Here is a 223,135-nt window from a genome sequence, read left to right on the forward strand (position 1 = left end):
GGCGGCCAGCGAGCGGGGCGTCACCGTGCGGCTGCTCTTCGACCACCTCGGGTCCCGCGGCATCCCCGGCCATCGCGACCTGCTGGCCCGGTTGGCCAGGACCTCCATCCAGTGGCACCGCATGCTGCCCGTGCAGCTGCACCGGGGAAGGTACCGGCGCCCCGACCTGCGCAACCACCGCAAGCTCGTGGTCGTCGACGGCCGCGTGGGGTTCGCCGGATCGCAGAACCTCGTCGAACGCGGCTACAACAAGCCGAAGAACCACGCCGGCGGCCGGCTGTACGTCGAGCTCATGGTGCGGGTCCGCGGACCGGTGGTCGCCGCTCTCGACACCGTGTTCGCCAGCGACTGGTTCGCCGAGACCAGTGAGGCGCTCACGGTGGACGTGTCGCCCGCGCCGCGCGACGTGGGCGCGGGCGTCCTGCGCGACGTGGCCTGCCAGCTGGTGCCCAGCGGACCCGGGTACCCCGCCGAGAACAACCTCCGCATGTACACGACGCTGATCTACGGAGCCACGGACCGGGTCTGCATCACCAGCCCCTACTTCGTGCCCGACGAGTCCCTCCTCTACGCCGTCACGACGGCGGCGCAGCGAGGCGTCGCCGTCGAGCTGTTCGTGAGCGAGCAGGCCGACCAGTTCATGGTCGGTCACGCCCAGGCGTCCTACTACCGGGCCCTGCTGGACGCGGGCGTCACGATCCAGCTGTACCCGGGCCCGTTCGTCCTGCACTCGAAGCACTTCAGCATCGACGACCAGGTGGCGGTGGTCAGCTCGAGCAACATGGACCTGCGCTCGTTCGCGCTGAACTACGAGATCTCCCTGATGCTGCTCGGCCCGGAGGTGGTCGCCCGGCTGCGGCGGGTGGAGGACGAGTACCGGGCGTTGTCGCGGGTCCTGACCCTCGAGGAGTGGGAACGGCGTCCCGGGAGGCTCCGGTACCTCGACAACGTCATGCGCCTCACGGCAGCGCTGCAGTGAACCAGGTGCGGTCCGAGTCGTCCTCGGAGTCCTCGGAGTCCTCGGAGCCCTTGGAGCCCTCCGAGCCGTCCGAGCCGTCCGAGGCCGTCGGGCAGGTCCCCCCGGCGCCTCCCCTCGGGCCACGTGGTCGCGGCTTCGTCAGCCTGATCGTCTACGCCGGGTTGCTCGGCGTCCCTCTCTCGCTGGCGGCCTTCGGCTTCCTGGTCGCGGTGCACGAGCTGGAGCACCTCGTGTGGCACTCCCTGCCGCACGCCCTGGGGTTCGACCAGCCCCCCGCCTGGTGGGCCGTCGCCGCGCTGGGGGTGGCCGGCCTGGTGGTCGGCCTGGCGGTGGATCGGATGCCCGGTCATGGCGGGCACGTTCCCGCCGAGGGACTCGCCGGCGGCGCCGTCCAGCCGGGCGACCTGCCGGGCATCGTCCTGGCGGCGGGGGCGAGTCTCTCGCTCGGAGCGGTGGTCGGGCCCGAGGCACCCCTGATCGCGATCGGCGGTGGGCTCGCCCTCCTCAGCGCGCGCCGGTTCCGCCGGTTCGAGGGAGCCGACCACCAGGCCGTCATCGCGGCCGCCGGGTCCGCGGCCGCGATCTCTGCCATCTTCGGCAACCCCCTGGTCGCCGCGGTCATCTTCCTCGAGCTGATGGGGCTGGGTCGACGTCAGACGATGGTCGTCGTGCTTCCCTCGCTCGTGGCCAGCGGGGTGGGCGGCTTGGTGTTCACCGGCTTGGGCCGCTGGAGCGGACTCGAGATCGGCGCCTTGTCCCTCCCCGACCTGGATCCGACCCGGCTCGCCCTCGGCGACGTCCTGTGGGCCGTGCCGATCGCGCTGACGGTCGCGGTGGGGACCTGGGTGATCTTCCTCGCAGGTCGCTGGACCGCTGCGCTGGCGGCGAGCCGGACCGTGACGGTCACGTTCCTCGCCGGTCTCACCGCGGGCGCGGCCGCCGCGGTGTACGCCGTGTCGACGGGCCGGTCCCCGGCCGAGGTCGCCCTGTCGGGGCAGGCGACGCTGGGTGCGCTCGCCGTCGAGCCGGACAGCTGGACGGCCGCGGCCCTCATCGCGCTGCTGGCGTGCAAGGGCCTCGCCTACGCGCTGTGCATCGGCACGTTCCGCGGGGGGCCGGTGTTCCCGGCCATCCTCCTGGGGGCGGTGGTGGGTGTGCTTGCCGACATGGTGCTGCCCGGGACCGCGTTCGTGCCCAGCCTCGCGGTGGGCATGGCCGCCGGTGTCGGGGTCCTCGGTCTCCCGGTCACCGGTGCCGTGATGGTCGTCCTCCTGCTCGGCGAGGCGGCTACCAGCCAGATGCCCGTCGTGATCCTGGCGGTGGTGACCGCCACCCTGGTGCACGACAGGTTGAGCCCGACAGAGGCTCCGTGACCCTGGCCCGCACACGGTCACCCTGCTCGGGTGATGCTCGGGCAGCCGGCGGGGCGCACGGTGGAGCATGGCGAACACGGACCCGTCCGACCGGGGGGCGGCGACCTACGAGGTCAGCCTCCTGGGCACCCTGCCCGCGGCTTTCCGCGACCCGGGCTCCCCGATGGCGGCCGTCGGCGCCCCGCCGCAGACGGCCCTCTTCCGACGGGTGCGCAGCAGCGCCGAGCTCGACGAGCTGCTCGAACGGGTGCGGGGGACCGGTCTCGAGCTGGTCGAGGTGCACGCGGTCGGCGGAGGGGCGACGCGCGAGGGGGCGGGGCGCGGCTACGAGGTCCGCGTGCGTGGTGAGCTGGGGGAGCACCTGCTCGGCTACCTGGGGTGGGCCCACCAGCTGGTGACCGGTCGGCACGTCGCCCGCGGTCGGGTCAGCGCACGCGAGCTCAACGACTTCGTGGCCGGGTGCAACGAGTGCGGGTTGACCGTCGACCGCGTACGTCGGGTGGACCCGGTGCCGTCCCTCCTGGTGCCTTCGGACTGAGCGGCCGGTCCCGCCGACGACCGAGGCCCGGACGATCAGCAGAGGCCGAGCTCGCGCCCGCGCCGCACCGCGGCGTTGCGACGGTTCACCGCGAGCTTGCGGAAGACGCCCTTGATGTGGGTCTTCACGGTGTTGACCGACAAGAAGAGCTCGAGGGCGATCTCCTCGGTGTCGTACATGCCTGCCATGAGGTCGAGCACCTCCAGCTCGCGCTCGGTCAGCGGTTCGACGAGACCTTGGGTGGCCTTCCTGCGCGGCGATGTCGCGGAGTGCGACACCTCCTCGCAGACCGTGTGCAACGTCGCGACGAACGCGCGGTGCGGTCGCCGCAACGTGGCGTCGCGCTCGACGAAGGCCCGCAGCCAGACCCGGTCCTGGACCAGGGGCCGTACCAGGTGCTGCTCTGTCGCGACCCGCAGCGCGCGGTCGACGAGAGACAGAGCCCCTGCAGCGTCGCCGCGCTTCTCGGAGAGCCGGCCGGCGAGGGCCCAGGCCTGCACCCGGACACCCCAGGGGCAGGACGACAGGTCGTGGGAGACCGCCTCGAGAGCAGCGGACGCACCGCGCAGGTCGCCGATCTGGCGTCGGGCGGCGGCCGCGAGGACACCGGCCTCGGGACGCGCTTGGCGCGCCAGGGGTGTGAGGAGGGTCAGTGCGCGGTGCGACTCGCCGTCGGCGAGCAGCGCCTCGGCCATCGCCGTGACCACGAGACTCTCGAGCCAGCCGCCCTCGGCGACGAGCGCTCGGGCGCCGGCGCCGGCCAGGAGCGACAGCGCCGACCCGGGCCGGTCCTGCAGCACGAGCAGTCGGGCCTCCACGACCAGCCGGGCTGCGCGCAACCACGGTTCGCGGTCGGTGAGGCGACTCTGGGGCAGCCGTTCCAACAGGGCCTTGGTGGCCGAGTCGCGGCCGCGTTCGAGCTCGACCCAGGCGCGGGCCACCTCGGCGTGGTCGACACCCGCCGATCCCGGAGCCCCCCCGCTCGCGGCGGTGACCCTCGTGAGCCGTTCGGCCTCCGCCAGGTTGCCGCGGTAGGCCTGTACCAGGGCGAGCTGGCCCGTGCAGTCGGCGAACGGCGTGGGGTGCGTCTCGCGGACGGATCCCAGGAGCTCGACCCCGTGCGCGAGCCGTTCGGCGGCGGCGTCGGGTCGTCCGCGGCTCATCTCGAGGGAGCCCACCGTGGCGTCCAGGGTGAGGACGAGGGCGCCGATGTCGTGCCGCCGGGCCCGTGCCAGGGCGTCGAGACGCGCCTCCGCCCGGGCAGCCAGCTCGAGACCGGTGTCGGACTCTCCTCGGACCCGGGCCACACCGAGCCCGGAGAAGAGCACAGGGAGGTCCTGGGCGATGGGCATCGTGGCGGCGACTGTCATGGCGACCTGCTCGTGTTCGCGGGGGATCGCCAGTTCCTCACCTACCGGGGTGAGGGCACCTCATCCACCGGGACATCTCATCCGGGTGAGATGTGCGTCCGGTCAGATCAGGTCGCGGCCGCGAGCCAGCTGGACCGCCTCCGACCGCGAGTGGGCTCCCAGCTTGCGGTAGGCGGCGTGGGCGTGGGTCTTGACCGTGTTGGACGACAGGAACAGCTCGCGCGCGATGTCGGTGAGGCTCAACGAGCCCTGGAGCAGGCGCAGCACGTCGAGCTCGCGCGAGGTGAGGGGTTCGAGCACTCCCTGACCGTCGAGGGTCGTCCGCAGGCCCGCCTGGACGGTTGCCAACCGAGCCCGCATGGCGGTCATGCCGTGCGGGAACTGAGCCATCCGCGTGGCGCACTCGTCGGCAAGCTGCTGGGCCTGGGTCACCTGGCCGCAGGCAAGCGCGACCCGGGCGCAGGCGAGAAGGTGGTGCATCGCACCCCAGGGTCCCTGCTCGGGGTTGCGCCGACGCAGGATCAGGCCCTCCTCCGCCGTCGCGGCGGCCTCCTCGGTCCGACCCGCGGCCACCTGCGCCAGGGCCAGCGCGGTGAAGGCCATCGACACCTGTGGCATCGTCCGGAGCCGGTGCCGGGTGACGAGGTCCATGGCGGCACGCGCGAGATCGCCGCTCACCCGGTGCCGGCCCCGTTCGCCCTCGACCAGGGAGAGGTTGGACAGGCTCAGCACGCGGATCGCCGCGGGGGCCGCGTCGTTGTACGCCGCCATCGTCAGGTGGCCTGCCGCCGCGTCGAGGTCGCCGACGACGTACGCGGCGTGGCCGAGCGTCAGCTGGGCGATCGCGTAGAAGGGTGAGTGACCGTCGGTCTCGAGCTGGACGGCTCGGCGTGCGGCCGCCTGCATCTCCTCTGGCCCGCCGTACCCGAACAACGCCTGGATCATGGCGACCGCGGACTCGACGGAGCGGGTCCCGTCCGGGAGGGGGCCCAGGTCGGCGAAGGGCCTGAGCTCCTCCAGGAGGTGCCCGAGGCCGGGCCGGTCCCCGGTCATGGCGGCGATCCACGCGGCCGCGACGTCCGTCAGGGGGTCCCGCTCGCGCGAGGGGGTCCGCACCGCGTCGATCCAGCCCTGGACGGTCGCGACCCGCCCGGCGACGACGTACGACAGCCAGGAGGTGTGCACCAGTGCGGCAGCCGCCTCGACGTCGCCGCCCGCGAGCGAGTGCCGCACGGCGTCGTCGGCGTGACCGTGGGTCCGGAACCACTCGGCCGCGCGGGTGTGCAGCTCGGCCAGCTGGTGCGGGCGGTCGATCTCGAGCTCGCCGCGGGCCACCGCCGCGAACAGGTGGTGGAAGCGGAACCACCGACCCTCGGCCTCGACGGGGACGACGAACAGGTTGCTCCGCTCGAGCTGCTGGAGGATCCGCGCGGACCCGTCCGTCGCCGCGACGTGGTCGCACAGGGGTGCGGTGAACTTGTCGAGGAACGACATGGTGACGATGAAGTCGCGGATCTCCGCCGGTTGCCGGCCGAGGACCTCCTCGGTGAGGTAGTCGCCGACGAAGCGGTTGCTGCCACTGAACTCGCGTACCGCCTCGTCCGGTTCGGCCGAGCCCTGCAGCCACAGTCGGGCGAGGTAGATCCCCACCGGCCACCCCTCGGCGCGCTGGTGGAGGAGGTCGATCCCGTCGGGCGAGAGGTCCACCTGCCCGAGCGCCATCAGCTCGGCGACCTCATCGGCGCGGAAGCCGAGGTCCTGCCCGCGGATCTCGGCGAGCCGCCCGGAGGCCCGCAACCGCCCCAGCCGCAGCGCTGGGTCGGCCCTGGTGACGATCACCAGGTGGCCGTGGGAGGGAAGGTTGTCGATGAGGAGCTCGACCTGCGCGAGACAGGTGAGGTCGGTGACCTGGTCGAAGTCGTCGAGCACCAGGACCACGTCGTGCGACGAACGTGCGATGGTGTCGACCAGGCTCGGGAGCACGACCTCCTCGACGCCGTTGGCGTGCGCAGCGATGAACTCCTCCACGCTCGTCGGCGCGACCGCGCAGCCCGCCCGGTCCAGGGCCGCCAGCACGTGCATCCACAGGCGTCCGGGATCGTCGTCGCGCTGGTCGAGCGAGACCCACGCCCGTCCGTGCCGTGGTCCGGCCGCGAGCCACTGCGCCAGCAGGGACGTCTTGCCGTAGCCGGCCGGGGCGGCCACGAGGGCGACCGGGCGGGTGGCGGCCTGGTCGAGCTGGGCGCACAGCCGCGCGCGGGCGACCCAGTCGTCCTGGACCGGGGGAAAGGCGAGCTTCGACTCCAGCAGGGTGCTGCCGGGGCGGGTCACCCGGGGACCTGCGCGGTCGGTTGGCGGCTGACCATCACCTTCTTCTTCCCGGAGCACCGTGGTGAGCCCACCTAGGTTACGCCCGCAGGGGCGGGGTCTGGCCACGACGCGCACCGTGCCGTCTAGACCGATCGACTCACCCGCGCCGGGTGAGGGTGGGCGGGAACGCCGTCGGACGGCGCTCCCGGCCGCCGTTCGTGACTAGGTTCCCGAACATGGCGGTAGATGGCGGGACCAAGGCGGTCGTGGCGGCGCTGATCGCCAACTCGGGCATCGCGGTGACGAAGTTCGCGGCGTTCTTCCTGACCGGGATCAGCTCCATGCTCGCGGAGGCGATCCACTCGGTCGCGGACGCCGGGAACCAGGCGCTGCTCCTCGTCGGAGTCAAGCGCGCGAAGCGTGCCGCAACGGAGGAGCACCCCTTCGGGTACGGGCGCGAGCGCTACATCTACGCGTTCATCGTCGCGATCGTGCTGTTCACCGTCGGGGGTCTCTTCGCGCTGTACGAGGCCTGGCACAAGTGGCACGAGATCCGGGACGGACACCTCGAGGACCCCGGGCAGTGGTGGTGGGTGCCGGTGGCCGTGCTGTCGATCGCGATCGTCCTGGAGTGCTTGTCGTTCCGGACCGCCATCATCGAGACCAACAAGGTGAAGGGCGACGCGTCCTACGCCGAGTTCGTGCGCCGTGCCAAGCAGCCAGAGCTGCCGGTGATCCTCCTCGAGGACCTCGCCGCGCTGCTGGGCCTGGTCCTCGCACTGGTCGCGGTGATCGCGTCGCTCGCCACCGACAACTACTACTACGACGTCGCCGGCACGGCCATGATCGGGATCCTGCTGGTCGTGGTCGCCGTCATCATCGCGATCGAGACCAAGAGCCTCCTGCTCGGGGAGTCGGCCGGGCCGGAGGTCCAGCGGCAGATCGCGACCGCGATCGAGGAGACGCCCGGCGTGGAGCGCCTCATCGACCTGAAGACCCTGCACGTCGGGCCGGACGAGCTCCTGGTCGTGGCCAAGGTCGGCATGCACGACTCCGCCACCGCACGGGACATCGCGTCCCTCATCGGCACCGCCGAGGACGCCATCCGCGCCGTGACGCCGGCAGCGACCGCCATCTACCTCGAGCCCGACCTCTTCCGGGCCGACCACGCGGCCCACCGCCCGGTCGTCAGGCTGGCACCCAGGGGCTGAGGGCGTTCCGGGTGGTGGTCGAGCGGGTGGCCCGGGTCGGGGGCCTCCCCGCTCCGTGCGCGGATCGCGCTCACGGGACGCCGACGGAGGGGGGCGCGGGCGGGAGAGGCACCGTGATCGACGCCCCGAGGGCGAGGACCGAGCCGCGGCAGGACGGTGCCTCGCCGGCCAGGGCTGTCAGGAAGGCCGGCCCGGGGGTGTCCATCCACCCCCCGGGCCAGGCCTGGACCGCGGGTGGGTGGAGCGTCCCCCAGTGGACCGGGACCGCGTGCCGCGCGGCGACGAGCCGGCACGCGACCGCCGCCTCCACGGGTCCGAGGTGCCCGGGCGAGAGTCGCGGTCCCCACCCTCCGACCGGAACCAGGGCGAGGTCGATGGGGCAACCGGCCAGCGTGACCAGCTCGTCCATCCCGTCGAACAGCTCGGTGTCCCCGGCCACCCACACCGTGCCAGACGGGCCGCGCACCAGGTGTCCGTGGGCGCCGTTGGGCCGGTGCGGCATCGGTCTGGCGTCGTGGACCGCGGGGGTGAGCCGCACCTGCACGTCGCTGTCGGCAACGCGGACCCAGCCCTGCTCGGGCACGTCCCGGGCCTCCAGACCCTTGCGGCGGACCCACGCGGCGTTGGCCGCGCCGGTGATGATCGGCACCGGTCCCAGCATCCGCAGCGACGCCGCCTCGGCGTGGTCGTGGTGCAGGTGCGACAGCAGGACGGCGTCCGTCCCCGCCCAGGCTGCCCGGTCCGGACGCCGGCCGCGTCGGACCAGCAGACCGTTGTGCCGTCGCAGCAGCGGGTCGGCGACCAGACGCACGCCGTCGAGGTCGATGACGACCGTCGAGTGGCCCAGCCAGGTGACCGTGACGCTCACGGGGCCGACCCGGGACGGGGCTGCTCGGTGAGGGCGGTCGACGGCTCGACGGGCGCATGGTGCTCAGGCTCGGTCCACCGGCCCAGCACGGCCCCGACGACGGCGGCGGCCACGAGGACCGACACCACGGCGATCAACCAGGTGACCAGGGTCAGGGCTACCCCGACGACGCCGTACCGCTCGGCGTTCCGCTCGAAGAGCACCGGGAGGTAGAGCGACGTCGCCCACCCCGCGGCGAGCTGGAGGACGGCGCTGACGATCGATCCCACGACGAGGTCCTGCCAGGGAACGCGGCGCGAGAGCAGGAACGACGTACCCACGACCCAGGCGCTGACCAGCACGCCCAGCGCGGCGACGGCGGCGAGCGTCGAGACCACCGGACCTCGTCCCAGGAGCGTGCCGAGGGCGTTCGCGACGATCCCGCCGCCGAAGAGGACCGTCAGTCCGACCGTCCTGCTGAAGGTGCCGCGCACCCCGACGCGTCGCAGGCCCCACGCGGCCTCGAAGGTCCGCTGCGTCGACCTGCTGAACCCGTTCAGCGAGAACAGCAGCAGGAGGACGCTGAACAGGGTGACGCCTCCGGCGGCGCTCGGGGGGTAGGCGAAGAGGAGCTCCACGCCCTCGGCGGCGCTGTCGGTGAGCGACATGTCCTCGATGATGCGTTCGCCCAGCGTGGTGACACCGGCAGCACTGCTGAGCGACGCGACGACGATCAGCAGTGGGACGAGCGCGATGAAGCCCTGCCCGGCGAGCATGAGCACGCGGTCGCGCGCCTCGATGTCCAGGACGAGGTGCACGCACCGGACGGTGAAGACCACCGGTGGGCGGTGCTCCACTCGCTTCCACCCCGACCGGGCCCAGGCGGGCGGCGCCGGAGGGACGGTCACGGCACGACTCGGCGGTTGACGTGCTCACGGAACAGGGACGCGACCACCACGACGTTGAAGACGATGAGGCTGCAGACCACGCCCCGAGCGGCCTGGCCCTCGGCGTGGACGTCGCCGAAGCCGACGGTCGTCATCGTGCTGAGCGTGAAGTAGAGCGCGTCCGTGCGCGTGCTCAACCCGTTCACCTGGCCCGGATCCACCAGGTCGAGGAGGTAGAACGCCAGGGCGGAGCAGATGACGAGCACCGCGAGGAGGACCCCGAGTGCCGTCGTGCCTCGCCGAGCCGTCCCGTAGCGCAGGTCCCTGAGCTCGCCCACCATCACCGCCCCGAGCAGGACCAGCCCGAGCACCGTCAGCAACAGGCTCGCCGCGGCCGAGACGGCCGACTCGAGGCGCAGCGGGAACGCGTAGTAGGCCAGGAGCATCCCCACCGTGGCCCACAGCGGGCGGGTCCAGGCCAGCTGCGACCGGGTCATGGTCGCGTGGCGTCCGGTTCGGCCGGCACCCCACTGAGGAGAGGGCGCAGCCACTGGGACTCCGGATCGGCGTCGACGAGGACCGCCTTGCACAGCAGGCTCATGGGGACTGCGAGCAGCGCACCGATCGGGCCGAGGACCCAGGCCCAGAACACCAGGGAGAGGAAGGTCAGGGTCGTCGACAGGCCGACCGCGTTGCCGACGTAGCGCGGCTGGATGACGCTCTGGATGACGAGGTTGATGAGTGAGTAGACCGCGATGACGGCCAGCATGAGGCCCGGGCCGCCCTCGAGCAGCGCGATCGCCGCCGGTGGCACGACACCGATCACGAACCCGATGTTGGGGATGAAGTTCGTGACGAAGGCCAGCACGCCCCAGACGAACGCCCCAGGCACGCCCAGCGCCCAGAGCGCCGCGGTGTCGATGACGGCCACGATGAGGCCGAAGACGGCCGACACGCCGAGGTAGCTGCGGGTCCCCCGGGCGAAGGACCCCATGGCCTCGACGAGGTGTGGCCGTTCGCCGCGCACCCCCTCGCTCAGCCGGGTCACGTGAGCCCCGTCGAACGCGAGGAACAGGAGCAGGGTCACGACGAAGAAGAGGTCGCCGACGACGGAGAGCACGCCGGACAGGACGGACGTCGCGACGCCGGCGAGGCGGCCGACGTCGAGGGCCCCGACGACGGCGTCCACCTCGCTCGCGCCCATGCCGCGCGCCGCCAGCCAGTCCCCGACGTCCCGCATCATGTCGGCGAACTGCGGTTCGTAGTCCGTGAGCAGCACCGCGAGGCGCCCGATCGACACGACCAGGGCGAGCGTCAGCCCCAGGATCAGCGTGTAGGCGAGGACCAGGACCATGACGGATGCGGCCCAGGTCGGCATCCGGCGCCCGAACGCCTGGCGGAGCGGGTGGAACAGGATCGTGAGCGCCAGCGCGAGCATGACCGGACCGACGATGTGGGCCGCGGACCGGATGCCTGCGACGACGATGACGAGGGCGGCGGCGGTGAGCAGGAGCGAGGACGCACGGGTTCGCGCGGTCATCGGGGCGTCCTCGCCAGGTCGCGGCGATGCCCGAGCAGCTCGAGGATCGCGACCAGGTGGCGGTGGAGCTCGTCGCCCCCGACGATGGGCTCTGCGGGGTCGAGCAGCTGCGGAGGGGCCATCACGAAACCTCGGTCCTGCCAGCCGCCGAGCCCCCCGTGGCACCCCACCAGGGGCTCGAACGCCGCCACGTCCTGGGTGCCGGGATCGACCGCGCTGTTGACGAGGAGGTCGGGTGCCTGGCGCATCGAGGTGAGGGACCGGACCATCGCGGGTGCGTGGGAGCCGAACGGCTGCAGGGGATCGGTGCCGACCACGACCCCGGTGTCGAGGAAGTGGCGTCCACCCGCGCCGATCGCCACGGGGCCGTCGACGGACAGGGCGCTGACGAAGCCGACGCCCGGGTGCCGGGCGAGGCCGGGCACGAGGTCGGGCCAGCGGGCCTCGAGCTGTTCCAGGTGCTGCCTGCGGGGACCGGGGACGTAGACCAGGCCCAGGTTGCCGCTGGCGAGCACGACCAGGTCCGATGTCTCGGCCGGGTCGGGTGCGGACCCCGAGCCCGCGGGTGCGCCGTCCTCGTCCGGCGCGAGCGCGGTGCGCCCGTCCTTGAGGTCCTCGAGCACCGAGTCGACGTGGCCCCATCCCTCCACGCCGTCCTCGAGGCCGGTCGTCCGTGCCTGGGTGAGGGAGGCGCAGAGCTGGCTGAGGTCGGTCCGGTAGCGGCCCGCGAAGGGCTCGCCCTGGGACTGGCCGTGGTCACTGAGCAGCACGAAGTGGTACGGGCGCGGGGCGCGCCGGGTCACCTGCTCCAGCAGGGCGAGGACCTGGTCGAGGCCGGTCAGGACCGCGAGCGACTCGATGCGGGTCCCGCCGGCGTGGTGGGCGATCTCGTCGTAGTCGACGTAGTCGACGTACACGCTGCGCGCGCCGCGCATGACCTCCTCGGAGACCATGACCGTGTTCAGGTCACGCAGGACGCCGTTGCTGAACGCCCGGAGGCCGGCGAAGACCCAGGAACGGTGGACCCGCGGGTGCACCTCCAGGCGACGTTGTCGCAGCGCCTGGAAGCGCTCCCGCATGACCTCGGCACCGGTGCGGGTGAGGCTGCGTACGAGTCCGTCGGGTCGCAGCAGGAACCGTGCGACGACGGCCCGGGTGCGTCGCGACCCACGGGTCACCTCGAGCCTGCTCATCGTGAGCGCGGCTCGAGTGGCGTCGCCGGTGAAGAGGTTGGAGATCGACACGCCGCCGTCGGCCAGCAGACCGTGGCCGGTGCTGGCCCGGCTCTCCATGATGGCGGCGTCCGCCGGGCGGTTCGAGACCAGGACCCGCCCCAGCTCGCGGTCGTACCACCGGAAGGCAGGGACGCCGTCGGCCGTGCCGTGGAGGATCGCCTGCTGGCTTGCGGGGGTCGTGCACGGCATCTGCACGGTCCACTCGTGCACCCGCTGGAGGCCGTCGTCCGTCCACCGGCGCAACGTGGGCATCGAGCCCGACTGCAGCGCCCACTGCATCACCGGGAACGACACCCCGTCGAGCTGGATGAACAAGACTCCTGGTACCTCGGGGTCTGGCACGGCCCCGGCCCGCATGTGCAACAACCCGGCGGCAAAGGACTCGTCCGTGCCGGCACTGAGGAGCCAGGCCAAGGCGGTGCCGACAGCGGCAGCGATCCAGGCCGCGGCGACGGCGGTCCAGAAGGAGTCGAAGGCTGCTCCTGGCACGACAGCCAGGGCGAGGTGCACCACGATCCCCTGGCCGACCATCGCGACCAGTGCCACCGCGAACCACCCGAGGGCGGAGCTGAGGTGGACGAGCAGGGGTCGGACGAGGCCCCCGACGACCCCGGCGACGGCTGCCGCGACGACGAGCGGGGCCCACGACGTGTAGGTGAAGCCAGGAAGCACCCGGGCCGTCAGGAGCAGCGCCGCGAAGCTGAGGCACCACGACACCAGCAGGCGCGCGAGGTCGCCGAGACGCAGGCCCGTCCGCGTGCCGGACGACCGGGCGCGGGGTGCAGGTCTTCCTGCGTCGTCGTGGTCCACGCCGACAGCGTGCAGAGACGGGGGGCGCGACGACTCACCCGCGTCGGGTGAGTCGGAGGAGACCGCCGCAGGCGAACCGGAGTCCTCCAGGCGGGCTCTCCGCGCCGCGCCGGACCCGGCTGACGTGGTCCCGTATCACCCGCGGCGGATGAGTCGTGGTGCTCCGCCGGCGACGATCCTGGGTCTGCCCGACCCGGGCGCCCGCACCTCGCAGGTCCGTACTCGCACAAAGGACTGACATGGACGACTTCTCCTTCTTCGACCTCTTTCTCTCGATGATGTGGTTCTACCTCGTCATCGCGTGGCTGCTGTTCCTGTTCCAGCTCGTCGGCGACATCTTCCGCAGCCGTGACCTGTCCGGGATCCAGAAGGCCGTGTGGATGGTGTTCCTGGTCTTCGTCCCCTTCATCGCGGCCATCACCTACCTGATCGTCCGCGGGGCGGGGATGCACGAGCGCCAGATGCAGGACGCGCTCGCCCGTGAGGAGATGCTGCGAGTGAGGCTCGGTGTGCAGAGCGCAGCCGACGAGCTCGGCAAGCTCGCCGCGCTCCATGCCGGCGGGTCGCTGACCGACCAGGAGTTCGCGGCCCAGAAGGGCCGCATCCTCGCCACGGCGTGAGCCGGCGTCGGGTCACGCCCAGTCCGTGACCCGACGTCCGCCACACGGCCGTCGTGACGCCAGGAGCAACCGGCACACCGGGAGGCAGCACATGACGACGATCGGCTACGAGATCCGGGTCGCGGGGATGATTCCTGATCGACTCCTCGACGACTTCGCCAGTATCTCGATCACGGTGGACCAGGTGGGGACCGTGATGCGGGCGGAGCTGGCCGACGAGGCCGAGCTGCACGGCATCCTGGAGGCCTTGCGGCACCGCGGGCTCGTCCTGGTGGACGTCCGGCGGGAGCACCCGTCCGAACGCCCGGCCGTCCCGCCTCAGGACGAGGGAGCGCGCGAGCCGGAGTAGCCGACCCGGGTAGCGGGTGGATGCAGGTGGTCCGGGTGTCCTGGTGATCGTTTCTCGGCTGTCCGGCGGTCGAACCGTCCGGACGCCCCGTGGCCGGTGGGGTGAAGTCCAGCACCGCACTGCTGCCTGACCTCGGCGACACCCTCGACGAGCTCGCCCCTCGTGGCGTCGGTGAGCCGGGCGAGGCGCTCAACCCCCGGGGTGGTCCACCCTCCGAGGACGCCGTCCCGTCAGCACGTGCCGTCGACGGCCTCGGCCAGCGCGGCGACGGACGCCACCATGGTCTCCACGGCCACGCCGACCTGCGGGATGGTCTGCCCGGTCGGCGTCGCCCTGGCCTCGTCGATCCGCCGGCCCACCGCCTCCGCAGATCCGGTCACCTCCTCGATCTCCGAGGCGTACTGATCCGCTGCGTCCTCCCGAACCGCCTGGAGGTCGGAGTCCACCTGCTCGAAGTTCTCCTGGACCTCGGCGAGAGCCCCGGGGCCAGCTCGACCTCGTTGAGGTCGTCGAGGGACGCGCGCAGGGCGTCGACGCTCGAGCAGACGGCCGGCGGTTCGTCCTCGCCGCAGGCTGCGACCGAGGACGTGGCGAGGATGACGGCGGGCACGGCCAGCCAGGATGCGGGTGCGTGGTGACTCATGCCGTCACGATCCCTGCCGTCGGCGGCCACGGGGATCATCCGTCGCGGGTGAGGCTCGTGGCTGGGCGTCGTTACCGGCGCCTCGGCGCTACCGGTCAGTGCTGCTGCTCGGGCGCCCCGCCGTGCACCGTCACGGCGTAGACGACGAGGACGTCGAAGGCGATCATCAGCACCGACCAGACCGGGTACGCCGCCAGGAAGCCCAGGTTGACCAGGGCGCTGACGAGAGCCAGGCAGACCGCGACGGCCCGGGCCCACGTCGCCCCGAAGAACAGCGCGATGCCGGCCCCCAGCACGAGGGCCCCCAACGCGAGGTGGGTCCACCCCCAGGCGCTGAAGTCGACGCCGACGACGAGACCACCTGGAGAGACCAGGTAGTAGTCCTCGTCGAGCAGTGCCACGAGGCCGGCCACGGCGTGGAACCCGCCGAGCAGGATCATCATCAAGGCAGCGAAGGCGATCAGGCCGTGCCAGCCGTTGCTCGCCGGGTGGGTCGTGCCGCTCCTGCGGTCGGTCGTGCGGTGGGTGGTGGCGCTGTCGATGGCCATGTCCGTCTCCGTTCGTCCGGGTGGGACCTCCAGGATTCGAGAAGGCGGTGCCCGTGGACTCACCCGGCGCGGGTGACGCAGCCCGCGGCGCAGTGGGGCACGGTCGCCACGACAGTGCGGTCCGTCCGATCGGCAGCGCCGTTCGGAGGCGGGCCGAGGAGGAGCACGCCATGGGCGGCGGCAGGAACTGGATCAGCGAGGCACGGCTCTCGGTGTGGGTCTACGACTCGCCCCGGGGCGCAGCCGCAGGCCAGGTCCGGCTCAGCCGCCTGAGCCGAAGGAGCGCCGTCGACATCGCCGACCTCGCCACGGTGGTCTGGGTACGGGGGGCCCACCGCCCTCGCAGCCGGCATCGCACGGACAGCAGCGCGGACCACGTCGCCGGACCCTCGCTCCTGGAGCTGCTCCTGCGCTACCTGGGGCAGGGTCGTGGCGACGGCGACGACGCCGTGGACGACGCGGCGTCGGCCCTCGTGGACCTCGGGCTCGGACTCGACTTCCTGCAGCAGGTGCGGGTCACGCTGGCGCCGGACACCTCGATGCTCCTGGTGCTCTCGCGGGGAGCCGATGCCCACGAGGTGCAGACGGTCATCAGGCGAGGGATGGCGCGTGGTGACATCCAGCTCCTGCACGCACGCCTCGGCCCCTCGGACCTCTCGCCGGGACGCCCATCTCGGTCTCGTCGGTGACCCGCCCGTGGCGCCAGCCGATCCCCGACTGCGCCACGGGCGGGGGTCGAGGTCTCGGACCCGGTCGCGGGTGGGGGCGTGGTCGAGCGCGTCGGGACAGGTCTCGCGGTCGTGGGCCGCGCAGGCGATGAGGCTCGGGCCACCTCCTCGGCAGGGGTGAGTGGTGTCTGGGCCGTCGCGCACCTGTCAGCGATCGATGTCCCCGCACGTCAGCCGGTGCTCTCGGTAGGCCCCGTGGGACTCGAACCCACAACCTAAGGATTAAAAGTCCTCAGCTCTGCCAATTGAGCTAGGGGCCCGGGTGGTCGACGAGGCGTCGTACGACCGGCGCCAGTATCGCAGGCAGCCCGGCGACTCCCACGTCACACCGTCGTCGCGGGAAGTTCATCCGCGCGCGACTGATCGGTGGGCGGGAGGGACTTCCGCTGGGCCGACTGGTTGATAGGGTCGAAGTGCAACAGGTGCACAGTTCCAGCTGGTCTGACGCCTAAGGAGTGTGTGATCCAACGGCGTTTCTGGTTTGTGGTGTGATCCATGGGTCGGAGCGACGTGTCACCGCAGCTGTTGCGGGTCGCCGAGGTGGCGGCTCTCGCCCCGACTAAGGAGAATTGAGCAATGGCTCAGGGCACCGTGAAGTGGTTCAACGCTGAGAAGGGCTTCGGCTTCATCGCGCAGGAGGACGGCGGCGACGACGTCTTCGTGCACTACTCGGCGATCCAGTCGCAGGGCTACAAGTCCCTCGACGAGAACCAGAAGGTCGAGTTCGACGTCACCCAGGGCCCCAAGGGCCCGCAGGCGGAGAACGTCCGGGCCGTCTGATCCGGCTGGTCTTCCGACCACTCACCGAGGCCTCGCCGTCATCGACGGCGGGGCCTCGGCGCGTCCGGGCTGGCCACCGCCTAGTCAGACCGGAACCCGACGACTACCCGGAATGACCATCCTCGATCCTCACCACCACCGCGTAGAGTGGGGGGACAGATCTTTCGGGCGATCGGGGTAGGGGGGACGTATGTACGACCAGTTCGACGTCTCCCTGGAGGACGTCGACCTCCTGGGCGAGGTCGAGCTCACGACCAACCTGATCATCGCCGCGAGCGAGGCCGACGAACGGCTGCCGCTCGACGAGATCGACCGCATCCTCGGCGTCGTGCCGGCGCCGCCGCGCCCCCGCCGCGAGTCCTGACCCGGTCAGCGGCCGGCCGACCCGGTCAGCTCGGTCAGCAGGTCGCGAACAGCACCGGACCGGTGCTGAGGTCGGAGACCAGCGGCTCGCCCTCGAGCGGGTCGAGGTCGAGGGTCACCACCGACTCGTCGGCGCGGACCTCCGCGACGGTGAAGCGGTCGGAGAAGTCGCCGCCCTGACCCGGTGCCGGGCCGCGGGCGAGGGTGGACCGGGTGTCGGCGTTGGCGCGCGCCTGGTCCTGGTCCTCGAACCCCAGGGTGACCCGCACGTCGCCGTCCTCGTCGGCGCCGATGCCGAAGCCGGTGAGCGGGTTGACCCGACCCGCCTCGGCCACCAGTGCCTCGCCGGCAGCCTGGTCGCTGGGGTCGGCATTGGCCATGGCCAGGGCTCCGCACGCCTCCGCGCCCGTGTAGACCGCGGCGGTGAGGGGGTCGCCGAGGGCCTCGACGACCTCGGCGGGCACCGGCTCGGACGTCGCCTCGGCGACCGACGTCGAGGCCGCGTCGGTGCCGGCGGAGCGGTCGCTGGCGATCACCACGCCGGCGTCGTCGTCGAGGACGATGAAGCCCAGCGTGGGCGTGAGATCGGTGGAGACGGGCGAGGTCTCGGCGTCGCGGGTCCAGGTGCCGTCGGGCTCGTCGGGCTCGGCGTACTCGACGGCGCGCAGCGCGTCGGCGACGTCGTCGGTCGAGACGCCCTCGCCGAGCTTCATGACCAGGGACGCGCTGCCGGTGGACTGCGTGAACAGCTCCCACTCCAACGTGGCGGGGGAGAAGCCGAGCGACTGCTGCATCGTCAGCGCCGAGCTCAGCAGCGCACTGGTCGAGGTGAGGTCGGCGTCGTACCCCCGGTCGAGCAGCTCTTGGACCTGGTCGGCGCCGGACGCGGCATCGAGGTCGAGACCGAGCTCGTCGCGGACGCCGCTCCAGTCGGTCCACAGGATCCGCTGGGCGTCGTCGGGGGCGAGCGCGACGGCACCGGACAGCCCGGTCGCGTCGTCGTCGAGCTGCCGGACGACCACGAGCGCGACCCCGGCGAGCACGACGACGGCCAGCGCCGCGGCGGCCACGACCATCCATCGTTTGCGTGTCACGTGCCGCCCGTTCTCCTGTGCGCCGCCTGGTGGTGCGAGAGTAGTCACCGTGCCCGCCCATGCTGCGAAGGACGTGCTCGCCGCCGGCGTCGTCGTCTTCCGTCCCGGCCGTCGTGTGCTGCTGGTGCACCGGCCGAAGTACGACGACTGGTCCTTCCCCAAGGGCAAGCTCGACCCCGGTGAGCACCCGACGGCGGCCGCCGTGCGCGAGGTGGCCGAGGAGACCGGGCTGCACGTGCGGCTCTGCCTGCCGCTGCGCGACCAGGACTACGCGGTCGCGGCCGGGCACAAGACCGTCCACTACTGGACCGGCCGGGTCGTCGGCGACGACGACGTCAGCGGCTACCGTGCCAACGACGAGATCGACGGCGTGCGGTGGGTCGAGGCCGACGAGGCCGCCGAGCTCCTCACCTACGACCGCGACCGGGCGACGCTCGCGGAGGCGTCGGGGAGCCGGCGACGCACGCAGGCCGTGGTGGTGCTCCGGCACGGCCAGGCGCGGTCGCGCCGGGCCTGGCGCCGCGACGACCGGGAGCGACCGCTGGTGCGCGCCGGTGAGCGGCAGGCCGAGCGGCTGGTCCCGCTGCTGGCGGCGTACGGCGTGACCCGGCTGGTCAGCTCGTCCAGCCGCCGGTGCGTGCAGACGCTGCAGCCCTACGAGCGGACCACCGGCTGGGAGCTCGAGACCCGGCGCCGGCTCTCCGAGGAGGACGCCTCGCCCGCCGGCGTACGACGGGTGGTCGAGGACGTCCTGGCCGGCGTCGGCTCCGAGTCCGCGGGCGGTGGGGGCACCGTCATCTGCACCCACCGGCCGGTGCTGCCGGAGGTCTTCGAGGCGCTCGGCGTCGAGGACCCGCACCTCGAGACCGGCGAGATGCTGGTGGTCCACCTGCGCAAGGGCCGCATCCTCGGTTCTGAGCGCCACCTCGCCCGCTGAGTCAAGGGGCCTTGGTTCAAGTTCACCCATTTGTTGCCCAGGTCACAGCACGTCGTCGCCGACTGGGCGATTCGAGTTCACCCCTGGTTCACCATCGACCGCTGATCCGGTCACCTGGCATCACTTCACTCGGTCTCGTCACACACACAGAGATTCAGGAGACTTCGAAGTGAATCGCACTTCCTTCCGCCGGGCGCTCGTTCCTGGCTTCGCCGTCCTCGCGCTCGCCCTCACCGCCTGCGGTGACGGAGGCGGCTCCGGGGCTTCCGAGGAGGTCGAGACCGGCAGCGTCGAGACCGACGCGAGCGGCGACGTTTCCGTCGACGGCTCCTCGACGGTCGGCCCGATGGCCGACACCGCAGCCGAGCTCATCCTCGAGGTGGCCCCCGAGGTCAACGTCACGGTCAACGAGTCCGGCACCGGCGGCGGCTTCGAGGCCTTCTGCGCCGGCCAGACCGACGTCTCCAACGCCTCGCGTCCCATCGACGAGGAGGAGATCGCGGCGTGTGAGGCCGAGGGGATCGAGTTCACCGAGCTCCAGGTCGCGACCGACGCGCTCACGATGGTCGTCCACCCCGACCTCGCCGTCGACTGCCTGACCACCGAGGAGATCATCGCGCTGTGGGGTCCCGACTCCACCGCGAAGAACTGGAACGAGATCAACCCTGAGTTCCCCGACCAGGAGATCACCCTGTTCGGTCCCGGCACCGACTCCGGCACCTACGACTACCTCGCCGCCGACGTGATCGGCGCCGAGTCCGAGACCCTGCGCGAGGACTACCAGGCCTCCGAGGACGACAACGTGATCGTCCAGGGCGTCGAGGGCACCGAGGGTGGGTCCGGCTTCTTCGGCTACACCTACTTCGAGGAGAACGCCGACGCGCTCAAGGCGCTGCAGATCGACGGCGGCAACGGTTGCGTCGAGCCCTCGTCCGAGACCGCCCAGGCCGGCGAGTACACGCCGCTCGCCCGCCCGCTGTTCATCTACGTCAACAACGCGAAGTACAACGACAACGCCGCCGCTGCGGCCTACGTCGACTTCTTCGTCGAGAACGCGACCACCATCGCCGAGACCGCGAAGTACATCCCGCTGAGCGAGGAGCTGCTCGGCGAGACGAAGACCGCCCTCGAGGGCATCGCGGGCTGACCGAGCCCGGTCGCCCGTCGTACGACGAAGTCCCCGAGAGGACAGCATGAGCAGCACCACCATCGAGGCGGGCCCGCCCAGCAAGGCGGGCCCGCCCGGAGGCCGTTCCCTGGAGAAGAAGTCCCGCCCCGGCGAGACCGTGATCATCGGCGTGCTGCTCGTCAGCGCCGTGCTGTCGGTGGCCATCACCTTCGGCATCATCGCGGCCCTCATCAAGCCGGTCATCGACTTCTTCCGGGAGGTCCCGGTCGGCGACTTCTTCGCCACCGAGGGCGACTTCGCCGTGCTGCCGCTGGTCGGCGGCACCGCGATGACGACCCTCATCGCGCTCCTGGTCGCCGTACCGCTCGGCCTCGGCGCGGCGATGTACCTGTCCGAGTACGCCTCGCGTCGCACCCGCAAGTTCCTCAAGCCCACCGTGGAGCTGCTGGCCGGCGTGCCGTCGGTCGTGTACGGATTCTTCGCGCTCTCCTTCGTCAGCCCGGTCATCCTCAAGCGCATCTTCGGCTCCGACCTGCCGTTGCTCAACGCGCTCTCGGCCGGGCTGGTGCTCGGCGTGATGATCATCCCGACGGTCGCCTCGCTGTCCGAGGACGCCATGTCGGCGGTGCCGCAGTCGCTGCGCCAGGGCTCGCTCGCCATGGGTGCCAACCGGATGCAGACGACGTTGCGCGTCGTGCTCCCGGCCGCCCTGTCCGGCGTCGCCGCCGCGGTCGTGCTCGGGCTTTCCCGCGCCGTGGGGGAGACGATGATCGTCGCGCTCGCCGCGGGGTCGCTGAAGAACCTGTCGGCCAACCCGCTCGAGAGCATGCAGACCATGACCGGCTTCATGGCGCAGACCGCCGGTGGCGAGGCGCCGGTCGGCTCGACGTCGTACAACACGCTGTTCGCGGTCGGCATGTTGCTCTTCCTCATCACCTTGGTCATCAACGCGATCAGCATCGCGCTGGTCCGACGCTTCCGACAGGCCTACTGAGATGAACGTCGCCACCACGACGGCTCGCGAGAGCGTCAACCTCACCACCGGCAAGAGCCGCGACCGCAACACGGCCTCGATCGTGTTCCTGGGTGCCCTGTGGTTCTCGCTGTTCTTCGGCGTCGCCGTGCTCCTCGCCCTGATCATCGACACCGCGATCGAGGGCTCCGGACGCTTCGACTCGGCGCTGATCAACAACTACATCTCCCGGCTGAACCCCGACGAGACCGGCTTCCGCGCCGGCATCCTCGGCACGATCTGGCTGATGGTCACGACCGCCTTGCTGGCCGTGCCGGTCGGCATCGCGGCGGCGCTGTACATGGAGGAGTTCGCCGACAACAGCAAGTGGTACAACCGGCTGATCGAGCTCAACCTGCAGAACCTCGCGGCCGTGCCGGCCATCGTCTACGGCCTGCTGGCCGTGGCGATCATGGCGATCTTCAGCGACGCGCGCGGCATCGTCATCGCCGGAGCGCTGGCCCTGGCGCTGCTGATCCTCCCGGTCATCATCATCACCACCCGCGAGGCGGTGCGCGCGGTCCCGCAGGACATCCGCCAGGGATCGCTCGCCCTCGGCGCGACCGTCTGGCAGACCACCTGGCGCCAGACGCTCCCCTCCGCGATCCCGGGCATCGCGACCGGCACGATCCTGGGCCTGTCCCGCGCGATCGGAGAGGCCGCCCCCCTGGTGATCGTGGGGCTCGCCGTCTCGGTCCGTCAGGACCCCAATGGTCTCACCGACACGATCTCGGCCCTTCCGTTCCAGATCTACCGGCTCGCATCGGACCCGCAGGAGTCTTACCAGACGGCTGCCTCGGCTGCCATCATCCTCCTGCTGGTCATGGTGCTCGGGCTCAACGCCATCGCCATCGTCATCCGCAACAAGTTCCAGCGATCCTGGTAGGAGCCCCAGACATGCCCAGCCACCCCGCCACGTTCCGAACAGGTGACGACAACCACGCCATGAGCAGCCGCGAGATCCCCGACCTCTCCAAGGCCCACGAGACCCCCGAGCGCGGTCTCCCCGAGGCCCCGCCCAACCCGGTGATGGTCGCCGACAAGCTCAACGTCTTCTACGGCGACTTCCACGCCGTCCACGACGTCGACCTGCAGTTCGGCCACCACGAGATCACCGCCCTCATCGGCCCGTCCGGCTGCGGCAAGTCGACGGTGCTGCGCTGCCTGAACCGGATGAACGACCTGGTCACCGGCGCCCGCGTCGAGGGCCAGGTGACCTACCACGGCCAGAACATCTACGGCAAGGGCGTCGACCCGATCGCGGTCCGCACCCAGATCGGGATGGTCTTCCAGAAGCCCAACCCGTTCCCGAAGTCCATCTACGACAACATCGCCTACGGCCCCCGGGTCACCGGCATGAAGGTCGACAACATGGACGACCTCGTCGAGCAGGCCCTGCGCGGCGCCGCGCTGTGGGACGAGGTCAAGGACAAGCTGAAGCAGTCGGCGTACGGCCTCTCCGGTGGTCAGCAGCAGCGTCTGTGCATCGCGCGCACCATCGCGACCAAGCCCGACGTGATCCTGATGGACGAGCCCTGCTCGGCCCTCGACCCGATCGCCACCGCCCGCATCGAGGACCTGATGACCGAGCTGCGCTCGGACTTCACGATCATCATCGTCACCCACAACATGCAGCAGGCGGCCCGCGTCTCCGACCGGACGGCGTTCTTCACCGCCCGCCCCGACGAGACCACCGGCAACCGCACCGGCCTCCTCGTCGAGTTCGACCGCACCACGCAGATCTTCTCCAACCCGCACGACAAGCGCACCGAGGACTACATCTCCGGCCGCTTCGGCTGAGCCTGCGAGCTCGTCCTTCTTCTCCGGCCCCGGCCGCGGGATAGTCGTGGACCTTGTGCACACCGTGCGAAAGGTCCACGACTATCGTGCATTTCGGGGGTCTCGGGCTGCCTGTGGATGACGCCGGCGGGGGTGGGCGCTCCGGGCGCACCCTGCGGGGATGCATGGGTGGGTGGCTCCGGGTACGGCGCACGGCGTCGTCGGTCCGGTGCGCACCGACCCCACGGGGGAGCGGGGGCCGACGCGGCGGCAGGCTGCCGACGAGTCGGCCTGGCGCCGTAGCAGCCGCGGGCTGTACGTGCCCGCTCACGTGCCGCTGACCCCGGCCCAGCGCGTCGTGGAGGCGGCCTACCTCGTGCCGCGGTGCGGAGCCGTCACCGGCTGGGGTGCGCTGTGCTGGCTCGGCGGGACGTGGTTCACCGGGATGTCGGCGGCGGGCGACCCGGTCGAGGTGGACATCGCGGTCCCCGCGCACCGGATCAGGTCGCAGGCCGGCTTCCACATGACCGGCGACCGGTTCCGGCCCTCCGAGGCGAGCAACGTCGACGGCATCTGGGTCGCGCTGCCGATCGTGGCGACGTTCTTCGCGATGCGCTACGCGGCGTCGGTGCGCGACGCCGCGGCCGTCCTGGCCATGGCGACGTACGACGACCTGGTGTCGGTGGTGGAGGTGGACGAGCACGCGCTGGCCCACCCGGCGTACACCGGGGTGCCGCAGTGCCGGGACGCGCTGCCCCTGGTCTCGGAGAACTGCTGGTCGCCGCAGGAGCAGCTGATGCTGATCGCCTGGGAGTCCGCGGGTCTGCCGCGTCCGCTGGTCAACCACCCGCTGTTCGACCTGCACGGCCACCACATCGGCACGCCCGACCTCGTCGACGTCCGGGCCGGCGTCGTCGGGCAGTACGACGGCAGCCTCCACCTGGTGGACGGGGCACCCGAGCGCGACCGCGTCCGCGACCGCACGTACGCCGACCACGGGCTGGAGACCGTCATCGCGCGCGCCGGCGACCTCGGTCGCGGCCGGTTCGACGGCGAGCTGCGGGCGGCGTACGCCCGCGCCGGGGCCAGGCCGCACGCCGGCCGGACCTGGACCGCCCATCTCCCGGCGTGGTGGGTGCCGACGTCCACCGTCGAGCAGCGTCGCGCCCTCAGCGCCGAGGAACGTCGGCGCTGGCTCCGCTACCGCGCGGCCTGAGGCCCCACCACCGGGATAGTCGTGGACCTTCGGCACGGGTCGGGCGCGTGCGAAGGTCCACGACCATCCCGCCGGGACCAGCGACGCCCCGTCCGTCAGATGACCTCGACGAAGAAGTGCACGACGTAGTAGCAGAGGGCGGCGGCGGAGGCCGCGAGGGGGAAGGTGAGGACCCAGGCGGTCAGGATGGAGCGGGCGACGCCCCAGCGCACGGCGGAGAGGCGCTTGGTGGCGCCGACGCCCATCACCGCCGAGGTGATGGTGTGGGTGGTCGAGATGGGCGCCTCGTAGACGTACGCCGTCGTGTACAGCACCGACGCGGCGACCGACTCGGCGGCGAAGCCGCGGGGCGGGTCGAGGTGGATGATGCGGCGGCCCAGGGTGCGCATGATCCGCCAGCCACCGGAGTAGGTGCCCAGCGAGATCGCGCCGGCGGCGGCGAAGATGACCCACAGCGGCAGGTCGTCGCCCTCGGAGGCGTAGCCGCCGGCCACCAGGGCCAGGAAGATCACGCCCATCGTCTTCTGGGCGTCCTGCAGGCCGTGGCCGAGCGCCATCGCGGCGGCCGAGATCGTCTGGGCGATCCGGAAGCCGCGGTTGGCCTTGGACGGGTTGGTCCGGCGGAACGCCCACATGATGCCGAGCATCAGCAGGAAGCCCGCACCGAAGGCGAACAGCGGGGACAGGATCATCGGGATCAGGACCTTGTTGACCACGGTGTCCCACCTGACCGTGACGCCGCCGGCGATGGCGGCGCCGCCGAGCCCGCCGATCAGCGCGTGCGAGGACGACGACGGCAGGCCGTAGTACCAGGTGACGAGGTTCCAGGCGATCGCGCCGAGCAGCCCCGACATCACGATCACCAGTGCGTGGACGGGATCGCCGTCGAGCATCTCCTGGGGGAACTCGATGACGTCGGAGACCGTCTTGGCCACCTTCTGCCCCAGGAACGCGCCGACGAAGTTCATCACCGCCGCCAGCAGCAGCGCGACCCGCGGGGTCAGCGCCCGCGTCGAGACCGAGGTCGCGATCGCGTTGGCCGCGTCGTGGAAGCCGTTGGTGTAGTCGAAGACGAGCGCGACGAGGACGACGGCGATCACGATCGCCAAGGTCAGGGACACCGGGTCAGCTCTCCTTGACCGCGATCTGCTCCACGATGTTGGCGACCTTCTCGAACGCGTCGACCGCTGCCTCGAGGGACTCGACGATGTCCTTGAGCTTGAGGACCTCGATCGTCTTGAACTCGCCGGAGAACAGCTTGGCGAGGGTGCGCCGGTGGTTCTTGTCGCCGGCGTTCTCGAGCCGGTTGATCTCGATCCAGAACTCCTCGAGCGAGTGCATCGACTGGAGCTTGGGCATCGCGGCCGCGGTGAGCTCGGCGCAGCGCTGCAGCACCTCGACCTGCTGCGACAGCTCGGCCGGCAGCACCCGGACCTCGTAGAGCAGGATCAGGTCGACGGCCTCGTCCATCTCGTCCATGACGTCGTCGAGCGCCGAGGCCAGGGCGTAGATGTCCTCGCGGTCGAACGGCGTGACGAACGTGCTGTTGACCCGCCGGATGAGGGCGTGGGTCGTCTCGTCGGCGTCGTGCTCGGCGGCTCTCATCCGAGCGGCGACGTCGGCCTTGTCGGAGGTCTCGGACAGCATCTCCGCGAGCAGCGCGGCACCGGTGACGGTGTGCTGGGCCTGCTCGGTGAAGAGGTCGTAGAAGGCCGAGTCGACCGGGCGGAAGCGCAGACCCACGTGAACTCCTGGTGAGGCGGAAGCAAACGGCACCCAGCGTAGGGGGTCGGCGTCGCAGGAGCGCAACCCCGGACGCCCGGCCCCCCGTCAGGGCCGCGTCAGTGCCAGGTGAGGACCAGGTCAGGACGTCGTACGACGCCTCCGCTGGCGCTCGATGAGCGTCTCCTGGAGGTGCACGTCGCCGTCGTTGCGGGCCCAGTCGCCGGCGCTGTCGAGCTGCCACGCGTCGGTGGTCGGGTCGAACGCCAGGTCGAGCAGGCGGCGTACCTCCTCGACGCTGTCGGGGTGGGGCAGGCGCACCAGCACCTCGACGCGGCGGTCGAGGTTGCGGTGCATCATGTCCGCCGACCCGAGCCAGGCGTCGGGCTCGCCGCCGTTCTCGAACCAGAAGATCCGGCTGTGCTCGAGGAACCGGCCGAGCACCGAGCGGACCGTGATGTTCTCCGACAGCCCCGGCACACCGGGCCGCAGGGCGCAGATGCCGCGCACCATCAGCTCGACCTTCACGCCCTCCTGGGAGGCGAGGTAGAGCGCGTCGATGACGCCCTCGTCGACCACCGAGTTGGCCTTGAAGCGGATCCCGGAGGGGCGGCCGGCCGCGTGGTGGGCGATCTCGCGGTGGATCTGGTCGACCAGCCCGGAGCGCACCGAGTCGGGCGCCACGAGCAGCTGCTCGTAGGAGGCGTTGCGCGACCAGCCCGACAGGTTGTTGAACAGGTGCGCGACGTCCTCGCCGATGGCCTCGTCGGTCGTGATCAGGCCGAGGTCCTCGTAGAGGCGGGCGGTCTTGGAGTTGTAGTTGCCGGTGCCGATGTGGGTGTAGCGCCGGATGCCCTCGGGCTCGTCGCGCACCACCATCGCCAGCTTGCAGTGGGTCTTCAGACCGACCAGCCCGTAGACGACGTGGCAGCCGGCCTGCTCGAGCTTGCGGGCCCAGCGGATGTTGGCCTGCTCGTCGAAGCGGGCCTTGATCTCCACGATCACCAGCACCTGCTTGCCGGCCTCGGCGGCGTCGATGAGGGCGTCGATGATCGGGCTGTCGCCGGAGGTGCGGTAGAGCGTCTGCTTGATCGCCAGCACGTGCGGGTCGGCAGCGGCCTGCTCGATGAAGCGCTGCACCGACGTCGCGAACGAGTCGTAGGGGTGGTGCAGGAGGACGTCGTGGCGCCGGGCCGTCTTGAACACGTCGACCGGCGCGGACGACTCGACCTCGGCCAGGCGGGCGTGGGTGGTCGGCACGAAGGCCGGGTACTTCAGCACCTCGCGGTTGAGGTCGGCGATGCCGTGCAGGCCGCGCAGGTCGAGCGGGCCGGGCAGCCGGAAGACCTCCTCGTCGGTGACGTCGAGCTCCTCCTTGAGCAGGTCGAGGACGCCGGACGAGATCGACTCCTCCACCTCGAGCCGCACCGGCGGGCCGAAGCGGCGCCGCAGCAACTCCTTCTCGAGGGCGGCGAGGAGGTTCTCGGCGTCGTCCTCCTCGACCTCGAGGTCCTCGTTGCGGGTGACCCGGAACGTGTGCGCCTCGAGCACCTCCATGCCGGGGAACAGGCGCTTGAGGTGGGCGCCGATGACGTCCTCGAGGGGGACGAAGCGGGCGCCGCGTCCCGAGGGGTCGGAGGCGCCGAGCGGGACGAACCGGTCGAAGATCTGCGGCACCTTGACGCGCGCGAAGTGGTCCTTGCCGGTCTGCGGGTTGCGGATGATGACCGCGAGGTTGAGCGAGAGCCCGGAGATGTAGGGGAAGGGGTGGGCCGGGTCGACCGCGAGCGGCGTCAGCACCGGGAAGATCCGGTTCTTGAACAGCTTCTTGCAGGACTTCTGCTCCTCGGGCCCGAGGTCGTCCCACCGGACCAGCTCGATCTCGTGCTCGCGCAGCGCCGGCACGATCGTGTCGCGGAACAGCCGGGCCTGGCGCTCGCTCAGCTCGCGCGCGGTCTGCCAGATGCACTCCAGCACCTCGCGCGGCATCAGGCCGGACGCCGCCCGGACGGCGAGCCCGGCGGCGATGCGGCGCTTGAGACCGGCGACGCGGACCATGAAGAACTCGTCGAGGTTGCTGGTGAAGATCGCCAGGAAGCGGGTGCGCTCGAGCAGCGGCAGCTTCTCGTCCTCGGCCAGCTCGAGCACCCGCTGGTTGAAGTGCAGCCACGACAGCTCGCGGTCGAGGAACCGGTCGTCGAACTTCTCCACCGCCGCGACCAGCTCGGGGTCGGGCACGTACGGGACGTCGACCTCGTAGGCCTCGTCGGGCACGCCGGTGGCCGAGGTGGCGGAGGCAGAGGGATCCGGCACGATCTCCAGGGACATGGGTTCGAGTCTGTCATCGTCGGGTGAACGCCGGGTGTCCCGTGGCCCTACTCGGCGGTAGGTTTCGTCCGGTGACGATCCAGGACCGTGCCGAGGCCACCCTGCTGCGCGCCACGATGGCGCTGCCCGAGCGGGTGCAGCGCGCCCTCGCCGGGCGGCCGGTGGTCATCGACGGGCAGACGCTCGCCCCCGAGACCCAGCTGATGCTGCGGCTGCAGCGGGTGGCGCGGATCCCGGGTGCCGAGACGCTGCCGGTCCCGCAGGGCAGAGTCGCCATCGAGCACCAGACGGCGATGACGGGCCGCACCCAGCCGATCGGGGCGGTGCGGGAGCTGCCGGTCGACGGGCTGCCCGCGCGGCTCTACACGCCCCGGGGGGCGACCGGCCTGACGCCGCTGCTGGTGTTCTTCCACGGCGGCGGCTTCATGTACGGCGGCCTGGACAGCCACGACGCCACCTGCCGGGTGCTCGCCGAGGGCGCCGGTGTCCGGGTGCTGGCGGTCGACTACCGGCTCGCGCCCGAGCACCCGTTCCCGGCCGCCTACGACGACGCGCTGACGGCGTACCGGTGGGTGACCGCCAACGCCGAGTCCCTCGGCGCCGACCCCGCCCGGCTCGCGGTCGGCGGCGACTCCGCCGGCGGCAACCTCGCCGCCGCGGTGGCCAACGAGGCCGCCCGGGAAGGACTGCCGCTGGCGTTCCAGCTGCTGGTCTACCCCGCCGCCGACAACGAGCGCTCCACCCGCAGCCTCGAGCTGTTCAGCGACGGGTTCTACCTGACGCGGCAGTTCATGGACCTCGCCACCGCGAGCTACCTGCCCGACCACGACACCCGCCTCGACCCCCGGGCCTCGCCGCTGCACGACGACGTGCCCGCCGGGCTGGCGCCGGCGTACGTCGCCACCGCCGGGTTCGACCCGCTGCGCGACGAGGGCGAGTCCTACGCCCGGAAGCTCGCCGGCGCGGGGGTCGCGGTCGAGCTGCGCCGGTTCCCCGACCAGATCCACGGGTTCTTCAACGTCGTGGGGGTGGGGCGGCGCTCGCGCGCCGCCGTCGCCGAGATCGCCGTCGCGCTGCGGGCCGGTCTGGCCTGAGCCTCACAGCTGGGGCCGGACCTCGCGCAGCCGCTCCATGAAGTGGTCGGCGTCGACCATCGACGCGTCGACGTCGACCGGCTCGAGCGCACGTCGGTAGAACCGCACCCGCCACGAGGAGTCGCCCGGCCGGCCCTGGACATCGATCTTGACCCCGTCGCTGCGCAGGTCGAAGCGCCTGGTGTGGTCGCCGCTGGTGACCACGACGAAACCGTCGACGACGTCCGCCGACCGTGGCACCGCCCGGGTGCGGTGGGCCGCCCAGGCGAGCGCGGCCGCTACCGCGAACATCACGCCCCCCGGCAGCGCCAGGCTGCCCCTGACCAGCACGGTCATCACGCCCCCCAGCAGGGCGACCACCGCCATCGCCAGCAGCGCCAGCGGCAGCACGGACGGGTCGCCGCCCTCGCGGAGTGGGCCGCGGGGCCGCGCCGGGGGCGCGCCGTCGAAGAGCGTGAGGTGGTGGGGGTCCGCCTGGCCGCCGGACCCCGCCGCGTCGAGGCGCCGCTGCGCGTCGGCGAGCTGCTCGGCCAGCTGCTCGGCCACGGTCTCGGCCTCGAGCGCGCGGCGCTCGAGGACGTCGCGCTCGCGCCGCAACGCGGCCACCTCGGCCGCGAGGCGAGCGTCCTCCGGCCCGCCCGCCGGGTCGGTCACAGGCCCGGACGCCACTGCCGCACCGCCTCGGTGAACTTGGGCGGGTCGACGGCCGCCGCGGTGATCCGCAACGGCGACCCGCTCGGCCGCGCCACCTCGACCGCCCAGTCGCGGCGACCCGGTGCGCCGACCATCTCGACCTCGGTCTCGGGCGAGGCGAGGGCCACCGTGTCGTGGGTGGCGCCGTAGTCGACGGTGAGGGTGCCGTCGCCCGCGAGGTGGACCCGGCTGGGCCGGCCGAGCCGCCGGTAGACGAACAGGGCCGCCAGCACCCCCACCGCGCCGATCGCGGCGGCACGCAGCGGCTGACCGTCGAGCTCGTCGAGGAGACCGAGCACGAACAGCGAGACGACGCTGGCGGCGAAGACCACGACGCCCACCCAACCCGCCCAGCCGCGCCGGACCGACTCGTACGGCTCCTGGCGGGATCCCCGCGCTGGCTCCGGCTCGGGCTCTGGCTCTGGCTCTGGCTCGGGCTCTGGCTCGGGCTCGGGCTGGGGCTCTGGCTCGGGCTCGGGCTGGGGCTCTGGCTCTGGCTCTGGCTCCGGCTCAGGCTCCGGTTCCGGTTCCGGTTCCGGTACGGGTTCCGGCTCGGGCCGCGCCGGACGGGGCGGGAAGGCAGGGGGCATCGCCGCGGCCCGGGCCGCCTCCACCCGCTCCGCGGCGGACCGCCGCACCTTCTCCAGCCGGCGCGACAGCAGCGAGCGACCGCCGTCGGTGACGGGTTCCGGCTCTGGCTCTGGCTCTGGCTCTGGCTCCGGTTCGGGCTCCGGTTCGGGCTCCGGTTCGGGCTCCGGTTCGGGCTCCGGTTCGGGTTCGGGTTCGGGTTCGGGTTCGGGTTCGGGTTCGGGTTCGGGTTCGGGCTCGGGTTCGGGTTCGGGTTCGGGCTCTGGTTCGGGGTCGGGTTCGGGCTCGGGTTCGGGTTCGGACTCTGGTTCGGGGTCGGGCTCCGGCTCGGGGTCGGGCTCCGGCTCCGGCTCCGGCTCCGGCTCCGGTTCGGGATCGGACTCCGGCTCCGGCTCCGGCTCCGGTGCCGGCTCGGCCGCGGGCAGGGCCGCCAGCAGCTCGTCGGCGGCGCGTCGCTGCGCCACGAGCACGGCGAGCTCGGCCGCCCGCTCCTCGGCCTCGACGCGGGCCCGCGCCTGCTCCTCCAGCGCCGCCTGGGTCCGCTCGAGCTGCTCGCGGAGCGCCTCGACCTCCGTGATCGACGACAGGGCCGCGGCCTCGGCGGTCGCACGCGCCTGGGCCGCGTCGGACGCGGCCGCCGCGGCGTCCGCCCGGAGCTCCAGGGCGAACCGGAGCTGGGTCAGCTGGTCGTCCTCGGCGGCCGTCCGGGCCTCCTCGAGCTCGGCCAGCCGGGCCGCGGCGGCCGCCCGCTCCTCGCCGTCGTCGGCCAGGACGAGCAGCCGCTGCTGGGCGGTGAGCGCCGCGCGTACCTCGTCGAGCTCCTGGCTGGCCGCGCGCGCCGTCCCGACCTGCTGGGCGGCCAGCTCGTCGGCGGCGCGCGCCCGCGCGTCGGCGGCAGCAGCAGCGCGGGTGGCGGCCCGCAGCGCCTGGCGGGCGGCCTCCTCCGCGCGCTCGGCCAGCTCGGCCGGCGAGGGGACGGCGTCGGGCGGGGGAACGGGATCCGGCTCCGGTTCCGGTTCCGGCTCCGGGGACGCGGCGCGCCGGCTGTAGGCCGCGACCCGCGACAGCACGTCCTCCTCGGACGGGCCCTCCGCGGGCGCTGCCTGCTCCGGCCGCCTGCCGAAGAGCCGGCGGCGCGGACGGTCGGCGCCGCCACGCACGTCGTCCGGCTCGGGGCTCATGCGGCGGATGTTACTCAGGAGCAACGCCACCGGTGGCCGGATCGTCCGGACGCGTCACCGGGTGTACTGCACGTGCGTGTCGACGTCGGCGTGCTCGAACCCCAGCGACGCGTACAGGTGCACGGCCGGGGTGTTGTCGGACTCGACGTAGAGCAGCACCTCGGCGACGCCGAGGCCCGCCAGGTGCCGCAGGCCGGCCAGGGTCACGACGCGGCCGAGTCCCCGACCCTGGGCGGCCGGCCCGACCGCGACGACGTACACCTCGCCGTGGTCGGCGTCGTGCTGCTTGGTCCAGTGGAAGGCGACGACCGACCCCGACTCGTCGACGGCGACCAGCAGGCCGGCGGGGTCCCACCACGGCTCCGCCATCCGTTCGGCCAGGCCCTCCTCGTCGAGGGCGCCCTGCTCGGGGTGGTGCGCGAACGCCGCGGCGTTGACCGCGAGGACGTCGGCCGCGTCGCCGTCGCGGAACCCGCGCACCGTCACGCCCGCAGGCGCGGCGACGTCGGGCAGCGCCAGGGACGTCGGGCGGCGCATCACCCACAGGTCGCGGCTGCGCGCCCACCCGTGCCGCGCGGCGAGGGCCGCGGCGCCGGGGTGGTCGCCGTGCGACCAGGCGCGGTCGGCCGGCCCGGCGCCGTCCAGCAGTCGCTCGCCGACGCCGCGCCGGCGGGCCTCGGGGGCCACCGCGAGCGTGAGCTCGCCGTCACGCACCAGCGCGAAGCCGTCGTCGTCCACGAGCAGCGAGGCCCCCTCGACGCCGTGGTGCTTCAGCGCGAGGGCCGCGGCCTCGTCGAGCGGGTCGTTTCCGTCGGCGGCCACGCACGCCGCGCGCACCCGTCGTACGACGTCGAGCCGGGGGTCGCTCATCAGTAGACCAGCGCCTGGACGCCGTCGCGGAGCACCAGCTCGGTGAACGCCACCGCCCCGGCGATCCGGGCCCCCTCGACCAGGTCGGCCTCGGTGAGCGAGCGGCGGGCGGCGCACTGCGAGCAGACCGTCACCGACCCGCCGGCCCGCACCGCCTCGAGCAGGTCGGCGGCCGGCGAGGCGTGCTCCAGCCCGAGGTCGGGGCAGCGGCCGGCGACGCCGAACCACACCGCCTCGCCGGTCAGCCACAGCGAGACCTCGGCGCCGGACGCCACGGCCGACGCCGCCACGGTCAGGGCCTGGTTGGCGCGCTCGGGCGCCTCGGCGCCGCTGGTCAGCTTCACGGCGAGATGACGCATGCCCCGAGCGTAGGTCCAGGAATGGGGGGACGTCGCCGGGGGTTCTGAGAGGGTGGAACCCATGAGCAGTCCCCTCCTCGACCTGCCGGGTGCGGTGGCCGGCAACGGCGTCGACGCGCCGGTGGCCGCCCACTACGGCTCGTTCCACGGCGAGCAGCGCGTGCTGGAGTCGGGGGAGGGTTTCGTCGACCTGTCCCACCACGACGTGCTCCGCATCGCCGGCCCCGACCGGCTCACCTGGCTGCACTCGATCACCACCCAGCACCTCACCGGGCTGCAGCCGGGCGTCGAGACGCAGGCGCTGGTGCTGAGCCCCCAGGGCCACGTCGAGCACGAGCTCCGCGGCACCGACGACGGCGAGGCGCTCACGGTCTGGACCGAGCCCGGCCGCGCCGCCGCGCTCGTGGAGTTCCTCGAGCGGATGAAGTTCATGATGCGCGCCGAGATCACCGACGTCACCGACCGGCTGGCGCTCACCTGGCGCCCCGCGACCGGCCACCGGCTGGTCCCGCGCGGTGAGCTGACGACGTACGCCGCCGCCACCGAGCCGGCCGCCGGCCTGTGGGCCTACGAGGCGCTGCGCATCGCCCGTGGCGAGCCCCGCTTCGGCATCGACACCGACCACCGCACGATCCCCAACGAGGTCGGCTGGATCGGTCCGGCCGTCCACCTCGACAAGGGCTGCTACCGCGGCCAGGAGACGGTCGCCCGGGTGCACACGCTCGGCCGCCCGCCGCGCCGGCTCACGTTGCTGCACCTCGACGGCTCCGAGAACCGCCTGCCCGCGGCCGGTTCCGACGTGCTCCAGGGCGAGAAGGCCGTCGGGTTCGTCGGCTCGAGCGCCCGCCACCACGAGCTGGGCCCGATCGCGCTGGCCCTGCTCAAGCGCAACACCCCGGTCGACGCCGAGCTGATGGTCGACGGCGTCGCCGCCGCCCAGGAGGTGCTCGTCGACCCCGAGGTCGGGCTGCACGTCCGGCCCAAGCTGCGCTGACGGCGCGGCGCCCGGCGCTCAGGCGTCCTGCGACTCCCGCGGCGACACCCGGTCGGCGTCCTTGGCGGCGTTCTTCTCCTTGGCCGGCAGCACGAAGCGGTAGCCGACGTTGCGGACGGTGCCGATGAGGGTCTCGTTCTCGGGGCCGAGCTTGGCGCGCAGGCGCCGGACGTGGACGTCGACGGTGCGGGTGCCGCCGAAGTAGTCGTAGCCCCACACCTCCTGCAGCAGCTGCTGGCGGCTGAAGACGCGGCCGGGGTGCTGGGCCAGGAACTTCAGGAGCTCGAACTCCTTGAACGTCAGGTCGAGCGTGCGCCCCCCGATCTTGGCGGTGTACGTCGCCTCGTCGACGACCACCTCGCCCGAGCGGATCACGTGCGCGTCGGGGTCGGCGGCGTTGCGCGCGGCCACCAGGCGGCCGATCGCGAGCTTGATCCGGGCCTCGAGCTCGGCGGGGCCGCAGGTGTGCAGCACGACGTCGTCCATGCCCCAGTCGTGGTTGACGACCGCGAGGCCGCCCTCGGTGACGAGCAGCAGCACCGGGACGTCGGTGCCGGTGGTGCGGATCAGCCGGCACAGGTCGCGGGCGCCGGCGAGGTCCTGCCGGCCGTCGACGAGCAGCAGGTCGGACTCGGGCGCCTCGAGCAGCGCGCTGCCCTCGGCGGGCAGGATCTTGACCGAGTGGCCGAGCAACGACAACGCCGGCACCACCTCGGCCGAGGGCTGCAGGGCGCTGGTCAGCAGGAGCAGGGCACTCATGGTGGGTCTCCTCACCGCAGGGCGGCTGTCGAGGCGAAACACGTCGTCGGGCTCCGGCCGGATTAACTGCTGAGGAAGAATACCGAAACGTGAGGGACACAGGGACCGGAATGGACCGAACTGAGACGCAGGTCATCCACGTCCGCTACTGGGCCTCGGCGCGCGCGGCCGCCGGGGTCGACTCCGAGGACGTGCCCGTGGAGGCGCCGATCACCCTCCTCGAGCTGGTCGGACGCCTCGTCGCGGCCCACCCCGGCGGCCGGCTGCCCCAGGTGCTGGAGGCGTGCTCGGTGCTGCTCGGCGACCGGCCCGTCGCGTCGCAGGACCCGGCCGTCGTGCTCGTCGAGCCGGGTACGACGGTGGAGTTCCTGCCGCCGTTCGCCGGCGGCTGAGGTGGGTGGCGGCGGAATGGTGGCGCCCGGCCGACCGTTGAGGCCGTCATGAGCTCCGGAGCCTGGGTCGCCGTCGCTGCGGTCGTGGTGGCGATGACCTTCGGGTGGTGGCGCCTGCGCGTCGACGGCCGGTTCCGCGAGACCGAGCCGCTCGAGGCGAACACCGAGACCCCGGACGAGACCGTGTCGGTCCTCGCCGGCACGCCGTGGGCCGACGCCCTGGGGGAGCGGGCGACGCTGCTGCAGTTCTCCTCGGCCTTCTGCGCGCCGTGCCGGACGACGAGGGTCGTGCTCTCCGACGTCGCGGCCGCGCACGCGGACGTCGCGCACGTCGAGGTCGACGCCGAGCAGCACCTCGACGTCGTACGCCGTCTCGGCATCCTGCGCACGCCCACCACGGTCGTGCTCGACCCGCGCGGCCGTGAGCTCGGCCGGGCGGCGGGCGCGCCCACGCGGGACCAGGTGGAGCGGTCCCTCCCCGGTCGCTGAGCGCGCGCGTCCCACATCATGGACGCGACGTCCACGGAACGAGACGCCCAGGGGAAGGAACCGGTCGCTGTCCGTACTGTTCTGATCATGTCGACGACCTGGCTGACCAAGCGCCGAGCGGTGGATCACTGCCGCACGCGCTCGGCCTTGTGTCGCGCGCGCTGACCTTCGACTGATCCAGTCGTCGTCCCGTCACCCACCACCCGTGGGTCCGTCCGTCAGCCCACCTCGGCAGGAGAGACCGTCATGTCCACGCCCGGACAGCAGCAGGGGATCGACCCCCGCGGCCCCCAGCTCACCGCGTCGCTCACGGCGCTGGTGCTGCTGGCCGTGCTGCTGACGCCGTCGCCGGTGGCGCCGGCGCTGCTGGCGGTCCAGGCCGTGCTGTTCGCCTGGGGCGCGGTCGCCGGGGTCCAGCACACGCCGGTCGCCTGGCTGTTCCGCGCCGTGGTGCGTCCCCGGCTCGCCGCACCCGACCACCTCGAGGACCCGGCGCCGCCGCGGTTCGCCCAGGCGGTCGGCCTCGTCTTCGCCGTGGTCGGCCTGGTCGGCCACGCCGTCGGTCTCGAGGCCCTGGCTCTCGGCGCCGTCGGGCTCGCCCTCGTGGCGGCCCTGCTCAACGCGGTCTTCAGGTTCTGCCTGGGCTGCGAGGTCTACCTGCTCACCCGTCGTCTCCGACCCCATGCCGCTCCGGCAACCAACTGAAAGGCACCACCACATGACCCGCGAGAACGCGCTCGTCTCCACCCAGTGGGTGGAGGACAACCTCGACACCCCGGGTGTCGTCCTCGTCGAGGTCGACGAGGACACCACCGCCTACGACAAGGGCCACATCCGGGGGGCGATCAAGCTCGACTGGACCACCGACCTCCAGGACCAGGTCCGCCGCGACTTCGTCAACAAGGCGCAGTTCGAGGCGCTGCTGTCGGGCAAGGGCGTCTCCAACGACGACACCGTGGTCCTCTACGGCGGCAACAACAACTGGTTCGCCGCCTACGCCTACTGGTACTTCACCCTCTACGGCCACCCCGACGTCAAGCTGATGGACGGCGGACGCAAGAAGTGGGAGCTCGACTCCCGCGAGCTGACCGACGAGGCGCCCTCGCGCGAGACCACGTCGTACGTCGCCCAGGAGCAGGACACCTCGATCCGCGCGTTCCGCGACGACGCGGTGGCCGCCATCGGCGTGCAGAACCTGATCGACGTCCGCAGCCCCGACGAGTACGCCGGCCGCCTGCTGGCCCCGGCCCACCTCCCGCAGGAGCAGTCGCAGCGCGCCGGCCACGTGCCGACCTCGCTCAACGTGCCGTGGAGCAAGAACTGCAACGACGACGGCACCTTCAAGTCCGACGCCGACCTGAAGAAGCTCTACGACGAGGTCGGCATCGACGACTCCAAGGACACCATCGCCCTGTGCCGCATCGGGGAGCGCTCGTCGCTGACCTGGTTCGTGCTCAAGGAGCTGCTCGGACACCAGAACGTCAAGAACTACGACGGCTCCTGGACCGAGTACGGCTCCCTGGTCGGCGTCCCGATCGCCCTCGGCGACGAGCCCGGGGAGGCCTGAGATGTGCGGAGCCACCGAAGGCGGCCTCTCCCTCGACGGCGTCAACGTCGCCAAGGAGGCCGTGATCCAGGGCCAGGTCGTGCGTGCGGGCGAGCCCGTCGGCAACGCCTACGTCCGCCTGCTCGACCGCACCGGTGAGTTCACCGCCGAGGTCCCCACCTCGGCCACCGGCCACTTCCGGTTCTTCGCCGGCGAGGGCCAGTGGACCCTGCGCACCCTGGCCCCCAAGGCCGACCCGGTCGACAACCAGGTGCACGCCGCCATCGGCAGCGTCGCCGAGGTCACCGTCGCGCTCGTCTGAGCCACCACCACGCTGACCCGTCGTACATGTACGACGGGTCAGCGTCGTCCTGCCCGACCACCGTCGGGTGGTCACCGCTCCAGCAGCGCCGTGAACGGCCCGTCGTTGACCGACGCGACGGCCATGTCGGCGCCGAAGACGCCGCGCTCGACGTGCGCGCCCAACGACACCAGCGCGTCGCAGACCGCGTCGTACGCCGGCTCGCTGACGGGGCCGGGGGCGGCGGCCTCCCAGGTGGGCCGGCGGCCCTTGCGGGCGTCGCCGTAGAGCGTGAACTGGCTGACGACCAGCACGGGCGCCCCGATGTCCGACGCCGACCGCTCGCCGTCCAGGATGCGCAGCCCCCAGATCTTGCGGGCCGTCCAGGCGACCTCGTCGGGTCCGTCGGTGTGGGTCACGCCGAGGTAGACCAGCAGCCCGGGTCCGTCGATCGCGCCCACCACCGCCCCGTCGACCGTCACCGACGCCGACGTCACCCGCTGCACCACCGCTCGCACGCCAGCAGTGTCGTGCCTGGCACGATGACGCGCATGTCCGACGCGCCCACCCCACCCACCGTCGTGCCGCCCGAGGCCCTGCTCGTCACCGTCGCCCCCACCGGGGCCGAGACCAGCAAGGCCGACTGCCCGCAGCTGCCGACCACGCTCGCCGAGCTCGTCACCGCCGCCCAGGAGTGCGAGGCGGCGGGTGCCGCGATGGTCCACGTCCACATCCGCGACGACGACCACGCCCCCAGCCTCGACGGGCAGCGGCTGGCCGACACCGTCGGCGCGCTGCGCGAGGCCACCGACCTCGTCGTCCAGCTCTCCACCGGCGGCTCGGTGCACGACCCGCTCGACCGGCGCCTGCAGGTGCTCGACGCCGCGCCCGACTCGTGCAGCCTGACCATGGGGACCACCAACTTCGGCGACGACGTCTTCAGCAACCCCTGGCCGTTCGTCCGCGACCTCTACCAGCTCAGCCAGGAGCGCGAGGTCGTGCCCGAGTTCGAGCTGTTCGACCTCGGCCACGTCGCGGCCCTGACCCGGCTGCTGAAGACCTACGGCCTGCCCTACGGCGGCAAGGTGCACTGCGACTTCGTGATGGGCGTGCCCGGCGGCATGCCCGGGACGGCGGACGCCCTCGTGGCCGGGGTCGCGGCGCTGCCGCCCGAGGTCACCTCGTGGGGTGCCACCGGCATCGGCCGCACCACCCTGGCGGTCGGGCTGGCGGCCCTGAGCAAGGGCGGCCACCTGCGGGTCGGCATGGAGGACGTCCTCACCCTGGCGCGCGGCGTACCGGTCGAGAGCAACACGCAGCTGGTCGAGCGGGCGGTCGCGATGGGTGGGCTCGCGCAGCGGCGCCCGATGACCACGGCCGAGGCGCGCGCGCTGCTCGGCATCCGCCCGGCGGCCTGAGGGCGGCAGTGACCGCGCCATAGACTCACTGACCATGTTCGAGATCCCCGACAACCTCCATCCCCAGTGCGCCCCGGTCGTGTGGCTGCTGGGGGCCTGGCGCGGCAACGGGCACGGTGACTACCCCACGATCGACGGGTACGAGTTCGGCCAGGAGCTGGTCTTCCAGCAGGACGGGCGGCCCTTCTTCCACTACTTCTCCCGCTCGTGGATCCTCGACGCCGAGGGCAACACCGTCCGCGAGGCCGCCCAGGAGACCGGTTTCCTGCGCTGCCTGCCCGAGGGCAAGCTCGAGCTGGTGCTGTCGCACAACACCGGCTTCACCGAGATCTGGTACGGCGTCGCGGAGGCCGGGAAGATGGAGCTGCGCACCGCGGGGGTCAGCTACACCGAGACCGCCAAGGAGGTCACCGCCGGGCACCGGCTCTACGGCAACGTCGAGGGCGACCTGCTCTACGCCTACGACATGGAGGCCATGGGGCACCCGCTGCAGCCCCACCTGTGGGCGAGGTTGCAACGTGCCTGACGCCGACTGGCGCGTCGAGCTGCGGGCCCGGGGCTACCGGCTGACGCCGCAGCGCGAGCTGATCCTCGGGGCCATCGACGACCTCGGCCACGCCACGCCCGACGAGGTGCTGGCCCACGTGCAGGAGCGGGCCTCCTCGGTCAACGCCTCGACGGTCTACCGCACGCTCGAGGTGCTCGAGGACCTCGGGCTGGTGCGCCACACCCACCTGACCGACCGGGCGCCGACCTACCACTCGGTCACCGGCCACGAGCACTTCCACCTCAAGTGCCGCGGCTGCGGCGCGGTCGTGTCGATGGACGTCGAGCAGGCGCGGCCGCTGACCGACCGCCTCGAGGGCGACCACGGGTTCGTCGCCGACGTCGGCCACCTCACCGTGTTCGGCCGGTGCCGCGACTGCCGGGACTGACCACGTGCGACGCACCGACGAGGGGCCCGGTCCGTGTGGACCGGGCCCCTCGTCGTACGGGCTGCGACGGGTGGGTCAGCTGCCGGAGTTGATCATCCCGGCGCCGACGGTGATGCCGGTGGCCTCGTCGATCAGGATGAACGAGCCGGTGGTCCGGTTCTGCGAGTACGGGTCGCACAGCAGCGGCACCGTGGTGCGCAGCTGGACGCGGCCGATCTCGTTGACCCCGAGCTCCTTGGTCTCCTGGTCGCGGTGCAGCGTGTTGACGTCCAGGCGGTACTGGATGTCCTTGACCAGGGCACGGGCGGTGCGGGTGGTGTGCTTGATGGCCAGCTTCTGCCGCGGCTTGAGCGGCGTGGTGGTCATCCAGCAGACCATCGCGTCGATGTCCTGGCTGGGGACGGGGGCGTTCTTGACGCGGGCGATCATGTCGCCGCGCGAGACGTCGACGTCGTCCTCGAGCCGCACCGTGACCGACATCGGCGGGAACGCCTCGGTGATCTCGCGGTCGAACAGGTCGATGCCGGCGATCTTGGAGGTCATCCCCGAGGGCAGGACGACGACCTCGTCGCCCGGCTTGAGGACGCCGCCGGCGACCATGCCGCCGTAGCCGCGGTAGTCGTGGTGCTCGTCGGACTTGGGGCGCACGACGTACTGCACCGGGAAGCGGACGTCGACCAGGTCGCGGTCGGACGCCACGTGGACGTGCTCGAGGTGGTGCATGAGCGTGGGACCGGAGTACCAGCCCATGTTCTCGGAGCGGTTGACGACGTTGTCGCCGGCCAGCGCCGAGATCGGGATGACCACCAGGTCGGGGATGTTGAGCTTGGTCGCGAACTGGGTGAACTCGGCGTGGATCTTGTCGTAGACCTCCTGGGAGAAGTCGACGAGGTCCATCTTGTTCACCGCCAGCACCAGGTGGGGGACCCGGAGCAGCGAGAGGATCACCGCGTGCCGGCGCGACTGCTCGGTGAGGCCCTGGCGGGCGTCGACGAGCACCAGGCCGAGGTCGGCCGTCGAGGCGCCGGTGACCATGTTGCGGGTGTACTGCACGTGGCCCGGCGTGTCGGCGATGATGAACTTGCGGTTGGGCGTCGCGAAGTAGCGGTAGGCCACGTCGATGGTGATGCCCTGCTCGCGCTCGGAGCGCAGACCGTCGGTCAGCAGCGCGAGGTCGGTGTAGTCGTAGCCCTTGGCCGCGCTGGTGGCCTCGACGGCCTCGAGCTGGTCGGCGAAGATCGACTTGGAGTCGAGCAGCAGGCGCCCGATCAGGGTCGACTTGCCGTCGTCGACCGAGCCGGCCGTGGCGAAGCGCAGCAGGTCCATGTTGGTGGTGGCGGACTGGTCGCTCATCAGAAGTAGCCTTCCTTCTTCCGGTCCTCCATGGCTGCCTCGGAGAACCGGTCGTCACCGCGGGTGGCGCCCCGCTCGGTGAGCACGGCGACGGAGATCTCGTCGATGATCTCGGGGATGGTCGAGGCGGTCGACTCGACGCACCCGGTGAGGGTGATGTCGCCGCAGGTGCGGAACCGCACGGTGCGCTCCTCGACGACCTCGCCGGCGCGCAGCGGGTTGAGCGGGGTCTCGCTCATCAGCATGCCGTCGCGCTCGAAGACGCGACGCTGGTGGGAGAAGTAGATCGGCGGGATCTCGATGCCCTCGCGGCCGATGTAGTCCCACACGTCGAGCTCGGTCCAGTTGCTGATCGGGAAGATCCGCATGTGCTCGCCGGCATGAAGGCGCCCGTTGTAGAGGCTCCACAGCTCGGGACGCTGCATCTTGGGGTCCCACTGCCCGAACTCGTCGCGGTGGGAGTAGACGCGCTCCTTGGCCCGCGCCTTCTCCTCGTCGCGGCGCCCGCCACCGAAGGCGGCGGTGAAGCCGTGCTCCTCGATGGCGTTGAGCAGGGTGCCGGTCTGCATCCGGTTGCGGCTGGTCTTGCCGTCGTCGATCACCGCGCCGCTGGCGATGGCGTCGTCGATGCTGGCCACGACCAGGCGGACGCCGAGGCGGTTGACCCAGTGGTCGCGGGTCTCGAGCACCTCGGGGAAGTCGAGGCCGGTGTCGATCTGCATCACCGGGAACGGGATCTTGGCCGGGAAGAACGCCTTCTCCGCCAGCCGCAGCATGACGATGGAGTCCTTGCCCCCCGAGAACATCAGGACGGGCTTCTCGAACTCGGCGGCGACCTCGCGGAAGATGTGGATCGACTCCGCCTCCAGCTGGTCGAGCTGGCTCAGCCGGTAGTCGGCATGCGTGGTGGTCATCGGTGGTGGGAAGGCCTCTCGCGGGAGTGCGTCTGGACGCAGGGCAACCGTCATCGTGCCACGGTCAGGAGCCGTGGGTCGAAGCGGCGAGTATGTCGACCGGGCCACAGTACTTCAGTCGCCCCCGGAGGCGGGCGGTCGTCTCGCGCGGGTGGTCGCGAGACGGGCGTGGCCGCCCTCCTCGGCCATCCTGGGTCGGTGCGGCTGCACCCGTCGATGGCCTGACGAGGCGTCCTCGCCGAGGGACGGGCCGTGGGTCACGGGCCCTGCCGGGCCCACCCCACGCAGCAGGCGCCGAGGCCGACCACCCAGGCCGCCAGCACCAGCAGGTCGCCGGCGTGCAGGCCGTGACCGGGGCTGAACGTGACGATCAACCGGGTCGCCTTGAAGGTGTCGCCGAGCACCAGTGCCGCGGCCAGCAGGGTCAGGGCGAGGGCGGCGCCGAGGACGAGGGCGCGTCGGGGCATCAGCCGGGCACGGCGCCGATCGCCACCCGGGCCTCGCCGGTCAGCGAGATCGGGCCGTCGGCGTCGGAGACGAAGACCGACTCGCCCCGGGTGGCCCGCACGGTCGCGCCGTCGGCGGTGCCGACCTCGACCGCGCCCTCCAGCACCAGCACGCACCGCGGTCCGGCCGCCGGGACCCGGGGGAGCGGCGTACGCCCGACGGTGAGGCAGAACTCGGCCACCGGCGGCTCGATGTAGCAGTAGTCGTGGGCCTTCTCCGAGGCCTCCCAGCGCGGCGGCGGCATCGGGGTGAAACCTGTGACCTCGAGGAGCTCGGGGACGTCCAGGTGCTTGGGGGTCAGGCCCGCGCGGAGCACGTTGTCGGAGGACGCCATGATCTCGATGCCGAAGCCCTCGAGGTGGGCGTGGACGACGCCGGCGTTGAGGAACATCGCCTCGCCGGGCGCGAGCAGCACGTTGTTGAGCAGCAGGGTGACCAGCACGCCGGGGTCGCGCGGGTACTGCTCGACCAGGTCGCCGACCCGGGCGAACGCACGGGCGGCCTCGGCGCCCGTCGTCGCGTCGTCCGCCCGGTGGACGGCGGCACGGGCGGCGACGCCGACATCGCGCAGGAGCTGCTCCAGGTCGGGTCCGTCCAGGGCGAGGGTGTCGGTGACGACGTCGCGCAGGGCCTGGAAGGCCGGACCCGTCTCGAGCCGGTCGGCGACCTGGTCGGCCCACGCCACCCCGAGCTGGCGCAGGATCGCCACCGACCGGTGGACGTGGCGGAAGCCGGCGAGGCTCTCGAACGGCGTGATCGCGAAGACCAGCTCGGGCTTGTGCCAGCTGTCCTTGTAGGTGCGGTGGCCGGCGTCGACCGGGACGCCCGCGTCGTTCTCGCGCCGGTGGCCGGCCCGGGCACGCTCGTCGTTGGGGTGCACCTGCAGCGACAGCGCCTGCTCGACCGCGAGCACCTTCATCAGGAACGGCAGCCGCTCGCCGAAGACGTCGCACACGCGGTCGCCGAGCACGGCGACCGGGTCGTCGGCGACCACGTCGTTGAGGCGACGGCCGTCGGGCAGGCCCGAGGGGTCACCGTCGTGGGCGCCGATCCAGAGCTCGGCCTCGGGTCCGCCGCTCGGCGGTCGGCCGAGGAACTCCGCGAGCCGGGTCGTCGAGCCCCACGCGTAGTCGCGCACGGCGTTGTGCATCAAGAACACGGGTCAGCCGTGCTTCTCGGACCCGGTGCGGTCGGCGTAGGTGGTGCCCTCGAGCTCGGCGACGGAGGGGGCGCCGTACATCGGCAGGCCCTGCTCCTTGCGCAGGACGCCCCAGACCAGCGGCACCAGGAGGACCATGCCGATGCCGACGGCGGCGACGAAGTAGGCCTGGTTGTCCTCACCGAACGGCGTCCAGCCGGCCTTGCCGAGCAGCGCGATGCTCGACATGGTGAGCACGACGACGATCGCGCGCCGGATGAACGACTGCGGCACGCGCGGGGCGATGCGGCTGCCGAGGATGGTCCCGGGCACCGAGCCGATGAGCAGCGGGATCAGCAGCTCCCAGTCGAGGCCGTGGATCGCGATGTTGGAGATGGCGGCGGCGAGGACCAGCGGGACGGCCTGCACCAGGTCGGTGCCGACGAGCTTCACCGCGGACAGGCCGGGGTAGAGCATCAGCAGCGCGACCATGATCACCGAGCCCGAGCCGACGCTGGTGATGCCGACGAGCAGGCCGCCCAGGGCGCCGACCAGCAGGGTGGGGATCGGGCGGATGTGCGGGTTCTCGTCGCCGAGGAACCCGCCGGAGCGGACGCGGCGCAGGTTGAGGTAGAGCCGCGCGGCGTAGGTCGAGGCGGCCAGCAGCAGCGCGACGCCGATCGAGAACTTCAGGACCCGGTCGAGCTGGTCGGCGTCGTCGGTCATCGCCTTGACGGCGTAGGGCCCCAGCAGGGCCATCGGCACCGAGCCGATGATCAGCCACTTGGCGAGCTCGAGGTTGGGCGAGCCCTCCTTGGAGTGCACCACCGCGCCGCCGGTCTTGTAGACCGCGGCGGCGGTGAGGTCGGCCGCGACGACGGCCGCCGCCGACTGGTGCGGGGCCAGGAAGAGCAGCGCGGGGGTCATCAGGGCGCCGCCGCCCATCCCGGTGAGGCCGACGACGATGCCGACGAAGAACCCGGCGGCCAGGATGCCCAGCGCGGTGGTGGTGAACAGGTCCATCAGGGGGTCCTCTCGGGTGCGGCGAGCCGCGGGACGGTGACGCGCAGGTCGAGGTAGCCGCGCTCGGCGAGGACGTCGAGCACGTCGCCGAGGGCGTCGTCGATGCTGCGGCCGGTGGTGTCGACGCGGACGTCGGCGTCGTCGGGCTCCTCGTAGGGCGAGGAGATGCCGGTGAACTCGGGGATCTCGCCGCGACGGGCCTTGGCGTAGAGGCCCTTGCGGTCGCGCCGCTCGCACTCCTCCAGCGGCGTGGCCACGTGCACCAGGAAGAACGCCCCGCCGGCCTCGTCGACCATCGCCCGCACCTGCTGGCGGGTCTCGTCGAACGGGGCGATCGGGCTGCAGACCGCGACCCCGCCGTGCCGCGAGATCTCGGCGGCCACCCACCCGATGCGCCGGATGTTGGTCTCGCGGTCGGCCTTGCTGAACGTCAGTCCGGCGCTGAGGTGGTGGCGCACGACGTCGCCGTCGAGGGTGGTCACGGTGCGGGTGCCCTGCTCCAGGAGCCGGTCCACCAGGGCCCGGGCCAACGTCGACTTGCCGCTGCCGGACAGGCCGGTGAAGAACAGCACCAGGCCCTGCCGGTCGGGATCCGGCCGGTCGGCGTCGAGGATGTCGTCGAGCTCGGCCAGCGGCTCGCCGGCGTCGACCAGCCCGACGACGGGGTCGCCGGCGGCGTACGTCGTGACCACGCGGACGCCGAGCTCGTGGTCGGCCTCGGCGTCGCCGTGCGCGGCCAGCGGTACGGCGACCACCGCGGCGTCGAGGTCGGCCGCGACGCGCAGCGTGGCCCGCAGCAGCGCGACCGGGGACAGCTCGGGGGTGCCGTGGCCGACCAGGGCCAGCAGCACGACCGGGCCGAGCGCGGCCAGCTGGTCGTGCTGGGCGTCGGTGACCGGTCCGGTGACGGGCACGAACGTGCGGCCGGCGTGCTGCTCGCGCACCTGGGTGGGGGAGAGGTGGAGCCGGCGGAAGGGGCCGTGCTGGGCCGACGTCAGCGGCGCGACGCGGCGGCTGCCGTCGTCGTCGACGAGGTGGACCAGTGCCAGCGGCAGGCCCTCGGGGTCGACCAGCTCGACCGTCGGCTCGGCGGCCAGCGCGGGCGGGAGCGCGAGGGTGATCGGCGAGCCCGGCACGTCGAAGGACGCGAGGGGGGCGAGCGCGCCGGACGCGAGCAGCTCGAGGTCGTCGAGCTCTCGCGGCGAGGGGTGGTGCTGAGGGCTCGACACGGAGGTCATCCTGCCAAACTCGGGTCGATAACCTGACTTCATGGCTCAACCCGAGATCGTCGCCGAGATCGTCCGCTCCGGTTTCGTGGAGGGCCACCACCGCGGGTCGGTCGTCGCGCTGGCGGCCGACGGCTCGGTGGCGTGGTCGGTGGGCGCCGTCGACGTGCCCATGCTGCCGCGCTCGTGCAACAAGCCGCTGCAGGCGCTGGCGATGGTGCGCCTCGGCCTCGACCTGCCCCCCGACCTGCTCGCCCTGGCCAGCGCCTCGCACTCCGGCGAGGACTTCCACCTCGACGGCGTGCGCCGGATCCTGGCCTCCGCCGGGCTCGACGAGGCGGCCCTGCAGACCCCGCCCGACTGGCCGCTCGACGACACCGCCCGCGAGGCGGCGATCCGGGCCGGACGGGTGCGCGACCGCATCTCGATGAACTGCTCCGGCAAGCACGCGGCGATGCTCGCCACCTGCGTGCTGCGCGGCTGGGACACCGCGACCTACCTTGCCCCCGACCACCCTCTCCAGGTCGCCGTCGCCGACACGTTCGCCGAGCTCACCGGCGAGCCGGTGGCCGCCGTCGCCGTCGACGGGTGCGGCGCCCCGCTGCTGTCGGCGTCGCTGGTCGGGCTGGCCCGGGCCTTCCGCGCGCTCGCGGTGGCGCCGGCGGGCGACTCGGCCGAGCGCCGGGTGGCCGAGGCGATCCGGTCGTTCCCGGCGTACGTCTCGGGGACGACGCGCGACGAGCTCGCGCTGCTGACGGCCCTGCCCGGCGCGATCGGCAAGGCCGGCGCCGAGTCGTGCTACGCCGTCGCCCTGCCCGACGGCCGCGCCGTCGCCCTCAAGACCGACGACGGGGCGCCGCGGGTGCGGCCGGTGCTGATGGCCGCCGCACTGCGCCGCTCGGGCATCCACGACCCGGCCGTCGACGCCACCGGCGTGCTGCCGCTGCTCGGCGGCGGCGTGCCGGTCGGCGAGATCCGCGCGGTGATCTGACCTCCGCACGACGCCGACCCTCGGTGGGTACCCACGCTGGTCGAGCCGGGCGAGCGCCAGCGAGCCCGAGTCGAGTCCCGGCGAGGGTAGGCACCCTGCGGAGGTCTCGACTCGCGGAGACTTCGTCCCCGCGCGGGAGCACTGTGAACAAGGCCACGCTTGCTGAGTTTGCATTTTGCTAGCAGCAGCTAGCACAGTGGGGTCATGGGCAAGGGCATGGTGGGACAGACCGTCGAGTCACTCGGCGACTACCTCAAGGAGCAGCGGCTCGCGTCGCGGCTCTCGCTGAGGCAGCTCGCCGCGCAGGCCGGCGTGTCCAACCCCTACCTGAGCCAGATCGAGCGAGGTCTGCGCAAGCCCTCGGCCGACGTGCTGCAGCAGATCGCCAAGGCGCTGAGGATCTCCGCGGAGCAGCTCTACGTCCGCGCGGGCATCGTCAGCCCCGAGCCCGGAGCCGGCGGCACGGTCGAGATCGCCGTCCTCGGCGACGACGGGCTCACCGAACGGCAGAAGCAGTCACTCCTCGACGTCTACTCCTCGTTCCTGGCGCTCAACGCGTCGGAGCGGACCGAGGACGTCGAGCCCAGCACGCCCGCCCCGGAGACTCCGGCGGCGGACCTCACCACCCAGGAGAGCTGATCCATGGCCAAGACCAAGATCGACTTCAAGTCCCTCGACATCCCCTCCGTCGCGCGCACGCCCCTCTACGCCGGCGTCGGCGCCGGTGACCTCGCCGTCACCGCCGTCAAGGAGTACGTCGCCGACGTGCAGAAGAAGCTGACCGGCGCGCAGCGCACCGTCAGCGACTTCGACGCCGCCAAGCTGCGCGACCAGGCGCTCGAGCAGGCCCGGGCCCGCCGTGCCGCCGTCGAGAACCGCGTCGCCGACCTCCAGGCCGAGGCCCTCGCCCTGCCGACCCGGAGCCAGACCGTCGCCCTCGACTACGTCGGCACCGTGACCACCACCTACGCCGACCTGGCCAAGCGCGGCGAGGCCGTCGTCCGCGGCACCAAGCTGCCGTCGACCGCCACCGTCGAGGTCAAGGTCAACACGACCAACCCCGCGGCCAAGCAGGGCACCCGCAAGCCGGCCGTCGCCAAGGCGACGCCCGTCAAGCCGATCACCCGCAAGGCCCCGGCCGCGAAGAAGGCCACCACCGCGCGGAGCACCACCGCCAAGGCTGCCACCGCCAAGAAGGCCCCGGCCCGCAAGACCGCCGCGAAGAAGGCCTGACCACTCCCCGGCAGCGCCCGGGCCCCCGCAGGTATGAGCTGCGGGGGCCCGGGCGCTTCGTCGTCTAGTCTGTGGCCGCCATGAACATCTTCGAGATCGAGGTGACCGTCCGGCTCCTCATCCTGCTCGCCGTCATGACGGTGTCGATCTTCGCGTTCGTCAACTCGCTGCTCTACTCCGCCGAGGCCTACGACGCCGCGGGCAAGCTCACCAAGACCACCTGGTGCACGATCCTCGGGCTCGGCGTCGTGCTGCAGTTCGTGCTGATCTCGCTGCCGCTCGTCGGCCTGGTGCTGTTCATCGCCGCGCTGGTCTACCTCGCCGACGTGCGCCCCGCCCTGGCCGGTCTCCGCCGCCGCTGACCGCCGACGGTGGTCGAGGAGGTTGCGCTGGCAACCGTCTCGAGACCACCTCAGCCGGGGCGTCGTACGGCGGCCGATCACGACGGTGGTCGAGCCGCGGGGACGAAGTCTCCGCGAGTCGAGACCCCCGCAGGGTGCGCGCCTCGCCGGGTCTCGACCCGGGCTCGACCAGCGTCAGTCCACGTCGTACGACGGGCCGGTCACCGACGGTGGTCGAGGAAGGCGCGCTAGTGCCTGTCTCGAGACCACGCGCTCAGGCGTCGGCGAGGTCGGCGCGGCGGGAGCCCCGCCCGGCGGGGCGCTGGTGCACGCTCGGGACGAAGGCGGTGATCGCGACCCCGACGAACGCCGCGACGGCGCCGATCAGGAAGCACAGCTCGTAGCCGCCGCGACCGGTGGATCCGGCGAGGACGGTGGCCATCACGGCCGAGGCGACGGTGGTGCCGACCGAGCGCATCAGGGCGTTGACGCCCAGCGCCGACCCGGCCTCGGCCGGCGGGGTGGAGGCCATGATCAACGCGGGCATGGCGGCGTACCCGATGCCGACGCCGGCGCTGGCGACCACCGAGGCGACCAGCAGCTGCCAGGGGGCGTCCATCAGCCAGAAGGCCACCAGGTAGCCGCAGCCGAGCACCGAGCCGCCGACCATGAGGGTCAGCCTGGCGCCGTACGTCGTCATCAACCGGCTCGAGACCGGCGCGAAGAACAGCATCATCAGGCCGCCGGGAGCCATCCACAGGCCGGCCTCGAGGATGGTCTGGCCGAGGCCGTAGCCGGTGGAGGTGGGCAGCTGGAGGAGCTGCGGCACGACGATGGCCTGCGCCATCATCCCGAAGCCGATGGCGACGGCCGCGATGTTGGTGAGCAGCACCGGCCGCCGCGACGTGGCGCGCAGGTCGACCAGCGGCTCGTCCTGGCCGAGCTCGAAGACGGCCCAGGCGAGGAGGGCGACGACGCCGATCGTGATCGAGGCGAGCGTGCGGCCGTCGAGCCAGCCCCACTCGCGTCCCTTCGAGACGCCGAGCAGGACGCCGACCAGGCCCACGGCCAGGCCGACCGCGCCGACGACGTCGATCCGACCGCCGACGGCGTCCTTGACCCGCGGCACGACGGTGACCAGCCCGACCATGAGCACGACGGCGAAGGCGGTCGACATCCAGAACAGGGCGTGCATGTCGAAGGTCTGCACGATCCAGGCCGACAGCGGCAGGCCGATGGCGCCGCCGACGCCGAGGGTGGCGCTCATGGCGGCGATGGCGGTGTTGGCCATCTCGGGCGGGACGACCTCGCGGACGAGCGCGATCGCGACCGGGATGAAGCCCATCGCCAGGCCCTGCAGGGCGCGGCCGACCAGCATCGGCTCGAGGGTGCTCGACAGCGCGCAGACGACCGAGCCCACCGCGAGGATCCCGGCGCTGGAGATCAGCACGACGGGCTTGCCGAACAGGTCGCCGAGCCGGCCGCTGATCGGCATGGTGACGGCGGCCGCCAGCAGCGTGATGGTCACGACCCACCCCGCGTTGGACGGCGACGTGCTCAGCAGCGCGGGCAGGTCGCCCTGGATCGGGATGACCAGGGTCTGGGTGAGCGAGGCGCTGAGGCCGCCGAAGCAGAGCGTGATGACGGTCAGGAGCGCGCGGGAGTGCGGGGTGGACACGGATGTGTACGGTACACATCGGATCCGGATCTGGCACCATCGGGGGACCATGGACACCGCTGCCGACGCCGACCTCGCCGACGTCACCGCATTGGGCCACGAGCTGCTCCGGCTGCAGCGCCGTCGCCGGCACGTCTACGACGGCGTCATGCTGGAGAACTCGGCCTTCCGGTTGCTCTGGCTCCTCGACGACGGCGAGCCGCGCACCCTGCGCCAGCTGGCGGGCGACCTCGACCTCGAGCAGTCGACGGCCAACCGGCAGGTCCGGGCGGCGATGGCCGCCGGCTGGCTCGAGCGCCTCGACGCGGCCGGGGCCGCCGGCCACCTGCACCGTCCGACCGAGGCCGGCGCGGAGGCCTACCACCACGACGCCCTGATCCGCGCCGGGGCGATCCGGGCGGCGCTCGACGAGATGGGTGCCGAGCGGGCGGCGAGCCTGATCGAGGGTCTGCAGGCGCTCAACGACGCCTGGGACGCGGTGATCGCCCGCCACCCGTGAGGGCTCCGGGTCAGGCGGTGCTGGGCTCCGTGGCGCGCGCCAGACCGGGACCGACCGGGCAGCCGGGGGCGAAGGTGCCCAGCGTGTCCGGGGCGGGCGAGGCGGCGTAGCTGCGGATCCGCGGGGTGTCGATGGCCAACCGTGCCGTCCGCCGCGGCGGCAGCAGCGCGACCAGCCGCCCCCGGGCGCGCAGGGCGCCGGCCGAGAGGCGCCGCACCAGCGGTGCCGGGGCGTCGTACGCGAACGCCTGCAGGAGCGGGTCGTCCATCAGGGCCCGGCTGAACAGTCGTACGCCGGGCCCCGCGAGGCGGGGGTAGAACGAGACCATCAGCTCCAGGGTCGCGTCAGCCACCCGGCGTCCGCCGTCGTCGTGGGCGAAGTGCGCGCGCTCGTGGTCGTCCATCAGGTCGGCGAACTGCTCGTAGGTGCCGGGCAGGTCCTTGATCGCCATCCGGCGTCCGAGCGCGCGGTAGTAGTGCACCGACGCCGCCACCTCGCCGTCGGTCAGCGGCCGCCAGCCGAAGTCGTCGAGCCACCGCTTGGGCACCACGACGAAGGTGGCCAGCACGTAGCGGAGGTCGTCGTTGCTGATGTCGTACATCGCGTGCATCTGGTTGATCCGGCGCACCCCCGCCCGCCCCTCCGGGCTGTCGAACCCGTGCACCAGCGGCGCCTCGAGGAGCAGTGCGGTGTCGTCGTACCGCTGCTGGCAGGCGGTGGTGAACTGCCCGGTCTCGTCGAGCAGGCGCCCGATGCTCGGCACCGCGTAGGTGCGGAAGAGCGCGAAGCTCAGCGCCTGGGTGATGTCCCAGGGGAAGTCGAGGGTGGCGAGCGCCCGCACGATCTCGACGCAGTCGGCCTCCGGGTCGAGCCCGGCGCTGCGGTCGACGGACTTGTACGGCGGGACGCGCATGGGTCGAGGGTAAGCCCGGTGGGCTAGTTGCGTACAGGGTGAATGTTTGTGCGGGGGCGGATGTGTCGTTCCCGTTCGATCGCGCGGCAATGGCAGGTTGTGCGGCGCCGGACGTGTCGTTCTCGTTCGATCGCGCGGTAACGGCAGGTTGTGCGGGGCCGGAAGTGTCGTTCCCGTTCGATCGAACGGCAATGACAGATTCCATGGCGTCAGAACTGTCGTTCCCGTTCGATCGCGCGGTAACGGCAGTCACGGACTCAGCCACTCCCGACCAGGGCAGCCGCTCCCTCTCGACCGCCCACCCACCACGGGACGACGAACGTGGAGCTGCTGACACGCACGAGGCCCGCCCGGGAACAACCCGCGGCTCGACCGCCGTCAGCGACGGAGCGGCGTCAGGATCCCGCTCGCGCCGACGAGACCGCGGCGGCCGACGCTGGCCGTGCCGATCACGACGGGGCCGTGGGCGGTGGTGATGTCGGCCGGCAGGCCCTTGCGCCGGGTCTCCCACAGCCGGCCGCCGGCGTCGTCGGTGCGGACGTCGTAGTCGCGGAGGGTGAGGTGGAGGCGATCGCCGTAGAAGTCGAGGACCAGGGCCGTGGTCAGGCCGTACTGGAAGGCGCCGCCGTGGCTGACCTGGATGATGCCGTCCCGCTCGACGAGCTGGGTGTCGTGGACCTCGCCGCTGAGGTAGAGGTCGACGCCGTGGTTCTCGAGGACCCGCCAGAGCTGGGACCTCGTGCCGCCCTCGTAGTGCAGCGCGCTGGAGGCGCGGCTGCGCACCGGGGCGGCGATCGGTACGTGGCCCTCGACGACGATCCACCTCACGCGGTCGCGCTGGGCACGGGCCAGGACGCCCTTGAGCCACCGCATCTGCTGGCGGTCGACGCGGATGCGGGCGCGCTCGCGGGTGAGGTCGAAGACGTCGAGCGAGACGATCTGCAGGTCGGGCGTGGGGCGGCCCGCGAACGCCGTACGACGGGCCGGGCCGCGCGGGCGGTCGGCGAAGCGGGGGCTGCCGTCGGGCCTGCTGGTGAAGGCCCGCGCGAACTCGCGGCGCGCGGTCGGGGCGAGCAGCCGCTTGACGGGGGTGAACGGGTTGTCGCCGAACTCGTGGTCGCCGACGCTCGGGATGACCACGAGCCCGCGGTCGTCGAAGCGCTGCTGCCACTGCGGGTAGTAGGTGCGTGCCGCCCGGCGCAGCGCGGCCTTCCGCTCGGCCAGGGTGCCGACGCGGCCGAAGGTGCCGGTGCCCTGGTCGTCGAACCCCCAGCGCCCGTTGACCAGGTCGCCCGCCACCAGGACCGCGGCCGGGTCGAGGGCGGCCCAGTCGTCGAGGACGCCGGCCAGCGCGTCCTCGTACGCCGGGCTGGTGCCGTTGGCCGAGCGCTGCGGGTCCCACCGGGCTGGGCCGCCGCCGAGGTCGCCGACGTCGGCGTTGAGGAAGTCGGGGCTGGAGACCAGGCGCAGGTCGGGCTCGAGCGGGGCGCCGCCGACGACGTCGCGCTCGGGCAGCGCGGCCTGCTGGACGTCGTCGCCCACCCGGACGACGACGTCGCCGCCGACGCGGGTGCCGGCGATGCCGTCGACGACCGCGGTGAACGACAGCGCCTCGACGTCGCGGCGGAGCGCGCACACCAGGGTGCGGCCCTCGAGGTAGGAGCTCCTGGTGCGGACGCTGCTCGTGGCGCAGGGTCGCGGGATGGCCACCGGGTAGCCGTGGCGCAGTGCGACGGCGACGAGCTCGGTGCCGGGGGCGAGCTCGACCCGGCCCTGCACGAGCGCGCCGGTGGACGCGGTGGCTGCGCCGTCGACCCAGGTGGGCTGCGCGAGCGGCTCGGCGGAGCCGGCGCCGAGCCGGCCACCCTCGGGGTCGCCCCCGCACGAGGCGACCAGGACGGCCGCGGCGGCCAGCGCGAGCGCGACCCTGCCGGGGCGAGTCGGACACCGCGGCGGCACGGTGCTCATGGCGTCCTCCCCGGTCGTGCGGGCGGGCGCCGACGCTCGGAGGGCCCCATGACCGGCCGCCAGCCTAACCGCGGGCGCCGCGCGCCCGGCCGATCACCGCGGTCGCGTCGCGCTCGGGATCCTCCGCCACGGCCGGCTGCAGCCCGGCCGCCGACATCAGGTCGAGCGTCGCCGGCACCTGTGGCGGGGCGACCTCCACGACGAGCAAGCCGCCGCGGGCCAGCCACGAGCCCGCGCCGACGGCGACCCGTCGGTGGACGTCGAGCCCGTCCCCGCCGCCGTCGAGGGAGACCCGGTGCTCGTGGTCACGCGCCTCGGACGGCATCTGGTCGAGCTCGCCGGTCGGCACGTACGGCGCGTTGACCATCAGCACGTCGATCCGCCCCCGCAGGTCGTCGGGGAGGGCGTCGAACAGGTCGCCCTCGTGCACCCGGTCGGGCGGCAGGTTGGTCCGGGCGCAGGCGACCGCAGTCGGGTCGAGGTCGGCGGCGTACCCGTCGAGGTCGGGACGTCGTACGGCGAGCGCGGCCAGCAGCGCACCGGTGCCGCAGCACAGGTCGACGACCGTGCCGTCGGGCGGCGCGAGCCGGTCGGCGAGGTCGACCAGCAGCAGGGTCCGCTGCCGCGGCACGAACACGCCGTCGGTGACCGCGACCCGCAGCCCGTCGAAGCCGGCCCAGCCGAGGAGGTGCTCGAGCGGACGCCCGGCGACCCGCTGGACGACCAGCGCCTCGAGACCGGCGGGGTCGCCGGCCGCCGCCTCGGTGAGGAGGGCGGCCTCGTCCTCGGCGTACACGCACCCGGCTGCCCGCAGCCGCTCGACCAGGTCCACGACGTCGATCCTAGGAGAAGTAGAACGCGTTACAGTTCTGCGGTGCCCGTGCCCGACGTCCTCGCCCCCGCCGCCCTGGGGCCGGTGACCCTGCGCAACCGCACGGTCAAGGCCGCGACGTTCGAGGGACGCGCGCCGCACGGCCGGGTCACCGACGCGCTCATCGACTACCACCTCGCCGTCGCCCGCGGCGGCATCGGGCTGACCACCGTCGCCTACCTCGCGGTCGCGCCCGAGGGCCGGACCCACCGCGAGCAGGTGGTGGTCGGACCCGACACCGCCGCGGGCCTGGCGCGCCTGACCGCCGCGATCCACGAGACCGGGGCCGCGGTCGCCGGCCAGGTGGGGCACGCCGGACCGGTCGCCAACGGCCGCTCCAACGGCGTCCGGGCGCTGTCGGCGAGCCGGATGCCGAGCCCGCTGTCGATGCAGGTGGTCGGGTCGGCCTCCGAGCGCGACCTCACCCGGATCACCCGCGCGTACGTCGCCACCGCCCGCACGCTCGTCGACGCCGGCTTCGACGTCCTCGAGCTGCACATGGCGCACTCCTACCTGATCTCCTCCTTCCTCGCCCCCGGGCTGAACCGGCGCCGCGACCGCTGGGGCGGCTCGCTGGTCAACCGCGCCCGGCTGGCGCGGCAGGTCGCCCGCGCCGTGCGCGAGGAGGTCGGCGACGAGTGCGCCGTGACCGCCAAGGTCTCCCTCGGCGACGGGTTCCGGGGCGGGGTCACCACCGACACCGGGCTCGAGGTGGCGCTGCTGCTCGAGGCCGACGGGCACCTCGACGCCCTCCAGCTCTCGGGCGGGTCGTCGCTGATGAACCCGATGTACCTCTTCCGCGGCGACGTACCGCTCCGGGAGTTCGCGGCGTCGATGCCGCCGCTGGTGCGGTGGGGGATGCGGACGCCGATGGGTCGCTCGTTCCTCAAGCACTACGACTTCGAGGAGGCCTACTTCCGCGAGAAGGCGCTCCGCTTCCGCTCGGCCCTGGCGACGCCGCTGATGCTGCTCGGCGGCATCAACCGTCGCGACACCATGGACCAGGCGATGGCCGACGGCTTCGACTTCGTCGCCATGGGCCGTGCGGTGCTGCGCGAGCCCGACCTCGTCAACCGCCTCGCCGCCGGGACGACGTCCGTCGGCGCGTGCATCCACTGCAACCGCTGCATGCCGACCATCTACTCCGGGACGCGGTGCCCGATCGTCACTGCCGGCTGAGGTCCGGGGTGGGGTGGGTGGGCCCGCCGGTGGCATGTAACTCACCGTCCGGACGACTTACCCGCCCGAATGCGGGCGGGTAGGTGCACCGAACGGTGAGTTACTGGCGCCGCCCCGCCCGACCCTGGCGCGGAACTAGAACGTGTTCTACCCTGCGACCCATGCCCCAGGTCGTCCCCGAGAAGCCCCTGCGCGTCGTCGTCTGGTCCACCGGCACCATCGGCCGGCACGCGATCGCCGGCATCGACGCCCACCCCGACCTCGAGCTGGTCGGGGTGTGGGTGAGCAACCCCGCCAAGCACGGCAAGGACGCCGGCGAGCTGGCCGGGCTCGGCCGCGAGCTCGGCATCGCCGCCACCACCGACCGCGACGAGCTGATCGCGCTGGCCCCCGACGCGATCGTGCACACCGCGATGGCCGACGACCGCGTCTTCGAGTGCATCGACGACCTGGTCTCGTTCGTCGAGGCCGGCATCGACGTCGTCTCGAGCGGACCGGTGCTGCTGCAGTGGCCCGAGCAGATCCTGCCGCCGGACATGCTCGCCCGCATCGAGGACGCCTGCGCCCGGGGTGGCGCGTCGATGCACGTCAACGGCATCGACCCCGGGTTCGCCAACGACGTGCTCCCGCTGGTGATGACCAGCCTGAGCCAGCGGATCGACGAGGTCCGGGTGATGGAGATCTGCGACTACTCCACCTACTACCAGCCGGTGGTGATGGGCGACATGTTCGGCTTCGGCCGGCCGATGGACGAGGTCGGGATGCTGTGGCACCCCGGGATCCTGAGCATGGCCTGGGGCAGCGTCGTCCGCCAGATCGCCGCCGGCCTCGACATCACCCTCGACGAGCCGCTCACCGAGGACGTCGAGCGCCGCCCCGCTGCCCGCGACACCGCGTCGGTCTCCGGCGACATCGCCGCCGGCACCATGGGCGCGGTCCGGTTCCAGCTGGTCGGCACGGTCGACGGCGTGCCGCGCGTCGTCCTCGAGCACGTCACCCGCACCGACGCGAGCGAACACCCCGACTGGGAGCAGCCGCCCGCCGGCACCGACGGCTGCTACCGGGTCCGGATCACCGGCGAGCCGATGATGAACGTCGACTTCACCCACCACGGCGAGCGCGGCGACCACAACGTCAGCGGGATGATCACCACCGCCCAGCGCCTCGTCAACGCCCTGCCCGCCGTCGTCGCCGCCGACCCGGGCATCGTGCGCGCCCTCGACCTCCCGCTCGTCACCGGGCGCGGACTGGTGACCGGGAGCCGCAGGTGAGCATCCTCGACCGGTTCGCGATCCCCGACCACGTCGCGATCGTCACCGGCGCCGGGCGAGGTCTCGGCGCCGCGACCGCCGTCGCGCTCGCCGAGGCCGGCGCCGACGTCCTCATCTCCGCGCGCACCGAGGCGCAGCTCGACGAGGTCGCGGCGCAGGTGCGCGCCACCGGACGGCGGTGCGTCACCGTCGCCGCCGACCTCAGCGACCTCGACGCCGTCGCCGGCCTCGCGCAGACGGCGTACGACGAGCTCGGCCGGGTCGACGTGGTCGTCAACAACGTCGGGGGCACCTTCCCCAAGGAGTTCCTGCGCACCAGCACCCGCTTCCTCGAGGAGTCGTTCTCGTTCAACGTGAGCACTGCTCACGCACTGACCCGCGCCGCGGTGCCGCTGATGCTGCGCGACGACGACGGCTCCCAGAAGTCGGTCGTCACGATCAGCTCGATGATGGGGCGCACCGCCGACCGCGGCTTCGTGGCCTACGGCACCGCCAAGGCCGCGCTGGCCCACTGGACCAGGATGGCCGCGCAGGACCTCGCCCCGCGCATCCGCGTCAACGGCGTCTACGTCGGGTCGATCATGACCAGCGCGCTCGAGTACGTCGCCGGCGACCCGGCGCTGATGGGTCAGCTCGAGGGCGGGACGCCGCTCGGCCGGGTCGGCGAGCCGGAGGACATCGCGGCGGGCGTGCTCTACCTGTCGAGCCGGGCCGGGCAGTACGTCACCGGCAAGATGATCGAGGTCGACGGCGGCATCCAGCAGCCGACCCTCGACCTGGGGTTCCCTGACGTGTCTGGTCCTGATGCCAGCGGTCCCGACCTGACGGCGTAGGTTCCGGCGGGTGGCCCACGACCCCGGAACCCCCACCGCGCGTGCCGTCTCGCCCGACTCCGGCGAGCACTGGGCGGCCGAGGGTGCCTGGGAGGTCGCGCCCGGGATCCACCGCATCCCGCTGCCGCTGCCGATGGACGGGCTCCGGGCGGTCAACGTCTACACGATCGCTCACGACGACGGCCTGACCCTGGTCGACGGCGGGTGGCACATCCCCGTCGCCCGCGACCTGCTCGACAAGAGCCTGCGCGGCATCGGGTCGGGCTTCGGCGACATCAAGCGGTTCCTGGTGACCCACGTGCACCGCGACCACTTCACGATGGCCACGGTGCTCGGCCGCGAGCTCGGCATCGACGTCGCTCTCGGGCTCGGTGACAAGCCGGCCCTCGACCTGCTCAACAACACCGAGGACCTCACCGAGAACCCCTTCCACGCGGTGCTCCGCTCGGCCGGGGCGGGCGTCATCGCCGAGGAGTGGGAGCGGCTGCAGGACGCCGACGAGGACCAGCGCGCGCTGTGGCAGTTCCCCACCTCCTGGCTCGACGGCGACCACGAGATCGCTGTCGGCGCCCGCACCCTCGACGCCGTGCACACCCCCGGCCACACCCCCGGCCACTTCGTCTTCGCCGACCGCGCCGACGCGCTGCTCTTCGCCGGCGACCACGTGCTGCCCACGATCACCCCGTCGATCGGCTTCACGGTGCCCCCGACGGCACAGCCGCTCGGCGACTTCATGGCGTCGCTCACCAAGGTCCGCGCGCTCCCAGACCTGCGGGTGCTGCCGGCCCACGGCCCGGTCGCGCCGTCGACCCACGCCCGGGTCGACGAGCTGCTCGCCCACCACGAGACGCGCCTGGCCGACAGCCTCGCCGCGGTCGACAGCCCCGCCGGCTCGACGGCGTACGACGTGGCGCGCCGGCTCGGCTGGACCCGCCACCTGCACGCCTTCGACGGCCTCGACTGGTTCAGCCGGGGGATGGCGGCGATGGAGACCAAGGCCCACCTCGACCTGCTCGTGGCCCGTGGCGCGCTGGCCGCCGACGAGCACGCGGTGGACACCGACGGCGTGAGGTACTCAGCCCCGCAGGCGTGACCCCGCGGTGGGTTCGGCGCGGATGACCTGCAGGGTCTGGAGCGCCGTGGCCTCGTCGTCGCGGCGTACCCGGACGACGACCGCCACGTCGGTGCGCACGGGCAGCATCGGGAAGGTGTTCTCCTCCGCCAGCGTGGTCAGCGCGAGGAGGTCGTCGTCGGCGGTCGGGGTGCCAGCGGGGTGGACGGTGACCCAGAGGTGCTGTGGCCCGCGGGGTGCGTCCTGCTCGGGCAGCCCGTCCTCGGCGTACGGGCGGAGGGGCTCAAGCAGGTGGACGTCGTCCCAGGCGAGCATGGTGTCGTTAGCCGTCGGTCCGTGCTCGCGCCAGGCCGGGCCGCCGTAGAACGCCGCCAGCGCCGCGGCCCTGGCGGGCATGTCGGCGAACGAGCGCAGCCACACGAACCGGTCGGGCCGGTCGAGGTCGAGGAACTGACCGACGACGGTGATGCCGCACTCCTCCTGGGTGTGCACGAGCTCGCGGTCGAAGACGTCGACGAGGTCGTCGGTGCGACCGGGCTTGAGCGTGTACTGGCGCAGCTCGAAGACCGTCACGACTGCTCCTCGCTCTTGCGCATGGGCAGGTGCGGGATGCCGTCCTCGATGAACTCCGGACCCGTCACCTCGAACCCGAAAGCGGCGTACCAGCGCGCGAGCGGCGCCTGGGCGTCGAGGACGACGTCGCGCCCGGCGCAGACCGCCAGCGCGGTGTGCATCAGGATGTCGGCCCGCCCCTGCCCCCGCGCCTCCCGCGCCAGCAGCACCCGCCCGATCCGCCACCGGTCGCCGTCGTCGAGCACCCGCGCGTAGCCGACCAGGTCGCCGTCGGTCGTCTCGAGCAGCACGTGGCGCGTGTCGTCCTCGGGGTCACGTCCGTCGAGGTCGGGGTAGGGGCAGTCCTGCTCGACCACGAACACGTCCTGCCGCAACCGGGCGACGTCGTACACCTGGGTCGCGGTGAGTCCGGTGAACGGCAGCGCGTAGCACCTCATCGCAGGGGATCCTCCGTCTGGGACGCGTCGGTCGGGCTCGGCACCCCACCACCCTGGCACGCCGCCGATCGACGCCGGTCGAGGAGGTTGTCGCCGGCGCCGAACCGACGCTGGTCGAGCCGGCCGGCGCCGGCGCCGAACCGACGCTGGTCGAGGAGGTTGTCGCCGGCGCCGAGCCGACGCTGGTCGAGGAGGTTGCGCTAGCAACCGTCTCGAGACCACCCCTCCGGGAGGATCCGCGTGCACGGCGGGGGCGGCGGGTCAGCCGAGTCAGCCGACGCAGCCTTCGGCACCAGCGGGGTCCACGGATCATCGGGGTCCTCGGCACGCTCGTGCTCGACGTCCCACGGCATCACCGGCTGCTCCCGCCGCGGCGGCTGGCTGTCGGAGTGCCCTGGAAGCAGGTCCTGCGCCACCGCCCGGCGGGCAGCCCAGCACCGGCTCGCGAGTGTCGGCAGCAGGTCCGTGCGCCCGTCGATGAGTGCCTCCCGCTTCCTCCTGCCCCACCCCTGGACCCGCTTCTCGAAGTCGAAGGCGGCCCGGATCGACGAGAACTCCGCGGCCCAGACCAGCTCCACCGGACGACGGTGCCGCGTGTACGCCGCACCGTCGCCGTCCTGGTGCTGGGCGAGCCGGCGTTCGAGGTCGATCGTGCTGCCGACGTAGTAGGACCCGTCGCGGCAGCGGAGGATGTAGGCCCAGGCCATGACGGTGACGGTGCACCGCGGCGGGTGCCGGCGCCAGTGGTGTGGGCGCGCCTGTGGATGACGGTGGTTTCGAGACGGCCGTGGCCGGCCTCCTCAACCACCGTGGCGAACCGTCGCCGTCGAGAAGGTTGCGCTGGCAACCGTCTCGAGACCACCGGCGGCGGGGTGGTTTCGAGACGGCCGTGGCCGGCCTCCTCAACCACCGTGGCGAACCGTCGCTGGTCGAGGGAGTTGTCACCGGCGGCGACCGACGCTGGTCGAGGAGGTGCGCTGGCAACCGTCTCGAGACCACCGGCGGCGGGGTGGTTTCGGGACGGCCGTGGCCGGCCTCCTCCACCACCGGATGGGGGCGTCACTAGAGTGGACGCAGAAGACAGGGGAGCACGCGAACGTGCTGAGAGTGCGGGGAAGCCGCAGACCCTCCGAACCTGCTCCGGTTAAGACCGGCGAAGGGAGTCCAGATGAGGTACTCGTGGCGCGCATCCGTGGCGGTGGCGGCGGTGGTGCTGACGACGTCGTGCAGCCTGACCGGGGGTGGCGACGAGCCCGGCGGGGGTGCGAGCGGGGGTACGCCGACCGAGGTCGTGCTGCTCACGCACAGCTCGTTCAGCCTGCCCGACGAGCTGATCGCGCAGTTCGAGGCCGACAGCGGCCTCGACCTCGAGATCCGCAGCAACGGCGACGCCGGGGCGCTCACCAACCGGCTGGTGCTGACCAAGGACGACCCGGCCGGCGACGTGGTGTTCGGGGTCGACAACGCCTTCGCCAGCCGGGCGCTCGACGAGGGCGTGTTCGCGCCGGTCGAGGTGACCTGGCCCGCGGGCGTGGAGCAGTACGCCCTGGTGGGCGACGACGAACGCGCGCTGGCGCCCGTCGACAACGGCAACGTGTGCGTCAACGTCGACACCACCTGGTTCGAGCGCGAGGGCGTCGAGCCGCCGACGACGCTCGACGACCTGACCGACCCGGCGTACGAGGGCCTGTTCGTCACGCCGTCGGCGGCGACCAGCAGCCCCGGGCTGGCCTTCCTGCTCGCCACCATCGCCGAGTACGGCGACGGGTGGACGTCGTACTGGGAGGAGCTGATGGCCAACGGCACCACCGTCGCCAGCGACTGGACCGACGCCTACCAGGTCGAGTTCACCCGAGGTGGCGGCAAGGGCGACCGGCCGATCGTGACGTCGTACGACTCGAGCCCCGCGTTCACCATCAGCAAGGACGGCGCCACGAGCACGACCCGCGCGCTGCTGGACACCTGCTTCCTGCAGGTCGAGTACGCCGGCGTGCTCGCCGGCGCCGCCAACCCCGACGGCGCCGAGCAGGTCGTCGAGTGGCTGCTCAGCCCGGAGGTGCAGGCCGCGCTGCCGGACAGCATGTACGTGTTCCCGACGGCCGACGGCGCTGAGGTCCCGGCCAGCTGGGCCCAGCACGCGCCGCGCCCGACCGAGCCGCTGGCGGTCGACCCGGAGGAGGTCACCGCCAACCGCGACGACTGGCTCCAGACCTGGAACGAGATCGTCACCCGGTGACCCGGACGCCCGGATGACCCGCCGGACCGCCTCGCTCCTGGCCCTGGCGGCCCTCCCGGTCGCCGTCCTCGGGGTCTTCTTCGTGCTGCCGGTGCTCGGCATGCTCGAGCGCGGCCTGTGGCCCGACGGCGCCTTCGACCCCGGCGGCGTCGCCGAGGTGCTGACCCGGCCCCGGACCCGGCGGGTGCTGTGGTTCACGGTCTGGACGGCGTCGGTCGCGACCGCGGCCGCCGTCGCGCTGGGGCTGCCGGCGGCGTACGTCCTGCACCGGCTGCGGTTCCCCGGTCGGGGGCTGGTGCGGGGGCTGCTGCTGGTGCCGTTCGTGCTGCCGACCGTGGTGGTCGGCGTCGCCTTCCGCCAGCTGCTGCGCGAGGGCGGTCCGCTGGGCGGGCTCGGCCTCGACGGCACGCCGGCCGGCATCATCACCGCGCTGGTCTTCTTCAACGTCGCCGTGGTGATCCGCACCGTCGGCGCCACCTGGGAGGGTCTCGATCGCCGCCCGGCCGAGGCCGCCGCGGCGCTGGGAGCCGCACCGCTGACCGTCTTCCGCACCGTGACGCTGCCGGCACTGCGCCCGGCGATCGTGTCGGCGGCGAGCGTGGTGTTCCTCTTCTGTGCCACCGCGTTCGGCGTCGTGCTCACCCTCGGCGGGTCGCGCTACGCCTCGGTCGAGACCGAGATCTACCTGCTCACCGTCGAGCTGCTCGACCTCCCCGCGGCCGCCGCGCTGTCGATCCTGCAGCTGGTCGTGGTGGTCGCGCTGCTCGCCGTGGCCGGACGCGCCCGTCGTACGCCGGACGCGCAGGTCGCCCGCGCCGTCGCCCGCCCCGGCCGACCCACCCGTCGCGACGCGGTCCCGCTGCTGGTCACGGCGGGACTGCTCGTCGCCGTCGCCACCCCGGTGGTCACCCTCGTCGTCGGGTCGGTGCGCCGCGACGGCCAGTGGACCCTCGACTTCTACCGCGCCCTGAACGGCACCGGTGGCAGCGACGGCGACGTGCTCGTCGTCTCGGTGACCGAGGCGCTCGCCAACTCGCTGCGCACGGCGGTCGACGCCACCTGGATGGCGCTGCTGCTCGGCCTGCTCGTCGCCGTCGCGGTCACCCGACGCTCGCGCACCAAGGCCGAGCGACGGCTGCGCGGCTCACTGGACGGGTTCTTCATGCTCCCGCTGGGGGTCTCGGCGGTGACGCTGGGCTTCGGGTTCCTGATCGCGCTCGACGAGCCGCCCCTCGACCTGCGCGACTCGGCGCTGCTGGTGCCGATCGCGCAGGCGCTCGTGGCGCTCCCGCTGGTGGTGCGCACCCTGGTGCCGGTCCTCGCCGGCATCGACGACCGCCAACGACAGGCGGCCGCGTCGCTCGGCGCCGGCACGCTGCGCACCCTCGCCACCGTCGACCTCCCGGTGCTGTGGCGGCCGCTGCTCGCCGCCGCCGGTTTCGCGTTCACCGTGTCGCTCGGCGAGTTCGGGGCGACCTCGTTCCTGGCCCGCGACGACTACCCGACGATGCCGATCGTGATCTTCCGCCTGATCGGACGGCCCGCCGAGCTCAGCTACGGCACCGCGTTGGCCGCCTCGGTCGTGCTGGCCGTCGTCACCGCCGTGGTGATGCTGGCGGTCGAGCGGCTGCGCGTGCCGGCGCTGGGAGCCTGGTGACGTGGTGACGACGTGCTGACCCTGACCTCCGTCGACGTCGAGTACGACGGCGTCCCCGCCGTCGTCGACGCCACCCTCGAGGTGCCCGACGGCAGCGTCGTCGCCGTCCTCGGCCCATCGGGCTGCGGCAAGTCGACCCTGCTGCGGGCCGTCGCCGGGCTGGAGCAGCCGACCCGTGGCACCGTGGCGTGGGACGGCGACGACCTCGCCGGCGTGGCGACCCACAAGCGCGGGTTCGCGCTGATGTTCCAGGACGGCCAGCTCTTCCCCCACCTCACCGTCGCCCGCAACGTCGCCTACCCGCTGCGGCTGCGACGCGCACGCAACACCGCCGCCCGCGTGGTCGAGCTGCTCGCCCTCGTCGGCCTCGAGGGGTACGCCGACCGCCTGCCCGGCACGCTCTCGGGCGGCGAGCGGCAGCGGGTGGCGCTGGCGCGCTCGCTGGCCGCCGACCCACGGCTGCTGCTGCTCGACGAACCGCTCTCGGCGCTCGACGCCGGCCTGCGGGAGCGCTTGGCCGGCGACCTGCACGCGATCCTGCGCGCCGCCGGCACCACCGCGCTGATCGTCACCCACGACCAGGAGGAGGCGTTCGCGCTCGCCGACCGCCTCGTCGTGATGCGCGAGGGTCGCATCGTCCAGCAGGGCGAGATCGCCGACGTCTGGGCCCGCCCGGTCGACGAGGCGACGGCACTGTTCCTCGGTTACGCCCGCGTGCTCGACGGGGCGGCTGCAGCGCTCGTGCTGCGCGCCGCCGGGCTGAAGCCGGCGCCCGCCGTCGCCGTGCGACGCTCGGCCCTCGGCCTCGACCCGGGCGGCCCGCTGGCCGGCGTCGTCCGGACGGTCCGGGCGACGCCCGACCAGGTGCGCCTGGTCGTCGACGTCGACGGCGTGGGCGACGTCGACGCGGTCGCCGGGCCCGGGACCCACGCCGCCCCGGGGGAGCGGGTGACGCTCTCGGTCGACCCGGCCCGCACGGCGGTGATCGGGCCCGGCCACTCCTAGGATGTGCGGGTGTACCGTCGCGCCGTCCTCACCGCCATCGGTGTCGCCGCGGCGACCGGCCTGCTGGCCTTCCTCATCGCCCAGCGCTACGACCAGCCGCTGCTCGACCCCGAGGGCTCGTTCCTCGGCCCGTCGTGGGTGCGGCTGCCGCTGCTGCTCCTGCTCTGCCTGACCCTCGACATCGTCCCGCGGATGCTCTGGCACTCGCGGCTCCGCCGCAGCGCGATGGGTCCCGTCGTCCGCGAGCGGCTGCGCACCCACTGGACCCGCGACCGGATCGTCCTGGTGGTCCTCGGCGTCACGTGCTTCTACGTGACCTACGTCGGCTACCGCAACCTCAAGTCGGCCCTGCCGTTCGTGCGCGACTTCGACGACGCCTCGCAGATGTTCGACCGCGAGCTCAACAACGTCGACCGCATCCTGTTCTTCGGCCACCCGCCCGGCCCGGTGCTCCACGACCTGCTCGGCACGTCGGTCGCCGCCCACGTCCTCTCGACCATCTACCTGCTGTTCGTGCCGATGGTCCCGCTGATGGTGATGGCCTGGATCATCTGGTCGCGCCGGATCTCCTTCGGCTACTGGTTCGTGGTCTCCCAGTGCTTCGCCTGGGCGATCGGGACGGCGTCCTACTACGCGCTGCCCACGCTCGGGCCGGCGTTCCACTACCGCTCCGGCTACACCGACCTGTCCCAGACCGGCACCACCACCCTGGTCGACTCCCTCGACCGCAGCCGCGCCGCAGTCCTCAACGGGTCCTACGACGGCAGCAGCGTGGAGGGCATCGTCAACTCCGTGGCCGGCTTCGCGAGCCTGCACTGCGGCATCACCCTGCTGTGGGCGCTGATGGTGCAGTTCACGGTGCGCAGCGTCGTGCTCAAGCGGATCTTCTGGGTCAACTTCGGACTCACGGTGATCGCCACCATCTACTTCGGGTGGCACTACCTCGCCGACGACGTCGCCGGGATCATGCTCGCCCTCGTCTCCTTCTACCTCGGCGGGTTGGCGACGGGGCAGCGGTTCAACCGCCACGGAGGCCGATCGGGACCCGTCGACGACGTCGACGACGTGCCCGCCGTGGAGCGCGGCAAAGTCACAACGATGTAGTTCTCGGCGCGGCGTCAAGTCGACACGCCGAACGGGTTGTGACTTCTGCAGTCTTCTGTTTCGGTTGTGACTCGTGAGCCTCCTGTTGCCTGTGCGTCCAGTGCGGACCGTCGTCGTCGTGTCCCTCGCCGCGCTCGTGTGCGGTGGTCTGACCGCGGTCGCCAGCGCGGACGACGACCGCACGCCGACCGGGCGCGAGGTCCGCGAGGCGCGGTCGTCGGTGGCGGCCGGGCAGCGCGACGTCGCCGCCGTACGCGCCGACCTGGCGGCGGCGCAGTCGCGGGCGACGAGCGCCGAGATCGCGGCCGCGCGGGCGGCCGAGACGTTCAACGGCGCGCGGTACGCCGCCGGCATCGCCCGCGAGGAGGCCGCGGCCGCGCGGGCGGCCGAGAGCGCGGCACGCGCCGACGTCGACGAGCTGCGCGAGGTGTACCGGCGCTCGGTGCGGAGCAGCTACACCTCGGGTGGCGACCTCGACGCCTACGCCTCGATGCTCCGGGCCGACGGGGTCGGTGAGCTGCTCGAGCAGATCGGTGCCACCCGCATCGGCCACGAGGCCCTCGCTGACCACGGCGACGACCTCGGCGCCGCGGAGGACCGTGCCGAGACCGCCCGCGAGGACGCCGAGGACGCCGAGGCCCGCGCCGCGGCCGCCGAGGAGGCGGCGCGGACGACGCGCGACGACGCCCAGGCCGCGGCCGACGCCGCCGTGGCCGAGGTCGGGGCGGCCGCCGTCCGGCGTGACCAGCTGGTGGCCGAGCTCGCGGTGCTCCAGGACGTCAGCGTCCGGCTCGCCGCCCGGCGCCAGGCCGGCATCGAGCGTCGCGCCGCGCTCGCCGCGGCCGAGGCGGCCCGCGCCGAGGCGCAGCGCGAGCGGCAGGACGCGCCCGCTGCCCCCGAGCCCGCGGCGCAGCCAACGCCGCCGCCGACGCCGGAGCCGCCGCCGGAGCCGACCGGTCCCGCGCCGACCGCGGAGCCGGACCCGGAGCCGGAGCCGGAGCCGGAGCCGGAGCCGACCGAGGAGCCCGCGCCGGAACCGGAGCCGGCTCCCGACCCGGCGCCCGCCGCGAGCGGCCTGGCGGCGGCCGCGATCGCCTTCGCCCGCGCACAGATCGGCGAGCCCTACCAGTGGGGCGCGGCGGGCCCGGGCTCGTGGGACTGCTCCGGGCTGACGTCGGGCGCGTGGGCCGCGGCCGGGGTCACCCTGCCGCACTACTCCGTCGCGCAGTACGAGCAGTCGACCCCGATCAGCGAGGGCGACCTCCAGCCGGGTGACCTGGCGTTCTGGGGCGACTCGGGCGACCCGTCGTCGATCTTCCACGTCGCGCTCTACGTCGGCGACGGCATGATCGTGCACGCGCCCCGGACGGGCCGGCCGGTGGTGGAGGAGTCGCTGCACTACTGGATCCCGCCGACCCACTTCGCGCGCCTCTGAGCCCGGTCGCGACGACCGGGGTCCGGGTCAGAACGACCGGGATCCGCGTCACGACGACCGGACGCCACGTCGCGACGACCGGGATCCCGGTCGCGACGAACCGGATCCGCGTCGCGACGACCGGGATCCCGGTCGTGACGATCGGCACGCCGATCGCGCCCGAGAGGGGGGTGGCGTCCTGCCTACTGGCCGGTAACGTAGGGGTCATGGCGAGCGACACCGTGGTACCCGCGACCGACGACCACCCCTCCAACGCGCCCGGAGCGGGCCCGACCGACCCGGCCGACGCGCCGCCCGAGACGTCCGGCCCCCGCCGTGACGGCTACGTCCAGCCCGTGGTCGACGTACCGGCGCTGACCGGGCTGCTCGACGGCACGTACGCGGAGGTGCGGCAGCTGGTGCGCGACCAGCTCGCCGACCACGCCCAGGTGCTCGTCGACGCGGAGGAGATGTCGCGCACCGAGTTCCGCGACCGGGTGCGCGACGTGGTGGTCGAGATGGCCGCGACCGGCCAGACCGGGATGGGGTTCCCGCAGGAGCACGGCGGCGGCGGAGACATCGGCGCCTCGCTCGCGGCGTTCGAGACGCTCGCGCTCGGCGACCTGTCGGTGCTGGTCAAGGTGGGCGTGCAGTTCGGGCTGTTCGGCGGTGCCGTGCTGCAGCTCGGCACGCAGCACCACCACGACCGCTACCTCGCCGACATCGTCAGCGGCCGGTTGATGGGCTGCTTCGCGATGACCGAGACCGGGCACGGTTCGAACGTCCAGGCCCTCGGCACCGTGGCGACGTACGACGCCGCGACCCAGGAGTTCCTGGTCGAGTCGACCCGGCCCGATGCCTGGAAGGACTACATCGGCAACGCCGCCGCCCACGGCGAGCTCGCCGTGGTGTTCGCGCAGCTGGTCGTCGGTGGCGAGAGCCAGGGGGTGCACGCCCTGCTGGTGCCGATCCGGGTCGACGGCGAGCCCGCCCCCGGCGTCCGGATCGAGGACGACGGGCTCAAGATGGGCCTCAACGGCGTCGACAACGGACGGCTGTGGTTCGACGGCGTCCGCGTGCCGCGCGAGGCCCTGCTCAACCGGTTCGCCGACGTGACCCCCGAGGGCGTCTACGTCAGCGACATCGAGAACCCCAACAAGCGCTTCTTCACCATGCTCGGCACCCTCGTGCAGGGTCGGGTGTGCGTCGGCGGGGCGGCGATCAACGCCTCCAAGGTCGCGATCACGATCGCGACGAAGTACGCGCTGCAGCGGCGCCAGTTCGAGGCGACCGGCACCCACGAGGAGCTGCTCCTCGACTACGGCCTCCACCAGCGACGGCTGTTCCCCCTGCTCGCCCGCACCTGCGCGCTGCACTTCGCGCAGGAGGTCGTCGCCGCCCAGGTGCACGAGGTGTTCTCCGGCGCGCTCGACCCCGACGCCGACCCCGACCTCGCCCGCCGCGAGCTGGAGTCGCGCGCGGCCGGCACCAAGGCGCTGGGCACCTGGCACGCGACCCGCACCATCCAGGAGTCCCGCGAGGCCTGTGGCGGCGCCGGCTACCTGGCCGAGAACCGGTTCGCGGCGCTCAAGGCCGACACCGACGTGTTCACCACCTTCGAGGGCGACAACCACGTGCTGATGCAGCTGGTCGCCAAGGGCCTGCTGACGGCGTACTCGAGCGAGTTCGAGGAGATGGACCAGTTCGGGATGGTGCGGTTCGTCGCCGGGCTCGCCGTCGAGACGGTCATCGAGAAGACGAACGTGCACAAGCTGCTCGAGCGGATCAAGGACGTGCTGCCCGGCGGCGCCGACCGGTGGGACCAGGAGGCCGGACTGCTCGACCCGGAGTACCAGCTGGCGATGTACCGGTTCCGCGAGGAGCACACGCTCGCCGGCGTGGCGCGCCGCCTCAAGCGCGGCATCGACGGCGGGATGAACGCCGGCGAGGTGTTCTCGCGGGTGCAGGACCACGTCATCGCGGCAGCCCACGCCCACATGGAGCGGCTGGTGCTCGAGGCGTTCGTGGCCAAGACCGCGGCGATGCCGGACGGGCCGAACAAGGTGGCGCTCAACCTGCTCTGCGACCTGCACGCGCTGCACGGCATCGAGGCCGACCGCGCCTGGTTCATGGAGCACGGGCGCCTCTCCTCCCAGCGCAGCAAGGCGATCAGCCGCGAGGTGGCGTCGCTGTGCCGCAAGATCCGCCCGCTCGCCGGCGACCTCGTCGACGGGTTCGGCATCCCCGTCGAGATGCTCCGCTCGCCCGAGCTGATCGGGTAGCCGTGAGGCTGCCCGGCCTCGGCGGGTGGGGCGACGACCCGCTCTGGGCGACGGTCTACGACTGGACGGTCGAGCACCCGCGCGTCGGCGGGTTGCTCTGGCGCGTCGGCGTCCAGAGCGACCTGCGCCTGCTGTACGCCGCGACGGCCGAGATCGGTGGCCAGCCGGCGGGCGCGCGGGTGCTCGACGTGCCCTGCGGCGGCGGGGTCGCGCTGCGTGGGCTGCGGCCGGGCCAGGGCCTCGCCTACGTCGCCGCCGACATCGCCCGGACGATGCTCGACCGCACCACGGACGCCGCCCGCGAGCGCGGCGTCGCCGACCAGGTCGAGCCCCGGGTCGCCGACGTCGGGGACCTGCCCTTCGACGACGCGTCGTTCGACCTCGTCGTCACGATGACCGGGTTGCACTGCTTCCCCGACCCGGCGCGGGCCGTGGTCGAGATGACGCGGGTGCTGCGTCCCGGAGGCGTGATCACCGGCAGCGCGGTGCTCAACGACAGCGGCCTGCGGCACGAGCCGCTGCGGCGCGTCGGCCGCCTGGCCGGGCTGATCGGCCCGTCGTGCACCGGACCGGAGCTGCTGGCGTGGCTGGCCGGGCAGGGTGTGCCCGAGGCGACCCTCGAGCGGTCCGGCGCGATCGGCTACTTCCGCGGCGTCAAGGCCTGACCGTCGCGGTTCAGCCCGGGGGCAGGTGCTCGACCGGGCGGCCGCCGTGCCTCGCGACCGCGTCCAGCAGCTGCGGCAGTGCCGGCAGCGTGCGCGCGCCGCGCGGCAGCGAGGTGCTCCGCAACGACCACTCGTTGACCGGTGACCGTGCCGGCAGCGCAGCGGAGACGACGACGAGCGTGCCGGGCGCCGAGGGCGCCGTCCCGACGCGCTCGACCTGGGGCCAGGAGACCTGCCACCCCCGGCCGAGCCGCTGCCGCTTGTCGAGGCCGTCGGGCCCGACGACGACCGTCACGTCCACGGCCGACGTCCAGACGACCGCGACGAGGAGGCAGAAGACGGTGATCGGCAGGGACGAGGTGACGCTGAACCACCCGTCGCCCACGTCGGCGAGGGCGAGCAGGACCGAGGCCGCGCCGGCCAGCGCGGCCACCCACGTGACCGCAGCAACGACGGACGCCGTCCGGTCGCGGTAGCGGAGCGTCACCGGTGGCCCTGGCTCAGTGAGCGGTGCCCTCGGTCTTCGCGCGCTCGAACGACGCCATCACCTCGGCCTCGGCCTCGGTACGGCCGACCCAGTCGGCGCCCTCGACGGACTTGCCGGGCTCGAGGTCCTTGTAGACCTCGAAGAAGTGCTGGATCTCGAGCCGGTCGAACTTCGGGACGTGGTTGATGTCGCGCACGTGCTCCTGGCGGGGGTCGGTCGACGGCACGCACAGCACCTTGTCGTCGCCGCCGGCCTCGTCGGTCATCCGGAACATCCCGATCGCGCGGCACTTGATCAGGCACCCCGGGAACGTCGGCGCCTGCAGCAGCACGAGCGCGTCGAGCGGGTCGCCGTCGAGGCCGAGGGTGTTCTCGATGTAGCCGTAGTCGGCGGGGTACTGCGTCGAGGTGAAGAGCATCCGGTCGAGGCGCATCCGCCCGGTCTCGTGGTCGACCTCGTACTTGTTCCGCTCGCCCTTGGGGATCTCCACCAGTACGTCGAACTCGAGCACGTGCATTCCTCCGGACAGGTTCGGGTCAGTAGCGATCTGGACGCGTCAGGCCGACGGGGCCGCCGCGTGGTGTGCACGACAGTCTCGCGCACAATGTCCTGGTTCGCGCACCAGGGAGGAACTCGATGGCCAGAGGTGACGCAGGTAACGGCTCCTCGCCCCTGCGCGGGACCCTGACGCTGGTGCTGTTCCTGGCGCTCGTCGTCGGCGGGGTGGCCGTGTGGCGCTACGACCTCGTCGACCGCCTGCGCGACGGCGACGACGGCGGGACGACGGCTCCGCCCGACCCCGCCACCGTCGCGCCGCCGCGCGGCGTGGAGCTGCCCGAGGTCGTGGCGCCGCCGGCCGTGGCCCAGGCCTCGGACGCCTCGCGCCGGGTCGACCCGGCCGCCGTGCGCCGGGTGCTCGAGCCCTACCTGCGCGACCGCGACCTCGGTCGGCACGTCCTGGCCGAGGTGGCGCCGCTCACCGGGGGGCCCGCCGTGTTCACCTCGGGAGGGGCCGACGACACCGCCATCCCCGCCTCCACCACCAAGGTCGTCACCGCGGCGGCCGCGCTCCTCGCCCTGGGGCCCGACCACGTGTTCACCACCGAGGTACGCCGCCAGGGCCGACAGGTGACCCTCGTCGGTGGCGGCGACCCGCTCCTCGAGCGCGGGCCCCTCGACGCGGGGGAGCCCTGGCCCTACCCGGCCCGCGCCGACCTCGACGCCCTGGCGGCCGAGACCGCGACCGCGCTGCGTGCCGACGGCGTACGCCGGGTGCGGCTCGCCTACGACGACTCGTTGTTCTCCGGGCCGGCCGTCAACCCCACCTGGGAGCCCGACTACGTCCCCGACGCCATCGTCAGCCCCACCACGGCGCTGTGGGTCGACCAGGGCCGGTCGCCCACCGGCTTCGGCCGCGTCGCCGACCCGTCGGCCGAGGCCGCGCAGTCCTTCGCCGCCGCCCTGGCCGCCACCGGCATCGAGGTCCTGGGGACGCCGGCGCCCGCCGCGGCGCCCCGCACCGAGGCCGTCGCCGCCGTCGAGAGCGCCCCGCTCGGCCGGATCGTCGAGCGCCTCCTCGACGTCAGCGACAACGAGACCTCCGAGGTGCTGCTGCGCCACGTCGGTCTGGCGACGTCGGGGGAGGGATCGATCGAGGCTGGCCGCGCCGGCGTACGACGTGTGCTGCGGCAGGCCGGGGTGTCGATGGGCGCCAGCATGCTCCACGACGGCAGCGGGCTGTCGCGGGCCAACCGGGCCGACCCGACCACCCTCGTCGGGGTGCTGCGCCTCGCGGCGTCACCGGACCGGCCCGACCTGCGTCCGGTCCTGACCGGGCTGCCGGTCGCCGCGTTCACCGGCTCGCTCACCGACCGGATGAGCGAGGGCCCGCCGGCCGGCCGCGGCCGGGTGCGCGCCAAGACCGGGACCCTCACCTCGGTCCGCTCCCTCGCCGGCCTGGCCACCCTGCCCGACGGCACCGTCGTGGCCTTCGCGCTGATGGCCGACCGGATCCGGGTCCCGCTGTCGACCGAGGCGGAGACCGACCTCGACACCGCCGCCGTCGCCCTGGGGGCGTGCGCCTGCGGCCGGTGACCGACCGACGCTGGGTGCCTTCCCTCGCCGGGTCTCGACCCGGGCTCGCTGGCGCTCGCCCGGCTCGACCACCGTGGGTCGCCGACGGTGGAGGCCACCGCAGCGTGCGCACCCCGCCGGGTCTCGACCCGGCTCGACCACCGTGGGTCGCCGACGGTGGTCGATGAGGTTGCGCTGGCAACCGTCTCGAGACCACCGCAGCGTGCGCGCCGCGCCGGGTCTCGACTCGGCTCGACCATCGTGCGGGTGCCGGTTCCCCCTCGGCCGGCGCACGTCGTACGGCGCGCATCGCCCCTCCCGGTAGGTTCGCGGCATGAGCCAGTCCGACCATCCGCGGTCCGACCAGATGGTCGACTGGGACCTCGCGGTCCGCATCGCCTCCCGCCTCGCCGGTGACGGCCCGACCGTCTCGGCGGGGGAGGCGGCCGACGTGGTCGCCGAGCTGCGCGCCGGGGCCGAGCGGTCGACGGGGCTCGTGCGCGAGTTCACCGGGCTGGTCGCCGCCGACCACACCGCGCCGGTCCTGGTGGTCGACCGCGCCGGGTGGATCCAGGCCAACGCCGACTCGTTCCGCCACATCGTCTCGCCCCTGGTCGACAAGCTGACCGAGAAGAAGCCGCCCTCGGGCCTCGCCGTAGCCGTGGGCTCGCGGGTCACCGGCGCCGAGGTCGGCGGCCTGCTCGGCTTCCTGGCCGGCAAGGTGCTCGGCCAGTTCGACCCCTTCCACGCCCCCGACGGGCGGCTGCTGCTGGTGGCCCCCAACATCGTGCACGTCGAGCGCGAGCTCGGCGCCGACCCGAGCGACTTCCGCCTGTGGGTGTGCCTGCACGAGGAGACCCACCGGGTGCAGTTCACCGCGGTGCCGTGGATGCGCGACCACCTCTTCTCCGAGGTGCAGGCGCTCTCGGCCACGGTCGGGCCCTCCGGCCTGGAGGAGATCGTCAAGCGGCTCTCGGAGTCGCTGCGCAGCGGCGTCGGCAGCCTCGGCAAGAACGGCATCGTCGACCTGGTCAGCACGCCCGAGCAGCGCGAGATCCTCGACCGGGTCACCGGGATGATGTCGCTGCTCGAGGGCCACGCCGACGTGGTCATGGACGGCGTCGGCCCCTCGGTCATCCCCTCGGTCGCCGACATCCGCCGCAGCTTCACCGAGCGCCGCAAGGGCGTCGGGGGCCTCGACCGCGTGCTGCGCCGGCTGCTCGGCCTCGACGCCAAGATGGCGCAGTACCGCGACGGCGCCCACTTCGTCCGCTCGGTCGTCGACAAGGTCGGCATGGAGGAGTTCAACGTCGTCTGGGAGCGCGCCGAGCACCTGCCGTCCAAGGCCGAGCTGTCCGACCCCGAGGCGTGGGTCTCGAGGGTCCTGGGTTGACCCTGGACCCGGCGGTCGCCGTCGTACGTCGCGCCGTCCGGCCCTGGGTCGGCCCGCCCCACGCCGAGGTCGTGCTGGTGGCCTGCTCCGGGGGTGCGGACTCGCTGGCCCTCCTGGCCGCGGCGGTCGCCGAGGCGCGCCGGGTGCCGGTCAGGGTGGTAGGCGCCGTGGTCGACCACGGACTCCAGGACGGCTCGGCCGACCACACGGCCCGGGTGGTGGCGCAGATGGTCGGGCTGGGCGCCGACGAGACGGCGTCGGTCCGCGTGCAGGTCGACGCCGGGGGGCTCGGCCCCGAGGCGGCCGCTCGCGAGGCGCGCTACGACGTCCTCGACCAGATGGCGCGCCACTTCGGGGCGGTCCGGGTGCTCCTCGGGCACACCCTCGACGACCAGGCCGAGACGGTCCTGCTCGGCCTCGCCCGGGGCAGCGGTGGTCGGTCGATCGCCGGCATGCGCACGGGGTTCCAGCGCGACGACGCGGCAGACGCCCCGCACTTCGTGCGCCCCCTGCTCGGCGTCCGCCGCAGCCAGACCGAGGCCGCGTGCCGGGCTGAGGGCGTCGACTTCTGGGTCGACCCGCACAACGCCGACCCGCGCTACGCCCGGTCCCGCGTGCGACACAGGGTCCTGCCGGTGCTCGAGCGCGAGCTCGGCCCCGGCATCACCGAGGCACTCGCCCGGACCGCCGAACAGCTGCAGGCAGACAACGAGACCCTGGACTCCCTGGCCCGGGCCCGCTTCCGCGAGCTCTACGACGACGACGCCGGGTTCGTCGTGTGGGGCCTCGAGCCCCTGGAGCCGGCGATCCGCGACCGGTTGCTCCGTCTCGCCGCGCTGAGCGCCGGCTGCCCGCCGTCCGAGCTGACCCTCGTGCACGTGAGGGCGCTCCTGGCGCAGGTGCTCAACGACCGCAACCTGCCCAAGCAGATCCAGCTCCCCGGCCACGTCACGGCCGTCCGCGAGGGCGACGTGCTGAGGTTCGTGCGCGCACCACTAGCCTGATCGGCATGGACGCCTCCCACGTCGACGACGACCTCCTCCACGTCCTCTTCACCGAGGAGCAGATCGTCGGGAAGGTCGGTGAGCTCGCGGCCCGCATCGAGGCCGACTACGAGGGCCAGGACCTCCTGATCGTGGGCATCCTGCGTGGTGCCGTGATGGTGATGGCCGACATGGCCCGGGCCTTCACCCGCCACGTCGAGATGGACTGGATGGCGGTGTCCTCCTACGGCTCCGGCACCAAGTCGAGCGGCGTCGTCCGGATCCTCAAGGACCTCGACACCGACATCTCCGGGCGGCACGTCGTCATCGTCGACGAGATCATCGACACCGGCCTGACCCTGTCGTGGCTGACCTCCAACCTCTCCTCGCGCAACCCCGGCAGCGTCGAGATCTGCACCCTGCTCCGCAAGCCGGAGGCGCTGCAGATGCCGGTCGAGGTCAAGTACGTCGGCTGGGACATCCCCGACGAGTTCGTCGTCGGCTACGGCCTGGACTACCGCGAGCGCTACCGCAACCTGCGCGACATCGGCACGCTCGCCCCGCACGTCTACAGCTGACCCCCGGCTCACACCCGGCCCACACCCGCCTGGCACCCGGTCGTACGCCGGCCCCGGTGGCCCGACGCCGCAGCGCTTCCCACCTCCCTGAGAGGATGGGACCCTCCCCGGCGACCTGTACCGTCGAGGGTTCAGTCGTGCTAGTGCGGAAGTGTGGTCGTGAAGCGGATTTTCAAGGGTCCCTGGGTCTGGATCGGGATCGCGGTGCTCGCCGTGGTCCTGGCGCTGCAGTTCCTCGCGTCCGGTGGCGGCTACGACGAGGTCCCGACCTCGCGCCTGCAGTCCTACATCGCCGAGGACCAGGTCGAGGAGATCAAGTTCATCGACGGTGAGCAGAAGATCGAGGCCACGCTCGTCGACGGTGCCCGCGAGGACGGCGACAAGGTCGCCTCCTACTGGGTCCTCGGCCAGCAGCAGGGCCTGATCGCCCAGGCCGAGGCGCAGCTGGAGACCAACGACGGCAGCCTCGAGAAGCTCACGTCCGAGAACCCGCGCCCCAGCGCGCTGACCAGCATCCTGTTCACGCTGATCCCGTTCGTCCTGATCATCCTGCTGTTCCTGTGGCTGATGAACAGCGTGCAGGGCGGTGGCGGCCGGGTCATGCAGTTCGGCAAGTCCAAGGCCAAGCTGATCTCCAAGGACATGCCCAAGACCACCTTCGCCGACGTCGCCGGGTGCGACGAGGCGATCGAGGAGCTCGGCGAGATCAAGGAGTTCCTCCAGGAGCCGACCAAGTTCCAGGCGGTCGGCGCCAAGATCCCCAAGGGCGTGCTGCTCTACGGCCAGCCCGGTACCGGCAAGACCCTGCTCGCCCGTGCGGTCGCCGGTGAGGCCGGCGTGCCGTTCTACTCCATCTCCGGGTCCGACTTCGTCGAGATGTTCGTCGGCGTCGGCGCGAGCCGGGTGCGCGACCTGTTCGAGCAGGCCAAGGAGAACGCGCCGGCCATCGTCTTCATCGACGAGATCGACGCCGTCGGGCGTCACCGCGGCACCGGCATGGGCGGCGGCCACGACGAGCGCGAGCAGACCCTCAACCAGCTGCTGGTCGAGATGGACGGCTTCGACGTCCGCGGCGGCGTCATCCTGATCGCGGCCACCAACCGGCCCGACGTCCTCGACCCGGCGCTGCTGCGCCCGGGCCGCTTCGACCGCCAGATCTCCGTCGATGCCCCCGACCTCGCCGGCCGCACCCAGATCCTCCAGGTCCACGCCCGGGGCAAGCCGCTGGCGCCCGACATCAACCTCGAGAACACCGCCCGCCGCACGCCCGGCTTCTCCGGTGCCGACCTGGCCAACGTGCTCAACGAGGCCGCGCTGCTCACCGCGCGCAACAACGCCAAGATGATCGACGCCGCCGCGCTCGACGAGGCGATCGACCGCGTCATCGCCGGCCCGCAGCGTCGGACCCGGCTGATGAGCGAGAAGGAGAAGCTGGTCACGGCCTACCACGAGGGCGGCCACGCCCTCGTCGCCGCCGCGATGCCCGGCACCGACCCGGTCCACAAGATCACGATCCTGCCCCGCGGCCGCGCCCTGGGCTACACGATGGTGCTGCCCGACGAGGACAAGTACTCCCAGACGCGCTCGGAGCTGCTCGACAAGCTGGCCTACATGCTCGGCGGCCGGGCGGCGGAGGAGATGATCTTCCACGACCCGACGACCGGCGCCGGCAACGACATCGAGAAGGCCACCAGCCTGGCCCGCGCGATGGTGACGCAGTACGGCATGACCGAGCGCCTCGGTGCGATCAAGCTCGGCAGCGACAACAGCCAGCCGTTCCTGGGTCGCGACCTCGGCCACTCCCGCGACTACAGCGAGGACGTCGCCGCGATCGTCGACGACGAGGTCAACAAGCTGCTCACCACCGCCCACCAGGAGGCGTTCGACGCCCTGGAGGACAACCGCGACGTCCTCGACGCCCTGGTGCTGGCGCTGCTCGACAAGGAGACGCTCGACAAGGAGCAGGTCGCCAAGATCTTCGAGGCGCTGCGGATGCGGCCCCAGCGGCCCGCCTGGACCGGCTCGCCCACGCGCAACCCCTCGGCGATCCCGCCGGTCGAGATCCCGCAGGCGATCCGCGACCGGGTCGCGGCCAACGGCATCCTGGCCAAGCCGCACGAGGGTGGCGTCGTGGTGACGCCGCCCGGCCCCGGCGGCGACGTCCACGGCGACCCCGGTCTCGGTGGACTGGGCGGGGGCAGCGAGCCCACGCCCCCCGCGCCGGGCTCCTGAGGTGGTCGACCCCATCGGTCGGGACGTGGTCGACCCCGCCACGGTCCCCGACTTCGACCACGCCCGGGCCGAGGCGGCGGTGCGCGAGCTGCTGATCGCCATCGGCGAGGACCCCGACCGCGAGGGCCTCACCGACACCCCCGCCCGGGTTGCCCGCGCCTACGCCGAGCTCACCGCGGGGCTGCGGCAGCGGCCCGAGGACGTGCTCACGACGACGTTCGACCTGGGTCACGACGAGATGGTGCTGGTGCGCGACATCGAGCTGTGGTCGATGTGCGAGCACCACCTGGTGCCGTTCACCGGCGTCGCGCACGTCGGCTACATCCCCGCGGGGAACGGCAAGATCACCGGCCTGTCCAAGCTCGCCCGGCTGGTCGACGTCTACGCCAAGCGACCGCAGGTGCAGGAGCGGCTGACCACGCAGGTCGCCGACGCGCTGACCCGGATCCTGGAGGCGCGCGGCGTCATCGTGGTGGTCGAGGCCGAGCATCTGTGCATGACCATGCGCGGGGTCAAGAAGGCCGGCGCCCGCACGATCACCTCGGCGGTGCGCGGCAGCATGCGCACCGACCCGGCGACGCGCGCCGAGGCGATGGCGCTGATCCACCGGTCCTGAGCCGTGGCCCGGTCGTTGCGGCGCATCGCGTCGATGCTCGAGGGCGCCGCCACGGTGGCGGTGGTGGTCGCCGACGACGCCCTCGACGTCTCCGCGCTCGAGGCCCCCGGCCGCACGCTGCGGGTCCACGTCCACCAGGGCGACCCGGTCGACCTGCACGAGTCCCTCGCCGCCCACGGGCACGTCGACGCGGTCGTCGACCTCGCCCGCGGCCGGGGCGCCGCCAACCGGCTGCTGCTGCTCCTCGGCCACCTGCGTCGCGGCGGGACCCTGCTGGTGGCCGTCCCCTCACGTCCCGCGGCCCGCGACCGCCTGCTCGCGACGCTCGACGACGTACGCCGCCTGCGCGCCCGCGACCTCGACCCGCCCTCGCGCCGCCGCGACCTGCGTCCCCAGGAGGAGCGCGAGGCGCACGCGCTCGCCGCGTCGGTCGAGGACCTCCAGGTCGACGACGACCTCGTGGTGGCCCGGACGGGTGTCGAGACCTGGAGCGTCGTGCCGGAGGCCCGGTTCGACGCGTTCCTCGAGACCGCGCCCCACCTGGGCCGGGTGGTGCACCGGCGGCCCGGCGCCGTCCGGGCGAGCCAGGCGCCGGCGCGCAGCAGCTGGACCGAGGAGGTCCCGCTGCGGGTGCACGACGCCCCCCACCTGTCGCTGCGCTCCTACGACGACGTCGTGGTGACGCCCCGGATGATCGCGCACACGCACGACGTCGTGCTCCCGCAGGCCTTCCGCAACACCGAGCGCAAGCGGCCCTTCACCCCCGCCCTGACCGACTGGTCGCGCTGGGCAGTCCGCGTGCCGCCCGAGCTGGGTGCCGACGCACCGCCGCCCGTCCCCCTGCCCGGCACCTGGTTCCACCTCGACAACCTGCTGCGCGGCCACTTCGGCCACGCGCTGACCGAGCAGCTCTCGCAGCTCTGGGCGTGGCCCGAGGTGCTCGCCCGCCACCCCGACGCCGGCGTGCTGGTCACCACGGCGGCCAAGCCGCTCGGCTCGTGGGAGCTCGACCTGCTCGAGGCGGCCGGCGTGCCCCGCGACCGGGTCCACGGCACGCCGGTGCCGGTCCGCGTCGACCGCCTCCTGTCCGCCACCCCGGGCTACGTCATCCTGCGCCACATCCACCCCTCGCTGCGCGAGCTGTACGCCGCCACCGGCGACGTCCTCGAGGCCCGCTCCGGGCTCGAGTCCACGCCGCGGCGGCTGTTCGTGACCCGTGGGGGCGACAAGCGCCGCTGCCACGAGGCCGCCGAGGTCGAGGCGCTGTTCGTGCGGCACGGCTTCACCGTCGTGACGCCCGAGGAGCACCCGCTGCCCGACCAGGTCGCCATGGCCCGCCACGCCGAGGCCGTCGCCGGCTACGGCGGTAGCGGCATGTTCCACCTGCTGCTCGGGGGCCGGCCCCGGCCGATGATGGTGGTCTCGCACACCGGCTACCACGTGTGGAACGAGAAGGCGATCGCGGCGCTGTGGGACCACCCGCTCACCGTGGTGCGCGGCACCCCCGACGTCACCACCGAGCACTTCTCCGTGCGGGCGATGCACTCCGACTACCACCTCGACCTCGCCGCCGAGGGCCGGCTTCTCGTCGAGGCGCTGCGCGAGCTGAGCTGACCACCCCTTAGGGTCGGCGCATGCGTCGTCACGCCCTGCTCGCTGAGCTCCACCGGCTGCTGGCCCCGCGCAGCTACCTCGAGATCGGGGTCAACATCGGGGGCAGCATGACCCTCTCGCGCACCCGCTCGATCGGCATCGACCCCTACTACTCCCTCGAGCGCGAGATCATGTGCGACGTCCACCTCGTGCGCACCTCCAGCGACGAGTTCTTCGTGCGCGAGCACCCCCTGGCCCACTTCGACGAGCCGGTCATCGACCTGGCCTTCATCGACGGCATGCACCTGGCCGAGTACGCCTTCCGTGACTTCGTCAACGTCGAGCGCTACACGCACCCGGGGACGGTGATCGTGATCGACGACATGCTCCCGCGCGACGCCCCCGAGGCCCGGCGCGACCGGTCCGTGCGTTCGGGCAGCAGCGCCTGGGCCGGCGACGTCTACAAGATCCTCGGCACGCTGCGCGAGATCCGCCCCGACCTGGTCTGCCTCGAGGTCGACACCGCCCCCACCGGCACCGTGGTCGTGCTCAACCCCGACGCCGCCAACCTGACGTTGGTCGAGGCGGCCGACGACGTCGTGGAGTCCTACGTGACCCCCGACCCGCAGGACGTGCCCGTCGAGCTGATGGACCGCCGCGGTGCCCACGACCCCCGCACCCTCCTCGACCTCCCGGTCTGGGCCGAGCTCGCCGCCGCCCGCACCCTGCCGGTCGACGAGGCGCGGACCCGCGTCGCCCAGGCCGTCGCCGGCCTCCGCTGACCGGGTCGTCGTACGGAGGCCCGGCCCGCGGGGGCTCGGGGTGCGGTCAGCGGGGGGTGGGCTCGGGCAGGCGGGTCTCCGGCTCGGGCCCCGCGAGCAGGGCGAGGGGCTGACGAGCGGTGTCGGTGACGAGCAGCCGGGCCTGGAGGGGCACCAGCGGGCCGCCCTGGGTGATGCGCAGGGCGAGGTGCCAGACACCGGGGGTCGCCTGCGCCTCGGGGATGTCGGCGACGAGGCGTGGCCGGGCGCCTGGGGTGACCGTGACCGGCACCCGGAACGGCGTGCGCTCGCCCTTGACCTCAGGGCGCAGGCGCAGCCAGACCGGGCCCCTCGTCAGGCCGTCGCCGGCCTCGCTGCTCAGGTCGTCGGGCAGGGTCAGGACGACCCGGATGACGTCGCCGAGGCGCCGGGCGTAGCTGTCGACGGCTTCGATCGCGGTAGGCACGGCGCAAGCGAACCACACCGACCGTGCGTACCGGTCGTCACCTTCTCCCCGTCCCGGTCGAGCCGCGCGTCCGGGACGACGGCATCTCGCGGTCTCCCGCACCGCCCAGGAGGTCCGCCGTGGGTGGCACCTGCTGAGGAAGGGGCCACCCCGGGATGGCGGTCGTCGACCACGTCGACCTCCGCGGCCGACCTGGCTCCCGGCCCGAGCCGGTAGGTTCCCGGCCATGGCCGGCGCTGTGGTGGTGATGGGCGTCGTCAACGTCACCCCCGACTCCTTCTCCGACGGCGGCCACCACGCCGACACCCGCTCCGCGGTCGCCCACGGGCTCCGGCTCCTCGCCGACGGCGCCGACGTCCTCGACGTCGGCGGCGAGTCGACCCGGCCGGGTGCGACCCGGCCGCTGGTCTCCGAGGAGCTCGACCGGGTCGTGCCGGTGATCGAGGCGCTCGCGGCCGAGGGCGCCCGGGTCTCGGTCGACACGATGCGCGCCGAGGTGGCCGCGGCGGCGCTGGCGGCCGGCGCCACCATCGTCAACGACGTCTCCGGCGGGCTCGCCGACCCCGCCGTGCTCGCGACGGTGGCGGCATCGGGCGCGACGTACGTCGCCATGCACTGGCGCGCCCACAGCGACCGGATGGCCGACCTCGCGACGTACGACGAGGAGGGCGGCGTGGTCGCTGCCGTCCGGCGCGAGCTGGGGGAGCGGGTGGCCGCGGTACGGGCCGCCGGGATCCGCGATGACCGGGTGGTGCTCGACCCCGGGCTCGGCTTCGCCAAGCGCGGCGAGCACAACTGGCAGCTGCTCGCGGGGCTCGACGAGATCGCCGCACTCGGCTTCCCGCTGCTGGTGGGGGCGAGCCGCAAGTCGTTCCTCGGCGCGCTGCTGGCCGAGGTGGACGGCACCCCCCGCCCTGTCGACCAGCGCGAGGTCGCCGGTCACGCGCTGACGCTGGTGCTGGCCCAGCGGGGCGTGTGGGGGGTGCGGGTGCACGACGTGCGAGGCACCCGTGATGTGCTGCGCGTGTGGGAACGGACGTCCGGATGAGCGGCACCGACGAGATGGCCGTGCGCGGCATCGAGTGCCGGGGCCACCACGGCGTCCTCGACTTCGAGAAGCGAGACGGGCAGACGTTCCTGATCGACCTCGTGCTGGGCCTGGACACCCGGCCCGCGGCGGCCTCGGACGACTTGCACGACACCGTCGACTACGGGAGTCTCGTGGCCTCGGTGAAAGCCGCCGTGGAGAACGATCCGGTCGACCTGATCGAGACCCTCGCCCAGCGGATAGCAGACGTCTGCCTCTTGGATGGTCGTGTTCAATGGGCGCGGATCACGGTCCACAAACCCGAAGCCCCCATCGACGCGACGTTCGCCGACGTCGCGCTGACGATCACCCGAGAGCGCGAGGTCCCCCGTGACTGAGACCCCCAACCCGAACATCGTCGACGCCGACACCCTCACCGGGGAGATGCGTCCGATCCGCCGGGTGGTCATCGCGCTGGGCTCCAACCTCGGCGACTCGATGTCGAGCCTCCAGGGCGCCGTCGACGCCATCGCCGACACCCCCGACGTGTGGGTCACCGGGGTGTCCCCGGTCTACGAGACCGAGCCCGTCGACTCCCCGGCCGGCTCGCAGAACTTCCTCAACGCCGTCCTGCTCGCCGACACCACGCTCGCGGCCAACCGGCTGCTCGAGCGTGCTCTCGCGGTCGAGGACGCCTACGACCGCGAGCGCAGCGACGTCCCCAACGCGCCCCGCACCCTCGACGTCGACCTGATCGTCGTCGGCGACCGGCGCAGCGACACCGAGACCCTGCAGCTCCCGCACCCGCGGGCGGCCGAGCGGGCCTTCGTGCTCAAGCCCTGGTTCGACCTCGAGCCCGACGCCGAGCTGCCCGGCTACGGCCCGATCGCCGAGCTGCTCGCCAAGACCGGGGTCGACGGTCTCACCCCCCGCGAGGACCTCGCCCTCGACGTCGAGTGACCGCCGGGTGACCGCGCACGGCCCGGAGGGCGGTGGCACCCTGCGCCCGACCCACCCGCCGGTGCTGGCGGGCTGGGCGGTGGCCGGCCTCGTGGTCGGCTGGCTCCTCCACCCGTTGACCGAGCGCACCGGCACCCCGCCGATGGTCACCTGGGCGCAGCCGTTCGGGCTGGTGCTGGTGGCGGCGATCGTGGGCGGGACCGCCTGGTCGACGTGGCGCACCCTCCACGTGCGCCGCGAGCTGCTCGAGCCGCACCGCGCGGTGAACCGCCTCGTGCTAGCCCGGGCGTGCGCCTACGTCGGCTCGCTGGTCGGGGGCGGCTACCTCGGCTACGCCGTCAGCTGGCTGGGCGACGCGTCCCCGCTGGCTGATGAGCGCCTCGTCCGGTCGGCGGTCGCGGCGGTCGGTGGACTGCTCGTGGTCGTCGCATCGCTGCTGCTCGAGCGCGCGTGTCGCGTCCGTTCCGACGACCCGCCGGACTAGCGTTCGCCCATGACCTCCCCGGCTGGCCCCGCCCGTCCCGGTCCCGCCACGCGGCGCCGGCAGCGCTCCACCCGTGTCGCCGTCGCCGGCGGCCTCCTCGTCCTGGCCGTCGCGGCCGTGGTGGTCGCGGTCGTGAGCGGGTCGTGGCTCGTCGCCACGGTCGCCGCAGCCGCCGCCGCCGTCCTGGGCGCCTCTGCCACCCGGATCACCTACACCGAGGTCGCCGACACCCGCCGCGCGTGGGCGCGCGACCGCGCCGAGCAGGCGACGGCGTACGCCGCCCTCACCGAGACGCGCACCACCGAGCAGGCGCTGTACGTCGCCGACACCAGTGGCCGGATCGCCCGCCACGAGGCCACCATCAGCCGGCTCGAGGGCCGCCTCGCCGACGCCGCCGCCGAGGTCGCCGCCACCCGCGCCGAGCTCGCCGCCGAGCAGGACAAGGTGCTGGCCGTCGAGCGCGCCTCGGCCGAGGAGGTCGAGCGGATCACGGCCCGGCTCGGCGACGCCGAAGAACGGGCCGCGATGGCGGTCGTGCAGGTCGCCGAGCTCGAGCAGGAGCTCGACGTCGTCCAGGCCGAGCTCAGCGCCTGGCAGAACACCGGCGCCGCCCTGCGTCGCAAGCACGCCTGAGCCACCCCTGCCGCTCGCCGGCATCGGTCACGCCAGCCGCCCCTTCCGCGACCCCCGTCGACCGCCGCTCAGCCGCGTGACCGGCGCCCGAGGCCCGGCAGCCGCAACCCCGGTCGCCGCTCGGCGTCCGCGGCCGGTGTCTCCGCGGCCGCGGTCTCCTCGGACGGCAGCTGTGCCAGCAACGAGGCGATCCGGGCGTCGCGCTTCTCGAGGCGCTCGGCGAACTCCTGCTTGACCTCGCGGGCCGTCTGCGCCCGGGCATCGCCGAGGATGCCGGCCGACATCCGGTACAGCGCGGCGTACTCGTCGCGGAGCCCGGCGACCGCGTCGACGAGCGCGGGGTCGTCGGGGGCGCGGACCAGGCGGGTGGCAACCTGCCAGGCCCGCTCGGCGAGGTCGACCAGCGGCGCGCCGACGTCGAGCTCGTCCCACGTCGACACCGAGTGGTTGAGGGAGACGTCGAGGAAGTCGTCGACCTCGTGCGGTCCCCCCAGGTCGCCGAGGCCGAGACCGAGCTGCGCGTCGACGCGGCCCAGCGCCGAGCGCCAGTCGGTGACCAGCTCGTCGTACAGGACGAAGCAGCGGGGCAGCGACCGGGTGACGCGCTCGGTCTCGAAGAGCGAGTTGAGCCAGGCCGCCACGTTGGTCGTCTCGCGCAGGTGCCGGACGTCGTCGCGACGGCCCGCCTGGTGCTTGGAGTCGCGCGAGCGCACCACCTCGGTGGGGTGGCGCAGCATCGTCAGGGTGGCCAGCTCGGCGCCGGCCGCGGCTACCGCGCGCTGCCACAGCGGCAGCACCCAGAACGCGCGGGTCTCCTTGACCAGGATCACCTCGCCCGGCTCGCGCTGCTCCACCTGCTGGCGCATCCAGTCGGTGAACCGCTGCTCGCGCCGGGGTGTGAGGCTGTCGAGCGCGATCGCCGCGGCCTCCGGCCGGGCGTCCACGTCGCGCAGGAGCGGCTTGAGCCACCGGGCGTGGAACGTGGTCGGCCACGACGACTCGTAGTAGCCGCGCGGGTTCCACTCGTCGGCCTGCTTCTCGGGCTGCGGGATGTGCAGCCCGAGCCGCTTGAGCGAGCCGGCGACGCTGCTCGTCCCGCTGCGTCCGGCGCCGGTCACCACCACGACCTTCGTCACGGGAAGACCCTACGCGTCCGGCACCGCTGCCCCCCGCGGAGGGAGGACGGGGCAGAATCGGCTCTCGTGCCGACCGACGAGTCCCGTTTCGAGCCCGACCCCGAGGAGATCGTGGGCGACGAGCCCGCGGGTCTCCCCGACGGGTGGGTCGTCGGTACCCCCGACCCCGCCGACCGCGTCGACCTCGCCCGGCTGACCACCCTGCTCCGCGAGCACGAGCGGCACGGCCGCGGCTGGGCCGGCGCCGGCGTCGACGACGTCCTGGTCGAGGTCTCCGAGGCCGGGCTGCGCACCCGCGAGAACGTCGTGGTCCGCGACACCGACGGCCTGGTGCGGGCCTGGGGCAGCGTCCACGACCGCGCCGGGGGGCGGATGCTCCTCCTGCACGTGGTCGAGCGCGACCTGGCACCGGCGGTGGGTCGGGCCTGCTCGGACCTGCTGGTCGAGTGGGCGGTCGGCCAGGCCGTCGCCGTGGGCACCGCCCGCGGTCTCGACGTCCAGCAGGTCGACACCGGCGCCTTCGCCGGCGACGAGCGCCAGGCGCGCTGGTTGACGGCGTCCGGCTTCACCAAGGTGCGCACGTGGTGGCAGATGTCGCGACCGGTGCGCCCCGACGAGTCCGACCAGGTGCCGTCGGTCGACGAGTGGAGCGACCGTGGCGTGCGGTTCCGGCAGGTACGTCGCGCCGGCGACGGCATGCCCGACGAGACCGACCTGCGGGCGGTCCACGACGTGCTCGAGGAGGCGTTCCGCGACCACTTCAACTCGTGGGAGGAGACCTTCGACGAGTTCCTGAGCCGGCTGCGCGAGGACCCTGGCCACCGCTGGGACCACTGGTGGCTCGCCGAGCTCGAGGACCCCGCCGAGCCGGTCGGCGCCCTCGTCGGCACCGTCTCGGAGTCGAGCACCGGCCCCGACGGGTCCTACGTCTCCTACATCGGCGTCCGCGAGGCCGCCCGGGGCCGCGGCGTCGCCAAGGGCCTGCTGCGCACGATCATCGCCGACGCCGCCCTGCGCGGTCGCGACCGTGTCGGGCTCGAGGTCGACGCGGACTCCTCGACCGGTGCCGACGGCCTCTACACCTCGATGGGGTGGGAGACGTCGTACGTCACCGAGTCGTGGCACCGCGACGTCCCGGTCGCCTGAGGGCCTGAGGGCCCCGTCAGCCGGTCGCGAGCGAGGCGCGCAGCGCGCGGTGCACGCCGTCGGGCGTCAGCACGCCGACGAACTCGGCGCCGTCCTTGACCCCGATCATCGGCCGGTCGTCGCGCAGCAGCGCCGCGAGCGCCTCCTCCAGGGAGGAGTCGAGGTCGATGGCCGCGCCGAGGTCGCCGGCCTTGATGCCGTCGACCGGCTCGAGGTGCTCGCGGTGGAGCCGGGTGACGGTCAGGCGGCGCAGGCCGCGGGTGGAGCCCACGAAGTCGGCGACGAAGTCGTCGGCCGGTCGGGCGAGCAGCTCGGCGGGGGTCGCGTGCTGGGCGAGCCGGCCGCCGACGGCGAAGACGGCGACCCGGTCGCCCATCCGCACGGCCTCGTCGATGTCGTGGGTGACCAGCACGACCGTCTTGCCGAGCTCGCGTTGCAGGCGCAGGAACTCGTCCTGCAGGCGCACCCGCACGACCGGGTCGACGGCGCCGAACGGCTCGTCCATGAGCAGCACCGGCGGGTCGGCGGCCAGGGCGCGGGCCACGCCGACGCGCTGGCGCTCGCCGCCGGAGAGCTGGTGGGGATAGCGGTCGGCGTACTGGCGCGGGTCGAGACCGACCATCTCCAGCAGCTCGTGGGCGCGCTTGCGCGCGGTCGCCCTCGACTCGCCGTACAGCAGCGGCACCGTCATCACGTTGGCGCCGATCTTCTGGTGCGGGAACAGACCGACGGCCTGGATCACGTAGCCGATGCCGCGGCGCAGCTTCACCGGGTCCTGGCGGGTGACGTCGACACCGTCGATCTCGATGGCGCCCGTGGTCGGCTCGATGAGGCGGTTGATCATCTTCAGCGTGGTCGACTTGCCGCAGCCCGACGGTCCGACCAGGCACACCAGCTCGCCGCGACGCACGTCGAGGTCGAGGGCGCGCACCGCCGCGGTGCCGTCGGGGTAGGTCTTGCCGACGCCCCGGAGACGAATCATCACTTCGTCGCGCGACTCGGTTGCCCGGGAGCCGGTAGGTTCCATGCGGTGACCCTACTGGCGGCGGCCGTCGGCACGGCGGCCCGCGAGCCGAAGTGCTACTCGCGCGACGTCAACGCGTGGTTCTGCACCGACTACCTGCGGGACCGGCAGGACGAGATCGTCGACGCGACCGTGACCCACCTCCAGATCACGGTCGCGGCCGTGGCGCTCGGCCTGGCGATCGCGTTCCCCCTGGCACTGGTCGCCCGGCGCTTCCCCCGGCTGGAGTCCTCGGTGCTGGGGTTGAGCACCTTCGTCTACACGATCCCCTCGCTGGCGTTGCTGCCGCTGCTGGTCCCGCTGACCGGGCTCACCGCCACCACCGTGGTCATCGGGCTCGGCCTGTACTGCCTGACGATCCTGGTGCGGGCGCTGCTCGACGGACTGCGCTCGGTGCCCGCGGAGGTCGTCGAGTCCGCGACCGGCCTCGGCTACGGCCGGGTACGGCTGCTGCTGCGCATCGAGCTGCCGCTGGCGATCCCGGTCCTGGTGGCCGGCCTGCGGGTGGCCACCGTCTCGACGGTCGCGCTGACCACCATCGGGACCGTCGTGTCCGAGGGCGGCCTCGGCACGCTGATCGCCAACGGCAAGAACACCGAGTTCAACGCCGAGCTGATGACCGGCGCCGTGCTGTGCGTGCTGCTCGCGCTGGTCCTCGACCTCGTCCTCGTGCTCGTCCAGCGCGGCCTCACGCCGTGGAGTCGGGGGGTGCGCAGCGCATGAGCGACGTCCTCTCCTTCCTGTTCGACGGCGCCAGCTGGGCCGGCCCCGGCGGGCTGGGGGAGCAGCTGGTCGAGCAGCTGCTCCTCACCGTCACCGCGCTGCTCCTGGCGCTGCTGGTCGGGCTGCCGCTCGCGCTGTGGCTGGGCCACCTCGGCCGGTTCGGGTTCCTGGCGATCAACGTCTCCAACATCGGTAGGGCGGTGCCGACGTTCGCGCTGCTCGCCCTGCTGGCGCGCTTCTCCTGGCCCGGATCCGAGGAGTTCGGGCCCTACGGACGCGCCGGTCTCGCGACGCTCCTGGCGCTGCTGTTCTTCGCCCTTCCCCCGATCATCACGCAGGCCTACGTCGGCGTCCGCGAGGTCTCCGCCGACGTCAAGGAGGCCGCCCGGGGCATGGGGATGTCAGGCACCCAGCAGTTCTGGCGGGTCGAGCTGCCGCTGGCGCTGCCCCTGGTGATGTCGGGCGTGCGGCTGGCGCTCGTCCAGGTGTGGGCGACGGCGACCATCGCCGCGCTGGTCGGCGGCCCGGGGCTCGGCAACGTCATCCGGCTCGGCTTCGCCAACGTCGACCGGCGCAGCGAGGGCATCGCCGGGGCGCTGCTCGTCGCGGTCGTCGCGCTGGTGCTCGAGCTGCTCGCGGCGCTGGTCCAACGGCTGGTCGACCCGGTGCCGCGGGCCGCTCGTGGTGGCGCCGATCGGGGAATGTCGCCGGTCGCCTCTACCGTTGCACCTGCGGCACCCCGCAACAGCTGAGCCCCGATCCACCGGACACGCGTGGCCACCAGGCCACGGGACACAGAAGGTCACCGTCATGAAGCTTCGTCGCACGCTCGCCCTCGTCACCTCGCTCAGCCTGATCGGACTCACCGCCGCGTGCGGCGACGACGACTCCGGGTCCGACTCCGGGTCCGGCGGCGGGGGAGGTGGAGGGGGGACCGCCGTCACGGTCGCCACCCAGGCCTTCCCCGAGGCCGAGCTGATCGGCGCGCTCTACGACGAGCTGCTCTCCGCCAACGGCTTCGAGGTGACCGTCGAGTCGGTCGACACCCGCGACGCCTACTTCGGGATCTTCCCCGGCGACGTCGACATCGTCCCGGAGTACCTCGGCGCCTACGGCGAGGCGCTCAACCTCGACGCCAACGGCGAGGGGGCCGAGCCGGTCGCCACGAGCGACTCCGAGGAGACGCTGGCGGCCGTCGAGCCGCTCGCCGCCGACAAGGGCGTGACGCTGCTCGACCTGTCCGAGGCCAACTCCCAGAACGCCTTCTTCGTCACCCAGGAGCAGGCCGACTCCGGTCTCGCTGCCCTCTCCGACCTCGAGGGCGAGAGCGTGGTCCTGGCCGCGGCGCCCGACTGCGAGGGCCGCGCCGACTGCGAGGGCGGCCTCACCGGTACCTACGGCATCGACGTGACCGAGATCCTGCCGCTCGGCTTTGCCTCTCCCGAGACCTACACCGCGGTCAAGGACGGCGAGGCCCAGCTCGGCCTGACCGGCACCATCGACCCCAACCTCGACGACGAGGGCCTCGTGCTCCTCGAGGACGACCGTGGCATCCAGCCCGCGCAGAACTACGTGCCGGCCGTCTCCACCGACTTCCTCGAGGCCAACGCCGAGGTCGAGGGCCTGCTCAACGACCTGATGGCCGCCCTCGACAACGACGCCGTCAACGAGCTGCTCGGCCGGGTCACCCGCGACCGCGAGCAGGCCGAGGACGTCGCCAGCGACTTCCTCGAGTCCGAGGGCCTGCTCTAGCAACCGGTTCCGGCCGGCGCCGGCGTGCGGCGCCGGGCCGAGGTCGGCGGACCTGTCGTTCCGCGCGATCGAACGGGAACGGCAGGTTTGGACCCAGCGGATCTGTCGTTCGCGCGCGATCGCACGGCAACGGCAGTTTTGGGGCCAGCGGATCTGTCGTTCCCGCGCGATCGCGCGGGAACGTGGCTCGCCGACCCGGAGAACTCAGGTCTCGGTGTCCTTCAGCGCCAGGGCCGCGTGGTCGACGGTCGCCGGGTCCAGGCCCGGCACGTCGATCCGCGGCCCGCGGGCGTCGTCGAGCACCCGCGGTACCCGCTCGCCCGGGGGGAGCGCGGCGACGTACGACATCACCAGGGCGGCGTCGTCGCGGCGGCCCTGCTCGACCAGCCAGCCGGTGAGCCGGTGCACCGGCGGCAGGCCGCTGTGCGCCAGCGACCGGGTGCCCCACAGCTCGCGGACGCCCGAGGCGAGCAGCGCCCACCACTCGTCGTCGGCGTCCGGGATGTGCAGGAAGTAGCGGTGCAGGTCGCCGGGCAGCACCAGGTCCTCGAAGACCCGGGTGACCTTGCCCGAGCCGTAGTCGAGCACGCTGTCGCGGCTCATCCGCTTGGTCACCCACCGGTCCTCGAGGTCGGCGAGCGAGGCGCGCTGCTGGGTGATCGAGGTGCCGTCGGTGCGGATCCGCCAGTGGTAGACGACGTCGGGCACGATCCCGAACCGGCGGGCCCGGAGGTAGGCCTGGGTGGTGGTCGGCTGGTCCTCGTAGCGGTGTCCCTCGAGCCACGACAGCCCGGCGGCGTCCCAGAAGTCGCGGCGGAACAGCTTGTTCCAGGCGAAGACGTCGCCGAGGACCTCCGGCTGCTGGTCGATCACCAGCGCAGCCCGGGTGCGGTGCAGCCGGCGCATCCACGGCGGCTGCACCAGCTCGCGCTCGGCGCCGGGGTGCCACCAGGCGATCGACCCGGTCACGAAGTCGCAGCCCGAGCCGGCGAGCTGCTTGTGCAGCACGTCGTACGCCGTGGCCGGTACGGCGTCGTCGGAGTCAGCGAACGTGACCAGCGGGCCGGTGGTGTGGCGCAGGCCCTCGTTGCGAGCCGCGCCGAGGCCGTGGTTGGCGGTGTGCACGACGCGGACCCGGGCGTCGCGGCCGGCGTAGTCGTCGGCGATCGCGCCGGACCCGTCGGTCGAGCCGTCGTCGACGACCACGACCTCGAGGTCGGGCCAGGTGGAGGCGAGCACGCTGTCGAGGCACTCGGCCAGGTAGGCCTCCACGTCGTAGACCGGCACGACGACGCTGATCCTGGGGGAGGAGCGCCGTCGCAGTCGCATGCGGCGAGGTTAGTAGGCTCACCGACCGTGACCGACTCCAGCGCCGTCGACCAGCAGAGCCCGCGGACCGTGCTCTTCGTGGCCGGTGCCGGACGCTCCGGCACCAGCACGATGGCCGGGCTGATGAAGATCCTCGGCCTGCACGTGCCCCAGCCCGAGGTGGCCGCCGACGCCTCTAACCCCAAGGGCTTCGGCGAGCCGCAGTGGGTGGTCGACCACCACGACCGGCTGCTCAGGGAGGCGCTGGTCCAGGTCTCCGACAGCCGCCCCGACGCGTGGTTCGACACCGGGCGGATCAGCACCCGCGAGCCCGAGCGGATCGCCACCGCCGCGTGGCTCGAGGAGCACCTCGCGGTCGCCCCCGAGCTGGTCGTCAAGGACCCGCGGCTGAGCTGGTTCCTCGGCCTGTGGCGGGTCGCCGCGATCCGCACCGGCGCACGGCCGGTCTTCGCCACGATGCTGCGGCCACCGGCCGAGGTGGTCGGCAGCAAGCAGACCTACTACGCCAACAAGCTCGGCGCCGCCCACCTCGCGGCGTCGTGGCTCAACATGCTGCTCCACACCGAGCGCGGCACCCGCGACTCCACCGGCGGGCAGGCGCGCGTCTTCGTCCGCTACGCCGACCTGCTCGACGACTGGACCCGGGTCACCATGGACGTCGGCGAGCGGCTGCAGCTGCAGCACGTGCTGCACGCCAACAGCGAGCAGATCCGCGACGGCCACCGCTTCGTCGACCCGTCGCTGCGACGGATGACCCTCACCCTCGACGACCTCGGCCTCCCGGCCCGGCTGCACGAGCTGGTCGGTGAGACCTGGACCGAGCTCAACCGCCTCGCCGACCCCGGCGGCGACACCCCCGAGGCGCACGCGACCCTCGACCAGCTGCGGGAGGCCTACACCGACCTGTACGCCGAGTCCGCCGCGATCTCGCGCTCCTCGGTGGTGCACGCCGAGCACCGGCTCAGGCGGCAGGGCCCGGGCCCGGCGGCGCCGGCTGCTCCCGGGTCTCCGGGGGCTCCGGGGGCGGCGCCTGCTGCGGCGAGCGTCGTCGACCGCATCCCGCACGGTGTGCGCGCCGCGATCCCGCCGTCGGTGCGCCGGGGCCTCCGTCGCGCGGCCGGTCGCGAGCGCGCGTGACGGCCCACGCCGGGCAGACCGGCCTGCGCAACCTCGAGGGCCACACCGACTTCGACATCACCTGGCCCTGGACCCGCCCCGGCGGGCTGCGCGCGGGCAGCACCGCGGTGCTGCGGGTCAAGGACGAGGCGCCGTCACTGCCGTGGGTGCTGCCGCCGCTGCTGCGCGCCATGGACCACGTCCTCGTCGTCGACAACGGCTCGACCGACGGGACCCCCGAGGTGGCCACCGCGACCGCCGAGCAGGCCGGGCTGGCGCACCGGCTCACGCTGGCGTCGTACCCCTTCGCCGTCGCGCGCGCCGGCGCCGAGCACCGCGCCGTGCACGAGCTGTCGGTGCACTCGCTGGCCTACTTCTACAACTGGTGCTTCGCCCAGGTCGGCACCCGCTACTCATTCAAGTGGGACGGCGACATGGTGCTCACCGCCGAGGGCGAGGCGTCGCTGGCCGACCTCGCCTGGCAGGTCGGTGACGTGCAGTCGATCATCCGGGTGCCGCGGCACGGCCTCTACCTCGACTCCCGGTCGCCGCAGCGCGGGTTCCTCGACCTCGGCCTGCGCAACGCCGAGGAGTGGGGCTTCCCGATCGGGCCCGACTTCGTGTTCACCAAGGCCTTCGAGTGGGAGGTGCGCACCACCCCCACGCCGGTGCTCTCCATCGGGCTGCCGCACGGGCTGTGCGTGGAGCTGAAGTACCTCGACGGCGACGAGTTCGCGCACTGGACCGACCCGGCGTCGTTCGCCACCAGCTACCGCAACAAGCGCAAGCGCCGCGAGTGGGAGGTCTTCCACGCCCTCAACGCCGGCACCGTGCCCGAGGGCGTCCACGAGATCGTGGCGCCCGACGGCGTCCACGTCGTCGACCACGTCACCCGCACCTGGCTGCCGCGCGCCCCGCGGCCGCTACAGGTGGGCACCGTGGTCACCTCCGACGACGTACGCCGCTGACGGGACCCCGCGACGCCGCGCCAGGCGACGTGCGTCACGTCACGTTCCGGGGACAGGCCGGAAATTCCGGGGCTAGGCTCGGCGTTGTTCTGCTGACAGCACCACGAGCCTGTTGTCCGGTACCCGTTCGCGGGACTGGAACGAGGGAGTTCGACATGTTGCACGACAAGAGCACGCCCGCGCGCCTGCGCATCGGCGTGGTGGGCGCCGGACGCGTCGGCGCGGTCGTCGCCGCAGCCCTCCGGGCCGCCGGTCACGAGGTCGTCGCCGCCGCGGGCGAGTCCGACGCCTCCCGCGGGCGCATCGCCGCGCTGCTGCCCGGCGTACGCATCGACAAGCCGAGCGCGGTCGCGTGCGCCAGCGACCTGCTGCTGCTCACCGTGCCCGACGACATGCTGGGCAACGTCGTGCAGGTGCTGGCCGACAGCGGGTCGCTGCACGAGGGCCAGTACGTCGTGCACACCAGCGGCCGGCACGGCCTCGCCGTCCTCGCTCCCGCGATCGCCGTGGGTGCGCGGCCCGTGGCGCTGCACCCCGCGATGACGTTCACCGGCACCGCCGTCGACCTCGACCGCCTCGCCGGCTGCGTGTTCGGCCTGACGGCCGAGCCCGAGGAGCGCGACCTCGCCACCGCCCTGGTCGCCGACCTCGGCGGCCGCACCCTGTGGGTGCCGGAGTCGCGGCGCGCGCTCTACCACGCCGGCCTGGCGCATGGCGCCAACCACCTGGTCACCCTGGTCACCGAGGCGATGGAGATCCTCGCCGCCGCCGGTGCCGACGACCCCGCCGCCACCCTGCGGCCCCTGCTCACCGCCGCCCTCGACAACGCCCTCGACCACGGCGACGCCGCCCTCACCGGCCCGATCGTGCGCGGCGACGTCGGCACCGTCCAGGCCCACCTCGACGGCATCCTGGCCGAGGCGCCCACGACGCTGCCGTCCTACCTCGCGCTCGCCCGCGCCACCCTCAGCCGGGCCGTCACCGACGGCCGGCTCCTGCCGATCCGGGCCCTCAAGATCCGCGAGGTCCTCGACGAGGCCGCGGCCGAGGCTCGGCCCGTGCGCCGCTACACGTGAGCGCCGTCCCCCGCCTCGTCCCTCGCCTGGTCACCACCCGCTCCGAGCTCGTCGACGCGCTGTCGGCGCGCCGTCGCGCGGGCGAGCGGGTCGGGTTCGTGCCGACGATGGGCGCGCTGCATGACGGCCACGCCAGCCTGATGGCGCGGGCCCGCGCCGAGGTCGGGCCCGGGCCGCTGGTGGTCTCGGTGTTCGTCAACCCGCTGCAGTTCGGTCCGGGGGAGGACCTCGACCGCTACCCGCGCACCCTCGCCGCCGACCTCGAGGTGTGCGGCGCCCACGGCGTCGACGTGGTGTTCGCGCCGGCGGTCGAGGAGGTCTACCCCGCTTGGCCGCCTGCCGTCACCGTCGACCCCGGGCCGCTCGGCGACGTGCTCGACGGCGCCAGCCGCCCGGGACACTTCACCGGCGTGCTCACCGTGGTCGCCAAGCTCTTCGGGCTGGTGCGCCCCGACGTCGCGGTCTTCGGGCAGAAGGACTACCAGCAGCTGGTGCTCATCCGGCGGATGGTCGCCGACCTGTGCCTCGGGGTCGACGTCGTCGGCGCCGAGACCGTCCGCGAGCCCGACGGCCTCGCGCTGTCGAGCCGCAACGCCTACCTCGACCCCGACCAGCGGCGCGCCGCGCTCGCGCTGAGCCGGGCCCTGCGCGCGGCGGCCGCGGCGGCGGCGTACGGCGTGACGGCGGCGGTCGACGCCGCCCGCGCCGAGCTGGACGCGACGCCGGGGGTCGACCTCGACTACCTCGAGCTCACCCTGCCCGACCTCACCCCCCTGCCCGCCGAGGTCGCCCCCGGTACCGAGGCCCGGGCGCTGGTTGCGGCCCGGGTCGACACCACCCGTCTCATCGACAACCTGCCGCTGACCCTCGGAGGGAACCCCTGATGCTCCGCACCATGATGAAGAGCAAGATCCACCGCGCCACCGTCACCCAGGCCGACCTGCACTACGTCGGCTCGGTCACCGTCGACCAGGACCTCCTCGACGCCGCCGACCTGCTGCCCGGCGAGCTCGTGCACATCGTCGACATCACCAACGGCGCGCGCCTGGAGACCTACACGATCGCCGGCGAGCGGGGCAGCGGCGTGATCGGCATCAACGGGGCCGCCGCCCGGCTCGTGCACCCAGGCGACCTGGTGATCCTCATCGGCTACGGCCAGATGGAGACCGCCGAGGCCCGCACGCACCAGCCCCACGTGGTCTTCGTCGACGCCGGCAACAAGATCATGGGCACCGGGCTCGACCCGGCCGAGACGTTCGGCGACCCGACGCTGCGCCGCGGCGACCTCGCCGCGCACTAGCATCGCGGGATGCCCACCGCCGTACGTCGTGTCCCGGGGCGCCTGGCCGCGCCCGAGCCAGGCTGGACCACGTCGGCCGACGTCGTCATCGTCGGCTCCGGCATCGCCGGCCTCACCGCGGCGCTCCGGCTCCGCGACCACGTCGACAAGGTCCTGGTGGTCACCAAGGACGAGCTCGCCGCCGGCTCGACCCAGTGGGCGCAGGGCGGCATCGCCGCCGCGCTCGGCCCGGGTGACACCCCCGAGCAGCACGCCGTCGACACCCTCGTCGCGGGCGCCGGGGCCTGCGACGCCGACGCCGTCCGGGTGCTCGTCGACGAGGGCCCCGACGCCGTCCGCGAGCTGATCGCGCTCGGCGCCGTCTTCGACCACGACGCCTCCGGCGCGATCTCCCTGACCCGCGAGGGCGGCCACCACCGCGACCGGATCGCCCACGCCGGCGGCGACGCCACCGGTGCCGAGATCCAGCGCGCCCTGATCGCCGCGGTCGAGGCCGCCCCAGAGATCGAGGTCGTCCCGCACGCCCTGGCCGTCGACCTGCTGCTGGCCGACGACGGCGGTGTCGCCGGGGTGACCCTGCACGTGATGGGGGAGGGGCAGCGCGACGGCGTCGGCGCCGTCCGCTGCCGCGCGGTGGTGCTGGCCAGCGGCGGCCTCGGCCAGGTGTTCAGCCAGACGACCAACCCGTCGGTCTCCACCGGCGACGGCATGGCCCTCGCGCTGCGCGCCGGCGCGACCCTGCGCGACCTGGAGTTCGTGCAGTTCCACCCGACGGTGATGTACCTCGGACCGCAGTCCACCGGGCAGCAGCCGCTCATCTCCGAGGCCGTGCGCGGCGAGGGGGCGTTCCTCGTCGACTTCGAGGGCGAGCGGTTCATGCAGGGCGTGCACGAGCTGGCCGACCTCGCGCCGCGCGACGTCGTCGCCAAGGCGATCATGCGACGGATGCTCGACACCGGCCACCCGCACATGTGGCTCGACGCGCGGCACCTCGGCGCAGAGTTCTGGGAGCGGCGCTTCCCGACCATCCTCGCCACCGCCCGCTCGCACGGCGTCGACCCGGTGACCGCGCTGATCCCGGTCGCGCCCGCCTGCCACTACGCCTCCGGTGGCGTGCGCACCGACCTGCACGGGCGCAGCGACGTACCCGGCCTCTACGCCACCGGTGAGGTCGCCTGCTCCGGCGTCCACGGCGCCAACCGGCTGGCCTCCAACTCGCTGCTCGAGGGCCTCGTCTTCTCGCGGCGGATCGCCCACGTGCTCCCCGACGAGCTCCGGCCGTGGAGCGAGCCGGCACCCGACGCCCGTACGGCCGGGCTGGTCTCCGGCGAGGCACGGGTCGAGCTGCAGGAGGTGATGACCGCGCAGGTCGGCGTGCTGCGCGGGGCCGCGGGCCTCGCCGAGGCCTCGGCGGTGCTCGACAAGCTGGGCGGTCAGACCTCGACCGTCGTCGACCTGGCCGCCTGGGAGACCACCAACCTGCTGACCATCTCGGCGGCGCTCACCGACGCCGCCACGCTGCGCGAGGAGACCCGCGGCTCCCACTGGCGCGACGACTTCCCCGAGCGCGACGACGCGCGCTGGGCCGGTCACGTCGACACCGTCATGACCGACGGCGTGGCCGCGGTGACCTTCCACCCGGCCCCGGCCACCGACGGAGGCGCGTCGTGATCGTCCGCACCCCGATCGCCGACCTCTCCCGCGAGCTGGTCGACGAGCTCACCCGCGCCGGCCTCGACGCCGAGGCCGTCCACGACCACGTCGTCCGCGCCTTCGAGGAGGACCTCCCGGGCGGTGCCGACGACGCGACGAGCTCGGCGATGCCGCAGATGGGCCACGCCGTGGCCGACATCGCCGCGCGCCAGGACGGCGTCGTCGCCGGCCTGGCGGTCGCCGAGCTGGCCTTCCGCTACGCCCTCGACCAGGAGGTCGAGATCACCGGCCGGGTCGCCGACGGCACCCACGTGCGCCCCGGCGACGTCGTGATGACGGTGGCCGGGCCAGTCGCGGGGGTGCTGACGGCCGAGCGGACCGCGCTGAACTTCGCCTCGCACCTGTCCGGGGTCGCGACCGCCACCTCGCGCTGGGTCGCGGCGCTGGAGGGCACCGGCGCCCGGGTCATCGACACCCGCAAGACACTGCCCGGCTGGCGCGCCCTCCAGAAGTACGCCGTGCGCTGCGGCGGCGGGGGCAACCACCGGTTCAGCCTCGCCGACCGCGCCATGGTCAAGGACAACCACGTGGTGGCCGCCGGCGGCGTGGTGGCGGCGTACCAGGCCGTGGTCGCGGCCCAGCCCGGCCTGCGCGTCGAGGTCGAGGTGACCGACCTCGACCAGCTCGAGCAGGTGCTCGAGGCGGGCTGCACCGAGGTCCTGCTCGACAACATGAGCAACGAGATGATGACCGAGGCCGTGCGCCGCACCGCCGGCCGTGCCGTGCTGGAGGCGTCCGGCGGCCTCACCCTCGAGCGTGCCCGCGCCGTCGGCGAGACCGGCGTCGACCTCATCTCCGTGGGGGCGCTGACGCACTCGGTGGTCGTCTTCGACCTCGGGCTCGACTTCCGGGACGCCTGATGCCCCTGCTCGCGGCCGACATCGGCAACGCGCACACGGTGCTCGGCCTGATCGACGGTGGCGTCGTGTCGGCCGACTGGCGGGTCTCGACCGACGAGCGTCGTACCGCTGACGAGTGGGCGGTGCTGATCCGCGGGCTCCTCGGCCGCCGGCTCCACTCGATCGACGGGATCGTGGTCTGCTCCACGGTCCCCGCGGCCACCCTCGCGGCCCGCGACATGCTCGGTCGGCATTTCTCCCAGACACCCCACCTCATCGTCGAGCCCGGGGTCCGCACGGGTATTCCGGTGCTGATGGACAATCCCCGCGAGGTCGGCACCGACCGCATCGTGAATAGCCTCGCGGCCGCCACCGAGTACGCCGGTCCGGCCATCGTCGTCGACTTCGGTGGCACCGCCACGACTTTCGACGTCGTGAATGCGGCTGGACAGTACGTCGGGGGATCCATCAGCCCCGGTATCGAGATCTCCCTCGAGGCGCTCGGCCGCCGCGGCGCCCAGCTGCGCCAGGTCGAGCTGGTCCGGCCGCGGTCGGTGATCGCGAGGAACACCGTCGAGGCCCTGCAGTCGGGCCTCGTCTTCGGGGTCGCCGCCCAGGTCGAGGGCCTGGTCGAGCGGATGATCGACGAGCTCGGCGCCGATCCGGACGACGTCTCGGTCATCGCCACCGGATATCTCGCCCCCCTCGTCGTCGACGAGTGTGACTGCTTCACCCACGTCGATCCGTGGTTGACCCTCAAAGGGTTGGAACTGGTGTTCCGACGTAATTCCTGACCGTCTCGGTGCCTATGCCATAGTGGGCATTTCTGAATTACCCCCACGAGCATTGAGGAACACCCCTGATGGCACAAAAGGTCAACATTGTTCTCGTCGACGATATCGACGGCAGCGAGGCCACCGAGACCGTGACTTTCGGCCTCGACGGCACCACCTACGAGATCGACCTCAACGACACCAACGCCCAGGCGCTGCGCGACGCGCTCGCCGGCTACGTCGGCAACGCCCGCAAGGTCGCCGGCACGCGGCGCAGCGGCGGCCGCCGCTCGACCTCGTCGTCCGCGGCGTCGTCGGCCAACGCCTCCGGCACCTCCGCCGCGGAGATCCGCGAGTGGGCCCGCTCCAACGGGTTCGACGTCCCCGAGCGCGGCCGGATCCCCGGCAACGTGCGCGAGGCGTTCGACGCCGCGAACTGACCTCGGCACCGGCGGCAGTGGGGGCTGCCGGCGCCGACGGGTTCGCTTTCGCTCCGGGTCATCTCTCGGCCCGGGGGTTTCGACTCGCTGTGCGCGACCTCGTTCCGCGGTCGCGCGCTCGCTCGACCTTCACACGCGACGGGATCGACCTCCTTCGTCGGTCGGTCCCTGCGTGTTCGCTGATAGCGGACGGCGTTGGGGTGCATCGGGGAACGCGTAGGCTGGCAGCGGGGTTGTACAACCCGTACCCCTCCCTCCACCCAGGAGCGGACGGGGACCCCAAGGGACTTAGAGGAGTAGCGCATGTTCGAGCGGTTCACAGACCGAGCTCGCCGGGTGGTCGTGCTGGCCCAGGAAGAGGCCCGCATGCTCTCCCACAACTACATCGGCACCGAGCACATCCTGCTCGGTCTCATCCACGAGGGCGAGGGCGTGGCCGCGAAGGCCCTCGAGAGCCTCGACATCTCGCTCGAGGCCGTGCGCGCCCAGGTCGAGGAGATCATCGGGCAGGGCCAGCAGGCGCCGTCCGGCCACATCCCCTTCACGCCGCGCGCCAAGAAGGTGCTCGAGCTGTCCCTGCGCGAGGCGCTGCAGCTCGGTCACTCCTACATCGGCACCGAGCACATCCTGCTCGGCCTGATCCGTGAGGGCGAGGGCGTCGCCGCCCAGGTGCTGCAGAAGCTCGGCGCCGACCTCAACCGGGTCCGCCAGCAGGTCATCCAGCTCCTCTCGGGCTTCCAGGGCAAGGAGTCGACCGCCGCGGCGGCCGCCCAGACCGGCGGCGGTGACGCGCCGTCGTCGTCGCTGGTGCTCGACCAGTTCGGGCGCAACCTGACCCAGGACGCCCGCGAGGGCAAGCTCGACCCGGTCATCGGGCGCGAGACCGAGATCGAGCGCGTCATGCAGATCCTCTCGCGGCGCACGAAGAACAACCCCGTCCTCATCGGCGAGCCGGGCGTCGGCAAGACGACCATCGTCGAGGGCCTGGCCCAGGACATCGTCAAGGGCAACGTGCCCGAGACGCTCAAGGACAAGCAGATCTACACCCTCGACCTCGGCGCGCTGGTGGCCGGCAGCCGCTACCGCGGTGACTTCGAGGAGCGCCTGAAGAAGGTGCTCAAGGAGATCCGCACCCGCGGCGACATCGTGCTCTTCATCGACGAGATCCACACCCTCGTCGGGGCCGGTGCGGCCGAGGGCGCGATCGACGCCGCCAGCATCCTCAAGCCGATGCTGGCCCGCGGCGAGCTGCAGACCATCGGCGCGACCACCCTCGACGAGTACCGCAAGTACCTGGAGAAGGACGCCGCGCTCGAGCGCCGCTTCCAGCCGATCCAGGTCGCCGAGCCCTCGATCGCCCACACGATCGAGATGCTCAAGGGCCTGCGCGACCGCTACGAGGCGCACCACCGCGTCACGATCACCGACGAGGCCCTGGTCTCCGCGGCGACGTTGGCCGACCGCTACATCTCCGACCGGTTCCTGCCCGACAAGGCCATCGACCTCATCGACGAGGCCGGCTCCCGCCTGCGCATCCGCCGGATGACGGCCCCCGCCGACCTGCGCGAGTACGACGACAAGATCGCCGAGGTGCGCTCCCGCAAGGAGGGCGCCATCGACGGCCAGGACTTCGAGGCCGCCGCGCGCCTGCGCGACGAGGAGAAGCAGCTCATGCTGCGCAAGACCGAGCGCGAGAAGCAGTGGCGTGCCGGCGACATGGACGAGGTCGCCGAGGTCGACGAGGAGCTCATCGCCGAGGTCCTCGCCGTCGCCACCGGCATCCCGATCGTGAAGCTCTCCGAGGAGGAGTCCACGCGGCTGCTCAACATGGAGGAGGTCCTGCACAAGCGGGTCATCGGCCAGGACGAGGCCGTCAAGGCGATCTCGCGGGCCATCCGGCGCACCCGTGCCGGGCTCAAGGACCCCAAGCGCCCCGGCGGGTCGTTCATCTTCGCCGGCCCCTCCGGCGTCGGCAAGACGTGGCTGTCCAAGACGCTGGCGGACTTCCTGTTCGGCGACGAGGACTCCCTGATCCAGCTCGACATGTCGGAGTTCAGCGAGAAGCACACCGTCTCGCGGCTCTTCGGCTCGCCTCCCGGCTACGTCGGCTACGAGGAGGGCGGCCAGCTCACCGAGAAGGTGCGGCGCAAGCCGTTCTCGGTGGTCCTCTTCGACGAGGTCGAGAAGGCCCACCCCGACATCTTCAACAGCCTGCTGCAGATCCTCGAGGAAGGGCGTCTGACCGACTCGCAGGGCCGGGTCGTGGACTTCAAGAACACCGTCATCATCATGACGACCAACCTCGGCACCCGGGACATCAACAAGTCGGTCCACCTCGGGTTCAACCAGAGCGGCGACGCGGCGGGCTCCTACGAGCGGATGAAGAACAAGGTCCAGGACGAGCTGAAGCAGCACTTCCGGCCCGAGTTCCTCAACCGTGTCGACGAGATCGTCGTCTTCCCGCCGCTGACGCGGGAGCAGATCGTCCACATGGTCGACAACATGGTCGCCTCGGTCGAGCTGCGGATGCGCGACCGCGACATGCGCATCGAGCTGACCCAGGCCGCCAAGGACCTGCTGGCCGAGCGGGGCTTCGACCCGGTGCTCGGTGCCCGGCCGCTGCGCCGCACGGTCCAGCGCGAGATCGAGGACTCGATGGCCGAGAAGATGCTGTTCGGCGAGGTCGGTCCCGGTCAGATCGTGCTGGTCGACGTCGAGGGCGAGGGTCCGACCGCGACCTTCACCTTCAAGGGCCAGAAGATGGGCGAGATGCCCGACCTGCCGCCGCTCGAGACCGCCGACATCGGCGCTCCCGACCTCGGCAAGGCCCCCGAGGACGGACCGGTCGACATCAAGAAGGCCAGCCCGACCACCGAGACCGAGGGTGGCGCCGCCGGAACCGGTACCGGCACCCTCTGACCCACCACCACGCCGACCCGTCGCATCGTTGCGACGGGTCGACGTGTTTTTCGCGCTGACCCGTCGCATCGTTGCGACGGGTCAGCGTGGTCAGGGCAGGGCGTAGGCGTCCGGGCCGACCCGGGCGACCAGGGCGTCGGCGAGCAGGCTGTCGAGGCAGCGGGTGCGCTGGACCTCGTCGGCCCAGGTGGCGTCCAGGGCGCTGCGGTGCACCGGGCCGTCGCTGTCGCGGAGCACGGCGAGCAGCCGGCCGCGGCACTGACGGTCGGTGCCGGCCCATGCCTGCGCGCGGCGGGCCGGGCCGTCGTACGCCGGGTGGCCGGCGAGCCGCCAGGCGCACCGGTCGGACACCGGGCAGGCCGGGCAGCGGGGCGCGGCGGCGGTGCACACGAGCGCGCCCAGCTCCATCACCGCGACGGCCCAGGTGGCGGCGGTGGCGTCGTCGTCGGGCAGCAGGCCGGCGGCCACGTCGCGCTCGGCGCGGGTGACCGAGGTGCCGGGGAGCTCGACCCCGGTCACCGTCCTGGCGAGCACCCGCCGCACGTTGGTGTCGAGCACGACGTGACGCCGGCCGCAGGCGAAGCTCGCCACCGCCGCGGCCGTGTAGTCGCCGACGCCGGGCAGCGCGAGCAGGTCGTCGTAGGAGTCGGGGACGACGCCGTCGTGCCGCTCGACGATCGCGACCGCCGCCCCGTGCAGGCGCAGCGCGCGCCGGGGGTAGCCGAGCCGGCCCCAGGCCCGGACCGCCTCGCCGGTGGGCTCGACGGCCAGGGCCGCGGGCGTCGGCCAGCGCTCGAGCCACGCCTCGTGCACCGGGATCACCCGGGCCACCGGCGTCTGCTGCAGCATCAGCTCGGAGACCAGCACCGACCACGCCGAGGCGTCGGGACGGCGCCAGGGGAGGTCGCGCTGGTGCTCGTCGTACCAGGCGAGCACGGGCTCGTGGAGCGACGACGCGGGCACCGGTCCATTGTCCGTGCGGTGTGCCTCCCGCGGTCGGGGCGGGGTGCTCGTTAGCGTGCTGACCCATGTCGACACGCGGATCACAGCCCCCCGCGGTCTACCGTCGACGCCGCCTGATGGTGGCCGGCACGATCGTCGCGCTGGTCGTCGCGGGCGTCGACCTGGTGCGCGACGACGACGGGTCACCGTCGGCCGGCACCACCGCGCAGCAGGTCGTGGCGACGCCCGAGACGTCGCCCACCGACGAGCCCGACGACCGCCGCAAGCGGCCGGGCGGGCGCAAGAAGCAGCGGCAGCAGGAGAACGACACCCCTCCTCCCGCGCCCGAGCCCGAGCCGCCGGACCCGGTGGGCACGTGCGAGGACGACGACGTCTCCGTCGTCCCGGTGATGGCGCCGGCGCTGGCCGGCCGCTCCGTGCTGGTCACGCTGACCCTGCGCACGCTGACGGCCGAGGCCTGCACCTGGCAGCTCAGCCGCGGGCACCTCGCCTACAAGATCACCACCGGAGCCGACGACGTCTGGTCGAGCGCCCACTGCCCGCGCCAGGTGCCGACCGACCTCGTCGTGCTCCGGCGCGACTTCCCGACGACGTACCGCCTCGCGTGGAGCGGTCGCGCGTCCAGCGTCGACTGCCCCGACACCATGGACTTCGTGCCGCCGGGGGAGTACGCCGTGCAGGTCGCCGCGATCGGGGGCGAGCCCTCGGAGGTGGTGCCGTTTACGCTCGGCGACCCCGCCGACGCCGTGGTGGCCACCGAGCCGCTGGGCCCGCCGCTGCCGGGCGCCGACGGCGTCGCGACGACGGGCGACGGCGAGCAGGACGAGAAGAAGAACGAGAAGAAGAACAAGAAGAAGAACAAGAAGGGCAAGAAGAAGCAGGGCGAGGAGGGCGGGAAGCAGCGCGGGCAGGACGCCGCGCCGGACGACCAGCCCCAGGGCACGCCCTAGACGTAGCGTTCGAGGATCGTCGACTCGGCCAGCCGCGACAGGCCCTCGCGCACGCTGCGCGCGCGCAGCTCGCCGACGCCGTCGACGATCTGGAGGTCGTCGATGCCGGCCGAGAGCAGCTTCTGCAGGGTGCCGAAGTGCTCGACGAGCCGGTCGACGACCGACGCCGGGAGCCGGGGCACCTTGGCGAGCAGCCGGTAGCCGCGGGGTGCGACGGCGCCGTCGAGGAGCTCGGCGGCACCGAGGCCGAGGACCCGGGCGGCCGAGGCGGGGTCGACCAGCTCGGTGGCCGAGAGCGCCTCGAGCCGGGCGAGCAGCACCTCGGGGCTCTTGGTACGCCGTCCGGCCGGCACGTAGTCGCGGATCACCAGCTCGCGCTCGGCGTCGACGCCGGTGATCAGCTCCTCCAGCTGCAGGGCGAGCAGCCGGCCGTCGCTGCCGAGCTCGAGCACGTAGTCCTCGATCTCGCGGGCGATCCGGGTGACCATCTCGAGCCGCTGGGCCACGACCGCGACGTCGCGCACGGTGACCAGGTCCTCGATCTCGAGCGCGGAGAGGGTGCTGGAGACCTCGTCGAGGCGGAGCTTGTAGCGCTCGAGCGTGGCGAGGGCCTGGTTGGCGCGGGAGAGGATCTTGCCGGAGTCCTCGAGCACGTGGCGGGTCTCGCCGACGTAGGCCGCGATGATCTGCATCGACTGCGACACCGAGATCACCGGGAACCCGGTCTGCTTGGCCACCCGGTCGGCGGTGCGGTGGCGGGTGCCGGTCTCCTCCGACGGGATCGTGTGGTCGGGCATCAGGTGCACGGCCGCGCGACTGATCCGGGTGAGGTCCTTGTCGACGATGATCCCGCCGTCCATCTTGGCCAGCTCGCGCAGGCCGGTGGCGGTGAACGGCACGTCGAGAGCGAAGCCGCCGGTGGAGATCGACTCGACCGTGCGGTCGTGCCCGATCACGATCAGGGCGCCGGTGCGGCCCCGCAGGATGCGCTCGAGCCCATCGCGCAGCGCCGTGCCCGGGGCGGTCTGGGCGAGGGTGGCGCGCAGGCGCAGCTGCTCCTCGCTGCGGCCGTCGGTCATGGGGGAACCCTATCCGTCGTCGACCACCTCCAAGGCGTGCTTGGTGCGAGAGTCGAGATGGAGCAGGTGCAGGGCGGACCGGACGTCGCGCACCTCGACCACCCGCATCCCGTCGACCACCCGGTCGCTGCGCACCGAGCGGGGCCCGGCCGGCTCGTGACGGCCCGCGGCGGGCGCCGGCACCACGGCCATCTTGAACCCGAGCCGGGACGCCTCGGCCAGGCGCTGGGGCAGGTCGCGGACCCGGCGCAGCTCGCCGGCCAGCCCGATCTCGCCCATCGCCACCACGCCCACCGGCGGCGGGGTGACGAAGGTGGCCGAGGCCAGGGCCACTGCGACGGCGAGGTCGCTCGCCGGCTCGGAGAGCCGCGCCCCGCCCACGGTGGAGGCGAACACGTCGTGGGAGTGCAGCCGGATGCCGACGTGCTGCTGGAGGACGGCGAGCACCATCGCGATACGGGAGCCGTCGAGGCCGGACACCGTGCGGCGCGGACGTTCGAGCGGGGACGGGGTGACCAGGGCCTGCACCTCGGCCAGCAGCGGGCGGCGTCCCTCCATCGTCACCGCGACGCAGGTGCCGGCGACGCGGCCGTGCAGGTGCTCGACGAACAGGCCGGTCGGGTCGGCGACCGCGGAGATGCCGTCGGCGGCGAGGTCGAAGCACCCGACCTCGTCGACGGGGCCGAACCTGTTCTTCACCGCGCGGACCATCCGGAAGCGGCTGTTGCGGTCGCCCTCGAAGTGCAGGACGACGTCGACGAGGTGCTCCAGGACGCGCGGGCCGGCGATGCCGCCGTCCTTGGTGACGTGGCCGACCAGCACCGTCGCCAGCTCGCGGGTCTTGGCCACCCGCACCAGCGCGGCCGAGACCTCCTTGACCTGCGTGATCCCGCCGGGCACACCCTCGACGCCCGCCACGCTGATGGTCTGCACGGAGTCGACGACGAGCAGGTCGGGGCGGACCTGCTCGATGTGGGTGAGCACGGCGCCGAGATCGGTCTCGGCGGCCAGGAACAGCTCGTCGTGGACGCCGCCGGTGCGGTCGGCGCGCAGCCGCACCTGGCTGGCCGACTCCTCACCGGTCACGTAGAGCACCCGGCGCCCGCTGCGCGCCGTCTGAGCCGCGACCTCGAGCAGCAGGGTGCTCTTGCCGACACCGGGCTCGCCGGCCAGCAGGATCGCCGCGCCCGGCACCAGGCCGCCGCCCAGGACCCGGTCGAGCTCGGGGACGCCGGTGCCGCGGGACGCCATCTCGGAGACCTGGACCTGACCGATCGGGACCGCGGCGCTGGTGACCGGGCCGGCGGCGGTGCGCATCGTGGGTGCGCTCGCCTCGGCCACCGATCCCCAGGCCTGGCACTCCCCGCACCGGCCCACCCACTTGCCGGTCTCCCACCCGCACTCGGCGCAGCGGTACTGCGGGCGGGGAGCGCGTGCCGTGCTGGTCTTGGCCATGACGTGAACGCTAGACGCGGGTACCGACAGCCGGCCGCCCGACACCCGGGTGACACCCGGCAGCCAGATGCTGGCCACTCGGCCGACGGGGCGCCGTACGGATAGACTCGTGTTGGATCGTTCCAGAGGGGAGACCAGCGTGGACCGCAACGGCCGGATCTCCGGGTCCCGCGCCTCGTCGTTCGCGCCCACCCTCGCCGACGTCGCCGAGCGCGCCGGGGTCTCGCGCCAGACCGTCTCCAACGCCGTCAACAACCCCGACCTGCTGCGCAACGACACGCTCGCGCGCGTGCTGGAGGCGATCGCCGAGCTGGGCTACGTGCCCAACCGGGCGGCGCGCAACCTGCGCACCCGTGCCTCGCACCTGGTCGGGCTGCGGATGAGCCCGGTGCAGGAGGGCACCGCCAACGCCGCGATGGACCGCTTCGTCCACTCGCTCGTGTGGACCTCCCGCGAGGCCGGTTACCACGTGCTCCTGTTCTCCGGCGAGGGCCCCGACCCGCTCGAGGGCTACGACGACCTGCTCCGGTCGACCGCCGTCGACGCCTTCGTCGTCACCGACACCTACCTCGGCAACCCCCAGGCGGTGTGGCTGCGGGAGCGGCGCGCGCCGTTCGTGGCCTTCGGCCGGCCCTGGGACGACGAGGGCGCGCGGCACCCGTGGGTCGACGTCGACGGCGCCGCCGGCACCGAGCTCGCCACCCACCACCTGCTCGACAAGGGCCACACCCGGATCGCCTGGATCGGCTGGCGCAAGGACTCCTTCATCGGCGAGGACCGCCGCTCCGGCTGGAGCCGCGCCCTGCGCGAGCGCGGGCTGTCCACCACCGGGATGGCCTCCCGCGTGGAGGACACGGTGTGGAGCGGCCGCGAGGCCAGCGCCGTCCTCCTCGACGAGGCGCGCCCCTCCGCCTTCGTCTGCGCCTCCGACACCCTCGCGATGGGCGTCCTGCACACACTCGCCGAGCGCGGCCTCCACCCCGGCCGCGACGTCGCCGTCGTCGGCTTCGACGACTCCCAGGTCGCCCAGGTCGTGCACCCGGGCCTGACCTCGGTGCGTCAGCCGCTGGAGGAGGTCGCGATCGCGGTCGTGCGGTCGCTGGAGGACCTGCTGGCCACGCCGTCGTACGTCGGTGAGGGGCTGCTGCTCACGCCGACGTTGACGGTGCGCGGGTCGAGCTAGGTCTCTTGGGAGCGGGCTCTCGGGGTCGGGCTCTCGGGGTCGGGCTGGGCGCAGGGCGGGTCCGGGCGGCCGGCGCGGACCTCAGGGTGGAGAACTGCCGGTTCGGGGGCGAGATTTGCCCGTGAAGTGCAGGTTTCCCCGGTGCACCGGGGAAACCCGCAGGAGCTGCAGCCCCACCAGTCACACAGCTCCCAACGGCACCACCTCCCAGGCAAGACCCGAACTTCCCGGGCAATGCATTGCCTGGGAAGTTCAGACTTCCCCGGTGGACCGGGGAAACCTCGCACCCGCCCCGCCTCAGAACCCCCGCGACCACACGTTGACGGCGTAGTCGACCTCGAGCCCCTCGTGGTGCCGGAGGACCTCCTCGGCGACGGACGGCTTGAGCTCGATCCGCACCACGGCCTCCAGGTCGGCGCGAGAGGTGAACCGCCAGCCCATGTCGACGGGGGTGCGGGTCCAGCCGCGGGTGACCCAGAACCGCTCGATCTCGGACGGCGGCGGCAGGTGGGGGTAGCCGCGGCGGAACCAGGCGCCGAACGTCGAGCGGGAGCCGTCGTTGTCGATGATCATCGCCGTGCCGCCGCGGCGGACGACGCGGTCGAGCTCGGCGAGGCCGGGCTCGCAGCCGGGGCCGAAGAAGTACGCCCAGCGCACGTGCACGACGTCGACGGAGCGGTCGGGGAGGGGGACCTGCTGGGCGGTGCCGGGGACGACGCGCACCTGCGGCAGGCCCGCCGTACGACGCCGGGCCAGCGCGACCAGGCCGGGGTGGGGCTCGACGCCGATCACCGAGCCGGCGGTCTCGGCGAAGCGGGGCAGGTGGAAGCCGGTGCCGCAGCCGAGGTCGAGCACGGTGCGCCCGGACCAGCCGTCGGGGCCGGCGAGCGACTCGAGGGTCGACCAGAGGCGGCCGTCGGGGTCGACGGCGCGGTTCTCGACCTCGTAGGTCGCGGTGTGCTTCCAGATGTTGGGGCTCGGGACGGCCCCGGGGAGCGGGCGGTTCAGGGGGAGGTCAGATCCGGACCAGGCCGCCGGGGGTCATCACCTGGGCGGCGAGGATGCCGGGGGTGCCGTGGGGTGCCACCCAGTCGACCTTGATGTCCTCGAGGGGCGCCTCGACGGTCTCGCCGAGCCACTCGCTCACCCGCTGCGGGTCGCCGGCGATCTCGAGGCAGGCCAGCGAGAACGTGTTGTCGGCACCGGCCGAGGGGTGCAGCTCGGCGGGGCTGTCCCACTGGATGAAGAACGGCAGCTGCGGGTCGGAGAGCAGGCCGTGGACGCCGATCTGCTTCCAGGTCAGCTCGGTCCCGTCGGGCCGGTGGCGGTTGCCCTTGACGGCCTCGCGGCCCAGGCGCTGCTCGACGACGCTGATGTCGTCGACCGCCACCACCCAGCCGAGCCAGCCGCCGCCGGCGGCCGAGCGGGTCTTGACGGCCTGACCGAACGGCGCCTTGTCCGACGCCGGGTGGTCGAGAGCCTCGACGACCTCGAGGTAGGTGTTGTCGGCCATCGGCAGGATCCGGTTGCGGGTGCCGAAGCGCGGGTGCACCCCGCCGTCGACGAAGTGCCGCCCGAGGAGGTGGCCGATGCGCTCCGCCGTGGCCTCCAGACCATCGGGACCGGCAGCGAACGAGAGGTGGTCGAGGCGCATACCGATCATTGTGAGCAGAGCGGGTACCGGGTCCGTCGCCGGGGGTGGGTTTTCTTGACGTCGAGAGGTCAGTGCGCCCGGGAGGCCGGATGGATGGCCAGCGCCGAGCGGGACCGCAGGTGGGCGTCGCAGTGCGTCACCAACTCGTCGTACGCCGCCTGCCCCATCAGGGCGACCAGCTCCGGCGCGGAGGTGAGGTAGAGCGGCTCGGGGGCGACGTGCGCCTCGGTGTTGCCCGAGCAGTACCAGTCGAGGTCGTGACCGCCCGGGCCCCAGCCGCGACGGTCGTACTCGCCGATCGACACCTCGGTGTAGGTGGTGCCGTCCTGCCGCTCGACGTCGCGGAACGTGCGCCGGAGCGGCAGCTGCCAGCAGACGTCGGGCTTGGTCTCCAGCGGGTTCTTGCCGAGCACGAACGCCAGCGCGTGCAGGGCGCAGCCGGCTCCGCCCCCGCCCTTCGCGGGGGCGAAGTCGGGGCGGTTGTGGAAGACGCAGGCGGACTGCCCGTCGACCTCGAGGGTGCGGGTCTTGCGGTCGCCGTCGTCGTCGGTCTCGATCCAGTCGTCCTGCTCGACCGGGCGGCCCGGGTGGAACTGCCACAGCGTCTCGTCGAGCATCCCGACGTAGCCGGAGACCCGGTCCTCGTCGTCCTGGTCGGAGAAGTGGGCGCCGAGCGTGCAGCACCCGGTGTCGGGCGACTCGGCGTAGATGCCCTTGCAGCCCTGGCCGAAGATGCACTGGTAGCTGCTGGTGAGCCAGGTGAGGTCGCAGCGCAGCACCTCGGTCTCGTCGGCCGGGTTGACGAACTCCACGAACGCACGGGGGAACACCAGGTCGACCTCGGGCACCCGCAGAGCCTACGGGTGGGCGGTGCCGTCGTCCTCGCGCCGCTCGGCGGTGGACGGTCGGCGGGCCCGCTCGGCGCGCAGCTCGTCCTGCTTGCGACGGCGCCTGATCTCGGCCCGGGCGAGGAAGAACGCCAGCACGACCGGCCAGACGAAGCGCACCTTGTCGAGCAGCCAGGCCAGCCAGCCGGGCGGTTCGGGCAGCGACCAGTCGGGCCAGGGGATCGACGGCCAGGGGATCGAGGGCCACGGGATCGACGGGAGGTCGGGCCAGGGGAGCGACGGCAGTGACCAGTCGGGCCACGGGATGTCGACGGCGAACCGCACGACGACCAGGCCGAGCAGGAGCGGTACGACGACGCCGGCCGTCCCGGCCGCCACCCGCTGCGCCTCGTAGCGGCGCGGGTGCTCGCGGATGCGCGCCTCGTGCACCGCGGCGGGGGAGCCGTGCTCGGGCTCGAGGTCGACGCCGCCGAGGCCGAGGGCCGCGTCGACGTCCTCGCCCGGGGCGTACCAGGTGGCCCGCCGCGGCTTCCCGAGCGCGCTGAAGCGGAGCGTGACCCGGCCGTGGTCGGCGGCCCCGGGCACGTCGTCGTCGGGCGTGAGCTCCACCTTGTCCTCGCCGGTACGACGCTCGGCCACCAGCTCGCCGTCGACCCACCAGCGCAGGTGCTTGCGCCACCCGCCGGTCTCGGCCTCGACCCGGTGGAAGGTGCCATCGGTGACGATCTCCCAGACCTGCGCGACCATGGCACCGACGCTAGGAGCGCCGACGGTCGAGCGGATCGTGCGCGAGTCGCGACCGGCCCCGACTTTGGTCGCGCCCGTCCCGGTACGGTGGGAGTCATGCGCCTGGGAGTCCTGGACATCGGCTCCAACACCGGGCACCTCCTCGTCGTCGACGCCCACGGCGGCGCCGCGCCGCTGCCGGCGTACTCCTACAAGCAGCCGCTGCGGCTCGCCCAGCACCTCGCCGGCGACGGCGCCGTGTCGCGCACCGGCATCGACGCGCTGACCCGCTTCACGGCCGAGGCGCTGGTGGTCGCCGAGGACAAGGGCTGCGAGGACATGCTGTCGTTCGCCACCTCGGCGGTGCGTGACAGCGCCAACAGCGACGACGTCCTGGCCCACGTCCGCGACCGCACGGGCGTGGAGATCGGCGTGCTGTCGGGCGAGGACGAGGCACGGCTGACGTTCCTCGCCGTACGCCGCTGGTTCGGGTGGTCGGCCGGTCGCCTCGCGGTCTTCGACATCGGCGGGGGCTCGCTCGAGATCGCCGGCGGCGGCGACGAGCGCCCCGACGTCGCCTGGTCGCTGCCGCTCGGCGCGGCCCGCCTGGCGCGCACGCACTTCGCCGAGCGTCCCGACGAGGGCCGGCTCAAGACCATCCGCAAGGGCATCCGCGCCGAGATCGCCCGCGACGCCGGCAACCTGCTGCGTGCCGGCGCCCCGCACCGGGCGGCCGCGACCTCGAAGACCTTCCGGTCCCTGGCCCGCATCTGCGGCGCCGCGCCGTCGACCGAGGGCAGCCTGGTGCCGCGCACCCTGCCCCTGCAGTCGCTGTGCGAGTGGATCCCCAAGCTGGTCGAGATGGACGACGACGAGCTCGCCCACCTGCCGGGCGTCTCGCCGAGCCGCACCCACCAGATCGTGCCGGGCGCGCTGGTCGCCGAGGCCTGCATGGACATCTTCGACCTCGAGGAGCTCGAGATCTGCCCGTGGGCGCTGCGCGAGGGCGTCATCCTCGAGCGCATCGACCAGTTCAGCGTCGCCTACGTGCCCGCCGTCGCCCCGAGCGCGGTGCGGTGAGCCGCATCGGGCTGTCGACGGTCTCGGTCTACCCCGAGTCGACGGCGCACGCCTTCGCCTACGCCGCCGCGATCGGGTACGACGCCGTCGAGGTGATGGTCGGCATCGACGCGCTCAGCCAGCAGACCTCGGCCGTCCAGCAGCTCTCCGAGCACCACGGCGTCCCGATCTGTGCCGTGCACGCGCCGTGCCTGCTGTTCACGCAGCGGGTCTGGGGCACCGAGCCGTGGGGCAAGCTGGAGCGCTCGGCCGAGATGGCCGCGGAGGTCGGGGCGGGGACGGTGGTCGTGCACCCGCCGTTCCGCTGGCAGAAGGAGTACGCCCGCGACTTCGTCAACGGCATCGCCGCGCTCGAGAACTCCACCGGCATCCGGTTCGCCGTCGAGAACATGTATCCCTGGCGGGCCACCAGGAAGCGCGGCGCCGAGATGTACCTGCCCGGCTGGGACCCGTCCGAGGAGCCCTACGCCAACACCACCATCGATCTCAGCCACGCCGCCATCGCCCGGTCCGACGTGATCGAGATGGCCGACCGGCTCGGCGAGCGCCTGTGCCACGTGCACCTCACCGACGGCAGCGGCTCGGCCAAGGACGAGCACCTGGTGCCGGGCCGTGGGGTGATGGGCGCCTCGGCGTTCCTGCGCCACCTCGCCACCACCGGGTTCGACGGCGAGATCGTGCTCGAGATCAACACCCGCCGGTCCACCGACCGTGCCGAGCGCGAGGCCGACCTGCGGGAGTCGCTGTCGTTCGCCCGCGAGCACTTCACCGTGGCGACCGGCTGAGCGGCTGAGCGGCTGACGGGCTGACCGGCTGGCGGGACCTGTCGTTGTCGTGCGATCGAACGGGAACGACATATTTCGGCGGTCGAAATCTGCCGTTGCCGTGCGATCGCGCGGCAACGGCAAGCCTGCCCCCAGGCGGCCCTCCCAGAACGTGTCGAGCCCCCGCCGGCGCGGACGCACCTGGTGTGACGGTGCGGCCGGTGTGGGTGGCCCGGTGGCGGGACCTGTCGTTGCCGTGCGATCGAACGGGAACGACACACTTCGGCGGTCGAAAACTGTCGTTGCCGTGCGATCGCGCGGCAACGGCAACGGCAACGGCAAGAGCGGCCCCGGGCCCCGACGCGGCGGCGACGTCGAGCGGTCCGGGCTACGAGGCGAGCACGAGGGGGAGGACGTCCTCGACGGCGATGGTCACGAGCCCACCACCCCCGTCTCGTACGCCGTGACGACCAGCTGGGCGCGGTCGCGTGCGCCGAGCTTGAGGAACAGCCGCGAGACGTGGGTCTTGGCGGTCAGGGGCGACAGCACGAGCTCGGCGGCGATCTCCTGGTTGGACAGGCCGCGGCCGACGAGGGCGAGGATCTCGCGCTCGCGCGGGGTGAGGTCGGCGAGCCGGCTCTGGTCGGGCGCGACGGCGACCGGCGGGGTCGGCGCCGGGGTCCCGGCGGCGACGTAGGCCTCGATCAGCCGCTTGGTCACCCGGGGGGCGAGCAGCGCCTGGCCGTCGTGCACGAGCCGGACGGCCTCGATGAGCGCCTCGGGCTCGACGTCCTTGAGCAGGAACCCGGCGGCGCCGGCCCGGAGCGCACCGAAGACGTACTCGTCGAGCTCGAAGGTGGTCAGCACCACCACCCGGGTGGCGGCGAGCCGCGGGTCGGCGGTGATCCGGGCGGTGGCCTCGAGCCCGTCGACGCGGGGCATCCGGATGTCCATCAGCACCACGTCGGGCGCGAGCCCGACCGCCTGGTCGACCGCCTGGGCGCCGTCGACGGCCTCGCCGACCACCTCGATGTCGGGCTCGGAGTCGAGCAGCGCGCGGAAGCCGGCGCGGACCAGGGTCTGGTCGTCGACGAGCAGCACCCGGATCGGGGTCACGGGGCACCCACCGGCAACGACGCCGAGACCCGCCAGCCGCCCTCGGCGCGGGGTCCGGCGTCGAGCGTGCCGCCCACCGCGGCCGCCCGCTCGCGCATGCCGCGGACGCCGTGGCCCGCGCCGGTGCGGTCGAGCGGGGTGGGACCGACGCCGCCGTCGTCCTCGACCTCGATCACCACCACCTCGCGGGTGCCGTCGTCGCGGCGGGACACCCGCACCCGCGCCGTGGTGGGTCCGGCGTGCCGCAGCACGTTGGTCAGTGCCTCCTGGACGATCCGGTAGCCGGTGGCGCCGACCGCGGCCGGCAGCTGCTCGGCGTCGGGATCGATGCTCACGTCGAGGTCGACGCCGGCGGAGCCGAGGCCCCCGCGCAGGTCGTCGATCTCGGCCAGGCCCTGGGTGGGCAGCACGGGCGCCGCGCCGTGCGGGTCGTGGGGGTCGTCGTCCTGGCGCAGCAGCCCGAGCATCGCGCGGAGGTCGCCGAGGGCCTCGCCGCTCAGGTCCTTGATCGCCCGTAGCGTCTTCCGCGCCTGCTCGGGGTCGCGCTCGAGGAGGTGGGCGCCCACCCCGGCCTGCACGTTGATCGCGACCATCGCGTGGGCGACGACGTCGTGGACGTCGCGCGCGATCCGCAGCCGCTCCTCGCCGACCCGGCGCAGCGCCTCCTCCTCGCGGGTGCGCTCGGCCGACTCGGCGCGCTCGAGGAGCGCGGCGGTCGCCGTACGCCGGTCGTGCGCCGCGGTGCCGAGTGCCAACGGCACGACGACGAGGGCCAGGTTGCGCAGCGTGTCCCAGGTGAGCAGCCCGTGCGGGCTGTGGACCTGCAGGATGGCCAGGACGACGGGCATCCCCGCGGCGGCGGCGAGCAGCGCCGCCCGCCGTCCGTGCTGGCGGGCCAGCTCGAAGGCGCACACGACGGCCGGGATGCCGATGGTCTGGTAGATGCAGGCGGGCGTGACGAGCGCGAAGACCAGCACCATGGCGACCACGAACGCCGCCACGGGCCGGCGGCGGGCCGCCAGCACCGGCAGGGCGACCAGCACGATCGCGAGCACCGAGGTCGCCGACGGGTCGTTCTTGGGCGAGCGGTCGAGCTCGACCAGCATCGAGGTCAGGCACAGGACGAACGCGACCCCGTCGAGGACGGGATCGCGGTAGGTCCGCCACGACGACAACCGGGTCACCCTCCGACGGTAGCGGCGGGTGACCCGGTGGGGCGTCGTCCTGGGGGAGTACCTCAGGCGGGGACGGACTGCTTGTCGTCGTCGGCGGCGGTCACGACGGGCTCGCCCTCGCTGAGGCCGATCTTGTCGTGGACCCGGCGCAGCCACATCGGCGACCACCAGTTCCACTTGCCCAGCAAGCCCATCAGCGCCGGGACCAGCAGCGACCGGACGACGAACGCGTCGACCAGGACGCCGACCGCCGTCGCGACGCCGATCTGCTGGATGAAGGAGATCTCGCTCGTGCTGAACGCCCCGATCGCGACGGCCAGCAGGATCGCCGCGGCGGTGACGACCGACCCGGTGCGGCTCAGCCCGACGGCCACCGCCTCCCGCTCGGAGAGCCCGGACTCGCGGGCCTCCTTGATCCGCCCGAGCAGGAAGACCCCGTAGTCGGTGGACAGCGCGAACACGAGCGCCGCGGTCACCAGGAAGTCGGTGGGTTCGATGCCGCCGTTGGGCGTGTAGCCGAGCAGGTCGGTGAACCGGCCGTCCTGGTAGACCCAGGTGATCGCACCCAGCGCGACGCCGACCGTCAGGGTGTTCATCACGACCGCCTTCAGCGGCAGCACCACCGAGCCGGTCATCAGCCACAGCACCAGCACGGTGAGCAGCACCAGCAGCCCGGCGGCGAGGGGGAGCCCACCCGCGATCGCGTCCTGCTGGTCGATGAACTCCGCGGCGGGTCCGGCGACGAGCGCGTCGGTGCCGGTCTCCTCGGCGAGGTCGCGGACCTCGCCGACGACGGTCCGGGCGTCGTCGCCGGCGGCGTCGCCGCCGACCTCGAGGTCGAGCTGCCAGGTGCGCTCGTCGAGCGACACCGGCTCGGCCGGTGCGGTCACGCCGGGCAGCTCGGCCGCCTGGCGGGCGAAGTCGGACACGGCGGCCTCGTCGTCGCCGGTGATCGCGACCGTCACCGGCGTCGTACCGGTGCCGCCGTAGGACGTGGCGATCGTGTCGGAGACGATGCGGGCGCTCTGGCCCTCGGGCACGACGCTGGCGTCGATCGGCGTCCACTCGGCGCGCAGGGCCGGGGCGGCCAGGATCACCATGATCGCGGCGGTCGCCAGCGCGACGAGGCCGGGCTTGCGCATCACCGCGTGGGAGAGCCGGTACCACCGGCCGGCCGCGGCACCCTCGCCCGAGCGGCGCCGGCGGGCGAGCTTGGCGCCCCACAGGCCGAGGAGCGCCGGCGTGATGACCAGCGAGGCGACCGCGGCGACGACCGCGACGATCGCGCCGGCCATGCCCATCGACTTCAGGAAGCCCATCGGGAAGACGGTCAGCGTGGCCAGGGCGACCGCGACGGTGGCCGCGGAGAAGGCGACGGTGCGGCCGGCGGTGCGCATCGTGGTGAGCACCGCACCGAGGGTCGGGCCCTGACGGGCGAGCTCCTCGCGGTAGCGGGTCAGCAGGAACAGCGAGTAGTCGATCGCGAGCCCCAGTCCGAGGCCGATCACCAGGTTGAGCGCGAAGATGCTGACGTCGTAGACCTGGTTGACGCCGGTCAGCACCAGGAACGTGCCGAGCACGGTGGCGACGCCGACGACCAGCGGCAGCACGGCGCCGCGCCTGCCGAAGATCAGCAGCGCCAGGACGAGCAGGATCGGGAACGCCAGCGTCTCGGCGCGGGCGAGGTCGTCCTCGACCTGCCCCCCGATCTGGAGGCCGGCGACGGCGCCGCCGCCGACGGTCACCCCGGGGGTGTCGGCGAACGCGTCGATGGCCTCCTGGGCGACCTCCTCGTCCTCGGCCGCCGCCGCGACGGTGGCGACCACGAGGGCCGACGAGCCGTCGGGCGCGGCGCCGGCCGGCACCGCGGAGACGACGTGCTCGATGTCGGCGAGGCGCTCGGCCGCGGCGGTCACCGCCGCGTCGCCGGTGTCGGGTGGCGTCTCGACGAGCAGGACGATGCTGGGCGACGGCTCCAGGCCGCTGGCCGTCTCGATGCGCTCGACGGCGCGGACCGAGTCGGCGTCGCCGGGTGCGAACCCGCCGTCAGAGCTGAGCGCTCCGGCGACCGGGCCGCCGAACGCTCCGGCGGCGAGGATGAAGAGGAAGACGGCCACCAGGGCACGTCGTGGGTGGGCGTGGAGGGCGCCGATGGCGCGGGCCACGGGACGGGGGTCCGGGACGGGGAGGGTGGGTGCTGTGGACATGCCCCGAGCCTCGTCGCCGGACGGGGTCGGGCGCGTCGTGCTGCGGGAGTGGGTGCGGGTGTGCCCGTGGTGGGACCTACTCCCGGCGGCGTACGTCTGGGGGCATAGACGGCCCGGTCGGGTCGGCACCGAGCGGTGGTCTCGAGACGGCCGTGGCCGGCCTCCTCGACCACCGTCGGTGACCCACGCTGGTGGAGGAGGGCCGCCAGGCCCGTCTCGAGACCACCCCCGACGCTGGTCGAGCCGGGCGAGCGCCGGCGAGCCCGGGTCGAGTCCCGGCGAGGTGCGCTCGACGTCCGCGACCACCGTCGGGGGGTCAGGGTCCGCGACACGTAGCCTGGACCCATGTCCCTGCTCCGCCAGCCGATCCTGCTGCTCGCGCGCAGCGGCGGCGTCAAGAAGCTCGTCACCACGCTGCCGGTGACCTCCGGTGTCGTGACCGGTTACGTGCCCGGTGAGACCACCGCCTCGGCCGTCGACGCGACGGCGCAGCTGGTCGAGGACGGTCTCTCGGTGACCCTCGACTTCCTCGGCGAGGACACCCTCGACGCCGACCAGGCCGACGCCACCGTGGCGGCGTACGTCGCTGTGCTCAAGGAGCTCGCCGACCGGGGGCTGGCCCGCGAGGCCGAGGTGTCGGTCAAGCTGTCGGCCATCGGCCAGGCGCTGCCGGAGGTGGGCGACAAGCTGGCGCTGGAGAACGCCCGCACGATCTGCCGCGCGGCCCGCAACGCCGGCACCACGGTCACCCTCGACATGGAGGACCACACCACGACCGACCGCACCCTGGCGGTGCTGCGCGACCTGCGCAAGGACTTCCCCGAGACCGGCGCGGTGCTGCAGGCCTACCTGCGCCGTACCGAGGCCGACTGCCGCGCGCTCGCCCACGAGGGGTCGCGGGTGCGGCTGTGCAAGGGCGCCTACCACGAGCCCGAGTCGGTCGCCTTCCAGGACAAGATCGACGTCGACAAGTCCTACGTGCGCTGCCTCAAGGTGCTGCTCAGCGGCTCCGGCTACCCGATGATCGCCACCCACGACCCGCGGATGATCGCCATCGCCGCCTCCTTGGCCAGCCGCTACGGCCGCTCGCCCGGCACCTACGAGTACCAGATGCTCTACGGCATCCGCCCCGAGGAGCAGCGCCGCTTGGCCGCCCAGGGCGAGAGCGTGCGGGTCTACGTGCCCTACGGCGGCGAGTGGTACGGCTACCTGATGCGCCGGCTCGCCGAGCGGCCGCAGAACCTGACCTTCTTCCTGAGGTCGCTGGTCTCGAAGAAGTAGGTTCTCCCCCCATGGGCACCGACAGCGGCACGGGCACGGGGACGGACAAGCGGACGGCGATCATCGGGGCCGGCGTGATGGGCGAGACGCTCCTGTCGGGGCTGGTCCGGGCCGGACGTCGCGTCGACCGGTTGCTGGTGGGGGAGAAGCGCCCCGAGCGCGCCCTCGAGCTCGAGGAGCGGTACGGCGTCGCGGTCGTCTCCAACGTCGAGGCGGCGGCGCAGGCCGACACCCTGGCGCTGGTCGTCAAGCCCCAGGACATGGCCGACCTGCTCGACGAGATCTCCCCGTCGCTGCGGCCCGGGCAGCTGCTCGTCTCGCTCGCCGCCGGCATCACCACCGCCTTCATCGAGTCGCGGGTGCCCGAGGGCGTCGCCGTGGTCCGGGTGATGCCCAACACCCCCGCGCTCGTCGACGAGGGCATGGCCGCGATCTCGCCCGGCTCCCACTGCGACGACGCGCACCTGGCCGAGGCCGAGGGGCTGCTCGACTCGGTGGGCCGGGTGGTCCGCATCCCCGAGCGCCAGCAGGACGCGGTGACCGCGATCTCGGGCTCGGGGCCGGCGTACATCTTCTTCGTGGTGGAGTCGATGATCGAGGCCGGCGTCCACCTCGGCCTGCCGCGCTCCACCGCGAGCGAGCTGGTCATCCAGACCCTGGTGGGCTCGGCCAAGATGCTGCGCGAGACCGGCACCCACCCGGCCGTGCTGCGCGAGCAGGTCACCTCGCCCGGCGGGACGACGGCCTCGGCGCTGCGCGAGCTGGAGATCCACAGGGTCCGCGCGGCGTTCCTCGCCGCGATGGAGGCTGCCCGCAACCGGTCGCGCGAGCTGGCCGAGGGGTCCTGAGCGCCCGTCGATCAGGCGGCGCGAGCGGCCTCGACCAGCTCGACGGAGACGTCCCACAGGCGACGGGCGTCGTCGGGGTCGAGGGCGTGGGGGAGCACGCCGTGGATGCCCTGGAGCTCCTCGACGACCTCGGCCTCGTGGCAGTCCTCGAAGTAGCGACCCCCGACCCCGGCGACGAGCGGGGACGCGGCGAGGAGGACCGACGTGGCGGCCCCCTGCTCGGGGGTCTTCATCCGGAACATCCCGGCGGCCTCGGCCTGGCTGGCCTGCTGCTCGGCAGCGGCGCGCTTGTCGGCGTCCCAGTGCCGCTGCAGCGGGGTCCAGATGCCGCCCGGCATCAGGGCGTTGGCGGTGATGCCGTCGCCGGCCCAGCGACGGCTGGCCTCGACCGCGAACAGCGAGTTGGCCGTCTTGGACTGGCCGTAGGCCAGGCCCGGGTCGTAGTCGCGCCGCTCGAAGAAGAGGTCGTCGAAGACGATCGGCGAGGCGGCGTGGCCGCTGGAGGAGACCGAGACGACGCGGGCGTCGCCGGCGGCCGCCAGCGCGGCGTGGAGGCCGGTGGCGAGGGCGAAGTGCCCGAGGTGGTTGGTGCCGAGCTGCGTCTCCCAGCCCTGGGCGGTGGTCCCGCGCGGGGTGTCCATCACCCCGGCGTTGTTGACCAGGATCGCCAGCGGACCCTCCCAGGCGGCGGTGAAGGCGTCGACCGTGGTCAGGTCGGCGAGGTCGAGGTGCGCCACGGCGACGTCGTCGCGCCCGCTCGTGCGTGCGATGTCGTCGGCGACGCGCTCGCCCGCCGCGGGGTCGCGGACGGCGAGCGTGACCTGGGCGCCGGCGTGCGCCAGGGCCCGGGCGGTCTCGACGCCGATGCCCGACGCGCCTCCCGTCACGATCGCGCGGCGGCCGGTGAGGTCGACGTCGGCGACGACCTCGAGGGCGGTGGTGGTGTCGTCGAACGGGGTCTGGATGCGAGTCATGCCCCCAACGTACCAACTAGTTGGTTGGCTGTAGGCTCGGGGCGTGCGAGACGGCAAGCTGAGCAGGGAGCGGTTGCTGCGGGCGGCGACCGAGGAGTTCGCCTCCCACGGCATCGCGGGCGCCCGGGTCGACCGGATCGCCACCGCCGCCGGGGTCAACAAGGCGCAGATGTACGGCTGGCATGGGTCCAAGGACGGTCTCTTCGACGCGGTCTTCACCCACCACCTCGACCGGATCGTCGACGCGGTGCCGTTCGACGCCGACGACCTGCCGGGCTACGCGGTCGCGCTGTACGACTCCTACCTCACCGATCCCGAGCTGGTCCGGCTCGCGAGCTGGAACCGCCTGGAGCGGGTTCCGGTGGGCGCGCTGCTCACCGGGCACGCGTCGCTCACCGCGCCCAAGCTCGAGGCCATCGAGCGGGCGCAGGCGGCCGGACGCGTCGTCCCCGGCCTGCGGCCCGACGACGTCTACGCCCTGGTGATCGCCCTGGCCGGCACGTGGTCGCCGGTCAGCGCCACCTTCACCGCCTCGGCGGCCGACCCCGAGGCCGACCACCGGCGGCGTCGGTCCGTGCTGCGCGACGCCGTGGCCCGCGCGCTCGTGCCGCCCGGCTGACCTGGGACACGCTCCGCCTCAGTCCTCGGGCAGGTCGGCGAAGGTCTGCTTCATCTCGCGGTACCAGCCCAGCGACTTCTTGGGGTGGCGCCACCGCTTCTTCATCGCGTCGCGAGCGTCCTGGTGGGTGGCGTCGCCGGCCTTCTCCGCCTCCTTCAGGTGCCGGTCCTGGGCGTTGATGACGTCGTCGGCGCTCTCGCCCCGGTGCGCGAGGTCGCAGGGCCCTCCCAGCGCGCGGCAGGTCATGGTCTTCACGGTCGTCCTCCTCCTGTGCGGGCCGGCGGCGGGGTGCTGCCGCCGGGTCGGTCGGTGTGCTCCGTGGTGTTGACGATCGGGGGCGCCCGGGTGTGACCGGTCAGCCGCGGACGTCGCCGCCGTCGCGGCGTACGACGCGGGCCAGCACGTCGGGGTCGGCGCGGAACGTGATGGCGCGCACGAGTCCGTCGGCGACGGTGAAGTCGAAGACCACCCGGGCCGCCCCGCGGTTGAACCACGCCGCGGCCGGCCGGTCGCCGACGTAGACCGGGACCGCAGCGCTGGCGCTGCCGTTGAAGAACGCCGCCACCTCGCCGCGGCCGTCGATCCGCTCGGGGGTGCCGACCAGCACGGCGGCGTCGTCGGCGCCCACGACGGCGTCCGGGGCGAGGAGTCGCAGCAGCCGGTCGAACTCGCCGTTCCGGGCGGCGTCCATGAAGGCGTCGACGACCTCCCAGTCGGCCAGCCGGTCCTCGGGACGCGGCTGGGCGACCTTGGCCCTGGCCCGCGACGCGAGCTTGCGCGCGGCCGCCGGGTTGGTGTCGAGGACCGCCGCGATCGTGGGGAACTCGAAGCCGAAGCTGTCGTGGAGCACGAACGCGACCCGCTCGCGGGGCGTGAGCCGGTCGAGCACGACGTGGAGGGCGAGGCCGACGGTGTCGGCGAGGGCGACGTCGTCGGCGGGGTCGACCGCGGTCTCCTCGGGCTCGAGGTCCTCCACCGGGACGGGGGTGCGGGCCCGCAAGCGGTCCAGGCACAGCCGGGTGGTCACGGTCGTCAACCAGGCCGGGAGGCTCTCGATCTCGGTGTCCGTGCGGTGCAGGCGCAGCCACGCCTGCTGCACGACGTCCTCGGCCTCGGCCGGGTCGCCGAGCACCCGGCTCGCGATCCCCACCAGGCGCGTCCGCTCGCCCTCGAACACCTCGGTCTGGTCCACGGCCCCACCCTTCCACCCCGGCTCGGTCGTCTCCCTGACGTGCGGGCGCAGGCCGGTGTGACCGGCGCGGCTCCCTGCACGGCCGGGCCGTGTGGTCGCGACATCCATGGCAGGCTGAGCCCCGTGTCGTTCTTCGAGGCGCTCGGCGCCGTCCTGGACACCGTGGGTCGCTCAGGTGGTCGTCGCCCGCGCGAGGAGTTCGCCCTGGTCATCGGCCTGGAGGCCGCGACCAGGCGACACCGGTGGAAGCTCGTCCGCCGCGGCGACGGGCCGGCCCGCGACGTGGTGGTGACGTGGGTCATCGCCCCGGAGGGTGCCGAGAAGCAGGTCTCGCTCGGGGAGGTCGTTCCCTCGCTGGCGCAGTTCCTCGACTACGTCTCGGACGCCTCCCGCAAGGGCCTGCCGGAGCTGGTCGCCCGGATCGCCTGGGTCGGCGTCGACGGGGAGGCGCGGACGACCGTCATCACCTCCCGGCGTTCGATCTGAGGAGCCCTAGGAGCCGCCGCGCAGCCCCCGGACGACGGTGAGCAGGTCGTCGACGATGCCGCGGACGACGGGCAGCCGGGCGATCCGCACCAGGCGGCCGACGAGGGGTGCGACGCCGGCGACCAGCTCGCGGCTGCGGGCCTGGCCGGGGGAGCGGTCGTGCACCCAGAACAGCACCAGCCCCATCTGCAGCAGCCACAGCAGCTCGGGCAGCTCGTCCCGCAGCGCAGGGGCGACCTTGAGGTCGGCGCCCTCCACCACGGCGCGGTAGAGGCCGGTGCTGGCCTCGCGGGCCGGCTCCGACTCGGGGCTGAAGGGCGAGAGCGGGCTCGTCGGCTCGGCGGCGTTCTTGAAGAACTGGCCGGCGAAGCCGTGGCTGGGCGCGGCGACGTCGAGCCAGGCCTCGAGCACCCCCCGCAGCCGCGCCTCGAACGCCGTCTCGCGCGCCAGCACGGGTGCGGCGGCGGCGGCGTGCTCGGCCTGGATGCCGTCGTAGTAGGCCTGGATCAGGTGTTCCTTCGAGGCGAAGTAGTAGTAGGCGTTGCCCACCGACACCCCGGCCTCCTGGGCGATCGCCCGCATCGTGGTGGCGTCGTAGCCGTCACGGCGGAACAGCCGCATCGCGGCGTCGGCGATCGTGGTGCGGGTCTGCTCAGCCTTCTTGCCGATCCGCGTGGCTGCAGGTTCCGGCACAGTGGTCAGGGTATCCACCTCCCCCCGGACCAGTCCCGAGCAGATGACGGACGCCGGCCGCGGTCGCCGCGGCGCCCCTCGCCATCGGCAGCCACGCCGGGCGGGCGAGCCGCTCGGCCATCGTGCGGAACCGCCGGGTCGCCCACAGGCACATCACCCAGGCGTGCTCGTGGGTCCACACGGCCCCGCAGTCGCCGACCACGGTGATCTCGCGCAGCGTGCGCGCGTGGTCGAGGGTCGGGAACAGCGCACGCGCCTCCGGCGACCCCGCGGGCACCAGCCGCAGCGGCACCAGCACCGGCTGGACGACCAGCCAGTCCCGGAACCGCGAGCACAGCGGGCACCCGGCGTCGTAGAGGACGGTCAGGGCGCTGGTCACCTACCGCCGCCGCTCACCGGCCGGGGGCGGGGTGGATCGGCGCGCCGAACGGGGCGACGTAGCCCTGGGGCGGGACCGGGGCGCCGCGGAAGGAGTCCATCCGCTGCCGGCGGCGCATCGCGCTGAAGACCCACACGTTGAGGAAGTGGATGACGCCGAGCACCAGGGTGACGACGCCGACCTTGACGCTGAGCTGCTCGAGCAGGCCGCGCAGGTCGCCCACCTCGTCGCCGCTGCGCAGGTAGAGGCTCACGAACCCGAGGTTGATCAGGTAGAAGCCGACCACGAGCAGCCGGTTGACCGCGTGGGCGAGCTGGTCGCTGCCGGTGAAGACGTCCTCGAGGAACACCTGCCCGTGGGTGGACAGGGTGTGCGCCACCCAGATCGTGAGCGGGACGGCGATCAGCAGGTAGGCCACATAGGTGGCGACGGTCCAGTCCATGGTGGGGCTCCTGTGCGGGTCGGCAGTGTTTGAACGTGTTCAAGAAAGACCCTACCGCGTTCTTGAACGTGTTCAAACCCCGTGTCCGCGACGGATCGCCGGTCGATCACAGACCGATCGCGGCCGCCGCCGCAGCCAGCACCGGCGCGGTCACCGTGCGGGCGCGTTCCGCGCCCCGGTCGAGGACCGCGGCGACGTGCGCGGGGTCGTCGGCCAGCTCGGCGTACCGCCGCTGGACGGGTTCGAGGACGGCGACCACGGCGTCGGTGACGGCGCGCTTGAGCGCGCCGTACGTCGTCAGCCCCGCGGCCGACCCGCCGCAGGCCTCCAGCACGTCGAGCAGGTTGGTCACCCCCGGCTTGGCGACCCGGTCGCGTCGGACCGCCCCGGGTCCCACCTCGCCGTCGGTGACCGCGCGCGCCACCTTGCGGCGTACGACGTCGGGCGGGTCGAGCAGCCGCACCACCCCGGCGTCGCCGGCGGACGTCTTGCTCATCTTGCGCGTCGGGTCGGCCAGGTCCATCACCCGCGCCCCCACTGCCGGCACGACGGCCTCCGGGACGGTGAAGACCGGCCCGTAGGTGGTGTTGAAGCGGATCGCGAGGTCGCGGGTCAGCTCGAGGTGCTGGCGCTGGTCGTCGCCCACCGGGACCTGCTCGGGGCGGTAGAGCAGGATGTCGGCGGCCATCAGCGCCGGGTAGGTCAGCAGCGACGCCCGCGTGGACCGGCCGGCCCGGGCCTTCTCGCGGTACTGGACCATCCGGCCCAGCTCGCCGGTCGTGGCGACGCACTCGAGCAGGTAGCCCAGCTGCACGTGCGTCGGCACCCGGCTCTGCACGAACAGGGTGCTCTCGTCGAGGCCGACGGCCAGCAGCGTCGCCGCCTGCTCGGCGACCGTGGCGCGCAGCACCGCGGGGTCGTGGCGCACGGTGAGGGAGTGGAGGTCGGCCAGGCCGTAGAAGCAGTCGGCGTGGGCCTGCTCGGCGGCCATCGGGCGCAGCGCGCCGAGGTGGTTGCCGAGGGTGAGGTGGCCGGTGGGTTGCAACAGCGACAGCCGGCGCGGGCGGGTGGCGGTGGCGGTGGTGCTGGGTCGGGTCATGGCGGTGCTCCTGGGGTCGGGGTCGCCCACAGGTGCGTGCCGAAAAGCAGAACGGCCGCCCGAGGGCGGCCGGTTCTGGTGGGTGCGTCAGGGCATCCAGAGGGTGGTCCGCCGGGTCAGGCGGGCCACCACTGGGTCGAGCGCGTCGTCAGCACGCGCCGATCCTGTCACGGCAGCCGGGCGGCGACCACCTCGTCGAGCACGCCGAGCGGCAGCGAGCCCGAGTCGAGCACGGCGGAGTGGAACTTCCTGACGTCGAACGCCGCGCCCTGGCGGGCCTCGGCCTCGCGGCGGATCCGCTCGATCTCGACCCGGCCCACCATGTAGGAGCAGGCCTGCCCGGGGGTGACGACGTAGCGGTCGACCTCGGGGCGCACGACGCCCTCGGCGAGCGGGGAGTTTTCCACCATGTACTGCACGGCCTGCTCGCGGCTCCAGCCGAGCGCGTGGAGGCCGGTGTCGACGACGAGGCGGCAGGCGCGCATCGAGTCGGCGGCGTACATGCCCATCCGGTCGACGGGCGCGGAGTACAGCCCCATCTCGTCGGAGAGCCGCTCGGTGTAGAGCCCCCAGCCCTCGGCGTAGGCCGAGTTGTGGAGGTGCTTGCGGAACTCCGGGATGCCGTCGAGCTCGGCGGCGATCGCCAGCTGCAGGTGGTGGCCGGGGATGCCCTCGTGGAAGGCCATCGCCTCGAGCTCGAAGGTGCCCCACGAGCCGGGGTCGTCGATGTTGATGAAGAAGGTGCCGCCGCGGCTGCCGTCGCCGGCCGGCGGGAAGTAGAACGCCTTGGCGCCGGTCATCGTCGACTCGACGGTGCACGGGGCCTGGGGGAGCACCTCGAACCAGTCGGGCATCGCCGCCCACGCCCGTGCCATCGCGACCTCGGAGGCCTCGACGAGCTGCTCGCCGCGCTCGAAGTGGAGGGCGGGGTCGGTGCGCATCGCCGCGAAGATCTGGGTCAGGTCGTCGGTGCCGACGACGTCCGGGCCGAGCGAGCGGTACTCCTCGGCCAGCTTGGCCACGGTCGCCAGCCCGAGGTCGTGGATCTCCTGGGCCGACTTGTCGGTGGTCGTGTAGTAGCGCAGCAGCGCGGCGTACGACGCCTCGCCGTCGGGCAGGGCGCCCAGGCCGCAGCGGTCGTCGGGGCGGGCCTGCGGCAGCACCTCGTCGCGCAGCACGTCGCGGTAGACGCCCATCGCAGGCCGGATCTCCTCGGCGACGACGGCCTCGATGCGCTCGCGCCAGGCCGTCTCGTCGACGCCGGCCGGGGGAGCCGGCACCCGTCCGAGCACCGGGTCGTCGGCGACCGGCCCGGCGAGCACGGCGTCGATCTGGGCGACGGTGTCGGCCGCGGCGAACGCCGCCGGCGTCCGGCCCGCGGCCAGGCCCTCGCGGAACCGCTCGGCCTCCTCGCGGTAGCCGCGCGCCACCCCGCGCAGCTTGTCGACCAGCGCCTCGGCGACCTCGGCGTCGGGCAGGGCGAGCATCCCGGTGATGATCGGGACGACGACCTGGGGCCCGAAGATCGGGTCGGCCGCGATCTCGGCCATCCGGGCGGCCAGCCGGTCGGCCGTGGCGGTGGCCGTGTGGTGCAGCACCGAGCGGGTGATCCGCTCCTGGGGGTCGAGCGCGCCCGGGTCGATCGTCTCGGCGTCGTCGGCGAAGGTGCGCAGCGCCTCGATCTGCCGGTCCTCCGCCTCGCGGGTGGCGTCCTCGTAGAACGCCGCGTAGCGGTAGGTGCCGAGCAGGTGGGCGTCGGTGGGGTTGGTCTCGAGGTGGTAGTCCCAGAAGGCCTCGGCGAGGTGGGCGAGGTCGGTGCTGTGCTGGTCGGCGTGCTGGTCGGCGTGCTGGTCGCTCATGCTGCCGACCCTACGGCGGGTAGTCGCCGCCGCCCGGCAGCGGCGCGAAGACCACCAGCCACCAGATCCACCCCGCCTGGCCGATGATCCCGGCCACCACCCAGAACGTCGTGCGCAGCTGCCACCACCGCGGCTCGGGTCGGTGGGCGCCGACGAGCAGCACCGCCAGCGGGAACAGCGGCAGCAGGTAGCGGAAGATGCTGGTGTGGCCGTCGACGACCGCCACCAGGTAGAGCGAGTACGCCGCCGCCCAGACCCGCAGCCGCAGGTCGAGCCCGCCGCCGAGCCGGGGGACCAGCATCAGCAGCGCCAGGACCGTCGGCACCACGATCCCGAGCGCCGGCAGCACGAACACCTTGTCGTGGGTCTCCCACGCCCACGAGACCGTCTGGCGCCACGGCTCGAGCACGTCGATCGAGTCCTCGCCGCGCCAGGCGGTCATGGTGGCGGGGTAGGCGTCGCGGCGCTCGGCGCCGATCGCCGCGATGGTGGTCCACAGGGCGCCGGACAGGCCGGTGGCGCCGAACGCGCCGACCATCGCCACCTGCTCGCGGCGTCCGAGCGGGCGTTCGCCGCGGGCGCGCCACCGCAGCCACAGGGCGGCGACGACCACGACCACCAGCGGCAGCGCGATCGGCCGCGTCAACCCGAGCACCAGGGCGCACGCCCCCGCGAGCCACCACCGCTCGCGCACCAGCAGCAGCAGGAACGTGACGAGCAGCAGCATCGAGAACGACTCGGTGTAGGCCATCTGCAGCACCGGCGCGACCGGGCACGCCGCCCAGACCGCGACCGCCGCCAGCGCGACGTGCTCGGTCCGCGGGGTGCGGGGGAGCGTCTCGACCAGCAGCCGCGCCATCACCATCGCCGCGCCGAGACCCGCGACCAGCGACAGCAGTGGCGCGACCGTGGCGAAGTCGGAGCCGAGGACGGCGGCGACGAACCGGACGGCGTACGGGTAGACGGGGTAGAAGGCCCACGCGTTCTGCTCGACCCGGCCGTCGGGGCGCAGGGGCAGCTCGTCGGGGTAGCCGTTGTCGACGATCTCGCCGTACCACCGGGCGTCCCAGTTGAGGGTCAGGGTCAGGTCGTCCTCGGTCGGGCCCTCCACGCCCGGCTGCACCCCGGGGTAGAAGCCGGCCTGGTCGGCGGCCTGCTCCATCAGCAGCCAGGTCACCAGCCGCAGTGCCAGGTAGACCGCCGCGGCGCGGACCCACAGCGGCAGGCCGGAGACCGACGCGGGTCGGGTGGAGCGGCGGTGCTGGGTGCGCTCGGCCGTCCCGGTCATGGCGGTTAGTGTCTCAGGGATGCAGCGGCGTCCTGGCCCGGCCACCGTGGTCTTCGACCCGAGCCTGACGGCGTACGACTTCGGGCCGACGCACCCGATGGCGCCGGTGCGCGTCGATCTGACGATGCGGCTCGCCGAGGCGCTCGGGGTCGTCGGCCCGCGCCTGCTCACCGTCCCCGCGCCGATGGCCGGCGACGACCTGATCGCCACGGTCCACCAGGACCGGATGGTCGAGGCCGTGCGCCGGGCCGCGCCGGACGACCACGTCGGGCTCGGCACCGACGACAACCCGGTCTTCGACGGCATGCACGAGGCCAGCGCCCACGTCGTCGGCGCCACGGTCGAGGCGTGCCGGCGGGTCTGGTCGGGCGAGAGCCTCCACAGCGCCAACGTCACCGGCGGCCTGCACCACGCGATGCCCGACCGGGCCAGCGGGTTCTGCGTCTACAACGACGTCGCCGTCGGCATCCGCTGGCTGCTCGACCAGGGCGCCGAGCGGGTCGCCTACGTCGACGTCGACGTCCACCACGGCGACGGCGTCGAGGCCGTCTTCCGCGACGACCCCCGGGTGCTCACGATCTCGCTGCACGAGTCGGGTCAGTTCCTCTTCCCCGGCACCGGCGCCTCCGGCGACGTGGGCGGCCCCGGCGCCGAGGGGTACGCCGTCAACGTGCCGCTGCCGCCCGGCACCGGCGATGCCGGCTGGCTGCGCGCCTTCCACGCCGTCGTACCGCCGCTGCTGCGGGAGTTCGCCCCCGACGTGCTGGTCACCCAGCACGGCTGCGACTCCCACCGCGACGACCCGCTCGCCGACCTCGAGCTGACCGTCGACGGCCAGCGCGCGGCGTACGTCGCCCTGCACGACCTGGCCCACGAGGTCGCGGGCGGTCGCTGGGTGGCCACGGGCGGGGGCGGGTACGCCGTCGCCGACGTCGTGCCGCGCGCCTGGACGCACCTGCTCGCGGTGGTCGCCGGCGCCCCGCTCGACCCCCGCACGCCGGTCCCGGCGGCGTGGCGCCACCACGTCGAGGAGCTGCTGGGCACGCGCGGACCGGCCCTGATGACCGACCTCGACCTCGGGCCCGACGGGCCGCGCTGGCGACCCTGGGAGGACGGCTACGACCCCGGTTCGTGGCTCGACCGGAGCGTCCACGCGACCCGGGTAGCGGCCTTTCCGTACCACGGGCTGGACCCCGCGAGCTGGTAGCCACGCCGCCGGCTCACAGGTTTCACCGGCAAATCCTTCCCCACGCGTCACATCAGGCCCTATTGTCCTCTCGTTGCGCCCGTGTCATCACCGGTGGGGAAGCTGGTGGCGGATGCAGAAGAAAGCTGGTGCCCCATGAGCTCGTCCGGTGGCCTGTCCGACCCGAAGTTCCTCACGATCGCCGAGGTGGCCGCGCTGATGCGCGTCTCCAAGATGACCGTCTACCGACTGGTGCACGGCGGTGAGCTCCCGGCCGTGCGCGTCGGCCGTTCCTTCCGTGTCGCCGAGGAGGACGTCGACGAGTACCTGCGCAAGTCCTTCTACGACGCCGGCTAGCGGCCGGCCACCCCACGACATCCGACGCCGTCCGCACCCTGCGGTGGTGTCGAGACGGTTGCCAGCGCAACCTGCTCGACCACCGTGGGTCGGTGGCCCACGCGCGACCACCGTCGGTGACCCACGCTGGTCGAGGAGGGCCGCCAGGCCCGTCTCGAGACCACCGGCGACGCGGGACCGATTCCGCCGTGTGATCGTGCGGCCGTTAGGCTGGGCGCCTCGCCCGGGTCTTCCGGGTGCACTCGAACGTGGAAGTTGGTAGTCGTGGGTTCCGTCATCAAGAAGCGCCGCAAGCGCATGGCCAAGAAGAAGCACCGCAAGCTCCTGAAGAAGACGCGCGTCCAGCGTCGCAAGCTCGGGAAGTAGCGCAGGCTCCCTGCCATGGCCGGCGGCGACAAGGTCGTGCTCGTCACCGGGGTCTCCCGCGACCTCGGCCGCCGGTGCGCCCGCGCGATCGCCGACGACCCGTCCGTGCGTCGGGTCATCGGCGTCGACGTGACGCCGCCCCGCGGCGACATCGGTGACGTCTCCTTCGTCCGCGCCGACATCCGCAACCCCGTCATCGCCAAGGTCATCGCCAAGGAGGACGTCGACACCGTCGTCCACATGAGCGTGATCGCCACCCCCGGCAGCGCGGGTGGTCGCGGCACGATGAAGGAGCACAACGTCATCGGGACGATGCAGCTCCTGGCCGCGTGCCAGAAGGCGCCGAGCGTGACCGACCTGGTGGTGAAGTCGACCACCACGGTCTACGGCGCCAGCAGCCGCGACCCGGCGATGTTCACCGAGGACATGAACCCCCGTGGCGCACCCCGCACGGGTTACGCCAAGGACGTCGCCGAGGTCGAGGGCTACGTGCGCGGCTTCGCGCGGCGCCGCAGCGACGTCCGGGTGACGATGCTGCGCTGCGCCAACGTGATCGGCCCCCACGTGGTGAGCCCGCTGACGTCGTACTTCCGACTGCCGGTCGTCCCGACCGTCCTGGGCTACGACGCCCGGCTGCAGTTCCTGCACGAGGACGACCTGCGCAGCGTCCTGCAGCACGCGGTCGCCACCGACGTACCCGGCACGTTCAACGTCGCCGGGTCCGGGGTGCTGATGCTCAGCCAGGCCGTACGCCGCCTCAAGCGCCCCGCGGTCCCGCTGCCCGGGTTCGCCGTCGGCAGCCTGGGCTCGGCCCTGCGCTCCGCGCGGGTCGCCGACTTCTCGCCCGAGCAGCGGTCGTTCCTCACCTACGGCCGCGGCGTCGACACGACCCAGATGCGCGAGGTGCTCGGCTTCGAGCCGCGCTACACCACCGCCGAGGCCTTCGCCGACTTCGCCGCCGGCCTGACGCCCACCGGCGGCCACGCCGACCGGGTCCTCGGCGGGCTGGCCGACCGGCTGCCCAGCACCCCTCCCGCCTCCACCCCGTCGCTCGTCGCGGCGCCCGGGGCGCCGTCCGGACCCGGTGGTCCCCGTGGGTGACGCCGAGATCATCCCGATCGGCACCCGCGGCAAGCCCGGTCGCGGCACCGGCAAGGCGCCGTCGTCGGCTGCCCGAGGCCTGGCTCCTGGCGCGCGACCCCCCGCCGCGGAGCGCGAGCAGCCCGAGCCCGCCACCGAGCCCGCCACCGAGCCCGCGCCGCCGACCGACGACGTCGCGTCGGCGTCGGTCGTGACGACGTCCTCGACCAGCGTCACCGAGCGCCACCCGCTCCGCGGCATCCCCACCGCGGCCTGGCTCTCGGCGTTCCAGGAGGCCGCGCTCGAGGTCTTCGGCGACCAGTGGGAGCCCCGGCTCGCCCAGTTCCTCGCGTTCCTGCGCCGCCGGGTGACCGGTGACTACGTCGTCGACGAGTACGGCTTCGACGCCGAGATCACCGAGCGGTTCTTCATGGCCGTGCTGCGCCCGATCGCCCAGCAGTGGTTCCGCATCGAGGTCCGCGGCATCGACAACATCCCCACCGTGGGCGGCGCACTGGTGGTGTCCAACCACTCCGGCACCGTGCCCGTCGACGGCCTGATGACGATGGTCTCGGTCCACGACCACACCGGGCGCCACCTGCGCGCCCTGGGCGCCGACCTGGTCTTCAAGATGCCGGTCGTGAGCAACCTGGCCCGCAAGAGCGGCGCCACCCTCGCCTGCAACGAGGACGCCGAGCGGATGCTGCGCGGCGGCGAGCTGGTCGGCGTCTGGCCCGAGGGGTTCAAGGGCATCGGCAAGCCCTACTCCCAGCGCTACAAGCTCCAGCGCTTCGGCCGCGGCGGCTTCGTCTCGGCGGCGCTGCGCACCGGGGTCCCGATCGTGCCGCTGGCGGTGGTCGGCGCCGAGGAGATCTATCCCCTCGTCGGCAACATCCCGGCCCTGGCCCGGCTGCTCGGCGTCCCCTACATCCCGATCACGCCGCTCTTCCCCCTGCTCGGCCCGCTCGGCCTGGTACCGCTGCCGTCGAAGTGGCTGCTCGAGTTCGGTGAGCCCATCCGCACCGACGACTACGAGCCGGGCGCCGCCGACGACCCGATGCTCGTCTTCGACGTCACCGACCAGGTCCGCGAGACCATCCAGCAGACCCTCTACGCCCTCCTGATGCAGCGCCAGTCCGTCTTCAAGTAGCGATGGTGCGCTGACCGTCGCAACGATGCGACGGGTCAGCGCGAAAACGACGGTGACCCGTCGCAACGATGCGACGGGTCAGCGCGAAAACGACGGTGACCCGTCGCAACGATGCGACGGGTCAGCGCGAAAACGATGGTGACCCGTCGCACATGTACGACGGGTCAGCGCGACGTCAGTTCTTGGGCTTGGGGGGCTGGCCGGGGAGGAGGTCGTCGACGGTCTCGCCGATGCCGGTGAGCAGGTCGCCGAGGGGGTCGCCGAGGTCGGTGACGACGCCGCCGAGCGGGTCCTTGGGTGCCGGGGGAGTGCTGGGGCGCGGGTCGCGCGGCGGCTTCGGCTGCTCCGGCTCGGCCGCCGGGGGCTGTACCGGCGGCAGGTCGGCCGGGGCCGGGTCGGAGCCCGCGGTCGGCGGGCGGGTCTGCGGGGTGTCGGCGGGGGGCCGCGTCTCCTGCTGCTTCGGGGCGGGGGCTGCGCTCGGGCGCGGGGCGGCGTCGATGGCGTTCTCGAGCAACGGGCCGAGGCCGGCGGCGCTGGCGATGTCGGGCAGCAGCGAGGCGGGGTCGCAGGTGAGGCAGACCTCGCGCACCCGCTGGTTGATCGTGTCGAGCACCCGGGTGGCCTCGATCACCGAGGCGCGGGCGCCGGGCGGCACGAGCTCCTCGAGCAGGTCGAGGGCGTCGAGGCTCTGCGCGGTGAACGACCGCAGCTCCTCGATGGAGGAGACGCGCCCGGTCTCGGCGTAGTCGCCGAGCAGCACGTCGGAGGCCTCGACCGCCTGGTCGGTGAAGTCCTCGAGCGTCTCGGCGATGACCTCGGGGTCCTGCTCGCCCGCGCGGCTGAGCTGGTCGACCTCGTCGAGGCGCCCCTCCGCGTTGCCGAGCATCGCGGCGCCCTTGTCGTCGGCGTCGCGGGCCACGGACTCCTGGGCGTTCTCGAGCGCGCGCTTGAGCGGGTAGAGCGTGTCGCCCGGCAGGGCCGACTGCGCGGCGTAGGACATCGACGTCGAGGCAGTGACGAGCGCGAAGCCACCGATCGCGACGGCCAGCCGTCGCTCGCGGGGCGTACGACGCGGCGCGGGCCGGGTCCTGCCGGCCGGCTCGGCGGTCTCGGGGACCAGTGCGGTCTCGGCCGCCACCATCAGCTGGCTGCGCAGGTCGGTGACGAACTCCGGGCGAGCCTGCGGGGGCGGCGTCTCGCGCAGGCCGGCGACGACGCCGAGGAGGGGAAGGAGGTCGGAGTGCGGGCCGGAGGGGTCCGTGTCGCGGAGCCCGGTCGAGGAGTCCTCGACCATCGCGCTGAACTGCTCGGCGCGCCGTCGCGTCGGGAACACGGGGCTCATCGCGTCCGTCCTGGGATGTCGCGGGTGCCGTCAGGGCCTGTCACAGGCCTCAACGAGGTCCCTGCGCCCGGGGTTACGGCTGGCCGACAGGCAAAAGCGTGGAGGATCATCGGTCCCGGATCCCCTCGGGCATCAGCTTGGCGAGGTTGCGGACCCCGCGCAGCTGCAGCTGCTTGACCGCCCCGTCGGAGCGGCCGAGGACGGCGGCGGTCTCGGCGATGCTCATCCCCTGCAGGAACCGCATCACCAGGCAGTCGCGCTGCTCGTCGGGCAGCTCGGTCAGGGCCTGGAGGAGCAGCTCGTGGGTGATCCCGGCCAGCACCAGCGACTCGGGGCCCTCGGTGGCGTCGTCGTGCGCCCCCATGTCCTCGGTCGTCATCTCCAGGCGGGTCCGGCCGGCCTTGAAGTGGTCGGTGGCGAGGTTGCGGGCGATGGTCATCAGCCAGGCGCCGAAGTCCTTGCCCTGCCAGCGGAAGCCGGTCATGTTGCGCAGCGCCCGGAAGAACGTCTCGGAGGTGAGGTCCTCGGCCAGCGGCGCGGAGCGGGTCCGGTAGAAGAGGAAGCGGTAGACCGAGGGCTGGTAGTGGTCGTAGAGCTGCCCGAACGCCTCGGCGTCGCCGCCGCGCGCCAGCTCGACCAGGGCGATCAGCCGGGTGCGGTCGGCCTCCGACTCCTCCGACGACGTGGCGAGCCCGGCGTCGCCGTAGCCGCTCCCCGACCCGGTGCCGCCGAGGTCACCGACGCCGCCGGCACCTCCGGCGCCGCTGTCGGCGGTCGAGTCGAGGCTGCCGTCGTAGGCGGCCTCGGTGCGGAGGATGCCGTCGGCCAGGGCCGGCGTCAGGCCGGCCGTGGGTGCCTCGAGCAGGCGCGCGACGGCCCGGCGCAGGGCTTCGAGCCCGCGCGCGACGTCCGGCCTCGGCTGAGGCATGTTGTGCGCCCTCCCGCAAGGGGCTCTCCCCAGAACCCTTTCCGGCAGGGTAGATCAGGTCCCGGGCGGACGTATAGCGATCGCGGGGGTGACTGGCCCGTCCGGAGTGACGTGGGTCACGCGTCGTGGTCACCCGCGGTGGCGACGTACGGCGATGCCGGCGGCCACGGTGCCGGTCACGGCACCGGCGACGCCGCCCACCAGCAGCCCGGCGCGCGCTGCCTTGCGACCGGTCCGGTAGTCGCGGACCCGCCAGCCCTGGGCGCGGGCGTGGGCGCGCAGCCGTGCGTCGGGGTTGATCGCGACGGGGTCGCCCACCAGGCCGAGCATCGGCAGGTCGTTCGCGGAGTCGGAGTACGCCGAGCAGCGCGCCAGGTCGAGCCCCTCGCGGGCGGCCAGCGCCTTGACGGCCTCGGCCTTGGCCGGGCCGTGCAGCATGTCGCCGACGAGCCGGCCGGTGTAGACGCCGTCGACGTGCTCGGAGACGGTGCCCATCGCGCCGGTCAGCCCGAGCCGCCGGGCGATGGTCTGGGCGATCTCGATGGGGGCGGCGGTCACCAGCCAGACGCGCTGCCCCTGGTCGAGGTGGAGCTGGGCCAGCGCCCGGGTGCCGGGCCAGATCCGGTGGGCCATGCCCTCGTCGAAGATCTCCTCGACGAGGTCCTCGAGCTCGGCGACGGTGTGCCCGGCGATGAAGCCGAGGGCGGAGGCGCGGGTCTCGGCGATGTGGTCGGGGTCCTCGACGCCGACGACGCGGAAGTAGGCCTGCTTCCAGGCCGCGCCCAGGATGTCGCGGGTGGTGAAGAAGTCGCGCCGGTGCAGTCCCCGCGCGAGGTGGAAGATGCTCGCGCCCTGCATCACGGTGTTGTCGACGTCGAAGAACGCCGCCGAGGTCGGGTCGACCGGGTGGTCGAGCGCCACCTCCACCTCGGCTGCCGCGGCCGCCGCCTCCCCGGCCATCGTCGAGCGCTGCCGCAGGTTGGGCGGCCGACGCTGCTTGTCCGAGGGAGGCACGGGCTCACTGTATTGATCCGGGCGCCGCGATGCGGGCGCGACGGGGGCGCGGCGCGGGCGCGCCGTGGCCGGTCCGGACGAGCGCGGGCTGGCCGTTCGGTCCATCCCCGGCGCCGCGGCGGGCTCGTAGACTCCGCGCATGCTCGCCGCCAGTTCACCTACCGACGTCGACGCGGGCCCGGCCGCGCTCCTCGCGAGCGCCGCGGCCGAGCACCCCGACAAGCTCGCCGTGGTCGAGTCCGGCGGCCGCAGCCTGACCTGGTCCGAGCTCGACGACGAGGTCGGGCGGGTGGCCACCGGCCTGGCCGCGGCCGGGGTCGTGGCCGGCTACCGCATCGTCGTGATCACCGGCAACCGCCTCGAGTTCGTCAGCACCTACCTCGGGGTGCTGCGCGCCCACGCCGTCGCCGTCCCCCTCAACCCCGGCTCGAGCGCCCGCGAGGTCGCCCGCGTCGTCGCCGACTGCGGGGCCCGCATGGTCGTCGCCGACGGCGACACGGTGACCACCGTCCGCGAGGCGGCCCGGTTGGTCGACGACGCGCTCGCGGGCGCCCCCTCGAGCCTGACCGACGACGTCCCCGCGGAGGTCCTGGCGCGGTTGGTCAAGCCCCGGGTGGTGGTGGTCGGTTCGACGCTGCAGCCCGGCGAGCGGTCCTACGACCACCTGCGCGCCGACACCGCTCGCCCCGTGCCGCCCCTCCACGACCCCGAGCGCCTCGCCGCCCTCCTCTACACCAGCGGTACGTCGGGCCTGCCGCGCGGCGCGATGCTCAGCCACCGCGCCCTGGCCGCCAACATCGCCCAGGTCGCGGCCGTCGAGCCGCCGATGATCCACGGCGACGACGTCGTCCTCGGGGTGCTGCCCCTGTTCCACGTCTACGGCCTCAACGCGGTGCTCGGCACGGTGCTCGCCAGCCGGGCCAAGCTGGTGCTGGCCGACCGCTTCGACCCCCAGGGCACCCTCGACCTCATCGACGACGAGGCGTGCAGCGTGGTGCCGGTCGCCCCCGCCGTCTTCGCCCACTGGCGCGACGTCGACCTGGCCGGGCGCCTCGGGCCGGTGCGCCTCGTGCTCTCGGGCTCGGCGCCGGTGTCGGCCGAGGTGGTCCGCGAGTTCGTCGAGCGCACGGGGATCCCGGTCCACCAGGGCTACGGGCTCACGGAGGCGGCGCCCGTGGTGACCACCACGCTCCGCTCGGAGACGGCCCCCGCGGGCTCGGTCGGCGCACCCCTCGACGGGATCGAGCTGCGGCTCGTCGACGAGGGCGGCGCGGTGGTCCCCGAGTGGTCCGACGACCCCGGCCAGATCCAGCTCCGGGGCGCCAACCTGTTCAGCGGCTACTGGCCCGACGGCGCCGACGGGCCCGACGCCGACGGCTGGTGGTCGACCGGCGACGTGGGCTTCGTCGACGCCGACGGCGACGTGTTCCTCGTCGACCGGGTCAAGGAGCTCGTCATCGTCTCGGGCTTCAACGTCTACCCGGTCGAGGTCGAGCGCGTCGTCGCGGAGGTCGCCGAGGTGGTCGAGGTCGCGGTCTTCGGGGTCGACGACGAGACCACCGGCGAGGCCGTCGTGGCCTACGTCGTCGCCCCCGGCGCCGACCCGGCCGCGGTCGAGGACGCCGTACGCGCGGCGTGCGAGCGCGGCCTGGCGCGGTTCAAGGTGCCGAGCCGGATCGAGGTCGTCGACGAGCTGCCCTACAGCGTCACCGGCAAGGTGCAGAAGGGCCGGCTGCGCGGACGCGAACGACGCCGCGCGCTCGGCCTGCTCGAGTGAGCCACCGATGAGGCTCCGATGAGGCTCCGTCGCCGGCCCGCCGGCCCGCGCGTCGTCCTCTACTCCCGCCCGGGCTGCCACCTGTGCGAGGAGGCCGAGGCCGTCGTCGCCCGGGTCTGCGCCGACCTGGGGGAGCACTACGACGTGGTCATGGTCGACGACGACCCCGCGCTGCAGCGGCGGTTCACCGACGAGGTGCCGGTGACCTTCGTCGACGGCCGGCAGCACGACTTCCACCGCGTCGACGAGGCGCGCCTGCGGGCCGCGTTGACCTGACGCCGGAGCCGAACCGACCCGTCCGCGCGACCATCGATCTCGTGTGCTAGGCCACGCCCGCTCGATTTGTTCCCGCGTTCACAAACCTCCTACTGTGAACGCGCCGGTCCACCCTCCCCGGGTCCGGCTAGGAAGCAGAGCAGTGACCGCACGCACCACCAGCGAGAGCGCCCGGGACATCCCGGAGGCGACGGTCGCCCGCCTGCCCGTCTACCTGCGGGCGCTCAACACGCTCGCCGACGACGGCACCCGCACGTGCTCCAGCGAGGAGCTGGCGCTCGCCGCGGGCGTCAACTCCGCCAAGCTCCGCAAGGACCTCTCCTACCTCGGCAGCTACGGCACCCGCGGGGTCGGCTACGACGTCGACTACCTGCGCTACCAGATCGCCCGCGAGATCGGCGTGACCCAGGACTGGCCCGTCGTCATCGTCGGCATCGGCAACCTCGGCCACGCGCTGGCCAACTACTCCGGGTTCCGCAGCCGCGGGTTCCGGGTGGTCGCGCTGCTGGACGCCGACACGACCCGCCACGGCGAGGTCGTCGCCGGCGTCGACGTCCGCCCCTTCGGCGACCTCGAGGAGATCGTCGAGACCCACGGCGTCGCCATCGGTGTGATCGCCACCCCGGCCGCGGCGGCCCAGGACGTCGCCGACCGGATGGTCGGCTGCGGCATCACCAGCATCCTCAACTTCGCACCGTCGGTGATCGCGGTGCCCGACGGGGTCGACGTCCGCAAGGTCGACCTGTCGATCGAGCTCCAGATCCTGGCCTACCACGAGCAGCGGAAGGCCCAGAACCTATGAGGTGGCAACGATGAGCGTCCTGGTGGTCGGGATCTCCCACAACAGCGCCCCCGTGTCGGTCCTCGAGCGGGTCGCGCTCGACGCCGAGGGCGTCCAGAAGCTGCTCGGCGACGCGTCGTCGTGCCCCCACGTCACCGAGGTCACGGTCGTCTCGACCTGCAACCGGGTCGAGGTCTACGCCGACGTCGACCGCTTCCACGGCAGCGTCGAGTCGCTGTCCAGGCTCCTGGTCGAGCGGGCCGGCGGCACGGCCGAGGCGATGCTGCCCCACCTCTACGTGCACTACGACGACGGCGCGGTCGCCCACCTGTTCCAGGTGGCCTCGGGCCTGGACTCGATGGCGGTCGGCGAGGGCCAGATCCTCGGTCAGACCCGCGCGGCGCTGCGCGTGGGGCAGGAGGCCGGCACCGTCGGCCCCGCCCTGAACTCCCTGTTCCAGCAGGCCCTGCGGGTCGGCAAGCGCGCCCGTGCCGAGACCGGCATCGACCGGGTCGCCCCGACCCTGGTCAGCGCCGGCCTCCAGCGCTCCGAGGGCGCCGCCGACGGCGACCTCGTCGGCTCCTACGTCGTCGTCGTCGGGGCCGGCTCGATGGCGGCCCTGGCCACGGCCACCGCCAGCAGGCTCGGTGCCGCCCACATCAGCGTCGTCAACCGCACCCCCGACCGGGCCGTGCGCCTCGCCGCCGAGTACGCCGCCCACCCCGTCGCCCTCGCCGACCTCGCCGACGAGCTGACCCGGGCCGACCTGGTCATCACCTGCACCGGCGCGACCGGCGTGCTGGTGACCCGCGACATGGTCGCCACCGCCCGCGCGGGCGTCGAGACCCCCCTCTCCGTCGTCGACGTCGCCCTGCCGCACGACGTCGAGCCGAGCGTGGGCGACCTGCCCGGCGTCACGCTGGTCGGTCTGGCCGAGCTCTCCGAGGCGCTCTCCGACAGCGACGCCGGCCGCGAGGTGCTCGAGGTCCGCCGCATCGTCGGCGAGGAGGTCAACGCCTTCCTCGCCGCTCGCCGCCAGGCCAGCGTCACGCCCACCGTGGTCGCGCTGCGCTCCATGGCCACCGCCGTCGTCGACGCCGAGATGGCGCGGCTCGAGTCCCGGCTGCCGCGGCTCGACGAAGCCTCGCGTGCCGAGATCCGCCACACCGTGCGCCGGGTCGCCGACAAGCTGCTCCACGAGCCGACGGTGCGCGTCAAGGAGCTCGTCAACGAGCAGGGCGCCGTGTCCTACGAGCGCGCCCTGGCCGAGCTGTTCGCGCTCGACCCCGACGCGGTCGACGCCGTCACCCGCCCCGAGGTGGGCCCGTGACCTCCGCCCCACCCCTGTCCGCGACCGTCCGCATCGGCACCCGCCGCAGCCTGCTGGCCACCACCCAGGCCGGCCACGTCGCCGACCTGGTGCGCACCCACCTGGGGCGCGAGACCGAGCTGGTCGAGATCACCACCGACGGCGACCGCAGCCAGTCCGCGGGCACCCCGCTGGCCACGCTGCCGGCGTCGGCCACCGGGGTCTTCGTCAGCGCGCTGCGCGAGGCGCTGCTCGACGGCCGGGTCGACGTCGCCGTGCACTCGCTCAAGGACCTGCCCACCCAGCCGGCCGCCGGCATCGCGCTGGCAGCCGTGCCCACCCGCGAGGACCCCCGCGACGCCATCGTCGCCCGTGACGGGCTGACGCTCGGCGAGCTGCCGGTCGGCTCGCGGGTCGGCACCGGGTCACCGCGCCGGGTCGCCCAGCTGCACGCCCTCGGCCTCGGTCTCGACGTCGTCAACGTGCGCGGCAACATCGACAGCCGCATCGCCAAGGTCCACGGCGGCGAGCTCGACGGCGTCGTCCTCGCGCGTGCCGGCCTGTCCCGGATCGAGCGGCTCGGCGACGTCACCGAGACCCTCGACCCCCTGCAGATGCTCCCCGCCCCCGGCCAGGGTGCGCTCGCGATCGAGTGCCGCGCCGACGACGACCTGGTCTCCGCCCTCGCGCTCCTCGACGACCCGCTCTCGCGGGCGGCCGTGGAGGCCGAGCGGGCCGTGCTGTCGACCCTCGAGGGCGGCTGCTCGGCACCCATCGGCGCCCTGGCCGAGGTCGTCGAGGGTGACGACGGGGACGAGCTCTGGGTGAGGGCCATCGCGCTCTCGCTCGACGGGACGCTCTCGGTGCGGATGTCCGCATCGGGCGACCCGACCGACGCCACCGGCGTCGGCACCCGGCTGGCGAGCGAGATGCTCGCCGACGGGGCAGGACAGCTGGATCCACCGGCTGCGACCACCGCTCCACCTAACGACGGGCAGCGCGACGGCACCGCCGCCACGCACGGTCCATTCGACACAGAGTCAGTAGAGGTGCCACACGCATGACGCGAGCAAAGACCCCCACCGCCGCCGATCGGATCGCCCGCGCCTGGGTGTCGTTCGTCGGCAGCGGTCCGGGTGACCCCGACCTGCTGACGGTCCGAGCCGTCGACCTGCTGCGCCAGGCCGACGTCGTGATCACCGAGTCCCCCGAGCACGCGCCCCTGGTCCGGACGCTCCTCGGGCTGCCCGACCCGGCCGACACCGACCTCACCGACGCCGACCCCGAGGCCGAGCCGGTTCACCCCGAGCTCGTCGACGGCGGCTTCGGCGAGGACGGCCAGCCGCTGACCCACGCGACCCGCGCCAAGCTCGTGGTCAAGCAGGCCAAGCGCGGCCTGCGCGTCGTCCGCCTGCTGGCCGGCGACCCGTTCCTCTACGCCTCCGGCCCCGAGGAGGCGCAGGCCTGCGCCAAGTCGGGCATCGGCTTCGAGATCGTGCCCGGCGTCTCCTCGGTCGGCGCGGTCCCGGCGTACGCCGGCATCCCGCTGACCACCAAGGACCACCGCGAGGTCGCCGTCGTCACCTGTGGCGACAACGCCGCCTCGCGCGTCGACTGGAGCCAGTACGCCGACGGCCGCACCCTGGTGCTGCTCTCGGCGGTCGGCCAGATCGGTGAGATCGCCGCCGAGCTCGTCGCCGCGGGCCGCTCGGCCTCCACCCCCGTCGCGATGACCCGGGTCGGCACCACGACCGAGCAGGTGACGGTCACCTCGACCCTCGAGCACGTCGCCGCCGACGCCCGCGCGGCCCGGATGACGCCGCCGGCGATCACCGTGGTCGGCGAGGTCGTCGACCTGCGCGAGACGCTGTCGTGGTTCGAGACCAAGCCGCTGTTCGGCTGGCGGGTGCTGGTGCCGCGCACCAAGGACCAGGCGGCCTCGCTGTCGCTCGGCCTGCGCGGCCACGGCGCCGTGCCCGAGGAGGTGCCGACCATCTCGGTCGAGCCGCCGCGCAACCCGTTGCAGATGGACAAGGCCGTCCGCGCCCTGGTCGACGGCCGCTACGAGTGGATCGCGTTCACCTCGGTCAACGCCGTCAAGGCCGTGCGCGAGAAGTTCGAGGAGTACGGGCTCGACGCCCGCGCCTTCTCCGGGCTCAAGATCGCCGCGGTCGGCGAGAAGACCGCCGCAGCCATCGCCGCGTGGGGCCTGCGCGCCGACCTGATGCCCTCGGGCGAGCAGTCCGCCGCCGGGCTGCTGGCCGACTGGCCCGAGTACGACGAGGTGCTCGACCCGATCAACCGGGTCTTCCTGCCCCGCGCCGACATCGCCACCGAGACCCTCGTCGCCGGCCTGGTCGAGCTCGGCTGGGAGTGCGACGACGTCACCGCCTACCGCACCGTGCGTGCCACCCCGCCGCCGGCGCCGGTGCGCGACGCCATCAAGTCGGGCCGCTTCGACGCGGTCGTCTTCACCTCCTCCTCCACGGTGCGCAACCTGGTCGGCATCGCCGGCAAGCCGCACCCGTCGACGGTGATCGCGGTGATCGGCCCGGCGACCGCCAAGACCGCTGAGGAGCACGGCCTCCGGGTCGACGTCCTCGCCCCGGCGCCCGACGTCGACGAGCTCGTGGGAGCGCTGGCCGACTTCGGTGCCGCCCGCCGGGCCTCGCTGGTCGAGGCCGGCGAGCCGGTCACCAAGCCGTCCGACCGCAAGCCGCCCGCCCGGCGCTCCAGCCGCGCCAAGGCCTGATCACGTCGCCGGTCGAGGAGGGCCGCCAGGCCCGTCTCGAGACCACTGCGGTGGCTTCGAGACGGCCGTGGCCGGCCTCCTCAGCCAGCGTCGGGGGAGGATGACCGCATGACCGACCTGACGCCGCCCGTCGTCCGCCCACGTCGGTTGCGCACCACGGCGGCGCTGCGTCGCTCGGTCGCCGAGACCTCGCTCGAGGCCCGGCACCTCGTGCTGCCGGTCTTCGTCCGTGAGGGGCTGAGCGAGCCGCGGCCGATCGCCTCGATGCCCGGCGTCGTCCAGCACACGACCGACTCGGTGCGGGCCGCTGCGGCCGAGGCCGCCTCCCTCGGGCTGGCCGGGATCATGCTCTACGGCATCCCCGAGCACAAGGATGCCGTCGGGTCGGGCGGCGTCGATCCCGACGGGGTCCTCAACCGCGCCATCGCCGACGTGGTCGCCGAGGTCGGCGACGCGCTGCCGGTGATGGCCGACCTGTGCATCGACGAGTTCACCGACCACGGCCACTGCGGCGTGCTCACCGCCGACGGGCGCGTCGACAACGACGCCACCCTCGCGGTGTACGCCGAGATGGCCCGGGCGCAGGCCGCCGCCGGTGTCGACCTCGTCGGCCCCAGCGGCATGATGGACGGCCAGGTCGCCGTGGTGCGGGCCGCCCTCGACGGCGCCGGCCACACCGACGTCGCGATCCTGGCCTACTCGGCCAAGTACGCCTCCGCCTTCTACGGCCCGTTCCGCGAGGCCGTCGCCTCCTCCCTCCAGGGCGACCGCCGCACCTACCAGCAGGACACCGCCAACGGCCGCGAGGGCGTGCGCGAGGCCCTCCTCGACGTCGCCGAGGGCGCCGACCTGGTGATGGTCAAGCCGGCCCTGGCCTACCTCGACGTGCTGCGCCGGGTGCGCGACGCGGTCGACGTGCCGGTGGCGGCGTACAACATCTCCGGGGAGTACGCGATGGTCGAGGCCGCGGCCGAGCGCGGCTGGATCGCCCGCGAGCCCGCGATCCTCGAGACGCTGCTCTCGATCCGGCGCGCCGGTGCCGACATGGTGCTCACCTACTGGGCCGCCGAGGCCGCGAGGCTGCTCGCGCGCTGATCCGGCCGGTCCGGGTCGGCGCGCTCGCCGCGCCTACTTCGTGGTGTACCGCACGATGCATTTGTCGAACGGGTCGTTCTTGACCAGCAGGTTGTCGACGTAGCCGTCGAGGGTGCACTGCACGATCGCCTGGGCGAGGGTGAGGATCTTGTCGACCGGCTCGATGCTGGTCTCGGGCAGCGGCGGGACGGTGATGGGCGGGGTGGGGAGCTGGGGGCCGTCGTCCTTGTCGGGCTCCGGCTGGGGCTCGGGCTGGGGGTCCGGCTCGGGCTCGGGCTCGGGCTGGCCGGTCTGGCCGGGGTCGACCTGCTCGCCCCCCTGGTCCTGGGTGCCGCCGCCACCGCTCGGGCCGCGGTCGGGCGTGCCGGCGCTCCCGCCGGAGGGCGTGTACGACGGGTCGGGCGAGAGGTAGCCGGCCGCGGTGGTGCCGTCGGGGACCTGCATGAAGTCGCCCTCGAGGTAGTTGTCCATGATGGACAGCACCAGGTCGACGTAGGACTGGGAGTGGTTGTAGCGGAAGACCGAGGCCCGCTGCCCGGGCAGCGTGGCGAGGTCGTCGTCGCCGGAGCAGAGGTAGACGGCGGTGGCCAGGGCCGCGTCGTCGATGTCCTGGGGGTTGCGCATGCCGTCGTTGTCGGCGTCGACCCCGACCACCGACCAGGTGGAGGGGATGAACTGCATCGGACCGACCGCGCGGTCGAACTTCTCGTCCTGGTCGTAGTCGCCGGCGTCGGTGTCGCGGATGACGGCGGTGCCGTTGCGGCCGTCGAGGGCGATGCCGATGATGCCGGGCTTGGAGACCCCGTCGGCGTTCAGCACGTTGCCGCCGTAGCGACCGTGGTCGGACTCGACGCGCCCGATGGCGGCGACCAGCTGCCAGGTCAGGTGGCAGGACTTGTCGGCGGCGTTGATCACGGTCTCGGCGCGCTGGTAGGCGGCGAGCGCGGCCGAGGGGATGCCGTTGGTGGAGGAGGATGCGACGATCTGCTCGACGTCGCCCTCGACGCCGCCCACCGATCCGGCCACGTCGTCGGAGCCGGAGACCGACGCCGGGGCCTCGATCGCCTCGGCGGGGACGCTGGACCCGTCGGGCAGGGCGCCGGGGTCAGCCGCGGCGGCGGAGGTCGGGGAGGTGGGGGTGGCGGCCGCGGTGAGGCTGGCCGTCCAGGCTGCCGACAGCAGGGCCAGCGGCACCAGGGCCGCGGTCCTCTGCATCCGACCGAATCGCGAGGCGGACAATGTCATCTCCTGAGGTGGCTGGCAACGCGCTTCCTACCCCACGTACGCGTCATAGGACCCAACGAATGCTGTCACACGGAGTTACGGTCGTCACAAGCACATGTGACCGCGACCACGTGTCACGGTAAGTATGGTGGGCTGGGCCACGTCAGCCAAGGCGGTCCCGACCCTGGGCGGTCGCCCTCAGGACCCTCGGTGACAATGGAGGGGTGACCCCGCCCTCCGCCGTACCCGCCTCGCAGGCGCTGTTCGACCGGGCCCGGGCCGTCATCCCCGGCGGCGTCTCGTCGCCGGTGCGCGCCTTCAACGCCGTCGGCGGCACCCCCCGGTTCATCCGCTCGGCGGCCGGTGCGTGGGTGACCGACGCCGACGGCAACGAGCTGGTCGACCTGGTCTGCTCGTGGGGCCCGATGCTGGTCGGGCACGCCCACCCCGAGGTGCAGGCGGCCGTGCAGGCCGCCGTCGCCCGCGGCACCTCCTACGGCGCCCCGACCGAGGCCGAGCTCGCGCTCGGCGAGGAGATGGTGGCCCGGACGCCGATCGAGCGCGTCCGGTTCGTCTCCTCCGGCACCGAGGCCACGATGTCGGTGGTGCGGCTGGCCCGTGCGTTCACCGGCCGCGACGTGGTGGTCAAGTTCGCCGGCTGCTACCACGGCCACGTCGACGCGCTGCTGGCCTCGGCCGGCTCCGGCCTGGCGACCTTCGCGGTGCCCGGCACGCCGGGTGTCCCGGCGTCCTCGACCGCGCTCACGCTGGTGCTGCCCTACCACGACCGGGCGGCGGTGACGGCGGCGTTCGCCGAGCACGGCGACCGGATCGCCTGCCTGGTGACCGAGGCGGCCCCCGGCAACATGGGCGTGGTCCCGCCCGAGCCCGGCTTCAACGCGTTCCTGGCCGAGACCTGCCGCACGCACGGCGCGCTGTTCGTCAGCGACGAGGTGATGACGGGCTTCCGCGCCTCCCGCCAGGGGCAGTGGGGTCTCGATGGCGCGGTCGAGGGCTGGGTACCCGACCTGATGACCTTCGGCAAGGTGATGGGCGGCGGCTTCCCCGCGGCGGCGTTCGGCGGCCGCGCCGACGTGATGTCGATGCTGGCGCCCGACGGGCCCGTCTACCAGGCCGGCACCCTGTCGGGGAACCCGATCGCGACGACCGCCGGACTGGCGACGCTGCGGCTGGCCACCGACGAGGTCTACGCCCACCTCGACGCCGCAGGCGCGACCATCAAGGACGCCGCCGCCGCCGCGCTCGACGCCGCAGGGGTGGCCCACACGATCCAGTCGGCGGGCACGATGTTCTCGGTGTTCCTCTGCGACGGCCCCGTGCGCGACTTCGCCGACGCGTCCCGCACCGACCAGAAGGCGTACGCCGCCTTCTTCCACGCGATGCTCGACGCCGGCGTCTACCTGCCGCCGTCGGCGTTCGAGGCGTGGTTCCTCTCCTCCGCCCACGACGACCGTGCCGTCCAGGCCGTCGTCGACGCCCTTCCCGTCGCGGCCCGCGCCGCAGCCCGAGCCCAGGAGGGCGAGCATGGCCACCCCTGAGACCGTCGTCCACCTGGTGCGGCACGGCGAGGTGCACAACCCCGACGGCGTGCTGTACGGCCGCCGCCCGGGCTTCCACCTCTCCGACCTCGGCCGCCAGATGGCCGAGAAGGTCGCGGGGTCCTTCGAGGGCCACGACGTCGCGCGCGTCGTGTGCTCGCCCCTCGACCGCACCCGCGACACCGCGGTGCCGATCGCCCTGGCGCACGCGGTCGAGGTCGAGACCGATGCCCGGGTGATCGAGTCGGCCAACAAGTTCGAGGGCCACGCCTTCGGCCCCGACCGCCACGCGCTCAAGGACCCGCGCAACTGGCGCCACCTGTGGAACCCGTTGCGGCCCTCCTGGGGCGAGCCCTACGCCGACATCGTGGCGCGGATGAAGGCCGCCATCACCGAGGTCCGCGACAGCGTCGAGGGCCGCGAGGCCGTGATCGTCTCCCACCAGCTGCCGATCTGGGTCACCCGGATGCACGCCGAGAAGCGCCGCACCTACGTGCACGACCCCCGCAAGCGCCAGTGCACCCTCTGCTCGGTGACCTCGCTGCGCTTCGTCGGCGACCGGGTCGCCCAGGTCCGCTACAGCGAGCCGGCCGGCGACCTGATCCCGGTCGGCGACCGGTCGGCGACGTTCTCCGCAGGCGGTGCCCCCGAGGAGGAGAAGCCGACGTGATCCCTCGCCGTCGTCGCCGTCCCGCCGTCGTGGCGCTCCTGGTCGCCCTCGTGCTGACGGGCTGCTCCGGCGGCCTCGACGGCACCGACGACGCCAACTACCCCACCGGCGAGGGGTCGGTCGTCCAGGTCCCGGCCGACGACCGCGAGGACCCCGTCGAGCTCAGCGGCGAGTCGCTGCAGGGCGAGCCGGTCGACCTGGCCGACCTGCGCGGCGAGGTCGTCGTGCTCAACGTCTGGGGCTCGTGGTGCAACCCCTGCCGCGCGGAGGCCCCGGTGCTGCAGCAGGCCTCGGAGCAGGTCGACGCCGAGTTCGTGGGTCTCAGCTTCCGCGAGACGTCCTTCGAGAACGCCCGGTCGTTCGAGCGCGAGTTCGACATCACCTACCCGACCATCGCCGACGACGGCGACGGCACGCTGGCCCTGGGCAGCTACGTGCCGCGCTCGCCGCCCACGACGTACGTGCTCGACCGCCAGGGCCGGGTGGCCGCCCTGATCACCGCTCAGCTGAGCTCGGTCGGCACGCTGGAGGCCCTCGTCGAGGAGGTCGGGGCCGAGGATGGGTGAGTGGTTCCAGCAGCAGGCCGGGAGCGGCTCGCTGGCCCTGGCCCTGCCGGTGGCCGCGATCGCCGGGCTCGTCTCCTTCTTCAGCCCGTGCGTCATCCCGCTTCTTCCCGGTTACCTCTCCTACGCCACCGGCCTGTCCGGCGCCGACCTCGCCTCCGGTGAGGCGTCGCGGCGCCGCGGCCGGATGCTGGTCGGCTCGCTGCTGTTCGTGCTCGGCTTCGCGACGGTGTTCGTGCTCATCGGCACCACCGTCGGCGGCGTCGGCCTGACCCTGCGCCGCTACACCGACGAGATCACCTTCGTGATGGGGTTCGTGCTGATCGCGCTCGGGCTCGTCTTCGCCGGGGTCGTGCCGTGGCTGCAGCGCGAGTGGCGGATCCACGCCGTGCCCGCCGTCGGCCTCGGCGCCGCGCCGCTCATCGGCGCGCTCTTCGCGATCGGCTGGACGCCGTGCATCGGCCCGACCTACGGCGTGATCGTCGGGCTCACCTACACCGACGCCACCGCGGCCCGCGGTGCGGTGCTCTCCGGCGCCTACGCGCTCGGGCTCGGCGTCCCGTTCGTGGTGGCCGGGGTGTTCTACGCCCGCTCCCTCGGCGCGCTGCGCTGGGTACGTCGCCACCAGCAGGCCGTGATGCGCACCGGCGGGGCGATGCTGGTCGTCGTCGGGATCCTGCTCGTCACCGGGCTCTGGGACCACGCCATGCAGTGGGTGCAGCTGCGCCTCGTGGGCGGCTTCGAGGTGGCGGTCTAGTGGTCGACCTCGAGGACCGTCCCGCCACCCGGCGGCCCGGCGAGCTGGGCGCGCGCGAGCTCGGGCGCTGGGCCTGGCGCCAGCTCACCTCGATGCGGACCGCGCTGGTCCTGCTGCTGCTCCTGGCCCTGGCGGCCGTGCCGGGCTCGGTCATCCCGCAGCAGGGCGTCGACGCGCTCGCCGTCACGCGCTGGAAGGACGACCACCCGCAGCTCACGCCGGTCTACGAACGGCTCGGCCTGTTCTCGGTCTACGACTCGGTCTGGTTCTCCGCGATCTACCTGCTGCTGATGGTCTCCCTCGTCGGCTGCATCATCCCGCGCAGCTACCACTACGCCCGCGCGATCCGGGCCAAGCCGCCGGTGGCCCCCCGCAACCTGTCGCGGCTGCCCGACCACGCGTCCTACCGCACCGACCTCGACGCCGACGCCGTCCTCGAGCGCGCCCGTGTGGTGCTGGGTCGCCGCCGCTACCGGCTGCGGGTCGACCAGGCCGACGCCGTCAGCGCCGAGAAGGGCTACACGCGCGAGGTGGGCAACCTGATCTTCCACATCTCGGTGATCGTGGTGCTGGTCGGCTTCGCCGTCGGCGGGCTGTTCGGCTACCAGGGCGGCGTCATCGTGCTCGTCGACGGCCCGGCGTTCTCCAACACCGCGGCGTCCTACGACGACCTCGACCCCGGCAGCCAGTTCGGCCCCGAGGACTTCGAGCCGTTCTCCTTCAGCGTCGACGACTTCGACATCAGCTGGCTGACCAAGGGGTCCGCGGCCGGCACGGCCCGGGAGTTCAACGCCCGGCTGCGCTACCGCGAGAGCCCCGGCGCCGAGGAGCAGACCTACGACCTGCGGGTCAACCACCCGCTGACCATCGGCAGCACCGACGTGTTCCTCGTCGGTCACGGCTACGCGCCGGTCATCACCGTGCGCGACGGCGAGGGCGAGGTCGCCTACCGCGGGCCGACCGTCTTCCTGCCCCAGGACCAGACGTTCCTGTCCTTCGGCGTCGTCAAGGCGGGGAGCGCGGAGCCCCAGCAGCTCGGCCTCGAGGGGGTGCTGTTCCCGACGTTCGCGCAGAACCGGGCCGGCGACCCGACGTCGTTGTTCCCCGCGCTCGGCAACCCGCTGATCTCGATGAACGTGTGGACCGGGGACCTCGGACTCGACGACGGCGGGCCGCAGTCGGTCTACGCGCTCGAGACGGCGAACGCGACCCCGCTCCAGGCCGACGGCAAGCAGGTGCGACTCGACCTGCGCGTCGGCGAGACCGAGCAGCTGCCCGACGGGCTCGGGTCGGTGACCTTCGACGACGTCCAGCCGTGGGTCCGGATCCAGATCAGCCAGACCCCCGGCAAGGAGGTCGCGCTCGGTGGGGTCGTGCTGGCGCTGATCGGCCTGCTCGGGTCGCTGTTCATCCGCCCGCGCCGGGTCTGGGTGCGCGCCCGTCGTCACGAGGGTGACGACGAGGGTGGGGGCCAGGGTGCGACCATGGTGGAGGTGGCGCTGCTCGACCGCTCCGGCGGCGCCGACCTGAGCGACGTGCTCGCCGAGATCGTCGCCGACCTGCAGGACACCGCGAAGGACCCGAGGGAGAACGACCGATGACCAACGCCGGGTGGGAGACGCTCAGCAACCAGGCGATCGGTGCGGCCGGCATCGTGTACTTCCTGGCGCTGGTGGTGCACCTGGCCGAGTGGGCGAGCCTGCGCCAGGTCGCGGTCGCCGAGTCGGCGGGTGACGATGACCGCGACGTCGGGCACGGCTCGCTCGCGGTACGCACCGGCGACGGCGGGGACGACGGCGAGGCGCGTGCGCGGCGTACGGAGTTCCTGGGCCGGCTCGGCATCATGCTCACGCTGATCGCGGTGGGCGCGCACCTCGTGGCGCTGGTCGGCCGGGGCATGGCCGCCAGCCCCAACCGGGTGCCCTGGGGCAACATGTACGAGTTCACCGTCTCGGGCACCTTCGTGGTGACCGTGATCTACCTGGTGCTGCTGCGGCGCTTCTCGCTGCAGTGGATGGCGCCGCTGGTGGTCGGGTTCGTCACCGCCACCTTGATGGTCGCCGTGATCTGGCTGCACGACGAGGTCGCCCCGCTCACCGAGGCGCTCAACTCCTACTGGCTCGTCATCCACGTCGTCTCGGCCGTGCTCGCCACCGGTGCGTTCACGATGGGCGGCATCCTCTCGATCGTCTACCTGGTCAAGCTGCGCCGCGGCGGCGACGCCGCCGCCGCACCCGGCTCCCGGATCCCGCCGCTGGCGGTCCTCGACCGCACCGCCTACCGCATCCACGCCTTCGCGTTCCCGGTGTGGACGTTCGCGGTGCTGATCACCGGCCCCATCTGGGCCCACGAGGCCTGGTCGCGCTACTGGAACTGGGACCCCAAGGAGGTCTGGGCCTTCATCACGTGGGTGGTCTACGCCGCCTACCTCCACGCCCGCGCCACCGCCGGCTGGAAGGGTCGCAACGCCGCCATCCTGGCCTGCGTCGGCCTGGCCACGCTGTGGTTCAACTTCATCGGCATCAACTACTTCTCCACCAGCTCCCAGCACTCCTACGCCGGCGACGCCCCGGCCGCGTCGTCGTACGAGCTGCGGGAGTAGCCCGCCGTTGCCGCGCGATCGCGCGGGAATGGCAGTTTTGCTGGCCTAGGATCTGTCGTTGCCGTTCGATCGCGCGGGAATGGCAGTTTCGCCGGTCCGGGATCTGTCGTTGCCGTTCGATCGCGCGGGAATGGCAGATTTGTCGGCCCGGGATCTGTCGTTGCCGTTCGATCGCGCGGGAACGACAAGCCCGTCGCCCGTCGCCCGTCGTACGACGCCAGCCGTCAGGAGTCGGGGTCCTCGGGGTTGAGGCGCTTGCGGTCGAGGTCGCGCAGGAAGTCCTCGTCGTCGTCGGGGGCGACGATGCGGGGCGGCGGAGACGGGCGCTGGGGGCGGCGGGGGCGGGCCGGGCGGCCGGACATCCCGCCGCGCTGCTGCATCACGCGGACGAGGACGTAGACCATCACCGCGAAGAGGGCCAGCAGGAACAGGAACCGCAGCACCGTCCCAGCGTAGAGCCCGGGTGGGTGCGGTGGCCGCGCAAACGGAGATACCGCCCACGGCATACCCTGGACCGGTGAAGGACTTCGTCGTCTACACCGCGCTGCGGCTGGGGTTGTTCCTGCTCACGTGGGCCGCCGTGACGGGTGCCTGGCTCCTCGTCACCGACGAGGCCAAGCTGGGCCTGACGTTCCTGATCGCTCTGGTGGTCAGCGGCGTCGGTTCCTACTGGGTGCTGGCCGGTCCGCGCGAGAAGCTGGCCCGCAAGGTGGAGGCGCGCGCCGAGCGGGCGACGGCGGCCTTCGACGAGCGTCGCGCCCGCGAGGACGTCGACGACCAGTGACCCCCGGCTAGCGGTCGCGACGCCGGTCGAGGTGCCGCTGCACCCGGCTCTGGGGCTGGCCGAGGACCTTGGCCATGATCGGCACCCGGAGCCGGTAGGCGGCCACGACGGCGGCGATGATGGCGAGCAGCAGGAGGAGCTTCACGCTGCCGAGCGTACGCCGCTCAGCCCAGGGTGAGCCCGGCGGCGACGAGCACCGCCCAGGCCAGCTCGGCCAGGCCGGTCGTCTGGAGCACCGGGACGAGGCCCGGCCCGGTGGCGCCACCGAGCACCACCGCGACCCCGCGGCCGGCGAGCACCAGGAAGCCGAGCCCGGCCAGCACCCACCACGTGGTCAGCACGGCGACCACGACCACGGCGACGGCCGCGACGGCGACCAGCGCGGCGTACAGGAACCGCGTCCGCCGGTCGCCGAGCCGGACCGCGAGCGTGGTCTTGCCGACCTCGCGGTCGGTCGGGATGTCGCGCAGGTTGTTGACCACGAGGATGGCGCAGGCGAGCGCGCCGATCCCGACGCCGGCGACGAGCGCCGCGGCCGACCACTCCTCGGTCTGCACGTACGTCGTGCCGACGACCGCGACGAGGCCGAAGAACACGAACACCATCACCTCGCCGAGCCCGAGGTAGCCGTAGGGCTTGGAGCCACCGGTGTAGTACCAGGCGGCGGCCACGCTGACGAGGCCGACGGCGACCAGCCACCACGCCGTCGTCGCGGCCAGCACCAGCCCGGCGACCGCGGCCACGCCGAACGCCACGAACGCCGCCCGCTTGACCGCCGCGGGCGGGGCCAGCCCGGCCGCGGTGAGCCGCACGGGCCCGACCCGGACGTCGTCGGTGCCGCGGATGCCGTCGGAGTAGTCGTTGGCGTAGTTGACCGCGACCTGGAGCGCGAGGCTGACCACGAGCGCGAGCAGCGCCTTCCACCAGGCCTCGGCGTCGTCGTACGCCGCGACGCCGCTGCCGGCGAGCACCGGGGCGACCGCCGCCGGGAGCGTGCGCGGACGTGCACCCTGGACCCACTCACCTGCCGTCGCCACGCCCAGGATCTAAGCAGCCCGCGGGGCGGGGCGCGCGGTCAGGTGGCGCCCGGCCGGGAGCCCGCGGCGCCGCCGGGCGACGGACCGTTAGCGTGATCGCGTGGACTACGCGGCGTGGCTCGAGGCGCCCGGGGAGCCCGACCCGCTGGTGGTCGAGACCTCCGGATCGACCGGCCGACCCAAGCGGGTCGTGCTGTCACGTCGCGCCGTGCTGGCCTCGGTGGCGGCCACCGAGCGCCGCCTCGGCGGCACGGGGCGGTGGGTGCTCAGGCTGCCGGCGTCGTACGTCGCGGGCATCCAGGTCGTCTGCCGCTCGCTGGTCGCCGGGCACGAGCCGTGGACCGGCGACGGCTGGCCCGACGGCGACGGGTGGTTCACCAGCCTGGTCCCGACCCAGCTGCGCCGGATGCTCGACGAGGACGGCGCCGACGCCGCGGCGCTGCGCCGCGCGCACACGGTGCTGCTCGGCGGCGGTCCGGTCGACCCGGTCCTGCGCACCCGGGCCGCCGCGGCCGGCGTCCGGGTGGTGGCGACGTACGGCGCGGCCGAGACGGCGGGCGGGTGCGTCTACGACGGCGTGCCCCTCGACGGCGTGGCGGTGACCGTCGCGGCCGACGGGCGCATCCGGATCGGCGGGCCGACGCTGTTCGACGGCTACGCCGGCGACCCCGCGCTGACGGCGGAGGTGCTGGTGGACGGGTGGTTCCGCACCGCCGACGCCGGACGCCTCGACGACGACGGCCGGCTGCAGGTGCTCGGCCGTGTCGACGACGTGGTCGTCAGCGGCGGCGTCAACGTGCCCGGGCCGGCGGTGGCCGCCCGGCTGCGCGCCCACCCCGGGATCCGGGAGGCCGAGGTGGTCGGCGTCCCCGACGACGAGTGGGGCAACCGGCTCGTCGCGTTCGTGGTCGGTGCGGTGGCCGAGGCCGAGGCGCGCGACTGGGTCGCCGCGGAGCACCCCCGCTCGTGGGCACCCCGGCAGGTGGTCGTGCTCGACGCGATCCCGCTGCTGGGCAACGGCAAGCCCGACCGGCTGCGGCTGCGGGAGCTGGCCGGATGAGGGTCCTCTCGATCCCGATGCGCACCCGGTTCCGCGGCATCACCACGCGTGAGGTGGCGCTGGTCGAGGGCGCCGCCGGCTGGGGCGAGTGGAGCCCGTTCTTGGAGTACGACGCCGCGGAGGCCGCGCCGTGGCTGGCCTGCGCCCGCGAGGCGGCCGCCGGCGACTGGCCGGCGGCGGTGCGTGACGTCGTCCCGGTGAACGTGACGGTGCCGGCGGTCGGTCCCGCCGAGGCCCACCGGATCGTGACGGCCGGCGGCTGCCGGACCGCCAAGGTGAAGGTCGCCGAGCCGGGTCAGGTGCTCGCCGACGACGAGGCCCGGATCGAGGCGGTGCGCGACGCGCTTGGCCCCGGCGGCCTGGTGCGCATCGACGCCAACGGCGGGTGGTCGGTCGACGCGGCGGTCACCGCGATCGGCCGGCTCGACCGGGCCGCGGGCGGGCTGGAGTACGCCGAGCAGCCGGTGGCCTCGGTCGAGGACCTGGCGCTGGTGCGGCGCCGGGTCGACGTACGGATCGCGGCCGACGAGTCGATCCGCCGCGCCGCCGACCCCTACCGCGTGCGCGACCTCGAGGCCGCCGACATCGCCGTGCTCAAGGTGCAACCGCTCGGCGGGGTGCGGGCGTGCCTGCGGGTCGCCGAGGACATCGGCCTGCCGGTCGTCGTCTCCTCCGCCCTGGAGACCTCGGTCGGGATCGCCGCCGGTCTCGCGCTCGCCGCCGCGCTGCCCGACCTGCCCCACGCCTGCGGCCTGGCCACCGTGCAGCTGCTCACCGACGACGTCGCGGTCGCCCCGCTGCTGCCGGTCGACGGCGTCCTCCCGGTGGGCGCGCCGGTGGTCGACGAGGCCGCGCTCGAGCGGCTCGCCGCCACCCCCGAGCGGGTCGCGCACTGGGAGTCGCGGCTGCGCGAGGTGGCGCCGTGACCGCCACCGAGCTCGCCCGGGACGTGCTGCGCCAGCTCGTCGAGGCCGGCGTGACCGAGGTCGTCGTGGCTCCCGGCAGCCGCAACGCCCCGCTGTCGTTCGCGGCGTACGACGCGCACCGGGCGGGGCTGGTGCGGCTGCACACCCGCATCGACGAGCGGTCGGCCGGGTTCCTGGCCGTCGGACTGGCCCGCAGCCACCGGCGTACGGCGGTGGTGTGCACGTCCGGCACCGCCGTCGCCAACCTGCACCCGGCCGCGCTCGAGGCCGCGCACTGCGCGCTGCCGGTCGCGTTCGTCACCGCCGACCGGCCAGCCCGGCTGCGCGGCACCGACGCCAACCAGACCACCGACCAGGTCGGGATCTTCGGGCGGCTGCTGCCGACCGTCGACCTCGCCGCACCGCGGCCGTTGGGGCTCGGGGACGACCTGTCCGGGCCCGTCCACCTCAACGTCCAGCTCGACGATCCCCTCCTCCCCGACGCCCCCTGGACCGGGATGGTCGTGGACGTTCCGCACCGCGTGCCGAAGGTCCACGACTATCCCGGTGGGGCGGCGACGGTGCTGCCGATGGGGCCGCGCACGGTGGTGGTCGCCGGCGACGACGCCGGCCCCGCCGCGCGCCGGGTCGCCGAGACCGGGGGCTGGCCGTTGCTGGCCGAGCCGTCGTCGGGCGCCCGCACCGGTGACCACGCCCTGCGCTGCTACCGGCTGCTGCTCGGCACCGACCTCGGCGCCGCCGTCGAGCGGGTCGTCGTCCTCGGCCGGCCGACCCTCTCGCGCCCGGTGAGCCGGCTGCTCGCGCGCGCCGACGTCGAGGTGGTCTCGGTGCCGGCCGCCGGGGCGTGGGCGCAGCGCTCCTACCCGGTCGCCCGCACCGCGGCCGCCGTGGTCCCGGCCGGCCGCGACGACGACGGGTGGCTCGCCGCCTGGCGCGAGGCCGACCGCTCGGTCTCGCGGCAGCTCGACGCGCTGCTCGCGGCCGAGCCCGACCTGACGCCGTACGAGGTGGCGGGGGCGGTGGCGCGCGCCGTCGCGCCGGGGGTGCAGCTGGTCGTGGGCGCGTCCAACCCGGTCCGCGACCTCGACCTGATGGCCCGGCCGACGCCGGTGGGGGAGCGGCGCAAGGTCGTCGCCAACCGCGGCCTGGCCGGCATCGACGGCACCGTCTCGACGGCCGTCGGTGCGGCGCTCGGCCGTCACGAGGGGCCGACGCTCGCGCTGATGGGCGACGTGACGTTCCTGCACGACAGCAACGGCCTGGTGCTCGGGCCGCACGAGCCGCGCCCGGACCTCACGATCGTGGTCGTCAACGACGACGGCGGCTCGATCTTCTCCGTCCTCGAGCAGGGCGACCCGGTGCACGCCGACCGGTTCGAGCTGCTCTTCGGCACCCCGCACGGCGTCGACCTCGCGGCCCTGTGCGCCGCCACCCGCACCCCCCACCTCCGGGTCGACTCGCTGCCCCAGCTCGAGCAGGCCATCGCCGCCCCCAACGGCGGCCTCGAGGTGGTCGAGGCGCGGGTACGCCGTGACGGCCGCCGCGACCTCGACGCCCGCATCCGCGCACTCCGTCCCTGACGCGCTACGCGGGGATACTTCGATACCTGGTCAACCTCCAAGACGCGTCTTACGTTGATGAGGTATCGAACTATCCCCGCGCGGCCGTCCCAGGGACGGGGCGCACGTCGCCGGTCGACCGCATCGCCCAGGACAATGGGCCGGTGGAGATCGCGCTGCTGCTCGTCGTGCTCGCCGTGAGCGTGCTGGTCGTGACCGCGGTGGCGGAGCGGGTCGACCTTCCGGCGCCGTTGGTGCTGATCGTGGCGGGCGCGGCGGCGTCGTACGTGCCGGGGGCGCCGGAGATCCACCTCGAGGCCGAGGTGGTGCTGCTCGGGCTGCTGCCGCCGCTGCTGTACGCCACCGCCATCAGGGCCTCCCTGGTCGACTTCAACGCCAACCGGCGCTCGATCCTGCTGCTCTCGGTCGGCCTGGTCGTCTTCACCGCGGCGGGGATCGCGGTGCTGGTACACGCGCTGATCCCCGGCCTCGGGTGGGGTGCGGCGTTCGCGATCGGGGCGGTGGTGGCGCCGCCCGACGCCGTCGCCGCCACCGCGGTCGGACGCCGGATCGGGCTGCCCCGGCGGATCACCACGGTCCTCGAGGGCGAGTCGCTGCTCAACGACGCCACGGCCCTGGTCACCCTCCGCACCGCGATCGCCGCGGGTGGGCTGGCCGCCGACCACCACGGTGAGGTGACCGCCTGGAGCGTCGCCGTCGACTTCGTGGTCGCCGCGGGCGGCGGTGTCGCGATCGGCCTGGCGTTCTACGTCGTGGTCGGCAAGGTGCGCCGGCACCTCGAGGACCCGCTGATGGACACCGCGATCTCGCTGGTCGTCCCGTTCGCGGCGTACGTCGCCGCCGAGGAGGTCCACGCCTCCGGTGTGATCGCCGTCGTCGTCGCCGGCCTGCTGCTCGGGCACCGGGCGCCGGTGCTGCAGAGCGCGCAGAGCCGGATCGCCGAGCGGACCAACTGGGGCACCATCGCCTTCGTCCTGGAGAACGCCGTGTTCCTGCTGATCGGGCTGCAGGCGGCGATGCTGTTCGACGACGTCGGCCAGAGCTCGCTGTCGGGCGCCCGGATCGCGCTGGTGTGCGTGCTGTCCCTGGTCGGCGTCATCGCGCTCCGGCTGCTGTGGGTCTTCCCGGCGCGCTACCTGCTGGTCCGCCCGACCGCCGGGCCCGAGGCCGGCCAGATCCCGCCGCCGACGTACACGTTCCTGCTCGGCTGGGCCGGCATGCGCGGCGTCGTCACGCTCGCGGCGGCGTTCATCATCCCCGAGGAGACCGAGCACCGTGAGGTGCTGCTGCTCATCGCCTTCACCTGCGTGGCCGGCACCCTGATCATCCAGGGGCTCTCGCTGCCGGTCCTCGCCAGCCGCCTCGAGGTGCCGTCGCCGGACCCGATGGACGACGCCCTGGCCCGCGCGACCCTGCTGCAGCAGGCCTCCAAGGCCGGGTTCCACTTCCTCAAGGAGACCGAGGTCGACGACGTGCACGGCGTCGTCACGCTGATCAAGCAGCGCATCGAGCAGCGCAACTTCGCCGCCTGGGAGCGGCTCGGGACGACCGCCGACGAGGAGACCCCGAGCGAGGTCTACTCCCGCATCCGGCTCGCCATGATCGAGGTGGAGCGCGAGCGGGTCCTCGAGATCCGGTCGCAGGGCACCACGCCGTCGGTGGTGGTCGCCGAGGTGCTGGCGATGCTCGACGTCGAGGAGTCGATGCTCGAGCGGGCCGCCTCCGACCGCGCCGAGCTCCGCACGTCGTCGCTGCGCCGCCCGGGGGAGGAGTGCGAGCACCTCGAGGCGCACCCGGTCGCCGAGACCGTCACCGAGGGCAGCTGCCCGGAGTGCGTCGCCGCCGGGCACCGCTGGGTCGCGCTGCGCCAGTGCCTCGAGTGCGGGCACGTCGGCTGCTGCGACTCCTCGCCCGACCGCCACGCCACCGCCCACTTCCACGAGACCAGCCATGCGGTGATGCAGTCGGCCGAGCCCGACGAGGAGTGGCGCTGGTGCTTCGTCCACCACCTCACGGCGTGAGGCTGCCGGGAGCCGACTGGTCTCGATAGGCTCCCGAGCGTGACCGCGCGTCCCGGTGCCGACAGCACCGACATCACCCCGGTCGACGTCGAGGACGACTTCGAGGACCAGCTGCGCACCCCGCTGCGCACCTTCATCCGCACCGAGGCCGGCAGCGCCGGGCTGCTCGTCGCCGTCGCGCTGGTGGCGCTGCTGTGGGCCAACTCCCCGTGGTCGGACCGCTACGACGACCTGTGGCACCTGGTGCTCACCGTCGACCTCGGCGGCCGCGGCATCTCGATGGACCTGCACCACTGGATCAACGACGGCCTGATGGTCGTGTTCTTCTTCGTCGTCGGCCTGGAGGTACGCCGCGAGCTCGCCATGGGCGAGCTGACCGAGCGCAACCGGCTCACGGTGCCCGTGGTGGCCGGCATCGGCGGCATGCTCGTCCCGGTCGCGATCTTCCTGGCGCTGAACCCGAGCGGCGAGGCCGCCCACGGCTGGGGCGCGGTGATCGGCACCGACACGGCCGTGCTGCTCGGGATGCTCGCGCTGGTGGGACCCGCGGTCTCCACCCAGCTGCGGATCTTCCTGCTCACGCTGAGCGTCATCGACGACATCGTCGCCGTCTCGGTGATCGGCCTCGTCTACTCCGACGACGTCTCGCTGGTCCCCCTCTCGATCGCCGCCGCCTGCCTGGTCGGCCTCGTGGTGCTCGACCGGCGCCACGAGTGGCGCGCGTGGCCCTACGTCACGCTGACCGTCGTGTGCTGGGGCGCGACGGTGGCGTCCGGCGTGCACGCCTCGATCGCCGGCATGCTCGCGGGCCTGCTGGTGCCGGCGTACGACCCGGTGCGGGTCAAGGTCGAGAACGCCGCCGCACAGATGCGCATCTTCCGGCAGTCACCGCTGCCCGACGTGCAGCGCAACGCCCGGCGCAGCCTCAACCGCGCGATCTCGGTCAACGAGCGGCTGCAGGAGGTGCTGCACGCGCCGACCAGCTACGTCGTGGTGCCGGTGTTCGCGCTGGCCAACGCCGGCGTCGACCTGCGCGACGGCGTCCTCGGCGACGCGCTCACCTCACCGCTCACGTGGGGCATCGCGCTGGGGCTCGTCGCCGGCAAGATGCTCGGGATCGGCCTGGGCGCCGTGGCAGCGGTGCGCGCCGGCTGGGGCGCGCTCCCGCAGGGCGTCGGCGGCGGCCACGTGTTCGCCGGCGCGGCGCTGTCGGGCATCGGGTTCACCGTCTCGCTGCTGATCGTGGGGCTCGCCTTCGACGACGAGCGGCTCGCCGCCCAGGCCACCGTGGGGGTGCTGATCTCCGCGGTGCTGGCCAGCCTGGTCGGGTGGGCCGTCTTCACCGCTGCCGCGCGGTTCCTGGGTCAGCGCGACGCCGCGCTGCCGGTGCACCTCGCCGAGCCCGTCGACCCCGCCGTCGACCACGTCCGCGGCCGGGCCGACGCGCCGATGCTGCTCGTGGAGTACCTCGACTACGAGTGCTCGTTCTGCCTGCGCGCGACCGGTGCCGCCCGCGACGTGCGCGACCACTTCGGCGACCGGCTGCGCTACGTCGTGAGGCACCTGCCGCTCGACGTGCACCCGCACTCCGAGCTCGCGGCCGTCGCGGTCGAGGCGGCCGACCGTCAGGGCCGGTTCTGGGAGATGCACGAGCGGCTCTTCGCCCACCAGGACCGGCTCGAGCGCGACGATCTCGTCGAGCACGCGGTCGCCGTCGGCTGCGACCCGGAGCAGTTCGTCGAAGACCTCGACGACGAGGCGCTCCACGACCGGATCCGCCGCGACATCGCGAGCGCCGAGGCCAGCGGGGTCCGGGGCACGCCCACGTTCTTCGTCGGCGAGACCCGGCACCAGGGCCCGTTCGACTCGCTCACCCTGATCGCTGCTCTCGAACGCACCCTCCGGTAGACGCTCAGCCGCGCAGCGCGTCCTCGACCGTGCGGGCCGGGTGGCCGGTGAGCCGTCGTACGTCGTCGGAGACGTGGGCGCACGAGCCGTCGGCGATCGCGGTGTAGGTGCTGACCCAGGCGTCGAGCTGCCAGTCGGGCGCGTCGGGGTAGGCGGCGCGGCGTGAGGCGTAGGCCTCCTCGACCGTCTCGGGCCGGTAGCGCAGCTCGCGGCCCAGCACCACCCCGGCGCGCGCGGCCACCTCGTCGAGGGTCAGCGCCTCCGGGCCCGTCAGCGTGTACGTCGCCCCCGCGTGGGCGGCGGGGTCGCGCAGCACCGTCACCACCACGTCGGCCACGTCGGCCCGGGCGACCGCCGCCACCGTGCCGCTGCCGGCCGGCCCGCGCAGCACGCCCTCGGCGTCGGCGAACAGCGGGAGGACGTCGAGGTAGAAGTTGTCGCGCAGCACCGTGGTCGTCATGCCGCTCTCGTGCAGGGCGGTCTCGGTGTCGAAGTGGTCGCGGCCCAGGGTGAACGTCGCGTCGGCGGCCGCGCCGGAGAACGAGGTGTAGACGACGTGCCGCACCCCGGCGCGGCGGGCGGCGTCGACGAAGGTGCGGTGCTCGCGCCGACGGTGCTCGGACTCGGAGGCCGAGACCATGAACAGCACCTCGACGCCCTCCAGCGCTGCGGTCGCCGCGGCGGCGTCGTCGTACGCCGCCACGTGGACGTCGAGCCCGAGCTGCGGCGCCCGCGCCGGGTCGCGCACGACCAGTCGGGGTCGCAGGTCGGCGAGCGCGGGGGCGACGAGGCCGCCGAGCGCCCCGGTGGAACCGGTGATGGCGAGCATGCGACCGACGATAGGCCGACGGGCCGGGACACCGTCGTGGTGTCCCGGCCCGCCGGGGTGGGGGAGCGGTCCCGCGTCAGCGCACGACGCGTACCGTGACGGCCCGGGCGGCGCCGGGGCGGACGTCGTCGGTGCCGGTGAACCGGGCGGTGACCCGCACCGGACCGGGACGCCGGACGACGGGCAGCGCCACCCGGGCGACGCCGTCGCGCACCCGCGCGGTGACGGTGCGCCCGGCCACGCCGATCGTGACGCGTCCGGTGACGGTGACCGGGCTGCCGGGCAGGCTCACGCGGACCACGGCGGTGAACCGCCCGCCGGGCTTGCGCTGCTTCGGCGTGACCTTCAGCGCCACCCGCGGCGTCGCGCGGGCCACCACGACGCTCACCGAGGCGGAGGCCGGTGAGAGCCCGGTCGCGCCGGCGTACGTCGCCGTCACACGGTGGCGTCCGGCGCCCAGGTCGCGCGGGAGCGACGTGGTGAACGCCCCGGACGCCGCCTGCACCCGCTGGTGGGGCCGGCCGTCGACCGCGATCGTCACCGGTCCGGTGACGGGGCCCGACGCGGAGCGGATCGTGCCGCGCACCGTCGACGCCGTGCCGTGGGGGCGGGCGGTCGCGACCAGCTCGACGGTGACGGTGTCGACCGGCACCTCGCCGCCCGCGGTGGAGAACGTGTGCTCCCACGACGTGGTGGCGCCCTCGGCGATCGGGGCGTCACCCGACGCGCGGGCGGTGACGGTTACGGTGCCCGTGCCGGGGTAGGTGCCCGCGGCGACGACCTGGGCGCCGACGACGTACTCGACGCCCTCGGAGACCGGCACGGTCCAGGTGTCGGCGGCGGTGCCCGCCCGGTCGTCAAAGGTGACGGCGGCCGGGGTCACCGGCTCGGGAGCGGTGACGGGGTCCCCGGCGAGCACGGTCACGCGGTCGAGGGCGATCGTGCCGCGGTCGAGCCGCAGGCTGAACGTCGGCTTCCAGGACTCGAGCGTGCTGCGGTCGAGGGCGAACGCCGAGAGCGCGACGTTGTAGCGGCGCCACACGCCGTCCTCCTCGATCCACGAGCTCACCTCCTCGTGGTCGACGACGAAGGCGACGCGGTCGCCCGGGTCGACGCTGAGCGCTCCGCCGGCGCGGCCCACGGTCCGGCCGCCGGCGTCGGTGCTGACGTCGTAGCCGGTCTCGCGGCGGCTGTGGTTGTACCAGTTCAGCCACAGGTTGCGGTTGTCGGCGGAGGCGCCCACGAACAGGCTGTCCTCGCCGGCACCGGTGCCCGCGAACGAGCGCGGCTCCACGACGACCGCCCAGCGCTCGCCGCCGTCCACGGGCGGGGAGAGGTGCCCCCACGAGCGGGTGGTGGCGCTGGCCTCGAGCACGCCCTCCGCCGTGTCGACGGCGAGGGCGGGCAGCGGCTCGGCGCCGGCGCGGGTGGCGTACTCGCCCAGCCGGTCGGTCGCGAAGTCGTCGTCCCAGACCACCTCGCCGAACGTGTCGGGGTCGAACGGCGCCGACCCGGGCAGGGCGACGCCCTCGGCCGGGACCTCCGGCCCCGGCACGGCGACGCCGGCCTCGGTGACCCACTTGGTGCCGTCGTCGTACTTGGTGACGGTGAAGGAGTCGAGGGTCTCGCCGGGCGCCTTGGGTGCGGCGCCGCCGGCCTCGACGTAGGTCACGACCGACTCGTAGCGCAGCGTGTCGCCGTCGACCCGGATCTTCTGGAACGTCGAGGTGTCCTGCGCGCGCACCACGGGCGTGGCCCGGTTGCGGGTCCAGACGTTGTCGTCCACGGGCGCGGCCCGGTACTGCTTCTGGCCGGCGTTGGCGACGACGTAGACCGGCCCGGTGGAGACACCCGGGCGGTCGGTGCCGTGCCGGTCCATCGAGCCGCGGCCGTAGGAGTGGTCGTGGCCCTGCAGCACCAGGTCGACGTCGCGGCGCTCGAGCACCGGACCGACGTAGCGACGCCAGGTGTCCTCGTCGCGGAACGCACCGCTGTCGGAGATGCCGGTGGAGAACACCGGCTGGTGGGCCAGCACGACGCTCCACTTGTGGGGGTTGTCCGCCAGCACCCGGTCGAGCCAGGTGGCCTGCATCGACATCCACACGTGCCGGGCGGTGTCGCAGCTCGACGTCGGCAGTCCGGGCACGGTGGTCATCGGGCAGATGTCGTCGCGGTTGGCGTTGAGGACGACGAACCGCACGCCCTGGTGGTCGCTGTAGGAGACGGTGTCGCGCAGCACCGAGGCGAGGTGCTCGCCGTAGGTGTCGGCCCACGGCCCGGCGTCGGCCGCGACCGGGCCGTTGGCGTCGAGCTCGAAGGTGTCCTTGTAGTGCTCCATGAACGGCTCGGGGCCGACCTCGTGGTTGCCCGGCGTGGCCAGCGAGGTCGTGGTGCGGCCGTGGCTGCCCACGCCGGCGAACCAGTCGTCCCACTCCTTCTCCACGGTCGAGGTGTTGACCAGGTCGCCGGCGTAGAGGCGCAGGCTGGCCTCGGGCGTCGACCGCCACGCGTCGGCCACGGTGCGCGGCCAGACCGTGTCGATGCCCTCCTGGGCGTCGCCGAAGTAGAGGAACGTCAACGGGTCGTCGCCGTCCTCGGCGGTGGTGAACGTCGCCCAGTCGCTCCACGCCGTGCCGGCGCCGACGCGGTAGTCGTACGCCGTGTCGGCGGTCAGGTCCTCGAGTCGCGCCGAGTGGCTGCGCGAGGGGTAGCCGGCGACCTGGCGCTCGGGCTTCTCCTCGGCGTCGACGGTGCGGACGGCGGCGCCGGGCACGCCGGCGGGCCGGACCTCGACCTTCCCGTCCAGCGGCAGCGCGCTGCTGCTGCGCCAGGTCACCCACTGCGAGGTCGCGGGGTCCTGGGTGCTGGTCAGCGAGATCCGGTCGGGGACGCCGCTCGGGGCGTTCGGGTCGACGTAGGGCTGCTGGGAGGTGGCGACGTCGAAGACGTGCATGACGCCGCTGTAGCGCGCCTCGGGCAGGCGCACCGCGCTGACCGTCTTGGCCGGGTCGAGCGGGGCCGGCCGGGTGGCGAAGACGCGGAAGTCGCCGCCACCGGTGGTGCCGTTGGCGTTGTTGCGGCCGGTCACGGTGAGCAGGACGCTGTTGCCGCCGCCCGGGTTGGCGTTGCCCCAGTCGGCGAGCGTCACCGGGACCTGCTGGGTGCTGCCGTCGGTGTACTCCACGACCGCGGTGCCGCTCGAGGGACCGTTGGTGGCCAGGCCGAGGAACGAGATCGACGCGGCGCTCTCGTCGGGGAGGTCGACCCGCTGGCCGTGCGGGATCCAGTTGTCCGGCTCACCCGGAGCGGTGTCCGGCCAGGTGAAGGAGATGCCGGTCTCACCGAAGGGGATCCGCTGACCCGGCGCCGCGCCCAGGGCGGCGAGCGTCTCGCGGGAGAAGGACCAGTCGCTGAGGTCCATGGAACCCATCCGCGCGCGGCCGTTCGGCGAGGTGCCGACGTTGTTGCGGGCGTCGCTGCCCGCGCCGTACGACGGCGGGACGTCGTCCGCGCCGGTGCCCCACGTGCCGGGGGTCGCCGCCATGGTGAGGTCGAGCGTGCCGCCGTCGCGGCCGAAGTCCTCGCCGACCCAGCTCTTGGTGGTCGAGACGCCGTCCACCTGCAGAGCGGTGGTGTAGCGGGCACCCGTCGAGACGCCCGGGGCGTTGATCGTGTAGACCCGGTCCGAGCCGAGGCTGCGCAGTGTCACCTGGTCGAACATCGGAGCGGTGACGAGCAGGTCCGCGGTGCCGGGGATCATCGGCGCGATGCCGATGTTGGCGAAGACGTACCACGCGCTCAGCGCGCCCTCGTCGTCGTTGCCGGGCAGGCCCGAGGGCGTGGTGTCGTAGAGCTCGCTGACGGCACGGTGCAGCACGTCGGTGGTCTTGTGCGGCGCCTGGAGCCAGTGGTAGACCCACGGGGTCGCCAGTGCGGCCTCGTTGGAGAGGTAGTTGCCGGTCTTGTCGTAGGCCCCGGCGTCGAGCTCGGCCATCAGCACGTCGAGCGCGCGCAAGGAGGCCGCCCGGCCGCCACGCCGCTCGACGAGCTCGCCGATGTTGTGGGGCACCATCCAGCCGTACTGGTAGCCGGTCGACTGGTTGAACTGCTCGCCGTAGGTCCCGGTGCCGCGGTTGCCCAGGTTCTGGGTGCGGTCGAAGCCGGTGCGCTCGCGCGGCCGGATGTGCTGGGTCTGGGGGTCGAAGACGTTCTGCCAGTTCTGCGCGCGGACCATGAAGGCGTCGTGCGCCTCGGTGTCACCGAGCCGCTGGGCCAGGCGCGCGATGGCGAAGTCGTCGACGGCGTACTCCAAGGTGCGCGAGGTCGCGTGGTTGCCCTTGCGGTTCTCGATGAACCCGGCGGCGGCGAACTGGAAGGCCTCCGTGCGCGTGGAGCTCGTGGCGGGCAGGAACTGGGTGGCCAGCATCGAGTCGAGCGCGGCCCGCCGGTCGTAGTCGGTGGCGCCGAACGCGTCGAGCGTCGAGAGGATGACCTGGTAGTTGTCGCCGGACATGCGCGCAGCGCCGGGCGACCACTTTCCGGTCTGCTGGGTCAGCGCGACGATCGAGCGGTTGACGTCCACTGCGACGTCGGGGAACAGCATCGCGATCAGCTGCGCCTGGCTGCGGTACATGTCCCAGCCCTGCCCGGCGAAGTTGATCCGGCGGAAGAAGTCGCGACCCTCCTCGACCTGGTGCACCTGGCCGTCGTAGCCCCGGTAGCGACCGTCGGCGTCCTGGCCGATCGTCGGCTGCAGCAGCGCGTGGTAGAGCGCGGTGTAGAGCTTGGTTCGCTCCTCGTCGGTGCCGCCGGCGACGTCGACGGTGCCGAGCGCCTCCTGCCACGTGGCCTTGGCGGCCGCGCGGACGTCGTCGAAGGACGAGCCGGCGGTCTCGGCCTCGGCATTGGCGGCCGCGGCGTCCACGCTGGTGTAGCTGAAGCCGGTCTTCGCGGTGACGACGGCGTCGTCGGCGAAGGTCACCCAGCCGCCCGTCCTGTGACGCTGGTCCGTATCGGTGCCGCCGGCGACCGACGCCTCGGTCGCCCCGGCGGTCATCGTGTCGCCGGTCCACGTGCCGAACGACGCGAACGCCTGGTCGTACGTGGTGGAGAAGTAGGCGCGGTAGAAGTTGCCGTTGTCGCACACGTCGGTGCCGTACATCGAGCCGCTGACCGTGCGGGTCTCCGGGTCGATGTCGAGGTCGACCTCGAAGGTGCGGTTGTTGGCGCCCGAGGCGTCGAGGACCAGCGTGGAGCCGTCGGCACCGGAGAAGTCGAAGCGGCTGACGGCGGTGCGCCGGGCGGCGGTGAGCTCGGTGCTCGTGCCGTCAGCGGTGGTCACGGCGTAGTAGCCGGGCTCCGAGACCTCGTCGTCGTGGCTGAAGTCGAGGAAGTAGGACCGGTGCTGCCCGTTCACCGCGGGGTTGCGGGGCAGGGTGCCATCTGCAGCCAGCTCACCGGCGAACGGGATCGTCGGGAACTCGTAGCCGCCGAAGCGGGTGTGGCAGCCGGTGCCGGAGTAGCGCGTCATGCCGAAGCCGCGGATCTGGCCGGCGGTGTACTCGTAGCCACCCTTCTCGCGTACGAGGTCGTTGGTCTCGCCGACCTTGTACGTCGTGGGGCTCGGCTGCACCATCCCGAACGGGAGCGTCGCGCCGGGGTACGTGTTGCCGTAGGCGTCGTTGCTCTTGTTCTCGGTGGTGTCGAGCTGGGTGCCGATGTGCTGGTCGACCGCGTCGAACGGGGCAAGGGTCGAGTCGGCCTGGGCGGCGACGGCGGTGGCAGTGGGGGCGGGGGAGCCGGTGGTGCGGCTGGGGGGAGCGGGCATGGCCGACGCGGCACCGGTGGGTGCCAGCGCCGTGACCAGCCCGAGACCGACGGACGCTGCGAGCACCGCGGTGCTCCGTCGCCGGCCGACTCCGGAGGTCACTCCGGACGGGGGCATGGGGGTCCTTCCTGCACGGGTGGAGAGGGTGGATGCGCGACGACGGCGCGTGACCCGAGCACGCGCCGCGGTTGCACCGTCCCAGCGCCGGGTTGCTCCCCGGGGTGGGAGCCGTGGCTCCGCGGTGAACGACGTCCTGCGTCGAGGTGACCGGGGGGCCGGGTGGGGTGAGGATGGCGTCATGAGCGCCGCGAGAGCGGTCGAGGGCGTGGCCCCCGACGGCAAGCCGACCGTCCACCCCGAGACCCTCGAGCAGTGGCACGACTGGCTCGCCCAGCACCACGACCGCGGGTCGGGGGTGTGGGTGGTGTGGTGGCGGTCGGGCACCGGCCGGCCGGCGATCCCCTACGAGGAGCTGGTCGTGGAGGCGCTGGCCTGGGGCTGGATCGACAGCACCGCCGGCACCGTCGACGCCGAGCGGTCGCGGATGTGGCTGGCGCCCCGCCGTCCGGGCAGCGGCTGGTCGCGGCCCAACAAGCGTCGCGTCGAGCGCCTGCACGCCGAGGGCCGGATGCGGCCCGCCGGTCAGGCGGTCCTCGACGCTGCGCACGCCGACGGGTCGTGGACGCTGCTCGACGACGTCGAGGACCTCGTCGTCCCGCCCGACCTCGACGCCGCGCTGGCGGCCCGCGACGGCGCCCGCGAGCACTGGGACTCCTGGCCGCCCTCGCTGCGCAAGCAGGCGCTGACCAAGCTGGTCACCAGCAAGCGGGAGGCCACCCGGGCGCGGTGGGTCGCGACGTACGCCGACGCGGCGGGCCGCGGCGAGCGGCCCGCCTGACCGGCCGCCGTACGGTGACGGGATGAGGATCACCAAGTTCGGCCACGCGTGCGTCCGGGTCGAGCACGCCGGCGTCCGCATCGTCCTCGACCCGGGCTCGTTCACCGAGCGCGCCGCGGTCGAGGGCGCCGACGTCGTCCTGATCACCCACGAGCACCCCGACCACTACGACGCCGACCACCTGCGCGCCACCACCGCCGAGATCCACACCATCGGCGCCGTCGCGTCGGTGATCCGCGAGCAGGCCCCCGACCTGGTCGACCGCCTGCACGTGGTCGCCCCCGGCGACCCGCTCGACGTCGGGGTGCCGGTCGAGGTCGTCGGCGAGAAGCACGCCGTCATCCACCGCGACTACCCGCGCATCGACAACTCCGGCTACCTCCTCGACCTCGGCGGCGAGCTCGTCTACCACCCCGGCGACGCGCTCACCCCGCCCGGACGGCCGATCGACCTGCTGCTGACCCCGATCTCGGCGCCCTGGCTCACGATCGGCGCGGCCGTCGACTTCGTCCGCGAGGTCGCCGCCCCCCGCAACCTCGCGATCCACGACCGGGTCTACAGCGAGGTCGCCCTCGGGATGGCCGAGTCCCACATGGTCAACCTCGCCCTCGCCGACGGCATGCGCTTCACCCGCCTCCCCGACGGCGCCGACCTCGACTGAGGCCCACGTGGCGCGCCTGCTAGGCAGGTGAGTCGCGGTCAGCGTTCAGTCGCCCAGGGCGTCGCGGACGGGGACGAACTTGGCGTGGGCCTCGGCCAGCTCGGAGGCCGGGTCGGAGTCGGCGACGATGCCGCAGCCGGCGAAGAGCCGCACCGTCGAGCCCGAGACCTCGGCCGAGCGCAGGCCGATGCCCCACTCGCCGTCGCCGGTGGCGTCCATCCAGCCGACCGGGCCGGCGTACCGCCCGCGGGGCATGCCCTCGATCTCCGCGATCAGCCCGAGCGCGACGTCGGTCGGGTGCCCGCCGACCGCCGCGGAGGGGTGCAGGGCGGCGGCGAGGGCGAGCGAGGTCACCGTGGCCGCGCCGTCCGACGACCCGGTCACCACGCCGGTGACGTCGGTCGCCAGGTGCATCACGTTGGGGAGGTGGAGCACGAACGGCGCCTCGGGCACGTTCATCGACGAGCAGTGCGGGTCGAGGGCCACCCCCACCGAGCGCACGGCGTACTCGTGCTCCTCGAGGTCCTTCGACGACCGCGCCAGGGTGGCGGCGAGCATCAGGTCGCGCGCGTCGTCGCCGGTACGCCGGATGGTGCCGGCGAGCACCCGCGAGGTGACCAGACCGCGCTCGCGGCGCACCAGCAGCTCGGGGGTGGCGCCGAAGAAACCGTCGACGTGGAAGGTCCAGCAGGTCGGGTAGGACTCGGCCAGGCGCTGGAGCGGCCAGCGGACGTCGATCGCGTCGTCGGCGGTGGCGATCAGGTCGCGGGCGAGCACGACCTTCTCGAGGTCGCTGCCCTGGATCCGGCGCACCGCCTCGGCGACGACCGACATCCACTCCTCGGCGTTGAGGTGCCCGTCGGCGAACCGGACCCCGGCGGGCGGGGCCGGGGGCTCGGTGGCCTCCGGCTCGGGGGTGGCGCCGCCCAGCCCGCTCGCCGAGATCGTGGTGACCCAGGCGAGGTCGCCGCGGCGGCCGACCACCACCGCGGGCACCGCGAGCAACGACTCGCCCGGACCCCCGGTCGCCGGCTCGTCGGAGAAGGCGAGCGAGCCGAAGCAGACCAGCCCGCTGCCGGGCTCCCCGACGTCGTCGCGCACGACGGCCCGCGCCGTGGTCGCGGCCCACCAGGCGTCGGCATCGGCGAACCGCGTCGGGCCCGAGGTCCGGACCTCCGCCGCCCGGCCCCAGCCGACCAGACCCTGCCCGCGGCGCAGCCAGGCCAGGACGTCGGCACCGGTGTCGGGCGCCGGCAGCAGGTCGACGAGCGCCGCCAGCCGGTCGGCGTCGAGCGGGACCGTGCGGGCGACGAGCGGACCGGCGGGGAGGCCAGCCGGGGCACCTTCGGTCACGTCGCGAGCGTACCCACCGCCGCCGGTGCCGCGGTGGACGGCTGCGATCATCGAGCCATGCGTGAGAACCCGCGGAACACCCTCGTCAGCGCCGTCCTGGGCGCCGTCCTGCTGGGCGGTGTCGTCGGCTTCGCGGTGCTGCTGCCCGAGGCCGTCGGCGAGGGGGAGCCGGCCCACGGGGCCACCGACCCCGAGCCGGACGAGCAGACCGCGATCGTGATGCCCGACGAGCTGGCGTCCGGCCTGGTCGCCATCGACCTGGGCACCCTCCCGCCCGAGCTGCAGCAGCAGTTCGGCGACCCCGAGCAGCTCCGCGAGCAGGAGGCGTCGATCGCCGAGGGCCTCGAGGAGCTGTACGACGTCGCCGCCGCGTTTCGCCTCTACGCCTCCGCCGAGGGCCCGTCGGTGGCCCAGGTGACCGTGCTCGACCGGGCCCCGGGCCTGTTCATCGAGGCCCTGCCCGTCGACCCCGAGATCATCGGCGTCGCGCGGCCGTCGTCCGAGCTGGTCCGGGTCGGCGACGCGGTCTGCTCGATCAGCTGGGGCGAGGACGTGCCGGCCGGCCAGCCGGTCGACGAGTCGGCCCCGCCGCAGGGGGTGCGCTGCCAGCTCGGCGCCGGCGAGCGCACCTTCGAGGTCAGCGCCAACGGCCTCACGGTCGACCAGACGACCGCGCTGCTCGACGAGCTCGCCCGGGCCTGAGCCCGGGCGGCTCAGGTCGGCTCAGGACCAGTAGACGACGACCTTGTCGCCGATCTGCACCTGGTCGAACAGGCCCGCGATCGCGTCGTAGTCGCGCACGTTGACGCACCCGTGGGAGGCGCCGTTGTAGCCCGTGGCCGCGAAGTCGGGGGAGTAGTGCACCGCCTGGCCGCCGGAGAAGAACATCGCGAACGGCATCGGGGTGTGGTAGAGCGACGACACGTGGTCGCGGTTCATGTCGAACACCGAGAACGTGCCCTCGCGGGTCGGCAGCTCGTCGGAACCGAAGCGGACGTCGACCGTGAGCTGCACCTGGCCGTCGACGACCCAGCGCAGCGTGCGGGTGCTCTTGTCGATGCAGAGCACCCGGCCGGTGGTGCAGCCCGGGTCGAGGGCGCCGGGGACGTTGCCGCCCAGCTGGTTGGACAGCTCGGCCGCGCTCGGCTCGCTGGTCATCGCGACCAGCCGGTCCATCGTGCGCTGGTCGACCTCGCCGGTCACCGGGATCTCGCGCTTGGCCTGGAAGCCCTCGACCGCCGCGCGGGTGACGTCGCCGTAGGTGCCGGTGACGTCCTGGTTGAACCAGTCGATCTGGCGCAGCCGCGCCTGCAGACGGCGGACGTCGTCGCCCTCGGCGCCGGGAGCGAGCAGCGCCGGACCGGGCACGAGCTCGGGCTCGGGCTCCGGGGCCGGCTCGGGCTCGGGTGCCGGCTCCGGCTCCGGCTCCGGCTCAGGCTCAGGCGCCGGGCTCGGTGCGTCGCTGGTCGGGTCGTCGGTGGGCTCGGCCGTGGGATCCGGGGTCGGGTCGCTGCTCGGGGCGGTCGCGGAGGTCTCGCGGCTCGACGGAGCAGGGTCCTGGACGGCGGTGGACCCGGAGTCCGACGGGTCGCTGGACGCGTCGCGCGACCACCCGACGCCGAAGGCAGCGAGGGCGACGAGCGCGCCCATGACGAGGGCGATGAGGAGGCGGCGGGCGAAGGTCATGGCGTCTTCCTGTGATCAGAGTGGCTGGTGAGCCTGAAGTGATTGTGCGGGACGGTTCACCAGGGAGACGCCAGGCGGGGCCGTTTGGTTGCGACGCGCCCGCCGTCCGTACGCTCGGCCCGTGGCCCGCGCCGACCTCGACAAGCAACCGACCGACGTACGGCGCATGTTCGACGCCGTCGCCAAGCGCTACGACGTCACCAACGACGTCCTCTCGCTCGGCCAGGACCGGCGCTGGCGCCGCGAGGTGATCGACGCCGTCGACCCGCAGTACGGCGAACGCGTGCTCGACCTCGCCGCCGGCACCGGCACCTCGAGCGAGCCGTTCGACGAGCGGGGCGCCCGCGTCGTCCCGTGCGACTTCAGCCTCGGCATGCTCCGGGTGGGCAAGAAGGCCCGCCCGCACCTGCCGTTCACCGCCGGCGACGGCACCCGGCTGCCGTTCGCCGACGGCACCTTCGACGCCGTGACGATCTCCTTCGGCCTGCGCAACATCGTCGACCCCCTCGCCGGCCTGCGCGAGCTGCGCCGGGTCACCCGACCCGGCGGCCGGCTCGTCGTCTGCGAGTTCAGCCACCCCACGTGGGCGCCGTTCCGCACGGTCTACGTCGAGTACCTGATGCGCGCGCTGCCCACCGTCGCCCGCGCCGTCTCGTCCTCCCCCGACGCCTACGTCTACCTCGCCGAGTCGATCCGCGCCTGGCCCGACCAGGCCGGCCTCGCCGCCCTCGTCGCCGAGGCCGGCTGGCGCGACCCCGAGTGGCGCAACCTCTCCGGCGGCATCGTCACCCTCCACCGGGCAAGCGCGTAGCCGACCGCGAGGAACGAGCGCGCGGCGTCACGCGCGCAGGTTGAGCGAGCGCGCGGGTGAGGAACGAACCCGCGACCGCGCTTCGAAACCCGGTGAGGGACATGCCGACGGTGCGCGGAACGGCAGGACACGACGACGCCGACCCGTCGCACATGTACGACGGGTCAGCGCGATATCCACGGTGACCCGTCGCCACGATGCGACGGGTCAGCGCGAAATCCACGGTGACCCGTCGCCACGATGCGACGGGTCAGCGCGAAATCCACGGTGACCCGTCGCCACGATGCGACGGGTCACCGAGGTGGGTGGGTCAGTACTGGTTCTGGCCGCGGGCGACGAGGCGCTGGCCGAGCTGGGCGGCGGAGGAGGGGTCGAGGGCGTGGGTCTGCGACTCGATGATCTGGAGCAGGGCGGGGTTGTGCCGCAGCACCTCCGAGGACTGCATCAGCACCGTGCCGGCGCCGGTGAAGTCGTACTGCCGCTCCTCGCCGGACTCGCGACCGAACGTCGCGCCGAGCCCGGCCATGAACGACTGCGCCATCCAGTTGTGGTCGTAGTGCACCGAGGGGGAGGGGCAGTCGGCCCAGCCGAGCAGCGCCTCGGGGTCGGCGCGGAAGGGCGGCTCGACGAAGATCACCGGGCCCGAGGACGACGCCAGGAACTTCCCCGTGCCGATCAGGGTGAGGAAGCCCGGCACGATCGACTGCTTGAGCTCCAGGCTGGTCTCGAACGCCAGCAGGTTGGTGCTCTTGATGGTGAGGTTGCCGGCCTCGAGGTCGTAGGAGTTGATGTCGTAGCCCCGGTCGCCGATGACGAGCTTGCCGTGGCCCGCCGCGACCACCCAGTCCTGGGTGTAGAGCGGCGAGGAGAAGCGCGCCGCGACCCAGGAGGCGCGCGAGGCGAACGCCGCCACGCCGGAGAAGTCGATGTTGCCGTAGTAGGCGATCATCGCGCCCTTGGAGGTGAACCACTCGCCCTTGAGGTCGATGCAGAACGAGTAGGCGTTGACGTTGTCGTTGGACGGCAGGGTGTTGGCGTCGTAGACGGTCGAGCCGGTGGTCATCTGGATCATCAGAACTTCTCCTCCGAGGCCTGGACGTAGACGCGACCGTGTCCGGTCAGGTGCAGCTGGGTCGCCTCGCCCGACCCGCGGCCGACGACGTCGCGGATGCCGGCGCTGACCTTGAGGTCGACCTGGAGCGCGCCGACGTGGCCGACGTAGGCCTGCGGGTCGACGCCGACGAAGTCGCCGTTGACCGGGATCTCGAACGCGCCGCCGTGCGAGAGGACCGCCACGGTGCCGTTGCCGCTCACCTTGGTGGTGAACAGGCCCTGGCCGGACACGGCGCCGCGCACGGCCTGGCGGATGCCGCCCTGCCCGATCATCTCGATGGACGTCGACAGGTTGGCGTGGTGCGCCAGCAGCCGGTCGGCCTCCACCGTGAGCGTCTCGTTGTTGAGCTGGATCACCGTGACGTAGAGGCCCCGGTGGCCGTAGTAGGCCTCACCCTGGCCCTCGGCGACCATCATGGCCACCGACTCGCCGGCCATCGCCCGGCCGACCATGCCGCCGATGCCGCCGCTGCCGCTGACCGGCCGGAAGGCGACGCCGCCGCTGTAGCCCAGCATCGCGCCGCGGCGGGCGATGACCTCGCCGCCCGGGGCGATCCGGGTCTTGATGACCTTCTTGTTCACCTGCTCGAACGTCATGTCCTCACCTCTCCGCGGGCTGGATGTAGACGGTGCCCTGGCCCTCGAAGCGCAGGCTGAACGGCTCGCCGCCGCCCTCGCCGACCATGCTGCGCCAGGTCACGCCCGAGACGAGGCTCATCTGCAGGTTGCCGGTGCCGGCGACGTAGGCGTCGGGGTCGACGACCAGCGGCATCCCGGGCGCGACGGCCAGCGGGATCATCGGGCCGTCGGACATGATCGCGCACTGGCCGCTGCCGGTGACGGTGGTGGTCGCGAGCCCCTGGCCGCTGGTCATGCCGCGCAGCCCAGCGAACTGGACGTCGAGCCGGAGCCCGTCGGTGACCGCGAGGATGTGCTCGGACTCGACGGTGAGCCTGTCGTTCTCGAGCCCCACGACGGTGACGTCGAAGGCGTCCTGGGCCAGGAACACCCGGCCGTGGCCCTGGCACTCCATCAAGGTGATGCTCTCGCCGGCGACGCGCTGGCGGACGGCGGCCCGGAAGCCGCCCCCGCCGCCCATGCCGGCGTGCTTGAACTGCACCTGGCCCTGGTAGGCCACCATGGACCCCTGGGCGGCGCGGACGCTGTCACCCATCAGGTCGGCGAGCAGCACTTTCTTGTCAGCGGTGAGGGTCGCCACCGGGCCTCCGATGCTCGTGAGGACGCGCGCGCGTCGCGCAGTCAGCCCGCACCTTAGCCACGCGCGGGCCCGGATGGGACGACTTGCTGTGTTCCTCGACACGGCCGCGTCGGACGGGCCGTCATTAACGCAACGGCGCCGTGCGCAAAATGTGCAGGTCAGAGCGGGTTTTCCGGGCTCCCCCCGGGTGTGACGGACGGCGTGCGGAGTGGCAGTATGAGCGCCGCGCGCCTCGTGATTCGTTTCACAAAGTCACAAGTATCGACACCGATCACCGGCCCGGCGCGCAGACGTCGAAGGGATCAGCCGGATGGACTTCTACACACCCGTCCTGGTGCTGGCGGCACTGGCGGCCGTGTTCGCCATCGGCTCGATCGCCACCAGCGCCTTCGCGGTCGGCCCACGCCGCTACAACCGGGCCAAGCTCGACTCCTACGAGTGCGGCATCGAGCCCACGCCGCAGCCGGTGGGCGGCGGCCGGTTCCCGGTGAAGTACTACATCATCGCGATGCTCTTCATCGTCTTCGACATCGAGATCATCTTCCTCTACCCGTGGGCCGTGCACTTCGACGCGATGGCGCTCTTCGGGTTGATCGAGATGGTCATCTTCATCGCCACGGTCTTCGTCGCCTACGCCTACGTGTGGCGTCGCGGCGGCCTCGACTGGGACTGAGCACATGACCGGAAGCAGGAACTGATGGGTATCGAGGACAAGCTCCCGAGCGGAGTGCTGCTGAGCACCGTCGAGGGACTCGCCGGCTACATGCGCAAGGCGAGCTTCTGGCCGGCGACCTTCGGGCTCGCCTGCTGCGCCATCGAGATGATGACCAGCGGTGGCCCCAAGTACGACCTGGCCCGCTTCGGCATGGAGGTCTTCCGGGCCAGCCCCCGCCAGGCCGACCTGATGATCGTGGCCGGCCGGGTGAGCCAGAAGATGGCCCCGGTCCTGCGCCAGATCTACGACCAGATGCCCGAGCCCAAGTGGGTCCTGGCCATGGGCGTCTGCGCCAGCAGCGGCGGCATGTTCAACAACTACGCGATCGTCCAGGGCGTCGACCACGTCGTCCCGGTCGACATGTACCTCCCCGGCTGCCCGCCGCGGCCGGAGATGCTCATCGACGCGATCCTCAAGCTCCACGACCAGGTCCAGCACGCCAAGCTCGGCGCCAACCGCCTCGCCGAGGTCGAGCAGCGCGAGGTCGCCGCCCTGACCGCGCTGCCGACGTCCGAGATGAAGGGCCTGCTGCGGTAATGGCCGACGAGGACAAGACCACCGGCCCCGACCAGGGCGACGGCAAGACCCCGGCGACCACCGACGAGGAGGTCCGCGCGGTCGGCCGGCGTACCGGCATGTTCGGCGTCCGGGGCACCGGCGACACCAGCGGCTACGGCGGCCTGGTCGCCCCGATCGTCTTCCCGGGCGCGGCCCAGCGCCCCTACGGCGGCTGGTACGACGAGGTGGCCGACGCCCTCGAGAGCGTCACGTCCCTCGGCCGGGTCGTCATCCATCGCGGCGAGATCACCTTCCACGTGCGCCGCGAGGACCTGCCGGCCACCGCGCGCCACCTGCGCGACGACCCGCGGCTGCGGTTCGAGCTGTGCACCGGCGTCAGCGGCGTCCACTACCCCGACGACACCGGGGCCGAGCTGCACGCGGTCTACCACCTGCTCTCGATGACCTTCAACCGGCGCGTCCGGCTCGAGGTCAGCGTCCCCGACAGCGACCCGCACATCCCCTCGACCGTCGCGGTCTACCCGACCAACGACTGGCACGAGCGCGAGACGTGGGACATGTTCGGCATCATCTTCGACGGCCACCCCTCGCTGACCCGCATCCTGATGCCCGACGACTGGCCGGGCCACCCCCAGCGCAAGGACTACCCCCTCGGCGGCATCCCCGTCGAGTACAAGGGCGGCTCCATCCCGCCGCCCGACCAGCGGAGGAGCTACACATGAGCACCACCGACGACATGTACGCCGGGTCCACCGACACCACCGAGGGCAAGGTCTTCACGGTCTCCGGCCGCGACTGGGACGAGATCGTCGAGGGCCTCTCGGGCGTCGAGGGCGTCGAGGAGCGGGTCGTGGTCAACATGGGGCCACAGCACCCCTCGACCCACGGCGTCCTCCGCCTGATCCTGGAGATCGACGGCGAGACGGTCACCGAGGCCCGCTGCGGCATCGGCTACCTGCACACCGGCATCGAGAAGAACATGGAGTACCGCTCCTGGGTGCAGGGCACCACGTTCTGCACCCGGATGGACTACCTCGCACCGTTCTTCAACGAGGCGACCTACTGCCTCGGCGTCGAGCGGCTGCTCGACATCGAGGACGACATCCCCGAGAAGGCCCAGGTCATGCGGGTCCTGCTCATGGAGCTCAACCGCATCTCCTCCCACCTGGTGGCCATCGCCACCGGCGGCATGGAGATCGGCGCGCTGACCGTGATGACGATCGGCTTCCGCGAGCGCGAGCTCGTGCTCGACCTGTTCGAGCTGATCACCGGCCTGCGGATGAACCACGCCTTCATCCGCCCCGGCGGCGTCGCCCAGGACCTCCCGGTCGGCGCGCTCGACGAGATCCGTGGCTTCGTCGCGCTGATGAAGAAGCGGCTGCCCGAGTACGCCTCGCTGTGCAACGCCAACCCGATCTTCAAGGCGCGGCTGCAGGACGTCGGCCACCTCGAGCTCGACGGGATCCTGGCGCTCGGCATCACCGGGCCGCCGCTGCGGGCCACCGGCTACGCCTGGGACCTGCGCAAGACCCAGCCCTACTCGGGCTACGAGGACTACGACTTCGACGTCCAGACCTGGGACACCTGCGACGCCTACGGGCGCTTCCGGGTGCGGCTCAACGAGATGTGGGAGTCGCTGCGCATCGTCGAGCAGGCCGCCGACCGGCTCGCCGGCCTCGAGGGCGCGCCGGTGATGGTCGCCGACAAGAAGATCGCCTGGCCCAGCCAGCTGGCCATCGGCAGCGACGGCATGGGCAACAGCCTCGACCACATCCGCCACATCATGGGCGAGTCGATGGAGGCGCTGATCCACCACTTCAAGCTGGTCACCGAGGGCTTCCGGGTCCCGCCCGGCCAGGCCTACGTGCCGGTGGAGTCGCCCCGCGGCGAGCTCGGCGCCCACGTCGTCTCCGACGGCGGCACGCGCCCCTTCCGCGCCCACTTCCGCGACCCGTCGTTCACCAACCTGCAAGGCACCAGCGTGATGAGCGAGGGCGGCCAGGTCGCCGACGTCATCGTCGCCATCGCCTCGATCGACCCCGTGATGGGAGGTGTCGACAGGTGAGCCTCTCGACCGAGACCGTGGGCGAGCTGCGCGAGATCGCGGCCCGCTACCCGCACAAGCGTTCGGGCCTGCTGCCGATGCTCCACCTGGTGCAGTCCTCCGAGGGCCGGATCACGCCCGAGGGCATCCAGACGTGCGCCGACATCCTCGAGCTGTCGGCCGCCGACGTCAGCGGCGTCGCGACGTTCTACACGATGTACAAGCGCAAGCCCGTCGGCGACTACCACGTCGGCGTGTGCACCAACACGCTGTGCGCGGTGATGGGCGGCGACGAGATCTTCACCCGCCTCAAGGACCACCTCGACGTCGGCAACGACGAGACGAGCGACGACGGCAAGATCACGCTCGAGCACGTCGAGTGCAACGCCGCCTGCGACTACGCCCCGGTGATGATGGTCAACTGGGAGTTCATGGACAACCAGACCCCCGACTCCGCCGTCCAGGTCGTCGACGACCTGCGCGCCGGTCACGAGGTCCGCTCCACCCGGGGGCCGCGCATCTGCACCTGGCGCGAGGCCGAGCGCGTGCTCGCCGGGTTCCCCGACGGCCTGGCCGACGAGGGCCCCGCCGCCGGTCCCGCCTCGCTGGTCGGCCTCGGCATCGCCCGCGAGCGTGGTTGGACCGCGCCCGAGGCCGAGCCGGCCCCGCGTGCGGTCGACCCCGCGCCCGCCGTCCCGGAGGAGCGCTCCGAGCAGCGGCAGGCGGCCGCCGACGCCGGCGACCTGACCACCAAGCAGGCCAGCGCCGAGGAGCAGAGCCCGACGTCTGCGACCGCGGCCGAGAAGAACGAGGCGGACTGATGGCTGACCCGCAGATCTCCACCCTCACCCCGGTCCTCACCGACGACTGGGACGCCGAGCGGTCCTGGACCCTCGCGACGTACGAGTCCCGCGGCGGCTACCAGGCGCTGCGCAAGGCACTCACCATGCCGCAGGACGACATCATCGCCGCGGTCAAGGACTCCGGGCTGCGCGGTCGCGGCGGCGCCGGGTTCCCGACCGGCATGAAGTGGTCGTTCATCCCGCAGGACAACCCCAAGCCCAAGTACCTCGTCGTCAACGCCGACGAGTCCGAGCCGGGCACCTGCAAGGACATCCCGCTGATGATGGCCTCGCCGCACACGCTGCTCGAGGGCGTCATCATCAGCTCCTTCGCGATCCGGGCCAACCACGCCTTCATCTACATCCGCGGCGAGGTGCTCCATGTCATCCGGCGCGTCCAGGCCGCCGTCGCCGAGGCCTACGCCGCCGGTCACCTCGGCAAGGACATCCACGGCTCGGGCTACGACCTCGACGTCGTCGTCCACGCCGGCGCGGGTGCCTACATCTGCGGCGAGGAGACGGCGCTGCTCGAGGGTCTCGAGGGCCGCCGCGGCCAGCCGCGGCTGCGGCCGCCGTTCCCCGCCGTCGCGGGTCTCTACGCCAGCCCCACCGTGATCAACAACGTCGAGTCGATCGCCTCGGTGCCCAGCATCGTCGGCAACGGCGCCCCGTGGTTCGCCTCGATGGGCACCGAGAAGTCCAAGGGCTTCGGCATCTTCTCGCTCTCCGGGCACGTCACCACGCCCGGCCAGTACGAGGCTCCCCTCGGCATCACGCTGCGCGAGCTGATCGAGCTCTCCGGCGGCATCCGCCACGGCCACGAGCTGAAGTTCTGGACCCCCGGCGGGTCCAGCACCCCGCTGCTCACCGCCGAGCACCTCGACGTCCCCCTCGACTTCGAGGGCGTCGCCGGCGTCGGCTCGATGCTCGGCACGCGCGCCATCCAGCTCTTCGACGAGACCACGTGCGTCGTGCGGGCGGTGCTGCGCTGGACCGAGTTCTACAAGCACGAGTCGTGCGGCAAGTGCACCCCGTGCCGCGAGGGCACGTGGTGGCTGGTGCAGACCCTGGCCGCGCTCGAGCGCGGCGAGGGCAGCGAGTCCGACCTCGACCTGCTGCTCGACCAGTGCGACAACATCCTGGGCCGCTCGTTCTGCGCCCTCGGTGACGGCGCGACCAGCCCGATCTCGAGCTCCATCCAGTACTTCCGCGACGAGTACGTCGCCCACCTCACCCACGGCGGCTGTCCGTTCGACGCGTCCGCGTCGACCGCCTGGGCCGGATCCCTCACCGGAGCGAAGTCATGACCACCACCCCGGAGAAGGCCACCGAGCTGGTCTCGGTGACCATCGACGGCATCCAGGTCGACGTCCCCAAGGACACCCTGGTGATCCGCGCCGCCGAGCAGGTCGGCGTCCAGATCCCACGGTTCTGCGACCACCCGCTGCTCGCGCCCGTCGGCGCGTGCCGCCAGTGCCTGGTCGACGTGCCCGACGCCGGCAACGGACGTGGCTTCCCCAAGCCGCAGGCCTCCTGCACCCTGCCGGTCGCGCCCGGCATGGTCGTCAACACCCAGGTCACCAGCGAGACGGCCGACAAGGCGCAGCAGGGCGTCATGGAGTTCCTGCTGATCAACCACCCGCTCGACTGCCCCGTCTGCGACAAGGGCGGCGAGTGCCCCCTGCAGAACCAGGCGATGAGCAACGGCCGCGGCGAGTCGCGGTTCGTCGGGTCCGGGGCCGGCGGCGTCAAGCGCACCTTCCCCAAGCCGATCAACCTCAGCCCGCAGGTGCTGCTCGACCGCGAGCGCTGCATCGTGTGCCAGCGGTGCACCCGCTTCGCCGAGGAGATCCCCGGTGACCCGTTCATCGCGCTCATCGAGCGGGGGGCGCAGCAGCAGATCGGCATCGCCGAGAACGCACCGTTCCTGTCCTACTTCTCCGGCAACACGATCCAGATCTGCCCGGTCGGGGCGCTGACCTCGGAGTCCTACCGCTTCCGGTCCCGGCCCTTCGACCTGGTCTCCAACCCCTCGATCGCCGAGCACGACGCGTGCGGCTCTGCCATCCGCGTCGACCACCGCCGCGGCAAGGTGATGCGCCGACTCTCCGGTGACGACCCCGAGGTCAACGAGGAGTGGATCACCGACAAGGACCGGTTCGGGTTCACCTACGCCTTCGAGCCCGACCGCCTGACCTACCCCCAGGTCCGTGACGACGACGGTTCGCTGCGGCCGGCGTCGTGGCCCGAGGCGTTCGCCGTGGCCGCCCGCGGCCTGCGCGCCGCCGGTGCGGTCGGCGTGCTCACCGGCGGCCGGATCACAGGCGAGGACGGCTTCGCCTACAGCAAGTTCGCCCGTGTCGCGCTCGGCACCAACGACATCGACTTCCGCGCCCGGCCCCACTCGGCCGAGGAGGCCGAGTTCCTGGCCGCGCACGTCGTCGCCACCGGGCCCGAGGGCGGGTCGGTCACCTTTGCCGACCTCGAGGCGGCGTCCACCGTCGTCCTGGCGGGCTTCGAGCCCGAGGACGAGGCCGGCGCGGTCTTCCTGCGCCTGCGCAAGGCCGCGCTCCACCACGGCACCCGCGTCCTGGCGATCGCGCCGTTCGCCACGCGTGGCCTGACCAAGATGAACGGCACGCTCGTCCCGACGGCCCCCGGCGGCGAGCCCGCCGCGCTGTCGGCGCTGCTCGGCCACGCCGACCACGGCCTCGACGAGCGGTCGGTCGTCATCGTCGGCGAGCGGCTGGCCACGGTGCCCGGCGCGCTGACCGCCGCCGCCGACCTCGTCGCGAAGTCCGGCGCCCGGCTGGCGTGGATCCCGCGCCGTGCCGGCGACCGCGGTGCCGTCGAGACCGGCTGCCTGCCCGGCCTGCTGCCCGGTGGCCGCCCGGTCGCCGACCCGGCCGCACGGGTCGACGCCGCCACCGCCTGGGGCGTCGACAGCCTGCCCGAGACGCCCGGCCGCGACGGCGACGCCATCGTCGCCGCGCTGCTCACCGGCGAGCTCGGCGGACTGGTCATCGGTGGTGTCGACCCCGCCGACACCACCGACCCCGCCGCCACCACCGCGGCCATCGCGGCCGCGTCGTTCGTGGTCGCCCTCGACCTGCGCGCCAGCGACGTCACCCGCGCCGCCGACGTCGTCTTCCCGGTGGCCCCCGTCGTCGACAAGGCCGGCTCGTTCGTCAACTGGGAGGGCCGCGTCCGCGCCTTCGAGCAGGTGCTGGCCAACCCCGGGTCCCTGCCCGACCTGCGGGTGCTGGCCGGTATCGCCGAGGAGCTCGGCCGCCCGCTCGGCTTCCGCACCGTCGAGGAGGTCTGGGCGCAGATGGCGGACATGGGCCCCTGGGACGGCGCCCGCGCCACCATGGCCCCCGTCGCTCCTGCCGCCGCACCCGCCGCACCCGCCGGTGACGGCCTGCTGCTCTCCACGTGGAAGCAGCTCATCGACAACGGCACCATGCTCGCCGGCGACAAGCACCTCGCCGCGACCGCCCGCCCGCCCGTGGCCAGGGTCAGCCAGGCCGTCCACGACGCCTGCGGGCCCCTGGTCACCGTCACCGGCGACCGCGGCTCGGTCACCCTGCCGTCCGAGGTCGCGCCCGGCCTCGTCGACGGCGTCGTCTGGCTGCCGGCGTCCTCGACCGGCCGGGGCCTGCTCGCCGACCTCGCCTCGCCCGGCACCCGCGTCACCGTCACCGGAGGCAACGCGTCATGACCATCCCGTACGCCGTCGACGAGGGCCTGCAGGCCTTCGGCCAGGACAAGTGGTGGGTGATCGGCCTCAAGGTGCTGCTCATCTTCGTCGTCCTGGTGCTGCTGACGCTGTTCAACATCTGGCTCGAGCGACGCGTCGTGGCCCGGATGCAGCACCGCATCGGCCCCAACGTCAACGGACCCTTCGGCCTGCTGCAGTCGCTGGCCGACGGTGCGAAGCTGATGTTCAAGGAGGACATCCTCCCCAAGGCCGCCGACAAGGTGGTCTTCGTGCTGGCGCCGATCATCGCGGTGATCCCGGCCTTCGTGACGTTCGCGGTGATCCCGTTCGGGCCCGAGGTCAACTTCTTCGGCGAGCGCACCCCGTTGCAGCTGACCGACATGCCGGTCGCCGTGCTGTTCGTGATGGCGATCGCCTCGATCGGGATCTACGGCATCGTGCTCGGCGGCTGGTCGAGCGGGTCGACGTACTCCCTGCTCGGTGGGTTGCGCTCGAGCGCCCAGATGATCTCCTACGAGGTCGCGATGGGGCTCGCGCTGGTCGCGGTGTTCCTCTACGCCGGCTCGATGTCGACGTCGGAGATCGTCGCCGCCCAGGACGAGTTCTGGTTCGGCATCATCCTGCTGCCGTCGTTCGTGATCTACGTGATCTCGATGGTCGGCGAGACCAACCGCGCGCCGTTCGACCTCCCCGAGGCCGAGGGCGAGCTCGTCGGCGGCTTCCACACCGAGTACTCCTCGATCAAGTTCGCGCTGTTCTTCCTCGCCGAGTACGTCAACATGGCGACGGTCTCGGCACTGGCGACCACGCTGTTCCTCGGCGGCTGGCGCGCGCCGTTCGGGATCGCCTCGGTCTGGGAGGGCGCCAACGAGGGCTACTGGCCGGTGCTGTGGTTCTTCGGGAAGATGTTCGTCTTCATCTTCATGTTCATCTGGCTGCGCGGGTCGTTGCCCCGGATGCGCTACGACCAGTTCATGGCCCTCGGCTGGAAGTACCTCATCCCGGGCGCCCTGGTCTGGATCGTCGCGGTCGCCACCCTGCGGGTCGCCCGCACCGAGGGCTGGCTCGACAGCTGGTTCAACAGCACCAACGCGCCGATCGTCATCGGGGTGGTCCTGGTGCTGCTCGTCGCGATGTTCTTCATCGGCGGCAAGGACGACAGCGCCGAGGCCGTCGACACCGCCAAGGCCGACACCCGGCCCGGCGGGTTCCCGACGCCCCCGATGCCGACCGGCGGCGCCGTCCGCGGCTCCGCCGCCCCGCTCACCTTTGACAGTCCGAGCCGGGTCACCGCCACGGCCACCGCCACCGGCACCACGACCACGGGGGAGGAGGCCTGATGGCCGACCCGAAGCACACCGACGGCAGGCCCGTCGACAATCCCGGGCCCAAGACGCTCAAGGAACAGCTCATCGACCCGGTCGCCGGGTTCGGCGTCACCTTCCGGACCATGTTCCGCAAGGTCGTCACCGAGCAGTACCCGTTCGAGAAGGCCCCGACCGCGCCGCGGTTCCACGGCCGCCACCAGCTCAACCGCTGGCCCGACGGCCTCGAGAAGTGCATCGGCTGCGAGCTGTGCGCCTGGGCCTGCCCCGCCGACGCGATCTACGTCGAGGGCGGCCAGAACGACGACGTCAACGGCGAGCGCTACAGCCCGGGCGAGCGCTACGGCCGCGTCTACCAGATCAACTACCTGCGCTGCATCCTGTGCGGGCTGTGCATCGAGGCGTGTCCGACCCGCGCGCTCACGATGACCAACGAGTACGAGCTGGCCGACGACAACCGCGCCGACCTGATCTACGAGAAGTCCGACCTCCTCGCGCCGCTGCTGCCCGGCATGGAGCAGCCGCCGCACCCGATGCAGGACGGCTTCGACGAGGGCGACTACTACCGAGGCGGGCTCTCCCGCCCGGCCCAGCCGACCCCGCCGGGAGGCGCGTCGTGATCGCGTTCTGGGTCCTGGGCCCGATCATGGTGCTGGCCGCGCTCGGCATCCTGTTCGTCCGCAAGGCGGTGCACGCCGCGCTGCTGCTCGCCGTGGTGATGATCAGCCTGGCCGCGCTCTACGCCGACCTCGACGCGCCGTTCCTGTTCGCGGTGCAGATCATCGTCTACACCGGCGCGATCTTGATGCTGTTCCTCTTCGTGCTGATGCTGGTCGGCGTCGACTCCTCCGACTCGGTCGTCGAGACCATCAGGGGCCAGCGGGTGCTGGCGATCGTGACCGGCCTGCTGCTCGGGGTGATCCTCGTCCTCGGGCTCAGCCAGATCACGCTGGGCACCGCCACCGGCCTCGACGGCGCCAACGAGGGCGGCAACATCCCCGCCCTGGCCAACATCATCTTCTCCCGCTACGTCTTTGCCTTCGAGGTGACGAGCGCGCTGCTGATCACCGCGGCCGTCGGCGCCATGGTGCTCGCCCACCGCGAGCGGCTCACGCCCAAGCCGAGCCAGGCCGACCTGGCCGCCAAGCGGGTCCGCGACTACGCCGACAAGGGCACCCACCTCGGGCCGCTGCCGTCGCCGGGTGTCTACGCGCGCCACAACGCCGTCGACACCCCGGCGCTGCTGCCCGACGGCACCGCCGCGGAGTCCTCGGTCTCCCGGGTGCTGGCCGCCCGCGGCACGGTCCGCTCGGCGCCGGCGATGGCCGACGACATCGAGGAGCTCAAGCGCCAGCTCGGCATCGACACCGCGGCGCGACCCGGCACGTCGGGCAAGGGCCCGTCGCCCGCGTCGACGACCGAGGACGTCGAGAAGGGACCCGGCGCGTGAGCGAGTACATCATCTTGTCGTCGATCCTCTTCACGATCGGCGCCGTCGGCGTCCTGGTCCGCCGCAACGCCATCGTGGTGTTCATGTGCGTGGAGCTGATGCTCAACGCCTGCAACCTCGCGCTGGTCGCCTTCGCCAAGCAGCACGGCAACCTCGAGGGGCAGGTCGCGGCGTTCTTCGTCATGGTCGTCGCCGCCGCCGAGGTCGTCGTCGGGCTCGCGATCATCATGACCATCTTCCGGTCCCGCCGCTCGGCCTCGGTCGACGACGCGAGCCTGCTGAAGTTCTGAGCCAGGAGACAACGACACCTATGTACGTCTTGGAGACGGGCCACGAGGTCCCGATCGTGGCTCCGGAGAGCGCCGACGGCGTGTTCGGCCTGCTGTGGCTGGTGATCGCGCTACCCCTGCTGGGCGCCGCGGTGCTGCTGCTCGGCGGCCGCTTCACCGACAGGTGGGGCCACCTGCTCGGCACCGCGCTGCCGATCGGCTCGTTCGTGCTCAGCCTGGTGATGTTCCTCCGGCTGATGGACCGCGACGAGGAGGAGCGGCAGGTCGGCCAGCACGTCTACGACTGGATCAGCGTCGGCGCGCTCGACGTCGACATGGGCCTGCTCTACGACCCGCTGGCGGCGCTGTTCCTGCTGCTCATCACCGGTGTCGGGTCGCTGATCCACATCTACTCGATCGGCTACATGGCGCACGACCCGCGCCGTCGCCGGTTCTTCGGCTACCTCAACCTGTTCGTCGCCGCGATGCTGATGCTGATCCTGGCCGACAACTACCTCGGCCTGTTCCTCGGCTGGGAGGGCGTCGGCCTGGCGTCCTACCTGCTGATCGGCTTCTGGCAGCACAAGCACTCCGCGGCGCAGGCCGCCAAGAAGGCCTTCGTCATCAACCGGGTCGGCGACATGGGCATGGCGCTGGCGATCTTCCTGGCCTTCACGCTGTTCGGCTCCACCAGCTTCGCGGTGATCAGCGCCGGCGCCGGCCAGGCGAGCGAGACCGCGATGACCGCGCTCGGGATCCTGCTGCTCGTCGGCGCCTGCGGCAAGTCGGCCCAGTTCCCGCTGCAGGCCTGGCTCCTCGACGCGATGGAGGGACCCACGCCGGTCTCGGCGCTGATCCACGCCGCCACCATGGTCACCGCGGGCGTCTACCTCGTCGTCCGCTCCAACTTCGTCTTCGAGCGCGCGCCCGACGCCCAGACCGCCGTCATCGTGGTCGCGGTCATCAGCATCCTGTGGGGTGCGGTCATCGGGTGCGCCAAGGACGACATCAAGAAGGCCCTCGCCGGCTCGACGATGAGCCAGATCGGCTACATGATGCTCGGCGCCGGGCTCGGCCCCGCCGGCTACGCGTTCGCCATCTTCCACCTGCTCACGCACGGCTTCTTCAAGGCCAACATGTTCCTCGGCGCCGGCTCGGTGATGCACGGCATGAACGACGACGTCGACATGCGCCACTACGGCCTGCTGCGCAAGGCGATGCCGGTCACCTTCGGCACCTTCGTCGTCGGCTACCTCGCCATCATCGGCATCCCGCCCTTCGCCGGGTTCTGGTCCAAGGACAAGATCATCGAGGTCGCGCTGGGCCACAGCCTGCTGGTCGGCGCCTGCGCGCTGCTCGGCGCCGGCGTGACGGCGTTCTACATGACCCGCCTGCTGCTGATGACGTTCTTCTCCCAGAAGCGCTGGCAGCGCGACGTCCACCCGCACGAGTCGCCCGCGGTGATGACCTTCCCGCTGATCGCCCTCGCGGTGCTGTCCGCCGCCGGCGGGCTGCTGCTCCTCGGCGACTGGATCCTGCACTGGCTCGAGCCGGTCGTGGGTCCCGAGTCCCACCCGGACCTGCCGCTGCCGATCTGGGCGATCACCGCCATCACGCTCCTGGTGGTGGTGGCGGGCGTCGCGGTCGCGGTCCTGCTCTACCAGCGTCGCGACGTGCCCGAGGTCGCGCCCACCGACGTCTCCTTCGCCACCCGGGCCGCGCGCAACGAGCTCTACGGCAACGAGATCAACGAGGGCCTGGTCGTCCGGCCCGGCCGCAGCCTGGTCTCCGGCCTGTTCGTCTTCGACCGCTCGGGTGCCGACGGCGCCTTCATGGGCGGTGGGGCCGCGGTCAAGGCGCTCGGTGGCCAGCTGCGCAAGGTGCAGACCGGCTACGTGCGCTCCTACGCCCTGTCCGTCCTCGTCGGCGTCGTCCTCGTCGCCCTGGCCATGTTGGCGGTGCAGCTCTAGATGTTGACCCTTCTCATCCTCCTTCCCCTCGTCGGGGCGCTGGTCATCCCGTTCCTGCCGGCAGCCACGGCTCGCCTGGCCGGTCTCGGCTTCGCGGTCGCGACCCTCGCGGTCGCCGCGGTCGCCGCCCTGCAGTTCGAGGTCGACGGCGGCATGCAGCACGAGACCCAGGTCGACTGGATCCCGGCGTTCGGGGTGCACTACGCCCTCGGCGTCGACGGCCTCGGCCTGCTCATGGTGCTGCTCACCGTCGTGCTGACGCCGATCGTGATGCTGGCCGGCTGGCACGAGAGCGACGCGTCGCCGCGCTCCTACTACGCCTGGATGCTCGCGCTCGAGGCGCTGTCGCTGGCGGTCTTCTGCGCCACCGACGTGTTCCTCTTCTACGTCGTCTTCGAGGCGACGCTGATCCCGGCGTTCTACCTCATCGGCGGCTTCGGCCGTGAGGGCCGCGGCAGCGCCGCGGTGAAGTTCCTGATGTTCCAGCTCGCCGGCGGGCTGGTGCTGCTGGCCTCGGTCATCGGTCTCTACGTCGTCTCCGCGCAGGAGGGCACGCCGTCCTACCTGCTCGAGGACCTCGAGCAGCTCGACATCTCCACCGGGGCCGGGCGCTGGCTGTTCCTGGGGTTCTTCATCGCCTTTGCGATCAAGGCGCCGCTGTTCCCGGTGCACACCTGGCTGGCCGACACCACCGAGAAGACGACCCCAGGTGTCAGCGTGATGCTGGTCTGCGTGCTCGACAAGATCGGCACGTTCGGCATGCTGCGCTTCTGCCTCGGCATCTTCCCGGAGGCCTCGCAGTGGGCCACCCCGGTCGTGGTGACCCTCGCCGTCGTCTCCATCATCTACGGCGCGCTGGTCGCGATCGCCCAGGACGACGTCCTGCGGCTCATCGGCCTCACCTCGCTGAGCCACTTCGGGTTCATCACCCTCGGCATCTTCGTGTTCAGCACCCAGGGCTCCTCCGGCGCGATCCTCTACATGGTCAACCACGGCATCGGCACCGCGATGCTGTTCCTGGTCGCCGGCTACCTGATCCGCCGCCGCGGCACCACGCTGATCAGCCAGATGGGCGGCTACGAGAAGGCCACCCCGGTGCTGGCCGGCCTGATGCTCGTCGCCGGCCTGGCGACGCTCGGCCTGCCGGGCCTCAGCCCGTTCGTCTCGGAGTTCCTGGTGCTGCTCGCCGCCTTCGACTACCACTGGTGGGTGGGCGCCTTCGCGGTCACCGGCATCGTGCTCGCCGCGATCTACGTGCTGTGGATGTACCAGCGGATCTTCACCGGGCCCGGCCTCGACCCGCTCGGGGTGACCCACGACCACCACGACGGCGATGCCGGTACCGGCGACCCGAAGACCGGCGCCCACGGCACGACCTCGACCGGCAGCACCGCCACGGCGGTCGGGACCCGGACCGGCGCCGGCGTCGGCGCGGTCACCGACCTCTCGCCCCGCGAGGTCCTAGCGGTCGCGCCCCTGCTGGTGGCGCTGGTCGTCTTCGGCTTCTTCCCGCAGCCGCTGCTCGACCTCAGCAACCCCTACGCCGAGAACCTCCTGCAGGAGAAGGTCGGCGTCCAGGACGACGGCCCCGAGGTCAGTCGCCTCGGCGCCCACGTGATCGACGACGGAGAGGGCCACTGAGATGGACTACCTCAAGCCCACCATCGAGTACGCCGAGCTCTCGCCGCTGTTCATCGTCTTCGGCGTCGCCGTCCTCGGTGTCGTCGTCGAGGCGTTCGTCGCGCGCGAGCGCCGCCACGTCGTCCAGGTCTCGCTCGCCGCTGCCGGCGTCGTGGCGGCCATGGTCGCCACGGTCCTGGTCGGGCTCGACCTGGCCGAGGTCGGCGACGGTGCCGGCCGCGGCATCGTCGGCGCCGAGGGCTCGGTCGTGGTCGACGGCCCCGCCGTCTACCTCTGGGGCCTCATCCTGCTCTTCGCCCTCGCGGGCGTCGCACTGTTCGCCGAGCGCCGGCTCGAGGCCGGCGTCCCGGTCTTCGCCGGCCAGGCGGCCGCGATGCCCGGCAGCGAGGGCGAGCGCGAGGCCTCGGCCCGGGGCCTGGCGCACACCGAGGTCTACCCGCTGGTGATGTTCGCCGTCGGCGGCATGATGCTCTTCCCGGCCTCCGGCGACCTGCTCACCATGTTCGTCGCGCTCGAGGTGCTCTCGCTGCCGCTGTACCTGCTCTGCGGGCTGGCGCGTCGTCGCCGCCTGCTGAGCCAGGAGGCCGCGCTGAAGTACTTCCTGCTCGGCGCCTTCTCCTCCGGCTTCTTCCTCTACGGCGTCGCGCTGGTCTACGGCTACGCCGGCTCGATGAGCTTCGCGGCCATCCACACCGCCGTGGTCAACGGCTCCGACGACCGGGTGCTGCTGCTGCTCGGCATCGCGATGCTCTCGGTCGGCCTGCTGTTCAAGGTCGGGGCCGCCCCGTTCCAGGCGTGGACGCCCGACGTCTACCAGGGCGCGCCGACCGCCGTCACGGCGTTCATGTCGGCGGCCACCAAGATCGCCGCCTTCGGCGCGATCCTGCGGCTCTACTACGTCGCGTTCGGTGCCGACCGCTGGGACTGGCAGCCGATGATGTGGGCCGTCGCGATCCTGACCATGCTGGTCGGCGCGGTGCTCGCCTGCGTGCAGAGCGACGTCAAGCGGATGCTCGCCTACTCCTCGGTCGCCCACACCGGCTTCCTGCTCACCGGCGTGCTCGGCGTCCAGTCGCCGGTCGACCTGGCCGACGGCCAGGTCACCTCGCTGCAGGCCGTGCTGTTCTACCTGACCACCTACGGCTTCGCCACGGTCGGCGCCTTCGCGGTCGTCACGGTGGTGCGCGACGCCAACGGCGAGGCGCCGTCGTTCGCCCGCTGGGCCGGGCTCGGCAAGCGCTCGCCGATCGTGGCCGGCGTCTTCGCGTTCTTCCTGCTCTCCATGGCCGGCATCCCGCTGACCGCGGGCTTCATCGGCAAGTGGGCGGTCTTCACGGTGGCGATGTCGGCGGGTGCCTGGCCGGTCGTGCTGGTCGCGATCGCGGCCAGCGTCATCTCGGTCTACTTCTACGTGCGCTTCATCCGCCTGATGTTCTTCACCGACCCCGAGCCCGGTCGTGACGGCGTGGTCGAGGCGGCCTCGGTCACGACGCCCTCGCCGCTGACCAGCGTGACGATCGCCGTGTGCGCAGCGGCGACGCTCGCGCTCGGCGTCGTGCCCGGGCCGGTACTCGACCTCGCGGCCCAGGTGGGAGACTTCGTCCGGTGACCACCGACCTGGCCCTGCCGATCGCCGACGACGCGCTCGCCGACCGGTTGCGCCAGCGGCTCGCCCAGGTCGAGGCGGCCCTGTTCGAGCACGCGAAGAGCTCCTCGCCGTACGTCACCGAGGCGGCGAGGCACCTGCTCACCGCCGGCGGCAAGCGGTTCCGCCCGCTGCTGGTGCTCCTCGCCGCCGAGGCCGGCGCCGACCCCGGGCACCCCGACGTCCTGACCGCGGCCTGCGTCGTCGAGGTCACCCACCTCGGGTCGCTCTACCACGACGACGTGATGGACGAGGCGGTCCTGCGTCGGGGCGGCGACTCGGCCAACAGCCGGTGGGACAACCACGTCGCGATCCTCACCGGCGACTGGCTCTTCGCGAAGTCCTCCGAGCTGACCGCGACCCTCGGCGCCGAGGCCGTCACCATCCAGGCCACGACCTTCACCCGGCTCGTCGAGGGCCAGATCCTCGAGGGCGTCGAGCCGACCGGCGACCCGCTCCAGCACTACCTCGACGTCGTCGCGGGCAAGACCGGCTCGCTGATCGCCACCTCCGCGCGCTACGGCGCCCGGTTCAGCGGCACCAGCAGCGAGGTGGAGGAGGCGCTGACGGCGTACGGCGAGATCGTCGGGGCGGCCTTCCAGCTCTCCGACGACATCCTCGACGTCGCCTCCGAGACCACCGTGTCGGGCAAGACCGCCGGCACCGACCTGCGCGAGGGCGTGCCGACGCTGCCGGTGCTGATGGCCCAGGCGTCCACCGACCCGGACGACGCCCGGCTCCTGGAGCTGCTGCGCTCCGACCTGACCGACGACGCCCTGCACGCCGAGGCGCTCGACCTGCTGCGCAAGCACCCCGCGCTCGACCAGGCCCGTGCCTACGTCGTCGCCCGCGCCCAGGAGGCCAAGGCGTTGCTCACCGTGCTGCCCGAGGGGTCGGTGCGCGCCGCGCTCGAGGACTTCGCCGACGTCGTCGCGGTGCGCAGCAGCTGAGCCAGGCCTACGCGGCCGCCGTCGACCCGGCGGCCAGGGCGAGCTGCCGGTGGCGGTGCCGCAGCGCCTCGGAGGTGAACATCGCCAGCGCCAGCCAGACGAGGGTGAAGCCGACCCAGCGACCGCCGGTCATGGACTCGGAGAAGACCACCAGCCCGAGGACGAACTGGATCGTCGGGGCGAGGTACTGCAGCAGCCCGAGCGAGACCATCGAGATCCGGGTCGCCGCGGCGCCGAAGCAGATCAACGGGACGGCGGTGACGACGCCGGTCGTGGTCAGCAGCAGCGCGTGGCCGACGCCCTCGGAGCCGAAGTGGCCGTCGCCGCTGGCGCCGAGGAACGCCAGGTAGACCAGGGCGAACGGCGCGATCACCGCCGTCTCGAACGCCAGGCTCTCGACCGCGCCGACGTCGGCGGACTTCTTTGCCAGCCCGTAGGTGCCGAACGAGAACGCCAGCACCAGCGCGATCCAGGGAGGCCGGCCGTAGTCCCAGGTGAGCACGCCCACGGCGGCGGTGCCGACGCCCATCGCCACCCACTGCACCGGCCGCAGCCGCTCGCCGAGGAGGAGCACCCCCATGAGCACGGTCACCAGCGGGTTGATGAAGTAGCCGAGCGAGGTCTCCACCACCCGGCCGCTGTTGACGCCGTAGATGTAGGTGGTCCAGTTCGCGGTGATCGTCACCGCGGCCACCAGGAGCACCAGGGTCACCCGCCGGTCGGCGACGATCGCGCGCAGCTCGGTACGGCGGTGGAACACCAGCACGAGCAGGCCCAGGGTGAGCACCGACCAGACCACGCGGTGGGCCAGGATCTCCACCGCCCCGCCCGGCTCCAGGAGCGGCCAGTAGAGCGGGAAGGCACCCCACAGGACGTAGGCGGTGACGCCCAGCGCCAGCCCCCGTCGTACCTCCACGTCGCGACTCTAGAGTGAGGGTTTGTCGGCCCGAGACCGAGGGCAGGAGCCCCTGGTCACCTCTCACCCTCTGGAGGATCCCCATGCGTTCCCCCCGCATCGTCTTCGCGGTCCTGTCCCTGGCACTGACCGCGTCGATGGGCCTGAGCCCCACCACGGCCACGGCCCGCGTCGCGGGCTCCGGCTCCGACGCCAGCACCGCCGCCGAGCGCCTCGTCGTCAGCGACGGTGCGGTCACCCCGCGCTCCAGCGCGCGCGCCGAGGAGCTCACGATCACGGCCAAGGTCGTCAAGCGCCGCGTCCGGCCCGACGGCCCCAGGCGGCTGGTCATCCAGGGCTCGGTGACCCCGTCCAAGGGACCGGTCTACATCCAGCGGGCGACGAAGTGCAACAAGCAGCGGGAGACCTGCAACTTCAAGTTCTACAAGCGGAAGTACCTCAAGGACGGCCGCTACGTCGCCGTCATCGACGCGCCGCCGCGCCTGCGCGGCTGGGTGTGGCGGGTCAAGGCGCAGCGCAGCTACAGCGACTGGTGGCTGACCTGCACCAAGACCAAGTCGCAGCGGTGCAAGCTGCCGCTCTGACCGGCGCCGACTGACGCACGAAGGGCCCCCGCCACCGGCGGGGGCCCTTCGTCGTCGTGCTCTGACTCGTTCCTCGTCAGACGACCGTCCACGTGTCGCCGCCGTTGATCAGGGCGGTGAGGCGGTCCTGGGGGGCGCCGGGAGCGGCGTCCTGGGCCTGGACGATCTGGGCGCGGGCCTGGTCGTCGTACGTCGGCCGGTCGACCTGGCGGAAGATCCCGATCGGGGCCTGGTGGAGGTAGTCGGCCGCGGTGAGCCGCGAGATCGCGAACGCCGTGGACGGGTCGGCGGCGTGGGCGTCGTGGACCAGGATCGCCTGCTCGCCGACGTCGGCCACCTGGACGACCTTGACGCCCCCGGTCTCGGGGTCGCGGACCAGGCCCTTGGTGCCCAGGCCGTCGACCTGGGCGCCGAAGCAGATCGGCTCGCCGTGCACCAGCGGGATGATCGCGTCGGCCTTGGTGTCGGCGCCCTTGATCGCGTCGAACGCACCGTCGTTGAAGATCGGGCAGTTCTGGTAGATCTCGACCAGCGACGTGCCGCGGTGGGCGGCGGCGGCCGAGAGCACCGAGGTGAGGTGCTTGCGGTCGGAGTCGATGGTGCGGGCCACGAAGGTCGCCTCGGCGCCGAGGGCCAGGGACACCGGGTTGAACGGGTGGTCGACCGAGCCCATCGGGGTCGACTTGGTGACCTTGCCGGCCTCGCTGGTAGGGGAGTACTGGCCCTTGGTCAGGCCGTAGATCCGGTTGTTGAACAGCAGGATCGTCATGTTGACGTTGCGGCGCAGTGCGTGGATCAGGTGGTTGCCGCCGATGGACAGCGCGTCGCCGTCGCCGGTGACGACCCAGACCGAGAGGTCCTCGCGGGCGGTGGCCAGGCCGGTCGCGATCGTCGGCGCGCGGCCGTGGATCGAGTGCATCCCGTAGGTGTCGAGGTAGTAGGGGAAGCGCGAGGAGCAGCCGATGCCGGAGATGAAGACGATGTTCTCGCGACGTAGACCGAGGTCGGGCAGGAAGCCCTGCACGGCTTTGAGCACCGCGTAGTCACCGCAGCCGGGGCACCAGCGGACCTCCTGGTCGGAGGAGAAGTCCTTGCCGGTCTGCGGCTGGTCGGTCGAGGGCACCAGCTCGATGCCGGTGCGCTGGTCGGGCATGCCGAGATCGGCGGTCATGAGGTGGCTCCAGGAGCAGTGGTGGGAGTGAGGTCGACCTCGACGCCCTCGGCGTCGGCCACGAGGTTGCCGATCGCCTCGGCGAGCTCGGCGGCCTTGAGCGGCAACCCGCGCACGTGGTTGTAGCCGATCGCGTCGACCAGGTACTTCGCGCGCAGCAGGGTGGAGAGCTGGCCCAGGTTCATCTCGGGCACCAGGACCTTGTCGTAGCGGCGCAGGATGTCGCCGAGGTCGCGGGGGAACGGGTTGAGGTGGCGCAGGTGCACCTGCGCGACGTCGTACCCGGCCTTGCGGACGCGCCGGCAGCCGGCGCCGATCGGGCCGTACGTCGAGCCCCACCCGATGACGAGGACCTTGGCGCGGCCCGACGGGTCGTCGACCTCGAGCGGCGGCAGCGACTCGGCGATCCGGTCGATCTTGGCCTGGCGGGTGCGGACCATGAGGTCGTGGTTGGCGGGGTCGTAGGAGATGTTGCCGTGCCCCTCGCCCTTCTCGAGCCCGCCGATGCGGTGCTCGAGACCGGGCGTGCCGGGGACCGCCCACGGCCGGGCCAGGGTCTCCTCGTCGCGCAGGTAGGGCCAGTAGTCCATGACCGCGGGGGTCACGGTGCCGTCGTCGGCGACCTGCTCGGGCTTGGCGACGTGGTTGGGCTCGGTCGCGAAGGCCGGGTCGATGGGCGGCAGGTCGTCGAAGTCGGGGATCCGCCACGGCTCGGAGCCGTTGGCGAGGTAGCCGTCGGAGAGCAGCATCACCGGCGTGCGGTAGGTGACCGCGAGCCGGGTGGCCTCCACCGCGGCGGCGAAGCAGTCGCCCGGCGACTGCGGCGCGACGATGGGCAGCGGCGCCTCGCCGTTGCGGCCGAACATCGCCTGCATCAGGTCGGCCTGCTCGGTCTTGGTCGGGAGCCCCGTGGAGGGGCCGCCGCGCTGGACGTCGACGACGACCAGGGGGAGCTCGGTCATCACGGCCAGCCCGATCGCCTCGGACTTCAGGGCGATGCCGGGCCCCGACGTGGTGGTCACGCCGAGCGACCCGCCGAACGACGCGCCGATCGCGGCACCGACGCCGGCGATCTCGTCCTCGGCCTGCAGCGTGGTGACGCCGAACGACTTGTGCTTGCTCAGCTCGTGGAGGATGTCGGAGGCCGGGGTGATCGGGTAGGAGCCGAGGAAGACCGGCAGGCCCGACCGGACGCCGCCGGCGATCAGGCCGTAGGACAGGGCGAGGTTGCCGGTGATGTTGCGGTAGGTGCCCGGCGCCATCACCGCCGGCTTCACCTCGTAGCGGACCACGAACGTCTCGGTGGTCTCGCCGTAGTTCCAGCCGGTCTTGAACGCCGTCAGGTTGGCGTCGCGGATGTCGGGGACCTTGGCGAACCGCTTGGCCAGGAACGCCTCGGTGCCCTCGGTGGGGCGGCCGTACATCCACGACAGCAGGCCGAGGGCGAACATGTTCTTGGCCCGGGCGGCGTCCTTGCGCGAGAGCCCGAACTCCTTGACGGCCTCGACGGTCATCCCGGTGAGGTTGACGGCGTGCACCGCGAAGTCGCCCAGGGAGTCGTGGGCGTCGCCGAGCGTGTCGAGCGGGTTGGCGTCGTAGCCGGCCTTGTCGAGGTTGCGCTTGGTGAAGTCGTGGGTGTCGACGATGATCGTGGCGCCCTTGGGCAGGTCGCCGACGTTGGCCTTGAGCGCTGCGGGGTTCATCGCCACCAGCACGTCGGGGGCGTCGCCCGCGGTGAGGATGTCGTGGTCGGCGAAGTGCACCTGGAACGACGAGACACCCGGCAGCGTCCCCTGGGGCGCCCGGATCTCGGCGGGGAAGTTCGGCAGGGTCACCAGGTCGTTGCCGAAGACGGCCGACTCCTGGGTGAACCGGTCCCCGGTGAGCTGCATGCCGTCACCGGAGTCGCCCGCGAACCGGATGATCACCCGATCGAGCTGCTTGACCTGCTTGGACACCTGTCCCACCTTCGTCACGTTCATGTCGCCGGCTCGTGCCGCGATGACCAGCCATCGTACGGCGGCCGGCAGCAAACTAGAACACGTTGCAGTTTGCTCGTCCGGTCCGGTCCCGTGCGCCTGTTCCAGGGTAGTCGGCGCCGTGCGTGGACCCAGGCCGTCCTGCCTGTCGGAAGGTGATGCTCGCCACGTGGGAGGCGTCGTCGTGGACCCGGCGGCGCCGCGAACGGGCCCGGGCGGGGCGCGCTGGTCCAGACCGGACGCGGCCATCCGGCGAGTCTGATTCGCGCGGCTTACTTATGTTGATTAGTCTGCTCCAGTTACCTGAACAGCGTCACTTCGACGCCGATCGCGAGAGAGCGGGACAACATGAAGAACATCAAGGTCACGGCAGCCCTGGGCGCCGTGGTGCTGGCCTTGAGTGCGTGCGGTGGAGGCGACTCGGGGGGAGGGGACGACACGGTCGCCCTCAGTGGGTTCTCCATCCTCGAGGCGGCGAACGAAGGCATCTTCGAGGACTTCCAGGGCAGCGACGAGGGCGACGGGGTCGAGTTCGAGCCGTCGTACGGCGCGTCCGGTGACCAGAGCCGCGCCGTCGTGGCCGGCTCCGAGGCCGACGTCGTGCACTACTCGCTCGAGACCGACATCACCCGCCTGGTGGACGAGGGCCTCGTGGCGGAGGACTGGAGGGACAACGCCACCAACGGCATCGCCACGTCGTCGGTGGTGGTCTTCGTGGTCCGGCCCGACAACCCCGAGGGCATCGAGGGCTGGGACGACCTGGTCGAGCCCGGCGTCGAGATCATCACCCCCAACCCCGGCTCGTCCGGCTCCGCGCGGTGGAACATCCTCGCGGCCTGGGCACACGCCACCGGCGGCGGGGACGACGAGGCGGCCGGTCGCGAGTTCGTGACCGGACTGCTCGAGAACGTCATCGCCCTGCCCGGCAGCGGTCGCGAGGCGACCACCGCGTTCACCGACGGCAGCGGCGACGTCCTGCTGTCCTACGAGAACGAGGCGATCCTGGCGAAGCAGAACGGCGCCGACATCGACTACGTCGTCCCCGACGACACGCTCCTGATCGAGAACCCGGCCGCCGTGACCACCGCGGGTGCCGACAAGGAGGGCGCCCAGGCCTTCCTCGAGTTCCTCACCGGCCCCGAGGCCCAGGCCGACTACGCGGCGTTCGGCTTCCGCCCGGTCGTCGACGGCGTCGAGATCCCCGAGGTCGAGGGTGCCAACGACCCCAGCGACCCGTTCCCGACGCCCGGGACGCTCTACACGATCGACGACGACTTCAACGGGTGGGGTGAGGCCGCCGACAAGTACTTCGGCGACGGCGAGGAGGACAACCCCCTCGGCATCATCACCGAGATCCAGCAGCAGACCGGCCAGGTCGGCGAGGAGTAGGACTCATGTCGGCCGCGCTCTCCGGGGCGTCGATCGACACGGCCGGGCCGGCGTCCCCCAAGGGACGCCGGCCTGGTCGTGCGAAGCGGACGACCCCTCGCAGCACGCTCACGGGCGGCGCCGGGATCGGACTGGGCATCACGATGCTCTGGTTCAGCCTCCTGGTGCTGCTCCCACTCTCCGCCATCGTGGCTCGCGCCGCGTCTGGCGGATGGGACAGCTACTTCAACGTCCTGCAGAACGACCAGACCTGGGCCGCGGTGCTGCTCACCGTCCGGTCGGCAGCCATCGTCACCCTGCTCAACGTCGTGATGGGCACGGTGATCGCCTGGGTGCTGGTGCGGGACCGCTTCTGGGGCAAGTCGGTGCTCAACGTCATCATCGACGTGCCCTTCGCGCTGCCGACCATCGTGGCCGGCTTGGTGCTGCTGGCGCTGTACGGCCCGAACAGCCCGATCGGGCTGAACTGGGCCTTCACGCCGAACTCGGTGCTGCTCGCCTTCGCGTTCGTGACGCTGCCCTTCATCGTGCGGACGGTCCAGCCGGTGCTCGAGGAGCTCGACGCCGACGTCGAGGAGGCTGCGGCCTCGCTCGGTGCGAGCCGCCTGACCATCTTCCGCCGGATCATCCTGCCGAGCCTGTTCCCGGCGATCATCGCGGGCGCGACGCTCAGCTTCGCCCGCGCGATCTCGGAGTTCGGGTCCCTGGTGCTGCTCAGCGGCAGCAGGCCGTACGAGACCGAGGTCGCCTCGGTGCGGATCCTGTCGTTCATCGAGAACGGCAGCTACGCCACCGCCGCCGCCCTGGCCTCGGTCCTGCTGGCGGTCGCGCTCGTGGTCATCGTGGTGCTCGACCTGGTCCAGAGGCGGGTGGCCCGACGTGGTTAAGGTCTCGACTCCCACGAGGTGGGCACTGCGGCTGCTCGCCGTCGCCTACGTCTTCTTCCTGGTCGCCTGGCCGACCGGCCTCCTGGCCTTCCGCACCTTTGAGCAGGGCACCGGCAACCTGCTCGAGACCCTGCAGGAGCCCGACGTCCAGGCGGCGCTCGCGCTCACCGGCCGGGTCGCGCTGGTGGCCGTGCTGATCAACCTGTTCTTCGGCGTCGCCATCTCGCTGCTCCTGGTGCGCTACGAGTTCCCGGGCAAGCGGCTGCTGTCGGCGCTGATCGACCTCCCGCTCTCGGTCTCGCCGGTCGTGGTGGGCCTGTCCCTGGTGCTGGTCTACAACAGCCGCGACGGGTGGTTCGGGCCGTCGATGAGCGACGCCGGGATCGACGTCATCTTCCACACCCCGGGCCTGGTGATGGCGACGACGTTCGTCGCGCTGCCGCTCGTCATCCGCGAGATCGTCCCGGTGCTGACCGAGATCGGCGACGACCAGGAGCAGGCAGCGCGCAGCCTGGGGGCCAACGCCCCCCAGACGTTCTGGCGGATCACCCTGCCCAGCATCAAGTGGGCCGTCGTGTACGGCGTCGTGCTGGCCACGGCGCGGTCGGTCGGTGAGTTCGGCGCGGTCAAGGTCGTCTCGAACAACATCAGCGGCAAGACCCAGACGGCCACCCTCATGGTCGAGGAGAAGTACCAGAACTTCGCCCAGGACCAGGCGTACGCGATCGCCTTCCTCCTCGTCCTCGTCAGCATCGCCTGCCTCGTGACGGTGGCGCTGCTCCGACCCAAGACCGAAGAGTGAGGTAGCACCATGAGCATCGACATCACCGGCGTCACCAAGAAGTTCGGCGACTTCGTCGCCCTCGACGACGTCAACGTCACCATCCCCACCGGGCAGCTGACCGCCCTGCTCGGCCCGTCGGGCGGCGGCAAGTCCACGCTGCTGCGCATCATCGCCGGCCTCGACTCGGCCGACACCGGCACGATCAAGATCGAGGGCACCGACGCCACCTCGCTGCCGCCGCAGAAGCGCAACGTCGGCTTCGTCTTCCAGCACTACGCGGTGTTCAAGCACATGACGGTCGCCAAGAACGTCGCGTTCGGCCTCGAGATCCGCAAGCGGCCCAAGGACGAGGTCAAGCGGCGCGTCGACGAGCTGCTCGGTCTCGTGCACCTCTCGCAGTTCGCGCACCGGATGCCCAACCAGCTCTCCGGCGGACAGCGGCAGCGGATGGCGCTGGCCCGGGCCCTCGCGGTCGAACCGACCGTGCTGCTGCTCGACGAGCCGTTCGGCGCGCTCGACGCGAAGGTGCGCAAGGAGCTGCGCGACTGGCTGCGGCGTCTGCACGACGAGGTCCACGTGACCACGGTCTTCGTGACGCACGACCAGGAGGAGGCCCTCGAGGTCGCCGACGAGATCGTCGTCATCAACGAGGGCCGGGTCGAGCAGATCGGTGGCCCCGAGCAGCTCTACGACGAGCCGGCCAACGACTTCGTGATGAGCTTCCTCGGCGAGGTCACCACCCTCGCCGGCCAGACGGTCCGCCCGCACGACGTGGACATCTCCCTGAGCCCCGTCCCGGGCGGCACGGAAGGCACCGTCTCCCGGGCCCTGCGGGTGGGCTTCGAGGTGAAGCTGACCGTCGCCACCGCCGAAGGAGACGTGATCGTCACGATGACCCGCAGCCACCTGCGCAGCCTCGGGGTCGAGGAGGGCAGCCGGGTCTGGATGGTCGCTGCCCCGGGCGCGGTGATGGTCCCGCGCGGCGCCGGCAAGCCGGTCGTCGTCGCAGGCTGACCCGCACGGACGACGCCCGGCCCGCGCGAGTGCGCAGGCCGGGCGTCGACGTCCGGTCGGACGCGGGTTCAGCGGTAGTTGGTGAACTGCACCGCGAACTCGTAGTCCTGGTCCTTGACCAGGGCCTGCACGGCCTGGAGGTCGTCGCGCTTCTTCGACGAGACCCGCAGCTCGTCGCCCTGGATCTGCGCCTTGACGCCCTTGGGGCCCTCGTCGCGGATCAGCTTGGTGATCTTCTTGGCGTCCTCGCTGGAGATGCCCTCCTTGAGGGCGATCCCGATCTTGGACTGTCGGCCGGAGGCGCGGGGCTCGCCGGCGTCGAGGATCTTCAGGCTCTGCTTGCGCTTGATCAGCTTGTCCTTGAACACGTCGAGGACGGCGGTGGCGCGGTCGTCGGCCGAGGCCGTGATCTCGATGGCCTCCTCGCCCTGCCACTCGATGGTCGCGCCGGTGCCCTTGAAGTCGAAGCGGGTGGCGATCTCGCGCGCCGTCTGGCCGAGCGCGTTGTCGACCTCCTGGCGGTCGATCTTGCTGACGATGTCGAAGGACGAGTCGGCCATGGGTGTGCTGCTCCTCTGTTGCGGCTGGGCGATGGGGGAGGAGATCGATTCCCTCATCGAGGTCGGGCTGCGCTATTGTCGTCCCTCGTCGCCGACCGTTCCAACACGGTTCGACACACCCCCGGCAGGTTGCCCGAGCGGCCAAAGGGAGCTGACTGTAAATCAGCCGGCACAGCCTACGCTGGTTCGAATCCAGCACCTGCCACATCGAGGGCCCGACGCATCGCGTGCGGGCCCTCGCTGCTTTTTCTCAGCCGTCGGCCAATCCGGACGGCTCCCGGCCTCGGATAGGGACTGAGCGGTCCGGGACGGGCCGCCCCGACCGAAGGGCCACCTCATGCTCCGTATCCCTCAGCGCCTGGCCGGCAAGCGGCCGAGCGGCGCGATGCTCATGTCCACCGCTGCGCTCGTCGTCGCCCTCGGCGGCACGTCGTACGCCGCGGCCACCATCGGCAGCAACCAGATCCGCGACAACTCGATCCGCAGCATCGACATCAAGGACGGCGGCATCTACCCGCGCGACCTCGCCCCCGGCACGGTGCGCCAGGGCAAGCAGGGCCCGGCCGGTGCCGACGGTCAGGACGGCGAGACCGGCCCGCAGGGCCCGGCCGGTGTCGGGCGCTGGGTGCTCGTCGACGCCACCGGGCAGATCGAGGCGCAGTCGGGTGGCTTCACCGTCGCCTCGCGCTACGACGCCGACCTCACCACGCCCCTGGGTGCGGTGGGCAACGTCTACATCGACGCCAACGAGGACCTCACCGACAACGGCATCGTGACCACCATCGCGCTGCAGAACCAGCTCGACCAGAACACCGACGGCATCATGAACGGTCGGTCGCTCAACCCCGACGCCAACCCCGAGTTCTCGGGCGAGATCACCGCGACCCGGTGCGCGATCGCCACGGTCGTCTCCTGCGCGCCCGCCGGGACCAACAACTCCGAGCACTTCGTGGTCAGCCCGCGCCTCAGCGACGGTCAGGTCACCACCTCGACCACCCGCAAGCGCTTCTACGTCGTCGTCACCGGCGACTCCAGCGACTACGTCGCCCCCGTCGCCCCGTGACCCAGTGACCGGCTGACCCACGGCTCCGGACGGCCGCCCGCGGAATGCGGGCGGCCGTTCGCGCGTTCTGCTCCGACGATGCCCACGCTCTCCGTGCTCGACCTCGTGCCCGTCCGCTCCGACCAGACCACCGGCGACGCCGTCCGCGCCTCGCTCGCCCTGGCGCGCGCCGCCGACGGGCTCGGCTACCAGCGCTACTGGGTGGCCGAGCACCACAACATGCCGGCCGTGGCGGCCACCAACCCGCCCGTGCTGATCGCGATGATCGCCGGGGCGACCGAGCGGATCCGGGTGGGCAGCGGCGGCATGATGCTGCCCAACCACGCCCCGCTGGTGGTCGCCGAGCAGTTCGCGCTGCTCGAGGCCGCCCACCCCGGCCGGATCGACCTCGGCATCGGCCGGGCGCCCGGCACCGACCCCGTCACCAGCTGGGCGCTGCGGCACGGGGCCGGCGGCGTCACCGACGAGGCCGTCAGCCGCTTCCCCGAGTACGTCGACAACCTGGTCGCGATGATGGACACCGGCGGCGTCGGGGTCCAGGTCCAGGGCCGCACCCACGTCCTCAACGCCACCCCGCGCGCCAGCGGGGTGCCGACCGCGTGGCTGCTCGGCAGCAGCGACTACTCCGCCCGCCTCGCCGCCGAGAAGGGCCTGCCCTACGTCTTCGCCCACCACTTCTCCGGCGAGGGCACGGCCGCGGCGCTCCAGCTCTACCGCTCCCAGTTCCGGCCCTCCGACGTGCTCGCCGAGCCGCGCACCTTCCTCACCGTCAACGCCTCGGTGGCCGCCACCGACGACGAGGCGCGCCGGCTGGCCCTGCCGCAGCTGCTGATGATGCTCGCGCTGCGCTCGGGACAGCCCCTGGAGGCCCAGGTGCTGGTCGAGGAGGCCGAGAAGCGCGAGCTCCGGGTCGACGAGCAGCAGCTGGTCGAGGCCATGGCCGCGAAGTGGGTGATCGGCGACGCCGCGTCCGGCCGGGCCCGGATCGCCGAGCTCGCGGCGACGTACGACGTGGACGAGGTGATGGTGCACCCGGTGGCCGGCGCCTACACGGGCACCGAGCCCGCGACCTCCCCCGCGCGCGAGGAGACCCTCCGCCTCCTCGGGTGAGTCGGGGATTCGTCTCTGCCACCAGTCGGACCCTAAACTGGTGTGTCGGCCCAACATGGGTTCTGTTTCGTGCGCCTCGCGGCTGCTCGAGCCACCGCCGGTCCTCCTCGGGGAGCACCTCGCTGTGCGCCCGGGAGAGGTTCACGCAGTACCCCTGAGGTCCACGGCTCCGCCGGAGTCGAGGTTCCCGGGTCGAACGGTAGACACACGACACACGAACGAATGTGAGGACATGCCGAAGAAAGAAGGCGTGATCGAGATGGAGGGCACCGTTGTGGAGGCCCTCCCCAACGCGATGTTCCGGGTCGAGCTCAGCAACGGCCACAAGGTCCTCGCGCACATCAGCGGCAAGATGCGACAGCACTACATCCGGATCCTCCCCGAGGACCGGGTCGTCGTCGAGCTCTCGCCGTACGACCTCACCCGCGGTCGCATCGTCTACCGGTACAAGTAAGCCAGCCGACACCCGAGAAAGGGTCGACATGAAGGTCAACCCGAGCGTCAAGCCGATCTGTGACAAGTGCAAGGTGATCCGTCGCCACGGCCGCGTCATGGTGATCTGCGAGAACCCGCGTCACAAGCAGCGCCAGGGCTGAGTCCCACGCCGCACGGCACCACCACAACTCAACACACCACACCGTGATCGCTAGGTGACCCACTGGTCACCGAATCACCTCCGGAGCAGACGGCCGGAGCTGGGCTCGCCACTCGTGGCGGCACCAGACGCATCGCGGACGAAACCGCTGCAGAAACCGAAAGGCCATCCACATGGCACGCCTCCTCGGCGTCGACCTCCCGCGCGACAAGCGCATCGAGATCGCGCTCACCTACATCTACGGCATCGGCCGTACCCGTTCCCAGCAGCTCCTCGAGCTGACCGGTGTCGACCCCAACATGCGGGTGCACCAGCTGGGTGACGACGAGCTGGTCAGGCTCCGCGACGAGGTCGAGCGCCTGGAGTTCAAGATCGAGGGTGACCTCCGTCGTGAAGTCCAGGCCGACATCCGCCGCAAGATCGAGATCGGCAGCTACCAGGGTCGCCGCCACCGCATGGGCCTCCCGGTCCGCGGCCAGCGCACCAAGACCAACGCGCGCACCCGCAAGGGCCCCAAGCGCACGGTTGCCGGCAAGAAGAAGACCAAGTGACGCGACGCGCTCGCGCGCCTCACCGCCTTCACTTCCAGACCAGCTCACCAAGGAGATAACCGATGCCTCCCAAGGCTCGCGCGGCCGGCGCCAAGAAGGTCCGCCGCAAGGAGAAGAAGAACGTCGCTCAGGGCGAGGCCCACATCAAGAGCACGTTCAACAACACGATCGTCACGATCACCGACCCCACCGGGGCGGTCATCTCGTGGGCCTCTGCCGGCACCGTCGGCTTCAAGGGCTCGCGCAAGTCCACGCCGTACGCCGCGCAGATGGCCGCCGAGGCCGCCGGCCGACGCGCCATGGAGCACGGCATGAAGAAGATCGACGTCTTCGTCAAGGGCCCCGGTTCGGGCCGCGAGACCGCGATCCGGTCGCTGGGTGCCATCGGCCTCGAGGTCGGCACCATCCAGGACGTCACCCCCGCCCCGCACAACGGATGCCGCCCGCCCAAGCGCCGGCGCGTCTGACCCGAGACAGAACAGGAGACTGACCCATGGCCCGTTACACCGGACCCATGACCCGGAAGTCGCGCCGTCTCGGTGTCGACCTCGTCGGTGGCGACGCTGCGTTCGAGAAGCGTCCCTACCCTCCCGGCCAGCACGGCCGCGCGCGGATCAAGGAGAGCGAGTACCGCACCCAGCTGCAGGAGAAGCAGAAGGCCCGCTTCACCTACGGCGTGATGGAGCGCCAGTTCTTCAACTACTACGTGGAGGCCGCTCGCCGTACCGGCAAGACCGGTGAGAACCTCCTCCAGCTGTTGGAGTGCCGCCTCGACAACGTGGTCTACCGCGCCGGCTTCGCCCGGTCGCGCCGCCACGCCCGCCAGCTCGTGGTCCACGGCCACTTCCTGGTCAACGGCCGCAAGGTCGACATCCCGTCGTTCCAGGTGACCCAGTACGACATCATCGACGTGCGGGAGAAGTCGCTGGAGATGACGCCGTTCATCATCGCCCGCGAGACCCAGGGCGAGCGGATCGTCCCGGCCTGGCTGCAGGTGCTGCCCAACCGGATGCGCGCCCTCGTGCACTCGGTGCCGCTCCGCGCGCAGATCGACATGCCGATCCAGGAGCAGCTGATCGTGGAGTACTACTCCAAGAAGTGAACGGTCGGGGGGCTCCGCCCCTCTACTGCCCCCCGCGTGGGTCGCGTCCGGCATGCCGGCCGGCCCGCGCGAGGAGAAGAACCTTCCGTCATCACCAGCAGATCTGGGCCCTCATATAGCGGTCGGCCCGGGAAGGAAAGAACACAGTGCTCATCGCACAGCGCCCCACCCTGTCGGAGGAGTCCGTCGGCGACTTCCGCAGCCGGTTCGTCATCGAGCCCCTCGAGCCCGGCTTCGGCTACACGCTCGGCAACTCCCTGCGCCGCACCCTGCTGTCGTCGATCCCCGGTGCCTCGGTCACGAGCATCAAGGTCGACACCGTCCTCCACGAGTTCTCGACGATCGAGGGCGTCAAGGAAGACGTCACCGAGATCATCCTCAACCTCAAGAACCTCGTCGTCTCCTCCGAGCACGACGAGCCCGTCACCATGTACCTGCGCAAGTCCGGCGCCGGTGACGTCACGGCCGCCGACATCGCGCCCCCCGCCGGTGTCGACGTCCACAACCCCGACCTCAAGATCGCCACGCTGTCCGACAAGGGCAAGCTGGAGATGGAGCTGGTCGTCGAGCGTGGCCGCGGCTACGTCTCCGCGGTCCAGAACAAGGGCAACGACAACGAGATCGGCCGGATGCCCGTCGACTCGATCTACAGCCCCGTGCTGAAGGTGACCTACAAGGTCGAGGCGACCCGTGTCGAGCAGCGCACCGACTTCGACAAGCTCGTCATCGACGTCGAGACCAAGCCGTCCATCCTGCCGCGCGACGCCATCGCCTCGGCCGGCAAGACGCTGGTCGAGCTCTTCGGCCTGGCCCGTGAGCTCAACGTCGAGGCCGAGGGCATCGACATCGGCCCCTCGCCCGTCGACGAGCAGCTCGCCGCCGACCTCGCCCTCCCGGTCGAGGACCTGCAGCTGACGGTCCGGTCCTACAACTGCCTCAAGCGCGAGGGCATCCACACCGTGGGTGAGCTCATCAGCCGCTCGGAGCAGGACCTGCTCGACATCCGCAACTTCGGTGCCAAGTCGATCGACGAGGTCAAGGCCAAGCTGGTCGAGATGGGTCTGTCCCTCAAGGACAGCGCCCCCGGCTTCGACCCCCACGCTGCCCTGGCGGCGTACGGCGACGACGAGGACGACGCGTTCGTCGAGGACGAGCAGTACTGATCTGAATGGCGCGAGCGCGTCGCCTCCTCCCGTGTCGCCGCCGATGACGTTCGGCTGTTGTCGCCGTTCTCGTCGGCGGCGCCACGCGGAGGCGCCGCGCTGCCGCGCTCGCAGTTGTCGTCGGCGACCCGTGCGGTTGCCTGGCGGCAAGACCACGGTGGTTGAGCGGGTTGCGCCAGCAACCGTCTCGGGACCACCACCCGCAGGACACCACGAAACCGGTGGTTGAGGAGGCCGGCCACGGCCGTCTCGAAACCACCGCCCGCACCACCCCACCACCTCTAGCCCGGGTACCTCGTACGGCCCGGGAGGATCGAGAAGCACATGCCTCAGCCGAAGAAGGGTGCCCGCCTCGGCGGTAGCCCGGCGCACCAGCGCCTCATCCTGTCCAACCTCTCCACCCAGCTCTTCGAGCACGGGCGGATCACGACCACCGAGGCCAAGGCGCGCACGCTGCGCCCGCACGCCGAGAAGCTGATCACCAAGGCGGTCAAGGCGTACAAGGGCGAGAACCCGCTGCACCAGCGTCGCGAGGTCCTCAAGACCATTCGCGACAAGGGTGTCGTGCACGTGCTGTTCACCGAGATCGCGCCGACGTTCGTCGAGCGTCCCGGTGGCTACACCCGGATCACCAAGATCGGTCCCCGCAAGGGCGACAACGCCCCGATGGCCGTGATCGAGCTGGTCACCGAGGCCTACGCCCCCAAGGCGTCGACCCCGAAGGCCTCCCGCACGACCGTCGCGCCGGTCGAGGACGAGGCCGTGGAGGTGGAGGAGACCGACGTCGAGGTCGCCGAGACCGAGACCGAGGCCCCCACGTCGCTGACCGAGGAGGCCAGCCCCGAGGAGAGCGTCGTTGCCGACGAGCAGGGCGAGCTGGGCGAGCCCGTCTCCGAGGAGGCCGCGGACGCCGAGGCGTCCGAGGACGAGCCCAAGGCCTGAGCAGGCCCGCACGACCGACAGGCCCCGTCACCGTGAGGTGACGGGGCCTTCGTGCGTCCGGGGGCAACCTTCCTGTCCGGCCGGGGCGTAGAGACAGACATGACCACCGACCTGGCGCGCCCGGCGCCACCGAAGGGCAGGCGACCCATGGCAGGTGTGCCCGCCGACCGGCGCGTCGACTTCGACGAGTTCGTCGCCGCGCGCTCGGCCGCGCTGCTCCGCACGGCGTACCTGTTGACCCGCGACCACCAGCTGGCCGAGGACCTCCTGCAGACCTCGCTCGGCAAGGCCTGGTTCGCCTGGGGCCGGGTGCGCGGCAACCCCGAGGCCTACGTCCGCAAGATCCTCCTCAACACCTACAACAGCTGGTGGCGACGCAGGTGGAACGGCGAGCAGGCCACCGACGACGTCCCCGACACCGGCGTGCCCGACGCCGCCGACGCGGTGGCCGGTGACCACGACCTGTGGGACGCGATGGGCCGGCTCCCCCGCCGGCAGCGCGCGGTCGTCGTCCTGCGCTACTTCGAGGACCTCACCGAGGCGCAGACCGCCGAGCTGCTGCGCTGCAGCGTCGGCACGGTGAAGAGCCAGACCAGCAAGGCCCTGGCCAAGCTCCGGATCGATCCCTCGCTCGAGACCCAGGAGGACCAGTCATGAACGGCATCGACGACCTGCGCAGGACCCTCGCCACCCACGCCGACGACGTCCTCGGCATCGCCGCGGTCGACCGCAGCCAGGGCATCCAGCGCCGGGTCCGGGTGACGCGCCGCCGCCGGGTCGCCGGGGTCGCGGTTGCCGCCGTCGTCGTCGCCGTGACGACGCTGGTCACGGTGGCCCCCGGCGACGGCGGCTCGGGACCCGACGCCGCCGGAGCGACCGTGTTCGGCACCGACGTCCCCGGCGAGCTGCAGTCGCTCGGCTTCACCTACGACTACGTCGGCCACCTCAGCGGGGAGGGACGGGTCGTCGTCGAGCTGGGCGAGTCGGACGAGCCCCGTCTGGTGTCGTGGGGCACGTCGACCGACGACGACCGTGTGGCGGTGACGGTCGGGGCCGGTGACCCCCCGCTGGCCTACGACGGTGACGACTTCGCCGACTGGACCCTCGTCACGCCAGATGAGGCGACGAGGGTCTCGGCCGAGGTCGGCACCGGCAAGGTGGCGCTGGCCGTGTACGCCCTGGGCGACGAGCGCCCGGAGGGGGTCGACGGCCACGGAGCGACCTTCCGGGGCACCCGAGCCGGTGCTCCGCTGCTCGACGCGGTCATCGGCGACCCCGGCCAGGCGGAGGTCGTGATCGAGCCGAGCAGTCCGGAATCGAACGTCGCCTACGCCTACTTCTGCGTCGGGGCGCCGGCGGGCGCCCGGGTGCAGATCAGTCACCCCAGGGGCGGTCTCGCGATCCCGTTCATCTCCGGGACGTGCACCGAGTCCGTCCCGACCGTCGATCCCGCGGCCCTGGCCGAACCCAACCAGGTCTCGCTGGCCGGACTGGGCGCGACCACGACGTTGAGGGTCGTCGCACTCGCCGCGGGTGAGGGCGAACCGCTCGTCGAGAGCGACGACCTGCGGGTCGGGCTCGCGCGCTACGAGATGCCGGCGGAGCGCGACCTCGGTGCCGGCCTCCGAGTGCCGGAGACCGTCGAGCACGACGGCCACGCGTGGCGCCTCGCCGAGACCGCGACGCCGGACCTCGGCCCGGACGGCGCCGTCGCGGCGGTGCCCGACCTCGACGGGCCGCTGCTCGTCGTCGTCGACCGGGTCATGGGCCGGGTCGGCGGCGGCTGGGCCGGGTATGAGTACCTCCAGGCCGACGCGGCACGCATCGACGAGGACGGGGCCGCCGCCGTCCCTGCCGGGGCCGACGAGGTGGCCCTCGTGCGCCAGGGCGGGAGCGCCGTCCCTGACGGCGCCGCCGTCGGGTTCGGCTTCTACGTCCGGGCCGACTGACCTGGATGCTCGTCCAGCGCCTCGAGGAGCCCCGCCGCGGGCACGGTCCGCGGCGGGGCTCCGCGGCGTACCAGGTCGTTGACGGTGCGCCGGGCCAGCTCGTTGGCCGGCGTCGGTACGCCGTGCAGGCGGCCGAGGAGCACGACCTCGCCGTTGAGGTGGTCGGCCTCGACGTCGCCGGTGCCGCGGCGCACGCTCTGCCACGACGACGAGCCGACCCCGTCGCGGTCGACGAGCGGGCGGAGCAGGTCGCCGCGGCGCTCGCGGTCGACGGCCTCGCTGACCACGTCGAGGCCGGCTGCCGCCAGCACGCGCTCGCCCTCGTCGCGGCACCGTCGTACGAGCTCGTCGGCGGCGTCGTCGGGCGTGCAGGCGGCGTCGACGGCGTTGCCGAGGTTCATCAGCAGCTTGCGGTGCTTCCAGGCCATCGCGTCGGGGCGCGGCACGCTCGCGAACCCGGCGGCCTCCAGGTCGGCCGCCACCGCCCGGTCGACGTCGTCCGCGCCGGCGGGGTAGCGGCCGATGTCGAGCAGCCCGGGGCGGCCGGCCGAGTGCAAGGTGACGCTGCCGGGCTCGAGGTGGCTGGCCGGCATCATCACGGTCACCGCGTGGACGTGCTCGACGTGCCGCAGCAGGGCACGTTCGTTGGCGACGCCGTTCTGCAGTGACACGACGGGCACTCCCGCCGGCAGGTGCGGGACGAGGTCGGCCAGCGCGCCGGCCGTGTGCTGCGACTTCACCGCGAGCAGCACGACGGTGTCGTCGGTCCAGTCGAGCTGGTCCGGACCGCCCACGGTCGGCACCCGGAGCACCCGCTCGGGCCCGTCGCCCACCCGCAGCCGCAGGCCGCCGACCCGCAGTGCGGTCAGGTGGTCACCGCGGGCCACGAGGGTGGTCGACAGGCCCGCGGCGTGCAGCAGACCGCCGACACCGCCGCCGATGGCGCCGGCTCCGTGGACGACGTACCTCACGAATCAATGTCTACCAGCGCACGTCCGTAGACTCGGGGCATGACCACCGACGTCGGCATGCCAGCGATCCTGAGCCCCGAGGAGGCCGAGCGCACGGTGCTGCTCGCCGCGCCACGCGGCTACTGCGCCGGCGTCGACCGCGCCGTGATCACGGTCGAGAAGGCGCTCGAGCTCTACGGCGCCCCGGTCTACGTGCGCAAGCAGATCGTGCACAACAAGCACGTCGTGGCCGACCTCGAGTCCCGCGGCGCGATCTTCGTCGAGGAGATCGCCGAGGTCCCGACCGGGGCCACGGTCGTCTTCTCCGCCCACGGCGTCTCGCCCGAGGTGCACCGCCAGTCGGCCGAGCGCGACCTCAAGACCATCGACGCGACGTGCCCGCTGGTCACCAAGGTCCACCACGAGGCCAAGCGCTTCGCCGCCGACGACTACGACATCCTGCTGATCGGCCACGAGGGCCACGAGGAGGTCGAGGGCACCGCAGGCGAGGCCCCCGAGCACATCCAGCTCGTCGAGGGCCCGCAGGACGTGGCCGGCATCGTGGTGCGCGACCCCGCCCGGGTCGCCTGGCTCTCCCAGACGACCCTGTCGGTCGACGAGACCCTGGCCACCGTCGCCGCGATCCGCGAGCGGTTCCCGCTCCTGATCGACCCGCCGAGCGACGACATCTGCTACGCCACGCAGAACCGCCAGCTCGCCGTCAAGGAGATCTCCACCGAGGCCGACCTCGTCATCGTGGTCGGCTCGGCCAACTCCTCCAACTCCGTCCGGCTGGTCGAGGTCGCGCTGGAGGCGGGCGCCAAGGCGTCCTACCGGGTCGACGACGTCAGCGAGATCGACGAGGCCTGGCTCGACGGCGTCAGGACCGTCTCGGTCACCTCGGGCGCCTCGGTGCCGGAGAGCCTGGTCGAGGGCGTCCTCGACTTCCTGGCCGAGCGCGGCTACCCCGACGCCCGCGCGGTGCACTCCGCCGAGGAGTCGCTGATCTTCTCGCTGCCCAAGGAGCTGCGCCGCGACCTCAAGGCCGCGGGTCGGTCCTGACCTGACGGCTGGCCGGCCAGACGACGTAGCGGTAGGCGGCGAAGTTGGCCGCGAACGACAGGCCGATCGAGAGCACCTTGACCAGCGCGATCGGGTCGACGACGTCCTCGAGGAGGTACAGGAACACCGGTTGCAGCGCCCACATCACGGTGCCGGTGGTGGCCAGGAACAGCAGCGCGTGGCGCAGCGTCAGCCGGCCGGCGCGGAAGGTGAAGAGCCCGTTGACCACGAAGCTGAAGGTCATCCCGGCGCTGGTCGAGACGAAGTTGGCGAGCACGAGGCCCAGGTCGTCGTGCAGGAGCACGAACAGGCCGAGGTCGAGCAGGGTGTTGACCACCCCCACCCCGGCGAACCGCACGACGGTGGGGGAGAGCGACGGCCTCAGCGTCGGCCCCGCACGCCGTCGTCGCGGGAACCGCGCGCGGTGAGGGCCAGGGAGTAGAGCGGGCGGTCCTGCGCCTCGACGTACACCCGGCCGAGGTAGGTGCCGATGACGCCCATCATGATCAGCTGCAGGCCGCTGAGCAGGAACATGCCGACGCCGAGGAACGCCCACCCGGGCACGGACTCCTCGGGGAAGAAGATCCGGACGCCGAGGACGTAGACCGCCAGCAGCAGCGAGAACGCCGAGATCGCGAAGCCGAGCCGCGAGATCCAGCGCAGCGGCGCCGTGGAGAACCCGACGATGCCGCTCGCCGCGAACCGGACCATCGTGCGCAGCGGGTAGCCGGACTCCCCGGCGAAGCGGGGGTCGCGGTCGAAGAGCAGGGCCTCCTGGCGGAAGCCGACGTGCGCCACGATGCCGCGCAGGAAGCGGTCCTTCTCGCGGTAGCGGGAGACCTCGGCGACGACCTTGCGGTCCATCAGCCGGAAGTCGCCGACGTTGCGCGGGATCTCGGTCTCGGCCATCCGGTCGAGCAGCCAGTAGAAGCCGAACGCCGTCGCCCGCTTGAACCGGGAGTCCTTCCGGCTGCGGCGCTGGGCGAAGACGACGTCGACGCCGCCCTCCCACATCTCGATCATCTCGATGCTGACCCGGGGCGGGTCCTGGAGGTCGGTGTCCATGATGACCACGGCATCGGCGTCGGTGCAGGCGTCGAGGCCGGCGGTGACCGCGATCTGGTGACCGAAGTTGCGCGACAGGCTGAGCACGGTCACCCGGTCGTCGTCGCCGCGGAGCTTGAGCAGGCGCGCCAGGGAGTCGTCGCGGCTGCCGTCGTCGACGTAGAGGAACTCGAAGTCGAGGTCGGGCCGGGCGGACGTCGCCTCCGCCAGCGCGGCGTGGAACGCCGCGATGTTGTCCTCCTCGTCGAAGACGGGCAGGACGTAGGCCACCGAGCGGCGGGCCGTCTGGCTCTCGTCGTCGTGCGGGTGGGCCACCGTGCTCCTCCTTCTCGGGTCCGCTCGCGCCGTGCCGGCAGCGGACCTCCGGCGACCACTGTGCAACACGGGCGGGTGCCGCGGGAAATCTCGTGGCGCCCGGGCAGGTGGGAGGATGACCCCATGGCGCGGTACGTCGACATCCACCCGGACAACCCCCAGCCGCGGCTGGTGCAGCAGGTCGTCGACGCGCTGCGCGACGACGCGCTGATCGCCTACCCGACCGACTCGGGCTACGCCCTCGGGTCCCGGATCGGCAACCGGGACGGACGCGACCGGATCCTGCGGATCCGTGGCCTCGACGACCGCCACCACTTCACGCTGGTGTGCAAGGACTTCAGCCAGCTCGGGCAGCTGGTGCACGTCGACAACGCAGCGTTCCGGTCGATCCGGTCGGCCACGCCCGGGCCGTACACGTTCATCCTGCCGGCGATGCCGGAGGTGCCGAAGCGGCTGCTGCACCCCAAGAAGCGCACGGTCGGCGTCCGGATCCCCGACCACCGCCTGGTCCAGCTGCTCCTCGACGAGCTCGGGGAGCCGCTGCTGAGCAGCTCGCTGATCCTGCCCGGCGAGACCGAGCCCCGGACGATGGGCTGGGAGATCAAGGAGGAGCTCGACCACGTCGTCGACCTGGTGGTCGAGGCGGGCGACACCTCGGCGGAGCCGACGACGGTGGTGGACTGGTCGAGCGGGTCGCCCGAGGTGCTCAGGCGAGGAGCCGGCGACCCGGATCGCTTCGCGTGAGTCCCGGGCCGTCGATCGGCGGCCCGTCCTCCTCGCGGAGCCTCCCGACCCGGTGGCGGACCGCCAGCACGCCCAGTGCGAGGACGTAGCCGAGCACGAGCGACACGCTGTGGTGGGACAGCCCCGAGACGACGGCCTGCAGCACGCCGTCGTGCGGTTCGGCGATCGCCTCGGCGCGCGACATCGCGAGCAGCAGGAACGTCGAGAGCATCAGCAGCGGCGGCAGGACACCGACGGTGAAGTTGTCGGACGGTCGGACCGTGAGGGCGAGGGTCACGCACAGCGCCACGAAGCCGACGTCGAAGAGGAGCCCGACCTCCTCGGTGAGCAGGAGGTCGACCGCCGCCGCCGTCAGGGCGAGCGCGACCCCGAGCGCGGCCACCTCGCGGCCGGGCTCGTGACCTTCCTCCCAGATGGTGCGGGTGCCGGGCAGGCTCACAGTCCCACGCTACGGGCCGCGGGGGGCTCCCGCGCGTCGCCGCGCCGGGGCGCGGGGCGGTCGTCCCGCTCGACTGCGCGGAGCTCGACCGACCGGGGCGTGCCCAGGTCGCCGGCGCCCGACGGCGTCACCCCGAGCTCGTCGAACCGCCGCGCCTGGACCAGGACGCGCGACTCCAGGGACCCCACTGCGCTGTTGTAGTGGCCCACGGTGGCGTTGAGCGACCGCCCGATCTGGTCGAGGTGGTCGCCGAACGTCGACAGCCGGGCGTGCAGCTCGCGCCCCAGGCGGTGCACCTCGTCGGCCTGCGCGGAGAGGGCCTCGTGCCGCCAGCCGTGGCTGACGGTGCGCAGCAGGGCGATCAGCGTGGTGGGGGAGGCGACGACCACGTCGCGGCCGGAGGCGTGCTCGAGCAACGACGGGTCGGCGTCGAGCGCGGCCGCCAGGAACGACTCGGCCGGCACGAAGAGCACCACGAACTCGGGGGAGGAGGCCAGCGAGCGCCAGTAGGCCTTGCTGCTGAGCAGGTCGACGTGGTGGCGCAGCTGGCGGGCGTGGCGCGCCAGGTGGCCGGCCCGCGCGTCGTCGTCGTCGCTGGCGGTGGCGTCGAGGTAGGCGTCGAGCGGCACCTTGGCGTCGACCACGACCGACCGCCCGCCGGCGAGGTGGACCACCAGGTCGGGGCGGCGGGCACCGTCGTCGAGGCGCACCTGCTCGCTGAAGTCGCAGTGCTCGACCATGCCCGCCAGCTCGACGGCCCGGCGCAGGTGGAGCTCGCCCCACCGCCCGCGCACCTGAGGCCGGCGGAGCGCGGTGGAGAGCGACTGGGTCTCGCGGCGCAGCGACTCGGTGGAGGTGCGCATGTCGAGCACCTGCTGGTGCAGCTGGCTCTGCCACGACACCCGGCCGTGCTCGAGGTCGCGCATCTGGTCGTGCAGCCGCTCGAGGCTCTCGCGCACGACCGCCTGCTGGTCGAGCGCCGTGGCGATCCGGTCGTCGGCCGGAGCCGCGGGCTCCTCGGCCGGCCCGCGCAGCACGCCCGCGGCGTAGCCCACGGCGGCGCCGGCCGCGAGGCCGAGCAGCACCCCGAGGGCCAGGACGAGGACGGTGGCGATCTCCATGCCGCTCACTATGGACGCGACCACCGACAGGTCGGCGGTCCCGCTCCGCCCACGGCGTCCGCGCCCACGGCGGCCGACGCTGGTCGAGGAGGCCGGCCACGGCCGGTCTCGAGACCATCCCCGCACGGTGCCTCCCCTCGCCGGGTCTCGACTCGGGCTCGCTGGCGCTCGCCCGGCTCGACCAGCGTCGTACGACGGCCGACCGCCGACGGTGGTCGAGCGAGTCGAGACCCCCGCAGGGTCCCGCCCACGGCGACCGACGGTGGTCGAGGAGGCCGGCCACGGCCGTCTCGAGACCCCCGCAGGGTGCCTCCCCTCGCCGGGTCTCGATCGGGCTCGTTGGCGCTCGCCCGGCTCGACCAGCGCGGGTCGCCGACGGTGGTTGAGGAGGTTGCGCTAGCAACCGTCTCGAAACCACCGCAGGGTGCGCACCTCGCCGGGTCTCGACCCGGGCTCGCTGGACCGCTCGCCCGCCTCGACCAGCGCGGGTCGCGGCGTCGTACGACCGCTGTGCGACGACCCCCGGCTCAGGGGAGGCGCAGGCCGTGCTCGGCGACCCGGGCGAGGACGGCCTCGCCGGGGGCCGGCTCGGCGAAGAGCCTGCCCTGGGCGAGGTGGAGGCCGGCCTCGCGGACGACGGTCAGCTCGGTCTCGGTCTCGACCCCCTCGGCGACGGCGGTGCGGTCGAGGTCGGTCAGCATGCTCGCCACGTGACCGAGGACGGTGCGGCCGGCGGGGGAGGAGGACTCGGCGACGACGGCGCGGTCGACCTTGACCCACTTCCAGTCCCAGCTGGTCAGCAGCGCCAGGGCCGAGTAGCCGGCGCCGAAGTCGTCGATGGCCAACCCGATGTCCGCGGCGGCCAGCTCGTCGGCCACGCTGCGCTGCGCCGGCGTCCAGCGCGACACGTGCCGCTCGGACATCTCGAGCACCAGGTCGACGTCGGTGTCGCGCATCCGCTCGGGCAGCGAGCGCAGCAGCCGGCTGTCGGCGCGCAGCTGCTCGAACTCGACGTTGATGCTCAGCGCGACCCGCCGCCCGAGCCGGCCGGCCACTGCGCCGAGGACGGCCAGCGACTGCTCGAGGACCACCTCGGTGAGCTCGTCGAGCAGCTGCAGCTTGGCGGCGGCGCCGACCAGCACCATCGGCGACACGGGACCGAACTCGAGGTGGCGGCCGCGCACCAGGGCCTCGAACCCGATCGCCTCGCCGGCCCGCAGGTCGACGATCGGCTGGAAGGCGACCTCGACGCGGCCCTGCTCGAGCATGTCGCGCAGCACCGTGCGGTCGTCGTACCACCGCGGGGGCAGGGCCTCGGGACGGCGGGAGCGCTTCTGCTGGCGCATCCGGCGCTCGGCGGTGCGCAGCAGCACCTCCGGGTCGTCGGTGCCGGCGATCGACAGCGTCTCGCCGATGCTGACCTCGATCGACACCACGTTGTCGCCGACCTGGATCGGCTGTCGCAGCAGCGCGTGCAGGTCGTGGACCAGGCGCTCGAGGTGGTCGACGTCGTCGAGGTGGCGGACGACGACCGCGAACTCGTCGCCGCCCATCCGGGCCGAGAAGGAGCCGGCCGGGAAGAGGTCGGAGCGGAGCCGGGAGCCGATCTCGCGCAGCACCTCGTCGGCGTCGAGGTGACCGAGGTGCTCGTTGAGGCGCTTCATCCGGTCGATGTCGAGGAACAGCACCGCGAGCGTCTCGTTGACCCGGTTCTCCATCACCGCCTGGAGCAGCTCGCGGAAGTGGTTGTGGTGCCACAGGCCCGTCAGGTCGTCGGCGTGGGCCGCGCGCCGCAGCCGGGCCTCGCGCCGCGCGGCGTGCCGCGACGCGGTGGCCATCGTGCTCAGCGCCGCGAGGGTACGACGGTCCAGACCGCTGAACGGCTCGTCGCCCGCCGGACGCCGCGCGACGAGGAAGCGCTGGTCGCCGAAGAGCAGGCTCACGTGGGGCGGCCCCGCCGGCCGCGCGCTGACCGCGACGTCGCCACGGACCGCGCGCTCGGCGTAGGCGACGAGCCAGGCCTCGATGTGGTCCTCGGGCCAGGGCATCTCGATCGCGGCGTCGGTGAGGACCTCGATCAGCGCGCGGTCGCTGGTGGTCACCCGCTGCCCGACCGCCGGTCGCCGGCGTCGGCGAGGTCGACGACGACCGGCGCGTGGTCGGACGCACCCGATCCGGCTCGCTCGTCGCGGTCGATGAACGCCCCGGTGACCCGGTCGGCGAAGGACGCCGACCCGAGCACGAAGTCGATCCGCATGCCGCGGTTGCGCTCGAACCGCTGCCGGTAGTAGTCCCAGTAGGTGAAGACCTGCGGGCCGGGCGCGTGGGGCCGCACCACGTCGGCGTACCCGGACTCGACGAAGGCTGCGAACGCCGCTCGCTCGGGGGCGGTCACGTGGGTGGAGTCGGCGTAGGCGGCGATGTCGTAGACGTCGTCGTCCTGGGGCGCGATGTTCCAGTCGCCGACCAGCGCGGTCGGGGTGCCTGTCCAGCCGGCCGCGGCCTCGTGCAGCCGGGCCAGCCAGTCGAGCTTGTAGACGTAGTGGGGGTCGCCGACCTTGCGCCCGTTGGGCACGTACAGCGACCACACCCGTACGCCGCCGCACGTGGCCCCGATCGCGCGCGCCTCCGCGGCAGCCGGCTCGCCCCAGGTCGGCATGCCCGGGAAGCCGACCTCGACGTCGTCGATGCCGACCCGGCTGATGATCGCCACGCCGTTCCACTGGCTGTAGCCGGCGGCGGCGACCTCGTAGCCGAGCGACTGCAGGCCCATCAGCGGCAGCTGGTCCTCGCGCGCCTTGGTCTCCTGCACCGCCAGGACGTCGACGTCGTGGCGCTGGAGGAAGGCCTCGACGCGGTCGATGCGCGCACGCAGGGAGTTGACGTTCCAGGTGGCCAGCCGCACCGCTTCACCCTATGTCGGGGCGGCCAACGGGACCCTGCGTGGTCCCGCCCCGCGGGTCAGGTGTACGGCGTCAGCAGCTGCTCGACCGGGGCGACCGGCGTCCCGATCTCGCGCATCCGGGTCGTGTAGCCGCGGTAGGCGCGGCGCACCTCGCCGTGACGGCGGGCGTCGTGGAGCGCGGAGATCAGGTGGTGCCAGGACGGCTCGTCGTACGGGTCGTCGGCGATCAGTCCGACCAGCCATGGGATCGCCCGCTGCTGCTGCCCGCGGGAGATCAGGGCCAGCGCCAGCTCGCGCTTGACCTCGAGCGCCAGCGACAGCAGCTCGTCGCGCACGTCGACGGTGAAGTCGCTGTAGGGGTCGTCCTCGAGGTAGTGGCCGGTGTACATCGCGGCGGCCCGCTCGAGCTCCTCGACGTCGCCGTGCCCGTCGCCGTGCCCGCCGTCGCGGCGCTCGCCGGACCGGAGCGCCTTGAGCGCCGCCGTCGCGGTCTGGGTGAACACGACCGCGTCGATCTCGACGTGGTCGGTGTCGAGCCGCACGGCCTCGCGGTCGGCGCACAGGAAGTGGTCGGACGGCTGCGCCTTGCCGGGGTCGAGCACGGAGCGCAGCGTCGAGAGCACCACCGAGAGCCGGTTGCCGCTCCCGTCGGAGTCGGGCCACAGGTGCTCGGCGAGCGCGTCGCGGGTGATCGGGCGGCCCCGCTTGCCGGCGAGGATCTTGAGGGCGTCGCGCGACTTGCGCGACTGCCAGGCCGACGCCGGCACGGGCTCGCCGTCGCACAGCACGGCGAACGCGCCGAGCGTGCGGATGGCGACCCGGGCCCGGTCGGCCGTCCCGAGGGCCTGCAGGGGACCGGCGATCCGGGTGGCGTCGTCGCGCACACCGAGCGCACGCAGGCGGCGGCGTGCCGACTGCTCCTGCACGGTGTCGTTGGTCGCGCGGGCGCGCAGGACCTCGTTGGTCGCCAGTCCGACGGCGTTGGCGGTGCTGCGCCACAGGGTCCCGGCCTCGTCGAGCAGGTCGACCGCGCGGGGACCCGACAGCAGCAGCGACTGCAGCTCGAGGGCCTCGGCGAGACCGCGCGAGTCGTGCCGGCGTCCGGCCTCGCGGACCGCGAGCCGGGAGAACTCCCCGGCCGCGTCGAGGTCCTTGGTGGCCAGGCACACCCACCCCGCCGCGAGCAGCGGGTCGACCTGGCCGACGGCCGCCGGCTGGTCGAGGGCGCGCTTGACCAGGCCCTGGGCCTCGTCGACGTCGTCGACGACGAGCGCGCGGGCGAGCCCGGACAGCGCCGGCACCGCGACCTGGGCGTTGCCGGTGCGCTCGGCGATGACCAGCGCCTCGCGGTAGGCCAGGGCGGCCTGGGTGGCGTTGCCGCACAGCCGGTTGGCGTCGCCGATGCCCACCACGGCCAGGCCGAGCAGGGGGCTCTCGGACGACCGGGTCAGGTGGCGGGCGAGGTGCAGCTCGGCCAGGCACTCCTCGACCCGACCCAGCCCGAGCAGCGAGTCGGAGCGGGTGACCAGGCTCAGCGCCCGCACCGGGGGCGGCGCGGAGACCGACTCGGCCAGCGCGATCGCCCGGTCGAGGTGGGGGAGGGCCTCGGTGTAGCGGCCCTCGGCGTTGCAGCGGGACCCGAGGTTGTTGTGGATCCGTGCCTGGGTGAGCACGTCGCCGGCCCGCTCGGCGGCGGCCAGCCCCTTCTCGTACGCCGTGAGGTTGGCGTCGAGGTCGCCCTCGAGGACGCACACCAGCGCCTGGCACACCCACGCCGCAGCCACCGCGGCGTCGTCGCCGCAGCCCTGGGCCGCCGCGAGCGCGGCGTCGGCGGCCCGGCGGCTCGCCGAGGCGTCCCCTGTCGCCCAGAGCGAGGAGGCCTTGCTGGAGAGCAGGTACGCCGTGTCGACCGGGTCGGCCGCGCCGGCGTCGTCGCCGGTGACGGCCCGGTCGTAGACCGCGAGCGCGTCGGCGAAGCTGCCGGCCTGGTGCAGCGCGTAGCCGTAGCGCCACGCGAGCGAGACGGGCAGCGGACCTCCGTCGGGGGCGACCAGCGCCGCGGCCTGCTCGAGCAGCGCGACCTCCCCCGGGCGGAGCGTCTCGTCGGTGTCGCCGGTGACGATGGCGCGCACCGCTGCCGCGTCACGGTCGGCGACCGCCCGCTCGAGCGCGCTGCTCGTCATGGCCCTCCCCCGGTACCAGGTGCGGATGGGGCGTGACGCCCCGGTCCAGGGTAAGGGAGTCGGGCGGTGTGGGAAGTGGCTCGCGCCACCGCTTCCTCAGGTCGTCGGCGGCGGGCCGCCGGTCGCCGGGTCGTCGCCGGGTCGGTCCGCGCCGAGCCCCGCCCGTAGACTCGCGGCCCGTGGCTCTCACCATCGGCATCGTCGGCCTGCCCAACGCCGGCAAGTCCACCCTCTTCAACGCCCTGACCAAGAACGACGTGCTGGCGGCGAACTACCCGTTCGCCACCATCGAGCCCAACGTCGGGGTGGTCGGCGTACCGGACGACCGGCTCCCGCGGCTGGCCGAGATCTACGGCTCGGCCAAGGTGCTGCCGGCCACGGTCGAGTTCGTCGACATCGCCGGCATCGTGCGCGGCGCCTCCGAGGGCGAGGGCCTGGGCAACAAGTTCCTCGCCCACATCCGCGAGTCGGCGGCGATCTGCCAGGTGACCCGCGTCTTCCGCGACGAGGACGTCACCCACGTCGACGGCGAGGTCAACCCCGGCAACGACATCTCCACCATCCAGACCGAGCTGATCCTGGCCGACCTGCAGACCGTCGAGAAGGCGATCCCGCGGCTGGAGAAGGAGGCCCGCGGCAACAAGGCGGTCACCGCCAACCTCGACGCCGCCAAGGAGGCCCTCGGCCACCTCGAGGCCGGTACGCCGATCACCGCCACCTCCGTCGACCGCACCCTGATCCGCGAGCTGTCGCTGCTGACCGCCAAGCCGTTCATCTACGTCTTCAACTGCGACGCCGACGAGCTCGCCGACGACGAGCTCAAGGCCCGCATGCAGGAGCTCGTGGCGCCGTCCGAGGCGATCTTCCTCGACGCGAAGTTCGAGGCCGAGCTCGTCGATCTCGGCGACGACGACGAGGCCCGCGAGATGCTGGCCGAGATGGGCGTCGACGAGCCCGGCCTGGAGACCCTCGCGCGCGTCGGCTTCGACACCCTCGGCCTGCAGACCTACCTCACCGCCGGCCCCAAGGAGACCCGGGCCTGGACGATCAGGAAGGGCGCCACCGCCCCCGAGGCCGCCGGCGTCATCCACACCGACTTCCAGAAGGGCTTCATCAAGGCCGAGATCGTCTCCTTCGACGACCTCGTCGAGCACGGGTCGCTGCTCAAGGCCCGCGAGTCCGGCCGGGTGCGTATGGAGGGCAAGGACTACGTGATGGCCGACGGTGACGTCGTGGAGTTCCGCTTCAACGTGTAAAGCCGCAGGTCAGAGGCCATTTATGGTCGATCTGCCCTCACAGTGCCCTCAGTAGAACGGTTGACTTCAACAACTAAAGACGCGGCCGCTTCGCGCACCCGGTCCTCGGCCGAGGGCCACAGGTGCGCGTACGTCGTCAGCGTCGTCGTCGACTTCGCGTGCCCGAGCGCGCGCTGCACGGCCACCACGTCACAACCCGAAGCGATCAGGCCTGATGCGTAGAAGTGCCGAAGATCGTGCAGCCGCACCCCCTCGACGCCGGCCCGCTTCAGCGTCGTGCGCCACCGGTGCCCGACGGTGTTCTGGTGCGGCGGCACGTCCTCGACGCCGGAGAAGAGCCACTCGTTGGCCAGGCCGAGCGCGACGTGCTCGGACAGCATCTCGAGCAGCGCGTCCGGGACGGCGACGGTGCGCTCGGAGTTGTACTTCGGCAGCCGGATCTCGACGGTGCCGGCGCCGAGGCGCTGAACCTGACGGCGGACGTGCAGCTGTCG

The 223,135-nt window shown here is 72.8% G+C and carries 222 protein-coding genes, 2 tRNA genes and 1 riboswitch (2 of these 225 only partly in view); of the genes, 139 read left to right on the top strand and 85 right to left on the bottom strand.

What is annotated here, in order from left to right:
- From cls to AC4MBH_RS08115, 3 genes are all read left to right on the top strand, one after another.
- A protein-coding gene (gene cls, locus AC4MBH_RS08105) for a cardiolipin synthase (RefSeq protein ID WP_491794224.1) crosses the window boundary here: on the top strand, nucleotides 1–979 show its 3' portion. 524 nt of this gene lie to the left of the window's left edge; the window shows 979 of its 1,503 coding nt (coding positions 525–1,503); its start codon lies beyond the left edge, outside the window; it ends in the stop codon at nucleotides 977–979.
- Nucleotides 980–984: 5 nt separating this feature from the next.
- Nucleotides 985–2,352, top strand: a complete 1,368-nt coding sequence (locus tag AC4MBH_RS08110) for a chloride channel protein (RefSeq protein WP_491794225.1) — start codon at nucleotides 985–987, stop codon at nucleotides 2,350–2,352.
- 67 nt (nucleotides 2,353–2,419) lie between these two features.
- Entirely contained in the window at nucleotides 2,420–2,890 is a 471-nt protein-coding gene (locus tag AC4MBH_RS08115; RefSeq protein ID WP_491794227.1) for a hypothetical protein, read from the top strand.
- 35 nt (nucleotides 2,891–2,925) lie between these two features.
- On the opposite strand, the gene AC4MBH_RS08120 is transcribed toward AC4MBH_RS08115, so the two are convergent.
- Both AC4MBH_RS08120 and AC4MBH_RS08125 read right to left on the bottom strand, forming a co-directional pair.
- On the bottom strand, nucleotides 2,926–4,260 hold the full coding sequence (locus tag AC4MBH_RS08120; RefSeq protein WP_491794229.1) for a LuxR C-terminal-related transcriptional regulator: 1,335 nt from the start codon (nucleotides 4,258–4,260) through the stop codon (nucleotides 2,926–2,928).
- 102 nt (nucleotides 4,261–4,362) lie between these two features.
- Nucleotides 4,363–6,591, bottom strand: coding sequence for a winged helix-turn-helix domain-containing protein (locus tag AC4MBH_RS08125; RefSeq protein WP_491794230.1), 2,229 nt, complete (start codon nucleotides 6,589–6,591; stop codon nucleotides 4,363–4,365).
- Nucleotides 6,592–6,806: 215 nt separating this feature from the next.
- On the opposite strand from AC4MBH_RS08125, the gene AC4MBH_RS08130 reads away from it, so the two are divergent.
- On the top strand, nucleotides 6,807–7,781 hold the full coding sequence (locus tag AC4MBH_RS08130) for a cation diffusion facilitator family transporter (protein WP_491794232.1): 975 nt from the start codon (nucleotides 6,807–6,809) through the stop codon (nucleotides 7,779–7,781).
- Between the two features lie 70 nt (nucleotides 7,782–7,851).
- Here AC4MBH_RS08130 and AC4MBH_RS08135 read toward each other — a convergent pair whose 3' ends face one another.
- The 5 genes from AC4MBH_RS08135 to AC4MBH_RS08155 form a co-directional block, all read right to left on the bottom strand.
- Entirely contained in the window at nucleotides 7,852–8,649 is a 798-nt protein-coding gene (locus tag AC4MBH_RS08135; RefSeq protein WP_491794234.1) for an MBL fold metallo-hydrolase, read from the bottom strand.
- On the bottom strand, nucleotides 8,646–9,446 hold the full coding sequence (locus tag AC4MBH_RS08140; protein ID WP_491794235.1) for a YhjD/YihY/BrkB family envelope integrity protein: 801 nt from the start codon (nucleotides 9,444–9,446) through the stop codon (nucleotides 8,646–8,648). Before AC4MBH_RS08140 ends, AC4MBH_RS08135 begins: the two co-directional genes overlap by 4 nt.
- A gap of 86 nt (nucleotides 9,447–9,532) precedes the next feature.
- Nucleotides 9,533–10,012: a potassium channel family protein gene (locus AC4MBH_RS08145; RefSeq protein ID WP_491794237.1), complete on the bottom strand. Its 480-nt coding sequence runs from the start codon at nucleotides 10,010–10,012 to the stop codon at nucleotides 9,533–9,535.
- Complete coding sequence (locus tag AC4MBH_RS08150) at nucleotides 10,009–11,055, bottom strand: AI-2E family transporter (protein WP_491794238.1); 1,047 nt, start codon at nucleotides 11,053–11,055, stop codon at nucleotides 10,009–10,011. Before AC4MBH_RS08150 ends, AC4MBH_RS08145 begins: the two co-directional genes overlap by 4 nt.
- The gene (locus AC4MBH_RS08155) at nucleotides 11,052–13,100 is read right to left on the bottom strand and encodes a phage holin family protein (protein WP_491794240.1); all 2,049 of its coding nucleotides are present in this window, start codon (nucleotides 13,098–13,100) and stop codon (nucleotides 11,052–11,054) included. The genes AC4MBH_RS08150 and AC4MBH_RS08155 overlap by 4 nt, the downstream gene beginning before the upstream one ends.
- Nucleotides 13,101–13,339: 239 nt before the next feature.
- On the opposite strand from AC4MBH_RS08155, the gene AC4MBH_RS08160 reads away from it, so the two are divergent.
- Together AC4MBH_RS08160 and AC4MBH_RS08165 are read left to right on the top strand one after the other, a co-directional pair.
- Nucleotides 13,340–13,720, top strand: a complete 381-nt coding sequence (locus tag AC4MBH_RS08160; RefSeq protein ID WP_491794242.1) for an SHOCT domain-containing protein — start codon at nucleotides 13,340–13,342, stop codon at nucleotides 13,718–13,720.
- Between the two features lie 91 nt (nucleotides 13,721–13,811).
- Nucleotides 13,812–14,069, top strand: coding sequence for a DUF8691 family protein (locus tag AC4MBH_RS08165; protein ID WP_491794244.1), 258 nt, complete (start codon nucleotides 13,812–13,814; stop codon nucleotides 14,067–14,069).
- Between the two features lie 230 nt (nucleotides 14,070–14,299).
- On the opposite strand, the gene AC4MBH_RS08170 is transcribed toward AC4MBH_RS08165, so the two are convergent.
- Nucleotides 14,300–14,515, bottom strand: a complete 216-nt coding sequence (locus tag AC4MBH_RS08170) for a hypothetical protein (RefSeq protein WP_491794246.1) — start codon at nucleotides 14,513–14,515, stop codon at nucleotides 14,300–14,302.
- Nucleotides 14,516–14,807: 292 nt separating this feature from the next.
- Entirely contained in the window at nucleotides 14,808–15,260 is a 453-nt protein-coding gene (locus AC4MBH_RS08175; RefSeq protein ID WP_491794248.1) for a DUF7144 family membrane protein, read from the bottom strand.
- A gap of 170 nt (nucleotides 15,261–15,430) precedes the next feature.
- Between AC4MBH_RS08175 and AC4MBH_RS08180 the strand changes: the two genes are divergently transcribed.
- Nucleotides 15,431–15,949 carry a hypothetical protein gene (locus tag AC4MBH_RS08180; RefSeq protein WP_491794250.1) on the top strand — a complete coding sequence of 173 codons (519 nt, stop codon included), beginning with the start codon at nucleotides 15,431–15,433 and terminating at the stop codon, nucleotides 15,947–15,949.
- A gap of 226 nt (nucleotides 15,950–16,175) precedes the next feature.
- On the opposite strand, the gene AC4MBH_RS08185 is transcribed toward AC4MBH_RS08180, so the two are convergent.
- Nucleotides 16,176–16,248, bottom strand: a tRNA-Lys gene (locus tag AC4MBH_RS08185).
- A gap of 316 nt (nucleotides 16,249–16,564) precedes the next feature.
- Between AC4MBH_RS08185 and cspE the strand changes: the two genes are divergently transcribed.
- Together cspE and AC4MBH_RS08195 are read left to right on the top strand one after the other, a co-directional pair.
- A complete protein-coding gene (cspE, locus tag AC4MBH_RS08190) occupies nucleotides 16,565–16,768 on the top strand; it encodes a transcription antiterminator/RNA stability regulator CspE (protein ID WP_056886937.1) in 204 nt (67 codons plus the stop codon).
- Between the two features lie 190 nt (nucleotides 16,769–16,958).
- The gene (locus tag AC4MBH_RS08195) at nucleotides 16,959–17,132 is read left to right on the top strand and encodes a hypothetical protein (protein WP_491794251.1); all 174 of its coding nucleotides are present in this window, start codon (nucleotides 16,959–16,961) and stop codon (nucleotides 17,130–17,132) included.
- Between the two features lie 34 nt (nucleotides 17,133–17,166).
- On the opposite strand, the gene AC4MBH_RS08200 is transcribed toward AC4MBH_RS08195, so the two are convergent.
- Nucleotides 17,167–18,225 (bottom strand): hypothetical protein, encoded by a 1,059-nt coding sequence (locus AC4MBH_RS08200; protein WP_491794253.1) that lies wholly within the window; start codon nucleotides 18,223–18,225, stop codon nucleotides 17,167–17,169.
- 49 nt (nucleotides 18,226–18,274) lie between these two features.
- Here AC4MBH_RS08200 and AC4MBH_RS08205 point away from each other — a divergent pair, with 49 nt between their 5' ends.
- From AC4MBH_RS08205 to AC4MBH_RS08230, 6 genes are all read left to right on the top strand, one after another.
- Nucleotides 18,275–19,162, top strand: coding sequence for an NUDIX hydrolase (locus AC4MBH_RS08205; protein WP_491794255.1), 888 nt, complete (start codon nucleotides 18,275–18,277; stop codon nucleotides 19,160–19,162).
- A 169-nt stretch (nucleotides 19,163–19,331) separates the two neighbouring features.
- Nucleotides 19,332–20,309, top strand: coding sequence for a PstS family phosphate ABC transporter substrate-binding protein (locus tag AC4MBH_RS08210; RefSeq protein ID WP_491794257.1), 978 nt, complete (start codon nucleotides 19,332–19,334; stop codon nucleotides 20,307–20,309).
- Between the two features lie 46 nt (nucleotides 20,310–20,355).
- A complete protein-coding gene (gene pstC / locus AC4MBH_RS08215) occupies nucleotides 20,356–21,285 on the top strand; it encodes a phosphate ABC transporter permease subunit PstC (protein WP_491794259.1) in 930 nt (309 codons plus the stop codon).
- Between the two features lies 1 nt (nucleotide 21,286).
- Nucleotides 21,287–22,189 (top strand): phosphate ABC transporter permease PstA, encoded by a 903-nt coding sequence (gene pstA, locus AC4MBH_RS08220; RefSeq protein ID WP_491794261.1) that lies wholly within the window; start codon nucleotides 21,287–21,289, stop codon nucleotides 22,187–22,189.
- Nucleotides 22,190–22,332: 143 nt separating this feature from the next.
- Nucleotides 22,333–23,103, top strand: coding sequence for a phosphate ABC transporter ATP-binding protein PstB (gene pstB, locus AC4MBH_RS08225; protein WP_491794876.1), 771 nt, complete (start codon nucleotides 22,333–22,335; stop codon nucleotides 23,101–23,103).
- Between the two features lie 172 nt (nucleotides 23,104–23,275).
- Entirely contained in the window at nucleotides 23,276–24,298 is a 1,023-nt protein-coding gene (locus AC4MBH_RS08230; RefSeq protein WP_491794262.1) for a hypothetical protein, read from the top strand.
- A 95-nt stretch (nucleotides 24,299–24,393) separates the two neighbouring features.
- On the opposite strand, the gene AC4MBH_RS08235 is transcribed toward AC4MBH_RS08230, so the two are convergent.
- The 3 genes from AC4MBH_RS08235 to AC4MBH_RS08245 form a co-directional block, all read right to left on the bottom strand.
- A complete protein-coding gene (locus tag AC4MBH_RS08235; protein ID WP_491794877.1) occupies nucleotides 24,394–25,413 on the bottom strand; it encodes an inorganic phosphate transporter in 1,020 nt (339 codons plus the stop codon).
- A 10-nt stretch (nucleotides 25,414–25,423) separates the two neighbouring features.
- On the bottom strand, nucleotides 25,424–26,041 hold the full coding sequence (locus AC4MBH_RS08240) for a DUF47 domain-containing protein (protein WP_491794264.1): 618 nt from the start codon (nucleotides 26,039–26,041) through the stop codon (nucleotides 25,424–25,426).
- Between the two features lie 120 nt (nucleotides 26,042–26,161).
- Nucleotides 26,162–28,348 carry an RNA degradosome polyphosphate kinase gene (locus AC4MBH_RS08245; RefSeq protein ID WP_491794266.1) on the bottom strand — a complete coding sequence of 729 codons (2,187 nt, stop codon included), beginning with the start codon at nucleotides 28,346–28,348 and terminating at the stop codon, nucleotides 26,162–26,164.
- A 71-nt stretch (nucleotides 28,349–28,419) separates the two neighbouring features.
- Here AC4MBH_RS08245 and AC4MBH_RS08250 point away from each other — a divergent pair, with 71 nt between their 5' ends.
- Complete coding sequence (locus AC4MBH_RS08250) at nucleotides 28,420–29,442, top strand: alpha/beta hydrolase (protein ID WP_491794268.1); 1,023 nt, start codon at nucleotides 28,420–28,422, stop codon at nucleotides 29,440–29,442.
- 3 nt (nucleotides 29,443–29,445) lie between these two features.
- On the opposite strand, the gene AC4MBH_RS08255 is transcribed toward AC4MBH_RS08250, so the two are convergent.
- From AC4MBH_RS08255 to AC4MBH_RS08270, 4 genes are read right to left on the bottom strand one after another with little or no spacing between them, the layout of a single operon-like run.
- Nucleotides 29,446–30,096, bottom strand: coding sequence for a hypothetical protein (locus AC4MBH_RS08255; protein WP_491794270.1), 651 nt, complete (start codon nucleotides 30,094–30,096; stop codon nucleotides 29,446–29,448).
- Entirely contained in the window at nucleotides 30,093–31,904 is a 1,812-nt protein-coding gene (locus AC4MBH_RS08260; protein WP_491794272.1) for a hypothetical protein, read from the bottom strand. Before AC4MBH_RS08260 ends, AC4MBH_RS08255 begins: the two co-directional genes overlap by 4 nt.
- Nucleotides 31,905–31,958: 54 nt before the next feature.
- On the bottom strand, nucleotides 31,959–32,774 hold the full coding sequence (gene mshD / locus AC4MBH_RS08265) for a mycothiol synthase (RefSeq protein WP_491794273.1): 816 nt from the start codon (nucleotides 32,772–32,774) through the stop codon (nucleotides 31,959–31,961).
- Complete coding sequence (locus AC4MBH_RS08270) at nucleotides 32,774–33,133, bottom strand: DsrE family protein (protein WP_491794275.1); 360 nt, start codon at nucleotides 33,131–33,133, stop codon at nucleotides 32,774–32,776. Before AC4MBH_RS08270 ends, mshD begins: the two co-directional genes overlap by 1 nt.
- Before the next feature lie 61 nt (nucleotides 33,134–33,194).
- Between AC4MBH_RS08270 and ygfZ the strand changes: the two genes are divergently transcribed.
- The gene (gene ygfZ, locus AC4MBH_RS08275; protein WP_491794277.1) at nucleotides 33,195–34,127 is read left to right on the top strand and encodes a CAF17-like 4Fe-4S cluster assembly/insertion protein YgfZ; all 933 of its coding nucleotides are present in this window, start codon (nucleotides 33,195–33,197) and stop codon (nucleotides 34,125–34,127) included.
- 18 nt (nucleotides 34,128–34,145) lie between these two features.
- Here ygfZ and AC4MBH_RS08280 read toward each other — a convergent pair whose 3' ends face one another.
- Entirely contained in the window at nucleotides 34,146–34,886 is a 741-nt protein-coding gene (locus AC4MBH_RS08280) for a winged helix-turn-helix transcriptional regulator (RefSeq protein WP_491794279.1), read from the bottom strand.
- A 110-nt stretch (nucleotides 34,887–34,996) separates the two neighbouring features.
- Between AC4MBH_RS08280 and AC4MBH_RS08285 the strand changes: the two genes are divergently transcribed.
- The 5 genes from AC4MBH_RS08285 (at nucleotide 34,997) to AC4MBH_RS08305 (ending at nucleotide 37,635) form a co-directional block, all read left to right on the top strand.
- A complete protein-coding gene (locus AC4MBH_RS08285; protein ID WP_491794280.1) occupies nucleotides 34,997–35,278 on the top strand; it encodes a MoaD/ThiS family protein in 282 nt (93 codons plus the stop codon).
- A gap of 48 nt (nucleotides 35,279–35,326) precedes the next feature.
- Nucleotides 35,327–35,767, top strand: a complete 441-nt coding sequence (locus AC4MBH_RS08290; RefSeq protein WP_491794282.1) for a TlpA family protein disulfide reductase — start codon at nucleotides 35,327–35,329, stop codon at nucleotides 35,765–35,767.
- Between the two features lie 246 nt (nucleotides 35,768–36,013).
- Nucleotides 36,014–36,472, top strand: coding sequence for a DUF4395 domain-containing protein (locus tag AC4MBH_RS08295; protein WP_491794283.1), 459 nt, complete (start codon nucleotides 36,014–36,016; stop codon nucleotides 36,470–36,472).
- Between the two features lie 13 nt (nucleotides 36,473–36,485).
- Nucleotides 36,486–37,334, top strand: coding sequence for a sulfurtransferase (locus AC4MBH_RS08300; protein WP_491794285.1), 849 nt, complete (start codon nucleotides 36,486–36,488; stop codon nucleotides 37,332–37,334).
- A 1-nt stretch (nucleotide 37,335) separates the two neighbouring features.
- Nucleotides 37,336–37,635 (top strand): DUF1416 domain-containing protein, encoded by a 300-nt coding sequence (locus AC4MBH_RS08305; RefSeq protein WP_491794287.1) that lies wholly within the window; start codon nucleotides 37,336–37,338, stop codon nucleotides 37,633–37,635.
- A gap of 71 nt (nucleotides 37,636–37,706) precedes the next feature.
- Here AC4MBH_RS08305 and dtd read toward each other — a convergent pair whose 3' ends face one another.
- On the bottom strand, nucleotides 37,707–38,132 hold the full coding sequence (gene dtd, locus AC4MBH_RS08310; protein WP_491794288.1) for a D-aminoacyl-tRNA deacylase: 426 nt from the start codon (nucleotides 38,130–38,132) through the stop codon (nucleotides 37,707–37,709).
- Nucleotides 38,133–38,165: 33 nt separating this feature from the next.
- Between dtd and AC4MBH_RS08315 the strand changes: the two genes are divergently transcribed.
- The 3 genes from AC4MBH_RS08315 to AC4MBH_RS08325 are packed head-to-tail and all read left to right on the top strand — an operon-like array spanning nucleotide 38,166 to nucleotide 39,967.
- A complete protein-coding gene (locus AC4MBH_RS08315; protein WP_491794290.1) occupies nucleotides 38,166–39,032 on the top strand; it encodes a beta-keto acid cleavage family enzyme in 867 nt (288 codons plus the stop codon).
- Nucleotides 39,033–39,066: 34 nt separating this feature from the next.
- Entirely contained in the window at nucleotides 39,067–39,558 is a 492-nt protein-coding gene (locus AC4MBH_RS08320; RefSeq protein WP_491794292.1) for a heme-binding beta-barrel domain-containing protein, read from the top strand.
- Nucleotides 39,551–39,967 (top strand): Fur family transcriptional regulator, encoded by a 417-nt coding sequence (locus tag AC4MBH_RS08325; protein ID WP_491794294.1) that lies wholly within the window; start codon nucleotides 39,551–39,553, stop codon nucleotides 39,965–39,967. The genes AC4MBH_RS08320 and AC4MBH_RS08325 overlap by 8 nt, the downstream gene beginning before the upstream one ends.
- 75 nt (nucleotides 39,968–40,042) lie before the next feature.
- On the opposite strand, the gene AC4MBH_RS08330 is transcribed toward AC4MBH_RS08325, so the two are convergent.
- The 6 genes from AC4MBH_RS08330 to cysC form a co-directional block, all read right to left on the bottom strand.
- Nucleotides 40,043–41,320: a sulfate adenylyltransferase subunit 1 gene (locus AC4MBH_RS08330; RefSeq protein WP_491794296.1), complete on the bottom strand. Its 1,278-nt coding sequence runs from the start codon at nucleotides 41,318–41,320 to the stop codon at nucleotides 40,043–40,045.
- Complete coding sequence (gene cysD / locus AC4MBH_RS08335; protein WP_491794298.1) at nucleotides 41,320–42,234, bottom strand: sulfate adenylyltransferase subunit CysD; 915 nt, start codon at nucleotides 42,232–42,234, stop codon at nucleotides 41,320–41,322. The genes AC4MBH_RS08330 and cysD overlap by 1 nt, the downstream gene beginning before the upstream one ends.
- A 257-nt stretch (nucleotides 42,235–42,491) precedes the next feature.
- Nucleotides 42,492–42,701, bottom strand: a complete 210-nt coding sequence (locus AC4MBH_RS08340; protein ID WP_491794300.1) for a hypothetical protein — start codon at nucleotides 42,699–42,701, stop codon at nucleotides 42,492–42,494.
- Nucleotides 42,701–43,891, bottom strand: coding sequence for a mannose-6-phosphate isomerase, class I (gene manA, locus AC4MBH_RS08345; RefSeq protein ID WP_491794878.1), 1,191 nt, complete (start codon nucleotides 43,889–43,891; stop codon nucleotides 42,701–42,703). The genes AC4MBH_RS08340 and manA overlap by 1 nt, the downstream gene beginning before the upstream one ends.
- Before the next feature lie 12 nt (nucleotides 43,892–43,903).
- On the bottom strand, nucleotides 43,904–44,902 hold the full coding sequence (locus tag AC4MBH_RS08350) for a sulfite exporter TauE/SafE family protein (RefSeq protein ID WP_491794301.1): 999 nt from the start codon (nucleotides 44,900–44,902) through the stop codon (nucleotides 43,904–43,906).
- Nucleotides 44,902–46,131, bottom strand: a complete 1,230-nt coding sequence (cysC, locus tag AC4MBH_RS08355) for an adenylyl-sulfate kinase (RefSeq protein WP_491794303.1) — start codon at nucleotides 46,129–46,131, stop codon at nucleotides 44,902–44,904. Before cysC ends, AC4MBH_RS08350 begins: the two co-directional genes overlap by 1 nt.
- A gap of 40 nt (nucleotides 46,132–46,171) precedes the next feature.
- Here cysC and AC4MBH_RS08360 point away from each other — a divergent pair, with 40 nt between their 5' ends.
- From AC4MBH_RS08360 to AC4MBH_RS08375, 4 genes are all read left to right on the top strand, one after another.
- A complete protein-coding gene (locus AC4MBH_RS08360) occupies nucleotides 46,172–47,119 on the top strand; it encodes an asparaginase (protein ID WP_491794305.1) in 948 nt (315 codons plus the stop codon).
- 204 nt (nucleotides 47,120–47,323) lie between these two features.
- Nucleotides 47,324–47,758 (top strand): helix-turn-helix domain-containing protein, encoded by a 435-nt coding sequence (locus AC4MBH_RS08365; RefSeq protein ID WP_491794307.1) that lies wholly within the window; start codon nucleotides 47,324–47,326, stop codon nucleotides 47,756–47,758.
- Between the two features lie 3 nt (nucleotides 47,759–47,761).
- Complete coding sequence (locus AC4MBH_RS08370; protein WP_491794309.1) at nucleotides 47,762–48,352, top strand: hypothetical protein; 591 nt, start codon at nucleotides 47,762–47,764, stop codon at nucleotides 48,350–48,352.
- Between the two features lie 80 nt (nucleotides 48,353–48,432).
- Complete coding sequence (locus AC4MBH_RS08375; protein WP_491794310.1) at nucleotides 48,433–48,714, top strand: DUF2516 family protein; 282 nt, start codon at nucleotides 48,433–48,435, stop codon at nucleotides 48,712–48,714.
- A 253-nt stretch (nucleotides 48,715–48,967) separates the two neighbouring features.
- On the opposite strand, the gene AC4MBH_RS08380 is transcribed toward AC4MBH_RS08375, so the two are convergent.
- Entirely contained in the window at nucleotides 48,968–50,371 is a 1,404-nt protein-coding gene (locus AC4MBH_RS08380) for an MFS transporter (protein WP_491794312.1), read from the bottom strand.
- A 49-nt stretch (nucleotides 50,372–50,420) separates the two neighbouring features.
- On the opposite strand from AC4MBH_RS08380, the gene AC4MBH_RS08385 reads away from it, so the two are divergent.
- The gene (locus AC4MBH_RS08385; RefSeq protein ID WP_491794313.1) at nucleotides 50,421–50,870 is read left to right on the top strand and encodes a hypothetical protein; all 450 of its coding nucleotides are present in this window, start codon (nucleotides 50,421–50,423) and stop codon (nucleotides 50,868–50,870) included.
- 10 nt (nucleotides 50,871–50,880) lie between these two features.
- On the opposite strand, the gene AC4MBH_RS08390 is transcribed toward AC4MBH_RS08385, so the two are convergent.
- The 3 genes from AC4MBH_RS08390 to AC4MBH_RS08400 all read right to left on the bottom strand — a co-directional run bounded on the left by AC4MBH_RS08390 (nucleotide 50,881) and on the right by AC4MBH_RS08400 (nucleotide 54,583).
- Nucleotides 50,881–51,783: an oxygenase MpaB family protein gene (locus tag AC4MBH_RS08390; protein ID WP_491794315.1), complete on the bottom strand. Its 903-nt coding sequence runs from the start codon at nucleotides 51,781–51,783 to the stop codon at nucleotides 50,881–50,883.
- Between the two features lie 378 nt (nucleotides 51,784–52,161).
- On the bottom strand, nucleotides 52,162–53,751 hold the full coding sequence (locus AC4MBH_RS08395; protein WP_491794317.1) for a metallophosphoesterase family protein: 1,590 nt from the start codon (nucleotides 53,749–53,751) through the stop codon (nucleotides 52,162–52,164).
- A gap of 64 nt (nucleotides 53,752–53,815) precedes the next feature.
- Nucleotides 53,816–54,583, bottom strand: coding sequence for a putative protein N(5)-glutamine methyltransferase (locus tag AC4MBH_RS08400; protein WP_491794319.1), 768 nt, complete (start codon nucleotides 54,581–54,583; stop codon nucleotides 53,816–53,818).
- Between the two features lie 42 nt (nucleotides 54,584–54,625).
- Here AC4MBH_RS08400 and AC4MBH_RS08405 point away from each other — a divergent pair, with 42 nt between their 5' ends.
- From AC4MBH_RS08405 to AC4MBH_RS08420, 4 genes are all read left to right on the top strand, one after another.
- Nucleotides 54,626–55,801, top strand: coding sequence for an oxidoreductase (locus AC4MBH_RS08405; protein WP_491794320.1), 1,176 nt, complete (start codon nucleotides 54,626–54,628; stop codon nucleotides 55,799–55,801).
- A 161-nt stretch (nucleotides 55,802–55,962) separates the two neighbouring features.
- Nucleotides 55,963–57,072, top strand: coding sequence for an NAD(P)H-dependent amine dehydrogenase family protein (locus tag AC4MBH_RS08410; protein ID WP_491794322.1), 1,110 nt, complete (start codon nucleotides 55,963–55,965; stop codon nucleotides 57,070–57,072).
- Nucleotides 57,069–57,905 (top strand): SDR family oxidoreductase, encoded by an 837-nt coding sequence (locus AC4MBH_RS08415; RefSeq protein ID WP_491794323.1) that lies wholly within the window; start codon nucleotides 57,069–57,071, stop codon nucleotides 57,903–57,905. Before AC4MBH_RS08410 ends, AC4MBH_RS08415 begins: the two co-directional genes overlap by 4 nt.
- A 10-nt stretch (nucleotides 57,906–57,915) precedes the next feature.
- A complete protein-coding gene (locus tag AC4MBH_RS08420; protein ID WP_491794325.1) occupies nucleotides 57,916–58,998 on the top strand; it encodes an MBL fold metallo-hydrolase in 1,083 nt (360 codons plus the stop codon).
- Here the strand turns inward: AC4MBH_RS08420 and AC4MBH_RS08425 are convergent.
- The 3 genes from AC4MBH_RS08425 to AC4MBH_RS08435 all read right to left on the bottom strand — a co-directional run bounded on the left by AC4MBH_RS08425 (nucleotide 58,981) and on the right by AC4MBH_RS08435 (nucleotide 60,694).
- Entirely contained in the window at nucleotides 58,981–59,550 is a 570-nt protein-coding gene (locus AC4MBH_RS08425) for an NIPSNAP family protein (RefSeq protein WP_491794327.1), read from the bottom strand. The two genes, AC4MBH_RS08420 and AC4MBH_RS08425, sit on opposite strands and share 18 nt — an antisense overlap.
- Nucleotides 59,547–59,987 carry a GNAT family N-acetyltransferase gene (locus AC4MBH_RS08430; RefSeq protein ID WP_491794329.1) on the bottom strand — a complete coding sequence of 147 codons (441 nt, stop codon included), beginning with the start codon at nucleotides 59,985–59,987 and terminating at the stop codon, nucleotides 59,547–59,549. Before AC4MBH_RS08430 ends, AC4MBH_RS08425 begins: the two co-directional genes overlap by 4 nt.
- A 200-nt stretch (nucleotides 59,988–60,187) precedes the next feature.
- Nucleotides 60,188–60,694 carry a GIY-YIG nuclease family protein gene (locus AC4MBH_RS08435; protein ID WP_491794331.1) on the bottom strand — a complete coding sequence of 169 codons (507 nt, stop codon included), beginning with the start codon at nucleotides 60,692–60,694 and terminating at the stop codon, nucleotides 60,188–60,190.
- Between the two features lie 365 nt (nucleotides 60,695–61,059).
- Nucleotides 61,060–61,166: riboswitch (TPP riboswitch) on the top strand.
- On the opposite strand from AC4MBH_RS08435, the gene AC4MBH_RS08440 reads away from it, so the two are divergent.
- The 7 genes from AC4MBH_RS08440 to AC4MBH_RS08470 all read left to right on the top strand — a co-directional run bounded on the left by AC4MBH_RS08440 (nucleotide 61,156) and on the right by AC4MBH_RS08470 (nucleotide 70,350).
- Nucleotides 61,156–62,223: a thiamine ABC transporter substrate-binding protein gene (locus AC4MBH_RS08440; RefSeq protein ID WP_491794333.1), complete on the top strand. Its 1,068-nt coding sequence runs from the start codon at nucleotides 61,156–61,158 to the stop codon at nucleotides 62,221–62,223. It overlaps the preceding riboswitch by 11 nt.
- A gap of 13 nt (nucleotides 62,224–62,236) precedes the next feature.
- Entirely contained in the window at nucleotides 62,237–63,880 is a 1,644-nt protein-coding gene (locus AC4MBH_RS08445; protein ID WP_491794335.1) for an ABC transporter permease, read from the top strand.
- Nucleotides 63,881–63,892: 12 nt separating this feature from the next.
- Entirely contained in the window at nucleotides 63,893–64,885 is a 993-nt protein-coding gene (locus AC4MBH_RS08450) for an ABC transporter ATP-binding protein (RefSeq protein WP_491794337.1), read from the top strand.
- Between the two features lie 9 nt (nucleotides 64,886–64,894).
- The gene (locus AC4MBH_RS08455; protein WP_491794339.1) at nucleotides 64,895–65,989 is read left to right on the top strand and encodes a phosphatase PAP2 family protein; all 1,095 of its coding nucleotides are present in this window, start codon (nucleotides 64,895–64,897) and stop codon (nucleotides 65,987–65,989) included.
- A gap of 118 nt (nucleotides 65,990–66,107) precedes the next feature.
- The gene (locus tag AC4MBH_RS08460) at nucleotides 66,108–67,424 is read left to right on the top strand and encodes a C40 family peptidase (protein WP_491794340.1); all 1,317 of its coding nucleotides are present in this window, start codon (nucleotides 66,108–66,110) and stop codon (nucleotides 67,422–67,424) included.
- Between the two features lie 206 nt (nucleotides 67,425–67,630).
- Entirely contained in the window at nucleotides 67,631–69,685 is a 2,055-nt protein-coding gene (locus tag AC4MBH_RS08465) for an acyl-CoA dehydrogenase family protein (protein ID WP_491794342.1), read from the top strand.
- A gap of 2 nt (nucleotides 69,686–69,687) precedes the next feature.
- Nucleotides 69,688–70,350 (top strand): class I SAM-dependent methyltransferase, encoded by a 663-nt coding sequence (locus AC4MBH_RS08470; RefSeq protein ID WP_491794344.1) that lies wholly within the window; start codon nucleotides 69,688–69,690, stop codon nucleotides 70,348–70,350.
- Between the two features lie 10 nt (nucleotides 70,351–70,360).
- Here the strand turns inward: AC4MBH_RS08470 and AC4MBH_RS08475 are convergent, their stop codons facing one another.
- Together AC4MBH_RS08475 and AC4MBH_RS08480 are read right to left on the bottom strand one after the other, a co-directional pair.
- Entirely contained in the window at nucleotides 70,361–70,837 is a 477-nt protein-coding gene (locus AC4MBH_RS08475; RefSeq protein ID WP_491794345.1) for a hypothetical protein, read from the bottom strand.
- Between the two features lie 13 nt (nucleotides 70,838–70,850).
- On the bottom strand, nucleotides 70,851–71,348 hold the full coding sequence (locus tag AC4MBH_RS08480) for an inorganic diphosphatase (RefSeq protein ID WP_491794347.1): 498 nt from the start codon (nucleotides 71,346–71,348) through the stop codon (nucleotides 70,851–70,853).
- A 125-nt stretch (nucleotides 71,349–71,473) separates the two neighbouring features.
- Between AC4MBH_RS08480 and dacB the strand changes: the two genes are divergently transcribed.
- From dacB to AC4MBH_RS08520, 8 genes are all read left to right on the top strand, one after another.
- Nucleotides 71,474–72,931, top strand: coding sequence for a D-alanyl-D-alanine carboxypeptidase/D-alanyl-D-alanine endopeptidase (gene dacB / locus AC4MBH_RS08485; RefSeq protein WP_491794349.1), 1,458 nt, complete (start codon nucleotides 71,474–71,476; stop codon nucleotides 72,929–72,931).
- A 313-nt stretch (nucleotides 72,932–73,244) separates the two neighbouring features.
- On the top strand, nucleotides 73,245–74,303 hold the full coding sequence (locus AC4MBH_RS08490) for a zinc-dependent metalloprotease (protein WP_491794351.1): 1,059 nt from the start codon (nucleotides 73,245–73,247) through the stop codon (nucleotides 74,301–74,303).
- Entirely contained in the window at nucleotides 74,300–75,307 is a 1,008-nt protein-coding gene (gene tilS / locus AC4MBH_RS08495) for a tRNA lysidine(34) synthetase TilS (RefSeq protein ID WP_491794352.1), read from the top strand. The genes AC4MBH_RS08490 and tilS overlap by 4 nt, the downstream gene beginning before the upstream one ends.
- A 5-nt stretch (nucleotides 75,308–75,312) precedes the next feature.
- Nucleotides 75,313–75,864 carry a hypoxanthine phosphoribosyltransferase gene (hpt, locus tag AC4MBH_RS08500; RefSeq protein WP_491794354.1) on the top strand — a complete coding sequence of 184 codons (552 nt, stop codon included), beginning with the start codon at nucleotides 75,313–75,315 and terminating at the stop codon, nucleotides 75,862–75,864.
- Between the two features lie 153 nt (nucleotides 75,865–76,017).
- Entirely contained in the window at nucleotides 76,018–78,096 is a 2,079-nt protein-coding gene (gene ftsH, locus AC4MBH_RS08505) for an ATP-dependent zinc metalloprotease FtsH (protein WP_491794356.1), read from the top strand.
- 25 nt (nucleotides 78,097–78,121) lie between these two features.
- A complete protein-coding gene (folE, locus tag AC4MBH_RS08510) occupies nucleotides 78,122–78,712 on the top strand; it encodes a GTP cyclohydrolase I FolE (protein WP_491794879.1) in 591 nt (196 codons plus the stop codon).
- A 3-nt stretch (nucleotides 78,713–78,715) separates the two neighbouring features.
- Nucleotides 78,716–80,326, top strand: a complete 1,611-nt coding sequence (locus tag AC4MBH_RS08515; protein WP_491794358.1) for a glycosyltransferase family 61 protein — start codon at nucleotides 78,716–78,718, stop codon at nucleotides 80,324–80,326.
- 20 nt (nucleotides 80,327–80,346) lie between these two features.
- A complete protein-coding gene (locus tag AC4MBH_RS08520) occupies nucleotides 80,347–81,087 on the top strand; it encodes a class I SAM-dependent methyltransferase (protein ID WP_491794359.1) in 741 nt (246 codons plus the stop codon).
- Nucleotides 81,088–81,133: 46 nt separating this feature from the next.
- Here AC4MBH_RS08520 and AC4MBH_RS08525 read toward each other — a convergent pair whose 3' ends face one another.
- Entirely contained in the window at nucleotides 81,134–81,532 is a 399-nt protein-coding gene (locus AC4MBH_RS08525; RefSeq protein ID WP_491794361.1) for a hypothetical protein, read from the bottom strand.
- A gap of 226 nt (nucleotides 81,533–81,758) precedes the next feature.
- On the opposite strand from AC4MBH_RS08525, the gene folP reads away from it, so the two are divergent.
- Genes folP through AC4MBH_RS08550 form a run of 5 tightly spaced genes read left to right on the top strand, consistent with a single transcriptional unit; the run spans nucleotide 81,759 to nucleotide 84,636 of the window.
- A complete protein-coding gene (gene folP, locus AC4MBH_RS08530; RefSeq protein WP_491794363.1) occupies nucleotides 81,759–82,580 on the top strand; it encodes a dihydropteroate synthase in 822 nt (273 codons plus the stop codon).
- Complete coding sequence (gene folB / locus AC4MBH_RS08535; RefSeq protein ID WP_491794365.1) at nucleotides 82,577–82,957, top strand: dihydroneopterin aldolase; 381 nt, start codon at nucleotides 82,577–82,579, stop codon at nucleotides 82,955–82,957. Before folP ends, folB begins: the two co-directional genes overlap by 4 nt.
- Nucleotides 82,950–83,519 carry a 2-amino-4-hydroxy-6-hydroxymethyldihydropteridine diphosphokinase gene (gene folK, locus AC4MBH_RS08540; protein ID WP_491794367.1) on the top strand — a complete coding sequence of 190 codons (570 nt, stop codon included), beginning with the start codon at nucleotides 82,950–82,952 and terminating at the stop codon, nucleotides 83,517–83,519. The genes folB and folK overlap by 8 nt, the downstream gene beginning before the upstream one ends.
- A 7-nt stretch (nucleotides 83,520–83,526) precedes the next feature.
- Nucleotides 83,527–84,003, top strand: a complete 477-nt coding sequence (locus tag AC4MBH_RS08545) for a DUF3180 domain-containing protein (RefSeq protein WP_491794369.1) — start codon at nucleotides 83,527–83,529, stop codon at nucleotides 84,001–84,003.
- A gap of 9 nt (nucleotides 84,004–84,012) precedes the next feature.
- Nucleotides 84,013–84,636 (top strand): hypothetical protein, encoded by a 624-nt coding sequence (locus AC4MBH_RS08550; protein ID WP_491794371.1) that lies wholly within the window; start codon nucleotides 84,013–84,015, stop codon nucleotides 84,634–84,636.
- Between the two features lie 68 nt (nucleotides 84,637–84,704).
- Here AC4MBH_RS08550 and AC4MBH_RS08555 read toward each other — a convergent pair whose 3' ends face one another.
- The gene (locus tag AC4MBH_RS08555; protein WP_491794373.1) at nucleotides 84,705–85,772 is read right to left on the bottom strand and encodes a hypothetical protein; all 1,068 of its coding nucleotides are present in this window, start codon (nucleotides 85,770–85,772) and stop codon (nucleotides 84,705–84,707) included.
- 66 nt (nucleotides 85,773–85,838) lie between these two features.
- On the opposite strand from AC4MBH_RS08555, the gene AC4MBH_RS08560 reads away from it, so the two are divergent.
- Nucleotides 85,839–86,918 carry a GNAT family N-acetyltransferase gene (locus AC4MBH_RS08560; protein WP_491794375.1) on the top strand — a complete coding sequence of 360 codons (1,080 nt, stop codon included), beginning with the start codon at nucleotides 85,839–85,841 and terminating at the stop codon, nucleotides 86,916–86,918.
- Between the two features lie 16 nt (nucleotides 86,919–86,934).
- Here the strand turns inward: AC4MBH_RS08560 and AC4MBH_RS08565 are convergent, their stop codons facing one another.
- The gene (locus tag AC4MBH_RS08565) at nucleotides 86,935–87,945 is read right to left on the bottom strand and encodes an ABC transporter ATP-binding protein (protein WP_491794377.1); all 1,011 of its coding nucleotides are present in this window, start codon (nucleotides 87,943–87,945) and stop codon (nucleotides 86,935–86,937) included.
- Between the two features lie 3 nt (nucleotides 87,946–87,948).
- Here AC4MBH_RS08565 and AC4MBH_RS08570 point away from each other — a divergent pair, with 3 nt between their 5' ends.
- From AC4MBH_RS08570 to AC4MBH_RS08580, 3 genes are read left to right on the top strand one after another with little or no spacing between them, the layout of a single operon-like run.
- On the top strand, nucleotides 87,949–88,665 hold the full coding sequence (locus AC4MBH_RS08570) for an ABC transporter permease (RefSeq protein WP_491794379.1): 717 nt from the start codon (nucleotides 87,949–87,951) through the stop codon (nucleotides 88,663–88,665).
- Nucleotides 88,662–89,417 carry an ABC transporter permease gene (locus AC4MBH_RS08575; RefSeq protein WP_491794381.1) on the top strand — a complete coding sequence of 252 codons (756 nt, stop codon included), beginning with the start codon at nucleotides 88,662–88,664 and terminating at the stop codon, nucleotides 89,415–89,417. The genes AC4MBH_RS08570 and AC4MBH_RS08575 overlap by 4 nt, the downstream gene beginning before the upstream one ends.
- Before the next feature lie 58 nt (nucleotides 89,418–89,475).
- A complete protein-coding gene (locus AC4MBH_RS08580) occupies nucleotides 89,476–90,417 on the top strand; it encodes a glycine betaine ABC transporter substrate-binding protein (protein WP_491794383.1) in 942 nt (313 codons plus the stop codon).
- 204 nt (nucleotides 90,418–90,621) lie between these two features.
- Here AC4MBH_RS08580 and AC4MBH_RS08585 read toward each other — a convergent pair whose 3' ends face one another.
- Nucleotides 90,622–91,746, bottom strand: a complete 1,125-nt coding sequence (locus AC4MBH_RS08585; RefSeq protein ID WP_491794384.1) for a glycosyltransferase family 2 protein — start codon at nucleotides 91,744–91,746, stop codon at nucleotides 90,622–90,624.
- Between the two features lie 27 nt (nucleotides 91,747–91,773).
- Here AC4MBH_RS08585 and AC4MBH_RS08590 point away from each other — a divergent pair, with 27 nt between their 5' ends.
- The 10 genes from AC4MBH_RS08590 to AC4MBH_RS08635 all read left to right on the top strand — a co-directional run bounded on the left by AC4MBH_RS08590 (nucleotide 91,774) and on the right by AC4MBH_RS08635 (nucleotide 102,890).
- The gene (locus AC4MBH_RS08590) at nucleotides 91,774–92,883 is read left to right on the top strand and encodes a sulfotransferase family protein (protein WP_491794386.1); all 1,110 of its coding nucleotides are present in this window, start codon (nucleotides 91,774–91,776) and stop codon (nucleotides 92,881–92,883) included.
- Entirely contained in the window at nucleotides 92,880–93,830 is a 951-nt protein-coding gene (locus AC4MBH_RS08595) for a hypothetical protein (RefSeq protein WP_491794388.1), read from the top strand. Before AC4MBH_RS08590 ends, AC4MBH_RS08595 begins: the two co-directional genes overlap by 4 nt.
- A 155-nt stretch (nucleotides 93,831–93,985) precedes the next feature.
- Complete coding sequence (locus AC4MBH_RS08600; protein ID WP_491794390.1) at nucleotides 93,986–94,906, top strand: Rossmann-like and DUF2520 domain-containing protein; 921 nt, start codon at nucleotides 93,986–93,988, stop codon at nucleotides 94,904–94,906.
- Nucleotides 94,903–95,790 carry a pantoate--beta-alanine ligase gene (panC, locus tag AC4MBH_RS08605; protein ID WP_491794391.1) on the top strand — a complete coding sequence of 296 codons (888 nt, stop codon included), beginning with the start codon at nucleotides 94,903–94,905 and terminating at the stop codon, nucleotides 95,788–95,790. The genes AC4MBH_RS08600 and panC overlap by 4 nt, the downstream gene beginning before the upstream one ends.
- The gene (gene panD / locus AC4MBH_RS08610; protein WP_491794393.1) at nucleotides 95,790–96,206 is read left to right on the top strand and encodes an aspartate 1-decarboxylase; all 417 of its coding nucleotides are present in this window, start codon (nucleotides 95,790–95,792) and stop codon (nucleotides 96,204–96,206) included. The genes panC and panD overlap by 1 nt, the downstream gene beginning before the upstream one ends.
- Before the next feature lie 9 nt (nucleotides 96,207–96,215).
- Nucleotides 96,216–97,877 (top strand): L-aspartate oxidase, encoded by a 1,662-nt coding sequence (locus AC4MBH_RS08615; protein WP_491794395.1) that lies wholly within the window; start codon nucleotides 96,216–96,218, stop codon nucleotides 97,875–97,877.
- Nucleotides 97,874–98,779: a carboxylating nicotinate-nucleotide diphosphorylase gene (gene nadC / locus AC4MBH_RS08620; RefSeq protein ID WP_491794397.1), complete on the top strand. Its 906-nt coding sequence runs from the start codon at nucleotides 97,874–97,876 to the stop codon at nucleotides 98,777–98,779. Before AC4MBH_RS08615 ends, nadC begins: the two co-directional genes overlap by 4 nt.
- Complete coding sequence (locus AC4MBH_RS08625) at nucleotides 98,779–99,552, top strand: type III pantothenate kinase (protein WP_491794398.1); 774 nt, start codon at nucleotides 98,779–98,781, stop codon at nucleotides 99,550–99,552. Before nadC ends, AC4MBH_RS08625 begins: the two co-directional genes overlap by 1 nt.
- A gap of 68 nt (nucleotides 99,553–99,620) precedes the next feature.
- Entirely contained in the window at nucleotides 99,621–99,971 is a 351-nt protein-coding gene (locus AC4MBH_RS08630; protein ID WP_491794399.1) for a histone-like nucleoid-structuring protein Lsr2, read from the top strand.
- Between the two features lie 303 nt (nucleotides 99,972–100,274).
- Nucleotides 100,275–102,890, top strand: a complete 2,616-nt coding sequence (locus tag AC4MBH_RS08635; RefSeq protein ID WP_491794401.1) for an ATP-dependent Clp protease ATP-binding subunit — start codon at nucleotides 100,275–100,277, stop codon at nucleotides 102,888–102,890.
- Nucleotides 102,891–102,980: 90 nt separating this feature from the next.
- Here the strand turns inward: AC4MBH_RS08635 and AC4MBH_RS08640 are convergent, their stop codons facing one another.
- Nucleotides 102,981–103,853: an HhH-GPD family protein gene (locus tag AC4MBH_RS08640; RefSeq protein WP_491794403.1), complete on the bottom strand. Its 873-nt coding sequence runs from the start codon at nucleotides 103,851–103,853 to the stop codon at nucleotides 102,981–102,983.
- A 65-nt stretch (nucleotides 103,854–103,918) separates the two neighbouring features.
- Between AC4MBH_RS08640 and AC4MBH_RS08645 the strand changes: the two genes are divergently transcribed.
- Nucleotides 103,919–104,803 (top strand): hypothetical protein, encoded by an 885-nt coding sequence (locus tag AC4MBH_RS08645; RefSeq protein WP_491794405.1) that lies wholly within the window; start codon nucleotides 103,919–103,921, stop codon nucleotides 104,801–104,803.
- Here the strand turns inward: AC4MBH_RS08645 and disA are convergent.
- Nucleotides 104,800–105,882 (bottom strand): DNA integrity scanning diadenylate cyclase DisA, encoded by a 1,083-nt coding sequence (gene disA / locus AC4MBH_RS08650; protein WP_491794407.1) that lies wholly within the window; start codon nucleotides 105,880–105,882, stop codon nucleotides 104,800–104,802. The genes AC4MBH_RS08645 and disA overlap by 4 nt on opposite strands.
- Before the next feature lie 9 nt (nucleotides 105,883–105,891).
- Nucleotides 105,892–107,337 (bottom strand): DNA repair protein RadA, encoded by a 1,446-nt coding sequence (gene radA, locus AC4MBH_RS08655; protein WP_491794409.1) that lies wholly within the window; start codon nucleotides 107,335–107,337, stop codon nucleotides 105,892–105,894.
- 139 nt (nucleotides 107,338–107,476) lie between these two features.
- Between radA and AC4MBH_RS08660 the strand changes: the two genes are divergently transcribed.
- Nucleotides 107,477–108,520, top strand: coding sequence for a LacI family DNA-binding transcriptional regulator (locus AC4MBH_RS08660; protein ID WP_491794411.1), 1,044 nt, complete (start codon nucleotides 107,477–107,479; stop codon nucleotides 108,518–108,520).
- A 297-nt stretch (nucleotides 108,521–108,817) separates the two neighbouring features.
- On the opposite strand, the gene AC4MBH_RS08665 is transcribed toward AC4MBH_RS08660, so the two are convergent.
- From AC4MBH_RS08665 to AC4MBH_RS08680, 4 genes are all read right to left on the bottom strand, one after another.
- On the bottom strand, nucleotides 108,818–109,375 hold the full coding sequence (locus AC4MBH_RS08665; protein ID WP_491794413.1) for a class I SAM-dependent methyltransferase: 558 nt from the start codon (nucleotides 109,373–109,375) through the stop codon (nucleotides 108,818–108,820).
- 160 nt (nucleotides 109,376–109,535) lie between these two features.
- Nucleotides 109,536–110,174, bottom strand: coding sequence for a VOC family protein (locus AC4MBH_RS08670; RefSeq protein WP_491794415.1), 639 nt, complete (start codon nucleotides 110,172–110,174; stop codon nucleotides 109,536–109,538).
- Nucleotides 110,175–110,242: 68 nt separating this feature from the next.
- Nucleotides 110,243–111,022: a DUF3109 family protein gene (locus AC4MBH_RS08675; protein ID WP_491794417.1), complete on the bottom strand. Its 780-nt coding sequence runs from the start codon at nucleotides 111,020–111,022 to the stop codon at nucleotides 110,243–110,245.
- Nucleotides 111,023–111,031: 9 nt separating this feature from the next.
- Nucleotides 111,032–111,769 carry a hypothetical protein gene (locus tag AC4MBH_RS08680; RefSeq protein WP_491794418.1) on the bottom strand — a complete coding sequence of 246 codons (738 nt, stop codon included), beginning with the start codon at nucleotides 111,767–111,769 and terminating at the stop codon, nucleotides 111,032–111,034.
- Nucleotides 111,770–111,865: 96 nt separating this feature from the next.
- On the opposite strand from AC4MBH_RS08680, the gene AC4MBH_RS08685 reads away from it, so the two are divergent.
- Together AC4MBH_RS08685 and AC4MBH_RS08690 are read left to right on the top strand one after the other, a co-directional pair.
- Nucleotides 111,866–112,828, top strand: coding sequence for a Ppx/GppA family phosphatase (locus tag AC4MBH_RS08685; RefSeq protein WP_491794420.1), 963 nt, complete (start codon nucleotides 111,866–111,868; stop codon nucleotides 112,826–112,828).
- Entirely contained in the window at nucleotides 112,825–113,613 is a 789-nt protein-coding gene (locus tag AC4MBH_RS08690; protein WP_491794421.1) for a sugar phosphate isomerase/epimerase family protein, read from the top strand. Before AC4MBH_RS08685 ends, AC4MBH_RS08690 begins: the two co-directional genes overlap by 4 nt.
- A gap of 411 nt (nucleotides 113,614–114,024) precedes the next feature.
- On the opposite strand, the gene AC4MBH_RS08695 is transcribed toward AC4MBH_RS08690, so the two are convergent.
- Genes AC4MBH_RS08695 through AC4MBH_RS08705 form a run of 3 tightly spaced genes read right to left on the bottom strand, consistent with a single transcriptional unit; the run spans nucleotide 114,025 to nucleotide 118,090 of the window.
- A complete protein-coding gene (locus tag AC4MBH_RS08695; protein ID WP_491794423.1) occupies nucleotides 114,025–114,708 on the bottom strand; it encodes a response regulator in 684 nt (227 codons plus the stop codon).
- Complete coding sequence (locus AC4MBH_RS08700; protein WP_491794425.1) at nucleotides 114,705–115,892, bottom strand: sensor histidine kinase; 1,188 nt, start codon at nucleotides 115,890–115,892, stop codon at nucleotides 114,705–114,707. Before AC4MBH_RS08700 ends, AC4MBH_RS08695 begins: the two co-directional genes overlap by 4 nt.
- A gap of 53 nt (nucleotides 115,893–115,945) precedes the next feature.
- The gene (locus AC4MBH_RS08705) at nucleotides 115,946–118,090 is read right to left on the bottom strand and encodes an MMPL family transporter (protein ID WP_491794427.1); all 2,145 of its coding nucleotides are present in this window, start codon (nucleotides 118,088–118,090) and stop codon (nucleotides 115,946–115,948) included.
- A 345-nt stretch (nucleotides 118,091–118,435) separates the two neighbouring features.
- Here AC4MBH_RS08705 and AC4MBH_RS08710 point away from each other — a divergent pair, with 345 nt between their 5' ends.
- Complete coding sequence (locus AC4MBH_RS08710; protein WP_491794429.1) at nucleotides 118,436–119,371, top strand: proline dehydrogenase family protein; 936 nt, start codon at nucleotides 118,436–118,438, stop codon at nucleotides 119,369–119,371.
- An 11-nt stretch (nucleotides 119,372–119,382) separates the two neighbouring features.
- Nucleotides 119,383–120,219 carry a pyrroline-5-carboxylate reductase gene (proC, locus tag AC4MBH_RS08715; RefSeq protein WP_491794431.1) on the top strand — a complete coding sequence of 279 codons (837 nt, stop codon included), beginning with the start codon at nucleotides 119,383–119,385 and terminating at the stop codon, nucleotides 120,217–120,219.
- A gap of 11 nt (nucleotides 120,220–120,230) precedes the next feature.
- On the opposite strand, the gene AC4MBH_RS08720 is transcribed toward proC, so the two are convergent.
- Entirely contained in the window at nucleotides 120,231–121,193 is a 963-nt protein-coding gene (locus AC4MBH_RS08720; RefSeq protein WP_491794433.1) for an SDR family NAD(P)-dependent oxidoreductase, read from the bottom strand.
- A 43-nt stretch (nucleotides 121,194–121,236) separates the two neighbouring features.
- Here AC4MBH_RS08720 and AC4MBH_RS08725 point away from each other — a divergent pair, with 43 nt between their 5' ends.
- Nucleotides 121,237–121,812, top strand: a complete 576-nt coding sequence (locus tag AC4MBH_RS08725; RefSeq protein ID WP_491794435.1) for a TetR/AcrR family transcriptional regulator — start codon at nucleotides 121,237–121,239, stop codon at nucleotides 121,810–121,812.
- Between the two features lie 18 nt (nucleotides 121,813–121,830).
- Here AC4MBH_RS08725 and AC4MBH_RS08730 read toward each other — a convergent pair whose 3' ends face one another.
- Together AC4MBH_RS08730 and AC4MBH_RS08735 are read right to left on the bottom strand one after the other, a co-directional pair.
- Entirely contained in the window at nucleotides 121,831–122,058 is a 228-nt protein-coding gene (locus AC4MBH_RS08730) for a hypothetical protein (protein WP_491794880.1), read from the bottom strand.
- Between the two features lie 109 nt (nucleotides 122,059–122,167).
- Nucleotides 122,168–123,004, bottom strand: coding sequence for a sigma-70 family RNA polymerase sigma factor (locus AC4MBH_RS08735; RefSeq protein ID WP_491794436.1), 837 nt, complete (start codon nucleotides 123,002–123,004; stop codon nucleotides 122,168–122,170).
- A gap of 123 nt (nucleotides 123,005–123,127) precedes the next feature.
- Here AC4MBH_RS08735 and AC4MBH_RS08740 point away from each other — a divergent pair, with 123 nt between their 5' ends.
- Complete coding sequence (locus AC4MBH_RS08740; RefSeq protein WP_491794438.1) at nucleotides 123,128–123,490, top strand: hypothetical protein; 363 nt, start codon at nucleotides 123,128–123,130, stop codon at nucleotides 123,488–123,490.
- Nucleotides 123,491–123,496: 6 nt separating this feature from the next.
- Here AC4MBH_RS08740 and AC4MBH_RS08745 read toward each other — a convergent pair whose 3' ends face one another.
- The 6 genes from AC4MBH_RS08745 to AC4MBH_RS08770 all read right to left on the bottom strand — a co-directional run bounded on the left by AC4MBH_RS08745 (nucleotide 123,497) and on the right by AC4MBH_RS08770 (nucleotide 129,250).
- Nucleotides 123,497–124,183 carry a TetR/AcrR family transcriptional regulator gene (locus AC4MBH_RS08745; protein WP_491794440.1) on the bottom strand — a complete coding sequence of 229 codons (687 nt, stop codon included), beginning with the start codon at nucleotides 124,181–124,183 and terminating at the stop codon, nucleotides 123,497–123,499.
- The gene (locus tag AC4MBH_RS08750; protein ID WP_491794442.1) at nucleotides 124,143–124,562 is read right to left on the bottom strand and encodes a DCC1-like thiol-disulfide oxidoreductase family protein; all 420 of its coding nucleotides are present in this window, start codon (nucleotides 124,560–124,562) and stop codon (nucleotides 124,143–124,145) included. The genes AC4MBH_RS08745 and AC4MBH_RS08750 overlap by 41 nt, the downstream gene beginning before the upstream one ends.
- Before the next feature lie 13 nt (nucleotides 124,563–124,575).
- The gene (locus AC4MBH_RS08755) at nucleotides 124,576–125,004 is read right to left on the bottom strand and encodes a hypothetical protein (RefSeq protein ID WP_491794444.1); all 429 of its coding nucleotides are present in this window, start codon (nucleotides 125,002–125,004) and stop codon (nucleotides 124,576–124,578) included.
- Between the two features lie 106 nt (nucleotides 125,005–125,110).
- A complete protein-coding gene (gene trpS / locus AC4MBH_RS08760; protein ID WP_491794446.1) occupies nucleotides 125,111–126,103 on the bottom strand; it encodes a tryptophan--tRNA ligase in 993 nt (330 codons plus the stop codon).
- Between the two features lie 167 nt (nucleotides 126,104–126,270).
- The gene (locus tag AC4MBH_RS08765; protein WP_491794447.1) at nucleotides 126,271–127,962 is read right to left on the bottom strand and encodes a DUF885 domain-containing protein; all 1,692 of its coding nucleotides are present in this window, start codon (nucleotides 127,960–127,962) and stop codon (nucleotides 126,271–126,273) included.
- Nucleotides 127,963–127,972: 10 nt separating this feature from the next.
- Nucleotides 127,973–129,250, bottom strand: a complete 1,278-nt coding sequence (locus AC4MBH_RS08770) for a hypothetical protein (protein WP_491794449.1) — start codon at nucleotides 129,248–129,250, stop codon at nucleotides 127,973–127,975.
- A gap of 19 nt (nucleotides 129,251–129,269) precedes the next feature.
- On the opposite strand from AC4MBH_RS08770, the gene AC4MBH_RS08775 reads away from it, so the two are divergent.
- The 5 genes from AC4MBH_RS08775 to AC4MBH_RS08795 all read left to right on the top strand — a co-directional run bounded on the left by AC4MBH_RS08775 (nucleotide 129,270) and on the right by AC4MBH_RS08795 (nucleotide 133,389).
- Nucleotides 129,270–130,457, top strand: coding sequence for an acetoin utilization protein AcuC (locus AC4MBH_RS08775; RefSeq protein ID WP_491794450.1), 1,188 nt, complete (start codon nucleotides 129,270–129,272; stop codon nucleotides 130,455–130,457).
- A gap of 135 nt (nucleotides 130,458–130,592) precedes the next feature.
- On the top strand, nucleotides 130,593–130,793 hold the full coding sequence (locus tag AC4MBH_RS08780; RefSeq protein ID WP_491794452.1) for a helix-turn-helix domain-containing protein: 201 nt from the start codon (nucleotides 130,593–130,595) through the stop codon (nucleotides 130,791–130,793).
- A 264-nt stretch (nucleotides 130,794–131,057) separates the two neighbouring features.
- A complete protein-coding gene (locus AC4MBH_RS08785; RefSeq protein WP_008356322.1) occupies nucleotides 131,058–131,159 on the top strand; it encodes a 30S ribosomal protein bS22 in 102 nt (33 codons plus the stop codon).
- Between the two features lie 15 nt (nucleotides 131,160–131,174).
- Nucleotides 131,175–132,260: an NAD-dependent epimerase/dehydratase family protein gene (locus AC4MBH_RS08790; RefSeq protein ID WP_491794458.1), complete on the top strand. Its 1,086-nt coding sequence runs from the start codon at nucleotides 131,175–131,177 to the stop codon at nucleotides 132,258–132,260.
- Nucleotides 132,253–133,389: a lysophospholipid acyltransferase family protein gene (locus AC4MBH_RS08795; protein WP_491794460.1), complete on the top strand. Its 1,137-nt coding sequence runs from the start codon at nucleotides 132,253–132,255 to the stop codon at nucleotides 133,387–133,389. The genes AC4MBH_RS08790 and AC4MBH_RS08795 overlap by 8 nt, the downstream gene beginning before the upstream one ends.
- 175 nt (nucleotides 133,390–133,564) lie before the next feature.
- Here AC4MBH_RS08795 and AC4MBH_RS08800 read toward each other — a convergent pair whose 3' ends face one another.
- The 3 genes from AC4MBH_RS08800 to AC4MBH_RS08810 form a co-directional block, all read right to left on the bottom strand.
- On the bottom strand, nucleotides 133,565–134,731 hold the full coding sequence (locus tag AC4MBH_RS08800) for a DUF5667 domain-containing protein (protein WP_491794461.1): 1,167 nt from the start codon (nucleotides 134,729–134,731) through the stop codon (nucleotides 133,565–133,567).
- A gap of 106 nt (nucleotides 134,732–134,837) precedes the next feature.
- A complete protein-coding gene (locus tag AC4MBH_RS08805; RefSeq protein ID WP_491794463.1) occupies nucleotides 134,838–135,659 on the bottom strand; it encodes a sigma-70 family RNA polymerase sigma factor in 822 nt (273 codons plus the stop codon).
- A gap of 129 nt (nucleotides 135,660–135,788) precedes the next feature.
- On the bottom strand, nucleotides 135,789–136,673 hold the full coding sequence (locus tag AC4MBH_RS08810) for an HAD family hydrolase (RefSeq protein ID WP_491794464.1): 885 nt from the start codon (nucleotides 136,671–136,673) through the stop codon (nucleotides 135,789–135,791).
- Nucleotides 136,674–136,812: 139 nt separating this feature from the next.
- Here AC4MBH_RS08810 and AC4MBH_RS08815 point away from each other — a divergent pair, with 139 nt between their 5' ends.
- From AC4MBH_RS08815 to hemB, 7 genes are all read left to right on the top strand, one after another.
- Nucleotides 136,813–138,450 (top strand): class I adenylate-forming enzyme family protein, encoded by a 1,638-nt coding sequence (locus AC4MBH_RS08815; RefSeq protein ID WP_491794465.1) that lies wholly within the window; start codon nucleotides 136,813–136,815, stop codon nucleotides 138,448–138,450.
- 18 nt (nucleotides 138,451–138,468) lie between these two features.
- On the top strand, nucleotides 138,469–138,726 hold the full coding sequence (locus AC4MBH_RS08820) for a glutaredoxin family protein (RefSeq protein ID WP_491794466.1): 258 nt from the start codon (nucleotides 138,469–138,471) through the stop codon (nucleotides 138,724–138,726).
- Nucleotides 138,727–138,868: 142 nt separating this feature from the next.
- Nucleotides 138,869–139,528, top strand: coding sequence for a redox-sensing transcriptional repressor Rex (locus AC4MBH_RS08825; protein ID WP_491794467.1), 660 nt, complete (start codon nucleotides 138,869–138,871; stop codon nucleotides 139,526–139,528).
- Between the two features lie 10 nt (nucleotides 139,529–139,538).
- On the top strand, nucleotides 139,539–140,837 hold the full coding sequence (locus tag AC4MBH_RS08830) for a glutamyl-tRNA reductase (protein ID WP_491794468.1): 1,299 nt from the start codon (nucleotides 139,539–139,541) through the stop codon (nucleotides 140,835–140,837).
- Nucleotides 140,834–141,880, top strand: coding sequence for a hydroxymethylbilane synthase (gene hemC / locus AC4MBH_RS08835; protein ID WP_491794469.1), 1,047 nt, complete (start codon nucleotides 140,834–140,836; stop codon nucleotides 141,878–141,880). Before AC4MBH_RS08830 ends, hemC begins: the two co-directional genes overlap by 4 nt.
- Complete coding sequence (locus AC4MBH_RS08840; protein ID WP_491794470.1) at nucleotides 141,877–143,568, top strand: bifunctional uroporphyrinogen-III C-methyltransferase/uroporphyrinogen-III synthase; 1,692 nt, start codon at nucleotides 141,877–141,879, stop codon at nucleotides 143,566–143,568. The genes hemC and AC4MBH_RS08840 overlap by 4 nt, the downstream gene beginning before the upstream one ends.
- 108 nt (nucleotides 143,569–143,676) lie before the next feature.
- Nucleotides 143,677–144,663 carry a porphobilinogen synthase gene (gene hemB, locus AC4MBH_RS08845; protein ID WP_491794471.1) on the top strand — a complete coding sequence of 329 codons (987 nt, stop codon included), beginning with the start codon at nucleotides 143,677–143,679 and terminating at the stop codon, nucleotides 144,661–144,663.
- Nucleotides 144,664–144,696: 33 nt separating this feature from the next.
- Here hemB and AC4MBH_RS08850 read toward each other — a convergent pair whose 3' ends face one another.
- Complete coding sequence (locus tag AC4MBH_RS08850) at nucleotides 144,697–145,878, bottom strand: lytic transglycosylase domain-containing protein (RefSeq protein WP_491794472.1); 1,182 nt, start codon at nucleotides 145,876–145,878, stop codon at nucleotides 144,697–144,699.
- A 233-nt stretch (nucleotides 145,879–146,111) separates the two neighbouring features.
- Between AC4MBH_RS08850 and hemL the strand changes: the two genes are divergently transcribed.
- From hemL to ccsB, 6 genes are read left to right on the top strand one after another with little or no spacing between them, the layout of a single operon-like run.
- Entirely contained in the window at nucleotides 146,112–147,446 is a 1,335-nt protein-coding gene (gene hemL / locus AC4MBH_RS08855) for a glutamate-1-semialdehyde 2,1-aminomutase (RefSeq protein WP_491794473.1), read from the top strand.
- Nucleotides 147,433–148,116: a histidine phosphatase family protein gene (locus AC4MBH_RS08860; protein ID WP_491794474.1), complete on the top strand. Its 684-nt coding sequence runs from the start codon at nucleotides 147,433–147,435 to the stop codon at nucleotides 148,114–148,116. Before hemL ends, AC4MBH_RS08860 begins: the two co-directional genes overlap by 14 nt.
- Nucleotides 148,113–148,682 (top strand): TlpA family protein disulfide reductase, encoded by a 570-nt coding sequence (locus tag AC4MBH_RS08865; protein WP_491794475.1) that lies wholly within the window; start codon nucleotides 148,113–148,115, stop codon nucleotides 148,680–148,682. The genes AC4MBH_RS08860 and AC4MBH_RS08865 overlap by 4 nt, the downstream gene beginning before the upstream one ends.
- Nucleotides 148,675–149,436, top strand: coding sequence for a cytochrome c biogenesis CcdA family protein (locus tag AC4MBH_RS08870; protein ID WP_491794476.1), 762 nt, complete (start codon nucleotides 148,675–148,677; stop codon nucleotides 149,434–149,436). Before AC4MBH_RS08865 ends, AC4MBH_RS08870 begins: the two co-directional genes overlap by 8 nt.
- Entirely contained in the window at nucleotides 149,436–151,037 is a 1,602-nt protein-coding gene (resB, locus tag AC4MBH_RS08875) for a cytochrome c biogenesis protein ResB (protein WP_491794477.1), read from the top strand. The genes AC4MBH_RS08870 and resB overlap by 1 nt, the downstream gene beginning before the upstream one ends.
- Nucleotides 151,034–152,038, top strand: coding sequence for a c-type cytochrome biogenesis protein CcsB (ccsB, locus tag AC4MBH_RS08880; RefSeq protein ID WP_491794479.1), 1,005 nt, complete (start codon nucleotides 151,034–151,036; stop codon nucleotides 152,036–152,038). The genes resB and ccsB overlap by 4 nt, the downstream gene beginning before the upstream one ends.
- A 224-nt stretch (nucleotides 152,039–152,262) precedes the next feature.
- Here ccsB and AC4MBH_RS08885 read toward each other — a convergent pair whose 3' ends face one another.
- Complete coding sequence (locus tag AC4MBH_RS08885) at nucleotides 152,263–152,481, bottom strand: hypothetical protein (RefSeq protein ID WP_491794481.1); 219 nt, start codon at nucleotides 152,479–152,481, stop codon at nucleotides 152,263–152,265.
- Between the two features lie 74 nt (nucleotides 152,482–152,555).
- On the opposite strand from AC4MBH_RS08885, the gene AC4MBH_RS08890 reads away from it, so the two are divergent.
- Nucleotides 152,556–152,822, top strand: coding sequence for a DUF4229 domain-containing protein (locus AC4MBH_RS08890; protein WP_491794482.1), 267 nt, complete (start codon nucleotides 152,556–152,558; stop codon nucleotides 152,820–152,822).
- A gap of 7 nt (nucleotides 152,823–152,829) precedes the next feature.
- Here the strand turns inward: AC4MBH_RS08890 and AC4MBH_RS08895 are convergent, their stop codons facing one another.
- Both AC4MBH_RS08895 and AC4MBH_RS08900 read right to left on the bottom strand, forming a co-directional pair.
- Nucleotides 152,830–152,967, bottom strand: coding sequence for a hypothetical protein (locus tag AC4MBH_RS08895; RefSeq protein WP_491794484.1), 138 nt, complete (start codon nucleotides 152,965–152,967; stop codon nucleotides 152,830–152,832).
- A gap of 19 nt (nucleotides 152,968–152,986) precedes the next feature.
- Nucleotides 152,987–153,859 carry a 1,4-dihydroxy-2-naphthoate polyprenyltransferase gene (locus AC4MBH_RS08900; protein WP_491794485.1) on the bottom strand — a complete coding sequence of 291 codons (873 nt, stop codon included), beginning with the start codon at nucleotides 153,857–153,859 and terminating at the stop codon, nucleotides 152,987–152,989.
- Nucleotides 153,860–153,959: 100 nt separating this feature from the next.
- Here AC4MBH_RS08900 and AC4MBH_RS08905 point away from each other — a divergent pair, with 100 nt between their 5' ends.
- The 5 genes from AC4MBH_RS08905 (at nucleotide 153,960) to nhaA (ending at nucleotide 161,354) form a co-directional block, all read left to right on the top strand.
- Nucleotides 153,960–154,919 (top strand): AMP-binding protein, encoded by a 960-nt coding sequence (locus AC4MBH_RS08905; RefSeq protein ID WP_491794487.1) that lies wholly within the window; start codon nucleotides 153,960–153,962, stop codon nucleotides 154,917–154,919.
- Nucleotides 154,916–155,845: an o-succinylbenzoate synthase gene (locus AC4MBH_RS08910; protein WP_491794489.1), complete on the top strand. Its 930-nt coding sequence runs from the start codon at nucleotides 154,916–154,918 to the stop codon at nucleotides 155,843–155,845. The genes AC4MBH_RS08905 and AC4MBH_RS08910 overlap by 4 nt, the downstream gene beginning before the upstream one ends.
- Nucleotides 155,842–157,425 carry a 2-succinyl-5-enolpyruvyl-6-hydroxy-3-cyclohexene-1-carboxylate synthase gene (menD, locus tag AC4MBH_RS08915; RefSeq protein WP_491794490.1) on the top strand — a complete coding sequence of 528 codons (1,584 nt, stop codon included), beginning with the start codon at nucleotides 155,842–155,844 and terminating at the stop codon, nucleotides 157,423–157,425. Before AC4MBH_RS08910 ends, menD begins: the two co-directional genes overlap by 4 nt.
- Before the next feature lie 143 nt (nucleotides 157,426–157,568).
- Nucleotides 157,569–159,446 (top strand): cation:proton antiporter domain-containing protein, encoded by a 1,878-nt coding sequence (locus AC4MBH_RS08920; protein ID WP_491794492.1) that lies wholly within the window; start codon nucleotides 157,569–157,571, stop codon nucleotides 159,444–159,446.
- 39 nt (nucleotides 159,447–159,485) lie between these two features.
- Nucleotides 159,486–161,354 carry a Na+/H+ antiporter NhaA gene (gene nhaA / locus AC4MBH_RS08925; RefSeq protein WP_491794494.1) on the top strand — a complete coding sequence of 623 codons (1,869 nt, stop codon included), beginning with the start codon at nucleotides 159,486–159,488 and terminating at the stop codon, nucleotides 161,352–161,354.
- A gap of 4 nt (nucleotides 161,355–161,358) precedes the next feature.
- Here nhaA and AC4MBH_RS08930 read toward each other — a convergent pair whose 3' ends face one another.
- Both AC4MBH_RS08930 and AC4MBH_RS08935 read right to left on the bottom strand, forming a co-directional pair.
- On the bottom strand, nucleotides 161,359–162,183 hold the full coding sequence (locus AC4MBH_RS08930) for an NAD(P)H-binding protein (protein ID WP_491794496.1): 825 nt from the start codon (nucleotides 162,181–162,183) through the stop codon (nucleotides 161,359–161,361).
- A 76-nt stretch (nucleotides 162,184–162,259) separates the two neighbouring features.
- On the bottom strand, nucleotides 162,260–168,076 hold the full coding sequence (locus AC4MBH_RS08935) for a GH92 family glycosyl hydrolase (RefSeq protein WP_491794498.1): 5,817 nt from the start codon (nucleotides 168,074–168,076) through the stop codon (nucleotides 162,260–162,262).
- 232 nt (nucleotides 168,077–168,308) lie between these two features.
- Here AC4MBH_RS08935 and AC4MBH_RS08940 point away from each other — a divergent pair, with 232 nt between their 5' ends.
- Nucleotides 168,309–168,908, top strand: coding sequence for a YdeI/OmpD-associated family protein (locus AC4MBH_RS08940; protein ID WP_491794500.1), 600 nt, complete (start codon nucleotides 168,309–168,311; stop codon nucleotides 168,906–168,908).
- Nucleotides 168,909–168,930: 22 nt separating this feature from the next.
- On the top strand, nucleotides 168,931–169,569 hold the full coding sequence (locus AC4MBH_RS08945) for an MBL fold metallo-hydrolase (protein WP_491794501.1): 639 nt from the start codon (nucleotides 168,931–168,933) through the stop codon (nucleotides 169,567–169,569).
- 45 nt (nucleotides 169,570–169,614) lie between these two features.
- Here AC4MBH_RS08945 and AC4MBH_RS08950 read toward each other — a convergent pair whose 3' ends face one another.
- A complete protein-coding gene (locus tag AC4MBH_RS08950; RefSeq protein ID WP_491794503.1) occupies nucleotides 169,615–170,922 on the bottom strand; it encodes an isochorismate synthase in 1,308 nt (435 codons plus the stop codon).
- A gap of 57 nt (nucleotides 170,923–170,979) precedes the next feature.
- Here AC4MBH_RS08950 and AC4MBH_RS08955 point away from each other — a divergent pair, with 57 nt between their 5' ends.
- Nucleotides 170,980–171,624 carry a hypothetical protein gene (locus AC4MBH_RS08955; protein ID WP_491794504.1) on the top strand — a complete coding sequence of 215 codons (645 nt, stop codon included), beginning with the start codon at nucleotides 170,980–170,982 and terminating at the stop codon, nucleotides 171,622–171,624.
- A 21-nt stretch (nucleotides 171,625–171,645) separates the two neighbouring features.
- Here the strand turns inward: AC4MBH_RS08955 and AC4MBH_RS08960 are convergent, their stop codons facing one another.
- Nucleotides 171,646–172,608, bottom strand: a complete 963-nt coding sequence (locus AC4MBH_RS08960) for a L,D-transpeptidase family protein (protein WP_491794505.1) — start codon at nucleotides 172,606–172,608, stop codon at nucleotides 171,646–171,648.
- A gap of 121 nt (nucleotides 172,609–172,729) precedes the next feature.
- Here AC4MBH_RS08960 and AC4MBH_RS08965 point away from each other — a divergent pair, with 121 nt between their 5' ends.
- Entirely contained in the window at nucleotides 172,730–173,419 is a 690-nt protein-coding gene (locus AC4MBH_RS08965) for a demethylmenaquinone methyltransferase (protein ID WP_491794506.1), read from the top strand.
- 310 nt (nucleotides 173,420–173,729) lie between these two features.
- Here AC4MBH_RS08965 and AC4MBH_RS08970 read toward each other — a convergent pair whose 3' ends face one another.
- The 3 genes from AC4MBH_RS08970 to AC4MBH_RS08980 are packed head-to-tail and all read right to left on the bottom strand — an operon-like array spanning nucleotide 173,730 to nucleotide 175,751.
- A complete protein-coding gene (locus AC4MBH_RS08970) occupies nucleotides 173,730–174,491 on the bottom strand; it encodes an AIM24 family protein (protein ID WP_491794507.1) in 762 nt (253 codons plus the stop codon).
- Nucleotides 174,491–175,129: an AIM24 family protein gene (locus AC4MBH_RS08975; protein WP_491794508.1), complete on the bottom strand. Its 639-nt coding sequence runs from the start codon at nucleotides 175,127–175,129 to the stop codon at nucleotides 174,491–174,493. Before AC4MBH_RS08975 ends, AC4MBH_RS08970 begins: the two co-directional genes overlap by 1 nt.
- 4 nt (nucleotides 175,130–175,133) lie before the next feature.
- On the bottom strand, nucleotides 175,134–175,751 hold the full coding sequence (locus tag AC4MBH_RS08980; RefSeq protein ID WP_491794509.1) for an AIM24 family protein: 618 nt from the start codon (nucleotides 175,749–175,751) through the stop codon (nucleotides 175,134–175,136).
- A gap of 310 nt (nucleotides 175,752–176,061) precedes the next feature.
- Between AC4MBH_RS08980 and AC4MBH_RS08985 the strand changes: the two genes are divergently transcribed.
- Genes AC4MBH_RS08985 through AC4MBH_RS09055 form a run of 15 tightly spaced genes read left to right on the top strand, consistent with a single transcriptional unit; the run spans nucleotide 176,062 to nucleotide 192,842 of the window.
- Entirely contained in the window at nucleotides 176,062–176,424 is a 363-nt protein-coding gene (locus AC4MBH_RS08985; RefSeq protein WP_491794510.1) for an NADH-quinone oxidoreductase subunit A, read from the top strand.
- A 24-nt stretch (nucleotides 176,425–176,448) separates the two neighbouring features.
- Entirely contained in the window at nucleotides 176,449–177,003 is a 555-nt protein-coding gene (locus tag AC4MBH_RS08990; RefSeq protein ID WP_491794511.1) for a NuoB/complex I 20 kDa subunit family protein, read from the top strand.
- Entirely contained in the window at nucleotides 177,003–177,707 is a 705-nt protein-coding gene (locus AC4MBH_RS08995) for an NADH-quinone oxidoreductase subunit C (protein WP_491794512.1), read from the top strand. Before AC4MBH_RS08990 ends, AC4MBH_RS08995 begins: the two co-directional genes overlap by 1 nt.
- Nucleotides 177,704–179,050: an NADH-quinone oxidoreductase subunit D gene (locus tag AC4MBH_RS09000; RefSeq protein WP_491794513.1), complete on the top strand. Its 1,347-nt coding sequence runs from the start codon at nucleotides 177,704–177,706 to the stop codon at nucleotides 179,048–179,050. The genes AC4MBH_RS08995 and AC4MBH_RS09000 overlap by 4 nt, the downstream gene beginning before the upstream one ends.
- Nucleotides 179,047–179,850, top strand: coding sequence for an NADH-quinone oxidoreductase subunit NuoE (gene nuoE / locus AC4MBH_RS09005; protein ID WP_491794514.1), 804 nt, complete (start codon nucleotides 179,047–179,049; stop codon nucleotides 179,848–179,850). The genes AC4MBH_RS09000 and nuoE overlap by 4 nt, the downstream gene beginning before the upstream one ends.
- Nucleotides 179,850–181,178, top strand: coding sequence for an NADH-quinone oxidoreductase subunit NuoF (nuoF, locus tag AC4MBH_RS09010; protein WP_491794515.1), 1,329 nt, complete (start codon nucleotides 179,850–179,852; stop codon nucleotides 181,176–181,178). The genes nuoE and nuoF overlap by 1 nt, the downstream gene beginning before the upstream one ends.
- Nucleotides 181,175–183,592, top strand: a complete 2,418-nt coding sequence (locus tag AC4MBH_RS09015; RefSeq protein WP_491794516.1) for an NADH-quinone oxidoreductase subunit G — start codon at nucleotides 181,175–181,177, stop codon at nucleotides 183,590–183,592. The genes nuoF and AC4MBH_RS09015 overlap by 4 nt, the downstream gene beginning before the upstream one ends.
- On the top strand, nucleotides 183,589–184,932 hold the full coding sequence (gene nuoH, locus AC4MBH_RS09020; RefSeq protein ID WP_491794517.1) for an NADH-quinone oxidoreductase subunit NuoH: 1,344 nt from the start codon (nucleotides 183,589–183,591) through the stop codon (nucleotides 184,930–184,932). Before AC4MBH_RS09015 ends, nuoH begins: the two co-directional genes overlap by 4 nt.
- Nucleotides 184,932–185,537, top strand: a complete 606-nt coding sequence (nuoI, locus tag AC4MBH_RS09025) for an NADH-quinone oxidoreductase subunit NuoI (protein ID WP_491794518.1) — start codon at nucleotides 184,932–184,934, stop codon at nucleotides 185,535–185,537. The genes nuoH and nuoI overlap by 1 nt, the downstream gene beginning before the upstream one ends.
- Entirely contained in the window at nucleotides 185,534–186,367 is an 834-nt protein-coding gene (locus AC4MBH_RS09030) for an NADH-quinone oxidoreductase subunit J (protein ID WP_491794519.1), read from the top strand. Before nuoI ends, AC4MBH_RS09030 begins: the two co-directional genes overlap by 4 nt.
- Nucleotides 186,364–186,657, top strand: coding sequence for an NADH-quinone oxidoreductase subunit NuoK (nuoK, locus tag AC4MBH_RS09035; protein ID WP_491794520.1), 294 nt, complete (start codon nucleotides 186,364–186,366; stop codon nucleotides 186,655–186,657). Before AC4MBH_RS09030 ends, nuoK begins: the two co-directional genes overlap by 4 nt.
- A 20-nt stretch (nucleotides 186,658–186,677) precedes the next feature.
- The gene (gene nuoL / locus AC4MBH_RS09040) at nucleotides 186,678–188,606 is read left to right on the top strand and encodes an NADH-quinone oxidoreductase subunit L (protein WP_491794521.1); all 1,929 of its coding nucleotides are present in this window, start codon (nucleotides 186,678–186,680) and stop codon (nucleotides 188,604–188,606) included.
- Entirely contained in the window at nucleotides 188,607–190,247 is a 1,641-nt protein-coding gene (locus AC4MBH_RS09045; RefSeq protein ID WP_491794522.1) for an NADH-quinone oxidoreductase subunit M, read from the top strand. It begins immediately after the preceding gene.
- Between the two features lies 1 nt (nucleotide 190,248).
- The gene (nuoN, locus tag AC4MBH_RS09050) at nucleotides 190,249–191,856 is read left to right on the top strand and encodes an NADH-quinone oxidoreductase subunit NuoN (protein ID WP_491794523.1); all 1,608 of its coding nucleotides are present in this window, start codon (nucleotides 190,249–190,251) and stop codon (nucleotides 191,854–191,856) included.
- Entirely contained in the window at nucleotides 191,853–192,842 is a 990-nt protein-coding gene (locus AC4MBH_RS09055; protein WP_491794524.1) for a polyprenyl synthetase family protein, read from the top strand. Before nuoN ends, AC4MBH_RS09055 begins: the two co-directional genes overlap by 4 nt.
- 7 nt (nucleotides 192,843–192,849) lie before the next feature.
- On the opposite strand, the gene rarD is transcribed toward AC4MBH_RS09055, so the two are convergent.
- A complete protein-coding gene (gene rarD, locus AC4MBH_RS09060; RefSeq protein ID WP_491794525.1) occupies nucleotides 192,850–193,758 on the bottom strand; it encodes an EamA family transporter RarD in 909 nt (302 codons plus the stop codon).
- A gap of 83 nt (nucleotides 193,759–193,841) precedes the next feature.
- On the opposite strand from rarD, the gene AC4MBH_RS09065 reads away from it, so the two are divergent.
- Entirely contained in the window at nucleotides 193,842–194,342 is a 501-nt protein-coding gene (locus AC4MBH_RS09065; protein WP_491794526.1) for a hypothetical protein, read from the top strand.
- Nucleotides 194,343–194,418: 76 nt separating this feature from the next.
- Here the strand turns inward: AC4MBH_RS09065 and AC4MBH_RS09070 are convergent, their stop codons facing one another.
- Together AC4MBH_RS09070 and AC4MBH_RS09075 are read right to left on the bottom strand one after the other, a co-directional pair.
- Nucleotides 194,419–195,513, bottom strand: coding sequence for a 2-oxoacid:ferredoxin oxidoreductase subunit beta (locus tag AC4MBH_RS09070; RefSeq protein ID WP_491794527.1), 1,095 nt, complete (start codon nucleotides 195,511–195,513; stop codon nucleotides 194,419–194,421).
- A complete protein-coding gene (locus tag AC4MBH_RS09075; RefSeq protein ID WP_491794528.1) occupies nucleotides 195,510–197,495 on the bottom strand; it encodes a 2-oxoacid:acceptor oxidoreductase subunit alpha in 1,986 nt (661 codons plus the stop codon). The genes AC4MBH_RS09070 and AC4MBH_RS09075 overlap by 4 nt, the downstream gene beginning before the upstream one ends.
- Before the next feature lie 345 nt (nucleotides 197,496–197,840).
- On the opposite strand from AC4MBH_RS09075, the gene AC4MBH_RS09080 reads away from it, so the two are divergent.
- From AC4MBH_RS09080 to AC4MBH_RS09095, 4 genes are read left to right on the top strand one after another with little or no spacing between them, the layout of a single operon-like run.
- Complete coding sequence (locus AC4MBH_RS09080; RefSeq protein WP_491794529.1) at nucleotides 197,841–198,881, top strand: sulfate ABC transporter substrate-binding protein; 1,041 nt, start codon at nucleotides 197,841–197,843, stop codon at nucleotides 198,879–198,881.
- A 5-nt stretch (nucleotides 198,882–198,886) separates the two neighbouring features.
- Nucleotides 198,887–199,768 carry a sulfate ABC transporter permease subunit CysT gene (gene cysT, locus AC4MBH_RS09085; RefSeq protein WP_491794530.1) on the top strand — a complete coding sequence of 294 codons (882 nt, stop codon included), beginning with the start codon at nucleotides 198,887–198,889 and terminating at the stop codon, nucleotides 199,766–199,768.
- Nucleotides 199,761–200,570 (top strand): sulfate ABC transporter permease, encoded by an 810-nt coding sequence (locus AC4MBH_RS09090; RefSeq protein WP_491794531.1) that lies wholly within the window; start codon nucleotides 199,761–199,763, stop codon nucleotides 200,568–200,570. Before cysT ends, AC4MBH_RS09090 begins: the two co-directional genes overlap by 8 nt.
- Nucleotides 200,571–200,579: 9 nt before the next feature.
- Entirely contained in the window at nucleotides 200,580–201,566 is a 987-nt protein-coding gene (locus tag AC4MBH_RS09095) for a sulfate/molybdate ABC transporter ATP-binding protein (RefSeq protein WP_491794532.1), read from the top strand.
- Nucleotides 201,567–201,634: 68 nt separating this feature from the next.
- Here the strand turns inward: AC4MBH_RS09095 and AC4MBH_RS09100 are convergent, their stop codons facing one another.
- Nucleotides 201,635–202,126 (bottom strand): YajQ family cyclic di-GMP-binding protein, encoded by a 492-nt coding sequence (locus AC4MBH_RS09100; RefSeq protein ID WP_491794533.1) that lies wholly within the window; start codon nucleotides 202,124–202,126, stop codon nucleotides 201,635–201,637.
- 123 nt (nucleotides 202,127–202,249) lie between these two features.
- Here AC4MBH_RS09100 and AC4MBH_RS09105 point away from each other — a divergent pair.
- The 12 genes from AC4MBH_RS09105 (at nucleotide 202,250) to AC4MBH_RS09160 (ending at nucleotide 210,601) form a co-directional block, all read left to right on the top strand.
- Nucleotides 202,250–202,331: transfer RNA gene (locus tag AC4MBH_RS09105), tRNA-Tyr, on the top strand.
- A gap of 132 nt (nucleotides 202,332–202,463) precedes the next feature.
- Nucleotides 202,464–203,189, top strand: coding sequence for a hypothetical protein (locus tag AC4MBH_RS09110; protein WP_491794534.1), 726 nt, complete (start codon nucleotides 202,464–202,466; stop codon nucleotides 203,187–203,189).
- 78 nt (nucleotides 203,190–203,267) lie between these two features.
- Nucleotides 203,268–204,299 (top strand): LLM class flavin-dependent oxidoreductase, encoded by a 1,032-nt coding sequence (locus AC4MBH_RS09115; RefSeq protein ID WP_491794535.1) that lies wholly within the window; start codon nucleotides 203,268–203,270, stop codon nucleotides 204,297–204,299.
- 232 nt (nucleotides 204,300–204,531) lie between these two features.
- Nucleotides 204,532–204,753 (top strand): translation initiation factor IF-1, encoded by a 222-nt coding sequence (gene infA, locus AC4MBH_RS09120; protein ID WP_232679687.1) that lies wholly within the window; start codon nucleotides 204,532–204,534, stop codon nucleotides 204,751–204,753.
- Between the two features lie 28 nt (nucleotides 204,754–204,781).
- The gene (rpmJ, locus tag AC4MBH_RS09125) at nucleotides 204,782–204,895 is read left to right on the top strand and encodes a 50S ribosomal protein L36 (RefSeq protein WP_004008316.1); all 114 of its coding nucleotides are present in this window, start codon (nucleotides 204,782–204,784) and stop codon (nucleotides 204,893–204,895) included.
- 172 nt (nucleotides 204,896–205,067) lie between these two features.
- Nucleotides 205,068–205,445, top strand: coding sequence for a 30S ribosomal protein S13 (gene rpsM, locus AC4MBH_RS09130; RefSeq protein WP_491794536.1), 378 nt, complete (start codon nucleotides 205,068–205,070; stop codon nucleotides 205,443–205,445).
- Between the two features lie 62 nt (nucleotides 205,446–205,507).
- Nucleotides 205,508–205,912, top strand: coding sequence for a 30S ribosomal protein S11 (rpsK, locus tag AC4MBH_RS09135; protein ID WP_148613673.1), 405 nt, complete (start codon nucleotides 205,508–205,510; stop codon nucleotides 205,910–205,912).
- Between the two features lie 26 nt (nucleotides 205,913–205,938).
- Nucleotides 205,939–206,547 (top strand): 30S ribosomal protein S4, encoded by a 609-nt coding sequence (rpsD, locus tag AC4MBH_RS09140; protein WP_491794537.1) that lies wholly within the window; start codon nucleotides 205,939–205,941, stop codon nucleotides 206,545–206,547.
- A gap of 146 nt (nucleotides 206,548–206,693) precedes the next feature.
- Nucleotides 206,694–207,710 carry a DNA-directed RNA polymerase subunit alpha gene (locus AC4MBH_RS09145; RefSeq protein WP_491794538.1) on the top strand — a complete coding sequence of 339 codons (1,017 nt, stop codon included), beginning with the start codon at nucleotides 206,694–206,696 and terminating at the stop codon, nucleotides 207,708–207,710.
- 324 nt (nucleotides 207,711–208,034) lie between these two features.
- Nucleotides 208,035–208,652 carry a 50S ribosomal protein L17 gene (gene rplQ / locus AC4MBH_RS09150; protein WP_491794539.1) on the top strand — a complete coding sequence of 206 codons (618 nt, stop codon included), beginning with the start codon at nucleotides 208,035–208,037 and terminating at the stop codon, nucleotides 208,650–208,652.
- A gap of 147 nt (nucleotides 208,653–208,799) precedes the next feature.
- Nucleotides 208,800–209,309 carry a SigE family RNA polymerase sigma factor gene (locus AC4MBH_RS09155; protein WP_491794540.1) on the top strand — a complete coding sequence of 170 codons (510 nt, stop codon included), beginning with the start codon at nucleotides 208,800–208,802 and terminating at the stop codon, nucleotides 209,307–209,309.
- The gene (locus tag AC4MBH_RS09160) at nucleotides 209,306–210,601 is read left to right on the top strand and encodes a hypothetical protein (RefSeq protein ID WP_491794541.1); all 1,296 of its coding nucleotides are present in this window, start codon (nucleotides 209,306–209,308) and stop codon (nucleotides 210,599–210,601) included. Before AC4MBH_RS09155 ends, AC4MBH_RS09160 begins: the two co-directional genes overlap by 4 nt.
- Here the strand turns inward: AC4MBH_RS09160 and AC4MBH_RS09165 are convergent.
- A complete protein-coding gene (locus AC4MBH_RS09165) occupies nucleotides 210,583–211,572 on the bottom strand; it encodes a ketopantoate reductase family protein (protein ID WP_491794542.1) in 990 nt (329 codons plus the stop codon). The genes AC4MBH_RS09160 and AC4MBH_RS09165 overlap by 19 nt on opposite strands.
- Before the next feature lie 39 nt (nucleotides 211,573–211,611).
- Between AC4MBH_RS09165 and AC4MBH_RS09170 the strand changes: the two genes are divergently transcribed.
- Nucleotides 211,612–212,613 carry a 4-hydroxy-3-methylbut-2-enyl diphosphate reductase gene (locus AC4MBH_RS09170; protein WP_491794543.1) on the top strand — a complete coding sequence of 334 codons (1,002 nt, stop codon included), beginning with the start codon at nucleotides 211,612–211,614 and terminating at the stop codon, nucleotides 212,611–212,613.
- Here the strand turns inward: AC4MBH_RS09170 and AC4MBH_RS09175 are convergent.
- The gene (locus AC4MBH_RS09175; protein ID WP_491794544.1) at nucleotides 212,591–212,971 is read right to left on the bottom strand and encodes a GtrA family protein; all 381 of its coding nucleotides are present in this window, start codon (nucleotides 212,969–212,971) and stop codon (nucleotides 212,591–212,593) included. The two genes, AC4MBH_RS09170 and AC4MBH_RS09175, sit on opposite strands and share 23 nt — an antisense overlap.
- Before the next feature lie 23 nt (nucleotides 212,972–212,994).
- The gene (locus tag AC4MBH_RS09180) at nucleotides 212,995–213,993 is read right to left on the bottom strand and encodes a glycosyltransferase family 2 protein (protein ID WP_491794545.1); all 999 of its coding nucleotides are present in this window, start codon (nucleotides 213,991–213,993) and stop codon (nucleotides 212,995–212,997) included.
- A 123-nt stretch (nucleotides 213,994–214,116) separates the two neighbouring features.
- Between AC4MBH_RS09180 and AC4MBH_RS09185 the strand changes: the two genes are divergently transcribed.
- The gene (locus tag AC4MBH_RS09185) at nucleotides 214,117–214,737 is read left to right on the top strand and encodes an L-threonylcarbamoyladenylate synthase (protein WP_491794546.1); all 621 of its coding nucleotides are present in this window, start codon (nucleotides 214,117–214,119) and stop codon (nucleotides 214,735–214,737) included.
- On the opposite strand, the gene AC4MBH_RS09190 is transcribed toward AC4MBH_RS09185, so the two are convergent.
- The 5 genes from AC4MBH_RS09190 to AC4MBH_RS09210 form a co-directional block, all read right to left on the bottom strand.
- Nucleotides 214,700–215,176, bottom strand: coding sequence for a DUF6542 domain-containing protein (locus AC4MBH_RS09190; RefSeq protein WP_491794547.1), 477 nt, complete (start codon nucleotides 215,174–215,176; stop codon nucleotides 214,700–214,702). The two genes, AC4MBH_RS09185 and AC4MBH_RS09190, sit on opposite strands and share 38 nt — an antisense overlap.
- Nucleotides 215,173–216,297 carry a DNA recombination protein RmuC gene (locus AC4MBH_RS09195; protein ID WP_491794548.1) on the bottom strand — a complete coding sequence of 375 codons (1,125 nt, stop codon included), beginning with the start codon at nucleotides 216,295–216,297 and terminating at the stop codon, nucleotides 215,173–215,175. Before AC4MBH_RS09195 ends, AC4MBH_RS09190 begins: the two co-directional genes overlap by 4 nt.
- A gap of 527 nt (nucleotides 216,298–216,824) precedes the next feature.
- Complete coding sequence (locus AC4MBH_RS09200) at nucleotides 216,825–218,399, bottom strand: EAL domain-containing protein (protein WP_491794549.1); 1,575 nt, start codon at nucleotides 218,397–218,399, stop codon at nucleotides 216,825–216,827.
- Nucleotides 218,396–219,202: an exodeoxyribonuclease III gene (locus AC4MBH_RS09205; protein ID WP_491794550.1), complete on the bottom strand. Its 807-nt coding sequence runs from the start codon at nucleotides 219,200–219,202 to the stop codon at nucleotides 218,396–218,398. Before AC4MBH_RS09205 ends, AC4MBH_RS09200 begins: the two co-directional genes overlap by 4 nt.
- Before the next feature lie 56 nt (nucleotides 219,203–219,258).
- Nucleotides 219,259–221,385 (bottom strand): AfsR/SARP family transcriptional regulator, encoded by a 2,127-nt coding sequence (locus AC4MBH_RS09210; RefSeq protein WP_491794551.1) that lies wholly within the window; start codon nucleotides 221,383–221,385, stop codon nucleotides 219,259–219,261.
- Nucleotides 221,386–221,564: 179 nt separating this feature from the next.
- Here AC4MBH_RS09210 and ychF point away from each other — a divergent pair, with 179 nt between their 5' ends.
- Nucleotides 221,565–222,641: a redox-regulated ATPase YchF gene (gene ychF / locus AC4MBH_RS09215; protein ID WP_491794552.1), complete on the top strand. Its 1,077-nt coding sequence runs from the start codon at nucleotides 221,565–221,567 to the stop codon at nucleotides 222,639–222,641.
- A gap of 20 nt (nucleotides 222,642–222,661) precedes the next feature.
- Here the strand turns inward: ychF and AC4MBH_RS09220 are convergent, their stop codons facing one another.
- Nucleotides 222,662–223,135, bottom strand: partial view of a tyrosine-type recombinase/integrase gene (locus AC4MBH_RS09220; RefSeq protein ID WP_491794553.1) — the final stretch only. 645 nt of this gene lie beyond the right edge of the window; the window shows 474 of its 1,119 coding nt (coding positions 646–1,119); the start codon falls outside the window, past its right edge; the stop codon is at nucleotides 222,662–222,664.

Source organism: Nocardioides sp. WJ219 (assembly GCF_058559815.1).

Bases quoted from the DNA above. Each gene is read 5' to 3' on its own strand.
- AC4MBH_RS08115 (WP_491794227.1), top strand. From the start codon at position 2,420: ATGGCGAACACGGACCCGTCCGACCGGGGGGCGGCGACCTACGAGGTC.
- AC4MBH_RS08120 (WP_491794229.1), bottom strand. From the start codon at position 4,260: ATGACAGTCGCCGCCACGATGCCCATCGCCCAGGACCTCCCTGTGCTC.
- AC4MBH_RS08130 (WP_491794232.1), top strand. From the start codon at position 6,807: ATGGCGGTAGATGGCGGGACCAAGGCGGTCGTGGCGGCGCTGATCGCC.
- AC4MBH_RS08145 (WP_491794237.1), bottom strand. From the start codon at position 10,012: ATGACCCGGTCGCAGCTGGCCTGGACCCGCCCGCTGTGGGCCACGGTG.
- AC4MBH_RS08150 (WP_491794238.1), bottom strand. From the start codon at position 11,055: ATGACCGCGCGAACCCGTGCGTCCTCGCTCCTGCTCACCGCCGCCGCC.
- AC4MBH_RS08160 (WP_491794242.1), top strand. From the start codon at position 13,340: ATGGACGACTTCTCCTTCTTCGACCTCTTTCTCTCGATGATGTGGTTC.
- AC4MBH_RS08165 (WP_491794244.1), top strand. From the start codon at position 13,812: ATGACGACGATCGGCTACGAGATCCGGGTCGCGGGGATGATTCCTGAT.
- AC4MBH_RS08175 (WP_491794248.1), bottom strand. From the start codon at position 15,260: ATGGCCATCGACAGCGCCACCACCCACCGCACGACCGACCGCAGGAGC.
- AC4MBH_RS08180 (WP_491794250.1), top strand. From the start codon at position 15,431: ATGGGCGGCGGCAGGAACTGGATCAGCGAGGCACGGCTCTCGGTGTGG.
- cspE (WP_056886937.1), top strand. From the start codon at position 16,565: ATGGCTCAGGGCACCGTGAAGTGGTTCAACGCTGAGAAGGGCTTCGGC.
- AC4MBH_RS08195 (WP_491794251.1), top strand. From the start codon at position 16,959: ATGTACGACCAGTTCGACGTCTCCCTGGAGGACGTCGACCTCCTGGGC.
- pstC (WP_491794259.1), top strand. From the start codon at position 20,356: ATGAGCAGCACCACCATCGAGGCGGGCCCGCCCAGCAAGGCGGGCCCG.
- pstA (WP_491794261.1), top strand. From the start codon at position 21,287: ATGAACGTCGCCACCACGACGGCTCGCGAGAGCGTCAACCTCACCACC.
- pstB (WP_491794876.1), top strand. From the start codon at position 22,333: ATGGTCGCCGACAAGCTCAACGTCTTCTACGGCGACTTCCACGCCGTC.
- AC4MBH_RS08245 (WP_491794266.1), bottom strand. From the start codon at position 28,348: ATGTCCCTGGAGATCGTGCCGGATCCCTCTGCCTCCGCCACCTCGGCC.
- AC4MBH_RS08260 (WP_491794272.1), bottom strand. From the start codon at position 31,904: ATGAGCCCCGAGCCGGACGACGTGCGTGGCGGCGCCGACCGTCCGCGC.
- mshD (WP_491794273.1), bottom strand. From the start codon at position 32,774: ATGAGCGACCCCCGGCTCGACGTCGTACGACGGGTGCGCGCGGCGTGC.
- AC4MBH_RS08270 (WP_491794275.1), bottom strand. From the start codon at position 33,133: ATGCGTCATCTCGCCGTGAAGCTGACCAGCGGCGCCGAGGCGCCCGAG.
- ygfZ (WP_491794277.1), top strand. From the start codon at position 33,195: ATGAGCAGTCCCCTCCTCGACCTGCCGGGTGCGGTGGCCGGCAACGGC.
- AC4MBH_RS08280 (WP_491794279.1), bottom strand. From the start codon at position 34,886: ATGAGTGCCCTGCTCCTGCTGACCAGCGCCCTGCAGCCCTCGGCCGAG.
- AC4MBH_RS08285 (WP_491794280.1), top strand. From the start codon at position 34,997: ATGGACCGAACTGAGACGCAGGTCATCCACGTCCGCTACTGGGCCTCG.
- AC4MBH_RS08290 (WP_491794282.1), top strand. From the start codon at position 35,327: ATGAGCTCCGGAGCCTGGGTCGCCGTCGCTGCGGTCGTGGTGGCGATG.
- AC4MBH_RS08295 (WP_491794283.1), top strand. From the start codon at position 36,014: ATGTCCACGCCCGGACAGCAGCAGGGGATCGACCCCCGCGGCCCCCAG.
- AC4MBH_RS08300 (WP_491794285.1), top strand. From the start codon at position 36,486: ATGACCCGCGAGAACGCGCTCGTCTCCACCCAGTGGGTGGAGGACAAC.
- AC4MBH_RS08305 (WP_491794287.1), top strand. From the start codon at position 37,336: ATGTGCGGAGCCACCGAAGGCGGCCTCTCCCTCGACGGCGTCAACGTC.
- AC4MBH_RS08315 (WP_491794290.1), top strand. From the start codon at position 38,166: ATGTCCGACGCGCCCACCCCACCCACCGTCGTGCCGCCCGAGGCCCTG.
- AC4MBH_RS08320 (WP_491794292.1), top strand. From the start codon at position 39,067: ATGTTCGAGATCCCCGACAACCTCCATCCCCAGTGCGCCCCGGTCGTG.
- AC4MBH_RS08330 (WP_491794296.1), bottom strand. From the start codon at position 41,320: ATGAGCGACCAGTCCGCCACCACCAACATGGACCTGCTGCGCTTCGCC.
- cysD (WP_491794298.1), bottom strand. From the start codon at position 42,234: ATGACCACCACGCATGCCGACTACCGGCTGAGCCAGCTCGACCAGCTG.
- AC4MBH_RS08340 (WP_491794300.1), bottom strand. From the start codon at position 42,701: ATGCCCCGACGCGCCCTCGTCCTCGGCGCCGCCCTCGCCCTGACCCTG.
- manA (WP_491794878.1), bottom strand. From the start codon at position 43,891: ATGCACAACGCCGTGCGCGACTACGCGTGGGGCTCGACGACCCGGCTC.
- AC4MBH_RS08350 (WP_491794301.1), bottom strand. From the start codon at position 44,902: ATGGACCTGTTCACCACCACCGCGCTGGGCATCCTGGCCGCCGGGTTC.
- AC4MBH_RS08360 (WP_491794305.1), top strand. From the start codon at position 46,172: ATGGCTCAACCCGAGATCGTCGCCGAGATCGTCCGCTCCGGTTTCGTG.
- AC4MBH_RS08365 (WP_491794307.1), top strand. From the start codon at position 47,324: ATGGGCAAGGGCATGGTGGGACAGACCGTCGAGTCACTCGGCGACTAC.
- AC4MBH_RS08370 (WP_491794309.1), top strand. From the start codon at position 47,762: ATGGCCAAGACCAAGATCGACTTCAAGTCCCTCGACATCCCCTCCGTC.
- AC4MBH_RS08375 (WP_491794310.1), top strand. From the start codon at position 48,433: ATGAACATCTTCGAGATCGAGGTGACCGTCCGGCTCCTCATCCTGCTC.
- AC4MBH_RS08385 (WP_491794313.1), top strand. From the start codon at position 50,421: ATGGACACCGCTGCCGACGCCGACCTCGCCGACGTCACCGCATTGGGC.
- AC4MBH_RS08390 (WP_491794315.1), bottom strand. From the start codon at position 51,783: ATGCGCGTCCCGCCGTACAAGTCCGTCGACCGCAGCGCCGGGCTCGAC.
- AC4MBH_RS08395 (WP_491794317.1), bottom strand. From the start codon at position 53,751: ATGAGCACCGTGCCGCCGCGGTGTCCGACTCGCCCCGGCAGGGTCGCG.
- AC4MBH_RS08410 (WP_491794322.1), top strand. From the start codon at position 55,963: ATGCCCCAGGTCGTCCCCGAGAAGCCCCTGCGCGTCGTCGTCTGGTCC.
- AC4MBH_RS08430 (WP_491794329.1), bottom strand. From the start codon at position 59,987: ATGAGGTGCTACGCGCTGCCGTTCACCGGACTCACCGCGACCCAGGTG.
- AC4MBH_RS08435 (WP_491794331.1), bottom strand. From the start codon at position 60,694: ATGGCCTGGGCCTACATCCTCCGCTGCCGCGACGGGTCCTACTACGTC.
- AC4MBH_RS08440 (WP_491794333.1), top strand. From the start codon at position 61,156: ATGAGGTACTCGTGGCGCGCATCCGTGGCGGTGGCGGCGGTGGTGCTG.
- AC4MBH_RS08445 (WP_491794335.1), top strand. From the start codon at position 62,237: ATGACCCGCCGGACCGCCTCGCTCCTGGCCCTGGCGGCCCTCCCGGTC.
- AC4MBH_RS08465 (WP_491794342.1), top strand. From the start codon at position 67,631: ATGGCGAGCGACACCGTGGTACCCGCGACCGACGACCACCCCTCCAAC.
- dacB (WP_491794349.1), top strand. From the start codon at position 71,474: ATGGCCAGAGGTGACGCAGGTAACGGCTCCTCGCCCCTGCGCGGGACC.
- AC4MBH_RS08490 (WP_491794351.1), top strand. From the start codon at position 73,245: ATGAGCCAGTCCGACCATCCGCGGTCCGACCAGATGGTCGACTGGGAC.
- hpt (WP_491794354.1), top strand. From the start codon at position 75,313: ATGGACGCCTCCCACGTCGACGACGACCTCCTCCACGTCCTCTTCACC.
- AC4MBH_RS08520 (WP_491794359.1), top strand. From the start codon at position 80,347: ATGCGTCGTCACGCCCTGCTCGCTGAGCTCCACCGGCTGCTGGCCCCG.
- folP (WP_491794363.1), top strand. From the start codon at position 81,759: ATGGCCGGCGCTGTGGTGGTGATGGGCGTCGTCAACGTCACCCCCGAC.
- folB (WP_491794365.1), top strand. From the start codon at position 82,577: ATGAGCGGCACCGACGAGATGGCCGTGCGCGGCATCGAGTGCCGGGGC.
- AC4MBH_RS08550 (WP_491794371.1), top strand. From the start codon at position 84,013: ATGACCTCCCCGGCTGGCCCCGCCCGTCCCGGTCCCGCCACGCGGCGC.
- AC4MBH_RS08565 (WP_491794377.1), bottom strand. From the start codon at position 87,945: ATGGAACCTACCGGCTCCCGGGCAACCGAGTCGCGCGACGAAGTGATG.
- AC4MBH_RS08575 (WP_491794381.1), top strand. From the start codon at position 88,662: ATGAGCGACGTCCTCTCCTTCCTGTTCGACGGCGCCAGCTGGGCCGGC.
- AC4MBH_RS08580 (WP_491794383.1), top strand. From the start codon at position 89,476: ATGAAGCTTCGTCGCACGCTCGCCCTCGTCACCTCGCTCAGCCTGATC.
- AC4MBH_RS08585 (WP_491794384.1), bottom strand. From the start codon at position 91,746: ATGCGACTGCGACGGCGCTCCTCCCCCAGGATCAGCGTCGTCGTGCCG.
- AC4MBH_RS08600 (WP_491794390.1), top strand. From the start codon at position 93,986: ATGTTGCACGACAAGAGCACGCCCGCGCGCCTGCGCATCGGCGTGGTG.
- panD (WP_491794393.1), top strand. From the start codon at position 95,790: ATGCTCCGCACCATGATGAAGAGCAAGATCCACCGCGCCACCGTCACC.
- AC4MBH_RS08615 (WP_491794395.1), top strand. From the start codon at position 96,216: ATGCCCACCGCCGTACGTCGTGTCCCGGGGCGCCTGGCCGCGCCCGAG.
- AC4MBH_RS08625 (WP_491794398.1), top strand. From the start codon at position 98,779: ATGCCCCTGCTCGCGGCCGACATCGGCAACGCGCACACGGTGCTCGGC.
- AC4MBH_RS08630 (WP_491794399.1), top strand. From the start codon at position 99,621: ATGGCACAAAAGGTCAACATTGTTCTCGTCGACGATATCGACGGCAGC.
- AC4MBH_RS08635 (WP_491794401.1), top strand. From the start codon at position 100,275: ATGTTCGAGCGGTTCACAGACCGAGCTCGCCGGGTGGTCGTGCTGGCC.
- AC4MBH_RS08645 (WP_491794405.1), top strand. From the start codon at position 103,919: ATGTCGACACGCGGATCACAGCCCCCCGCGGTCTACCGTCGACGCCGC.
- disA (WP_491794407.1), bottom strand. From the start codon at position 105,882: ATGACCGACGGCCGCAGCGAGGAGCAGCTGCGCCTGCGCGCCACCCTC.
- radA (WP_491794409.1), bottom strand. From the start codon at position 107,337: ATGGCCAAGACCAGCACGGCACGCGCTCCCCGCCCGCAGTACCGCTGC.
- AC4MBH_RS08670 (WP_491794415.1), bottom strand. From the start codon at position 110,174: ATGCGCCTCGACCACCTCTCGTTCGCTGCCGGTCCCGATGGTCTGGAG.
- AC4MBH_RS08680 (WP_491794418.1), bottom strand. From the start codon at position 111,769: ATGGTCGCGCAGGTCTGGGAGATCGTCACCGATGGCACCTTCCACCGG.
- AC4MBH_RS08685 (WP_491794420.1), top strand. From the start codon at position 111,866: ATGCGCCTGGGAGTCCTGGACATCGGCTCCAACACCGGGCACCTCCTC.
- AC4MBH_RS08705 (WP_491794427.1), bottom strand. From the start codon at position 118,090: ATGTCCACAGCACCCACCCTCCCCGTCCCGGACCCCCGTCCCGTGGCC.
- AC4MBH_RS08710 (WP_491794429.1), top strand. From the start codon at position 118,436: ATGTCCCTGCTCCGCCAGCCGATCCTGCTGCTCGCGCGCAGCGGCGGC.
- proC (WP_491794431.1), top strand. From the start codon at position 119,383: ATGGGCACCGACAGCGGCACGGGCACGGGGACGGACAAGCGGACGGCG.
- AC4MBH_RS08720 (WP_491794433.1), bottom strand. From the start codon at position 121,193: ATGACTCGCATCCAGACCCCGTTCGACGACACCACCACCGCCCTCGAG.
- AC4MBH_RS08730 (WP_491794880.1), bottom strand. From the start codon at position 122,058: ATGACCTGCCGCGCGCTGGGAGGGCCCTGCGACCTCGCGCACCGGGGC.
- AC4MBH_RS08755 (WP_491794444.1), bottom strand. From the start codon at position 125,004: ATGGACTGGACCGTCGCCACCTATGTGGCCTACCTGCTGATCGCCGTC.
- trpS (WP_491794446.1), bottom strand. From the start codon at position 126,103: ATGACCCGACCCAGCACCACCGCCACCGCCACCCGCCCGCGCCGGCTG.
- AC4MBH_RS08765 (WP_491794447.1), bottom strand. From the start codon at position 127,962: ATGAGCGACCAGCACGCCGACCAGCACGCCGACCAGCACAGCACCGAC.
- AC4MBH_RS08770 (WP_491794449.1), bottom strand. From the start codon at position 129,250: ATGACCGGGACGGCCGAGCGCACCCAGCACCGCCGCTCCACCCGACCC.
- AC4MBH_RS08775 (WP_491794450.1), top strand. From the start codon at position 129,270: ATGCAGCGGCGTCCTGGCCCGGCCACCGTGGTCTTCGACCCGAGCCTG.
- AC4MBH_RS08780 (WP_491794452.1), top strand. From the start codon at position 130,593: ATGAGCTCGTCCGGTGGCCTGTCCGACCCGAAGTTCCTCACGATCGCC.
- AC4MBH_RS08790 (WP_491794458.1), top strand. From the start codon at position 131,175: ATGGCCGGCGGCGACAAGGTCGTGCTCGTCACCGGGGTCTCCCGCGAC.
- AC4MBH_RS08800 (WP_491794461.1), bottom strand. From the start codon at position 134,731: ATGAGCCCCGTGTTCCCGACGCGACGGCGCGCCGAGCAGTTCAGCGCG.
- AC4MBH_RS08805 (WP_491794463.1), bottom strand. From the start codon at position 135,659: ATGCCTCAGCCGAGGCCGGACGTCGCGCGCGGGCTCGAAGCCCTGCGC.
- AC4MBH_RS08815 (WP_491794465.1), top strand. From the start codon at position 136,813: ATGCTCGCCGCCAGTTCACCTACCGACGTCGACGCGGGCCCGGCCGCG.
- AC4MBH_RS08820 (WP_491794466.1), top strand. From the start codon at position 138,469: ATGAGGCTCCGTCGCCGGCCCGCCGGCCCGCGCGTCGTCCTCTACTCC.
- AC4MBH_RS08830 (WP_491794468.1), top strand. From the start codon at position 139,539: ATGAGCGTCCTGGTGGTCGGGATCTCCCACAACAGCGCCCCCGTGTCG.
- AC4MBH_RS08840 (WP_491794470.1), top strand. From the start codon at position 141,877: ATGACGCGAGCAAAGACCCCCACCGCCGCCGATCGGATCGCCCGCGCC.
- hemB (WP_491794471.1), top strand. From the start codon at position 143,677: ATGACCGACCTGACGCCGCCCGTCGTCCGCCCACGTCGGTTGCGCACC.
- AC4MBH_RS08850 (WP_491794472.1), bottom strand. From the start codon at position 145,878: ATGCAGAGGACCGCGGCCCTGGTGCCGCTGGCCCTGCTGTCGGCAGCC.
- AC4MBH_RS08860 (WP_491794474.1), top strand. From the start codon at position 147,433: ATGGCCACCCCTGAGACCGTCGTCCACCTGGTGCGGCACGGCGAGGTG.
- AC4MBH_RS08870 (WP_491794476.1), top strand. From the start codon at position 148,675: ATGGGTGAGTGGTTCCAGCAGCAGGCCGGGAGCGGCTCGCTGGCCCTG.
- ccsB (WP_491794479.1), top strand. From the start codon at position 151,034: ATGACCAACGCCGGGTGGGAGACGCTCAGCAACCAGGCGATCGGTGCG.
- AC4MBH_RS08910 (WP_491794489.1), top strand. From the start codon at position 154,916: ATGAGGGTCCTCTCGATCCCGATGCGCACCCGGTTCCGCGGCATCACC.
- AC4MBH_RS08930 (WP_491794496.1), bottom strand. From the start codon at position 162,183: ATGCTCGCCATCACCGGTTCCACCGGGGCGCTCGGCGGCCTCGTCGCC.
- AC4MBH_RS08940 (WP_491794500.1), top strand. From the start codon at position 168,309: ATGAGCGCCGCGAGAGCGGTCGAGGGCGTGGCCCCCGACGGCAAGCCG.
- AC4MBH_RS08945 (WP_491794501.1), top strand. From the start codon at position 168,931: ATGAGGATCACCAAGTTCGGCCACGCGTGCGTCCGGGTCGAGCACGCC.
- AC4MBH_RS08955 (WP_491794504.1), top strand. From the start codon at position 170,980: ATGCGTGAGAACCCGCGGAACACCCTCGTCAGCGCCGTCCTGGGCGCC.
- AC4MBH_RS08960 (WP_491794505.1), bottom strand. From the start codon at position 172,608: ATGACCTTCGCCCGCCGCCTCCTCATCGCCCTCGTCATGGGCGCGCTC.
- AC4MBH_RS08970 (WP_491794507.1), bottom strand. From the start codon at position 174,491: ATGATCCAGATGACCACCGGCTCGACCGTCTACGACGCCAACACCCTG.
- AC4MBH_RS08975 (WP_491794508.1), bottom strand. From the start codon at position 175,129: ATGACGTTCGAGCAGGTGAACAAGAAGGTCATCAAGACCCGGATCGCC.
- AC4MBH_RS08985 (WP_491794510.1), top strand. From the start codon at position 176,062: ATGGACTTCTACACACCCGTCCTGGTGCTGGCGGCACTGGCGGCCGTG.
- AC4MBH_RS08990 (WP_491794511.1), top strand. From the start codon at position 176,449: ATGGGTATCGAGGACAAGCTCCCGAGCGGAGTGCTGCTGAGCACCGTC.
- AC4MBH_RS08995 (WP_491794512.1), top strand. From the start codon at position 177,003: ATGGCCGACGAGGACAAGACCACCGGCCCCGACCAGGGCGACGGCAAG.
- AC4MBH_RS09000 (WP_491794513.1), top strand. From the start codon at position 177,704: ATGAGCACCACCGACGACATGTACGCCGGGTCCACCGACACCACCGAG.
- nuoF (WP_491794515.1), top strand. From the start codon at position 179,850: ATGGCTGACCCGCAGATCTCCACCCTCACCCCGGTCCTCACCGACGAC.
- AC4MBH_RS09015 (WP_491794516.1), top strand. From the start codon at position 181,175: ATGACCACCACCCCGGAGAAGGCCACCGAGCTGGTCTCGGTGACCATC.
- nuoH (WP_491794517.1), top strand. From the start codon at position 183,589: ATGACCATCCCGTACGCCGTCGACGAGGGCCTGCAGGCCTTCGGCCAG.
- nuoI (WP_491794518.1), top strand. From the start codon at position 184,932: ATGGCCGACCCGAAGCACACCGACGGCAGGCCCGTCGACAATCCCGGG.
- nuoL (WP_491794521.1), top strand. From the start codon at position 186,678: ATGTACGTCTTGGAGACGGGCCACGAGGTCCCGATCGTGGCTCCGGAG.
- AC4MBH_RS09045 (WP_491794522.1), top strand. From the start codon at position 188,607: ATGTTGACCCTTCTCATCCTCCTTCCCCTCGTCGGGGCGCTGGTCATC.
- nuoN (WP_491794523.1), top strand. From the start codon at position 190,249: ATGGACTACCTCAAGCCCACCATCGAGTACGCCGAGCTCTCGCCGCTG.
- AC4MBH_RS09065 (WP_491794526.1), top strand. From the start codon at position 193,842: ATGCGTTCCCCCCGCATCGTCTTCGCGGTCCTGTCCCTGGCACTGACC.
- AC4MBH_RS09070 (WP_491794527.1), bottom strand. From the start codon at position 195,513: ATGACCGCCGATCTCGGCATGCCCGACCAGCGCACCGGCATCGAGCTG.
- AC4MBH_RS09075 (WP_491794528.1), bottom strand. From the start codon at position 197,495: ATGAACGTGACGAAGGTGGGACAGGTGTCCAAGCAGGTCAAGCAGCTC.
- AC4MBH_RS09080 (WP_491794529.1), top strand. From the start codon at position 197,841: ATGAAGAACATCAAGGTCACGGCAGCCCTGGGCGCCGTGGTGCTGGCC.
- cysT (WP_491794530.1), top strand. From the start codon at position 198,887: ATGTCGGCCGCGCTCTCCGGGGCGTCGATCGACACGGCCGGGCCGGCG.
- AC4MBH_RS09095 (WP_491794532.1), top strand. From the start codon at position 200,580: ATGAGCATCGACATCACCGGCGTCACCAAGAAGTTCGGCGACTTCGTC.
- AC4MBH_RS09100 (WP_491794533.1), bottom strand. From the start codon at position 202,126: ATGGCCGACTCGTCCTTCGACATCGTCAGCAAGATCGACCGCCAGGAG.
- AC4MBH_RS09110 (WP_491794534.1), top strand. From the start codon at position 202,464: ATGCTCCGTATCCCTCAGCGCCTGGCCGGCAAGCGGCCGAGCGGCGCG.
- AC4MBH_RS09115 (WP_491794535.1), top strand. From the start codon at position 203,268: ATGCCCACGCTCTCCGTGCTCGACCTCGTGCCCGTCCGCTCCGACCAG.
- infA (WP_232679687.1), top strand. From the start codon at position 204,532: ATGCCGAAGAAAGAAGGCGTGATCGAGATGGAGGGCACCGTTGTGGAG.
- rpmJ (WP_004008316.1), top strand. From the start codon at position 204,782: ATGAAGGTCAACCCGAGCGTCAAGCCGATCTGTGACAAGTGCAAGGTG.
- rpsM (WP_491794536.1), top strand. From the start codon at position 205,068: ATGGCACGCCTCCTCGGCGTCGACCTCCCGCGCGACAAGCGCATCGAG.
- rpsK (WP_148613673.1), top strand. From the start codon at position 205,508: ATGCCTCCCAAGGCTCGCGCGGCCGGCGCCAAGAAGGTCCGCCGCAAG.
- rpsD (WP_491794537.1), top strand. From the start codon at position 205,939: ATGGCCCGTTACACCGGACCCATGACCCGGAAGTCGCGCCGTCTCGGT.
- rplQ (WP_491794539.1), top strand. From the start codon at position 208,035: ATGCCTCAGCCGAAGAAGGGTGCCCGCCTCGGCGGTAGCCCGGCGCAC.
- AC4MBH_RS09155 (WP_491794540.1), top strand. From the start codon at position 208,800: ATGGCAGGTGTGCCCGCCGACCGGCGCGTCGACTTCGACGAGTTCGTC.
- AC4MBH_RS09160 (WP_491794541.1), top strand. From the start codon at position 209,306: ATGAACGGCATCGACGACCTGCGCAGGACCCTCGCCACCCACGCCGAC.
- AC4MBH_RS09170 (WP_491794543.1), top strand. From the start codon at position 211,612: ATGACCACCGACGTCGGCATGCCAGCGATCCTGAGCCCCGAGGAGGCC.
- AC4MBH_RS09185 (WP_491794546.1), top strand. From the start codon at position 214,117: ATGGCGCGGTACGTCGACATCCACCCGGACAACCCCCAGCCGCGGCTG.
- AC4MBH_RS09195 (WP_491794548.1), bottom strand. From the start codon at position 216,297: ATGGAGATCGCCACCGTCCTCGTCCTGGCCCTCGGGGTGCTGCTCGGC.
- AC4MBH_RS09210 (WP_491794551.1), bottom strand. From the start codon at position 221,385: ATGACGAGCAGCGCGCTCGAGCGGGCGGTCGCCGACCGTGACGCGGCA.